Genomic DNA, 164,720 nt, shown 5'->3' with positions numbered 1-164,720 from the left:
CCATTCTTCTCCAACTACCGTCCGCAGTTCTACTTCCGCACGACCGACGTGACGGGTGTTGTGACTTTGCCGGAAGGCACGGAAATGGTCATGCCTGGCGACAACATCGCAGTCGATGTGACGCTGATCGTGCCGATCGCCATGGAAGAGAAGCTGCGCTTCGCTATCCGTGAAGGTGGCCGCACCGTCGGTGCCGGCATCGTCTCGTCGATCATTGAGTAATTTAAGGTTTTATGCGGACGGCGCCTGTTACAAGGCGTCGCCGCTAAACAAGGAAAAGATGAAATGAACGGTCAAAACATCCGCATTCGCCTCAAGGCGTTTGATCATCGGATCCTTGACGATTCGACGCGGGAGATCGTGTCGACTGCCAAGCGTACCGGTGCCAATGTGCGCGGACCGATCCCGCTTCCTACGCGGATCGAGAAGTTCACGGTTAACCGCTCGCCGCATATCGACAAGAAAAGCCGCGAACAGTTCGAGATGCGCACTCATAAGCGTCTTCTCGATATCGTAGACCCAACCCCGCAGACAGTTGACGCGCTGATGAAGCTCGATCTTTCCGCTGGTGTTGATGTCGAGATCAAGCTGTAAGGCTTGAGGACGGAAGGACGAACCGATGCGTTCAGGTGTAATTGCACAGAAGCTGGGCATGACTCGCGTCTACAACGACGCAGGTGAGCATGTGCCGGTGACAGTACTCCGGATGGAGAATTGTCAGGTTGTGGCTCAGCGTACAGTCGAGAAGAATGGCTACACTGCCGTTCAGCTCGGTGTAGGTCTGGCCAAGGTAAAGAATACGACGAAGAGCTTGCGCGGTCATTTCGCGACGGCTTCAGTCGAGCCAAAGGCTAAAGTTGCGGAATTCCGCGTCTCTGCCGACAATCTTCTCGATGTCGGCGTTGAGATCACAGCCGAACATTACGTTGCCGGCCAGAAGGTCGACGTGACTGGTACTTCGATCGGTAAGGGTTTTGCCGGTTCAATGAAGCGCCACAACTTCGGCGGTCACCGCGCAACGCACGGTAACTCGGTCACCCACCGCGCTCACGGTTCTACCGGTCAGCGTCAGGATCCGGGCAAGGTGTTCAAGGGCAAGAAGATGGCCGGTCATATGGGTTCGACCCGTATCACCACACAGAACATCGAAGTCGTTTCGACGGACCTCGATCGTGGCCTCATTCTGGTTCGCGGTGCTGTTCCTGGCTCCAAGGGTGCATGGATACTGGTACGCGATGCCGTCAAGGAAGCGCTGCCGGACAATGCTCCCAAGCCAGCCGGTCTCCGGACACTTGCAGTCGGCGAGGCCGCAAACATTGAAGCAGCCGTGTCTGATGCAGAAGTCGCACAGGTAACCGAGGGAGCCGAATAATGGACCTTTCGATCACAACACTTGAAGGCAAAGAAGCCGGCAAGGTGAAACTCTCCGAGGAGATTTTCGGTCTTGAGCCGCGCGACGATATCCTTCAGCGCATGGTCCGTTACCAGCTTGCTCGCAAGCAGCAGGGCACGCACAAGGCAAAGGGCCGTTCGGAAATCGCACGGACCGGCGCCAAGATGTACAAGCAGAAGGGAACGGGCCGCGCCCGTCACCATTCGGCACGTGCTCCGCAGTTCCGCGGCGGTGGCAAGGCTCACGGTCCGGTTGTTCACAGCCACGATCATGACCTGCCGAAGAAGGTGCGCGCACTTGCACTTCGTCATGCCCTGTCGGCCAAGGTAAAGGCTTCCGACCTGATCATCATCGATGATCTTCTGTCGGCTGAAGCCAAGACCAAGGTACTTGTTTCGCAGTTCGCCAAGCTTGGCCTCGAAAATGCGCTTCTCATCGGCGGTGCCGAGATCGATGCGAATTTCCGCCGTGCCGCTTCGAACATCCCGAACATCGATGTTCTGCCAATTCAGGGCATCAATGTTTACGACATCCTGCGTCGTGGCAAGCTCGTGCTTTCCAAGGCAGCAGTTGAAGCTCTCGAGGAGCGTTTCAAATGACTGATCTTCGCCACTACGACGTGATCGTCAGCCCGGTCATTACCGAGAAGTCGACTCTGGTTTCCGAACATAACCAGGTCGTCTTCAACGTAGCCAAGAAGGCAACGAAGCCGGAAATCAAGGCCGCAGTCGAAGCGCTGTTTCGCGTGAAGGTTACTGCAGTCAATACAGCTGTGCGCAAAGGCAAGGTGAAGCGGTTCCGCGGCATCGTCGGGCGCCAGAGTGATGTCAAGAAAGCAGTCGTGACGCTTGCCGAAGGGCAGTCGATCGATGTTTCGACTGGTCTCTGAGGGGCCGTGGAGTAAAGACAATGGCACTCAAACATTATAATCCAACCACACCAAGCCAGCGTCAGCTGGTCATCGTGGACCGTTCGGAACTTTACAAGGGCAAGCCTGTCAAGGCCTTGACCGAAGGTCTGTCGTCGAAGGGTGGTCGTAACAACACCGGTCGCATTACGGTGCGTTTCCAGGGTGGCGGGCACAAGCGCACATACCGCTTCGTTGACTTCAAGCGTCGCAAGCATGATGTGGCAGCCAAGGTCGAGCGGCTTGAATACGATCCGAACCGGACCGCATTCATCGCGCTCATCCGCTACGAAGACGGTGAGTTGAGCTACATCCTGGCGCCGCAGCGTCTGGCAGTTGGCGACAGCGTCATCGCTGGCGCGCAGACGGACGTGAAGCCGGGCAATGCGATGCCTCTGCAGGCCATGCCTGTCGGCACCATCATCCACAATGTGGAGATGAAGCCGGGCAAGGGCGGTCAGATCGCTCGCTCCGCCGGTACCTATGCGCAGCTCGTCGGCCGCGACCAGGGCATGGCAATCCTTCGCCTGAACTCAGGTGAACAGCGCCTCGTCCATGGTTCGTGCTTCGCTACGGTCGGTGCGGTATCGAACCCTGACCATGGCAACATCAACCTTGGTAAGGCAGGTCGCAGCCGTTGGCTCGGTCAGCGCCCGCACAATCGTGGTGTTACTATGAACCCGGTCGATCACCCGCACGGTGGTGGTGAAGGCCGTACGTCAGGCGGACGTCATCCGGTTACTCCGTGGGGCAAACCCACGAAGGGCAAGAAGACGCGCTCCAATAAGTCGACGGACAAGTTCATCGCTCGTTCGCGTCATCAGCGCAAGAAGTAAGAGAGGTAGTCTGAAATGGCTCGTTCAGTTTGGAAAGGCCCGTTCATCGATGGCTATCTTCTCAAGAAGGCTGAGAAGGTACGTGAGGGCGGTCGCAGTGAAGTTATCAAGATCTGGAGCCGTCGCTCCACGATCCTGCCGCAGTTCGTCGGTCTGACCTTCGGCGTGTACAACGGTAACAAGCATGTTCCGGTTTCGGTCAACGAAGAGATGATCGGACACAAGTTTGGTGAATTCGCTCCGACGCGTACCTATTATGGGCACGGCGCGGACAAGAAAGCGAAGAGGAAATAACGATGGGCAAGGCTAAGGCTCCGCGCCAGCTTAAGGACAACGAGGCGAAAGCCGTTGCCCGCACGCTCCGCATCAGCCCTCAGAAGCTTAATCTGGTGGCTGCTCTTATCCGTGGCAAGAAGGTCAACGCCGCTCTTGCCGACCTGGAATTTTCGCGCAAGCGCATTGCAGGCACGGTGAAAAAGACTCTCGAATCGGCTATCGCCAACGCAGAAAACAACCATGACCTGGATGTTGATACGCTGGTTGTTGCTGAAGCCTATGTAGGCAAGTCGGTCGTGATGAAGCGCTTCCATGTTCGTGGTCGCGGTCGCGCAAGCCGGATCGAGAAGCCATTCTCGCATCTGACGATCGTCGTTCGCGAAGCTGAGGAAAAAGGGGAGGCCGCATAATGGGCCAGAAGATTAATCCGATTGGCTTCCGCCTCGGCATCAACCGCACCTGGGACTCGCGTTGGTACGCCAATACCGGTGAATACGGCAAGCTGCTGCATGAAGACCTGAAGATCCGCAAGTATCTGATGGACGAACTGAAGCAGGCAGCCATCTCCAAGGTGGTGATCGAGCGCCCGCACAAGAAGTGCCGCGTTACGATCCATGCTGCACGTCCGGGTCTGATCATCGGCAAGAAGGGCGCCGATATCGAGAAGTTGCGCCGCAAGCTGTCAGAAATGACCAATGGCGACACAACGCTCAATATCGTTGAAGTCCGCAAGCCGGAAACAGACGCCACGCTGGTTGCGCAGTCGATCGCTCAGCAGCTGGAACGCCGTGTTGCTTTCCGCCGTGCCATGAAGCGTGCCGTACAGTCGGCGATGCGTCTTGGTGCAGAAGGCATTCGTATCAATTGCTCGGGCCGTCTCGGCGGTGCGGAAATTGCGCGTATGGAATGGTACCGTGAAGGCCGCGTGCCTTTGCATACCCTTCGTGCCGATATCGATTACGGAACTGCTGAAGCACACACTGCCTACGGCATTTGCGGCGTCAAGGTCTGGGTCTTCAAGGGCGAAATCCTTGAGCACGATCCAATGGCTTCCGAACGCCGCGCTGTTGAAGGTGATGCCAGCCATCAGGGTTCGGGCCGTCGCCGCGAAAACGCTTAAATAGCGTCTTTCGGAAACGAGAATTTTGGAGTAGAGAACAATGCTGCAGCCTAAGCGCACAAAGTTCCGCAAGCAGTTCAAGGGCCGTATCCACGGCGCATCGAAAGGCGGCACGGACCTTAATTTTGGTGCTTTCGGCCTGAAGGCCCTCGAGCCGAACCGCGTTACCGCGCGTGAGATCGAAGCCGCTCGCCGTGCAATTACCCGTCACATGAAACGTGCCGGTCGTGTGTGGATCCGGATTTTCCCGGATGTGCCAGTCACATCGAAGCCTACTGAAGTCCGCATGGGTAAAGGTAAGGGTTCGGTTGACTATTGGGCATCCCGTGTCGCACCAGGCCGTGTCATGTTCGAGCTCGACGGCGTTTCGGAAGAAACTGCTCGTGAAGCCCTCCGTCTCGGAGCGGCCAAGCTTTCGGTCAAGACGCGCTTTATTCAGCGCATCGCAGAATAAGGGGTGGATGTCATGAAATCCGCAGAAGTTCGGGCGATGAGCCTCGATCAGTTGAATGAAGAGTTGGGTTCCCTGAAGAAAGAGCAGTTCAACCTGCGCTTCCAGAAGGCAACCGGCCAGTTGGAAAAAACCGCTCGCGTCCGGCAGATCCGCCGTGATATTGCGCGCATCAAGACTGTCGCCCGCCAAAAAGCGGTCGAGAGCAAGGCTTAAGGAAGAAAACCATGCCTAAACGCATTCTGCAGGGCGTTGTCGTGAGCGACAAAAACGACAAGACCGTTGTGGTCAAGGTCGAGCGGCGCTATTCGCACCCGCTCCTCCAGAAGACTGTGCGCCAGTCCAAGAAGTACAAGGCGCACGATGAGAGCAACCAGTTCAAGGTCGGCGATATGGTTTCCATCGAGGAATCCAAGCCGATTTCGAAAGACAAATGCTGGGTTGTCGTAACCGACGCCCCCGCAAGTTAATACTAACGATCTGACTTGCTGCGCGGTGCGCAGCAAAACTCTGAATGGCTCATAATCCTTTCCAAAAATCGAAGTGATTTTTGGGGTTATGAGCGAAAGACGCAGCAATCGCGAGGGGCAAGGAAAGCCCAGTCCGGTTGAACAAGAAGAAGGCGGCTAGTCATGATTCAGATGCAAACAAACCTCGACGTCGCGGATAATTCCGGCGCACGTCGTGTCATGTGCATCAAGGTGCTGGGCGGCTCGAAGCGGAAATATGCTTCGGTCGGCGACATTATTGTCGTTTCGATCAAGGAAGCGATTCCGCGCGGCCGCGTGAAAAAGGGTGACGTGATGAAGGCGGTGGTTGTTCGTACCGCCAAGGACATCCGTCGCGCAGATGGTAGCGTAATTCGTTTCGACAAGAACGCTGCTGTCCTGATCGACAACAAGAAAGAGCCTATCGGCACCCGTATCTTCGGACCGGTTCCGCGCGAACTTCGCGCAAAGAGCCACATGAAGATCATCTCGCTGGCTCCAGAAGTATTGTAAGGAGCAGACGATGCAGAAGATCCGTAAAGGCGACCGCGTTGTCGTTCTAGCTGGTAAGGACAAGGGCCGTACCGGCGAAGTAATCAAAGTTTTGCCGAAGGACGAGCAGGCGCTCGTTCGCGGCGTTAATCTTGTAAAGCGTCACCAGAAGCAGACACAGACCCAGGAAGCCGGCATCATTTCGAAAGAAGCGCCGCTCCATCTGTCGAACATTGCTATCGCCGACAAGGATGGAAAGCCGACCCGCGTTGGCTTCAAGATCCTCGAGGACGGCAAGAAGGTACGTGTAGCAAAGCGTTCAGGAGATCTGATCGATGGCTGATGCAAAGATCGAACCCCGTCTGAAGAAGCAGTACCTGGAAGTGGTACGTAAGGCGCTTCTCGAGGAGTTCAAATACGACAACGAGATGCAGATCCCGCGCATCACCAAAGTTGTTCTCAACATGGGTGTGGGCGAAGCAACTGCCGACTCCAAGAAGCCAACTGTCGCAGCTGAAGATCTGGCATTGATTGCCGGCCAGAAGGCGGTTATTACCCGTGCGCGCAATTCGATCGCAACCTTCAAGGTTCGTGAGAATATGCCGATCGGAACGAAGGTAACTCTTCGCAAAGAGCGCATGTATGAATTCATCGATCGCCTGATCAACATCGCGCTCCCGCGCGTTCGAGATTTCCGCGGTCTGAACCCGAAGAGCTTTGACGGTCGTGGCAACTTCGCCATGGGCATCAAGGAGCACATTGTGTTCCCGGAAATCAACTACGACAAGGTTGATCAGATCTGGGGCATGGACATCATCGTTTGTACGACTGCAAAAACGGATGATGAAGCACGCGCTCTTCTGCGCGCCTTCAACTTCCCTTTCCGCCAGTAACGGCAAGCGTAGCGAGGTATTTGAAATGGCAAAGACGAGCGCAGTCGAAAAGAACAAGCGCCGCGGTCTTCTGGTAAAGCGTTTCGCTGCAAAGCGTTCGCGCCTGAAGGCTGTCGTGATGAATCAGTCGCTTCCTCTGGATGAGCGCTTCCGCGCCACCATCCAGCTGGCAGAGCTGCCACGCAATTCCGCCAAGGTTCGTATTCGCAACCGTTGCGAAGTTTCGGGCCGTCCGCGCGGTTACTACCGCAAGATCAAAATGTCGCGTATCGCATTGCGCCAGCTGGGTTCGCTCGGCCAGGTGCCTGGCATCGTGAAGTCGAGCTGGTAAGGGAGAAGACAGATGTCTATGACAGATCCTCTCGGCGATATGCTGACCCGTATCCGTAACGCAACGATGCGCAAGAAGGGCAAGGTTTCGACCCCGGCCTCCAAGCTGCGCGCCCGCGTTCTGGATGTTCTTCAGGCTGAAGGCTATATCCGCGGATACAGCCAGGTTGATTTCGACAACGGCAAGTCCGAGATCGAAATCGAACTGAAGTATTTTGAGAACGTGCCGGTGATCCGCGAGATCACCCGTATTTCCAAGCCTGGCCGTCGCGTTTACGTTTCGGTCAAGTCGATCCCGCAGGTTGCGAACGGACTTGGTATTTCGATCCTGTCGACGCCGAAGGGCGTCATGGCAGACCACGAGGCACGTGAACAGAATGTCGGCGGCGAACTGCTCTGCCGTATATTCTAAGCACCGGCTTGAAAAGGTTTGAAAAATGTCTCGTATCGGTAAAAAACCAGTGGCAGTCCCGCAGGGCGTAACAGCCAGCGTAGACGGCCAGACCATCAAGGCCAAAGGCCCGAAGGGTGAACTCAGCTTCGTCGCCAACGACGATGTTGTGGTCAAGTTCGAAGACGGTGCTGTCAGCGTTAATCCGCGTGACGACACCAAGATTGCTCGTTCGAAGTGGGGCATGAGCCGCACCATGGTCGTCAACATCTTCACAGGTGTTAAGGACGGCTTCGAAAAGCGCCTGGAAATCAGCGGCGTCGGCTATCGTGCGGCAATGCAGGGCAAGAACCTGCAGCTGTCGCTCGGCTTCAGCCATGAAGTAGTCTACAAGGTGCCGGAAGGCATCACTGTTGCCGTTCCGAAGCCGACGGAAATCGTCGTGAGCGGTATCGACAAGCAGCAGGTTGGCCAGGTCGCAGCCGAGATTCGCGAATATCGGAGCCCAGAGCCTTACAAGGGCAAGGGCGTGAAATATGCGGGCGAGAAGATCGTTCGTAAAGAAGGTAAGAAGAAGTAAGGAATTCGTGTCATGGCATCGCCGAAAGAAATCATTCAGCGTCGCGCTTCGCGTGTTCGCCGCCAGCTCAAGGCGGTTGCCGGTGACCGTCCGCGGCTCAGCGTCCACCGTTCTTCGAAGAATATCTATGCGCAGGTCATCGACGATGCGCGTGGTCACACAATTGCATCCGCATCCACTCTCGAAGCTGACCTCAAGAGCCAGCTGAAGACCGGTGCAGATTCGGACGCAGCGGCATTGATCGGCAAGCTCGTTGCAGAGCGCGCTGTCAAAGCCGGCATCAAGGAAGTTGTCTTCGATCGTGGCGCTTACATTTACCACGGCCGTGTCAAGGCACTTGCCGAAGCTGCCCGTGAAGCAGGCCTTAGTTTCTAAGACTGGCTTTTAAGGCAAAGTTTCGAAGTCCGGAACTGCGGGGGCTCGCCTCTTGCAAGCCGGACTTTGATAGCGCATAAGCCCCCCTGAACCGGACGGTTTGCGGGAATTCTGCGCAACCAGGACCGTTACTGCGGCCTATGTGGATCCAAGTGGATGCACGGCACGGTAAAAATCATTCGTGCTACCGGAAAAGAAAAAGGAATTAGGAGCATGGCACAGGAAAAGAGAAGCCGCGAAGATCGCGGCCGCAACGAAGAGCGCGATAGCGAATTCGTTGACAAGCTCGTACACATCAACCGCGTCGCCAAGGTCGTCAAGGGCGGCCGGCGTTTCGGCTTTGCTGCTCTCGTCGTTGTCGGCGATCAGAAGGGCCGCGTTGGTTTCGGTCATGGCAAGGCACGCGAAGTGCCGGAAGCGATCCGCAAGGCAACCGAATCGGCCAAGCGCGAAATGATTTTCGTGCCGCTGCGTTCGGGCCGTACCCTTCATCACGATGTTGAAGGTCGTCACGGCGCCGGCAAGGTCCTGCTTCGTGCAGCCACAGCTGGTACAGGTATCATCGCCGGTGGTCCAATGCGCGCCGTCTTCGAGACGCTGGGCGTACAGGACGTTGTTGCCAAGTCGCTCGGGTCGTCGAACCCATACAACATGGTTCGCGCGACATTCGATGCCTTGAAGCACCAGATGCACCCGAAGGACATCGCTGCCCAGCGCGGTATCAAGTATTCGACACTGCAGGCTCGCCGCCGCGATGTGGTCGGTTCGGAAGAATAGGCCATAATTGGCGCAGCAGGGCAGGGCCGCTGGCTCCTGCTCACTGTAGAGACTAAAGGACAAAGTCATGGTTGAGAAGAAGAAGGGTAAGACGGTTACGGTCGAACAGATCGGCAGCCCTATCCGCCGTCCGGCAGAGCAGCGCGCAACGCTGATCGGCCTGGGCCTCAATAAGATGCATCGCCGCCGTACGCTTGAAGATACGCCTTCAATTCGCGGCATGATTGCAAAGGTTCAACATCTCGTCCGCGTTGTGGACGAGGCTTGATACCGGAGATTAGACAAATGAAACTCAATGATCTGAGTGAAAATCCAGGCGCCACCAAGGCACGCAAGCGTGTTGGCCGTGGTATCGGTTCCGGTTCGGGCAAGACGGCCGGCCGCGGTGTCAAGGGACAGAAGTCGCGTTCGGGCGTTGCCATCAACGGTTTCGAGGGCGGACAGATGCCACTTTACCGTCGCTTGCCAAAGCGCGGCTTTACCAACATCTTCTCGAAGAGCTTCAACGTTGTGTCGGTTGGCCGTGTCCAGGCTGCTATCGATGCCAAGAAGCTCGATGCGAAGGCAACGGTTACGCTCGACACCCTCAAGGCTGCCGGTATCATCCGCCGCGCCAAGGATGGCGTGCGTCTCTTGTCGGATGGCGAGATCAAGACGGCTGTGACCTTCGAGGTTGCCGGTGCATCCAAGGCTGCGATCGAAAAGATCGAGAAGGCCGGCGGTACCGTCAAGCTTCCAGTTGCTCCTGCAGCAGCCGAGTAAAAATGACCATACAGGCGGCGTTCTTCGTGATCGCCGCTTGTACCTTTTCTTAAGGGCACATATCTGGGTAGGACCATCGATTCCCGCTGCGGGTAACAAGATGGAGCCCCGAAAGGGCACAGACCGGAGACTATAATGGCTTCAGCCGCTGAACAGCTAGCGTCAAATCTCAATTTCTCTGCTTTCTCGAAGGCCGATGAGCTCAAAAAGCGCATCTGGTTTACGCTTGGCGCATTGCTGGTCTACCGGCTTGGAACATACATCCCGCTACCAGGTATCAACCTTGCCGCCTATGCCCAGGCCTTCAACCACCAGTCGCAGGGCATTCTCGGCATGTTCAACATGTTCGCCGGCGGTGCCGTTGCGCGCATGGCGATCTTTGCACTCGGCATCATGCCCTATATCTCGGCTTCGATCATCGTCCAGCTGATGACGTCGGTCGTTCCGGCGCTTGAGCAGCTGAAAAAGGATGGCGAGCAAGGCCGCAAGGTCATCAATCAGTATACGCGCTATGGCACCGTGCTTCTGGCAACGGTTCAGGCCTACGCGATTGCCGCTGGCCTGCAGGGCAGCCAGGGCATCGTTACCAATCCGGGTCCATTCTTCCTGTTCTCGACGGTTATCACGCTTGTCGGCGGGACCATGTTCCTGATGTGGCTGGGCGAGCAGATTACCGCACGCGGCATCGGCAACGGTATCTCGCTGATCATCTTCTCCGGTATCGTCGCCAATCTGCCGCAGGCCATTTCCGGTACTCTCGAACTCGGCCGTACCGGTGCGCTGTCGACCGGTGTGATTCTGGCGATCATCGTTCTGACCATCGCCGTCATCGGCATCATCGTCTTTGTCGAGCGCGCACAGCGCCGCTTGCTGATCCAGTATCCGAAGCGCCAGGTCGGTAATCGGATGTTCCAGGGCGACACCTCGCATCTGCCGCTGAAGCTGAATACCGCCGGCGTTATTCCGCCGATCTTCGCCTCGTCGCTGCTGCTGTTGCCAGCCACCATTGCCGGCTTCGCGCAGAGCCATCAGATGCCAGCTTGGGCAACGACCATCCTGTCGTCGCTCGGTCATGGCCAGCCTGCCTATATGGCACTTTATGCAGCGATGATCGTTTTCTTCGCCTTCTTCTATACGGCGCTCGTCTTCAATCCGAAGGACACGGCCGACCAGTTGAAGAAACATTCCGGTTTCATCCCCGGTATTCGCCCCGGCGAGCGTACGGCCGAGTATATCGATTATGTTCTCACGCGTGTCACGGTTCTTGGTGCAATCTATCTCGTCGTCATCTGCATGTTGCCTGAGTTCCTGATTTCGTGGGCCGGCGTTCCTTTCTATCTGGGCGGTACGTCGCTGTTGATTGTCGTGAGCGTTACGCTCGATACGGTTGCACAGATCCAGGGTCATCTGATTGCGCACCAGTATGAAGGGCTGATCAAGAAGTCGAAGCTCCGGGGAGGGAAACGCAACAGATGAGATTAATACTTCTCGGACCACCGGGGGCAGGTAAGGGAACTCAGTCTCAGCGCTTGGTAGAAAAATTTGGTGTACCGCAGCTCTCCACGGGGGACATGCTGCGTGACGCAGTGAAGGCCGGAACCGATGTCGGTTTGCGCGCCAAGGCTGTCATGGATGCCGGCAAGCTGGTGTCCGACGAGATCGTCAATGCAATCGTTTCCGAACGCATCGATCAGCCGGATGCGGTCAACGGGTTCATCCTAGACGGTTATCCGAGAACGTTGATCCAGGCAGACGCGGTGGAACAAATGCTGGCCGACAAGGGCCTCGAGCTTGATTGCGTCATCGAGCTCGAAGTCGATGACAACGTCCTCGTCGAGCGTATATCCGGCCGCTATTCCTGCGCGAAATGCGGTACCGGATATCATGACACCAACAAGAAGCCGCATGTGGCAGGTGTCTGCGACAAATGCGGTTCGACGGAATTCAAGCGCCGTCCAGACGACAATGCCGAAACGGTGCGCACGCGCCTCGAGGCGTACTACAAGCAGACCTCGCCGCTGATTGGCTACTACTATGCCAAGGGCAAGCTGAGGAAGGTCGATGGCATGGCCGACATGGACGATGTCACCGCATCGATCGAAAAAATTCTGTCGGATTTATAAGTCTGACATAATTTCATCGAAGGAGTTGACTTTTCACGGCGATTCCTTCAAGTACGGCGCAAATTCGCTTGGGAATATAAAGCGGTCGGCGCCGATCCGGTAAGAGTGGTTCGGGGCTGATCGTTTGTGTTTGTCGCCGAATATAATTTTCATCCCGTCATCTGGCTGCCGCATCGGTCACCCAGCTCTGCCGGTCAACAAGGAGAACAGACGTGGCTCGTATCGCTGGCGTCAACATCCCGACGAACAAGCGCGTTGTCATCGCGCTTCAGTACATTCACGGGATTGGTCAAAAGTTTGCGCAGGAAATCGTCGAGAAGGTCGGCATTCCTGCAGAGCGTCGCGTCAATCAGTTGACCGATGCGGAAGTGTTGCAGATTCGTGAAACAATCGATCGCGATTACCATGTAGAAGGTGATCTGCGCCGTGAAGTTTCCATGAACATCAAGCGTCTGATGGATCTGGGCTGCTACCGCGGCCTGCGTCATCGCCGCTCGCTGCCGGTTCGCGGTCAGCGTACGCATACCAATGCGCGTACCCGCAAGGGTCCTGCCAAGGCAATCGCCGGCAAGAAGAAGTAAGATTTCCGGCGCGGCTCGCTGCGCCGGATTCGCCTTTTCGGGCGAACCAAGTGCTGGTTTCGCACTCTAACTGAAACCGCGGTGTAGCCTCTGGAAATACGGAGGCGTCGAGATCAACTGAAAGGACTACCATGGCCAAAGAAGCCACGCGCGTTCGCCGTCGCGAGCGCAAGAATATTTCGTCGGGCGTTGCCCACGTCAATTCGACATTCAACAATACGATGATCACCATCACGGATGCACAGGGCAATGCGATTGCCTGGTCTTCCGCCGGTGCACAGGGCTTCAAGGGCTCACGCAAGTCCACGCCCTTCGCTGCCCAGATGGCTGCTGAAGATTGTGCCAAGAAGGCGCAGGAACATGGCATGCGCTCGCTCGAAGTCGAGGTTTGCGGACCGGGTTCCGGCCGTGAATCGGCTCTGCGTGCACTGCAGGCTGCCGGTTTCACGATCACATCGATCCGCGATGTAACGCCGATCCCGCACAATGGCTGCCGCCCGCGCAAGCGTCGCCGCGTATAATTTATTGCGACAAGCATAGGCCGCATGAGCTGGCTTTCAGCTCCTCTGCGGTTTCCACGCCTCAATGCCACGATTGGATGGTGGTAAAGGCAAGGATGAAGGAAAAATAGATGATCCAGAAGAACTGGCAAGAATTGATCAAGCCGAACAAGGTCGAGTTCCAGACCTCCGGCTCGAAGACCAAGGCAACGGTCGTCGCCGAGCCGCTTGAACGCGGTTACGGCTTGACGCTCGGCAACGCCTTGCGCCGTGTGCTCCTGTCCTCGCTGCGCGGCGCTGCTGTGACGGCTGTACAGATCGACGGCGTTCTGCATGAATTCTCGTCGATCCCCGGCGTGCGTGAAGATGTGACGGACATCGTCCTCAACATCAAGGAAATCGCTATCCACATGGAGAGCGATGGGCCCAAGCGCATGGTCGTCCGCAAGGAAGGCCCGGGCGTTGTGACAGCTGGCGATATCCAGACTGTTGGCGATATCGAGATCCTCAACCCGGATCACGTTATCTGCACGCTCGATGAAGGCGCTGAAATCCGCATGGAATTCACTGTCAACACCGGCAAGGGCTACGTTCCGGCTGACCGCAACCGCGCAGAAGACGCTCCGATCGGCTTGATCCCGGTCGATAGCCTTTATTCGCCGGTCCGCAAGGTATCCTACAAGATCGAGAACACCCGCGAGGGCCAGGTTCTCGATTACGACAAGCTGATTCTTTCGATCGAGACCGATGGTTCGATCTCCGGTGAAGATGCCGTTGCCTATGCAGCGCGTATTCTCCAGGACCAGCTCGCGATCTTCGTCAACTTCGACGAGCCGCAGAAGGAAGTTCAGCAGGAACAGGTTACCGAACTCGCGTTCAATCCTGCACTGCTCAAGAAGGTCGATGAACTCGAACTTTCGGTTCGCTCGGCAAACTGCCTGAAGAATGATAACATCGTCTACATTGGCGATCTCATTCAGAAGACGGAAGCAGAGATGCTGCGCACGCCGAACTTCGGCCGCAAGTCGCTGAACGAAATCAAGGAAGTTCTCGCTTCCATGGGTCTCCATCTCGGTATGGAAGTTCCTTCATGGCCGCCAGAGAACATCGAAGATCTCGCGAAGCGTTACGAAGACCAGTATTAACAACCCGGGCTCTGCCCGAATTTAAAGCCCGGGCCATGAGCCCGAAAAAGAGAAACTAAGGAGAAGGCTCATGCGCCACGGTAATTCAGGCCGCAAGCTTAACCGGACTGCCAGCCATCGCAAGGCGATGTTTGCCAATATGGCTGCATCACTGATCGAGCATGAGCAGATCGTGACAACGCTGCCCAAGGCCAAGGAAATTCGTCCCATCGTTGAAAAGCTTGTCACACTCGGCAAGCGCGGTGATCTGCACGCTCGTCGTCAGGCTATTTCGGCCATCCGCGATGCCAAGCTCGTAGCCAAGCTGTTCGATACGCTTGCTCCGCGCTATGGCCAGCGCAATGGCGGCTATATCCGCATCATGAAGGCAGGCTTCCGCGCCGGTGACAATGCACCGCTCGCCGTTGTCGAATTCGTCGATCGCGATGTCAACGCCAAGGGTTCCAAGGATTTGGCCCGCGTTGAAGCCGAACGCGAAAACGAAGCCGAAGCAGCGTAAGCAACGCTTCGACCTGGAATTAAGAATTGAGAAGGGGGCTCACGCCCCTTTTTCTGTTTGTCTTGGTGTCGCAAGCGGCTCTAGTCGGACGCTGCTTTCCTGCCTAGCCCTTCGGCGAGCAGTGCTGTTGCCAGCTTATTGAGTGAAACGCCCTCGCGATCGGCGCGTCGGGCAAGGGCTGCATGCAAGGATTTCGGCACGCGCTGGCGCCATTGGCCGCCGTACACTTCGCCGGCCTCGGGCACTGCTCGGCCCAGTTCCTTCAATGTCTCAATATAAGATTTGAGAGCATCCCGATCTTCTTTGAGCGCCGCTTCTGGCGTTTCGCCGTCTGCAATGCATCCGGGGTAGTCGGGAAATTCTACGAGATAACCGGTTCCTTCCTGATCAGTCAGGGGCCTTATTTCAAAACGCGATAATGTTTGGTGCCTAGTTTCCATGTTCTTCCTCAATACGATCGAGCAAGTCCAAGAAGCGCAAAAATATTGCCATGCCTGAACGCCGCTGCGGTTTGCTTAAGCTAGTCCAGAACGCGAGATGGAAACATTGGTCCTTAGGCTAATAGCCTGTTCAGGCTTTACGAACTGCCCATTACCGATCGGCAAGCGCAAGTTTTAAGCCGAGGGCAACAAACGCTCCGGCGAAACTGCGGCGCATCCACGTCAGGATGCGCGGGCGCGAAATGACCTGATCGCGGACCGAGGCCGCGAAAAGGCCGTACCCGACGAACACGACGAAGGTCATCAGCATGAAAGCTGCGCTTAAGGTTAGCATGCGCTGGAGCGGATGCGGCTCCGTGGCGCTGACGAACTGCGGCAGGAAAGCCAGGAAGAAAATCGATAGTTTCGGGTTGAGGATATTGATCAGGATCGCTGTAATCGTCACCTGCATCAGCGACCTTTCTCCGGCTTCGCTGTCGACATTCAGCGAGCCTTTCTCGCGCAATGCGTTCCAGGCCATATAGAGCAGATAGACAACACCCGCATATTTGAAAGTGTGGAAGGCGAGGGCACTGGTGTTTAGAATTGCCGCCAGCCCTCCGATAGCTGCCGCCATGTGCGGAATGATGCCGATGGTGCAGCCAAAAGCCGCCGCCACACTGGCGCGCGCGCCGCGCGCAAGACCTGTCGCCAAGGTGTAGACGACACCCGTGCCGGGCGAGACGACGATGATCAACGAAGTGATGAGGAATTCGAAGCCCACGACTGTTCTCCTTCTGCATGCTCGGAGAATGCACTGAAGCCAATCGGTGGGTGCTCGTCTTGAACAGGATTGCAGCTGGGCGGAAAATCAGGCGAAAGCGGCAGCGTAAGCGCCGGGAGAAAGTCCATACTTGCGCACAAACAGGCGGGTCATGTGGCTCTGATCAGCGAAACCGCTCGTGGCAGCTGCATCGGCCAAAGGCGATCCATTGGCGATGAGACGGCGGGCAAAGTCGATCCGGCGTTGCATGAGATAGCCATGCGGCGTGAAGCCAGTTGCTTTGACAAAACCGCGCAGAACCTGAAATCGGCTCAAGCCGCTCGTTCGTGCAAGATCGGCAAGCGTCACAGGAATAGTCGGCGCGTCATCTATCAAACTCCTTGCACGGTGGATGGCAGCAAACGCTTGGCTTGAACCATCTTGTTCATTGCGTTCGCGAGTAATCGAGGGGAGCAATTGCACCAACAGTTCTTCACGTTGAAGTTCAGGCGAATTGGCGGTTTTCATGATTGCGAAGAGGCGCTGGAAAACAGTCGCGACATTCGCGTCGCTCATCACTGGCCGGATGAACTCGCGGGTCTTGGTGGCGGCCTCATGCATGTCGTCAATGGCTTCGCTGATGATGGCCGGATCGAAATAGAGCATGCGCCATGAACGTCCGGCATCGCCGATGGGCATGCCGTCATGCACCTCGCCCGGGTTGACGGTGATGATGTCGCCCGGACCCGCCTCCACTTGGCCGCGGCCGCTCAAGGATTTCTGCGCGCCCTGATGGATAACGCCGATTCCATATTGCTCGTGCGAATGGCGCGCAAAGGCATGGTTCGTGGCAGCTTCGACCACCTCGATACCGGCAACTCCGCATGGAAATATCCTGAACTGGCCTTTTGGCATGTCCCGATTTCTTATGACACCTGATCCCTTAAACCATACCCCAAACGCAGCGATCGATGAAGATCGCGCCTCACACGTTCATGATGATACCTTTTGTCTCAAATTTGCTTTGTTTCTTCGCTGGTATCTCCCTTCGAAATCATCACATTGATCGAGACACTTGGATTGATTCATCAGGCACCCGGAGATTGATATGCGTTCCAAAACCGTTGCGTCAGTGCGGGCACTCTTCCTTTGCACCGCCATGCTTTCGGGAATGGTTATCCCGCTTCACGCGCAAACGGCAACCGATACGACTAAGCAGTTGCCTACGACACGCAGTGAGTTGCAGCTTTCCTTTGCGCCACTTGTGAAGCAAACCGCGGGCGCCGTTGTGAATGTCTATGCGGCCCATGAGGTGCAAACGCGCTCGCCCTTTGCCGGCGATCCCTTCTTCGAGCAATTCTTCGGCGGCGGACAATTCAACGCACCGCCGCGCGTGCAATCGTCGCTTGGTTCAGGCGTGATTACCGATCCTTCCGGGATCATCGTCACCAACAATCACGTCATCCGCGATGCCGACACGGTGAAAGTGGCACTATCCGATGGACGTGAGTTCGACTCGAAGGTTCTGCTCAAGGATGAATCCACAGATCTTGCAATTTTGAAGATCGACGCGGGCGAGCCATTGCCGTCTTTGGGTTTGGGGGATTCTGACAAGGTCGAAGTTGGCGATCTGGTGCTCGCTATCGGCAATCCCTTCGGCGTCGGCCAGACGGTGACGAGCGGCATAGTTTCGGCGCAGGCGCGCACCCGGGTCGGCATTTCTGATTTCGACTTCTTTATCCAGACCGATGCGGCGATCAATCCCGGCAATTCCGGTGGCGCGCTGATCGGCATGGATGGCAAGCTCATCGGTATCAACACAGCGATATTCTCGCGCTCAGGCGGATCGGTAGGTATCGGTTTTGCCATTCCCGCCAATATGGTACGCGCCGTTGTCGAGACGGCAAAGGGTGGCGCGGACCGGTTCGAGCGGCCCTATATTGGCGCTACTTTCCAGAATGTGACACCCGATGTAGCGGAAGGTCTGGGCATGAAGCAGCCTTATGGTGCACTGGTGACCAATATCACGAAGGGCAGCCCGGCGGAAAAGGGCGGGCTTCTCGTCGGCGACGTGGTTTTAACTGTCGATGATGTGCGGATCGAGAATCCAGATGGTCTCGGCTACCGCCTGACGACGGCCGGAATTGGCAAGGCCGTGAAACTCGGTGTGCTCAGCCGGGCAACGGAAAAGACGGTGACGGTTTCGCTCGAAAAGCCCCGTGCCGACTCCCCCGACAATCAGCTGTTGATCGGGGGCAAGAACCCGCTGTCGGGTGCGCTCGTCCTCAAGCTGACGCCAAGCAGCGCCGCTCGCCTGCAGTTGCCAGCTGACACTGACGGTGTGGCGGTGGACAAGGTGACCCGCAATTCGCCGGCTGCGCGTATAGGTTTACGTCCTGGAGATATCATTCGCGGTGTGAATGGAGTTGAAATCCAGACCATCGCCGAATTGAGCAAGGCGATGTCCAGCGATCCTTCGCTTTGGCGCTTCGAATTCGAACGCGGCGGTGCCATAATACGGCAAATCATTCGCTAGGCGAGGCAAATAGAGAATATGGCTGACCTGTTTTCGGTCAATGACGATCCGGCATTGGACAGGAGCCGGCCGCTTGCCGACCGGTTGCGGCCAAAATCTCTGGGCGAGGTCACTGGTCAGGAGCATCTGACTGGGCCCGAAGGCGCGTTGACGCGGATGATCGCGTCCGGCTCGCTCGGCTCGATGATTTTCTGGGGGCCGCCTGGAACCGGCAAGACGACCGTGGCGCGGCTTCTCGCCAACGAGACGAACCTTGCATTCGAACAGATCTCCGCGATCTTCTCCGGTGTGGCGGACCTGAAAAAGGTCTTCGACATGGCGCGCTCGCGAAAGATGTCAGGCCGTCAGACATTGCTGTTCGTCGACGAAACACATCGCTTCAACCGGGCGCAGCAGGATTCGTTCTTGCCGGTGATGGAGAATGGCACGATCGTCCTCGTCGGCGCGACCACGGAAAACCCGTCCTTTGAATTGAATGCGGCCTTGTTGTCGCGGGCACGGGTGCTGGTGTTTCATCCACATGACGAGGCGAGCCTGACCGCCCTGCTCGAACGCGCGGAAAGTCATGAAGGCAAGGCCCTACCGCTGAACGATGAGGCGCGCGCAAGCCTCGTGCGGATGGCGGACGGTGATGGGCGGGCTATCCTGACGCTTGCCGAAGAAGTTTGGCGGGCGGCACGTGACGGCGAGATCTTCGACGCAGAGAGAGTGCAGCAGATCGTCCAGCGGCGCGCGCCGGTCTACGACAAGAGCCAGGACGGTCATTACAATTTGATCTCGGCGCTGCATAAATCCGTGCGGGGCTCGGACCCTGATGCAGCGCTCTATTACCTTTGCCGGATGTTCGATGCGGGTGAAGACCCGCTCTACCTCGGGCGGCGGCTCGTGCGCATGGCAAGCGAGGACATCGGCATGGCCGATCCACAGGCGCTCGTGATCTGCAATGCCGCCAAGGATGCCTATGACTATCTGGGCTCGCCCGAGGGCGAACTGGCGCTGGCGCAGGCTTGCGTCTATCTCGCCACCGCACCGAAATCCAATGCTGTCTATCTGGCCTATAAGGCGGCAACACGCGCGGCCAAGGAAAACGGATCGCTTGTACCGCCGAAGCATATCCTCAATGCGCCGACGAAACTGATGAAGGGCGAGGGCTACGGCAAGGGTTACGCTTATGACCACGACGAACCCGAGGCTTTTTCAGGCCAGAATTATTTTCCGGAAGCGCTTGGCCGGCAGACGTTTTACGATCCGCCGGAACGCGGGTTCGAGCGCGAGATACGCAAGCGCATCGACTATTGGAACAAGCTGCGGCGGGAACGCGGCGAGGAATAAAGAAAGGCCGCTGAAAAGCGGCCCTTCTTTTTGTGTGCTGTTTGTCCGTTAAGCGGCTTCCGGCTTGCGCGGGAAGGGCGTTACATTGGCCGTATCGTCGTCGAGCTTCAGGCCACCCGCCTTCAGCAGCGAACTGAAGCGGCCGTTCTGGCGCGCCAGGGCATCGAAGCTACCGGACTCGATGATTTCGCCCTGGTCCATGAAGAGCACGATGTCGGCATCGCGGACAGTCGAGAGACGGTGAGCGATGATGAAGGTCGTGCGGTTCTGGCACAGCTTGTCCACCGCAACCTTGACACGTGCTTCCGTCTCGACGTCGAGCGCACTCGTCGCCTCGTCGAGCACGAGGATCGGCGCATCCTTGAGGATGGCGCGGGCGATGGCGACACGCTGACGTTCACCACCGGAGAGCTGCGACCCGCGCTCGCCGACCACGGTACCATAGCCGGCAGACTTCGCGAGAATGAAGTCGCTTGCATCGGCGGCTTCGGCCGCGGCAAGCACATCCTCGTCGCTGGCTTTCGGACGGCCGACACGGATATTGTCTTCGATCGAACGGTTGAACATGCCCGCATCCTGGAACACCGTCGCAATAGCGTTGCGCAGCGAGCGGCGGCTGACCGTACGCGTATCGATACCATCGACCAGGATACGGCCTTCCTTCGGATCGTAAACGCGCTGCAAGAGATTGATCAGCGTCGTCTTGCCGGCACCGGTCGGGCCGACGATAGCGACAGTCTGCCCAGCCTTTGCCTTGAACGAAACGTTCTTCAGGCCCTGCGTCGAATTGGCGAACTCGAAGGAAACATTCTCGAACTCGACGTCGCCGCTGACATTATCGATGTCGTGTGCCGTCTTCGGCTCGACAGCATAGGCAGCCGATGCTTCCATTTCATAGAAATCTTCAAGCTTGGCGCGGGCCGCGAAAATCTGGTTCACGAACGCACTGAGCTGGTCGAGACGACCGATCAGCAGGGTGGCGAAGCCCGTGAATGCCACAACCTGGCCGACACCCATCTCGCCGTGCATGACGAAGTACGAACCGAGAAGCAGAACGACGATCATCGAGATGGTCGATGCCATGCGGTTGATGCCGCTGGCCAAAGCCCACCAGTTCAAAACGGGATACTGCGAATCCAGGAGCTGCTTCGCGTAAGATTGCAGTGCGCGCGTTTCTTCTTCGATGCGATTGTAGCTCTGCAGCACGGAAATGTTGCTCATCGAGTCACTGACGTGACCAAACGCAGTGATGTGATGGCGTTCCACCTGAGCCTGGCCGTCCTTGGTCTTGGCGGTAACCACACGGCTGACGATGACGTACAGACCGCCGAGAACAACCAGCACGGAGGTGAGGCGCCAATCCTGGCTCAACGCGAGCGGGAACAGGAACAGGATACCGACAGCGGTTGCAAGATGCGTGCGCATGAACTCGAGCCACAGACCGAACAAGGTCTCGACGGCGCGCAAAAGCGTATGCAAGGCATTGGATGTTCCGCGTTGATGATGCCAGGCAAGCGGCATGCTGATAACGCGGTTGTAGGATTCCGTGAGCACTGCAAGTTTGCGGCGATGCGCAAGCCGGTCAGCCTCGCGGGAAACGAGTACGTTTGCACCGATGTGAAACAATCCGACGCTGGCCAAAAGGCTCAGAGCCGGTAAAATGGCCGATTTTGTTGCGATGGCCTCGATCACACGTCCCAAGAGCCAAGGCTCGGCAACCATGGTGAGGGCGAGAGCTACGTTGGCGACGCAGATAAACACAGTCGCGCGCTTTTCAGCGCCGAGATATTGGAGCGATTTCCAATAGATGTTTAACAATGACACTTTGCCACTCCGCTACTGGGGCCGCTACTCACGCTGTAGAAATGACACTGCATCAGACTCTTGTGCACCGCAATATTCAATGCTCTAAAGTTAAGCCAGTTCCTCGTTCCTGTGTGGAACATTTTTCTACGTCGCGTAACGTCCCGTGATAATTCAACCAATTGAGTTGGCAACATAAACCGCGCAGGCTGAATGTAAAATGAACGCGATATTACTTGTGGCTTCAGGCGGCGCAATCGGATCTGTCGCGCGGTATCTTGTCGGGGTTGGGATGGCGCGGGCCTTCGGCGTGGCTTTCCCGTACGGGACATTGGCGGTGAATATCATTGGCGGTTTTCTCATGGGACTTTTCATCGAGCTTCTCGCCCGCCGCTTCCAAGGGTCGCCCGAACTGCGGCTCTTCATAGCCATCGGGATTCTGGGCGGCTTCACGACGTTTTCCTCATTTTCGCTGGATGTGGTGGTGCTTTGGCAGCGCGGTGAATTCGGAATTGCCTTTTTTTATGTGCTCGCAAGCGTGATCTTGAGCATCGGCGCGCTGTTTTTTGGATTATGGCTCGCAAGAATGAGCACTTAGTGCTATTCGCACCTCTGATCTAAGAAGGCAGAGTTGATGGCAGCGGTAGAACAGAAGACAGTCGATACGGGTGAGGCCGAAATGCGCCTCGACCGTTGGTTCAAGGTACATTTTCCTGGTTTGGGTTTCGGGCATCTGCAGAAATTGCTGCGGTCCGGCCAGATAAGGATCGATGGATCGCGCGCCAAATCCGACACAAGGCTGCAGGCCGGGCAAACCGTCCGCATTCCGCCTCTGCCGGTCGATTCCAAAGCCGAGGGCCATCTGACCGGCAAGAGCATTCGCGGCCGTGACGACGGCGATGTCCTGAAGCAGATGCTGCTCTATGAAGATCCGAAGGTTTTCGTTTTCAACAAGCCGGCGGGTCTGGCGGTGCAGGGCGGTTCCGGCGTCAATCGTCATGTCGATGACATGCTGGAAGCCTGGCGCAACAAGAAGGGCGAAAAGCCACGGCTTGTCCACCGGCTCGACCGCGACACGTCGGGAGTTCTCGTGGTTGCCCGTACACGCGGCGCCGCGCAGGCGCTGACCGCAGCTTTTCGCGAGCGTGAGACAAAGAAAACCTATTGGGCCCTGGTGAAAGGCATTCCGCGCAAGCGCGAGGACAAGATCACCACCTGGCTCGTCAAGGAAACGACGCCCGATGGCGACCGCATGCGCGTTGCCCAGCACGGCGAACCGGATTCGGATCACGCCGTCTCCTATTATCGTGTGATCGAATCGGCCGGACAGGTTCTGACATGGCTGGAGATGGAACCCTATACGGGCCGCACGCACCAATTGCGCGTGCACGCTGCCTACATTGGTTGCCCGATCATCGGCGACCCCAAATATTTCGAAGCGGATACGAACTGGTCTTTCCCGGGCGGTATCCAGAACCGCTTGCACCTGCACGCGCGCCGGATCCGTATTCCCAACCCGTCGGGCGGCGTCATCGATGTAACTGCGCCATTGCCACCCCATATGGTACAGACATGGAACCTGCTGGGGCTCGATGAGAGCGACGGCGACGAAGACATTTAGCGGGCTGTCACAATGCGCAACGATCTTTTCAACATGGACAAGAAACAGGATCTTTCCGACCCGGATCCTGTTCGCCGCGCGCAGATTCAGTCGAAAATGCCTTTGCCAAAGCGCTTCTACAAAGAGGCCGCCGTTGCCGAACGTGACGGTCAGTTTGCTGTCGAGCTGGACGGTCGCGCGGTCAAGACACCGGCCCGGCAGATGCTCGCACTACCGACGCGAGCCGCGGCGCAGTTGATTGCCGACGAATTTTCCGCGCAGGAAAAGGAAATCGACCCGGCCCAGATGCCAGCAACCCGGCTTGCCAATACAGCGATCGACGGAATCGTAAGTGATCCGCAGGCGGTGCTGGAAGATGTGTTGCGCTTCGCATCATCCGACATGTTGTGCTATCGCGCCGGTTCGCCCGAGCGGCTGGTCAATCGCCAGACCGAACTTTGGGATCCGCTCATCGATTGGGCGGCATCGGACCTTGGCGCACGCTTTGTGTTGGCGGAAGGTGTTATGCATGTGGAGCAGCCGCGCGAGGCGCTCGGCGCTTTCAGTGTGCACCTCGGCCAGTTCAATGACCCGTTCGCCATTGCTGCCCTGCATACGATCACGACACTGACCGGTTCGGCAATCATCGCGCTCGCCGTCGCCAAAGGCAGGATTTCCGGCGCTGAAGCCTGGAGGCTCGCGCATGTTGATGAGGACTGGACGATCGAGCATTGGGGCGAAGACGCCGAAGCCGCTGCCCGCCGCGCTGCGCGTGAGCGCGAGATGACCGCCGCGGTGAAGATGCTGGAAGCTCTAGACACCCGACTCTGACCTTCTGTGAAGTTCAGATCGGATCATGTACGATAGCTCGACCGGCGCGCTTGCCTATGATCGCGATGGGGCGGGCGGCTTTGCCGCCGTCCGTTTGCCAACATTTCGGGGGGCTGTCCCTGACCAACGCCTATTTTATGGTCGCTTGACCGTAGACCGCAAACCGGGCCCCAACTGACCCCGTGCCAACCGGGGACTTTTTGGACCTATTGAAATAAAAAACCCCGGCTCGCACCGGGGTTTTTTTTAAAATCTCGGCCAGATCAGACCGAATAGTACATGTCGTATTCAACCGGATGCGGTGTCATTTCGAAACGCATCACCTCGGCCATCTTCAGTTCGATGAAGGAGTCGATCTGATCGTCATCGAAAACGCCACCGGCCTTCAGGAAGCCGCGATCCTTGTCGAGGCTCTGGAGTGCTTCACGCAGCGAGCCACAGACGGTCGGGATCTTTTTGAGTTCCTTTGCAGGAAGATCATAGAGGTCCTTGTCCATCGGCTGGCCGGGATGGATCTTGTTCTTGATGCCGTCCAGACCGGCCATCAGCATTGCGGCAAAGCCGAGATACGGATTGGCTGTCGGATCCGGGAAACGAATTTCAACACGCTTGGACTTCGGCGAGGAGCCGAACGGAATGCGGCACGATGCCGAGCGGTTACGTGCGGAATAGGCCAGCAGAACCGGAGCTTCATAGCCTGGTACCAGGCGCTTGTAGGAATTGGTCGAGGGGTTTGTGAAGGCGTTGATCGCCTTGGCATGCTTGATGATACCGCCGATGAAGAACAGGCAGCTTTCCGACAGACCGGCATATTCATTGCCGGCGAAAGTCGGCTTGCCGTCTTTCCAGATCGACATGTGAACGTGCATGCCCGAACCATTGTCGCCAAAGACAGGCTTCGGCATGAAAGTCGCTGTCTTGCCATAGGCATTGGCGACCTGATGCACCACGTATTTATAGATCAGCATCTTGTCGGCGTTGCGGGTGAGGGCGTCGAATTTGATGCCAAGCTCGTGCTGTGCTGCAGCCACTTCGTGGTGGTGCTTTTCAACGCGTACGCCCATCTCCGTGAGGACAGTGAGCATCTCCGAACGCATATCCTGCGCGCTATCGATTGGCGGGACAGGAAAATAACCGCCCTTGATGCGCGGACGATGGCCCAGGTTGCCGGTTTCGTAGTCGGTATCGTCGTTCGAGGGCAGTTCGGTAGAGTCGACCTTGAAGCCGGTATTGTAGGGATCCGCCTTGTACTTGACGTCGTCGAAGACGAAGAACTCAGCTTCCGGGCCAACGAAGATGGTGTCGCCGATACCCTCTGCCTTCATGTAGGCTTCGGCTTTCTTGGCCGTGCCGCGCGGATCGCGATTATAGGATTCGCCGGAGATCGGATCGAGAATATCGCAAAGGATAACCATGGTAGACTGCGCGAAAAACGGATCCATGTGAACCGTGTCGGTGTCTGGCATGAGAACCATGTCGGACTCATTGATGGCCTTCCAGCCGGCAATGGAAGAGCCGTCGAACATGACGCCATCGGCGAACATGTCTTCGTCAACTTCAGCAATGTCCATCGTCACGTGCTGCAGCTTCCCCTTGGGATCAGTGAAGCGGAGATCAAGGAATTTTACGTCGTTGTCTTTGATCTGTTTCAGAATATCTTTAGCGGTCGTCATATCAATTTTCCTTGTTAAGCGACGATGATACTGGTTGCCGGCGCGAACGAGCCAGCGGAGGGTATTGGGGGTCAGATGGCGTCGATGCCGGACTCTCCGGTCCGGATACGCACAACTTCTTCAATGTTGGATACAAAGATTTTTCCATCGCCGATACGGCCGGTCTGCGCAGCTTTGCGGATTGCCTCGATGGCGGCCTCGACGGATTCGTCGCCCAGAACGATCTCGACTTTCACCTTCGGCAGGAAGTCGACGACATATTCAGCGCCGCGATACAATTCGGTATGACCTTTTTGACGGCCAAAGCCCTTCGCTTCGGTCACTGTGATGCCCTGAAGCCCCACTTCCTGCAGTGCCTCTTTCACCTCATCCAGTTTGAATGGTTTGATGATGGCTTCGATTTTCTTCATCAGAGAACAATCTCCCTATGCATAGAAACGGGCCTCTTGCCCGCTTTCACTTCAAAAAGCAGGAAGCATGCCAACTCGGTTGAATGGTTTAAATATTTCCACGAACCCGGGTTTATCGCGTGAAGGCGGCAGAAGTTCCGCCCCCTCTGCCTTACGCGTCACCGTAAAACACTAGCGGAGATACAGCAAGATGATGAAAAAATAAGCAGATTGCATCTTTTATAGACAGGGACAGCGCTTCAGCGACTTGAATTATGCGTTCACACGCTGGGTCAGCGCCTGGGCTGCCTGCGGCGCGTGCACTTTGCCTTCGTGGATGAAGTAAACAAAAACGTCGCGAGGCTGCTTTTCCGGGTGCTGCTTGGGAGAGGCGAGTGGCAGGTCATCGGGTACATCGCCCTTTGCCCAATGTTTGACGCGATCTGCCCATTGATCAAGCGCCTTGGCAGGGTAGGCGGTTTCGATGGTATCATCCCCCTTCTGCAGACGGGCATAAACGAAATCAGCAGTCACGTCGGCAATTTCCGGATATTCGACATGTTCGGCATAAACCACTGCCACACCTTTCTGGCGGACGAGGGCAATGAAGTCGGGATCGATGAAGGAAGGATGGCGGACCTCGACCGCATGGCGCAGGGCAAGGCCGGATTCGTTTTTTGGCAAGAGGTCGAGAAAGGCGCCAAAATCATCCGCATCGAACTTTTTTGTCGGTGCAAATTGCCAGACCAGCGGGCCCAGCCGGTCGCCAAGCTCGGCTATACCGGATCTGACGAAGCGCTGAATCGACTCGCCGGCTTCGGCGAGAACGCGGCGGTTGGTGACAAAGCGATTGCCCTTGACCGAGAAAACGAAGCCATCCGGCACCTGGCTGGCCCATTTGGCAAAGGTCTCAGGCTTCTGCGTTCCGTAGTAAGTGCTGTTGATCTCGATCGTCTGCAGGTGCTGGCCTGCATATTCGAGTTCCTTTGTCTTGGAGAGACCTTTTGGATAAAAGGTGCCGCGCCAGGGCTCGAAAATCCAGCCGCCAATCCCCGCCCTTATGGTTCCGCTGGTCATCTCCTTCTCCTCCCTTGAAGATAGATTATTCTGCCGCGGCTTGCGCCTTGTGCCCTGGACGACGGCGCAAAAGCTCCCTGAGGAACTGCCCGGTATAGGAACGCTCGGCCTCGACGATATCCTCGGGCCGGCCGACAGCCACGATCTCACCGCCGCCATCGCCACCGTGCGGTCCAAGGTCGATGACCCAGTCGGCCGTCTTGATGACTTCAAGATTGTGCTCGATCACGACGACTGTGTTGCCCTGGTCGACAAGTTCGTGCAGGACCTCGAGCAGTTTCGCCACGTCGTGGAAATGCAGGCCGGTGGTGGGTTCATCGAGAATATAGAGCGTACGGCCAGTCGCCTTGCGCGACAATTCCTTGGCGAGCTTGATGCGCTGCGCCTCGCCACCTGACAGGGTATTTGCCTGCTGGCCCACATGGATATAGCCGAGGCCGACCTTGGCCAGCGTTTGCAGCTTGTCGCGCACGGCGGGGACGGCGGCAAAGAATTCCGCACCTTCCTCGACGGTCATGTCGAGAACGTCAGCGATCGACTTGCCCTTGAACAGAACCTCCAGCGTCTCGCGATTGTAGCGCTTGCCGTGACACACATCGCAGGTGACATAGACATCCGGCAGGAAGTGCATCTCGATCTTGATCACGCCGTCACCCTGGCACGCCTCGCAGCGCCCACCCTTGACGTTGAACGAGAAGCGGCCGGGCTGGTAGCCGCGTGCTTTTGCTTCCGGAAGACCGGCAAACCAGTCGCGGATCGGGGTAAATGCACCCGTATAGGTTGCAGGATTGGAGCGGGGCGTGCGGCCAATCGGCGACTGATCGATATCGATGACCTTGTCGAGAAATTCGAGCCCGTCGATGCGGTCATGGTCGGCAGGATGTTCGCGCGAACCCATGATGCGGCGTGAGGCAGCCTTGAACAGCGTCTCGATCAGGAAAGTCGATTTGCCGCCGCCCGACACGCCGGTAACGGCGGTGAAGGTGCCGAGCGGAATCTCAGCCGAGACGTTTTTCAGATTGTTGCCGCGCGCCCCGACGATCTTGATGCGCTTCTTGTTGATCTTGCGCCGCTCGGAAGGCACCGCAACTTCGATCTCGCCGGACAGATACTTGCCGGTCAGGGATTTCGGGCTGGCCATGATATCGGCAGGCGAGCCCTGCGCAATGATCTCGCCGCCATGGATGCCAGCAGCCGGGCCGATATCGACGACATAATCGGCCGTGAGGATTGCATCTTCGTCATGCTCGACGACGATGACGGTGTTACCGAGATCGCGCAGGTGACGCAGGGTCTTCAACAACTGCTCGTTGTCTCGCTGATGCAGGCCGATGGACGGTTCATCGAGCACATAAAGCACGCCGGTCAAGCCCGAACCGATCTGCGAAGCCAATCGGATGCGCTGGCTTTCACCACCCGATAGCGTGCCGGAATTGCGCGACAATGCCAAATAGTCGAGCCCGACATCGTTGAGGAAGCGCAGGCGCTCGCGGATCTCCTTGAGGATGCGCGCGGCGATTTCCGTCTGCTTTTCATTGAATGTCTTGTCGATGTCGCGGAACCACGCATCCGCATGGCGAATGGATTTCTCGGTCACCTGACCGATATGCAGACCACCGATCTTGACTGCGAGAGCCTCGGGCTTGAGCCGGTAGCCATTGCAGGCAGGGCAGGGTGTCCCGGACATGAAACGCTCTATCTCCTCGCGCGACCAGGCGGAGTCCGTCTCCTTCCAGCGGCGCTCGAGATTGGGAATGACACCTTCGAACGGTTTGGTGGTGCGATAAGAACGCAGGCCGTCATCATAGGCGAACTGAACCTCGCGGCTGCCCGTACCGTAGAGAATGGCTTCTTGGGCTTCCTCGCTCAGATCGCGCCACCGATCACCCAGTTTGAATCCGTAGGCTGCACCGAGCGCATCCAGCGTCTGGTTGTAGTAAGGCGAACTCGACTTCGACCACGGAGCGATGGCGCCACCTTTCAGTGTAAGGCTTTCGTCGGGCACGATCATCGTCGGATCGATGGCCTTTTGTGTGCCCAGACCATCGCAGGTCGGGCATGCGCCGAAGGGATTGTTGAACGAAAACAGCCGCGGCTCGATCTCCGAAATGGTAAAACCCGAAACCGGACAGGCAAACTTTTCCGAGAACATCAGCCGTTCATGGGTATCGTTCTTGGATTTGTTGGCGGATTCGCTGGCCGTCTCGTCGGCCGGAAGCGGTTTGTCGGCAAATTCCGCAACGGCGATGCCGTCGGCAAGTTTCAGGCAGGTCTCGAGACTGTCGGCAAGACGAGCCGACATATCCGGCCGCACGACGATGCGATCCACCACGACATCGATGTCGTGCTTGTATTTCTTGTCGAGCGCCGGGACGTCGGCAATCTCGTAGAAAATGCCGTCCACCTTGACGCGCTGGAAGCCGCGCTTCTGCAGGTCGGCGAGTTCCTTGCGGTATTCACCCTTCCGGCCACGGACAATCGGCGCGAGAATGAACAGACGCGTGCCTTCTTCGAGGGCCAGCACACGATCTACCATCTGGCTGACCGTCTGGCTTTCGATTGGCAGACCGGTGGCGGGAGAATAAGGAATGCCGACACGCGCATAGAGTAGGCGCAGATAATCATAAATCTCGGTGACAGTGCCTACCGTCGATCGTGGGTTGCGGCTGGTTGTCTTCTGCTCGATGGAAATCGCCGGCGACAGGCCGTCGATCTGGTCGACGTCAGGCTTCTGCATCATCTCGAGAAACTGCCGCGCATAGGCGGACAGGCTTTCGACATAACGCCTCTGCCCTTCTGCATAGATCGTATCGAACGCGAGCGACGACTTGCCCGATCCTGACAGGCCGGTCATGACAATCAGCTTGTCGCGCGGCAGATCAAGATCGATGTTCTTCAAATTATGTTCGCGAGCACCGCGAATGGAAATGTACTTCTGATCGCTCATATGTGTTTGCCTTTGAGAGGGCGCGCTGTTTGGAAGGAGTTATAGCCCTCGGTGAGCGGCTTTCCTATATTTAGAAAGTCTTCTCCGGTTTACGAGGTCCTGACCCTAACCCTATGGGAATCACCATAGCCATGTTGACATTGTTAGAGCAAGTGATAGAACAAAAATAGAACAAACTGTGGGTGCTCTCCTGACATGGTGCTGACAGGGTGTGAAAGCGGTCTTGTTCAAGCCTTGGCGGAAAAAACGAGGTGCGTGGCGGTTCGTGAATGCGTCGGAAGCGTGACAAGTCTCCTGACAAATCTGGCAGGAGGGTTTTGCGGGCTGTCGATGCGAGCTTGGAGCCGGACTGTATATTGTGGATAGCGGTAATCAGTTGCCCCGTCTTGAATGCCGCTTCTGTATGATGGCGAAAATTTTAAAAGCGGAATTTATGGAGTTCAGATCATGGCAGGCAGTGTCAACAAGGTCATTTTGGTAGGAAATCTTGGCGCTGACCCGGAAGTCCGGCGGCTCGGTTCTGGCGATCCGGTCGTCAACCTTCGCATTGCAACGTCGGAAAGCTGGCGCGACAAGAACAGCGGCGAGCGCAAGGAAAAGACCGAATGGCACAGCGTGGTTATCTTCAATGACAATCTCGCCAAGGTGGCCGAGCAGTACCTTAAGAAGGGCATGAAGGTTTATCTCGAAGGTGCTCTGCAGACTCGCAAATGGCAGGATCAGACTGGTAACGACCGTTATTCGACTGAAGTCGTCCTGCAGAAGTTCCGTGGCGAATTGCAGATGCTCGACTCACGCGGTGAAAATGCCGGCGGCGGACGTTCGTTCGACAATTCGGGCCGCGGGCAGGTTTCGGACAATGATGGTTCGGATTTTGGCCGTTCCAGTGCATCGTCGAGCAGTTCCTCGAGTGCAGGCGGTAATTTCTCGCGCGATCTCGACGACGAAATCCCGTTCTGAGATCCAGATCCAACAAGACCCGAATGCACGACACAGCGCCCAGTCATGATCAGTGATCTGGGCGTTTATACGGGGCTATTCGCCATAGCCTTCGCTGCGGCGACTGTCCTGCCCATGCAGTCGGAGGCGGCACTCGCCGGACTTCTCCTCAGCAACTCATATTCGCCAGCGGCGCTGATAGTGGTGGCCAGTATCGGTAACGTCCTGGGCTCGGTGATCAACTGGCTGCTTGGCCGCGGCATAGACAGGTTTCGCGATCGCAAATGGTTTCCCGCCAGCCACGCGCAACTCGATCGCGCCGCCTCCTGGTATCATCGCTATGGCAGGTGGACGCTGCTCTTGAGCTGGGCGCCGATCATTGGCGATCCGCTGACAGTGGCAGCGGGCGCTTTGCGGGAACCCTTGCCAAGCTTCCTGGTCCTCGTAACAATCGCAAAAACCACGCGTTATATAGTCGTTTTCATGCTGACACAGGGGTGGCAGCTCACATGAGTGACGAGAGCGGTCAAGATTTCGCCATCTCCTGTGTCACGATGAGCTCGTCAATCCCGACGATTCCGGAGTTCTCATGAACGGACCGAGCCCAGACAACAAACACCCGATGCAAGGGTTTCCTCAGGTGTGTTTCATAAAGAACACGATCACCAATCCCAACATTATCGTTGGCGACTATACGTACTACGATGATCCGGAAGATTCCGAGGCTTTTGAAAGAAACGTCCTGTATCATTTCCCCTTCATCGGAGACAAACTGATCATTGGAAAGTTCTGTGCTTTAGCCAAGGGTGTGCGCTTCATCATGAATGGTGCCAACCACAAGCTTTCAGGCATATCCACCTATCCTTTTCAGATATTCGGCAATGGCTGGGAAAAAGTCATGCCGCGACCCGGCGACCTGCCATACAAGGGCGACACCATCGTCGGCAATGACGTATGGATTGGCTATGAGGCGTTGATTATGCCGGGCGTTAGAATTGGCAATGGCGCGATCGTTTCATCGCGTTCAGTCGTCACCACAGATATCCCGCCCTATACGATCGTGGGGGGCAATCCGGCCAAGGCCATAAAGAGCCGTTTCGAGCCGGATGTCGTCAATAAGCTCGAGGCTTTGGCTTGGTGGGAGTGGCCCGCCGAAAAGATCAGCCGTAACCTGCAGCATATCGTCTCCGCCGACGTCGACGCGCTGAGTGCGTGCAGGTGATGTTAACCCTCAAGGATGCATCCTGGCGCCCTTGGTAATCTTGTCGACCAGTTTCTTTTCGGCTCGCATGGCGATTCCTACGACTTTTGCATCGTCGGGGGCGAATTGTGCAAAGACAGCGCGATTGGCCGCGTCGTGGCCAGTCGCGAACATTTCCTCGATATAGAGACAGGTTTTGATGTCGCGTTCGAGCGAACGCCGGTGAATAGTCGAAATCGTTTCCTGATCTGCCGCCAGCACAATCACAGGCTGGATGGAAAGCGGATTGTAAGTGTTTCCCGCCCTGTCACGATAAGGCTCGCCGATCACGTCGGGCGATTGCGCAACAATGCCGCTCGTCAGAAACGCCGTCACATTCAATGCCTGCCATGGGGCCATGTCGTTTCGCAACACGATTGCAATTTTGGTATCGAACATCGATATAATTCTCCGTCATTCATGGAAGAGTCGAACTTATGCAAGACGTTTTAGGCGAAGAGGCCGCGCGTGGTCTTGGACGTTTGTGCGAACTTCCCGCGCAGGACGCTATTACATCGGCGCCGTCCAATCCGGGCCTTGAGCGAATTGAAGCCCGGTTTGCCGGCAATGCCTATGATTTGCACAGGCACGACACCTATGCGATTGGTGTAACGCTGCATGGCGTCCAGACATTCTGGTATCGCGGGGAACGGCGGCACAGCCTGCCCGGCAATATCATCGTGATCCATCCGGACGAGATGCACGATGGCGCCGCCGGTACCGACGATGGCCTGCGCTATCGCATGCTCTATCTGGAACCGGCGCTGGCGCTGCAATCGCTAGGTGACCGCCAAGGTGCACTGCCATTTGTCAACGATCCTGTCATCGCTGATCCGGCGCTCCATCGCGCCTTGACCGCAGCTCTCGGCAATCTCGACGAGGAACTGGATGAACTACTGGTCGACGATGTCGTTTCACAGCTGACCCTCGGCTTGGCACGGCATGCAAGACAGCATCTCGGACGGTTGAGCGCGCCAGCGATCCGGCAAACGGAATTGGCGCGCGATTATCTCCAAGAGCACGCCTTGCGCGTTGTGCGATCGGGCGAGCTTGAAGCGGTAAGCGGCCTTGATCGCTACGCTTTATCCCGGCACTTCCGTACGCTATACGCCACGAGCCCCCATCGCTTTTTGTTGATGCGGCGCCTGCAACGGGCCCGTGAGATGATCAAGACTGGTGAACCGCTTGCCGGGATCGCAGTGGAAACGGGATTTGCCGACCAAAGCCATCTCAATCGGCAATTCAAGAAAGCCTTCGGCATGACTCCAGGACGTTGGGCTGCACTGATTGGCGTCGAACCTCCAAGAGATCTCTCGATAACTCATCCCTGATCGGTATTTCATGCAATTGTCGCATGGCAACCGGTCTGTTAGACAGGTCTCGGTCTGCGCATCGGAGCCTCATCATGACTGAAATCCAGACGCCACCCCACACCAAACACCGTCTTGTCGTCGTCGGCGGAGGTTTCGGCGGCCTGGAGGCTGTCTATAATCTCCGGAATGTCGATATCGACATCACTATCATCGATCAGCGTAACCACCATCTGTTCCAGCCGCTGCTATATCAGGTCGCAACATCGACATTGGCCACCTCCGAAATTGCCTGGCCGATCAGGCACCTTGTGCGGAAGTACAAGAACGTCAAGACTTTGCTCGGCACTGTCGAAAATGTCGATACAGCTGCCCGGACTGTGTCAACCGCGGACGGCGAGACAATTCCCTATGACACGCTGATACTGGCGACCGGCGCACGCCACGCCTATTTCGGTCATGATGACTGGGAGCCCTATGCGCCCGGTCTGAAGACACTCGAAGACGCCACGATGATCCGCCGCCGCATTCTTACAGCGTTTGAAAAGGCCGAGCGCGAGCCGGATCCTGCCAAGCGCATGGAATATCTGACCCTGGTGATCATTGGCGGGGGGCCCACAGGTGTCGAGATCGCCGGAACAATAGCCGATCTCGCGCGTGATACATTGAAGGGTGATTTCAGGGTGATAGATCCCGCCGAGGCGCAGGTGGTGCTGATCGAAGGTGGCCCCCGCGTGCTGCCTGCGTTCAGCGACGATATGTCGGCCTATGCGAAGCGGGCACTAGAGAAGCTGGGCGTGACCGTTCATCTCGGCCACCCGGTCACAGAATGTCATGCGGACGGCGTTGAATTCGGCGGCCAGTCGCTGCGCGCCAGGACCATCATCTGGGCTGCCGGCGTGCAGGCGTCTCCCGCAGCCAAATGGCTGAGCGCGCCATCCGACCGAGCCGGACGCGTTGTCGTCAATTCCGACCTGACCGCGCCGGACCATCCCGAAATATTTGTGATCGGCGATACCGCCACTGTTCCGAATGGCGGCAAAGGCACTGTGCCGGGGATTGCACCGGCAGCGAAACAGCAAGGCAAGCACATCGCTGAAACCATCAAGGCAAGGCTCGGCGGCGATCAGACGCCGCGGCCGTTCGTGTATCGCCATGCGGGAGATCTCGCGACGATCGGCAAGCGTGCGGCGGTTACCGATTTCGGCTGGATCAAACTGAAGGGCTATCTCGCCTGGTGGCTCTGGGGCCTGGCACACATCTATTTTCTCATCGGCGTGCGCAATCGATTGGCCGTGGCATTAAGCTGGCTGTGGATTTCCGTCAGCGGTGTTCGCAGCGCACGATTGATCACGCAAAGGGATCCTGTGGATGGAAGCGAAGCAGAGTCGCGCTGAATTGTTTGTCATGCGGTCGATCTGGTGGTTCTTCACAGCAGCGATGGCTCTCGCATTGGCTGGTCTGACACCCGCATTGGCATCGGAACAAACTTGCGGCAAAAGCGAGCCGATCTATTCTACTAGTGAAATCGGTTCGGCGCTTCTTGCCTGCTGGGTCCGCCCGGCAGGCACCGAGGATATGGGCGTGACATTGCGCTTTGCATTGCGGCGGGACGGTACGGTCATCGCACTGCCGCGCGTTACTTTCAGAACGCCGGGCGGCGACCGCGTCATCCAGGAGGCGTTTGTGTCTTCGGCACTTGAAACCGTCAACAAGGCAGTTCCACTGGCGATTGCGCCCGAACTGGGTGAGATCATCGCAGGCAAGCCCTTGACCGTCGTCTTTAGCGACGGCGTCAATGTCCGCATAAGCCCCGGCTATTAGAGCCCGGGGCTGTATCAGCTGTTGACGAGGGTTCTGATACCGTCCGCCACGAACTGGACGGCCAGGGCGGCGAGAATTACGCCGAGCAGTCTGGTCAATATCGAACGGCCTGTTTCGCCAAGAAAACCGTCGATGCGTTCAGCAAGGAAAAACACAGCATAGCAAGAGGCTATGCAGATCAGGATGATGCCGATCAACGCCAGTCGCGATGTGGCACTTGACAGCGTTCCAGCCAGAAGAATGGTTGCGGAAATCGCACCTGGACCGGCAATCAACGGTATCGCCAATGGAAAGGCGGCAATGTTACGGATGTGATCCTTTGTAATCGCAACCTCCGCACTTCTCTCCTTGCGCTCGTTACGCCGCTCGAAGATCATCTCGAAGGCTATCCAGAAGAGCAGCAGACCACCCGCTATGCGGAAAGCGCCGAGCGTAATGCCGAAGAGGGCAAGTATCTGCGCACCGGCAATTGCAAAAACGGTGAGAACGATAAATGCCGTGAGGCTGGACCGGAGGGCAACCTGACTGCGTTCCGCCCGGTTCATGCCCGTCGTCAGGGCCAGAAACAAGGGTGCGAGACCCGGCGGATCGATCGTTACCATGAGCGTCACAAAGGCATTGAGGATGGTGTCTGAGTACGCCACGATTTTGCTTTTCTTTTCTGTTTAAAGCTGCACCAACCCGGCCATCATGGCTGATTCAACCTACCGGATTCGCTATCCAACGTCGAGAAACATGCGATTCAGACCAGAAGTTTTTCACCGCATGAGAAATGCCATTTTATCCCATTGATTTCAAAGGGTTTTCAGCTGTGTATTAACGTGCCGTTTATTGGCTTTTGGCTTGAAAAGCCTCTATAAGATCAAAGATTGATTCTATCCGAAAGATGAGTGCCTCGTGTCTGATTTAACTCCACCCCCTGGCTCCGAAGACGATAAATCCGGACCGTCCTTCGGGATCGAGCCGATTTCCATTATCGAGGAAATGCAGCGCTCCTATCTCGATTACGCGATGAGCGTGATCGTCAGCCGTGCGCTGCCTGACGTGCGCGACGGGTTGAAGCCCGTGCATCGACGCATACTGCATGCGATGAACGAGATGGGTCTGTCGTGGAACCGGTCCTATCGCAAGTCGGCAGGTGTCGTCGGCGAAGTGATGGGTAAATATCATCCGCACGGCGACGCCTCGATCTATGATGCGCTCGTCCGCATGGCGCAGGACTGGTCGCTGCGTGATCCTTTGGTCGACGGCCAGGGCAATTTCGGTTCGATCGATGGCGATTCCCCCGCGGCGATGCGGTACACAGAGTGCCGTCTTGAGAAGGTCACGGAATCGCTGCTCTCCGATATCGACAAGGAAACGGTCGATTTCCAGGACAATTATGACGGACGCGAGCAAGAGCCGACCGTTCTACCGGCGCGCTTTCCCAACCTTCTCGTCAATGGTTCCGGTGGCATTGCCGTTGGCATGGCGACGAACGTGCCTCCGCACAATCTGGCCGAGGTCATCAACGGCTGTATTGCGCTGATCGACAATCCGGCGATCGAACTGCCGGAAATGATGGAACATATTCCAGGTCCGGATTTTCCGACCGGGGGGCTGATCCTCGGTCGTTCCGGTATTTACTCGGCTTACAGCACGGGCCGCGGTTCGATCCTGATGCGTGGCAAGGTCGCCGTCGAAAGCATGCGCGGTGACCGCGAGGCCATCGTCATCACCGAAGTGCCTTATCAGGTAAACAAGGCGACGATGATCGAGAAGATGGCCGATCTGGTGCGTGAAAAGCGCATCGAAGGCATTTCCGATATCCGCGATGAATCCGATCGCGATGGCTATCGTGTTGTGGTTGAATTGAAGCGCGACGCCGTGACGGACGTGATTATCAACCAGCTTTATCGTTTCACGCCACTACAGTCGTCTTTTGGCGCCAACATGGTGGCGCTCAATGGCGGCAAGCCGGGGCTGCTCAACCTTCTCGACATTTTGCGGGCTTTCGTCAGCTTCCGCGAGGAAGTAGTCAGCCGGCGGACCAAATTCCTGCTGCGCAAGGCACGTGACCGTGCCCATGTATTGGTTGGTCTTGCGATTGCCGTCGCCAATATCGACGAGATCATCGCACTGATCCGCCGGGCGCCAGATCCGCAGACGGCGCGTGACCAGTTGATGGAACGCCGGTGGCCCGCGAGTGACGTCGCGCCGTTGATCCAGTTGATCGCCGATCCGCGCCACAAGCTCAACGACGACAACACCTATAATTTGTCGGAAGAGCAGGCGCGGGCCATTCTCGATCTGCGCCTGCAGCGCCTTACCGCGCTCGGACGTGATGAAATCGCCGACGAGCTGAATAAGATCGGTGTCGAAATTGCCGACTACCTTGAGATTCTGGCATCGCGCCTGCGGATCATGGGGATAGTCAAGGACGAGCTCATCGCCATTCGAGATGAATTCGGTACACCGCGCCGCTCGGTATTGACCGATGGCGGCGCCGACATGGACGATGAGGACCTCATCGCCCGGGAAGACATGGTCGTGACCGTCAGCCATGCCGGCTATATCAAGCGGGTTCCGCTGGCGACCTATCGCGCACAGCGCCGCGGCGGCAAAGGCCGCTCGGGCGTTTCGATGAAGGACGAGGATTTCGTTACACGACTCTTCGTCGCCAACACGCACACGCCGATGCTGTTCTTCTCTTCGCGCGGTATCGTCTACAAGGAAAAGGTCTGGCGCCTGCCCATCGGCACGCCGCAATCGCGCGGCAAAGCCCTGATCAATATGCTGCCGCTCGAACAGGGCGAACGCATCACCACGATCATGCCGCTGCCGGAGGACGAGGCAAGCTGGGCCAATCTCGACGTTATGTTTGCCACAACGCGGGGGACGGTGCGCCGCAACAAGCTGTCCGATTTCGTTCAGGTCAATCGCAATGGCAAGATCGCGATGAAGCTGGAAGAGGAGGGCGACGAAATCCTCAGCGTCGATACGTGTGACGAATTCGATGATGTGTTGCTGACTGCCGCCGGCGGCCAGTGCATTCGCTTCCCCGTAACCGACGTGCGTGTCTTCGTCGGTCGCAACTCAATCGGCGTTCGCGGTATTTCGCTGGCTCCGGGCGATAAGATCATTTCGATGGCTATCCTTGGACACGTCGAGGCAAGTCCTGCCGAACGCTCGGCCTATCTTAAGCAGGCTGCCGCTGATCGACGCGCCCAGGGGGCCGACGATGCGGAAGAGGTCGCACTCGTTGGCGAGGAAGCAACGGACGTTGCGGACCTGTCGCCGGAACGCTATTCCGAACTGCGTGATCGCGAGCAGACTGTGCTTACAGTTAGCGAATACGGATACGGCAAACGCTCGTCGTCCTATGAGTTTCGCGTTTCTGGACGGGGTGGCAAAGGAATTCGCGCGACCGATACTTCGAAAACCGATGAGATCGGCAAGCTCGTATCCTTGTTCCCGGTAGAAGCTTCGGATCAGATCCTGCTTGTCTCAGACGGGGGGCAGCTGATCCGCGTACCGGTCAACGGCATCCGCATTGCCGGGCGCTCAACGAAGGGCGTCACGATATTCAATACAGCCGATGGCGAGAAGGTTGTTTCGGTAGAGCGGATTTCGGAAACCGAAACCGATGAAATCGAGGCTGAAACCGTACTTGAAGGTGAAGTCGTATCAACGGATACAACAGACGGCTCTGAAGAATTCTAGGGTGGTCCAGCTTGCGATCAATGATCGCGACGGGGATGATAGAAACCAAAACGGGAAGTCTTGAGAGGGGCTTCCCGTTTTTTGTTCTCTTCGATAATCATGATCAACGCTGAAACCATCATGGCAACCATCATAGCAATGCTTAGAAGAATAAACATGAACTGTCCCTTCGATCTTGCTGTCTTTCATGGTTAGCAACGTGCTAACTTCGAAATGGTTTCATCTGATTATTTCACACATAGTTGAGAGTGCCTGAATGCTTGCTGATTGCCACGTTCATCTCCCGTTCATCTGATCGATTGCCGACCATTGAAAGCGCCAGACAAAAAGGCTACGAAGCGGCATGACAATCGCGATCTATGCGGGATCATTCGATCCCATCACCAACGGCCATATGGATGTCCTGCAGGGCTCGCTCCGGCTTGCGGACAAGGTTTTCGTGGCGATCGGTGTTCATCCCGGCAAAGCGCCGCTGTTTTCCTTCGAAGAACGCGTCGATCTGATCAAGCGCGTTGCGGCTGATGTTTTCGGCAAGGATGGTGAGCGGATCGATGTTATCGCATTCGATGGTTTGCTGATCGACGCGGCGCGCAAATACGGGGCGTCTCTGATGGTTCGTGGTTTGCGTGATGGTACCGATCTCGACTATGAGATGCAGATGGCCGGAATGAACGGCAAGATGGCGCCCGAGCTACAAACGGTATTCCTGCCGGCCGATCCGGCAGTTCGCACCATTACTGCCACATTGGTTCGCCAGATTGCAGCCATGGGCGGTGACGTCCGGCATTTTGTTCCCGCTCTCGTAGCCGACGCACTCAAGACAAAATTCAAATCCTGACCCCGGAGTTTTCCATGTCCGTATTTCGCACAGCACTTCTCGTTGCTGCCGTCTCGTCCCTGTCATTTGCAACGCTGAACCCGGCCCTTGCCGATGATGCGAACACAATGACGATCAAGCTCAAGGACGGTGACGTCAAGATAGAATTGCTCCCCGATCTGGCGCCGAAACATGTCGAGCAGATCAAGGCGCTCGCCAAGGAAGGCGCTTATAATAATGTCGTGTTCCACCGGGTCATTCCAGGCTTCATGGCACAGACAGGTGACGTCCAGTACGGCAATACGGAGAAAGGCTTCAATCCGCAGGCTGCAGGCACGGGTGGTTCGACACGGCCCGATCTGCCCGCTGAGTTCTCGAAGGAACCTTTCGTGCGCGGAACAGTTGGCATGGCGCGTGCCCAGAGTCCGAATTCTGCAAATTCGCAGTTTTTCATCATGTTCAAAGAGTACCCCTCGCTGGATGGCCAATACACAGTCGTTGGCAAGGTGACGAGCGGCATGGATATCGTCGACAAGATCAAGAAGGGCTCTGAAGCTGACAATGGCGCTGTCGACAACCCGGACAAGATGCTTAAGGTCACCGTTGGTGCGGGCAAGTAATCACGCAATTCAATAAAATCAGGAGATTGCCGGATATGGCTTACAAAGATCCAGAAAACACGATCCTTCTCGAAACAACAAAGGGCGATGTCGTTATCGAACTTTATCCGGACCTCGCGCCCGGACATGTCGAGCGTATCAAGGAACTCGCACGGGAAGGCGCCTATGATGGCGTCGTCTTTCATCGGGTCATCGATGGCTTTATGGCGCAAACTGGTGATGTCAAATTCGGCAAGCAGGGCGGAAGTTCCTTCAACCCCGGCCGTGCCGGCATGGGCGGCTCGGACAAACCGGACCTCAAGGCCGAATTTTCCAATGCCAACCATGGCCGCGGCGCTTGCTCGATGGCACGTTCGCAGAGCCCGAATTCTGCCAATTCGCAGTTCTTCATCTGCTTTGACGACGCAGCATTCCTCAACCGTCAGTATACGGTGTGGGGCCAGGTCATCGAAGGTATGGACAATGTCGACAAGATCAAGCGCGGCGAGCCGGTGCAGGATCCGGATTCTATCGTTTCCATGCGCGTTGCCGCAGACGTCGAATAAGACAACATGATCTATTATGCGTGTTGATCTTTTCGATTTCGATCTGCCCGAGGAGAGCATCGCGTTGAGACCCGCAGAGCCGCGCGATTCAGCGCGGCTTTTGCTTGTGCGAGCGGATGGATCCGGGTTCGCGGACAGTCATGTCCACAAGCTCGGTGATTTTCTTCAGCGCGGGGACGCACTGGTATTCAACGATACCAAAGTGATACCGGCACAGCTTGAAGGTTTTCGTGAGCGTGATGGTGTAAAAGCGCAAATCGGTGCGACGTTGCATATGCGGACCGGACCTGACCGCTGGAAGGCCTTCCTGCGCCCGGCAAAGCGCATCAAGGAGGGTGAGCGGATCGATTTCGGCCACGGCAACAATGCCTGCCTGCTTGGATCGTTGCAGGCGACTGTCACCGAGAAAGGCGATGCGGGCGAAGCACTGCTGGTTTTTGATTTCAGCGGTGCCGATCTCGACCAGGCCATTGCCGCCGTCGGGCATATTCCGCTGCCACCCTATATTGCTTCGAAACGTGCTGACGACAGCCGCGACCGCGAGGACTACCAGACTGTTTACGCCAGGGAAGAAGGTGCCGTTGCCGCTCCCACTGCTGGACTGCATTTCACGCCCGGACTGCTGGATGATCTGAAGAAGCGCGGGATCGAAGAGCATTTCGTTACTCTGCATGTGGGCGCGGGGACGTTTCTCCCCGTCAAGGCCGACGATACTGCCGATCACAAGATGCACGCGGAGATCGGGACGGTCGATCAACGCACGGCAGATGCCCTCAACGCGGTAAAAGAACGAGGTGGAAGGATCGTTTCCGTCGGAACGACATCCCTGCGGCTGCTTGAAAGTGCAACGAGCGAAGACGGCATTATCAAGCCATGGTCGGGCCCGACGGATATCTTCATTACCCCAGGCTACAAGTTTCGCGCAGTCGACTTGCTGATGACGAATTTTCATCTGCCACGTTCCACGCTTTTCATGCTGGTGTCGGCGTTCAGCGGTTTCGAGCGGATGCATGCGGCCTATCAATATGCCGTCAAGAATAACTACCGTTTCTATTCCTATGGCGATGCAAGCCTGTTATGGCGATCCGCATCATGAGTGAAAATTTCGAATTCAAACTGATTGCCACGGATGGCAAGGCACGCCGCGGCGAGATAACAATGCCGCGCGGGACTGTGCGCACACCAGCCTTCATGCCGGTTGGCACCGGCGGGACAGTCAAGGCCATGTATATGGACCAGGTGCGTGACCTTGGCGCGGATATCATCCTCGGCAATACCTACCATCTGATGTTGAGGCCGGGCGCCGAGCGCGTGGCGAAACTTGGTGGATTGCATGAATTTGCCCGTTGGCCTGAGCCGATTCTGACCGATTCCGGCGGATTTCAGGTCATGTCGCTGGCACAGTTGCGCAAGCTGACAGAAAGCGGCGTGACGTTTCGCTCGCACATCGACGGCCGCGCCTATGAGATGACGCCAGAGCGCTCGATAGAGATTCAAGGGCTGCTGGATTCAGACATCCAGATGCAGCTCGACGAATGCGTGGCCTTGCCATCGACACCGAAAGACATCCAGCGCGCCATGGAACTGTCGCTGCGCTGGGCAGAACGCTGCAAGACTGCCTTTGGCAACCAGCCGGGCAAGGCCATGTTCGGAATTGTGCAGGGGGGTGACGTTGCCGACCTGCGTATTCGTTCTGCGCAGGCGCTCAAGGGGATGGAGCTGAAAGGCTATGCCGTCGGCGGATTAGCTGTGGGAGAGCCGCAAGACGTCATGCTGGAAATGCTGGACGTCACCTGTCCGGAACTTCCGGATGACAAGCCGCGCTATCTCATGGGCGTGGGCACGCCCGACGATATCCTGAAATCTGTGGCGCGTGGCATCGACATGTTCGATTGCGTGATGCCGACGCGGGCAGGGCGGCATGGCCTTGCCTTTACAAGGCGCGGCAAGGTCAACCTGCGCAATGCGCGACATGCGGATGATCCGCGTCCCCTGGATGAGGAATCGCCCTGTCCGGCGGCGCGCGACTACAGCCGCGCCTATTTGCATCACCTCGTCAAATCAGGGGAAGCGCTTGGCGCCATGCTGCTGACGTGGAACAATCTTTCCTACTACCAGCAACTGATGCACGGTATTCGTGACGCTATACAAACAAGCAATTTCAATCGCTTCACGGAAGAAACTCAAGTCGCGTGGGCGCGCGGCGACATACCCCTGTTTGCGTGATCAGGCGGTAACCGGCACGTCTGCCGATTGAGCATCAACCGGTTCGAACAGGTTCCTTAACCGGTCGATTGCGGCGATCTGTTCGTCCTTGCTGAGCAGATCCATCTCGAACAGTTTCAGGCTGCGTAACCCCTCGATCGTCAAAAACACCATCATTGCCAGCGTGGGATCCTCTGCATTCTCCCGCATACGCTGCAGCAGCTGCTTGTTGTATCGGCGGATTGGCTCAAGGAATCCTGGATCGTTGGCGATGGCTGCAAGAATACCGGAAGGCTCCGGTTCGTTGCAAAGAAACTCTGCCCGATAGACGGCGATGCACGCTAGAACCACGCTGTTAGGACCGTGATTTCGGGCCGCCTCTTCCTTACGCAGTGATTCGTCAAACTCCGAAACGTGCTGTTCAACGAGGGCTTCCAGCAATTTGGCCTTGGTCGGAAACGTATAGAGCAATCCTCCCTTTGAAAGACCCGCTCGTCTCGCTACGGCATCGAGTGAGAGATGCACAGGCCCGACTTCCTTGGCGATTTCGGCGGCCGCCTGCAGGATCTTATCTTTTGTAGAAAGGGTATCACTCGTCATTCCAACGCTTTCGATGCAGGGCATTTATTGCCCGTATTGACATTACCGTCCGGACGGTACAGTACATTGCGCGTGGTCATCAAGTCCACACGATTCAAATTCATATGACGGGCTGGCAGACTTTTTGCTGGCCATTGTTTTTTGGAGCCGCCTTTCCATGATTAAGCGCTACATTGCACCCCTAATCGTTCTAGTCCTGGTCGCGGTGATCAGTGGATTGGTGTGGACAAAGGCTCCGGAGTTCAAGGGTTACATACTACCCACGGCAATCGGAATTTTGGTCTTTGTCGGATTGATCTGGGCGTTGTTCCCAAAGATCAAGCGCTACATGATGCCCGCGATCATTCTAATTCTGGTTGTAGCAGTCGCTGGTGGCCTGGTCTGGTTCAATTTCTTCAGAGACTCGATGATCAAGCAGTTCTTTGCGACCATGCAGCAGCCAGCTGCACCGGTCTCGACCTATACGGTCAAGCCGGGCGAGTGGATGCCGGAAATCGAAGCGATCGGTACGGTAAGCGCGATCCAGGGTGTGGAGCTTTCGGTCGAGGTTGCCGGTATCGTCAAGGATATCCCCTTCAAAGCCAACCAGACGGTCGAGAAGGACGCGCCGCTCCTGCAACTCGATGACGCAATCGAGAAAGCCGACATTGTTGCCGCCCGGGCGCAAGATGTCCTGATGGATCAGACTTTGGCGCGTGCCCGCACGCTCAATACCCGGGGTGTTGGTGCGGTTTCTGCTGTCGACGAGGCGCAATCGGCATCGCTGGCCAAAAAGGCCGAGATCGCCAAATTGCAAGCCGTTATGGATCAGAAGTTGTTGAAGGCGCCCTTCAAGGGCACGGTCGGTATCCCGCGCATTGAACTCGGGCAATATTTGCCAATCGGCACGGTGGTCGTTTCCTTGCAGGATCTCACGACAATGCGTGTGGACTTTACAGTCAATGAACAGGTCCTGAATCAGATCAAGATCGGCCAGCCGATCAAACTTGGCCTGACGGATAATGACATCAACTACGACGGCAAGATCACGGCGATCGAACCTAGAATCGACCCGGCTACACGACTTGTGTCGGTTCGCGCGCAGGTCGACAATTCCGAGGGAGAATTGCGCCCGGGTCAGTTTTCCCAGGTCCGGGTGACGCTGCCGAAGGAAGACAACGTCTTCACGTTGCCGCAGACGGCGCTCGTTTCGAGCCTCTATGGCGATTATGTCTTCGTCGTTCGTCCCGCTCCGGATGAAAACAAACCGGCAGACCCGGCAAAGCCTGCGGATGCGGCAAAGCCTGCTGACGTGACCTCGTCAACACAGCCAGCTGCGGCCGACAAAAAAGATGAGAAGCTCATCGTGACGCAGGTTTTCGTCAGACCGGGGCGCCGGTCCGGTCTTGTGGTCGAAATAACCAAAGGTCTCAAAGAGGGCGACGTTGTCGTTACGGCGGGCCAAAATCGGTTGAGCCCTGGTGCAGCGGTCAAAATCGCCAATGATGTGAACCCCGCCAGCAAAACAGAGTCAGGACTGCCAACAAAATGAATTTCTCGGAAATATTCATTCGCCGTCCTGTCCTGTCGACGGTTGTCGCTCTGATGATCATTCTGCTTGGCGCGCAGGGACTGGTGAACCTTTCGGTCCGCCAGTACCCTAAGGTCGAGGAGACGGTCATCACCATCAAAACCGCCTATGCCGGTGCCAGCGCCGACCTGATGCAGGGCTTCATTTCTGCCCCGATTGCAAAGGCTGTGACCACCACGGAAAACATCGACTATGTGACGTCGTCTTCAGCTCCGTCATCGAGTACGGTGACGGTCCAGATGAAGCTTGGCGCAAATCCTGATGCGGCGTTGACCGAGGTGATCTCCAAGGTCAACCAGGTGCGCGGGGATCTGCCGGAAGAAGCCGATGATCCTGTCATCACCAAGGGTACCGGTCAGGACTTCGCAACGATGTATTTGGCGGTGCAAAACCCGAATATGACGAGCGAGCAGATCACCGAATATCTGGAACGTGTTATCCAGCCGCGCATGTCGACCATTCAAGGTGTTGCCGACGCCCAGATTCTGGGTGGTCAGGTTTTCTCGATGCGCGTGTGGATCGATCCGATCAAGCTGGCTGCCCGCAAAACAACGGCATCGGAAGTGTTGACTGCGATCAACCAGTCGAACTTCCTGTCTGCGCCGGGCAAGATCGAGAATCTCTACACGGCTTCTCCCATCACGTTGAAGACAACGTTGCAGACGCCCGAAGCTTTTGGCGCGATGCCGATCAAATCCGATGGCGACAATATCATCCGTCTGCGGGATGTGGCGCGGGTTGAGCTCGGCGCCGTCAACAAGGACACGATCGTCAGCTTCAATGGAGCCAGCGGTACGTTCCTCGGGATATTCCCGACGCCTGCCGCCAACCCCATCGATATGACAGCTGCTGTTCGCAAGGAATTGCCATCGATTCAGGCGACTCTGCCCGAAGGCATGCAACTTTACATGGTTTATGACTCGACGGAGCAAATCAGCTCGTCGATCGAGGAAGTGTTCAAGACCATCGGCGAGGCGGTGTTGATCGTTGTTGCCGTGATTCTGCTCTTCCTTGGATCGTTCCGTTCGGTCATCATTCCAGTCGTAACCATCCCGATATCGCTGATTGGCGTGTGCTTCTTCCTGTTTATGCTCGGTTATTCGATCAACCTGCTCTCGCTTCTGGCGATGGTTCTTGCCATCGGCCTCGTGGTCGATGACGCGATTGTGGTTCTGGAGAATATCCATCGTCATATCGAGGAGGGGCTGAGACCGCTTGATGCTGCATTGAAAGGCATGAAGGAAATCACCGGCCCCATCATCGCGATGACCATCACGCTTGCGGCCGTGTTCGCGCCGCTCGGATTTACAGGCGGGCTCACCGGCTCCTTGTTTCGTGAATTTGCGTTCACGCTTGCCGGCGCCGTCATCATCTCCGGTGTGGCCGCATTGACCGTATCACCGATGATGTGCGCGCTCTTGCTGCGGGCGGGCGGGCACAGCCGGTTTCAGCGGATTGTGGACCGTAGTTTCGGTTGGCTTGAGGGCGCCTATGAACGGCGCGTTGCGGGTTCGCTCAACTTTCGGTTCGTCACCTTGTTCATCGTCATTGCGCTTGTCGCGTTGACCGGATTCCTTCTTACCAAGACTAATTCCGAACTTGCTCCTGAAGAGGATTCCGGCGCGCTGTTTGCGATCGTCAATGGCCCGCAGTATGCGACATCGCAATACACCAAGCTCTACGCGGATCAGATCGATGCCTTGACCAAGGATTTGCCGGAGTTGAAAACGCGCTTCAATATTCTGGGCTTCGGCACGACGAACTCCGCCTTCGCCATCTGGGTGTTCAAGGATTGGTCCGAGCGCACCAAATCGCAAGCTCAGCTCAAGGCGGAGTTGCAAGGCATGATCAGTCCGCTTGCCGGCGTCGAAGCCTTTATCTTCGCGCCTCCGGACTTGCCGGGTACTGGCGGCGGCCTGCCGATTTCTATCATCATTCAGTCGACCGGCCCGGCGGACAAGGTGTTCGAAGTCGCCGAAGAGATCAAGAACAAGGCGCAAGCCTCGGGGCAGTTCATCATCGTGCAAAACTCGCTCTCATTCAACGCGCCGCAAGTCACGGTTACGATCGATCGGGATCGTGCCTCGGCGCTGGGCGTGCCTGTAAGCGATATTGGCCAGACACTTGGGCTGTTGGTCGGTGGCGGCAAGATCTCGAAGTTCGATAGGGATTCCAACAGCTACGACATCATTCCTCAGGTGCCGCAGGCCTACAGGTCCAATCCAGAAAATCTGGGCCAGTATTTCGTCAAGAGTGCATCTGGCGAGATGGTGCCGTTGTCGGCGGTCATCAAAGTCACCGAGAACGCTTCGCCGGCGGCCATCGAGCAGTTCAACCAGCTGAACTCTGCGACGATTTCAGCGTTGCCGCTGCCGGGTGTTACCACCGGTCAGGGATTGCAGACGGTTATCAATACGGCCAAACCTTTGATGCCGGATGGGTTCTTCATGGATTATTCCGGCCAATCGCGCCTGGAAATCGAGCAGGGAAGCACAATCCTAATTGCCTTCCTGCTGGCCGTGGTGGTGATCTATCTGGTGCTGGCGGCGCAGTTCGAAAGCTTCCGCGATCCGTTTATCATCATGATGTCGGTACCGCTTTCGATCTTCGGTGCGATCGTGCCGCTCAACCTGGGACTGGGTACACTCAACATCTATACGCAGGTGGGCCTGATCACGCTGGTGGGACTGATTACCAAACATGGTATTCTGATGGTGGAGTTTGCCAATCAGCAGCGTGAACTGCACGGCATATCGCGGCATGACGCAATCATCCTTGCGGCAAAGACCCGGCTTCGTCCAATTCTGATGACGACTGCGGCCATGGCTCTCGGCGTTATACCGCTTATCATAGCTACTGGTGCCGGTGCCGCAGCGCGCTATTCGATCGGTCTGGTGATTTTTTCCGGCATTCTCGTCGGAACGGTCTTCACACTCTTCGTGGTGCCGATGTTCTACACATTCATTTCCAAGAAGGATGTGAAGGCTGAAGCAACTGCTGTTCCCGTTGGGGGAGGCGCAGCGCCGCAGGTGAGCCACACCTAGCGAAGGGCATTTTTAAGCCAAACAAAAGGCCTCCGAACTGACGGTTCGGAGGCCTTTTTGTATCGACTGAAATCAGGCCCGTTTAACAGCGCGAAGGATAAAAAGAAGAATGACCGCGCCGATCGTTGCTGCGATGATTGCGCCTATGATACCGCTGCCGAGCGAGATGCCGAGCCTCGGAAAAAGATATCCTGCAATGAAGGCACCGATAACGCCTACCACCAGGTCACCCACGAGGCCAAAGCCGCCTCCGCGAACGAGCTGGCTGGCGAGCCATCCCGCTATCAACCCCACCAAAAGAAAAATAAGAAGACTTTCTCCGCCCATAGCCAATTCTCCATAAACCGGTTTGCCTGAGCACAATCCCGAGAGGACAGTGTTCCATTCAATGTAGTGCGTCCGATTTGAACGCACGGCGCAGTAAGATGCTCCACCGGCCCCGGATTCTTGATCCATGCATTGGCCAAGAGAATCACCAGGTTGATTTTACGATGGGACGGACGATTTGAATAACGAAAGTTTGCAAAGGAAATTTAGACATTGGCAATGTCAAAGAACTATGCCGGTTGCGGCTTCCCGCGACCGGCACAGTGTCTGCTACAATCTGATCTCTCGCTTGCAGATTATTGTGCAGGAGCAGGAGCAGTTGACTCAGCAGGCTTTACGGCCTTCTTCTTGGCGGACATCTTGTGCACCTTCTTAACGGGCTTATGAGCCTTTTTCACGGTCGTCGTCGTATCCGGGGTAGTTGCCGTTGTTGCAGCAGGAGCGGCGTTGGCGCTGGAAGCGATAACCGGAGCCGAAACAGCAAGGGCAACGGCGAGACCGAGAGCTGTATAGAGGGACTTTTTCATTGGTCAGTTTCCTTTCGATGCGGGCCTGTGTGATACAGCCGGTCAATCGTCAACCGGCTGCACACCAAGCAGCTTCAAAGCCTGGGCATACGATCTGATCCCCTGCGCCTGCTTGTTGCTTGCGCAGAACCTCGTTCCCGTTTTTTGAAGTGCTTTCGCCTTGGCTGCCCGTTTTGCCTCGGCGTGTTCCGTAATTGCGTGTTGAACTTGTTGCTGGAGTTTGCCGCACAACTCTGTGCGGGTGAGTGTTTCTGCTGCCATTGACTGCTCGATTGGTGCGACGGTTAGGATCGCGCCGGTCAGGATGATTGCCGAAATGGTCAATATGTTCCGCACAAGAGCCATTTGAGTTACGAAGAAATCCCGTTTCGATCAGTCAACCGCGAGTTGACGGGCTTTTATCGGACTTGAGTGTTGCCTCAGTTTTTCTGTTCTGTGGTGTTTTGTTTCTGGATTGTAACAAGATACGAAACGACAGAATTTTGCCCGCTTCGCCAGTCATTGGATGTTGCAGGTTATGCTTTCCAGTCCAAAGAATTGCGTGGCTTCCACAGTGGATCGTGCGTAAAAACAACCGGCTGAATCGCGCCTTATCGCTGGGCGCAAAACGATCGCCATCAGGAATTGAGCATGAAATCTGAAGCGCACATTCTGATTGTCGACGACGACGAAGCCATTCGCGATCTGCTGCATGAATTTTTGAGGAAGCGGGGAATGCATGTCTCGGTTGCACGAGACAGCGAGGAAATGCAGGAAGTGCTTTCCCGCACACCTATAGATCTTCTCATTCTGGATGTGATGCTTCCTGGCAAAAGCGGTATGGAAATTTGCAGGGATATCCGGATGCACTCCCGTATCCCGATCATCATGCTGACTGCTGTCACAGAAACCACTGACCGGGTGGTCGGGCTCGAAATGGGTGCGGACGATTACGTCTCAAAGCCGTTCGATCCGAGGGAATTACTGGCGCGGGTGAGAGCAGTGCTGCGCCGTCTCGATACGTCCGGTCCTGACCGGCGCCTTGAACCTACGGTCTACAAATTCGCCGGCTGGACTATGGACTGCTCGCGGCGGCGGCTTGTGTCTCCAGATGCGGTGCGCGTGGAACTGACGACGGCAGAGTTCAATCTTTTGGAAACACTGGTCAAAAGCGCCCAGCGCATGTTGAGCCGCGACCAGCTGCTCGAATTGGTCGGCAACAACGCCGCCTACGGTTATGACCGCAGCGTCGATATTCTGATCAGTCGCCTTCGCCGCAAAATGGAAGATGATTCCCGTTCGCCGAAATTGATCCTGACGATCCGCGGCGGCGGCTATCAATTCGTTCCCGAAGTCGCCGCGGAATGAAACGATTTCTGCCCCAGTCGCTGCCAAGCTGGATCCTGCTCATCCTGATTGCAAGCCTGCTCACAACGCAGGTTGCAACATTGTCGATCGTCTCCCGCGATCGTGCCGAAAACAACAATGTGCTCGAACTGTTCCGGTTGAGTGAACGCGCTTATACGCTCGTCAAGGTGCTCTACGCCGCACCACCATCCGAGCGATCAATTCTCGCGAGCGCTCTAACGAACACTGCCAACCCCCTCTCCATGTCCGACGAGCCGGCTGTGACATCGGCCATCGCTTCGGACGATAGTCTTGCCGAGCTCGAAGATGTGCTGGTAGCACGATTGTCCGCATTCGGAGTGACCGACGCCCGGATTCGCCGCGTGTCGAACCGGCCAGCGAGCAGCCCTGCAGCAAGTCCGAGTGCACCCGATCCCGATGTAGGCATTGTGGAGCGCCAGCTTTCCGACATTGCGGAGGATTTCAGCCAGAGTGACGGGCTCGCGGCCTCGATCAAGTTCAAGGATGGCCAATGGCTGAACTTCGTCACGCCGATTGCGCCGGAGCCGCCAATCTTTACCGCGCAGACGCTGCCTCTGTTTGGTTCGGTCGCCGCCGTGGTCATTGCCATGTCGATCTGGGCGATGCGTCGCTTGACGGCGCCATATCGGGCACTGGAGAGAGCGGTCAAGCGCATCGGCGAGGATGTAAAATCGCCGCCTCTGCCCGAATTTGGCAGCAGCGAGTATAAATCGGCAGCAAGGGCGGTGAACGCCATGCAGGCGCAATTGAGGGAATATGTTGCCGACCGTGAGCAGCTTGCTGCCGCGCTGGCACATGATCTGCGCACGCCATTGACCCGCATTCGCCTGCGCCTCGAATTGTTGCGGAAATCGCCGTTACGCCAATCCCTCACACACGATCTGAACGACATTGAAGCCATATCCCGATCCGTTATCGATTTTGCAACCTATGAAATCGTCGATGAAGAGCAGGAAAAGCTCGACTTCTGGTCGTTGGTTGACTCGGTTGCCGATGGTTTTCCTCAGGCCTCATTCGACAAAACCAGCCATGCGTCGCGCGGTCTGATCTGCATGGGCCGTCCGATCGCGCTGCGGCGCTGCGTAACAAACCTCGTCAACAACGCGGTGACCTATGGGGAAAAAGCCCATATCAGCCTTACACAGAGTGGCGCCGACATTTTGCTGACGATCCGTGACGAAGGGCCGGGCATTCCACAGGCCAAGCTCGACGAGGTGTTCCAGCCTTTCCGGCGGGTCGAAGGATCCCGTAACCGGGAGACTGGTGGATTTGGTCTGGGCCTGACCATCGCGCGCAACATCGCGCGACGCAGCGGCGGTGATATCACGCTGGCGAATGACCCAGACGGTGGCCTAAGAGCGGAATTGCGGATTCCGCGCGCCGTTTGATCCGATGCGCCCAAGCGGCCAGAAATTCAGTCGACAGTGCCTACAACTGCCACGCAGTCACCCGGTGTGACCAAGCCCGGAAAATGCCGTGCAGCCAGGAGCCCGGTGAGCTTCGTTCGGATTTCAGTTGGTGCCACGCCAGTGCGGCCAATTGGATGGATGCGAGCGATGACTTGCCCTTCTTGAACAAAGTCGCCGAGATCGACCATCGTCTCGATCAGCCCTTGATCCTCCGCAAAGGAGAAGCAGTCGCCTGATGGCATGTCGAGCCAGCGCGTGTCGCGGTGATCGATATCACCGTCGACGATGCCCGCATGGCGCAAGAGATTCATCGCCCCCCGTTTGGCGATGGCGACTGTTTCGGCGCGAGCCGTACCGCCGCCGCCAAGTTCGGTGGTAACGAAGACCTTGCCCATTTCCTCCACCGTCGTGTCGTACATGCCGACCGCGTCGATCTCGAGCATGCGCATCGACCATGGCGCCGAGAATGCCTTGACGGCGTCGAAGCCTTTGGCTTCCTGTACTTTGTCAGGCAGGATATGGGCTGCCGCGAAGGGTACGAAATCGAGTGTTCTGCCACCAGAATGGAAATCGAGTACTACATCGGCGCGCGGTAACAATTCCCGGGTGAAATAGTCGGCGATCTTCTGGGTTACCGTGCCATCCGGTTTTCCCGGATAGCTGCGATTCATATTGCCCTTGTCGATCGGTGACGTGCGCGTACCGGCGCGAAACGCTGGATAATTCATCGCCGGAACGATGATAACCGTACCGCTCACCTTGCTGACGTCGAGTGTGCGGGCAAGGTCAAAGAGAGCGATCGGCCCTTCATATTCGTCGCCGTGATTGCCGCCAGTCAGCAGCGCCGTTGGCCCCTTGCCATTGCGGAGAACTGCGATGGGTATCATCACAGATCCCCAGGCGGAATCATCTCGGCTATAGGGCAGCCGCAAAAAGCCGTGCTGCACGCCTTGCTTGTCCAGATCGACGGTGGGTGTAATGGGCGACGGCCGCATGGTTTTTGACTGCATGATGGATCTCAGTTTTTGACGAAGAGCTTGCGCGGCACATTGGCAAGGCATTCGACGCCAGTGTCGGTGATCAGGATGCTTTCCGTGATTTCAAGGCCCATGGTTTCGAGCCACAGGCCGGTCATGAAGTGGAACGTCATGCCTGGCTTGAGTTCGGTTCTATCACCCGGACGCAGACTCATGGTGCGCTCGCCCCAATCCGGCGGATAGGAAATACCGATCGGATAACCGGTGCGGTTATCCTTGACGATGCCGTATTTCTTCAAGACACCAAAGAACGCATTGGCGATGTCTTCGCAGGCATTGCCCGGCTTCGCCGCGGCGAGACCGGCTTCCATGCCTTCGAGCGTGGCTTTTTCTGCGTCCAGAAACTCCTGGGTCGGTTTGCCGAGAAACACCGTGCGCGACAGGGGAACGTGGTAACGGTTGTAGCAGCCGGCAATCTCGAAAAAGGTGCCTTCGCCCACCTTCATCGGCTTGTCGTCCCACGTAAGGTGCGGCGCCGAAGCGTCTGCCCCCGAAGGAAGCAGTGGCACGATGGCGGGATAGTCACCGCCGAAATCATCGGTTCCACGGATGCCAGCATCATAAATCTCGGCGACAAGATCGCACTTGCGCATGCCCGGCTCGATTTTATCGACGATCCGCTGGTGCATAAGCTCAACGATACGGGCGGCCTTGCGCATGTAGTCAATTTCAGTCGGGCTCTTCACCGCGCGCTGCCAGTTTACGAGCGCGGTGCCATCGACGAAGCGGGCGTTCGGCAGATGTTTCTGCAAGGACGCGAACGCAGCGGCCGAGAACCAGTAATTGTCCATCTCGACGGCAATGGTCAGCTTGTCCCAGCCACGCTCCGCAATGATTTTTGACAGATAGTCCATAGGATGGCGTTCGGTGGACTGAACATAGTTATCCGGATAACCAACGATGTTGTCGATCGAGAGATAGGCCGTGCGCTTCGCACCGTTGGCATCCTGGCCCCGGCCATACCAGATCGGCTCGCCTTCCGGTGGTACCAACACGGCCTGATGCACATAAAAAGACCAGCCATCATATCCCGTCAGCCACGCCATGTTTGAGGGATCGCTGCAGATCAGAAGATCAATGCCGCGCTTTTGCATCGCCGCGCGGGTCTTCTGCAATCGTTCGGTGAATTCCTGCCGCGTGAATTTGAGATTTGGCTCTGTCATATCAGTTTCCTCATGCTTGGGCCGAAGCCCATATCAACTTTCAAATTTGGTTCCAGCGCCCATCTGTCCGGCGCGATCACGGGCAAGCGTTGCGATGGCGGTATCCTGCACGCCGGTGCCGGTCAGATCGGCGAGAGTGATTGCCTCTTGTGACGACCTGCCTTTTGCCGAACCGGCGATGATTGAACCGAGCTCGGAGAAGAGCGCATCGGCCTCAACCAGTCCGGATTCAATGGCGTGATGAAGCTCGCCGAGGCGGCGAGTTTGTTTGAGGCTATCAGCGACGTAGAGGTCGGATTTGGTGATTATGGCGGGGTCGAGCTCGTTCTTGTGTTCGGCGTCGGAACCCATGGCGGTGATGTGCTGACCCGGCTGCAGCCAGGTCGATTGCAGGATTGGCTGGGACGAGGGTGTTGTCGTCACAATGACATCCGCATCGCAAATAGCCTTTTCCGGATCGTGTACGGCGCTGACGGGGATACCAAGCTTTTCAGTGAGCTCGTTTGCCACCAGCTGGGCTTTATCGATGTCGCGAGCCCAGATCAGCGCCTGCCTGATTGGACGAACCAAGGTCAGGGCCTCGAGTTGCAGGCGCGCCTGAACACCGGCACCGAATATAGCGGCGACACTGGATTCGGGCCGCGACAGATGCTTTGCTGCAACTGCGCCCGCAGCTGCCGTGCGTATATCGGTGAGATAGCCATTGTCGAGCAACAGGGCTTCCACCAGACCGGTGCGGCTGCTGAGCAGGACCATCATGCCGTTGACGCTGGGCAGGCCGAGTTTGGGATTGTCAAAGAAACCGGGGCTGATCTTGATGGCAAAACCGTCGATACCCGGAACATACGCGGTCTTTACATCGACTTCACCGCGATGTTCGGGAATGTCGAGCCGCAGGATAGGCGGCATGGCGACAGCCCTGGTTGCCAAGGCTTCGAATGCAGATTCCACGCAGGCAATCGCGTCGAGATCGAGGGACACGATCTTGCGCAAGTCCGCTTCGGTAAGAATCGTCATGCGGGGCATGGTTCCGCCCTTTCGCTGATATCCGCACAGACGATCCGCCGATGCTGTTCCATGTCGACATTGCGGCCGGAAAGAATGGCGACGACAGGCCCCTTCGCCTTGATTTTTCCAGCGAGCAGCGCACCTATGCCAACGGCCGCCGCACCTTCGATTATTTCGCGTTCGAGCATGTATGCGTGAGCCATTCCGGCAGCGATTTCGTCCTCCGAGAGCAGGATCACATCATCCAGCAGGTCGCGGACCATCGCGAAGGTGAACCGGTTATCAACCCCGATCCCGCCGCCAAGCGAATCCGCCAGGCTCTCGCTTTCTTCGACAAGCACAGGCTTGCCAGCATCGAGACTAGCGCGCATGGCGGCGCCTCGGTCCATCGAAATACCAATGACCTTCGCAGCGGAACGCTTGGCCCTGACCGCCGCCGCAACACCAGAGGCCAGACCACCGCCCGACACCGGGACAAGGACGGTGTCGACGTCCGGAACGGCGTCAATGATTTCAAGACCAAGAGTGCCTTGACCGGCAATGATCGAAGCGTTGTCAAAAGGCGGCACCATAGTGAGGCCGCCTTCCAGTACGAGCCGATCTGCTTCTTCCTGCGCATCGTCCTGTGAATTGCCGACGATACGGATCTCGGCGCCAAGACGGCGAATCTCATCCACCTTGTTCCGCGGGACAAGCCGGGACATGCAAATGATGGCGCGTATGCCCTCCAGATGTGCGGCATAGGCGAGGGCGCGGCCGTGGTTCCCCGTGGATGCTGCCACCACACCGCGTTGCTTTTCAGCTCCGGAAAGCTGGCTCAAGGCATTGGTAGCACCGCGCAGCTTGAAGCTGCCCGTAGTCTGCCGGTGTTCGAGCTTGAGAAAGACCGGCAGGCCCGTCATTTCCGATAAGGATACCGAGTTGATGGTAGGGGTACGCGCCACTTTGCCCGCAAGCGCTTGGCGCGCCCTCACAATCTCAACGATGGTCACCAATTTATTGGTCATGGCTCACCAACCCGCCATGGATTGAGTCATCAGACTACCCCATTCCGGGCGAGGCGTAAGATCGTCACATATGCGCAGTGTCGCCCAGGCAGTCGCAAGATTGCTGCTGACAACAGGTTTTCCGATTGTTTGTTCGATGGCAAATGCAATGCCCGCCGCCCGAACTGCCGTACACGAAATGAACAGCGCGTCGGCGTCGCTCGCCATCGCTTCTTGAGCGGCGGAAATCAGCGATCGCGGACTGATCCGCGCCATCTCGCGGTCGTCGTCGAGACCGAAACAGGTGAAACTGGCAATGTCGAATCCCTTGGCTGCGAAATAATCCGCCATGGGCGTGCTGGTTTCGATCGTATAGGGCGTGAGAATGCTGATGCGTTTTGCACCGAGCGCCTGCAATCCACGAACGGCTGCAAGCGGCGGCGTCACAACCGGCACGGCGGGCTTGGCAAGGTTGATGGCAGCTTCAATCTCGTCGTCGCCGATCACCACAGAAGCAGCGGTACAGGAATAGCAAATCACATCGAGATCTTCATCTGGCAGGATGAGGCCCGTGCCTTCCGTAAGCGAAGGCTGCATCAGCCGCAGATTGTCTGGCGTGGTCGGGTTCGCATAGGGAATGCGTACCGCATAAAGACCGATGCGATCACTCGCCACCATGCGCTGAAAATCCGGTTCGGTGGTGTGATCGGTAGCGAGGATCACAAGCCCGACACGTTTATTGAGCGGGCGATCGTCAAAATCCAAGGCCATGGCGGTTTGGCGGATCGTAGGGGAGGCGTCCATGGTCATGCTCCTCAGTCGATCCTGCCATAGCGGCGTTCCAGCCAACGCAGCCCGACGACGGAAATCAGGCTGATGATGAGGAAGAACGCTCCGACGAGTGTGATCGGCTCAATGTAGCGGTAGTTGTAGTTGGCGATGCTGCGTGCCTGGTTCATCAGTTCAAGCACCGTAATTGCGGATAGAAGCGGCGTTTCCTTGAACATGGCAATGAAATAGTTGGCGAGAGCGGGGATCATGGGCGGCAAGGCTTGTGGCAGGATGACCTGCGTCCACGTCTGCCAGGCATTGAGATTGCACGCTTTGGCCGCTTCCCACTGTCCACGCGCAACATTGTCGATGCCGGCGCGATAGACTTCGGCGGTGTAGGTTCCGTAGTGCAAACCGAGACCGATTACGCCGGCTACCAGCGGCGAGAGTGTCAGGCCGAGATCCGGCAGCACGTAGAAAATGAAATAAAGCTGCACCAACAGGGGTGTTCCGCGAATGAATTCCGCAACGAAGCCCATTGGCCTCGAAATCAGTTTGTTCCTTGATCGGCGCATGATCGCGATGGCAAGACCAACAATCGCAGCCAGCACGTATCCAAGCACCGTCGCAAGGATTGTGATCTTCGCGCCCTCGATGAGGGTCGGAAGAATTTGAATGACGAAAGCCCAATCCCATTCCATCGCTGCCTCCTACGACCTGATGCCGTCAAGGCCGCGCGTCAGGTGACGCTCTAGGCCGCGAATGGCGAAGGAGATGATACAGGCGATGGCAAAATAGAGAATGAGTATTGTCAGGAACGGAAACAGCGTGCTCCCAGTCTGTGCCCGTACCACTTGTGCCTGAAATGTCATGTCGGACAGAGAGATGAGCGAGACGACAGCCGATGCTTTCAGGAGCTCGATGGCATTGTTGCCGAAGGTCGGCAGCATCAGCACGAAGGCCTGCGGCAAAATCACGTGTCGAAGGCCCTGCCAACGATTGAAATTGAGCGCGGTGCAGGCCTCATATTGTTCTTTGCCGATGGATTTGATAGCGCCGCGCACCACTTCGGCGGCATAAGCTCCGACATTGAGGCCAAGTGCGAGGACGCCGGCTTGCAAGGGCGTCAGCGTGAAGCCGAAAAGCGGGAGCACGAAATAGGCCCAGAACAGCTGAACGAAGATAGAGGTGCCACGAAAGAATTCGATATAGGCGGTCGCTAGCCAGCGCACCGGCGCAAAGCGCGACAAACGGCCGAGACCCGCCAGGAACGCCATCACGAGCGCCAGCGCCGAGCCCATCAGCGTCAGCTTGATGGTTACGACAGCGCCGTCGAGAATGAGTTGCAGATAGCCGGCCCATTGGCCCATCGCTACGCCACCTTTGCTGGAATTGCAGAACATGGGACCGCTTCGTTGTTATACGAAGCGGTCGAAGCCTCGCGCGTAACTACTTGGCTGCGCAGAGCTTTTCGCGGGTGGTGGACATCGCCGCCTTTGCCGAGAAACCATAAGGCTCGATGATCTTGGCGAATTCGCCCGAGGTCTTCATCTCAGCGAGAACCTTGTCGAACTCGTCGCGAAGCGCCGTGTCGCTCTTGCGGAATGCGGCGCCGTCGCAATAGACCGGGGCGCCTTGTACAGGAGCGACGACCTCGATATTCGGATCATTGGCTTTTTTGACCAGATCGTTGATCGACAGAACCGGCAGCGAATAGGTGTCGATACGGCCATCCTGCAGCATCTTCAGGCCGCTCTGGCCATCCGGAACGACAATCACCCGGTCACGCGGCACACCGGCTTCGAGTGCGAGACGTTCTTCAGTGCCGCCGCCCGGCGCGCCGATGGTTGCCTTTTCATCCTTGGCGATATCGGCATAGCTCTTGAAGCCTTTTGGATTACCCTTCTTCACCAGGAATGCTTCTGCGTCGCAAAGGATCGGCTCGGAATAGGCAACGGCATTGCAACGCTCCGGCTTCATGAAAAGACCGGCAGTAACGACATCATGACGTCCAGCCTGTAGGCCGGGGATCATTGCGCCATATTCAGAGATAGATGCCACGACGTCGTTGACGCCGAGCTTCTTGAACACGGCGCGCGCGACATCCGGGGCGGCGCCGGACACGGTGCCGTCCGCCTTGACGGCCGTGAATGGTGGTTCATTGGCAATGGCGATACGGGCAAAACCCTGCGCCTTCAGCTTCTCGAGTGCCTCGTCCGCCTTGGCAGGCAAGGATGACACGAGGGCCGAAAGTGCCACCGCTCCAAGCAATGCGTTGATGGTTGGTAGTTTGGTCATGTTCCCAGCTCCTTTGGTTTTTCTTGTGTTGCTAATCGTCGGGGTTCCCGTCTTCAGACGCGGTGACCGGCAGCGATGATCTTCTTCAGGAAGGCCTGCGTCCTTTCCTGTTTGGGATGGCGGAAGATTTCGTCGGGTTTGCCATCCTCCACAATGCGTCCACGATCAAAGAAAAGAACGCGATCGGCGAAGTCGTGGGCAAAGCCCATTTCATGGGTCACAAGAAGCATCGTCATGTCGGTTTCCCGGCAAAGCTTCCAGAGAACATTCAGCACCTCTTCGACCAGTTCAGGATCGAGTGCGGAGGTGACCTCATCAAACAGCATGATTTTCGGTTTGAGTGCGAGCGCGCGCGCAATGGCGACCCGCTGTTTCTGACCGCCGGACAATTGCGACGGCATGGACCTTGCCTTGTCGGCAAGACCGACCATATCAAGCAATTCCATGGCGTGATGCTCTGCTTCCTTGCGCGACACACCTTTCGTCAACATCGGCGCGAGCGTGACATTGTCGAGAACACATTTATGCGGGAAAAGATTGAACAGCTGAAAGACCATGCCAATCTTTTCGCGCATCTTGTGCAAATGAGCATCGTCGGCTGGTTGCAACTTGCCGTTGCGTTGCATCTGATAGAGACTGTCTCCGTCGACAAGGATCTCACCGCTGTCGATGCCTTCCAGCGTCATCAGAATGCGCAGGATAGTCGTCTTGCCAGACCCGGATGGCCCGATCAAAGCCAGCTTTTCGCGCGGCGCAACGCTAAACGACAGGTCGTTCAAAACTTTGAACGCGCCGAAGCTCTTGTTGATGCCGTTGATCTCGATAATCGGCGCGGTGTTCGTTGGGGGCATGCATGTCTCCTCCTGGTTGAGACAGCCTCGTGCCCTTAACGATGGGAGACTTATGAAATCATGTCAATTGTAAAAATTAAATCATGACAATATAGATGATCGTGCTGAATTTTCAGGCGAGACGATTAAATCGCGAGCAACAGATGTTCGAGATCACCCCGCAGCAAATTAGCCACGACTCCGAGGCCGGAACGCAATTCCGCTTCCGTTGTCGAGCCGAGCGAAATACGCACGGCCGGATGCCAGGGATGGTTTGATATGCGAAACGAGGCACCCGTGGCGATCGCCACGCCTTGCAGTCTTGCATGGGCCACGAAGGCCTCCTCGGTCCGGTCTCCGGTCAGCGGCAACCAGATGTGAAGACTTTGCGGATGCGACAGAAACGGAATGCCGGATAGAACTTCCGACGCTGTGGCGTGCCTTGTGCGAAGCGCTTCGCGTTGCCAATTCACCAATTCGAGCGCCGTACCGTCCGAAACCCAGCGCGTTGCGATCTCTGCGACAATCGGCGTTGCCATCCAGTTCGATACAAGATGACGATTGGCGACAGCAGCCACGTAACGATCCGGCGCGACCAGGTAACCGATGCGTAATCCCGGCACGACGATCTTTGTGAAGCTGGTGAAATAGAGCGTCCGCTCCGGCGCCAACGCCGCGATCGGCGGAGGGCGGTTCTCGACTAGCGGACCGAGCATGTCGCTTTCGATGATCGCAATATCATGTCGGCGTGCTACCTCGACAATGGCGGCGCGCCGCTCGACGCCCATCAGCGTGGCGGTTGGATTGATCACCGATGGTTGCACGAAAACCGCGCGAATACCGCTCTCCCGGCAGCAAGCGTCCAGCGCCTCCGGAATAATCCCTTGATCGTCGATCGTCAGACCCTCGAGCGTCAGACCAAGATAAGAAGCGAGCGGAGTCAGTGTGTGATGGCCGATGCCTTCGGTGGCGACCTTCGAGCCGGGCGGTGCAGCGCTCATCAACGCCACGCTCATGGCCGCAGTCGCACCGTTGGTCAGGCTGATATTTGAAGCCGGGACATCAAGTCCGCAGGCGCGCAGCCATTCCACCGCAACAGCGCGATGGCGTGGAAACACCACATTAGGCCGAAAGGAGAGTGCCGAGCTCGCAGGCAGATTCTCCGCGAGCCAGCCCAACGCCTTTTTCATGCGATCCAGGTGCATGGGCTCGCAGATCGGTTTTAATATCGAGAGATCAATGACTTCGCCGAGCCGTTCGGGCAGATAGGGCGGATCGGGCTCGCGGCGCAGCGAGCGCACGAACGTACCGCGTCCGGTTTCACCGGAAATGAGATTGCGCCGGATCAATTCTTCATAAGCGCGGCTCACGGTTTGCACTGAGAGGTGCAAGTCGTCGGCCATTTGCCGATGGGTTTGCAGGCGCGCCCCGCTCTCGAGTTTGCCATCGGCGATGGCACGTGCAATCTGTTCGGCCAGCGAGAGGTAGGCTGGACGGCGGAGGGTTGTCGGATCGGGGCGCCAAAATGTCATGATTTATAAGTGATCCAAGTCAGTGCAATTGACAATCGAAAAATCACAACGTCATGGTTATTGGATTAATTTTAAACAGGCGGGACATGACATCAATCAAGCTCGATCCGATCGATATTCGCATTCTTGACGAGATTCAGCGCGAGGGCCGGATCACCAAACTTGCCCTGGCCGAACGCGTCGGCATCTCGCCGACGCCCTGCTGGACGCGCTTGCGCCGGCTGGAGAAAGCCGGAATCATCACCGGTTATCATGCTCGTATTGCTCTGCGGCTGGTAACGCCGGTAACGACCGTACTGATGGAAGTGACCCTTGGGGCGCACCGCCAGGCGGATTTCGACCGGTTCGAGCGGGCGATCAAGACCATACCCGAGGTTGTGGCGTGCTGGTCCGTCGGTGGCGGCGTGGACTATGTGCTGAAGGTCATGGCGCGGGATATCGATGCCTATCAGCGTCTGGTAGATGGGCTCTTGCAGCGCGAAATCGGGATAGACCGCTATTTCACCTATATCGTCACCAAGACGGTTAAGGATGACGTTATTCTGCCTGTCGCCGACCTCGTGACGGCAACCGATCCCTAGGTCCTGACCCTAGCCGGTCAATCTCTCTTCAATGCGGTCCTGATGCAGACAATCTCTCCTGGATAGCAACGGTAAACAGCCTCTCTCTCTTCATCTTCATGCGAGTCTTGTACCGAACGTTTTCGGGAGAACCGCATGTCCGCTCATTTCGCACGACCAGACCGCCATCCGGCCCTCGACGGCCTGCGTGACCGCCGCATGCTGCGCGAATTGGCCTATGTCGACGGCCATTGGACAGCGGGAGACGCGGGTCAGACGTTCGAGGTCAGCGATCCAGCGTCTGGTGCCAAAATCGGTTGGGTTTCGAAACTCAATGCCGATCAAACGACAATTGCGATCGACGCCGCGGCAAAGGCATTCCCGGCGTGGCGGGATCTCTTGCCGCAAGAGCGCACGGCCAAGCTGCGCCGCTGGTATGAGCTGATTGTCGAAGCCAAGGATGATCTGGCTTTGATCATGACGCTGGAGCAGGGCAAGCCACTGGCCGAATCTCGCGGCGAAATCAACTATGCTGTATCTTTTATCGAATGGTATGCGGAAGAAGCCAAACGGCTCAATGCGGAGAGCGTTAGCAGTCATCTGCCGCATGCCGAAATGATTGTCCGGCGCGAGGCCTTGGGCGTTGTCGGAGTCGTTACGCCATGGAACTTTCCATCGGCAATGCTGACGCGAAAAGCTGCGGCGGCGTTGGCGGCCGGCTGCACGATCGTTGCGCATCCATCGTCAGAAACGCCGCTATCGGCGCTGGCATTGGCCGAACTTGCCGACCGCGCAGGTATTCCCGGTGGCGTTTTCAACATTGTCACAGGCGACGCAGCCACCATTGTCGGACGTCTGTGCGAAGATTCGCGCGTTCGAGCTTTGAGTTTCACCGGCTCGACGGAAATTGGTCGTTTGATCGCCGCCCAATGCGCTCCGACGATGAAGAACTTGATCATGGAGCTTGGGGGCCATGCGCCGTTGATCATTTTCGCCGACGCCGATATCGACCGCGCGGTTGACATCGCCATCGACGCAAAATTCGCAACGTCGGGTCAGGATTGCCTCGCAGCCAATCGCATCTATGTCGAGCGCTCAATTCAAGACGCTTTTGCCACGGCACTTACCAAGCGAATTGGAGACCTCAGGGTCGCACCGGGACTAACCGAAGGCACCGATATCGGGCCGCTGATGCACGAACGTGCGGTGCAGAAGGTGGAAGAACAAGTCGCAGATGCCCTGGATCGCGGGGCGAATTGCCTCGCCGGCGGTAAACGCCATCGAGCTGGCCCGCTCTTTTACGAGCCGACGCTTCTGACCAATGTCTCCGACGATGCGCTGATCATGCACGAGGAAACGTTTGGCCCTGTCGCCGCGATCACTTCGTTCGAAACCGAAGACGAGGTCATCGCACGGGCCAATGCCACCGAATATGGTCTTGTCGCCTATGCCGTCACGAAGGACGGGGCCCGCATGCTGCGTCTTGGACGCAAACTCGAATACGGCATGGTCGCGATCAATCGGGTGAAAATCACCGGCGCGCCAATTCCATTCGGCGGCGTCAAACAGTCAGGGCTTGGCCGCGAGGGCTCGCGTCATGGGATCGAGGCTTTCACCGAACTCAAATATCTCTGCATCGATACGCACTAAAATTCTAAAGGAAATCATCATGCTTGACCGCTCCAACGAACTGAATGCCTGGGACAGGGACCATTTTTTCCACCCCTCGACGCATATGGGCACACATGCGCGTGGCGAAACGCCGGCCCGGGTGATCAAGGGCGGCGAGGGCGTTCACATCACCGATAGTACGGGACGGACGAGCATCGACGCGTTTGCCGGGCTTTATTGCGTCAATGTGGGCTATGGCCGGACGGAAATCGCCGACGCGATTGCCAAGCAGGCCAAGGAACTCGCTTATTACCACGCCTATGTCGGGCACGGCACCGATGCGTCGATCACATTGGCTAAAATGATCATTGACCGCGCGCCGGAAGGCATGAGTCGCGTCTATTTCGGTCTGTCCGGTTCCGACGCCAATGAGACCAACATCAAGTTGGTCTGGTACTACAACAATGTGCTCGGACGTCCGGAAAAGAAGAAGATCATCTCGCGCTGGCGCGGCTATCATGGCTCCGGAGTCATGACTGGCAGCCTGACCGGCCTTGAACTTTTCCACAATGCTTTCGACCTGCCGCGTGCGCCAATCCTGCACACCGAGGCGCCCTATTATTTCCGCCGCGATGACCGCTCGATGAGCGAGGAGCAATTCTCCCAGCATTGCGCCGACAAGCTTGAGGAGATGATCCTGGCCGAAGGTCCGGAAACGGTGGCGGCGTTCATCGGCGAACCGATCCTCGGCACGGGCGGTATTGTGCCGCCGCCGGCGCACTACTGGCAAAAAATCCAGGCTGTTCTCAACAAATACGACATCCTGCTGATCGCCGATGAGGTTGTGACGGGCTTTGGCCGTCTGGGGACCATGTTCGGTTCCGACCACTACAGTATCAAACCGGACCTGATCACTATCGCGAAAGGGTTGACCTCCGCTTATGCGCCGCTGTCGGGCGTCATCGTTTCCGACAAGGTCTGGCAGGTGCTGGTGCAAGGCTCGGATATGTTGGGCGCGCTCGGTCACGGCTGGACCTATTCGGCACACCCGATTTGCACGGCTGCCGGGGTTGCCAACCTCGAATTGATCGACAAGCTCGATCTCGTGACCAATGCAGGTGAGACAGGTGCTTATTTCCGGAGCCAGTTGACGCAAGCGCTGGCTGATCGTCCGATCGTTGGCGAGGTCCGCGGCGACGGCATGCTGGCGGCCGTGGAATTTGTTGCGGATAAGGACGACCGCAAGTTCTTCGATCCGGCATTGAAAGTCGGACCGCGCATTGCAGCTGCACTGGCTGACCGGGGCGTCATCGGCCGCGCCATGCCGCAAGGCGATATTCTCGGTTTCGCGCCGCCCCTGTGCCTGACACGGGATGAAGCGGATATCGTCGTCAAAGCCGCTGCTGACGCTGTTGAGTCAGTGGCCAAGACACTCTGAGGTAGCAAAGATGATGCATGAGAAGTTTTCGAAAACCATGGCCGCGGTTCAACTCACGGGCCATGGTGGCCTCGACAAGCTGGTCTACAACGCGCAGGCACCAGTTCCAATCCCCGCTGCAGGCGAAGTGCTGATTTCGGTAACGGCATGCGGTATGAACAATACGGATGTGTGGGTACGCGAAGGCGCCTATGGCACCGAGGAAGATGCCGGCGCAGTTTCCACCTGGCGCAGGCAAGAGCCGACGCTGACCTTTCCGCGTATTCAGGGAACCGATATCGTTGGAAATATAGTGGCCGTCGGCGAGGGCGTTCCGCAGGACCGCACTGGTCAGCGCGTCATGGTGGACTTTTCAATTTATAACCGCGACGACGACAGCCTTGCCGATATCGATTATATCGGCCACGGCCGCGATGGCGGCTACGCGGAATACGTCACGGTGCCGGCCGATAACGCCCATGTCGTGAATACGGACATGAGCGATATCGAACTGGCAACCTTCTGCTGTGCTTACCTGACTGGCGAACAGATGCTGGAACGGGCAGGCCTGAAACACGGCGAAAACATACTTGTCACCGGCGCGTCCGGCGGTGTCGGTTCCGGCATTGTCCAGCTTGCCAGGGCGCGCGGCGCGATTCCCTATGCACTCGTCGGACCTGGCAAGGAACAGGCACTGCTCGATCTCGGCGCCGAAGCAGTCATCACGCGCGGTACGCAAGATCTCGTTGCTGCTGTCAATGACGCGACGGGCGGGAAGCCCATCGATGTCGTTGCCGATCTCGTCGGCGGTGCGATGTTCAACGATCTGCTGCGCATCCTGCGCGCAGAAGGCCGCTATACCACTGCGGGAGCGATCGGTGGACCGGTCGTGCAGCTGGACCTGCGTACCATGTACCTCAAGCAGCTCGCTCTGCATGGATCATCGCAGGGTACGCGCGGCGATTTCCGCCGTATCGTGCGCTACATAGAGGAAGGTAAGATCAAGCCGCTCGTTGGCGGCGTCTATCGCTTGTCCGAGTTCCACAAAGCGCAGACCGATTTCATGGCGAAGGGGTTTGTCGGGAAACTGGTCGTGGTACCGGACGCGAAATTTCCGCAGGCGTAGAAGCGGTCTGGCGTGGAGGCGGATCAGCAATCGCAAAATTGCGGGTCCGCTTTCCATTTCACTTGTTTGCTTGTGATGTCGAGCGTCTGTTCCGCGTCGTGCGCGGTGTGTCCTTGTCAGATATTTCAGTTTCCACCGACGCACTCAATCTCTGATAAATGCCCAATCCAACGACCAACAACACGCCGGTGAGCAGCAGGAGGGTGGGGTAGATCATCATGGTGAGGTCTTTTTTCCCGGCCTCGAATACTGCGACCAATCCTTCCAGAAACACTGCGATGGCAATCGTCGAAATGAATTTGGTCAAACTCTTGCGGGCCTCGTCGGCTCGACGCATTTCACGGGCCCGAATTGCCTCTTCTTCCAGCAGGTATTTGCCGACATCGAACACCGCAATGGCGATGACCGTGTATCCCACTGCTTCAAGCAGGGTCGCGCCGATGTCGGCACTGTATGTCAGCAAATCGCTCGCAACTTCATAGGCGGCGTAAGCGATCAAACCGAAAGCCAGCAACATGAGAAACGCGCTGGCGACGGCGAATGCAATGCGGGTAACTCTGTCGAAAATCATTCCTTAAGCCCCCCTGACATTTCCTTTTAGATATCTCTCGTCTTTTGAATCGCTGCAACGCGGCAAGTCATTTGATCGATCGCCAGGTTTGTGTCCTCGGCAAACCTCCATCATTGCACCATATAAGTTGCAGATCAGCTAATCTTTCCGCGTGTCACCGGCCAGTTCGTGCGGGAATCGGGTCGCAAAGGGGCCCAAAAACACCTTCCCTTCTCCCTTTTTGTGTCAGACATAGGCAAAGCGTGATTGGACCTGAACACCCGACCGGGCGACACTCGTTTGTCGCCTTGAACTCACTTCCCCCAAAGCCCTTAAGGCGGCACCCCAAGGTCGGAGCTGACTACGCACCCCCAACGGTGTTTGTGTCGCCCGACCTCTTTTTTTGCCCGCTATGGGTAGAAAATTGCGAAGATTGAGGGTTTTCCATTAAGTAAAATGGCCGACTGGGTTTTTCAGGCTTAGTTTGTAAGGTCTATCCTGCTTACAGGGAAAACGTCAAACCTTCCCGGCAAGCAGGGCTGGAGCCGCCCCACCATGCCACCCTTGCGATAGGCGCTCCAGCCTTTTTCCACTAGCAAACCCTGTCAGCCATTTGCACCGGCCTTCGAATCCTCGGACGCCCCAGCAAGACTGAACCACTTGCGTCGATTGTTCTGGCCATAGGCTGCTAGGGCTGCTGCCACGCATTCGCGCGGAAAGATGGGGGCCTTGGGCCAAGGAATTCGATGAGGAGAGCGTCTAAAAATGGCCCGCCACGAATGCGGCGGACCAAAGGCAGGGAACAGGCGTGCTTATTGCCCTTGGGGCGTTCCTTGCGTTCCAATTATGTCGAGCTTCTGCCTCACGGCACAAGTCAACTACGGTTACAATCCACCGCCTTGCCACGAAGCGGGCCAAGGAACGCGATTGGGCATGCGCGGGTTTTCCGATCGCCGGGCAGACGCCGCAATCGCGCCCGCGCTCAAATATGCGCCCAAATTTGCCATGCGCCAAGACGACCGATGGGCTGGCCTATCGCTAAATTATTGATTTATTTGGGTTTTGGTGAGCGCGCGGGGGTTCGAACCCCGGACCTACTGATTAAAAGACCGCACTTCATCTCAATAAAATCAAATACATGAAGCCATCATGTGCCATTCATGCGCCATCGGCAAAAAGGGTTTCTGAAATAGCGTCCATTGCATTGGCGTGATCGTCGCTTGGGAACATATGGCCGTACCTATCCATCGTTATGGCGTAGGTAGCATGACCGGCCAGCGTTTGGATGGCCTTCGGCTGTAATCCTGCCTCTATCCATTTGCTGACCGCGAAGTGGCGCAAGGCGTGCCAGCCAACAGGGTTAAACTTGCGGCCTTCTGATTTTTCTTTCTCGGCTGCCGCCTCTAGCAAAGGGCTTAACTTGCGTCGCAGGAAATTCGTGTGCCGCGTAAAGCCACCCGCTGAATCAGGAAAGACGAAATCTTCCTCGCCTTTGAATTTCGACTCTTTGCGCCACTTGGCCAAGTCGGCGGCCGTCGTCTTTCCGAGCGGCACAGTGCGCTTTCCTGAATCGCTCTTTGTGGTGTCGAATTCTCCGAACGCATCAACTCGTGTTTCAACGGTTAGCTTGCGGCCGGTAAGGTCGAGGTGGCGCCAGCGCAGAGCCCATTGCTCGGAGGCGCGAAGGCCGGTCGCGGCGGCAAACTGGATTCGCCGTTTCATGTCGTCGTCAGCAGCGGCCAATAGAGCGGTGAGGGCGGCCTTGGTAGGCGGTACAACCTTTTCGCTACCCTCGCCACGCTTGCCAATAATCCGCACGCCTACGGCCGCATTGGTGGCTACCCAGTCTTTAGCAATCGCGTGAGCGAGGGCGCGCGACAGGCTGCCGATCGTGCGACGCACCGTTATCAATCCAACATCCGCAGCGCGCAGGCTGGAACCGAGCTCATTGACCGATCGCGCCGTTAGTTGGGAAAGCTTAACGCTGCCAAGCTCCGGTTGAACGTGTGTGCGCAGTTGCGCAGACGTATTGCGCAGATACATGGTTGTCACGGACTCGCCTTTGGAGTGGCGCGCCTCCAAGTGCTTTATGTACTCGTCTATCGCGTCCTTAACGGTCTTGGTAGCAGCTTCAGCGCGAAACGTGCCGGTGCTTACCTTATGGCTTATTTCTGTTCGCCGCGCCTCTGCATCACGCTTTAGCGGGAACTGCTCCTTGTGGCGCTTGCCTTGCGCATCCGTCCAGGCGAATACCCACGCCTCGCGCTGCTCGCCCTTGCCCGTTGTCCATTTGCGCTTCTTAACCGTTGCCATTGTGACCTCCTGAAATTGTGGAACATGAACTATCATGGCACATGAAAAAAGGGTACATGTAACAGGTGTAATTAACGGCATATTTAGTGTTGACCTGAATTATATTTGCCAGATAGTGTTTATGTTACGGATTCCTCATTTTTGAGTCCAACCGGCCAGAAGCCGAAGAGTCGCGAATGACTGCATGCCGACACACAAAGCCCAACAGGGCGACTACCAGGCAGCGCCCACAAAAAAAGCATACCCTATACAGCTTGGATTCCGTTCATCGTCGCGCTTGGCGCCGTTCTGATTCCAGTTTCTCGAACGGCGCGAGTCTGCCCTCCGATGGCCAACCCACGCCCGTCTACATGCAACCCGCGTGCGCTTTTGCGCGCGCCCAAACCAAGGAGACAAGATGAACAACGACAACGACAACCAAGGCGACCTTTTGATGGGCGCCGATGCAATCGCCAAATATCTTGGAATAAAGCGTCGCCAGACTTACCGTCTCGTCGACAATGGATTGCTACCAACATTCAAGCTCGGTGGCACCGTAGCGGCTCGACGTTCGTCGCTAGCCACATGGCTGGCAGCACAAGAGCGGGTGGCGGCATGAGCGCATGACCGATACGCAGCATACTATTGTACCAGGCTCGACGGTTATGAGCAGTTGGTTAGGCGAGGGACATGTCGACTCCATTGATGGTTCCATTGCTCAGGTATCGTTTGCAGGAGGAACGCGGAGCCACGCCATAGCCGGTTTGACCCTCAAGACAGAACGCAAATCCACGGCGCAACCAAAGGAAAGCTTTAACATTCGCGCGCCGATCGTGGCCCATGATAACGAGCCAAAGGCTAAGATCAAAGTCACGCAATTCAAATTGCGAGGCACGTCGCGAATCCCGCTGCGCAAGTTTGTTTATGGCAATCACCTGATCCGCAAGTACATGTCGGCGATGTTCGCCGCTGGCGGACTTGGCAAGACTTCCCTTATTTCAACTGAGGTTCTCGCCATGGTGACAGGAAGGCCATTGCTCGGGGTTAAAGCAGAGCGTCCGCTTAATGTGTGGTTCGTGAACACTGAAGACCCCCTAGATGAAATAGAGCGCAAAATAGAGGCTACGGCGGCTCACTTCGGCATAACAGAAGAGGATATCGGAGACCGGCTCTTTCTCAGCACGGGCCGCGACAGTGATTTTGTGGTTGCCGTCGATGATAAGAAGGGAGTCCTTATCGTCGAGCCAGTTGTTGAAGAGATTGTCGAGCATGTGACGGCGAACAAAATCGACGTGATTATAGTTGACCCGTTCGTTTCGACTCATGGCGTCAACGAAAACGATAACATGGCGATTCAAAAGGTTGCCAAGGTGTGGGTTGATATTGCCGATAAACTCGATATCGCAATCGAGCTCGCGCACCACGTCACAAAGGGTAACAACGAGGTAACGGAGGACTCCGGCCGTGGCGCAGGCGCATTGAAAGATAAGGCTCGCGCTGTCCGTGCCTTGAACCGCATGACGCCAGAGCAAGCAACTAAGTGGGGAATTCCTCGCGAGGATATGAGCTCATATTTCCGCGCCGACATGGTGAAAGCTAACCTTGGCAAGTCTGGCGGCTTTTCTGAATGGTATCGCTTTGTTTCGGTTCCCATGGAAAATGGCGAGGGCATAGATAAGCCGCAAGACTTTACCGGCGTAGTCGAGCGCTGGACTCCGCCCTCCTCCGAAGACACCGAAGCGTTGAAGACCGAGCGTGAAAAGGCCCAGCGTGACGAGCTAGTCAAGAACGTTCCGGCTGACCTTTTGTGTGGCCTTAAGACGCGTCTTGCAAACAGCGCGTACCGTTATGATTGGCAGTCTACCCTTTGGGCCGGTCATCTGGTCGCGGAGCTCTTCGGCATGGACTCGGGCGACAAGGGCGACAAGCAGAAAATCAAGACCATGCTGCAAGCTTGGCTAGACGACTGCGAGCTCCAAATTGTCATGCTCCAAGACGATCGGCGCAACATGAGGAAGCACATAAAACCGGCGTGAAAAACTGCCATGCCACATCTGCCTCACCATCGAAAAACAGGTGAGGCAAAGTAGGTGGGGCGGTGCAGCAAAAACCTGCCTCACCACCCCCTTTTACTTAAGGAAAGGGGTGGGGTGAGGTGGTGTGTAGTAGAAAAATATAGGTGGAGCAAAACAGGCGGTGAGGCAAAAAATCCGCGCCCAATTTTCCACCCAACCAAAGGAGTAGAAATCATGAACCACAACGAAGAGATTTTAGACATTTACGAGGACCTTGGACTCGACATGTCAGTCGGCAGGGCTCACCAGCGCGCATGTGTATCGCCAGTTGATAAGTTTGGCCGCGCCAAGCGAAAGAAGGATGAGGCCATGGTCGCATACAATGCCGCACGCGACGAGGTATTGGAGAGTGGTGAGTGCGAGGGTAGCGCCTGGACGGTTGATATCCATGATCGCGAAGTGATGAGTCTAGACTATGATAAACTCATTGCAGCGTTCGGCGAGGAAGCGGTCAACGCTTGCCGTACTCTTCGGGTGCCGACGACCCAACGCAGTTCGTAACATACGTCGATAAGATGCCGTCGGGTCTGACCCTTCTGCGCAGGGACGATCTAGGCCGGATGTCGGACCACAGTGAATGGTTTTCACAAAGGCCTGAGGATGACGCTGAAGATCCATGGTGGGAAAATATTGATTGGGACGGTGAAGTCGCGTCGGTCCCCCATAAATAACCGATAATCGATTACAATTCTGTTGTGTAAAGACCCTCACAATTATCTTCGATGTTTGAGTTGGCAAACCACCTGAAAATCGGATGGTTTATAGTTCTATGAAAATTTTAGAGAACAGAAATTGTCTCTGGTTTGACCAGGTAATGTCCGACTACGTTTCAAAACAGAAATCAGAAACAGACACGTTTGAAGGATATGCTAAGGAAAATGGTTTCTTTATAACCTTCAATTTCGATCGCAACGCAGTTGCTTCGCGTGAGCGAAGCCTCCACGATGACAATCAGCCCACCCGATCAGTCGAGTTCTGGAACGTAAATCACTTCTATAATTTGATCTGCCAGCGTCTGGTTGGAAGGAGGTTTTTAAGCGACCGAAATAAAGCCCGACTTCCAAAGATGATAGCCTGTGTCGATGCCAATGGAACTCGATACTGGCATGCGATGGGTGACGTTGAAAACGTTCATCTCCATGTTACCAGCTCATCTAACAGGGAAATTCAAGACCATTATCAACGACATTCAAAACGAGAGACAGTTCTCAACGTTTGATTTTCGTCAGATTGATATTCGACCAGTCATCTCATTTAACGGCAACGGATTGAGGCCATCCAAACTGGCAACTTACACATCAAAATTTCTCGACTTCAACAATGAGAAATTGCTGGTGGAAGAGGATATCCAAATTTATCCAAGGCCTCGGAAGTCTCGTGGCGTGATGGGTGGAAAAAAGTCTGACAATTTCGTGGTCATTAAAAATGGCATTTAAAACGGTGTGGGGCTAGCCAAGCTGTGCGTGGCCGCTGATAATTCAAGAATGATCAAACGCTCCGACTACTCTTCTGTTTCCTCCCCGTCACTGCCGTCTTGTTCGTATCCCGAATTCGCGTCCTGATCCTCTTCGCCGTATGCTGGGCCGCCGTTCTCGTCTAGAGATATTTCCACATCGGCGCCAACTATACCCGCCGCGTATAACTGCTTCGCAGCAAGAAAAGCAACAAAGCCCGCCACCATGCTGAGATAACAATGATGCCTTCCTTGATGCTCGCCTGACAACTCTTTGGTCTAGGCAATACCATTGTTCAATAGCCTCTTGACATTCGCAACGGCATCTTTGGTGGCTTCAGACATCTTGCATTCCACTCGCATGGAGTACATGTCCCAAGCGGCGGGCTCAGTTGCCTCTTTCGCTTCGGCTTCAAAAGAGACCTTGGTCTCAGCAAAGCATCCACAGTAAGGCGCAGAGGTTCGAAATGTTTTTGCTACTAATTGCTGCCGTCGGCCTAAATTTGTATCCAGTCTTGTCGACAGAAATCGTCAATGTCACAGCCGGTGTAACGCTACCAAATACTGGCTTCGTTGAAAGACTATACCGTTTGGACTGCGGTCACTCATTAGCAAACGATGAGTCAGTGTGGACCCCTGGCGAAAACGTCGGTAAGAACATTGAGTTCTCCTCGACTTGCTATCTCCTTCGCCATGGCTCAGATGTGCTCATGTGGGATACTGGTGTTCCGGAAGAAACTATCGATGATCCGAAAGGATGGTCGACCCTTCCGAGCCTTATCGTATATCATCTCGATAGGACCATTTCTTCTCAACTTGCGGAAATTGGCCTCACCCCAAGTGACGTTACATACTTGCTCATTTCGCACTCTCATGGCGACCATATCGGGAATGTCAAACTTTTCCCGGACGCAACGGTGGTGATGCAGCGCGCGGAGTACGAGTGGATCAACGGGGCACCGCCCGCAGATGCCAATTTGAACATACTTGTAACTCTTGCGCGAGAGCTACTGGGCCACCCGAAACGGCTTGAACTGGTCACCGGTGACGTGGATCTTTACCATGATGGAAGCGTCAGGCTGATATCCACGCCCGGCCATACTCCCGGAAGCCAATCGCTTATGGTGCGTTTGAGAAACACGGGATACGTGATCCTATCTGGCGACGTAGTTCATCTTGAGGACAACTTTCGACGAAACATCGTGCCGGGCTTGAACGTCGACAAGGCTCAGTCTTTGGCTTCTATGGAGCGCATCAGAGCTCTGATGGCGCAATATTCTGCTGTGCTTTTCATAAACCACGACAAGCAGCAGACCGATCGTCTCAAGCTCGTGCCGCAATATTACGATTGACCCAGTGGGCGCCCGTATTTGCACAACGGCGCTATGCGGCCTGGAGTAACTATCTCCATAATTTCGAGGGATAGCGCGATAGGCGCCAAACAGCGCAGCCTTAATCAGCTGAATCATTGGAATGGTAAGCAAAGTAGACGTCACGCTGTCGTCTCCTGAGGCGCTCGGGTCCCTCCACAGACAAATTGGCTGATACCTTAGTATGCGCAATACCCTTGTCTAGTAGCCGCTCGCTTCGCACTAATTCAAACTCCATCTGTTGAGATGCTTCGCTTTCATCTTTTAAGGAGAACAGTAATGGACCTACTCAGTTTGGCGAAAAGCATTGCGGGCCTGGTCGAGGCCGAATCCGTCGTTGCTAACGTGCCCGTCTCGGTGACGGTAATCGATATTCATGGAAATATAGTCCTTCAGCATCGAATGAACGGAGCGCTTGCATTTTCAATGCTGCTCTCCGAGCGAAAGGCTTATACCTCGGCACTCGTGCAAATGAGGACGGCCGACCTTTTTCCGCTCGTGCAGCCAGGGAAGGAGCTTTTTCACCTAATGTCTCAGGACGAGTTCTGCGCCATGGGAGGAGGTGCGCCCCTTCATTACGGAGGCAAGGTTATCGCTGGCGTGGGTGTTAGTGGTGGAACCGTTGAGCAAGACGTCGCAATTCTGGATGCGGCTCTTGGAAGGTCTTAAGCGATTTCACACATGGGTGAGGCTATCGCGATCCGGTGGAGAGAATCTTAGCTCGACCTGGCAACCTCTATCACCAAGAGCGTTTTCGCAAGACTTGGCTGGAGTATCCTTGTCCAACTCGATGGCCAGGCCCCACGAAGTAGACCGGTCCTTATCCTTTCCCATTGGCGTATCGCCTTACAGGCAAAACAAGATTTCCACCCCCGAACGGTAGCGCGCCAAGTAGGTCAGGTTATTGCTGTCATGACTTTCACAGCTAACTGCGGATGTGTCCTCCTCGCTATATCCTTCGGCTTCATCTGATTGGGAAGGAATGGTTCCATTCTTCGGTACTCTTTTGGCCAACGCTGCGGATGACCAGCCGAGGAATAAACCTACATTGTGTGCGCCTGCTAGACCGGCATGAGAAATTTGTGGCCGCAGGACGAGAATGTCCCGCGGCCTTAATGAAGAATGTGTAATCTAAAAACTGGCTTATGCAGCGGTAGAGCTAGCTTTGTTGTGGATGCTGGAGAGAAGTTTGACCAGCGCTTCAGCTCCGGCGGTCGAAGACGCAGGATTTTGTCCTGTGATTAACCGACCATCCGTGATGGCAAAGACACCCCAGTTACCTACTTTCTCGTAGAGTCCTCCTAGCCGCTTAAGCTCATCTTCGACTAGGAATGGCACAACGTGCGTGAGCTGGACTTCCTCTTCTTCGGTATTGGTAAACCCCGTGACACGCTTGCCCTTAACAATCGGCTCACCCTTATATTTTACCCTATGCAGCACGCCCGGAGCATGACAGACGGCCGCGACCGGCTTTCCGGAATTATAAAAAGATTCGATTAGAGAAATGGAATTTTGGTCCTCCGCCAGATCCCACATGGGGCCATGGCCTCCGGGATAGAATACTGCGTCGAAATTCTCCGAGCGCATCCCTTCAAGTTTCTGGGTTGTTGCAAAGACCTTTTGCGCTGCGGAATCTTTCTTGAACCTCGCCATGGCAGGAGTTTGGTTTTCGGGCAGGTCACTCTTGGGGTCCACGGGCGGTTGGCCACCCTTCGGTGAGGCGAGCGTTAGCTCGATACCGGCGTCTCGAAAAACATAATAGGGTGCGGCGCCCTCTTCGAGCCAGAAGCCTGTCTTGCGCCCGGTGTTACCGAGTATGTCGTGAGAGGTAAATACCATCAGAATTTTCATTGTCGTCTCCTTCCATTGTTTGAAATTGGAATGCGTCAAGGAGTATGAAGACAATCGACAAACAATGCAGTTGAACGTTGGTATCAGTCATACCTTCGTATCACTGAAATATCTGAATTCGCCAACGCGTCCAAACTTCAAAAACCTTCAACATAAGGCCGGCAACAGGTTTAAACGCATGATAATGTCAGTGGCGCAATCGCTGTTAGATGCAGAATATTGTTGCCAACTGCAGATTCATTGGCACTTCGGCCGACGCCGTCACACCAAGAGCTTTAGACTGACGACAATTCATGTGCCTATTGCGTCTCCACCCCAGACCACTTGATAAAGCTGCGTTGTGAAACTGGTATCGCCACGTTGTCCAGGAAGGCGCGCAGTGACCTCTTGGAAAATCCAGCCATTCCCGTCCGGGTCAAGCACCGTTGCATAAGACGCGTAACTTTTCCGATCGGGATTGATACCATTGGCAATGCATTTGCCATTGGAGTGATGAAATACCCCTCCTTCATCATGGAACGGCTCGCTCGCATCGATCCCGCGACGATGCAGTTCGTTGCAAACAGCCTGAATGTCGGAGACGATGAGATGCATGCCTTGTGCCGTGCCGGGCAAAGCAGCAGTTACGTTCTTGCCGAAAATTACAGAACATCCCGAGCCTGACGGCGTGAATTGGATCACCCGGTAATCGTCTCCAACAGCATGGTCTAGGTCGAGTCTCCAGCCAAGATCTGTATAAAACGCCTTGGCCCGATCGACATCGGAGACAGGGATCACGACGACTTCGAGCCTCATTTCCATAGGATTCGAATTCGCTATATCTGTTGCGTGCTTACATGTCGGCGCAGCATCTTTCATGGCGACTCCTTCGATGGGTGAAAGACCGCTCTGTCGCGATCTTGTTTCCATTCTATAGGCCGCGCGCGCTAATCACTATTATATGGTCGTATCGCCAATACATTAGTATTGCCAACACCATCGTACACTGGCTGCCCCAAGATCGGCGATGCAGTATGCGTTTTTCGCGACCTGTCCAAGTAGCGGATGCAAAAGGTGAGATTGCTAGATGAACTCCCTCTGGCTAGCCGAAATCAATGCTGTTAACCCGACCTATCAATTCACTACACTCGTTGTATTGATCTTGGCAGCACGGGCGTTGACCCTCGGTCGACCGGCCCTTCGGTTCATCGCACATATCACTTTCTTCGGGCTGCTTACCATGGTGTTAGCTGCAGACGGGATCGCACCTTGGGTTCAGGACAGCGACAGTGGAGGATTTGCTCGACAGTTATTTGTTGGACTAGCCAAGGCCACCTGGTGGATAGGTGGCGCAATGGTCTTGATCAGTTCGGTGCGCTTATTTTTAAAGCTCGAGTTGAAGCCGCGTGAGGGACGTCTTCTACAAGATCTTCTCGTTGCAATCATATACCTCGGTGCTGGCCTTTCGGTGATTGCTTATGTTTTCAAGTTGCCAGTAGGAACTCTGATTGCGACGTCGGGCGTCTTAGCGATCGTACTTGGCCTCGCGCTCCAGAATACTTTAAGTGACGTTTTTTCCGGTATCGCACTCAACATCAATCGGCCCTATAGCATCGGCGATTGGATCGGTCTGGAGGAAGACGTTAAAGGACGTGTTGTAGAAACCAATTGGAGATCGACCCATATTTTGAGCAAAACCAACGACCTTATTATCATACCGAACAGTGACCTAGCCAAAGCCCGCCTAATTAATTTTACAGCCCCCGATGAAGCCCACGGCATTACAATTGCTGTCCGCCTACTGCCTAGTCAGACGCCGGCAGTTATCGAGGAAACAATGAAATCTGTGCTGTTGAGCTCAAATCTAATTCTGAAAACCCCGAGGCCTGGTGTGACGATCACGGGTCTGGACGCGTCCGCTGTCGAGGCCGAACTATCGTTCCAAGTATCGAGTATTGTGCACGCAGCGACCGCAAAGAACGAGATCTATGACCTAGTGTACAGGCACACCAAGGCCGCGGGGATCATGCTGGGCGCACCGGTCGGCGCATCTACTACAGATGTCAGCCCTGATCCCATCCTGAAGCATACCGGAGCCGCTAGGGGAATGCTTAGCTGTGTCCCGTTGCTTGCGACTTTAACGGAAGGTGAGAAGGATACTCTGTCTGCCTCGATGCGACAACTGACGTTTAAAAAAGACGAAACTATAACAACACAAGACGCATCGATGACATCGCTTATGATTGTGCGAAGCGGAGTGGTGGTTTCGGAACGCACGGTGGACGATGGACCACCCGTCGAACTTGCTCGACTTGCCCCTGGCGATCTGTTTGGGGAACGTGGCGTGCTTATGGGAACCGCTGAGACGGCCAGTAGACGTGCTTTGACTTTCGTGGTCGTCTATGAAATCTCCAAGGATATCCTTGCAGGTGTAATGCGGGAGAGACCGACGCTGGCCGAGGAACTTGGACTCTTGCTCGCCAAGAGAATGGAGATTGAAAGCCACCTGTCCCATGCCAACCGTCATTTAGCTGACGACCGACCAACCCCAATAGCCGATCGGATTCGTCACATTTTAGAAGTTCCCTATTTTAGACATCGCGATAATTATAAATCGGAACATTGACATACATTCCAGTTCCGGCACCACCACTCCTGCTTGAAGTTGTTTAAATAGTAAGTGGAATATGTTTCGGTGCATCGGGCACGTCAAAAGAGTAGGCGAGTCGCTAGCACCGAAACAATCTGCATTTTGTCGTTTTTAACGCTTGAGCATCTACGTGCGTACAGACCGGAAAGCTTGCCGCAATTCGTCACAAAACACGTTCGGCTGCTCCCAAGCCGCAAAATGTCCGCCTTTGGCTAGCTTGTTGTAATGGATTAATTTTGGATAGGCGCGCTCAGTCCAACTTCGTGGTGCCGCGTATATTTCGTCGGGAAAGACACTGACGGCAACGGGTATTTGGACGTTCTTTACGGCAAAAAAGGCGAGCTTGTTTTCCCAGTAAAGTCGAGCGGACGATACTGCTGTATTCGTCAGCCAATAGAGGGTCACGTTGTCGAGAATATCTTCTCGCGTCAGTCCTTCAGGTTGCCCATCGAATACGCGGGCAATTAACTCGTAGCTGCGAATGTCGTGATCGATCATCCATGAGGCGAGGCCAACCGGCGAATCTGCAATCGCATATAGGGTCTGTGGTCGGTTGGCCATCTCAATCGCGTACCCGAGACCATGCTTGTAAAAGTCGTCGAGTTGATCGTAGGCATGCTCTTCTTCTTGTGACAGACCTTCGGGTTTCTTGCCACCCGGTTGTAGCGCGGCGGCAATGTCGTCAGGTACAGTAGCGGGCATGTTGACGTGGATACCAAACAGTTCCGGGGGAGCGATAAGAGCCATCTGCTCCGACACTGCGTCTCCCCAATCGCCGCCTTGCGCGACATATTTCTGGTAACCAAGACGTTTCATCAATTCAATCCACGCATGGGCAATGCGAATTGGATCCCATCCCGTTTCCGCTGGCTTTCCGGAGAACCCGTAACCTGGCATTGAAGGGATGACCAGGTGGAAGGCATCCGATGCCGTGCCCCCATGCGCAGTTGGGTCAGTGAGTGGCTTAATGATTTTCATTTGTTCAATGACTGAACCCGGCCATCCATGTGTAACGATGAGGGGCAACGCGTCCTCATGCTTGGAGCGGACATGAATAAAGTGTATCTTTAATCCTTCAATACTTGTGGTGAACTGAGGTAAGGCATTGAGCTTGGCCTCAATTTTTCGCCAGTCATAGTCGTTCGCCCAGTAATGAGCGAGTTTTGTAATCGTTTCCGACTGCACTCCTTGAGTGTTGTCGCTCACCGTTTCCCGCTCGGGTAAACGAGTGGCCTTGATACGTCTCCGCAAGTCATCAAGTTCGGCGTTCGAAGCAGAAAACTTAAACGGCGTGATTGCCTCATCGCCGCTCTTTGCCGCAGCAAACGCTTCGGGAAGTATACCGCTTGCGCCTGCCACAACAGCGGTCGCGAGAAGTTTACGACGTGTGATTGATGCTGACATCGGACTCTCCTAAAGTTGGAAGAAATATGGTTGCGCCAAACACTCGCACCAAAGGCACCGAAGCCCCTATTATCCGATGGTGTCGACGACACCTTAGAGTGGTGTTAGGCGACAGCTGTTTTTGTCTGAGAAGGCGAAAATAAGCAAAGTTCAGCTTTGCGTTGCCCAGCCGCGCGAATGCTCAATAAGACGCTGCGACAAGCACAATATTTCCTCAGGTATCCGATGTGACTGAACGTGAGCTTGTAGGTTATGGTAAGACAACAAGTTGAATCACGTTGTCCCTTGTCGCGAACGATGAGCAAGGCGGCATCTTCAAAACAGTATGCCCAATCGTCGCAAAAACTCGCGAAGGATGAGGTTGAGCCGGACCTTTAGACGGTGGCCAGGACGGTCCATTCTTGACCGCTTTTGGCTGATATCAGCTTTTGGTCGAATTTGGGCTTCAAGTTGCGGATCATCGTAGCTTGGATAGTTCTGTAGAATTTTGTCAGCCATCCGTGCCAAATCTGGAAGAGAACTCGCTTTCATTTTGCGCATAACGTGACCTCGATGCGCCTTCACCGTAATTTCGCTGATGCCGAGATCGCCCGCGACTTGTTTGTTGAGGCGTCCCTTCACTACGTGCTCCATCACCTGAACCTCTCGGGGGCTCAACGTATCAAAACGACGCTTCAGAGCGACCAGCGATTGGTACTCCAATCGCCACGCCTGATGCCGTGCGAGACCTGTGTCAATTGAATCCAGCAGATCCTCATCTCGGTATGGCTCGGCAAAGAAATCAATCGCTCCATTCTTCATCGCCGTTACAGACGTGGAAATATCGGTAACTTCGGCCACGAAAATAATCGGAATAAAAATGTTTGCTTTGACAAGCCGTTGTTGAAAGGAAATACAATTGCTGTCGTCACCTATGTCGATGATGAGGCACACGGGAAACTCCGGGTTTCCCAACAACAACGCCTCAGGTATATGATCCAGTATCTTCAATCTTAAGCCAGATCTGTGCAGTCTTGCCCCCAACCGAGCCCAGTTGTTAGATTTTTTGGCCACAATGATGACTTGTGGCCGCGTATCGCCAGACCATCTAGACGAGAGGGCAAGATAATTTGGCTTGTCATGAGTGCTCAATTCTAACAATACGTTATTCATTCCATCTCTCCCAAAATTGCGTGGCACATCGGGTGCGGCGATCGTGGCGTGAAGGCGAAATCATTTGCTTTCGAGGGAAGAGGATGGCCAAACCGCGGCATGTATTCTATTGTACCGTGGTGTTGCATTGAGACGGGCCAGGTTCGTGCCATCGTGGAAGATATTCCGACGACCGACACCATTGTATAATAGACTGTCATTTGTGATCTGCGCCTGATTTCTGTTACAAATGTACGGGAGCAATTCGGCCGACCAACGTTGGACTGAGACCGTAGCGAGCGAGACAGAAAAAAGAGGGCTGTACTTGCGATGAAATCGTTGCCTGCAATCAGTTTCGCTGGCTCTGAGCTGAGCCACCCCAGGCACGTGTGCGCTTTTTTCAACAGCGAAGAAGAGTCAAATCGCGTGTTGCTGCCGTTTATTTGCGACGGCTTTACCTGCGGTCACAAATCAGTAAATCTCATCAATCCAGGGCAGCGGCCTGCTCTCTTGAAACGTCTTCGGTGTGAAGGGATCGACACAGAAGAATCACAAGAAGAAGGGCAGCTTGAAATACAGTATAATGTTGACGTTTATCTTCAGGACGGGCGGTTTGATCCAGACCGAATGCTCAAGAAATTTGAAGCAATAGCTAACAGTAACGCATCCTCAAAGTTTCCTTTAAGTCGCATCGTTTGTCAGATGGATTGGGCCGTTGATGGACGATCCGATCTGACTGAGCTCATCCAGTTTGAGGCCCGTGTGAATCATCTGTGGAGTCAACACGACGATGCTGTGATTTGTGTTTATGACTTGGCGAAGTTTGGCGGTGAGGCAGTGGTCGATATCGTACGAACTCACCCGATGGTCGTGGTGGGCGGCCTGCTCCAGCAAAACCCATTCTATGTTGAACCCGCTATTTTCCTTGAGGAGCTTCGTTTGAGACGCGCGAAGCGGGAGCGGTCGCCAGGAGCAAGTGATTGAGATGTTCTCTCCTGCTCCCGCTGCGGTTTCGGATAGTGATGGTCTACGCAAATGTGTAAATGACCTTATCACTCTGATCACACTTCCATTTATTTGGGCCGATGGTGATCTTAGCCAGATCGGCAACACAGTTTTGAACGTTCTTCGCGCGATGTTGGACGTGGATTTTCTATTCCTGCGATTGATAGCGGCGGGTGGCGAATCTTTAGAGTTGACTCGTCTCTCATTGTTCGAGGGTACGCTTCGAGCAGACCAGATCGCCAAGGCTTTGGACGCGAGTTTAGGCAATTTCACCGAGTGGCCCCGGACTGCTCAAATTCACCTCGGGGCTTTGACCATGTTTATCACCCCAGCGCCCGTGGGACTGCACGGTGTTATGGGAGTATTAGTGGCAGGCTCTCGGGAGGAGAATTTTCCGACCCAGGAAGAGCGCTTGATTTTGAATGTGGCAGCAAACCAAGTGGCAATGGCAGCTCAGGAAGCCGCACGTCTGCTCGAGCAGAAGAACCTAACCGCGGTGCTCGATGAACTTGTCGCCCAGAGAACTGCGGAGCTCCAGTCAACTAACGAGGCACTCCTACGAGAAATCGCCGAACGGAAATTGGCCGAGGAGTCTCGTGACAAATTCCGTTCGGAGTTGTCCCACGTCACTCGAGTCATGAGTTTAGGCACTATGGCCGCGTCGATTGCGCATGAGGTTAATCAACCTCTTTCAGGGATCATTACAAATGCCAATACTTCTCAGCTGATGTTGTCCGCAAGTCCTCCAGACATCGTCGGGGCGTTGGAAACCGCACGCCGGACAATCCGTGACGGGAATCGAGCCGCGGCTATTGTTGATCGACTGAGCGCGCTTTTCAAAAAGAGATCCGTCACCGTCGAGATCTTGGATCTAAACGATGCGGCGCGGGAGGTTGTGGCCCTTTCAGCAAGCGATCTCCAACGAAATGCGATCAACCTTCGTGCAGACTTCCTCACCAATCTCCCCCTAATCTCTGCAGATAAGGTGCAGCTGCAACAAGTAATCATGAATTTTCTCCGCAACGCTGTTGATTCGATTGCTGATCACAACAACGGGCAAAGAAAAATTGTTGTTCGGACCTTCTTGGATGACGACCACAGGGTCTGTCTGACCGTTGAGGACACTGGCGGAGGCATCGAGACTGCTGACGCGGATAGGCTTTTTGAGGCTTTTCATACAACAAAGGCCGATGGCATGGGTATTGGTTTGTCCGTTAGCAAGTATATCGTCGAAAGTCACAACGGACGCATCTGGGGGATACGAAATATAGGACCGGGCGCCACATTTGGGTTTTCTATTCCGATATCCATGACGGAACTTTCTAACCTCCCGATAGTCAATCCCGATGTCGAACAACGCAACATGGAGGAACCATGACGATAGAAGAGAGGCTTATATCAGTCGTTGATGATGACGAGTCGATGCGAGAGTCACTTCCCGACCTGCTGCGGATGCTAGGATTCGATGTGCAAGCGTTCTCGTCCGCTAACGAATTTCTGCAGTCGCCTTGGATCAAGAAAACAGAATGTCTCATCTTAGACGTCGCAATGCCGAGAGTTTCAGGCCCCGAGCTGCATAGAGAACTCAATCGTCGTGGTGAGGTGATACCAGTCGTTTTTATCACCGCGCAAAGGGATGAACGCTCGCGCGGTCCGCTGATCAATCAAGGGGCCGTTGAGTGTCTGTTTAAGCCGTTCAGCGGCGACGAATTGCGAGACGCACTCAGACTTGTCTTCAAGTAATTAAGAACGCTCCCGAGGGGATGTAGGATGTATAATATCTTGGATAATCGTAATCGACCGTCAGTCGTATCTCCTTCCCTGAATAAGAAACCAATAGTCTTCGTTGTCGATGACGACGTCTCGGTCAGAGAGTCACTTGAGCTCCTCATTCACCACGCAGGTTGGCAGCCGATCTTATTCGGATCAGCAAAAGAATTTCTTTCGCACGATCGTGTTGATGCACCAAGTTGCCTGATATTGGACGTCAAAATGCCTGGGTTGAGCGGCTTGGAGCTACAGCGCTTAATATCATCAGATCGTTTGCGAATGCCCATTATCTTCATCACAGGTTATAGGGACGTCCCCATGACGGTGCGGGCGATGAAGGCTGGCGCCTTCGAGTTTCTGACTAAGCCAATCGATCCAGCTGCGCTGCTTCAGGCCATCCGTTCCGCAGCGGAATACAGCGTTACAGTTTCCAACGAAGACCAGGAAATATCTCGTTTGGAGCAATCTTACTTTGGTTTAACATCACGGGAACGCGAGGTAATGGCGCTTGTTATTCAAGGCTTATTGAACAAGCAGATTGCTTTTGAGCTAAACATTAGTGAAATAACCGTGAAACATCATCGTGGCCGTGTTATGAGGAAAATGCACGCCCGGTCCTTCCTCGAATTAGTGAATATGGCGGCTAAGTTACACCTCGATACTGAAACCCCATCGTAGTGATCAGGGGATTGGATCCGGGACGAGAAGTATTTACGGTCTGCTGGCATTTATAGAGAGCTGGAGTGCGTTACATTGTCATTTAGGCATTGGCGCACCAGGTTGTTCTGCAATTATAAACTCCGCGTACCAAGCGGGCCACGATTGATCATCACTGCTTTCCGTACGTTTTTCATGTTAGCACGCGCATCAGCTGCACGCTGAAGAGTTCGGTGATCTTGGCAGTGAACTGACTTCAGCAAGCCCCCAGCTCTGGGGTACGTTTACACCTTATAGTATCCGATATTGTGAAACCGCGCACGCCGCGCTAGTCGCGCCTAAGGCCCTGTATGGTTTATTACGAATGGTAGAAATTTTGGCTCGGGAAAATGTCAGTGTCCATTGTTCAAAGGTGTTGGTCCCATTGTAACCAGTCATCACCGGTTACTGGCAGACATACCCAAAGGTATCACTGATACCTTGGTGCAGTAGAATTCGGACCACGCGACATGCGATCCATGTGATGCCCAAAGTAATATTCTCGATACGGAGGAGCCGGTGTCGACAAAAATCAAAACAATAGCTTTTGTGCCAACTCGACGAGAATTACTTGCCGCAATCGCTGCAAGCGCGGCGCTCACTTTGAGCCCGAGGCCTACTCAACCGGAATCGGCAAAAGCTGTTCGCCCTATGAAACGTAGCAAATCCCCAGGAAAAGAAGGCGTCCGCGTTATGCAGAACCTCAATCAACTCCCTTCCGCGACTATGCCTAACGTAACGCGCGGAGGCGGAGCTCGCTCTGCGCAACGGCGCCAATGACGTACAAAACACGGCGACACTGTCAGGTGCGGGCTGACGAATTGTCCTTCTACTCGGACGAGTGCGTGCAACCCCAGTTTGACAGAAGAAGGTTAGGTCGAGGTCAGTCCGCGCCGTCAGTTAATCGAATGCCAGATAGCCAAAAACCGTTGAGTATAAAGGATTTGATGTGTCTACTTATCCAGAAGAAATTAGTGGCTTGGAAACAAGATTCGGGGATGGTCGCGTGAGCGATTCTCTAATTGAGTTCTATCGAGCTTTCAACGACGGCGACATCGCAGCTCTAGAGCAAAACTGGTGCCAAGGCGACGTGCCGAGCATGAATAATCCAATCGGTGGAATCCGGAGAGGCTGGAATTCAATCAGAGAAGGCTATCTCAAGCTTTTCAGTGGTCGGGCGCGAGTCCAAGTCACTTTTCATGATTTCACCGGTCAAGGAGGGGAAGGCTGGCATCTTTTCGTAGGCCGAGAGCGCGGTGTATGCACGACGCCGCAGGAAGAGCTGAATGTGAACTTTCGAACTACGAGGTGGTTTATACTCAAAGTTGGAGTATGGCGCCAACTACACCACCACGGGTCCGTCGAGGATCCCCAAATGCTCCAAAACTATAAGAAGCTGATATTCGGCGAGGATTTAATCGACGCTCAATGAAGGTTCAAATCAGTGGGCGAACAAATGGCTTGCCGACGCCGATCCCGCCTACGCTGAACTAGTCGCCAAGCAGAGCAACCTCCTCGACCAGCAGGCAAAGCTAACGGTCGAGCGTGTCGGGCTTGTCGCGTCGATCCGGGCGGATACCAGCCGGGAAGTTGATCCCAAGGTTGCCGCACTGTTAGGCGATCCAGTGTCGGGCAAAGCGGCCTCACTGCAGCGAGTGGGTGAAATCGATACCCATCTAAAGACCATCACGAATGCGCTGGAAATCATACGAATAAGGCTTGCCGACGCTCGTTCAAAAGCCAGCCTGGCAGTCTGCGCAAAGGTCAAACCCGAGTATGCTCGCCGCGTCAAAGCGATGGCGGATGCCCTTGAACAGGTACAGGTTGCACGCGCACAGTACGATGAATTGCGTTCCGACCTAGACGCGAACGACGTTAGTTGGGGTTCACTTGTTCCGATGACTCCGGCATTCCTCGGCGACTATCGCGACGGACATATACCTCGCTGGCTAGGTGAAGCGAAAAGGGCGGGCTATTAAAATGGCGATTGAAAAAGCTCAGGCAAAGCGCGGGAATGCGCCGCGTAAGATTTTAGTGCGAGGCAAGCCGCTGGATATCAGATTGAACTCTGATCCCGTCGCCATTGCCCGTTCTATGCGCAGGGAATCTCCGGCCGCAAAGCGTGAGGCACGATTGCAGGCGTTGGAGCGTAAGCATGGCTTGCGCTGACTTCGAAACCCGCGCCAGTGCCCTGGATAACCCTAAGGCCAACATCATTAGCGGCTACGCCGCAACGTTCCACACCGAGGCCGTGATAGCTGGCGAGTTTGTCGAGAAAATTCAGCCAGGCGCCTTTGCTTGATCGTTGCGTGAGAATGACGTGGTTTTCCTCCTTCATCATGACCACGGGCGCGTGCTCGGCCGAATGAGCAACGGCACGCTCAAGCTTGCCGAAGATGCGAAGGGTTTGCGGTATAAGCTAACCGTAGACCCATCGACACCGGATGGTCAGGCCGTCATAGGCCTGGTTGGACGGCGGGATTTGAAGGAGTGCAGCTTTGGATTCGGAGTCCGAGCCGAGACATGGGTTGATGGTAACAGCTTGCCAGTTCGCACTCTGACAGAGATTACCCTGTATGAGTGCTCGATAGTTACTTGGCCTGCCTACAGCAACACCTCGGCCGCGTTGCGGTCGTTGGAAGCGCACCGCGCAAGCGAGATTGTTCGGCGGAAGATCGAGCTCGACCTGCGTATGCGAGGCGTCCAGGCGTGATGGGTGCCTGCGATCTCCGCACGACTTCTACAAGGAACCACAGGGCACTCGAACGCGTTACGCCGCAGGTTTCGGCATTATTTGGGCAACTTCGGTTTCGAGAAATATCGGCCCAAGAAACTAATGGTGTCATAGTCCACCTCGAGTTTACTGGCCATTTTTCTAACGCGAGTGTCGTCAAATTTCATATTTCCACCCCGTATAGTTATAATGGCGTCTTCGCTCTTTTTGATTGCCATCGCAGACTCTAAAAAAATTGTCGCTGACGCAAATGCCACGATAGCTGCCAGTTTTACCTGACTTTCAGAAAGAGGATCGTCTACCAATTTCTGCTTTATCAAATCAATACTTGCTGGAATTAGGTACCCTAACGTTGCGCTAGATCGTGTGGCTTGAGGAATAAATGCTTCGGCGGTTTCCGCGTACTTGAGTCCCTCTGTTTTTTGCCTCTCCAGATTCGCGTAACACCTATGAAAACATGTAGAGATTTGAAGGAGAGCGTCTACAATCAGCGCTCTCTCTCGATTTCGTTCGCGGCGGTCGGCAGCTTGTATCTCGAGTTTTGCTGCACTCAAAACAAAAGCGCCAGCTCCAAGCGCCAGACCACCAAGAAGAGTCTGGTATTGACCGACCCATTCAAATTTCAGCAAACCTAGAAAATCCGCTCCAATGAGCGACAAGCAGCGTTCTGGCGGACACCACTCGATCCAGACAGATAGTGCCCGAAATCCGAGTAGTACTGCCAGAATAACAATTGCTACCGTAGCAAGTCTGACCCAATTTTTCATACACTGTCCGTGCCCTTCCGACGTAACGATATACAAGGAGAAGTAATGTCAGCCCACAATATTCTAGCTTGTGGGAGGGGTGGGTCAAATCCCTCAAAACGCGACTGTTTGCGGACCGTTGTGGGGCCTTTCTGCGCATTTCCACAGTTCAAAATATGACCTCTACGCTTTCTTGGCGTCCCGCCTCTCAATTGCCTTCAGGTTCTTTTCTGGCAGTCCATTAAACATGCCATCCAAATGCTTGGGCTGAGTAATCATGATGTCCGCGACCATGTTGATGAGGCCAAAAAGCTTTTCAGCTGTTGCACGGTCATCTTTTAAATCAATCAATCCTGGATGGACTGCATTATTCCCAACTACACGTACAATATCTAACGCCTTTTGTACTCGAACATCTAAGCCCTTCTTCACTAAGGAAGCGATATCTTCGTCGATGTTGTTACCCTTCTCGTCAAGGTGGGCGCACAGCTTTTGGACGGCAAGCCGTAACAAGGCCGCCGCTCCCCTAGGCGATAAATTTAATATCGTCCCAGCTTCTTCGTAGTCGGCGCGTACATCTGGCGGCAAATCTGGGTTAGGTAAAGGAGCATCATGAGATGTCGGCCACATGAGACAGTCGTGCAGCCAGAGCGCGATATCTCCACAGTTGTGGCATTTCGATGCGTGGACGTTGACAACGTTCAGGTTGACGTATTTGTCCGCACCGTCAAAAAACGGAACTCCCGTCGAGGCTTTCCTTACCCACTTCTTGAGATCCTCTTGCTGCTCCGGGTCATCTATTCCAGAGAAATCTGCTTTTTCAGCTTCGTCAGGCAGCCAAACGTGGGGAGTCTCGTCGTCTCCGACAGGCTTAGAATAACAATTGTACCAAAATTGTTTGGCTAGGACTCCGCAGTGGGGACAGTTAAACCCCGTCAGACTCGATGACGGTGGTACGTACTTGGTTCGAACATCGGTCATCAATAGAATCCCCCGGTTATTCTTGGAATCTTTGTTACGACAGACCGTTAAACAATCTCAATAGAAATCAATCATCCCCAACCCGCCTTCGCGCGGGCATTCCCATCATAAGAGGCCAAAATGGCTGACGAATTCAATACGGCTAACGATGTCGTTCAAGGGTGCGCGCATACAATGATCGCCGCAGGTATGCCGACGCTTCGGAGTCCTAGTGCCGCGTCAAGCGGGCCATCGATTACCTATGCGCCAGTCATTGACGCAACCGGCGCCGACGCCGACGCGGTGGCGAGACTTGAGCAAGTTATGGACCGCCAACAGCGGGAATTTAGCGCGAACGTTCTCAAGTCAATGAAAACGCACAAGCAGACAAGGGCGTGGTCGTGAGGGTTTGCGTGGCGTTGTGGGCGGTAGCGATCAAGGTTAGTGACACGAAGCTTGCACCTCCGGGCGCACACCTGGCCAGCCTATGAGTAAGGATGCTTGCTGCTCGGAATGACGCAGTATACATTTCGAATCATGTCCATGGATTTGAATCCCGAGAAAGCTCTGATCTTCAGGATAGTCCATAAGGACAACCTTGGAGAAACTTTGAGCAATGGTTGTCATTGCAAAGCGACCACGCAAGAAAAGCCCTACGTGGTTATTGGTAATCCGGAGCTCATTAGCAAACGTGTTTCTAGGGAGGTTCCTTGCCCCCCCGGCGGCACGCTGAGCGACTATGTGCCGTTCTATTTTACGCCCTACAGTCCTATGTTGTATAATATCAAAACCGGGTATAACGGTATCACGAAACGGCCAATGAAAGACATTGTGATTCTAGTCTCTTCGTTGCGCCATTTGGTTGCAAAGAATGTCTCGTTTGTGTTTACCGATCGGCACGCCTATTTGCGGGCTGCGCTGTTCTCGAACGATCTGGTTGATCTAAATCGGATCATTTGGCCCACGTTGCAAGCACGCGATTTTAAACGGGATGATGTCGACAAGTTCGAGAAATACCAAGCTGAGGCTCTTGTTTACAAGCATGTGCCTCTAGAGGCGCTGTTAGGCATTGCCTGCTACGATGACAATGTAACGGCTGCTGTTAAGGCCGAAGCCAGAGATCGCAAGGTTGAGGTCAGGGTTTTGGCAAAAAGGGGATGGTTTCTTTGATGATTAGATTTGCCGAGGGAAATCTGCTCGAAGCTAATGCTGAGGCGTTAGTCAATACCGTCAACACTGTTGGTGTGATGGGCAAGGGCGTCGCATTAATGTTCAAAGAGGCCTTTCCAGAAAACTTTAAGCTGTACGAGGATGCTTGTGCGAAAAAAGAGGTCCGAGTGGGTGAAATGTTTGTGAGCCAGAATCGAGACCTTTATGGTCCGAAGTGGATTATCAACTTTCCTACCAAGGCTCATTGGCGTTACCCGTCGAGGATTGATTGGATATCTAAGGGTTTGGATGATCTCAAACGCGTTATAATTTCCAAGAAAATCAAGTCAATTGCATTGCCTCCACTCGGCGCGGGAAATGGTGGACTTGATTGGAGTGAAGTCAGGGACCTAATCGTAGCTAAGTTGTCATCGATGAGTGACGTGGAAGTTATAGTATATGAACCTACAAAAAAGTATCAAAACGTTGCGAAGCGCACAGGCGTGGAGAAGTTGACCCCTGCTCGGGCACTCATTGCAGAACTTGTTCGTCGCTATTCTATACTGGGTATCGAGTGCTCCTTATTGGAAATCCAAAAACTGGGTTATTTCGCCGAGCGCTTCGCCGCTTTGCACCAACTAGAAACTCTGAAGTTCGATTTCGAGGCTCACAAATATGGGCCATACTCAGACAGGTTGAAGCATCTTCTTAATTCGCTTGATGGAAGCTATCTGCACTGTGACAAGAGACTTGGTGACGCAGGTCCATTTGAACCAATCCATTTCGATGATGCTAAAAAGGATGTTGTCTCAGCATACTTTACGACTGAGGAAGCAAAACCATATAGGGCAGTTCTGGACTCAACGAGCCATTTGATCGACGGTTTTGAGTCTCCGCTAGGCATGGAACTGCTCGCGACAGTTGATTGGTTAGTGCACCAAGAGCATGCGCGTCCGAACGTTGATTCCATAAGGACGAGCCTTGCCCATTGGACGGGCGGCAAAGAGTCTGCACAACGAAAGGTGGAGCTTTTCGAGGACCGCATTATCGGGATTGCACTAGAAGCGCTTAGTGAGAATGAGCTGAGTCCCGCCTAATTCTCGAATGTCATTATAGTGCGATTGAGATTACCTCCTCCAGGCCTGCCTGAACTCTTGTTCGAACAATAATTTACATCCATGTGCGCGATCTTCGCTCTTGACGACATCAGAGCGCGTTCTCATTTTGTTCTCATGACACCCTACAGCAGCACAGACACAATCGGTGGTCTCCTCGATGACAATGGTTACACGCTGACCGCGCATTGCGGAAACAAGGCGTGCGGCCATCACGTTCGGCTCGATCTAGCGAAACTTGCGGAGAAACTAGGGCGCGATCATGGTGCAATGGCCAAGGATTTGCTGCACAAGATGCATTGTTCGGTCTGCAAATCGCGGTTTCTGCGATCAGCTTGAGTCCGAAGAATACTGGTGGCGGGTCCTAACACTTGGCGATATTGTTTTGAGCGTTGGGCTAGTAGGGCGGATGGGGGTGGTGAAATGAAACGTATTGTGTTGGCGGCCACCATGGTTTGTGCTGAATTGCGTCGAACGCGCAGGCCGGATTTTACGACGGTAACCAGCTTTATCAAGTGTGTGAGGCTACAAGCGACGTCAAGTCTGGAGTTTGCTACGGATACATTACCGCCGTTGCGGACGCCCTTGGCTATGCCCGCAGTTAGTCAAAAGCCAGACTGCCTTCGCGCTGGTGTAGCAGTCGATCAGGTCAGGCATGTAGTCGTGAAATATTTACGTGAAAATCCTGCAATCCGCGATCGACCTGCCCATGGTCTGGCAGTCATGGCGATAGTGAATGCCTTTTGTCCTAACAAATAAGTCGCCCTGCGCCACGCCTTGGTATTGTGCCACCGCATAGGCGGGCCTTCTAACCTACGCACTCGCTGCCGCCTCCGCTGCTTTCGCAGCCGCTTCCTTCTCTTTCTTTAATTCCCAAAGGCTCCCCGGGTCATCAAGAAATCCTTGAATTGAGCCGAGCCGACCCCCAACTCGAACAATCCGATCCGACCAATCTTTATGAGCGTCGAGCAGTCCTTCCGCTAGCATGGCAGCCATGGCTGGCTTAATCGCCTTCATGGGTTCGGCGGTTTTGTTGGTTGCCATGCCGAAAACGCTTACCACATCACCCGCGATAGAGGGTCCAAGCAACCCCAATCTTTGAATATTCGCTTCAAAGGCTGGTACATGATAACTCGGAAACGAGAACGGCACGTCTACGTCCTTTAGGTCCTTGTCCGCTGCTGCTATTTTCCAAAATCTGGTTTGCATCCGAAGCCAGGCCTGTCCATCGTGCACCCTCGACAAGAGTGCGATCAACTCGCCTTGAAGCGCTGCCGCCAACACCTTTTTTTCATATTCTCGCTCGTCCGTCTTAGCTTGGACCGCCATCTCTTGCTGGTGCGCTCTGGCATCCCTGTCCCTTGCGGATTGGGCCTCTTGGGAAGCGATCAAGTTTTTGAAGCCCGCCCTTGTAGTGAAGATGACGCCGGTAAAACCTATTACCGCCGACAACAGTGTTGCAAAACCCGGTGCCAGACCGCCACCTAGTGCGCGCACTACGAGATCGAATACTGGTTGGATATTGAGAAGTAGCCCTAATACCAATACGCTGACGCAAAGCCAGTTTGGAATAGGTGTGTTGCGGTCTATGGACATACTTGAGACTAGAGCGTCAAAGAGCCCCAGTACAAGCGACGTTGCGACGAACACTGTAGATAGACACAGCTTTCAACGATTCAACTCCTGCGCCACGCCCTTGCAGCCTTCTGCCACTTCGGCCTGCTTCTCACGGGCTCATTCTCGGGCGGAACAATATAAATATGGGATTCTCGTGCGGCTTCTATGAACGCCACACGCGCTATGGCAGGCGAACATTGGCCAGACAGGCACTGAAGCAGGATAACCTTTGCGTCAGAGAGTTTGGGTCCACCTCTTTCGGCTGGCCACTCCTCGACTACGAACTTTGCCGCGTCGTAAGCCGTGCCAATGCCGAGCATCTGGCCTGGGCGGTTCGTAAGGACTGTGACTGGTGCGAATGCCTTGTAGTCTTCTGCCATGGCGGTAGAGAAGCACAGCGGCTTTTGGGATTCCACTCCATCGATTTTCTTATGGTTTCCGCGCAAGGGCGAGCCCTTTGCGAGATCATCAAGGCAAGGCATCGATATCGAGTGGTTTGCACTGGCTCTCGGTGAATGCATTTTCAAAGCCAAACGGCTGCGTCAGCACTAGGGTGGAAGTATCGAATATGATCCTCCGAACCATGGAGCCTGGCGTATCACAATTAACGAGACTACCAGTCTCCTCGCAATCGTTTGCGTAGTTGCCGGAACCGCCTGCATAAATGTAGCCAATGCGCGGTGACAATAGCGTGGAAACAGCTACAATCGATTTATCTCCAACTTTGGCATAGCTATGGCCCCCAAATCGAGTGACGCTACACAGAAATGTGCCAGAAAAATCTCCGGCGCCAGCGTTGGTAGATGCCAGCACCAAAGCAAGAGTCGCGCTTAAGCGTAAAGTATTCATATGTCGCCCCTTTAATTTAGTTTTACCTTACCGAATTCTCCCAATTCAGCCAGTTTGTCCGATTGGCTGAATCGATATGATAAAGGCCAGCCTCGTGATTGAGACTGGCCTTCTATTTGATACACACGGCTGGAGTCGAACTAGCATTCTCAGATCCAATTACGGGTGAGGAGGTAAAAGCTCGCTCCGTCTACGTGTGTAAACTGGTTACGCCGCGATGGCGATAAAATGTGAAGCCGTGAAAAGCGCGTTGAGTCGCGATCGATGGACTTGGCCAGCTTGCATTCGAGGATTTAGGGGTAGAATTCATCGAGCGCGGCGTACGTACGTTATAGCAAGGGGTGAAACATGTTCGGCAGAAAAAATATGCACGACGAATATGCGAAGATCGTGCGTGAGATTGATGAGGGAGAACGTCGAGAACCCCAGCACAATCGACCCACTGAGACTAAGAGTAAGTGGGGAAGCGTCGATCCTATTGACCAATACGTCTTTGACGAGTTCTCATGGTTAGGCGCCACGATAGACAGATGGACCGATGATTCGTGGTCTCTCGAAGAGACGAACGACACCAATCGCCGAGCATCGTATCTCGACTCGCCAGAATATGGCCGTCGTTGGATCATCTATTACAATAAACTTGGGCTGGGATGGCTTGAGGTGAGCGCAACGCCAGAGCATATACTGGGTACTCTAGACGAATTTAAGGTGAAGCCGTCCGCACGAATCGACATGAGTCTTGATTTCATGCGTTTCATTCCCTCCGAAGACGCATTTGGGATGCTGTACAATCCTGCTTTTTTAATGCAATCGACGGAAGCGGGATACGATGCGGCGCGTGAGCGTGCGAAGTTAATCGCGGAATCTACAATGACACATTACATGTGGGATGTGATGCGGGCAGGGGAAGGTTATGTGCCTGACCTGGAATTCTCAGTAAGCGGGCCTTGGTCGGTGTTCAGCGAGACTGTGTCCCATTGGAAGAAGTCTGGCTTCGATCCCCGTACCGAAATGAGCGAGTGATTATACCGCTGAAGGTTTGCTCCATGTGCCATGCATGTTCCATTACGCGTTTTACCGTCGTTACCTATCCTTGTTTTTATTAGCTTTTTCTTACAGCAAGTGGAACATGGAAACCACCATCGTATTACACAAAAATAAATGCAAGTAATTGATTTGCTTGGGGTTTTGGATGGTGAGCGCGCGGGGGTTCGAACCCCGGACCTACTGATTAAAAGTCAGTTGCTCTACCGGCTGAGCTACGCGCTCCCCAACGAAGCCAGCTCGGTGGCCTCGGGAAGTGCGGCGGAACATAGGTGCGACTTGCCCATCGGTCAACAACTAATGTGGAGGGTTTTCGCAACAAAAAGCCTTGTTTTCGGCGGTTCTTGTATTTTTTGGCCGAAAGCGCCCTCTGCCAGGCAGAAAAGAACATGAACTGGAGAGGCATTGCTGCCAAACTGGCGAAAAGGTGATTGGAATTTCAAGGAGATTCGGCTTAATCCACCGCACGAACAAAAATGCCAGTGAAGGAGCGCGGATGGCGCTTGATGTTTCATACCTGACTGCTGCCGGCGCCGGCGCTCTGTCTTTCCTTTCTCCTTGCGTCCTGCCACTCGTGCCGCCCTATCTCTGTTATATGGCCGGTGTGACGGTTGAGGATTTCCGCTCGGATCAAGCTGCGGCGCGAATATCGCCGGTCCGGCAGGCGCTACTTCTGTCATCCTTCTGTTTTGTTCTCGGCTTTTCGACCGTTTTCGTACTCCTCGGCGCCGGCGCATCGACCATCGGCGGCTTCCTGCGCATGTGGCAACAGGAAATCGCCGTCGCCGCAGGCATCGTCATCATTCTCATGGGGCTGAACTTTCTCGGCGTATTCCGCCTTAGCTTCCTCTCACGGGAGGCGAGGTTCCAGACCCAGGGAGCGCCCGCCAACCCGTTCGCTGCCTATGTCATGGGGCTGGCCTTTGCGTTCGGATGGACGCCGTGCATCGGGCCGGTGCTTGGACCCATATTGGCGCTGGCCGGAGCCCGTGACACCGTCGCCGACGGCGCCCTGCTGCTCGCCGTCTATTCGCTGGGCCTCGGGATCCCCTTCATTGTCGCCGCGCTGTTTTCCGGAATGTTCATGCGGTTTCTGACGCGCTTCCGCATGCACCTTGGCAAGGTGGAAAAGCTGATGGGCGGCCTGCTCGTGCTGACCGGCATCCTGTTTTTGACCGGCGGCTTGCAGACATTCTCGTTCTGGCTTCTCGAAACATTTCCCATCCTCGGCCAACTCGGTTAAACAGACGGAAGTTTCCATGTTGGAAACCAATAGCGTGTCATGATTGGCCACGATATTGCCTTTAGCCCAACTGATCCGGAAGTCCGACATGACACCACGTTCCTGCCTCACGGTTATTCTCGCTGCCGGTGAGGGCACGCGCATGAAATCCTCCCTGCCGAAAGTACTCCACAACATTGCGGGTCTCCCCATCGTCGCCCACGTCGCCAAGGCCGTACATGGCGCAGGTGTCCGCGACATCGCGCTGGTGGTGGGCAAGGGTGGCGATCAGGTCGAGGCAGTAGTCCGTGCGATCGTTGCCAACGTGACCGTTCATGAACAGACCGAACGGCTTGGAACTGCCCACGCCGTGCTTGCAGCGCGCGAGAGCATTGCGCGCGGCTATGACGATATTCTCGTCGTATTCGGTGATACGCCGCTGATTGAAACAGCGGCTCTCGACCAGGCGCGCGCCAAGCTCGCAGACGGTGCGGATGTCGTCGTCATGGGATTCCGGCCAACGGTGCCGAACGGTTACGGCCGGCTGATCGAGCAGAACGGCCGTTTGATCGCGATCCGCGAGGAGAAGGATGCCAGTGAGGCCGAGAAGAAAATCGGGTTCTGCAATGGCGGGCTGATGGCGCTGCGCGGACAGACGGCGCTTGCCCTGCTGGACAAGATCACCAACGACAATGCCAACAACGAATTCTATCTCACCGATGTCGTCGAGATAGCCAATGCGGGTGGTAAATCCGTCGTTGCCATCGAGATTTCGCCCGACAATGTGATCGGCATCAATACCCGCGTTGAACTCGCCGAAGCCGAGGCGATCTGGCAGACGCGCAAACGTCGCGACATGATGCTGGCGGGTGTTACCATGCAGGCGCCGGAAACTGTTTTCTTCGCGCATGATACATTGGTGGAAGCAGATGCGGTCCTCGAACCGAATATCATTTTTGGTCCCGGCGTTTCGATCGCAAGTGGAGCGGTCATTCATGCCTTCTCCTACTTTGAAGGCGCGAAGATTGGCGCAAACGCCAATGTCGGACCCTTTGCCCGGCTTCGCCCCGGTGCGGATCTGGCAGCAAAATCCAAGGTGGGGAACTTCGTCGAGGTGAAAAACGCCAAGGTCGGGGTCGGCGCCAAGGTGAACCACCTGACCTATATCGGCGATGCGATCGTGGGTCCGGCGGCAAATATCGGTGCCGGTGCCATCACTTGCAACTATGACGGCTATAACAAGCATTTGACCGAGATCGGTGCCAACGTTTTCATCGGCTCCAATAGTTCGCTGGTGGCGCCGGTTTCTATCGGTGACAACGCCTATGTCGCCTCCGGCAGCGTGATCACGGCCAATGTGCCGGCGGATGCGCTTGCATTCGGCAGGGCGCGCCAAGAGATAAAAGAGGGGCGGGCGGTGCAATTGCGGGCACGCCATGCGGCGCAGAAATTAGCCAAGAAGGCTGACTAGGCACGCCTTTTGTTCGTGTGGGATTCTGTCACAGAAAGTGTTTTTCTGTAGCGATGAATCCGAGCTAGCCAGAGCTGGAAACTATTCGGGGTATTGGAGTCGTATATGTGCGGGATTGTTGGAATTATCGGGCGTGAGCAGGTAGCGCCGCTGCTTGTGGATGCACTGAAGCGGCTGGAATACCGTGGTTATGACTCAGCTGGCGTTGCGACCCTCGATTTTGGTGTGCTCGATCGCCGTCGGGCCGAGGGCAAGCTTGGCAATCTCGACAAGCTCCTGAAGGAAAATCCACTCGGCGGCACCATAGGGCTCGGCCACACGCGTTGGGCGACGCACGGTGCGCCGACGGTCCGCAATGCACACCCGCATACGACGCCTCGGCTGGCGGTGATCCATAATGGCATCATCGAAAACTTTGCCGAACTGCGGGCTATGCTCGAAAAGGATGGATACGTTTTCGAGACGGAGACCGATACGGAGACCGTCGCGCATCTGGTAACCCGCGCGCTCGATCGCGGCCTAGCGCCGGTCGAGGCGGTTCGCCAGACGTTGCCGCAATTGCGCGGCGCTTTTGCCATCGCGATCATGTTCAAGGGCGAAGACAATTTGCTCATCGCTGCCCGTAATGGTCCGCCTCTCGCAGTCGGCTATGGCGAAGGAGAGATGTATCTGGGCTCCGATGCGATCGCTCTAGCACCGTTCACCGATAATTTGTCGTATCTCGAAGATGGGGATTGGGCGGTGCTTACCCGCGACGGCGTCATCATTTATGATGAAAGCGGCGAAATCGTCGATCGACCCGTGCAGAAATCGGCGGGCACCGCGTTTCTGGTGAGCAAGGGCAACCACCGGCATTTCATGGAGAAGGAGATCCATGAACAGCCGGAAGTCATCTCGCACACGCTGGCAAACTACCTCGATTTCTCGAAGGGTACGATACGGTCTGGCGCTGCGCCGGTCGATTTCGCCAAGGTAGATCGCATCGCCGCTTCCGCCTGCGGCACAGCCTATTATGCCGGGCTGGTCGGGAAGTATTGGTTCGAACACATTGCACGCCTGCCGGTCGATATCGATGTGGCGTCGGAATTTCGCTATCGGGAAATGCCGCTTTCCAAAAATAGCCTTGCGCTCTTCGTCTCGCAGTCCGGTGAGACCGCGGATACACTGGCTTCCTTGCGCTATTGCAAGCAGCAAGGCCTGAGCATCGGAACTATCGTCAACGTCAAGGAATCGACGATGGCGCGCGAATCCAACACCGTATTTCCAACCCTCGCAGGTCCGGAAGTTGGTGTTGCCTCGACCAAGGCTTTCACCTGCCAACTATCCGTTCTGGCATCGCTGGCTGTGGCGGCCGGCAAGATGCGCGGTACGATCAGCGACGAAGAAGAGCGTCAGCTTGTGCGCGAACTATCCGAAATTCCGCGCTATGCAACGCAGGCGCTGAAACTCGAAGCTCAGATCGAGGCCATCAGCCGCGAACTCAGTCAGGTCAAGCACGCACTTTATCTGGGGCGTGGCACGAGTTATCCGCTGGCGCTCGAGGGCGCGCTGAAACTCAAGGAAATTTCCTATATTCACGCGGAGGGTTATGCGGCCGGCGAGTTGAAGCACGGACCAATAGCGTTGATCGATGAATCCATGCCGGTCATTGTCATTGCTCCGCATGACCGCTGGTTCGAAAAAACCATATCGAATATGCAGGAAGCGGCCGCGCGTGGCGGCAAGATCATCCTCATCACCGACGAGAAGGGCGCTGCAGCAAGCACATTGAAAACGTGGCATACGATTCTTCTGCCGGAGATGCCGGAGGTTATCACACCGATCGTTTATACGCTGCCGATTCAGATGCTGGCTTATTACACGGCGGTTTTCATGGGCACGGATGTCGATCAGCCGCGAAATCTGGCAAAGTCTGTGACGGTGGAATAACTGGTTCCCGCGAGTTATAAGGGCAACGACAACAGTTACGTCGAGAACTGCTATGCCCAAGATAGACATTGTCGCTGTACCGAAACACAAAGGTTCAGGCTATCCACCGCCATTTGACATACCCTGCGCCGATCGCATCCGCCAGCGCTTGGGCGACGCCGGTGGGCTTACCGATTTCGGTGTCAACCTCATGCACTTGCCGCCGGGCAATTGGTCGAGCCAGCGTCACTGGCATTCGGCCGAAGACGAATTCGTCTATGTGCTTGAAGGGGAGTTGGTGCTGGTCGAGGATGGCGGAGAGAGATTGCTTCAAGCTGGCGACTGTGCGGCCTTCCCCAAGAATTCCGGCAATGGCCACCATATGATCAACAAGTCGGGTGCGATGGCAGTTTATCTCGAAGTTGGGACACGCGCGCCCTCTGACATTACCATCTGCTCCGACATCGACATGATGAGTTCCCATGCCGACGGACGATTCGTACACAAGGATGGCAGGCCTTATCCCGACGCCTAGAGCAAATTTTGTCTGTTCAGAGCCGTTCTGCCGGAGGGAATTTGGTTCAAGATCAAGGGGTTTGGCGGCCGATGTTTATCCATCGGACGACGCCGAAGCCCGACGGAATTGGGCCAAATTCGCCCGGCCTTCCAGGATTTCCGCCTGGCGGACACCCACTTTGTCAGGCGGCGTCGGACGATGGAAAGACATCGGCCTCGCCACCTTCCGCGTGGATCGTCTCGCCATCCGCGAAACAGAACTGGCTTTGAATAAACAAAACTTGCTCTAGCCGGCGCGGAGCAATCGAACAGCTTCGTCACGTTCAAAGAGGTAAAGCAGGATGCGCAACGCTTCGCCACGCGTACTCTGCAATTCGGGATCCCGCGTCAGAATATAACGGGCGTCCTTGCGGGCGATCTCCAGAAACTCTTGATGCGCCTCGATGCTGGCGAGCCGGAAGCCAGGCGCGCCGGATTGTCGAGTGCCAAGCAGCTCGCCTTCCCCTCGCAACTTCAGGTCCTCTTCGGCGATCCTGAAACCATCCTCGGTTTCCCGCATGATCTTGAGCCGCGCCTGCGCGACCTCGCCAAGTGGCCCCTTGTAGACGAGAAGACAGGTCGAGGGTTTGTCCCCACGCCCGACACGGCCGCGCAACTGGTGCAATTGCGCAAGACCAAAGCGTTCGGCGTGTTCGATGACGATGATCGTCGCATCCGGAACGTCGACACCGACTTCAATGACTGTGGTTGCCACCAGCAATCGTGTCTCGCCGTTCTTGAATGCCAGCATGGCGGCATCTTTCTCCGGTCCAGTCATACGGCCATGAACCAGCCCGATCCTGTCACCGAGCAGAGGTTTCAATGATTCGAAACGTTCTTCGGCCGAGACGAGGTCGATGAGTTCGGATTCTTCGACCAGCGGGCAAATCCAATAGATTTTCTGCCCATCGGCTATTGCGGTCCGCATACGATCAACGAGCTCGCTTAACCGTTCCATCGGCAGGATCGCGGTGATGATCGTGCGGCGGCCAGCAGGTTTTTCCGTGAGTTTCGAAACATCCATATCGCCGAACGCGGTCAAGACCAGCGTGCGCGGGATGGGTGTGGCGGTCATGACAAGCATATCCGGCGCCGCCCCTTTGGAGGTCAGGAGCAGACGTTGGTGTACGCCGAACCGATGCTGCTCATCGACAATGACCAGCACCAGGTCGTGATAGGTGACCTTCTCTTGAAAGAGTGCGTGCGTGCCGACAATGATGTGGATAGCGCCATTCCGCAGACCTTCGAGGATATCTTCACGCTCGCGGCCTTTTTCACGTCCAGTGAGCAGTGCCGTACGCAGCCCTGCCTTCTCCGCCAGCGGGGTGATTGTGGCGTAGTGCTGGCGCGCCAGCACCTCTGTCGGCACCATCAGCGCCGATTGACCGCCGGCTTCGGCAGCGTGCGCCATGGCCAGGAGACCGACGACGGTCTTGCCGGAGCCGACATCGCCTTGCAGCAGGCGCAACATCCGATCAGGTTCGCGCAGATCGGCGATGATTTCCTTGATCGCCTGGCCCTGACTATTCGTCAGCGAATAGGGCAGGGCTGCAATGATTTTTGCCATGAGATGGCCGTCGCCTTCGAGCCTGCGCCCGGAAAGGCGCCGTGTTTTCAAGCGGACCAGTGCCAGTGCGAGCTGCCCAGCAAGAAATTCATCATAGGCCAGCCGCTGCCTGGCGGGATGATCGAGAGCAATGTCGCTCGGATCGCGTGGATTGTGCAGTACCTGCAGGGCGTAGCGATGCGACGGCAGGCCAAATTGTTCGAGGACTGGCGGATCGATCCATTCCGGCATGTCAGGTGCTCTCGCCAGTGCTTCCTGAATACCGCGTGCCAGCACTTTTGGAGACAGTCCTGCAGTCAGTGGATAAACAGGCTCAACCAGTGGCAGCGATGAAGCATCTTCCACACTGGCAATATGATCCGGGTGAACCATCGTCGGGCGCCCATTGAACCACTCCATGGTGCCGGACACGATAACCGTTTCGCCAACCGGCATGACTTTTTCCAGCCAGGCCTGCTTTGCATGAAAGAAGGTGAGGCCGATTTCTCCGGTATCGTCATGAGCGAAGACACGATATGGGACATTGCTACGACCACTGGGCGATGGCTGATGGCGGTCGATACGCACTTCCAGCGTGACGATCGCGCCTTCCGGGGCGTAGGCGATGCCTGGCCGGTTGCGCCGATCGATCACGCTATGCGGCGGCAGGTAGACCAGATTGCCGACGCGGGGCTCGGCGCCGGGCGGCTGCGTGCCCAGCAATGTGCCTAACAGGCCAGACACTTTCGGGCCGATACCGGAAAGCGAACGAACGGAGGCAAAGAGGGGATCAAGCAATGACGGACGCATGCGTAACGTTTAACGCGTTCGATTTGCGTTGCAAGGCTGACAGACGCGACAAGGCACGCTATACCCAGCCGCACCAATCACGCCCAATGCTTTTCATTGCCGTCAACGGAGCTAGTTCATGACTGGAAGCAGTCGCACCACCGCCGATCTGCAGCCGAGACAGCGAAAAATCCTGTTTCGCTCCTGGCATCGCGGTATGCGTGAAATGGATTTGATCCTCGGACAGTTTGCCGACGCCCACATCGACACCTTGTCCGATGATGAACTTGACCAATATGAAGCACTGATGGAAGCGCTCGACCGGGACCTGTTGAAATGGGTCACCGGGGAGGCTGCCGTTCCCGCCGCATTCGATACGCCGATCTTTCACAGGGTCGTCGCATCCCGCCAGAGAATGAAATTCTGAAATCGAAATGACTGCCTTTACCAAACTCGGACTGAAATCTGACTTCAACGGACACGTCGTCATCGACGGCGTTGTCGATGGCTATGAAGCTTTTGCTTTGGCGAAAGTGGTGGCTGAAGCCGGGGCAGGTGGTCCCGTGCTGTTTATCGCGCGCGATGGCAATCGCGTTGCCGATATCGAACAGGTGCTGAATTTCGTCCAGCCGGATTTGCCCGTGCTGCAATTGCCTGCGTGGGACTGTCTTCCTTATGATCGTGTCTCGCCCGGAGCCGATACATCCGCGCGTCGTCTGGCTGCACTTGCCGGACTTGCAGCTTTGCGCGAACAGAAGCATCCGGGCGTTATTTTGGCCACGGCCAATGCCGTTCTGCAAAAACTGCCACCGCGAAAAGTTCTTGCAGAGCAGCTTTTCACGGCGAAGCCCGGCAATCGGATCGACATGAATGCCCTGGTACAACGCCTTGAAAATAATGGATTTGAGCGCGTTCCAACCGTGCGTGATGTAGGCGAGTATGCCGTACGAGGCGGTATTCTCGATCTCTTCGCCCCGGGTGCCGAAGAGCCCCTACGCCTGGATTTTTTCGGAGATACTCTGGAAACGATCCGCACATTCGATCCGGCGTCGCAGCGAACATCAAGCCAAAAGAAGGAATTCTCGATGCAGCCGATGAGCGAAATCACGCTCTCGCCCGAGCTCATCAGCCATTTCCGTTCGCAATATGTGCAGAAGTTCGGAGCACCATCACGCGATGACGCGCTCTATCAGTCCATCTCGGAAGGGCGCCGCTTTGCCGGCATGGAACATTGGTTGCCTCTATTCTATGACAAGCTTGAGACGATTTTTGAGCATGTCGGCGATATGCCAGTGGTCTTCGACCACCTCGCGCACGAATCCATGGCTGAACGCCACAAGATGGTGCTCGACCACTATGAGGCACGCAAACGGCAATCCGACGGCAAGGAACCCGGCGACAGTATTCCATACAAGCCGGTCGAGCCGGGCTCGCTGTATCTGACACCTGAGCAGGTCGAGGCCTCGGCAATCAACTCAGGCATGCGCATCGACTTCACGCCGTTCGACGCGCCATTCGTCACGGGGAGAGCGGTTGTCCATGCCGGTGCGCATCGGGGGCGAACCTTCGTGGAGGAAAGGACCGCCAAGGACACCAACGTCTTCGACAGTGTTGTAAAACACATTGCCGATGAGCGCGCTGCAGGCAAGAAAGTGCTGCTTGCTGCATGGAGCGAGGGCACACGCGACCGGCTGGTGCAGGTTCTGAATGAACATGGGCGCGAAAAGATCGAGTTTGTCGATGATCTGAGAACGGTCAAGGCGCTCGCGCGCGACAAAATTACTGCGGGCATTCTTTCGCTGGAAACCGGCTTCGACGCTGGCGAACTCGTCGTTGTTGCAGAGCAGGACATCCTTGGCGACCGGCTGATCCGCCATTCCAAGCGCCGCAAACGCGACCGGGACTTCATCAGCGAGGTTGCCGCGCTGAACGCCGGCGATATCGTCGTGCATGTCGATCATGGTATAGGCCGCTTTATCGGTCTGAGAACAATCACGGCTGCCGGTGCACCACATGACTGTCTGGAACTGCACTATGCGGGTGATGACCGGCTCTTCCTCCCGGTAGAGAATATCGAGCTTTTATCGAGGTTTGGTTCGGAAACTTCGACTGCCGTGTTGGACAAGCTAGGTGGCGGCGCCTGGCAGGCCCGCAAGGCAAAGCTAAAGAAACGCCTGCTCGACATTGCCGGTCATCTCATTCGCATTGCCGCGGAACGGCAGATGCGCGGGGCGCCGATCCTGTTGCCACCGGACGGATTGTATGGCGAGTTTGCTGCGCGGTTCCCCTATGACGAGACGGAAGATCAGGATCGTGCCATTGACGCGGTTATCGACGACCTGTCGCTCGGCAAACCGATGGACCGCCTGATTTGCGGTGATGTCGGCTTCGGCAAGACCGAAGTAGCGCTGCGCGCGGCATTCGTCGCTGCGCTGAATGGCGTCCAGGTTGCCGTTGTGGTGCCGACGACGCTGCTGTCGCGCCAGCATTTCAAGACCTTCACCCAGCGGTTTCAGGGCCTGCCTGTCAATGTGGCGCAAGCATCGCGGCTCGTGGGCCCGAAGGAGCTGGCTGAAAACAAGAAGGGTATTGCAGAGGGGCATGTGGATATCGCTGTCGGCACGCATGCTCTGCTCGGAAACGGCATCAAATTCAAGAATCTTGGCCTGCTGATCATCGACGAAGAGCAGCATTTCGGCGTCAAGCACAAAGAACGGCTGAAAGAACTGAAATCGGACGTGCATGTGCTGACACTGTCTGCAACGCCGATACCGCGCACGCTGCAACTTGCCTTGACGGGTGTTCGCGAGCTTTCCTTGATTACCACGCCACCTGTGGACCGGATGGCTGTTCGAACGTTCGTCTCACCATTCGATGCACTTGTCATCCGCGAAACGCTGCTGCGCGAGCGTTATCGCGGCGGGCAGAGCTTCTATGTCTGCCCCCGCATTTCCGATTTGAGTGACATCAAGGAGTTCCTGGATGCTCAGGTGCCGGAACTGAAAGTCGCCACTGCCCATGGCCAGATGGCGCCTGGTGAGCTCGACGACATCATGAATGCTTTCTATGACGGGCAGTATGACGTGCTGCTGTCGACGACGATCGTTGAATCCGGCCTCGATATCCCGACCGCCAACACGCTGATTATCCACCGTGCCGACATGTTTGGCCTGTCGCAGTTGTATCAGTTGCGCGGACGCGTCGGGCGATCGAAGCAGCGTGCTTACGCGTTGTTCACGCTGCCAGCCAACAAGCTGCTGACGCAGACGGCGGAACGCCGACTCAAGGTCTTGCAATCGCTCGACACGCTGGGGGCTGGTTTCCAGCTGGCAAGCCATGACATGGATATCCGTGGCGCAGGCAATCTGCTCGGGGAAGAACAGTCGGGACATATTCGCGAGGTCGGTTTCGAACTTTATCAACAGATGCTGGAAGAAGCAGTTGCGGAGATCAAGGGTACCGGCGAAGTCGAGGACGGGCACTGGTCGCCGCAGATTGCGATCGGCACCGCCGTGATGATCCCTGAAACCTATGTTCCGGACCTGCAATTGCGTCTAGGCCTCTATCGCCGTCTGGCCGATCTGGAGGAGCTGCAGGACATCGACGGCTTTGGCGCCGAAATGATCGATCGCTTTGGACCACTACCGGAAGAAGTTCAGCACCTGTTGAAGATCGTCTATATCAAGGCCTTGTGCCGCCGTGCCAATGTGGACAAGCTGGATGCGGGTCCAAAAGGCGTTGTCATCCAGTTCCGCAACAAGACATTCAATAATCCCGCTGCACTGGTCCAGATGATCGGCGAGCAGGGTTCGATGGCGAAGATCAGGCCCGATCAGAGCATTGTCTTTGTGCGCGACTGGCCGACAGCAGAAAAGCGTCTCAACGGCGCAGCGGTCGTCATGACTCAGCTGGCGAAACTCGCTGAGGCCGCATAGTCAGACGGGACGCGGCTCAAAGCCATCCGCGGCCTGGCGTATGGCATCCGCCAGCGCCTCTGCAGATTGCGCACCCATGACGGCGTACTTTTGATCGAGGATGAAGCAGGGAACGCCGCGCACCCCGATCTGATTTGCGGTGTCGATTTCCTGGCGCACGCCGAGAGTATCGGCGTCGGTTGGCAACAGGCTTGCAACGATGGCGACATCCATGCCGGCTTGTTGCGCGGCTTCCAGCAAGATCTGGTGATCGCCGATGTTTTTTCCCTGTTCGAAATAGTAGGAAAAAAGGATGCCAACCATCTCATCTTGAACGTTGGGAGTCGCCTGCGATGCCCACCGGATAAGGCGATGTGCATCCAGCGTGTTAGGGCTCACTTCGATGGCTTCGAAGTCGAACTCGATGCCGGCTTCCTTGCCGAGCTCAGTCAATTGCTGATGAATCTCAAAGATCTTGTCGGAACTGCCGAACTTTTCCTGCATGTAGCGGTTGCGATCTTTTCCCTGCGGCGGAATCGTGGGATCGAGTTGAAATGGCCGCCAATTCACAATTACGTCGAGGTCGGGATTGAGCGCGAGGGCGCTTTCCAACCGCTTCCGTCCGAGAAAACACCAGGGGCAAACGACATCCGACACCACGTCGATCGTGAACTTTTTATCGGTCATGGCTATTCCTATCGTTTATCGGCCCACCACGTGGACAGCTGGTTACCGACCATGGACGTCTTGTCCGGATGTTGCAGGTGTGCCCATCGGGCGACCCATTGTTCGGGTTGGTAGTAGATCGGAACCATATAATGGCCGGAGATCAGGACTCTGTCGAGGGCACGCACAATGCTGGTAAATTCTTCGTCGCCGCGGGCGGCCAGCATCTTGTCCAGCAGTGCGTCGATGACGGGATCGGCTACCCCCGCATAATTGAAACTGCCTTCAACTTCTTTCGACTGGCTGCCCCAGCGGCTGAATTGCTCATATCCCGGCGAAAGCGAATTTGAATAGGCACCCAGGATAACGTCGTAATCGAATGTCTGCAGACGCTTTTGATACTGTGCGTCGTCGACTGTACGGATCGTAGCCCCGATGCCAAGGCGCTCAAGTGTGCGTTTATAGGCGAGGCCAAGACGCTCTTCGCCAACGGAGCGTGTCAGAATTTCGAATGAGAGCGGCCTTCCATGCGGGTCGAGCATCTGTTCGTTCTCGATCTTGTAGCCCCGGCTGACCAGAATGTCATAAGCGCGCTTCATTTCCTTGCGATCGCGCCCTGTTCCATCCGTTTTGGCTGGCTCATAGGTGCCGTCCATCACTTCCGGCAGCACCGCATCAGGATATGGCGCCAGCAGCGCGCGTTCCGTCGCGTCTGCGGGTTTGCCGAGTGCAGACAACTCCGAGCCCTGCCAGTAGCTGCCCAGTCTTTGATAGCGGCCGGCGTAGAGGTTGCGGTTCGTCCACTCGAAATCGAACATCAGTGCCAACGCTTCCCGCACTGCCCGGTCCTGAAACAAGGGACGCCGCGTATTGAAGGCGAAGCCGAACATGTTGGCAGGCGATCTTGACCGGAATGTCTCCCTGATGACCCGGCCATCTTTAACGGCGGGAAAATCATAGGATGTCGCCCATTTGTTCGGATCGCCTTCCATGAAGACGTCGAAAACGCCCTTCTTGAACGCTTCGAACTGCGCCTGATCGTTCCGGAAATACTCCACCGTCACCGTATCGAAATTGTTAAATCCGACCCTGCTCGGCAGGTCAGCGCCCCAGTAGTCCGGGTTTCGCTTGAAAACAATACGCTGGCCCGGCTGGACTTTCGAAACGATGTAGGGCCCGCTGGCGATCGGGACGGCCAAGGGCGAAGCGTCAAATTTGTCGATGTCGATCGCATGTTTTGGAAGGACCGGCATGAGCGCCAAGACGAGCGGAAACTCCCTGTTCGCCTGCTCGTTGAACGTAAACCTTACGCCGTGTTCGCCGACCTTTTCGATTTTCGAGATGAGTTTCATGCGGCTGCTATATGGCGGTCGACCCTTTTTGGTCAGAACATCGAACGTGAAGATCACATCATCGGGCGTCACCGGCTGCCCGTCGGACCATTTCGCCTTCGGATTGAGGGTGAACTCGACCCAGGTTCGCTCGTCATTGGTTTCAACCTTTTCGGCGAGCAAACCATACATGGTGAATGGCTCGTCAGCGCTTCGCTGCATCAGTGATTCGTAGACGAGATTGCCAAATTCAGAATCGCCGAACATGCCGCGTGCAGTTGTCCGCATGCTCTTGATCAGGAAGGGATTGAGGCTGTCGAATGTGCCAACCACACCGTAGGTAATGGAGCCATCCTTTGGCGCGGCCGGATTGACGTAGGGGAAATTCTTGTAATCAGCGGGCAGGGCAGGCTCGCCGTGCATGGCGATCCCATGGGTTGGTTCTGCAAAAGAAGCATCCGTTGCCGAACATGCTGCCATCAAGAGCGCCAGAATCTGCAAACTTCTTTTCAACATCGCCTCAACCTTGCGCTCTTACAGGCGCGATTTACCCTGATTCGTGTCAAAGACTATCATTTGACGACGATTCTGCGGCGGAAGACGTGTCATGTGCCATCTGAATTCATAGACCAGACAAAAGTAGTCTGGATTTGCATCGGCATGCAGTGTAACACGGCGTTCGATAATTGCATCTCGCTCTAGGGTCACTCTGTTGCCGCATTTAGTGACCAAAGCCAGACAAGCAAATACAAGTGATCAAGCCACACTTCGGATAAGTGCGCTGAAAGGAACCAGTTGACCATGTCCACCCGAAAGACTTTCGCTGCAACCGCATCCTTCGCCGGTGCCGTTGCCTTACTTGCCGCCGCGGCAGTACCAGCCTCAGCCCAGCAGCAGCAAAGAGCGCCTCAGGGTTGGTTCAAGGTTTGCTCGAAACAGGAAGACAACGACATCTGCAATACGCAGAATATCGTGACTGCCGATAGCGGCCAGCTCCTGACCGCCGTCAATCTCATCGAGATCAAGGGTAAGATCAATCGCAAGATCTTCCAGGTTTCCGTCCCGACCGGTCGTCTGATCGCCCCGGGTGTTGGCCTCCAGATCAATGGCGGCAAGACGCAGAAGGTTGATTATGCCATCTGCTTCCCGGATCGTTGCATCTCCGAAGTCGCCTTGTCCGATGACCTGCTTGCTGCCTTCAAGAAAGGCAACCAGCTGACGATGACTTCGGTCAACTTTCAGAACAAGCCCAATCCGATCAACGTTGCGCTCACCGGTTTCACCCAGGCGTATGAGGGCCCGGGCCTACAGCAGAACGAACTCGAACAGCGCCAGAAGACACTTCAGGACGAAGTCCAGAAGCGTCAGAAGGAGTTCGAGGAGAAGATGAAGGCCGAGCAGGAAAAAGCCAAAACCGGCAATTAACAAACCGGCATCGATAGCTAAAAAAGGACGCTTCGAGCGTCCTTTTTTATTGCTAGTTCATATGCGGTTTTTTCACGCGATAGACGCCGTTTTCCGGCGTTTCAAACATGTTCTTGATCTGCGGATGCCTCAAGGGCACACCGGTCGTATCGGCAACAAGATTCTGTTCCGAAACATAGGCGACATATTCGCTCTCGGAATTTTCTGCAAAAAGGTGATAGAAGGGCTGGTCACGCCGCGGCCTTATATCCTCGGGAATGGATCTGTACCACTCTTCCGTATTGTTGAATTCCGGATCCACGTCGAAGATCACGCCCCGGAACGCGAAGATCCTGTGGCTGACCACCTGGCCGATCTGAAATTTTGCATGGCGTATCTGTGTCATTGTCGTCATTCGTAGTAGGTATCTGTTTCTATCAAAGCTCGCGAGCCTAAATGGTTCCTGCGACCACTCTATCCCGCCATAAATTCAAAAAGTCCGTCATGCTCAGTGTCTTCAATCTGGTACTTCCGTTCTTTGGACTGATTTTCCTTGGCTTTTTCGTGGCGCGCATCAATCATCAGCCTTTGGAAGCGCTGGGATGGATGAATACGTTCATCGTTTATGTGGCGCTGCCGGCCTTGTTTTTCCAGATACTTTCGAAAACGCCCGTGGCTGAACTGACCCAGTGGAACTTTATCCTCGGATGCACTTTGTCAACATTTGCCATTTTCCTGACGATGTTTCTGATCGCGTTCTCGCGGACGCGGAAGATCGATGAAAGCACGATTCAAGGGCTTGCCGCAGCCTACGGCAATATTGGTTACATGGGTCCAGCTCTGGCAATTCTTGCCTTCGGCGCGTCGGCGGCCGTGCCCGTCGCGCTGATATTCTGCTTCGACAACACGCTGCACTTCGTCATGGCGCCGCTGTTGATGGCGCTTTCCGGCAACGACAAGCGTTCTTCGCGCGACGTCGCTATCGGTGTCCTACGCAAGATATTCGGCCATCCTTTCATTATCGCGACGATCATGGGTGTGGGTGCCGCGATACTTGGTGTCGAGCCGCCTGTCGCAATCGACCGCATGATCGATCTCCTTGCCAAGGCTGCAGCGCCTTGCGCGCTCTTTGCCATGGGTGCAACGCTTGCATTACGCCCACTGCGGCGCGTACCCAAGGAGCTTTACCTCATCGTCCCTATCAAGCTGCTGGTTCAGCCGTTACTGATTTATGGGGTGCTGAATCTTGCCGGAAATTTTCCGCCGGTGTGGATTTACACCGCCATGCTCATGGCGGCATTGCCCACCGCAACCAATGTCTTTGTCATCGCCCAACAGTATGGTGTGTGGGTCGAGCGGGCCTCCAGCAGCATTCTTGCGACCACCTTGTTTTCAATCGCGACCCTGACTTTGTGGCTTTATTTCATGACGCATAGCCTCATTCCCTGACTTCAGACGAGGTCGTCGACGTTTTTGTTATCAAGATAATCGCTCCACGTGGCTCTTTCGACGCAGCTGGGCCCTTGCGGCTGTCAATATTGTGTATATATAGTTGCGAATGATTTGCAATTGCGATTAGGGGCATTCCATGGATCAACTAGGGCGGGCGGTCGACACGCCTAAGGGCTGGCGACACGCAAGGGGCGAGGCGTCACTGTCAGATGTCCATCGTTCGATCGCCGTGCGGACGAGCGGACCGGGTTGGCGCCGTGCAGCGGCCTTCCTCGGCCCGGGCTATCTGGTCGCCGTGGGCTATATGGACCCCGGCAACTGGGCGACATCGCTCGCCGGTGGTTCGAAATTCGGTTACACGCTTCTCGTCGTTGCCCTCGTTTCCAATATCATGGCGATCGTCCTGCAGGCTCTTTGTGCGCGACTTGCCATAGGCTCGGGCAGGGATCTCGCGCAGGCGTGCCGCGACGCTTTTCCAAAGCCGGTTGCCTATACGCTATGGTTTCTGGCGGAAATTGCGATTATCGCTACCGATATCGCCGAAGTTATCGGCACGGCCATCGGTCTCAATCTGATTTTCGGTATTCCGCTTGAAATTGGCGTACTCATCACAGCGCTCGATGTATTTCTAATCCTTTATCTGCAGAAACTTGGCTTCCGCTGGGTCGAGGCGCTGATTATTACGCTGCTCGGCGTCATAGCCGTCTGTTTTGCGATCCAGATATTTATGGCGGATCCGGAATGGGGCGCCGTCATCAAGGGGTTTGCGCCTACCACGGAGATAGTGACCAACCCGGAGATGCTGTATCTTGCGCTGGGTATTCTCGGGGCGACGGTGATGCCGCATAATCTGTATCTGCATTCCGGTATTGTGCAGACCCGCGACTACGGACATACGCTGCCGGAAAAACGTTCTGCACTGAAATACGCAACGATCGATTCCACTTTGGCTCTGATGTTCGCGCTCTTGATCAACGCGTCGATCCTCATTCTTGCTGCGGCAACATTCCACAAGACGGGTCAGACGCAGATCGCGGAGCTTGGAGAGGCGCATTCGCTGCTCGCGCCACTGCTGGGCCTGGCGATTGCACCGACGCTGTTCGGTATTGCTTTGCTCTGCTGCGGTATTAACTCGACCGTAACGGCAACGCTGGCCGGGCAGATTGTCATGGAGGGGTTCCTTCATATCAAGCTCGCGCCGTGGCTGCGGCGGTTGATCACACGCGGCATCGCCATCGTTCCGGCATCGATCGTCACGGTCTGGTATGGCGAAAGCGGCACGGCGAAGCTGCTGGTCCTGACGCAGGTGGTGCTGAGCCTTCAGCTGTCGTTCGCCGTATTTCCGCTGGTCATGTTCACGGCCAGCAAGGCAAAGATGGGCGCCCTTGTTTCACCGCGCTGGCTCTCGGCTTTCGCGCTGTTCATTGCCGTGGTAATTGCCCTGCTAAACGTGAAATTGCTAACCGACTTCGTGCTGGCGTGAACTAGCGCCTGCCGGCCTCCTTGCTCGAAAACCGCCAACCGCTTCCTGGCCGCAGGCCTTCGCGCATGACAAAGCCACGCAGGGGTGAAAAGGCTCGCAAGAGCTCAAGGCCACCGCTGCGAACCATCTGTACCGGCAGGAAATCCGACAGGAGCGAACGGTTCAGCGCGTCCACAGCACCTGTTCGGGCAAGAATGTCCGGGCTTCGCTTGCGATTATAGGTTGTCATAACGCTGGCTGCGCCGAGGTCCATGCCATCGGCGGGCAGAGTTTCCAGCAAGGTCTCGACATCGCGAACACCCAGATTGAGGCCCTGTGCGCCAATCGGCGGGAAGACATGGGCCGACTCGCCAGCCAGGAACACGCGGTTGCGTGCGAACGAATTGGGTACCAGGCCGGACAGTGGCCAGCTCTGAGGATCGGCATCGATCGTTACGGCGCCGAGCATGGATTGCATGCGCTCTTCAACCCGCGTTGCCAGTTGGTCGCGCGAAAGTTCGAGCAGTTCCACGGCATGGGCGGGGGTCGTCACCCAGACAAGGCTTGAACGATTACCCGGTAAGGGCACCTGGGTGAACGGACCGTGTTCTGTATGAAATTCCGTTGAAATATCATGGTGATCGCGCGTATGGCTAAAGCTCAGGACGATGGCAGTCTGATTGTAGCTCCAGGTTCGCGCGGATATGCCGGCGGCTTCGCGCGCCAGCGAGGAACGGCCATCGGCAGCGACGACGATATTGGCGGCGTACACGGAACCGTCGCTGCCTTCGACCGCAATCGCATTCTCAGTCGGGTGATAGTGACTGGCCGAGGCAGCAACATGCCTCACTTTCGAATTTTTCAGCGATTCGCTCAGGACAGATGTCAAAGTGACATTGGGAATATTGTAACCGAAGGCTGACTCGTCGATTTCGCTCGCCTCGAAGGTGACAGCTGGGCTCCTGATGAGCCGGCTTGTGCCATCGAGGATGCGCATCGTGGTGATCGGCGCGGCGTGCGGCTCGATGCTGTCCCAGAGGCCGATCTTTTCCAGAAACCTGATTGCAGGCACCATCAGCGCGGTTGTGCGTTTGTCGGAACCCTCTGGCAGCACGCCAAGGCTGACGACATTGTCGAAACTTTGCGCAAGAGCAATAGCCGCGATCAGCCCCACATGACCTGCGCCCGCAACAACAATAGGATCGGTTCTGGTACTGGTCATTGTTTGTCTCCGCTTCACGCTTTCAACAGGTTATATTAGCCTAATTGCTTGCACTTTGGGCATTTTTCAAGAAAAGCTGCTCACAAATCGTTCGCTATTGATAAGGTACAGCAGCGAACGCACTATTATCATGCAGCAGATTGGCGCGGACCGTGAAAAAACCGATATTGCCCAAGGCCATAACGCCCAAAAAGGTAACGGCGCCGCAAGCGAAGGCATTTTCCGTCCACCTTCTCACGGCATCCGGCTCCTTTCTGGCGTTTCTTTCCGTGGTTGCGGCGAGTGAAGAGAGCTGGACAGCGATGTTCTGGTGGCTTGGACTGGCGCTTTTTGTCGACGGCATCGATGGGCCGATTGCCCGTAAGCTGGACGTCAAATATGTCCTGCCGAACTGGTCTGGCGAACTTCTCGACAACATTATCGACTATATGACCTATGTGCTCATTCCGGCCTTTGCGCTGTATCAGCGCGGCTTCATGGGTGAGGGACTGTCCTTCCTGGCGGCGGCGATCATCGTGGTTTCCAGTGCCATCTACTATGCGGACACCGGCATGAAGACCAAGGAGAATTTCTTCAAGGGTTTTCCGGTCGTCTGGAACATGATCGTCTTCACGTTGTTCATCGTACGCCCGGGAGAGTGGGTCGCCTTCGCCATCGTTCTCGTCGCGGCGATCGTCTCATTCCTGCCGATCTATTTCCTCCATCCTGTGCGGGTGCAGCGCTTGCGGCCGCTCAATCTCGCTATATTCTTCCTGTGGTGCGCCTTTGGCGCGTATTCATTGTTTCAGGAACTGGAGTCGCCCCTCTGGGTGCGGATTGGCATTTCGGTGACGGGTATCTATCTATTTTTCATTGGCGCCGTGATGCAGGCGTTCCCCAATCTTGGACGCACGGAGAAAGTTTGATGGTCAAGGCGGTTCGTATTCATCAGGTTGGTGGGCCGGAAGTGCTAACTTATGAAGATATCTCCATAGGCGCGCCTGGACCCGGCGAAGTACGTATTCGCAATGAGGCGATCGGGCTCAATTTCCTCGACGTCTATTACCGGACCGGCCTCTATCCGTCGCCAAGCGGACTGCCGCTGATCCCGGGCCATGAAGGTGCTGGCGTCGTGCTGGCTGTCGGGCCGGAAGTCGAGGATTTCCAGGTCGGCGACCGCGTTGCCTATACCACCTCCATTGGCGCCTATGCCGAAGAGCGGCTGATCCCAGCCAGGCTTCTGGTAAAGGTGCCGGAGACGATATCGCTGAAACAGGCCGCTTCGATGATGCTGAAGGGGCTCACGGCGCAATATCTGTTGCGCCAGACCTTTCCGGTCAAGAAGGGCGATACGATTCTCTTCCACGCGGCCGCTGGCGGTGTTGGCCTGATCGCCGGGCAGTGGGCCAAACACCTCGGCGCGACGGTCATCGGCACGGCCGGTTCGGCCGATAAGGTCGAGCTGGCGCTGGAGAACGGCTACGACCACGTCATCAACTACAGGACCGAGAATTTTGTCGAACGGGTAAAAGAACTTACCGGCGGTAAAGGCGTCGATGTCGTTTACGATTCGGTCGGCAAGGATACATTCGACGGCTCGCTGGATTGTCTGCGCCCTCGCGGGATGCTGGTATGTTTCGGTCAATCTTCCGGACCGGTTCCGCCCTTTGACCTTGGTATTCTCTCACGCAAAGGCTCGCTCTATCTGACACGGCCGACCTTGTTTGTTTACGCTGCAGCGCGCGAGGCACTGGTGGACGGCGCGAACGAGCTTTTCGATCTGGTCTCGAAGGGCGTCATCCGCATTGAAATCGGCCAGACCTACGCGCTTAAGGACGTTGCAGATGCGCACCGCGACCTCGAAGCACGCAGAACCACAGGGACGACAGTGCTTATTCCTTAAGCCACCTTTACTGATGCCCGAATATTGTGCGCAAATGGCCGCAACCGTACGTTTGTACTTTCCAAATTTGGTGGGCCTGACATAGGATCGAAAAACGGTCTTGGCCGCGGGGAATTATGACAGGCACAACAACAAAAGACGGCTCTGAAACACCACTACTGGAAGCCGAAAAGCTCACCAAAATTTTCGGGACACTCAAGGCTTGTGACGGGATCGATCTGAAGATCGGAACCGGTGAGATTCATGCGCTCCTGGGGGAGAATGGCGCGGGAAAATCTACCCTTGTCAAAATGTTGTTCGGTGCATTGCAGCCAACGTCTGGAGACATCGCTTGGAAGGGTGAGCGTCTTACAGTTACCAGTCCAGCGATGGGAAGATCACTGGGTATCGGTATGGTTTTCCAGCATTTTTCCCTGTTCGATGCGCTGACCGCCGCCGAGAATATTGCCCTGTCGCTGGATGAGAAGTCGCCGCTCGACACGATCGCCACACGGGCCCGCGAGATCGGCCAGACCTATGGCTTGCCGGTCGATCCTGACGCGCTTGTCGGTGATCTCTCGGTTGGCGAACGGCAACGCATCGAAATCATTCGCTGCCTGTTGCAAAATCCCGATCTGATTATCCTGGACGAGCCGACATCAGTACTCACTCCGCAGGAAGCCGATCTTCTGTTTGTGACACTTGAGCGTTTGCGCTCGGAAGGAAAATCCATCCTCTACATCAGTCACCGTCTGGAGGAAGTGCGTAGACTTTGCGACCGCGCAACGGTACTCAGGCACGGTAAGGTGGTCGGCCAATGCGATCCACGCACTCAGACCGCAGCCTCATTGGCGCGGATGATGGTGGGGAATGATATCCATGTCATTGAAAGGCTTCCGGCAGAATGGACGGACCGGATACCGCTTGTTGAGGTGAACGGCTTGTCGCAGAGGCCGCGCGGGCCGTTTTCGGTGGCGCTTCATGATATCTCTCTGGCGGTCAATGGCGGAGAAATTCTCGGTATCGCCGGGGTTGCCGGCAATGGCCAAGGTGAACTCTTTGAGGCGATCTCCGGCGAAGTACTGCAGGAGCGCCCTCAAGTCGTGCGCATCCGCGGCACAGATGCCGGCAGAATCGGAATATCGGCCCGGCGCAAGCTTGGCGCAGCTTTTGTGCCCGAGGAGCGGCTTGGGCACGGCGCGGTGCCGGATATGTCTCTAACCAACAATTTGCTCCTGTCGCGCCATTCGACTGATCGTAAAATGTTCCTGACTGGCGGTGTGCTGAAACTTGTATCGGAATCCAGTCTTGTGTCTGCGGCCAAGCGCATCGTCGTGCAAATGGACGTGCGCAAAAGCGCAGAAAACCCCGATGCAGCAGCGCTTTCCGGCGGGAACCTGCAAAAGTTTCTCATCGGGCGAGAGCTCGATCGCAACCCGTCGGTGATCGTCGTCAACCAGCCGACATGGGGCGTCGACGCCGGTGCGGCCGCGCTTATTCGTCAGGCATTGGTCGACCTTGCACGCAGTGGCTCGGCCGTGATCGTGATCAGCCAGGACCTCGATGAACTCTTCGAAATCTCCGACCGCATCGCGGCGATGGTGCATGGCCGTCTTTCCGAATCCGTGCCAATCGAGGCAATGACAATGGAACGCGTCGGGTTGATGATGGGTGGGGCCGACACGACGGCGGGGGCCGCATGATGCGGATCGAGATCGTCAAACGTCCGCAGCATTCAGCCTTGTTTAGCGCCTTGTCGCCATTCATTGCGCTGTTCCTTACTTTGATTGCAGGCGCAATCCTGTTTTCCATGCTCGGCAAGAACCCGATTTCAGCGCTCTATTCGTATTTCGTCGAACCTTTGACCGAGGTCTGGTCGATCCATGAATTGCTGGTCAAAGCGGCACCGCTCATCCTGATTGCGGTAGGGCTTTCCGTTTGTTTTCTTTCAAACAACTGGAATATCGGCGCTGAGGGCCAGTTCATCGCAGGCGGTATCGCTGGATCAATCCTCCCGGTCGTTTTCCCGGACTTCCAGGGCTGGTACGTGTTGCCGATCATGCTCCTGCTCGCAATGGCGGGCGGCATGGCCTACGCGACGGTCCCGGCATTTCTGAAAGTCCGCTTCAATACGAACGAGATTCTCACCAGCCTGATGCTGGTTTACGTCGCGCAGCTCTTTCTTGACTGGCTGGTGCGCGGTCCGTGGCGCAATCCTCAAGGGTACAATTTCCCCGAGACCGTGCAGTTCAGCGATAGCGCGATCCTCCCCGCGATATGGCCGGATTCAGGCCGGGCGCATTGGGGTTTTGCTATCGCTTTAATCGCTGCGGTGCTTGTCTGGTTCATGCTGTCCCGCACGTTGAATGGCTTCGAGATCAAGGTTCTTGGCCGTAGTTCCCGGGCAGGGAAGTTTGCCGGGTTCAGCGCCGGCCGGCTGACTTTCTTTGCTTTTCTCGTATCGGGAGCGTTAGCCGGACTGGCGGGCATCGCCGAGGTCTCGGGCGCCGTGGGTCAGCTGCGGACGAGCATTTCGCCAGGCTATGGGTTCACTGCAATCATCGTCGCGTTCCTTGGGAGGCTCAACCCTTTGGGGATAATTGCCGCGGGATTGGTGCTCGCTCTATCTTATTTGGGAGGCGAGGCGGCACAGATTTCATTGGGTATTTCGGAAAAATCGGCGCGTATCTTTCAAGGCATCATCCTGTTTTTTGTCCTCGCCAGTGACAGTCTGATTTATTATCGCATCCGGATTGTGCCGCGCTTGAGCGATACAGCGTATAGAGCGAGGTAATGACGATGTTCGAGGCCATACTTCTGACAGTGGCAACAGCGGCGACGCCGCTGCTCATTGCCGCGTTGGGCGAACTGGTCGTCGAGCGGTCCGGTGTACTCAATCTGGGCGTTGAAGGCATGATGGTCATGGGTGCCGTCACCGGGTTCGCGGTTGCGCAATACACCGGTTCGGCCTGGCTGGGCATGTTCGCGGCGATCCTTGCAGGAGCTGCCTTTTCATTGCTGTTTGGTTTCCTGACCCTGTCGCTGATCACCAACCAGGTGGCGACAGGGCTTGCACTCACGCTGCTTGGCCTTGGCGCTTCGGCGATGATTGGTGAAAGCTTCGTCGGCCTCCCGGGCGTGAGGATGGATTCGCTGTATATACAGGGGCTTACGGATATCCCTTATGTCGGCAAGGTCCTGTTTGGACAGGACCCCATTTTCTACATTTCCATCCTGCTGACGATTGGCGTGGCATGGTTTTTGTTCAGGACGCGTGCAGGTTTGACATTGCGCGCTGTGGGCGACAATCACACGTCCGCGCACGCTCTGGGCGTACCCGTCGTTCGCATTCGCTACCTTGCCGTGATTTTTGGCGGTGCCTGTGCTGGCTTGGCCGGCGCACAGCTCTCACTCGTCTACGTGCCGCAATGGGTGGAGAATATGACTTCGGGCAGGGGCTGGATTGCGCTGGCGCTGGTGGTTTTCGCGTCCTGGCGGCCCTGGCGCATCCTCGCCGGAGCCTATCTTTTTGGTGCGGTAACCATTGGCCAGCTGCATGCGCAGGCGCTCGGCATCGGCGTTCCCTCTCAATTCATGTCGTCGCTGCCCTATCTTGCAACGATCATCGTGCTCGTGCTGATTTCGCGCAACAAACGCCTGACATTGATGAATACGCCGACATCGCTCGGCAAACCTTTCGTGCCTGATCGCTAGGGCACGGACACAAAGAACAGTTTGAACGCTTTAACAGAAGAGGTGAACCTGATGAAAAAACTGATAATGGCGCTGACGGTAGCCGCCAGCTTTGCCGTGGCGGGTCCCGCCCTGGCCGCCGACAAATTGAAGATTGGCTTCATCTATATCGGACCGCCCGGTGATTTCGGCTGGACTTACCAGCACGACCAGGGCCGCAAGCAGCTTGAGAAAGAGCTGGGCGACAAGGTCGAGACAACCTTCCTTGAAAATGTGCCTGAAGGTGCCGATGCGGAGCGCTCCATTGAGCGGCTTGCTCGTGCTGGCAATAAGCTGATCTTCACCACGTCGTTTGGTTACATGGATGCGACGGTCAAGGTTGCGCAGAAGTTTCCGGACGTCAAATTCGAACATGCAACGGGCTACAAAACCGCTGAGAACGTCTCGGTCTATAATTCGCGCTTCTATGAAGGCCGCTACGTGCAGGGCGTGATTGCAGCAAAAATGTCGAAGGCTGGCGTTGCCGGTTATATCGGCTCTTTCCCTATTCCTGAAGTTGTCGAAGGCATCAACTCGTTCATGCTCGGCGCACAGTCGGTCAATCCGAATTTCAAGGTCAAAGTCATCTGGGCGAATGCCTGGTTCGATCCCGCCAAGGAGGCTGATGCCGCCAAGGCGCTAATCGATCAAGGCGTGGATATCATCACCCAGCACACAGATTCGACCGCCGCCATGCAGGTTGCGGCGGAACGCAAGATCAAGGCCTTCGGGCAAGCTTCAGACATGATCAAGTTTGGCCCCGAAACCCAGCTGACATCGATCGTCGACAATTGGGGTCCATACTATGTCGAACGCGCCAAGGCGGTGCTGGATGGAACCTGGAAATCGCACAATGTGTTCGAAGGCATGAAGGAAGGGCTCGTCGTGATGGCGCCCTACACGAACATGCCGGATGACGTGAAGAAGCTTGCCGAAGAAACGCAGGCCAAGATCACCTCAGGCGAACTCAAGCCTTTCACCGGTCCGATCAAGAAGCAGGATGGTTCGGAATGGCTGAAAGCCGGCGAGACGGCTGACGACAAGACCATTCTGAGCATGAATTTCTATGTCGCCGGCGTGGACGACAAGCTGCCGAAATGAGGGCAAGCGACCTGCGTTGAAAAGGAAAGGGCGCCAATGGCGCCCTTTTTTGTAGTCACGATTTGATCGTTCACTCCGCTTCGTCGGCGGACCCTGCATTCAACAAACCATAGCGCTCTGCACCGATCGAATTGAGCAGATCGATCTGCGTCTCGAGGAAGTCGACATGACCTTCTTCGTCCTTGAGCAGTTCGTCGAACAGTTCCTTGGAGACATAATCACCAAGCTGATCGCAAATCTCGCGGGAAAGCTTGTAGGATTTTACCGCATCGTACTCACCGGCAAGATCCGCCTCGAGCACTTCCTTGACGTTCTGGCCAATGCGCAGCGCGCCGACCGACTGCAGATTCGGATGACCTTCGAGAAAGATGATGCGCTGGATGATCTTGTCGGCGTGATGCATCTCCTCGATGGATTCCGCGCGTTCCTTCTTGGCCAGCTTCGTGAAGCCCCAATCGTCCAGAAGGCGATAATGCAGCCAATACTGATTGACGGCGCCTAATTCGAGAAACAATGCCTCGTTAAGCCGCTCGATGACCTTTGGTTCGCCCTTCATGTCGTGAACTCCCGTATTCGTGACGCAATGACCGGACACGGTCGATGAACGAAACTGCATCAGAATCGTCTGAACCGTGCCGGAGATGATATTCTTCCGTCACCTTTATGATGGTTTCAACGACATTTGGGAAGCAACCGCAGCAGCGGCCGCGTTTCTTCATGGCATGGTAAACTTTGGCGGGAACAACGAGTTGCCACGGGTCAGCATCGAGAAGTTCAATAATGGAATTCTCGATCTCTTTTTGAGTAATTATGTTGCAATGGCAAACTAGCATTTTGTATAGGCGCCGTACTCACAAGAACACACATCCACGACATCCAATGCCGTAGGGGCGCCTAAGCCTGAATCAGTTGCCGATCCGAATGCGTTGTTTACGCTAGACCCACAAAATACTATCCCGAAACCGGGTGATACTTTCGAACCAAACAATGGTTCCTCCAATCGCAAGGGTTCAAGGCCCAAACATTAAAGGTCATGCGTTCATGCAACGCTCCGGACATAAAGCCGGTTTGTTGAGAACCTGTCAAATGCATATGGTGATATTATGTCATGATTTCAATAAGTTAGAATAATTCTAAACTAGGCAAATAACATAACCAATTCAATCATGTTTGGCTTTATGGGCAGATCCGAGCCAAAAAAATATCGGCGGCTCGACATGTGTCAAAACGTCTCACAAGTTGGTGGTGGACCGGGGTTGGGCCCGCTCATCCGCTGGTCCCGCAACCAAGAACAACCAATTTGCAATTCAGGGTGCAGAAAAGCGTGCCAGAATCGACACTTCTTGCATGAGAATCGCTGATTCTTGTGCAAGATTCGCTTATTCGTTGAGAACGTCCCCGGAAAGGGCCGCTCGTTTCAAGGAAGTGCTCCGGCTTCTCACCGGTCAAGAGCAAGTGCAATTGCCGTACTGCGGAAGTACGCCAAACTCGCTTCAGCTGGCTGTCGCGAGGCGCGGGATGAGGATGTCGATCCCGAGCAGAGCACGCACGTCGCGCTTGTCGACGATGTCCTCGATCGTAAACTGGGCGAGCACTTCGAAGAATGCGTTGAGCGCCTTGCGCAGCGCCGCATTCAATCCGCAGCTATCGATCAGCGGGCAATCGGCAGCGTCGTTTTCAAAGCACTCCGCCATGGCGAAGTTTTCCTCCGTCACGCGCACCACGTCGAAGAGGGTAATGTCCTTGGCCGGTTTACCGAGCTTCACGCCGCCGTTGCGGCCGCGGACTGTTTCAATGAAACCGTTTTCAACCAATGGTTGGAGGATCTTGAAAAGGAAGAGTTCGGAAACCGTATAGGCTTGGGCGATTTCACCGATTCTGCTGAGATTGCCTTCGTTGGCGGCACAGTACATAAGAATTCGGATCGCGTAGTTCGTCTGTCTGGTCAGTCGCATGGGAATATCTCTTTCAACCTGAAATCCAGGTCTGCACATTCAATCTGGCCGCAGTTTAGAATTATTCTTGATAAAGTAAACGATAATATGAAAGACAGTTTCATATTATCAAGATATCACGCTTGAATGCAGGCTCGATTTTATCGAACGATAACAACGATAGAGGCTGTGATGAGAGCAATCGCACATAGCAACAGGAGACCGTAGACCCGCGGCTTGTCAAAAAGGACCGCGAAACCGGCAGACCAAACCACTACGGCTGCACCGAGAGCATAGAGAAAGCCTGCCTTGTGCGCCCAGGCAATGTTGACGGCCATGAGACCGCCGATGATAAGGGCGCCGAATACGACCATTAGAGCCAGGGCGTATTTCTCAAAATTGTCCATTCGGGCAGCTCACTCTCAGAACGTATAACGGAATGTCCTTAGCCTGATGAATGATCAGGCAGATAGTGAGCCCTACATAGACCGTTCGCGCGTCCGAAAGCAACCTGAGACACTGCCGCACCGCACTCGGATAGGATCATGTGTGCTATAGGCAACAAAAAAGGCCGGGAATTCCCGACCTTCCGAATTCGCCTCAACGCCAGTGCCAGTACATCCGTGGTCAAAAGCGGAGACGAATTCCTAGACGCTATATATGAAGCGTGCGCCTGAATTTCAAGGCTTGGCCTTTAACGCCGATAAGCGCTTAGGCCCGCCAGGAGACCTATGCCGGCGACGGCAGAAACGATGGCGACCGCGGTCATCGGATTCTCCCTGGCTTTTTCACTGACCATCTGCGCTTCCTCGCCAACGAAGCGTGCTGCTTTTCGGCTGCCCTTCTTTACCGCCTCGTAGGCAGAGCTGCCGCCATTTTCATAAAGTTCATAGCCGTGCTCGGAAAGCGATTTGCTGATCGATGCCAGCTGCTTGCGCAACGCCGCGACCTGATTTTCCAGATCCTTTTCAGCCATAGCCTGAACTTTGGTTGTATTCGTTGCCATTTCAGTAATCCTTTCCTTGTGTGGAGAAAGGAGGAACGTGGTCTATGGCGTTTGGTTCCGATTTGCGAGGTTCAGGGCTACTTCCAACAACCGTTTCTCTGGCCGTTGAGATTGTGCGAATCGATGTCTATGCTTGCGGAAAAATCGTTCTTCACGAGATAGACCGCCGTTTCCGGTTTGATCCTGATTTTGTTCCAGCCCGCACAGCTGGACGCGTTTTGCGGTGCTTCGCTCATCCAGCGCATTGCGCCACAACCAGACATCCCAAGGATGCAAGGCAGCAGGAAAGCCAGAGCCAATCTCTTCATCGTTCTATTCTTTCGGTCCAGGCTTTATCAGGTTGCTGTTGAACGGCTGAGCGCGGTGATCGCACATTTTTTATGATCATGTTATTGAACTTTCGTTCAAGTTTAACCCTCTCTAGTCGTCATTGCTGGCGTTCAGCTGCTGCGGCGTCAAGCCTTCATCGGTCACCTTGCCGGTCAATGATCGTGCCAGAATCAACCTGCTGGACTTGAGCAAGGGCGCATTAGCTGCCCGCACCCTGGACAGGCGCGGATTGTTTTCATGGGCCGTCACTGCCGCTTCATTTGCGTAAAGTTCGTTGACCATGACCTTGTTGGCAATGGGGGTTCCATTGCGCTCGATGGGTTTGATGACTTCGAAACGCAGACAACCGGGTTCTTCTTCCAGCGTCTTGCGGGCATGCTCGCGGATGAGGGCAGTGAATTCCTCTTCGCGGCCTTCGTGCGTTTCGAATTCAACGATAATCGTCAATGCAGTCATAAAAGTTCGGCCTCCCTGCTTTGCAACGAGGTCTATCAGCCGCCAATCGACAAATCCAGACAGACATTTGGGTCAGCACCTATTAATATGCTCGAAATAGCGCCTGTTTCATAAAATGTTTTCATCCCGCCTTGATGGTGCGAGAATGAAACTGCACCCGCAAGCAGCCTGAAAAGAGACGCACCAATGAAAAACATCCTGTCGATCGTTGCCGTGCTTCTTATCATCATGGGAGCAATCTGGGCACTTCAGGGCCTTAATGTTCTCGGCGGTAGTTTCATGGTAGGTCAGACGCGATGGATCACCATAGGGCTGCTGGCGATCGCGGTTGGCGCGGGACTTCTTTACTATGCGAGGAGACTGCGATCCCTATAAAATCGGAACCTCTCTTATGCGTCAGCGTTGTTTTTTTATCGCGGTCGCAGCAATTGCGATCTGATTGTCGCCCAACGACAAACCGAAAATGAAAGGAAGCTCCCATGAAAAAGCCTTTGAAATACGTGTGGCGAGGGGAGCTTGAAATGGCAAACATCGTTCTGAACAGAAAGACCTGGATCGTTGTCGCCGATGGGGAAAAGGCACTGTTTCTCCGCAATGAAAACGATATGAAGCACATCCAGCTCAGCACCCTCCATGAAATGCATCATTCAAATCCGGCGACACGAGAACAGGGAAGCGACAGGCCGGGGCGCTTCAACGACGGACCAAGCCCGCATCGCAGTGCCGTCGAGGACACGGACTGGCATGAGATTTCCAAGAAACGATTTGCCAAGGAAGTCGCCGACGCGCTCTATAGCTATGCCCATAAGGGAGGGTTCGAGCGGTTGGTTGTGATTGCTCCACCGCTGGTGCTCGGCGAAATGCGCCAGGAGTTTCACAAGGAAGTCTCCGACAGGATCGTCAGCGAAATCCCGAAAACCCTGACCAATCACCCAATCACCGATATCCAGTCAATCCTGACGGAGAGTGAGCAAAAGTGAAACGCTTAGTCGGCTAAGCTGATGCTGTGAAGCTTTAGGACACAAGCAAAACCCCTGCCGGGACCGGTAGGGGTTTCGCAAGTTGAGGCTTGATTTGGCTCTAACAAACTGGACTCTGGATAAGAATATCGCGCATCGTTTCAGTGCGGCGCAGGCTCAAGGAACCGCTACACTCAACCTTCCAAAATGCTAGCACATATGGCGAAAATTTCAAGGTTCGATGGTAAAACTCTATCTTAAATTTGCCTTGCTACGTTCGCTTTCTTCTTCAAGCCGTTTGATTCTTTGCTCCAAGGCATTGATTGCCTTAAAGACAGCCACGCCCATACTTTTGAAATCACCGCTATGAATGGCTGCTTCGATCGCATGTTTGGCATCTTCAATCGACATTGTTTTCTCCACTCACGATTGCTTTTCAGCTCATGCAGAAAACCCAATCCTCAAGGGGCATGAGGATTGGGTCATGTTGGCTCTGTGGGGTTAAGCCAAGACTGGTTTGGGACCAGTAACATAGAAATGCTTCAAGTGGGGGTTGGTTCCGGTTGCCAGCAAAATTATTCGGACAAAATGATTGGAAGTCGAAGGCCGGAACTATGACGGCAGCAGATTGAAAAGGACCGCCACATGAAACGCAAAGGCAGTCCCAAATAGGACCACACCAAGGGCGCGACCCCGCGCGGAACGGCGAACGCCATCGGGCGAATTGCGCGTGTTGGTGTAGTCTGTTGAAGCCATCAGGATTTTCCTCGTTGCGAGGGTATCATCTTCCGGCATTCCATACACGATTAACACGATAGAGATTATAATTATCTGCACCTAACAGGTAGAGTTTTGCCCGAACGCCGGAATTGCTGGAATTATTTTCCACAAGCTGCGCGATTAAGAAACAGGACGGCGCTGTCGCTCGTTGCGGATGAGATCCGGAAATCGCACACGTCGAAATCGATTTCTGGAAATCTGCGAAAATTGCAAAACAAAATCGCCAAATGCGGCCAATCGGAGCAAACAGCGGTCTGGTTCAAGGTACGCCTGATGTGTTGCAATGCAAGATAAGAGTCTTCCTCCGCATTCCGGCGGTTCGCGGCTATCCAAAGAACGAGGCAATGAATGTCCATTTTTCCAAGCGTGGCGCGTTTGGCCGACCACGAGCCGACCGTAGACGCCGACCTGTTCAAGGATACGATGCGGCACCTGGCGGCCGCTGTGAGCGTCATTACAGTTGGACGCGGCGCCGACCGCACCGGCTTCACCGCGACGTCGGTCTCGTCGTTGGCTATAGATCCGCCCTCCGTGATCGTCAGTCTCAATCGCGCTTCCTCCTCCTGGCCAGTCCTGCAGCGGCATGGCAGCTTCTGCGTCAATATGCTGGCGCACGATCAGCGTCATGTGGCTGATAGTTTTTCCGGGAGGAACGGTCAGAAGGGCGCGGAACGCTATCAAGGTGCAGATTGGAAGGAGCTCAGCACAGGAACGATGGCGCTGGTCAATGCGCTAGCGGTGCTCGATTGCGAACTCGACGATGCCATTGAGCGGCATTCGCACAGCATCCTGATCGGCAGGGTCAGGGCGGTAACGCTGCGTGATAACGCCGAACCGTTGATCTATTGGCATGGCGCCTATCGCCAGATCAGCACATTGGGGTAATCAGGTCACGATGGCAGTTATCGAGGCCGCGATCAGTGCTACCGACACAAACAAAATCAAACCGTACAGCCGAGGCTGATCGAAGATTACGGCGAAGCCAAGAAAAAATGCAGCGCATGCGGAAGCCAGCGCGAAGAGAAAAGCAGGTTTGTCGGTGGTGGTAATCGCGAAGGCCATCAGCCCGGCAATGATGAGTGCACCGAAGACGATGAAGATCCAAGTCGCGAAGGTTTCGTAGCGGTCCATCGTGTGCTCTCCGGTCAGTCCATGCGCTTCTATTTCGATTACAACGGAATATCAACAGCCAGTCAAATCCGGAAATAATAGCGGCCACTTGGTACTCGGGCTGATCTTATCGGAGCCAGAACTCACAATACAAAAGAATATTTTGTTGACGAACGCCAAGTTTAAAGTCTTTCGGCGTACATAAGTGAGACCAATTTACCACACCGGTAAATTTCAGTGTGTTTAACTTAAACCATGGATTGCGCGCTGTTCGTTGTGAAACTAGCTTGCACTTGCCGATATCGCTGTTTGATCGCGGGGACTGCTTTGGGTGGTTGGCAATCCCTTATCACATGATGGCAATGGGGGGAATTACATGAAGTCGTCTAAGCTTTTTACACGAATCTTCTGGCTTTCTTCTGTCTCCCTCACAACACTCTCCATATCCAATCAAACCGCATCTGCAGCTTGTAACCTTGTCCCCACAGCAGGGAACGACGTCTATATTTGCGACAGCGGGACCGGCGGACCCTTGACGGATACGGGCGGGAACAACTCGCTGACGCTTCCTGCGGGAGGCACGGGCACGATCACGGGGCCGGTTACGTTCAATTCCGGTGTCGATACCGTCATAATCAATTCCGGCACAATCAACGGCGATATTATTGAGGGCGGGGGTAACGATAGTCTTCAGCTGAATGGCGGTACGGTCAACGGCACAATTTTCCAGAATGGCGGTGTTGACAATTTCGTCATGACCGGGGGCGTGGTTCAAAGAGTGGAGCAGGGCAGCGAACTTGACACGGCGACCGTCAGCGGCGGCCGGATTATCGGTCAGTTCTTCGCCGGCGATTTCTTCACGATGACGGGCGGACAGATCGGCGAAGTCAATCTCGAACAGGCCAACAATGAAATGCGCATGTCCGGCGGTGTCATCGACCGCTTTGTGATTGCAACGCAAGGCCGCGACTTGCTGATACTTTCGGGTGGTTCAATCGGCACATTCGTTGATCTCGGCAGCGGGGATAATCGCATCTTCATCTCCGGCGGGGCCATCGCCAGCACGGTCACCACGGCGGGCGGCAATGATCAGTTTACGTGGGATACGGCAGGTACGATCGGCGGGGCGATCAACCTCGGCGCGGGCAATGACACCGGAACACTGCAGAACCTCACCGATGCGACTATCGCGTCGACACCGTCGATCAATGGTGAGGCCGGTACGGATACGCTGACCTTTTCCAACACGACGGCGACGACGTCCGGCCGTTATGTGAATTGGGAAAACGTCGCTCTCACGAACAGTTCCGCCTTCACGCTCGACAGCAATTTCGTGGTCGGTGACAGCGGCACGGCAACCGGCAGCTTTTCGATCGATGGTACAAGCACGCTGCTCGCGGGCAACGGGGTCAATGTTGCTATCGCGCCTTTCGCGGCGGGGCAACTGGTCAGTGTGAACAATGCAGGGACCATTGATCTCACCAATGGTTCGAGTGGCGCAACCGATACGTTCACCGTCCTTGGCAATTATACGGGCAGCGGCGGCGCGATCCGCTTGCAGACGGTGCTCGGCGACGATTCGTCGGCTTCCGACAAATTCGTGATTTCCGGCGGCACTGCGGCTGGAACGACCGGGCTTGCGGTGACCAATCTGGGCGGAGCCGGCGCCAGCACCGTACAGGATGGCATTCTCGTCGTTCAGGCTGTCAACGGTGCAACCACCAGTGCATCGGCCTTCAGCCTAAGCAATTCCGTTGCGGCAGGTGCCTTCGAATACGCGCTCTTCAAAGGCGGTGTGTCTGCGGGATCGAGGGAGAACTGGTATCTTCGGTCATCGCTGTTGCCAGGCAGCATTGCTGCCGCAATCACCGACCCCGAACCCGGCGAGATCGCACCGCCTGGACCGGGTGTGGAACCACCCAATGCCGGCGCAACACCTGTGCATGCGGATCCGGGTGAATCAATTCCGCTATATAGAGAAGAGGTTCCGCTTTATTCCGCTTTACCGCCGGCTGCGCGCCAAACCGCACTGGCAACGCTCGGGACATTCCACGAAAGACGGGGCGAGCAAGGCGTTGTAGACTCGCGCGAGAACTTCTCCGCCGCCTGGGGCCGCGCCTTCGGGCAATCGACCGAGCAGAGCTGGGATGGAACCGTTGATCCCTCCATTGACGGCAACCTCTACGGCATACAAGCGGGTCTCGATATTCTCGGCTGGCAGCACGACAACGGACACCGAGATATAGCCGGTCTGTTCTTCGGTTATTCGAATCTCGACGCGGATGTCAAAGGCCAGGCGGTCGGGTGGAATGGTGTGGATGTCGGCAGCCTCAATCTTGATACGACGAGCTTCGGCGGCTACTGGACGCATATCGGCCCTGGCGGGTGGTACCTGGACGGCGTCTTGATGGGATCGTGGTTCGGCGGCGATGCGACCTCTGAACGCGGTACCGGCATCAATATCGACGGCTCCGGCTTTACCGCATCGCTGGAAGGCGGTTACCCGATCCCGCTGTCGGAAAGCTGGACCATAGAGCCGCAGGCGCAGATCATATGGCAGAACATCTCGCTCGACGATCAATCGGACGCCTTTTCCGATGTCGGATTCGATAGTGATGATGGCTTCACGGGCCGGCTCGGTTTCCGGATACAGGGGAAATATCAAACTTCCGCGGGTCTGTTCCAGCCCTACGTCAAGGCCAATTTGTGGCACGGTTTCAGCACCACGGACTCGGTGCTCTTCGGCCCGGACGCCATTACCACCGAGGGCGAGTCGACTTCGCTGGAATTGGGCGCAGGTATCGTGCACGCCTTTTCCGAAAAGGTCAGCGCATTTGCCGTGGCAGACTACACTTTCGACGTCGAGGGCGCCGAACAGAAGATGTTCGAAGGCAATATAGGACTGACCGTCAAGTGGTGATCACGAGCTAATCCGCACGCACGAATCGTAAAAAGCCAATGGGACCCGTCTTGTTGGCTTTCTTGTTATCAGACGGATGATGAACGCCGTCGCTGACCGGTACTTCGTCAAAATCGAAAGGGCTGATCCCTTCGAGACAGGCGACATTCACGCCGTACTCACCCGGATTGGACCGGCGCTGGTGATGCGTGTAGATACCGCATCTGGAACAGAAATAGTGTTTGGCCGTCATCGTGTTGAATTGATAGACGCTGAGCTTGTCTTCGCCAGCCAGAATATCAAGATCACCGACTTTCGCCGTGACGGCTACAGCGCCACGCATCCGGCAAAGGCTGCAGGTGCAACGGCGTGCCGTGTGCAGACCATTGGACAGGCGGACATGGAAACGCACTGATCCACAATGGCAGGCGCCATTCATTTCGCTGATATCGAGATCCATTGGTCACTCCTGAATGCCGGTCATCGAATCCCTAACGATCAAGACCAAATGTATCAAATCAAAGCGCAAAATGCGCGTCCATTGCCTCAATTCGGAACAAAATGTGGTAGAGTATTCTTCGATGCGAACGGCTTGGTTCGCTTAAAAACGGGCACTGTCAGCCCCCCGCTGGCAATCCCAAAGAGGGAGTGAAAACAATGAAGAGAATTTTGATCGCAATGGGATTTCTCGCCGCCACCAGCCTGTCTGCTTTCGCGGCAGAACCTGCGAAAAAGATGGGCGACATGTGGACCGACGCAAAGGGCATGACGCTTTATACGTTCGACAAGGACAAGGACGGCAAATCGAACTGCGATGCAAAATGCCTGAAAAACTGGCCGGCATTCCATGCCGCCAAAGGGGCCAAGGCCGAAGGCGAATGGACCCTGGTCAAGGACACGGCGGGCAAGGAAATGTGGGCCTATGAAGGCAAGCCGCTTTATACGTTCGCCAAGGACAAGAAGGCCGGCGATATGAATGGCGATGGCGTCGGCGGTGTCTGGCACGTTGCCAAGTAGGACACTTCCTGCATATTTCGAAGGCGGCTTGCGGGCCGCCTTTTTTGTTGCGGCTGCCTTCACTTCCAAATCCGCGCAACTCGCCAAACGCAATTATCTTGGTTAGGATGCATGCATCGCGTGCTCGTTGAAGGGAAAGATGATGTTTCTTAGATCCTTAGCTCCCGCATTTATCCTACTGCTCACGCTGGCTGGTTCAGGCGTGCAGGCCGCCGAGCGCTGGGAAAAGCTTCCCCCGCCCGCACCAATGCCCGCGGCTGAGAAAAGCGGCACGGCTCCAGTCAACGGCATCGAAATGTATTATGCCGTCTATGGCAAGGGGCCACCCGTTCTCCTCATACATGGGGGTCTCGGCTATGCCGACATCTGGGGTGCCCAGGTTGTCGACCTTGCAAAAGACCATATGGTGATTGTTGCCGACAGCCGCGGCCACGGGCGGTCCACCCGCAATGCCGATCCTTACAGCTACGATTTGATGTCGTCGGATTACCTCGCACTTCTCGATTTCCTGAAGGTCGACAAGACTGCACTGGTTGGATGGAGTGACGGTGGGATAATTGGTCTCGACATCGCCATGAACCACCCCGAGAGACTGACGAAGCTATTCGCGCAGGCAGCTAACTCCAAGGTCGATGGCCTCAATCCAGATGTCATGAAAAACAAGACCTTCGCGGCCTATATTGATAAGTCAGGCGAGATCTACAAGAAGATTTCGCCTACGCCGGACCAGTATGACGCTTTTGTCGAACAGATCAGTGGCATGTGGGCAAGCCAGCCCAATTGGAGTGACGACGATCTGAAGAAGATCAAGACGCCAGTGGCAATCGTTCTCGGCGATCACGACGAAGCCATTACCCGTGAGCATACGGAATACATGGCAAAGACGATCCCGGGCGCCAAACTGGTCATCCTCGACAACGCCAGCCATTTCGCCATGCTGCAGGACCCGGAGGGCTACAACAAGGCTGTGCGCGACTTCATCGATAACTGATCCGGAGGTCCCGGCCTGTTGTGACGTGGTGAACGTTGCCGCGTTGGGATTTGATCATAGCGGGCTTCAGGCGGTTTTCTGTTCCTGTAGTCCGAGCTCCTCCGCCATCTGTTGGCGGATAAGGTATTTCTGGATCTTGCCTGTTACCGTCAGAGGAAAAGCTTCAACGAAACGGACGTATCTCGGCACCTTGTAATGGGCAATTTGTCCATGGCAAAACGCCTTGATCTCTTCTTCGTCGGCGTCTTCACCGGTCTTCAAAATGATCCACGCACAGAGTTCTTCGCCGAACTTCGGATCAGGAACGCCGACGATGGCAACGTCCTTGATCTTGAAGTGGCGAAACAGATACTCCTCTACTTCGCGCGGATAGATGTTTTCGCCGCCGCGAACCACCATGTCCTTTTGGCGTCCGACAATATTGCCATAGCCCTCGTCATCGATGGTCGCGAGATCACCGGTGTGCATCCAGCCATCTTCGTCGATTGCTTCAGCTGTCTTTTCCGGATCATCCCAATAGCCGATCATGACGGAATAACCCCTGGTGCAGAGCTCGCCAGGCATACCGCGAGGAACGGTATTGCCATTGACATCGATGACCTTGCATTCCAGGTGCGGTTGGACCCGCCCGATCGTCGAGACCCGCCGGGCAACCGGATCTTCGCCCGAACTTTGGAAACTGACGGGGCTGGTCTCGGTCATTCCGTAAGCGATGGTGACGTCCCGCATGTGCATGCGTTCGATGACCTGCTTCATGATCTCGACGGGGCAGGGTGAGCCTGCCATACATCCTGTCCGCAAGGATGACAGGTCGAAGCGCTCGAACTCAGGATGTCCGAGTTCTGCAATGAACATTGTCGGCACACCATAGAGAGCCGTGCACCGCTCGGCTTCAATGGCGCTCAAAACCGCCAAGGGGTCGAAGGCTTCGGACGGATAGACCATGGTTGCGCCGTGCACGACGCAGCCAAGATTTGCCATGACCATGCCGAAACAATGATAAAGCGGGACGGGGATGCAGAGCCGGTCTCCGGGATTCAGACCAACGCTTCGGCCTACGAAAAAGCCATTATTGAGTATGTTGCGATGGGAAAGCGTGGCGCCCTTGGGCAAACCTGTCGTTCCACTGGTGAATTGTATGTTGACCGGATCCTCGCAATCCGTTGTTGCGTCGCGGTCTGACAGTCGGGCGCGGTGAATGTCTGTAGCGAGCTCGGATACATCTTCGAACGCGATCCATCCGGGGCGAACCTGTGTTCCAATCAAGATGGCATGCTTCAGACAGGGTAGTCTTGAAGCGTTGATCTCCCCTTCAGCCGAGGAAATTTCCGGGGCGAGGGCCTCGATCATTTCGGCATATTCGCTGGTCTTGAACCGCTCAAGCGCGACCAACGCTTTCACTCCTACCTTGTTCAGCGTGTATTCGACCTCGGAGAGGCGATAGGCGGGATTGATATTAACGAGAATAAGCCCAGCTTTTGCCGCAGCGAATTGGGTCAATGCCCATTGCGCATTATTGGGCGACCATATGCCGATGCGGTCGCCGCGCTGCAGCCCCAGCGCGATCAGGCCAGCGGCGAAAGCGTCGGTTCTTGCTCCGAGCTCGCCATAAGTCCAACGAATACCTTGATGGACAGAGACAACGGCTTCGGTTTCACGCCAACGCGAGGCTGCACTATCGAGCGCTTGTGAGATGGTGGTTTCCAGCAATGCCGGCTCAGTGACGCCGCGCACGTGGCTCAATCTGGCCACATCGCTTTCAGCCGCTTCGGTGACTGGGCGCATGACATTCCTCCGAGGTCAAATGCACAGAATACCTACCCTAGTCCAATCCGCATGGAATACCCACTGGCTTTTGTAGAGCTCAGGCAGCCAGCGCTGTTCGCACCCCCTCCGCCAAATCGTTCAATTCATCCGCCGTGTTACGGCCGATAAGCATGTAACCATGGGCCTGATCCGACCAGTAGACGACGTTCATGCCGTGTCGCCGCTCGGTCTGCGGTGAACGCGGTCCACTTGATGATTGAACGATGCACAGAGCCATGGGTCCGTGTTCAGGATCGAGATAGGCGATCTGCCCAAGCGGCTTGCCATCATACTGCAGAACCTGCGCGCGTTTGAGCGGAATGCCCGGCAACGAGACTGCCTGCAGGGGAAGCGAGAGGCCAAGCGCGTCACCTACGTTCTGTAGTTGCGCGGTATGCGATTGCTCGTCGCTATCGAGATTGGCGAGTGTCTCGGGCGTGTAAAGCGACAGGTATTCGGCAACAACTGCGCGCCAGTCGTCATCGTGATCGCTGGAAGATTGCTTGAACGCCAGGAAGCCTCGATCGGCAGCGACGCCGACAAAGACCAGCCCGATGGCTGCGGCCATGAAACCGCGGCGGCTCATGCCCCTTGAAGCGGGATCGTCGGTGATCGAAGCAGGGAGGCCCCCCAGGATAGCTTCCAGCTTCGCCGTCGGGGCGTTTTCGAGCAGCGGCTGGAACGCATCGTAAAAGGCCATTTCACTGCGCGAGAGGAATTCATATCGCGCGGCGACAGCCTCATCGATCTTGATCAGCCTGTCGATCCGCGCGCGCTCCTCACCATCAAGTTCGCCGTCGAGAAACGCGACCAGCATTTCGTCGGAGGGCATTTCGGCATGTTTCAGATCAACCATCATTTCCCTCCTTTCATCTGTTTGGCCTTCACATCGGGATCGGCGTGTTCGGCGAGTTTGGCACGGGCCGTTGCCAAGCGGCTCATGACCGTGCCAATTGGTACATCAAGGACCTCCGCGACCTCGCGATAGGACAGACCTTCCACATAGGCAAGAAACACGGCGGTCCTCTGCGCCTCCGGCAATTCATTTACCTGACGCAAGACCTGGTTAGCCGTGACGTGCGTTTCGGTTTCATGTTCGCCGTCGAAGGAAAGGGTTAGGTCGGCATCGACGAAACCATTGCCCATGCGGATGCGGCGCGAGCGGACCTCATTGAGCCAGATCGAATGCATGATCGAGAACAGCCATCGGTCAAGCCTTGTCCCGCTCGTGAATTGGCTGGCGCGCTCCAGCGCGCGAACACAGGTCGCCTGCACAAGATCATCAGCAACGTCGCGCTGGCGGGACAGTACAATACCGTACCGCCAGAGCCGGCCGAGATACTGGGCAAGGCTCGCCCGGATTTCGTGTTCGCTCGCGATGATTGCCTCCGTCCAGACAGGTCCACTGCGGACATCCGCCGCTGACGACGCGTCTGGTGTCGCCCGACTATAAGCAGAAAGTTGGCGATGGGCGATGGTCACCTTGATCCCTTCTTTGTGAACAAATCACAACCGCCTTCAGCCAGGCGACGGCGGCCCGCTAGATCTTCGAGGGCTTTTCAATCGCCTCATGGAGATCGCGATATTCCTCGCACGTGGTTCCGCAGATCGACTTGATCGTCATTAACTGATCCTTGGCGAGATCAAGCTGACCCTTGATGACATAGGCTTCACCCAGATATTCGCGAACCTTTGCGTATTTCGGATCGAGCGCGAGGGACTTCTTGTACCAGGAGATGCCTTCGTCGGTACGGCCCAGCTTGCGTGTGGCGTAACCGCGATAGTTGAGTGCTTCCTTGGTGTTGGGATCCTTCAATGTATCGAGCATTTCCAGGGCTTCCTGATAGCGTCCGGCCTTGGCCAGCGTGTAGGCGTACTCGGTACGGTCCTTGTCCGGAACGGCGCTGCTGGTCTTCTTGACGCATTTCTTAGCCTTGGAACTCCAGACCTGGCCCTTGGGGCAGGTAGGCGTCGTGGCAGAATCGTCGGTACCGCCGCCGCCCGCAGCAAAGGCCGGCATGGAAAAAGCAGCCAGGGCGAGGCTGGCGCCGAGCAGGGTGGATGTGATCGAGTGTTTCATGAGTTCTATCTCCGAATGACAATCTGACATGTGGAGAACACGCTGCGTCGCGATTTATTCAGACATTGGACCGAATATTTCGAGGCGGATAGTCGGGGAGCGAATCCGCCCACCCAAGCCCTAAACGCCGTTGCCGCAATTGGTTTTCCAGAACCTGCCAGAAACGGGAATTGTTTACTCATATTCGGAGAAAATTTGAGTCCCGGTGCGTTCTGCCCGGAGGAGCAAGGATTTATGCTCGGGTGAAGTGAATTCGTGAACGAAAAGCGTATGGCATGAACGGTAGACCGGTCGAGCGTGTGAATGAGGCCAGCGGACAGTTTTTGCAATCCTTGATTGCAGGAACCGAAGCGGGATCAACCATGCCGACAGGTGGCAAGCGCCAGGCTCTCTCTGTAATCGACGCAGCAAAGCAGCGCGTCGTCGCCGCGAGGCGCACTGCAGACAACAGCCTTGATCGCGCCAAAGCCGCGCCGAAACCTCACGAGATCAGCAATCCTGCCTTCGTTGCGCTGTTTGAGGCGCATCAACGCGACAGGGAAATGCTGTTCGAAGCCATGAGAGCGCTCGAGAAGGCACAAAGCGGTAGCGTTTCGCACGCGCGCTGAGTAGAGTCTGGGCACATGGTGTCGGGAATACGAGATGTCTGAACTCAAGATCAGAACAAGGGCGGTGGGCGCAACGGCCGTACTCCCACCCAAGGAACTGCCGCTCGTCACCTCGGAGACGGGAGGCAAGATCGGGGTTGTTACCTCGGTTTCCGAACCCGGCTTCAGCCCGATCGATTTGCTGTACAGTTCGCTGTCGGCGTGTATTGCATTGAGTGCGCGTATTGCCGCTAGCCGACTCGGCGTTGCCGACAGACTCGGCGAAGTCCGGGTGCACGTGACGGGCGAAAAGGCGCATGAGGGGCCTTCGCGCATCGCCCGGTTCGATATTTCCATCGAGATCGACGGTGAACTCGACAGCGCAACGAAGCAGGAGATCGTCGAGGCTGCCGAAGAGATCTGTACCGTAAGCAATACGTTGCGCGGCGATGCCGATTTCGTCACCAAGCTGGCCGGCTGAAGCGGGGCTCATGTCTTCCTTGCGTGGCCAGAGACTTCGGCTCCGGCGTTCCACGGCAATTCCAGAAAACGAAGTGCAGACACGACGCCGATGAGACCGACGACGAAGAATGCCGTGCGAAAATCCGTCAACGTTGTGGTGGCATTGCCGTGAGCCATTTGCGACACGTTGAGGGCCATGGCGGCGATGGCGACGCCAAGCAGCATCGACATCTGCTGGAGCATGCTGGAAAGCGTCGACGCAGAACTGCGCTGTGAAGCGTTGATGTCTGCGAAGGTCAATGTGTTGAGCGCCGTGAACTGCATCGAACGCGACAGGCCAGCGATGAGCAGAAGCGCAAAAGAGATGATCTCCGGCGTTTCGGCCGATAGAAGCGAACAGGCAGCGAGGGACAGCGCTGCGATCAAACCGTTGAAGCAAAGGATGGAACGGAAGCCAAACCGCCTGAGGAGCGGTGTGGTAACGATCTTCATGCCGAGATTGCCGATGAAATAGACCAGGATGAAAGTGCCCGTCCTGATAGCACTGAAGCCGAATCCTACCTGAAAAAGCAGCGGCAACAGGAATGGCGCCGAGTTTATCGAGACCCGCCCTGCCGTTCCGGAGGCTGCCGTGGCGATGGCAAAGGTGTGGATCTTGAAGACTGACAGATCCAGCAGCGGATTTTTGACCTGCAGAAAATGTCTGGCGGCCACGACCGACAAGAGTGAACCGCAGGCAAGCATGGCGACGGCGATGTAGAACTCGTGGATGCCATGGGTGAAGGATTCGAGGCTGGAAAGGACAAGGGCCAGACCGGCAGCGGAGAGCGCAAAGCCTTTCATGTCAAATTTCGCAACGGATACTTCGCGTTGATCCGGAACGAATTTGAGGACCAGCAGAATGCCCAGGACGCCGAGCGGTATGTTGATGAGAAAGTTCCAGTGCCAGCTCAGATAGGTGGTGATGAAGCTGCCAAGGACAGGGCCGATGACCGGCGCGAACAGTGCGGGCCATGTAATGAGCGCGATAGCCGAGACAAGCTCAGACTTTTCGGCATTGCGCAGCACGATCATGCGCCCCACCGGCGTCATCAAGGCGCTGCCGACGCCCTGAACGGCACGCGCGCCGACGAATTGCCAAAGCGTTTCCGACAGACCGCAGACAAGCGAGGCGATCGTAAAAATAGCGATGGCAGCAATGAAGACGTTGCGAGCGCCGAAACGATCACCCATCCAGCCCGAAATCGGGATGAAAACGGCCATCGACAACATGTAGACGGTGATACCGATGCTCATCGCCACCGGCTCGATGCCGAATGAATGTGCCATCTGGGGCAGGGAGGTTGTGATGATGGTGCCGTCGAGCATCTGCATGAAGAAGGCGACTGCAACAACGAGAGCGACAAGTCGCGGTTGCCGCGCTGTGACGGCTGTTTCCTTGCCGTCCGATAGTGCAGTCGTCATTTCATAACCTCAGTGCATTCATGCGGGGCGCCACGACGCTGCGCGGCCCAATATCGAAGTGCCGGGCCCGCAATTCAGGCCCGGCAACCGGATTTGTCAACGTGGCTCGCCGATTATTGATTGGCGTCGAGTTCCTTGTAGGCAGCGTCGAGATAGCTGGTATCGACCCATTTGCCGTAGTCGATCGTCCCTTTCAAAAGCTTTGCCTCTGCCATGAACTTCTCTTCTTCCTTGAGCGAATTAAGTGCTTCGTCGGTGATCTTCGGGTCCTGGTAGAACACACCGTCCTTATAGGTCTTGCGAACGGACTTTTCCGAGGACTTTGTTTCGTCGACAAATATCTTGATCGTGTCTTGCGGATGCGCGTCGGCCCAGCGCGAAATCTGTATATCGACCTTCAGCAGGCGCTTGACCAGGTCCGGATATTTTTCCGCAAAGGCGCCATTGACCGAAATGACGTTCGGCACGGCCCATTCGGGATGCTCCGATCCATCGAGAAGAATGCGTGCCTGGCCGGTATCGACGAGTTTTGCCGCCGTGCTGTCTGTCTCCACGATTGCGTCGATGTCACCACGCAGCAGTGCAGGGCCCGAAGCCTCGAATGGCAGATTGAGCGATTCGACGTCGTCGATCTTCAAGCCGGCACTTTTCAGCGCCTTGCTGAAATTCGAATGACGCACCGTACCGGCAAGATACGCGACCTTCTTGCCCTTCAAGTCGGCGACAGTTTTCAACGGCGAGTTCGTCGAAACGATGATGGCCGAGCCACCCGTTTTGACGAAACTGGAGATGCCGATCAGCTTGACATCAGCACCCGATGCGGCGACCCGCAGGGCAGGGTTGTTGCCGGTGTAGGTGACTTCAATGGCTCCGGTTGCAAGGGCAGTGGTTGCCTCGGAACCACCACCGGTGAAGGTCACAAGTTCGACTTTGATGCCATCCTTGGCGAATTCCTTCTCCAGCCAGCCATCATGCTGGGCGAGGATGAATTTCAGGTGGCCGGGTGCGGTACTGCCGATGCGAATGACATCAGGCTTTTCCTGCGCGACTGCGGGCAGGGCGAGGCTCGTCAAACCGATCAGCGAGGCGGCGACCGCCTTTATGAGGGAGCGGCGTAAGACGCCGTTGTTCGAAATCGTCATAATATGGTTCCTTCGTTGGCGATTGCAGAAAATGAAGAATCTCAGTGAGGTGACGCGTCCGATTGGCCCTTCCACGAGGTCGCCCAACGCTCGAACCAGACCAGCAGATAATTCACGACCAGCCCGATGAGTGTCATGGTCAGAATGCCGGCATACATATCGCCGGTTTCCATCATCAGCTGCGATTGCTGGATGAGGTAACCGAGGCCGGATTTGGCAGCGAGCATCTCGGCGCCGATAACCGCGAAGATGGATGATTTCACCGCGAGACGCGCACCCGCAACGATGGAGGGAATGCTCGCCGGAAGGATGACTTTGCGGAACAGATCGACATCTGAAGTTCCCATCGAGCGAGCCGCCTTCAATAGCAGCGGATCGACTGCCTTGACGCCGCTGATCGTGTTCACCAGCAGGAAGAACACCGACGAATAGAATGTGATCGCAATCTTGGATGCCTCGCCTATGCCAAGAAGCAGAATGAAGACCGGCAGCAAGGCAAACTGCGATGTGTTGCGCAGGGTTTGAACCAGCAGATCGGAGATCTTTTCGAAAAGCGCGTAACGTCCTATCAAAAACCCGAGCGGAACGGCAACAATCGTCGCCAATCCAAAGCCGATCGCTGCCCGCTGCAGGCTGATGCCGATATGTTTGGCGAGGACGCCGCTTTGTGCCAAGCCGATCCACGAGCGGCAGACATCGCTGAGCGGAGGGAAGAAGATCGGATTGAGCCAGCCAAGTCGCGGTGCGATTTCCCACAGCAGGAAAAACAGGAAGAGCAAGGGCAGGCCATAGCTGAAGGTGCCGTCCCCGCGCGCTGTCTTGTGCTTGCGGGCAGGCCGGGCAGCACTGCCCGCTACAATTGATGGCAACCTGATGCCGATGCCCGGTTTTTCGCTGATATAGGCCATGTTTCCGTTCCCTGGATCTTCAGTTGGCGTAAGCAGGCGACAACGCCCAATCCTTTTGCGCCTTGTTGACTTCATCACGCAGTGCTTCCCAAACCCGGGCGCGATGTGCGTTGAATTCCGTGCTGGATCGAATGTCGCCATCACGCGGGCGCGGCAGATCGATATCGATGATCTCCTTTACCGTGCCGGGACGAGCGGTCATCACGACGATGCGGTCGGCGAGATAAATCGCCTCGTCGATGGAGTGCGTGACAAAGATGACGGTGGTGTTGATCTTCTCCCAGATCTTCAGAAGTTCACTCTGCAGGATTTCGCGCGTCTGCGCATCGAGCGCTGCGAATGGTTCATCCATCAACAGCACCTCGGGGTTGCTCGCCAAGGCGCGGGCGATGGCCACGCGCTGCTGCATTCCACCGGAAAGCTGATTGGGATAGCGATCCTCGAATCCGGACAGTCCGAACAGAGCGAGGAAATAGCGCGCGCGGTCAGTCCGTTCGCGCTTTGGTACACCGCGGACTTCCAGGGCATATTCGATGTTCGACAGGGCAGTGCGCCAAGGGAAGAGCGCATATTGCTGGAACACATAGCCAGTCTTGGGATCTGGCCTGGTGATGGTGGTACCATCCAGTTGCACGATGCCCTTGCTCGCCTGTGTCAACCCGCCGATGATATCGAGCAGCACAGATTTGCCGCTTCCGCTCGGCCCGACAAGCGTGATGAACTCGCCCTTGCGAATGTTCAGATCGACGCCATCGAGGACGGTGACGCGGTCAGTCTCCTCGCCGTCGACAGTCACATATTGACCGGGCTTGAGCTGGAACGTTTTTCTGATACCGGAGACGACAATTCGGTCCATTTGCATTCTCCTTCAAACTGCGGCGACGCGAATGCGATGCGTCGGGTCATGTTCGGTTCCGCCGGCCTTGCCGCGTTTCCAGCCGAGCGCACGGGCATAACTGCCAAACAGATTGCGCTCCTCGACCTCGGCTTCTGTGATCGGAAAGGGACCTTCGGCGCGGTGCGCGACGTAAAGCGCGTCGACGGGACAATAGATTTCGCAGAGGTAGCAAGTCTGGCAATCGTCTTGGCGCGCGATGACGGGTGCCGAATCCGGCACCGCATCGAATACATTCGCGGGGCAAACCTTGACGCAGATATCGCATTCAATACAACGGCTTGCGGAGACAATCTCAATCATGACGCGATGCCCTCGCGACTGATTTGCGCTTCGCCAATGCTGATCGCATCAATCCCGCTCACAAGGATGCGCCGGGCAAATGCGAGATCGTTGCCGGGACGGTCTGTCCGCCGATGCATGCCGCGGCTTTCATTGCGGGCGAGCGCGGACGCCAGCGACCAGCGCGCCGAAGCCGTGATCGACGCGGTCTCACGACTGCGAACACGATCCACTCCCTCGGCGTGGAGGTGTTGACGTACGTCATTCCACAGGCTCTCCAGCCGCTCGCTACTGGTGTGCAAAGTTGTACCGTCGCGAAAATAATTCTTTTCCAGCGGAATGACCTCGGCGCGAACAGCTTCGATGATTTCAGCGGTGCGCAGGTCCGCGCGAGCGTTTCCAGCCGGTCGCAGTCCCGCTTCGCCCAGGGGTTTCGATATGGAACGGAAGGCGTTCCGCGCTGATTTACGCGCGTGAGTTGAAGCGCCTTTGCCGGACCACCAGCCGCTGGCAATAGCCCAGGACGAATTGACAGCGCCGCCGCCCGACACCGCGCCTGTCATGTTCTCGCGGCTGGCCGCGTCGCCGGCGACGTAGAGCCCGGGAACGCCCGTGCCGCAATCGGCCGTCGCGAGCATGATGCCGCCGGTGCCTCGTACCGTGCCTTCGGCCCGCAAGGTGATGCGGAACAGGTCGTTGAAGGGATCGATGCCCGCACGATCGTGAGGCACGAAGCAATTGGGCTGGCCCCGGCGCAGCCAATCCTGCAAGGCGGGCTCGGCATGGTCGAGACGAGCAAAAACCGGACCGTCAATCAGCGCCTTTGCGATATCCTTCTCGCGCTCGCCAATGCCGTTGGATACCTGTTCGCCGTTTGCGTCGAGGAGAGGCGAACCGTCCTCGCGGTAGAACGTGGCCCACCTGTAGGGCAGGCCTTTGTTGAGCGATGTTTCATAGGGGGCAAGGGTGTACTTCCCGGTGAACTCCATACCGGAAAGATGCGCCCCGGCTTCCGCGGCCATAAGGTAGCCATCTCCGGTGAGGCCGGTGGCGCCGAGGATGCGCTCGTGAAAGGCACAGCCGCCTGTCGCGAGGACAACGGCGTTTGCCTCGACGCTCCAGTCGCGGTTGTGCTGCCGGTCCACGCCGGAAGCGCCTGTGATCGCATCGCCATTCGATAGAAGTTCAAGAGCGGGGTGATGGTCAAGCACGGTGACACCGGCCTTCAGCACGCGCCGTCGCATGAACCGCATGTAGTCCGGGCCGCGAAGGTTGGCGATATAGAGCCGGCCGTCATCTTCGTGCGGAAACAGGTAGCCCCATTCGGAGAGCTTCACCAGATTCTCGTAAGCCTGATCGACGCAGCGCAGCATCCACCGCTGATCGGCGAGGCCGCCGGTCCGCTGCCAGCGGCGCTCGACGGCCTGACCACGATTTTCGCCCGGCGGAACGCACCAGGTTCCGGTGTTGGACGGAGCTGTGGCGCCGCTCGTGCCAAGATAGCCCTTGTCAGCGAGGACGACACGAGCCCCATCTTCTGCAGCAGCGAGAGCAGCCCATGCGCCGGCAGGACCGCCGCCTAGCACCAGCACATCGGCCTGCAAATGCAGCGGGTCATTGCCAGTCGATTTTACACGCTCAGATGACATGCGTTCTCCGGTAGGCCGAAACGTCAAACCCTCGTCGGGTCTGGCGGTTGTTTCGGAAATTCTCAGGCAGCGTGGGAAAGGGAGGACGGCTCATTGCCTTCCAGCCATTTGATGTTGCAGCCGATGGATGCGACCTGCTTGTCAGACGGCTTCTGGCCAAGGAGGACAGCATCTACAGCGGCTCTGATATCTGCGCCCGTTACAGGCTTGCCATTGCCAGGACGCGCATCATCGAACTGGCCGTGATAGGCGAGGCGGCGCTCCGAGTCGAAAAGAAACAGGTCGGGCGTGCAGGCGGCGCGATAGGCCTTGGCGACGGTCTGTGACTCGTCCTTCAGATAAGGAAATGCATAGCCGAAGTTGGCGACTTCCTCGCCGATGCGCGCCAATGTTTCTTCCGGATGCGCCTTGGCGTCATTGCTGTTGATGGCGACGATCTGCAATCCCTTCGGTGCATATTCGAGCGCAAACTGTGCAAGCGCTTCACGCAGCAGTACAACGAACGGACAGCGGTTGGAGATGAAAGTGACGAGCAGGGCGGGCTTTTCGGAGAAGCTCGAAAGCTCATAAAGTTTTCCCTCCGCATCCGGCAAAATGAAATCAGCGGCTTTGGTGCCGAGCGTAATGGCGTTTGATTCTGTCTTAGGCATTGTGCTCTCCCATTGATCAAAACGTGTCGGCAAAGCTGATGTGGCCAGCCTCACCATACTCTACTGAATTGGTAGTGTATGGAGAGGCATATTATTTTGGAGATGGCCGATTTTTGAAAATTATCGTCCTGCCGGTACCGGACCCGATTAAAATGACAGACCAGAAAAAAGGCGCGAGCCGAATTTCCCGCAATGAGGACTCGGAGTTGTGACGGGGGGCTCAATTTCAACCTGAGGCTTTTTTGTCGCGCCATGCAGAAAAGCGAAAAGATATATGGCCATAGCCAGCGTCGAGGATTATATCCCGCTCATCCGAGCCACTAAGTGCTTACTATCTGCGGTTGCCTCCATCTTGATCCGACCGTGCCATCGAGAGCTATTCCAGCGATGTCAGACCAGACTTGTCAGGTCGCTACCGGCCAGCCGAGCGCTCCCATCGGGACGACTCTAAAACCGGCTCCGAATTTTCGCCTGATCGCCCTGATCATCGCCAGCGCCATGTTCATGGAGCAACTCGACGCAACAGTCCTTGCGACCGCGCTGCCGACGATGGCGCGCGACTTCGGCGTCAGCCCGCCATCAATGAGTATCGCGCTGACATCGTACCTCCTGAGCCTGGCCATTTTCATTCCTGCCAGCGGCCGGGTGGCAGACCGCTTTGGTTCCCGCACGGTTTTCCGAACCGCGATTGGCGTCTTCACGCTCGGGTCGATTCTCTGTGCTCAGGCGCCGAACCTGACGTTTCTGGTGTTTGCACGGCTGATCCAAGGGCTTGGCGGCGCGATGATGATGCCGGTTGGGCGTCTGGTTCTGATGCGCAGCGTCCAGCGCAAGGACTTCGTTGCGGCGATGTCATGGCTGCTAGTGCCAGCGCTGATCGGCCCGATACTCGGACCGCCGGTTGGCGGCTTGATCGTCACCTATCTGGATTGGCGCTGGATATTCTACATCAACGTTCCGATCGGCGTTCTCGGATTCATCCTGGTTTCGATATACATCGAGGAATTCAAGGGTGAATCGAAGGGCAAATTCGACAGCTTCGGACTGTTTCTTTCCGGCGTCTCGCTCGGTTCTCTGCTGTTCGGATTTGAAATGTCCAGTCGAAGCGGCGAGGCGCGGACGTCTATTCTTCTCATCGCCATCGGACTGGTCTTCGGTGCCACCTATCTGCGCCACGCGCGCAACCACCCGTCGCCGATCCTCGATTTTTCCCTGATGCGGGTCCCGAGTTTCAAGGAGTCGGTCATGGCTGGTTCGCTGACCCGCATTACGCAAGGCGCACAACCATTCCTGTTGCCTCTGATGCTGCAACTGCAGTTCGGCCTATCGGCGGCTTCCGCCGGGGGCATCGTGGTTGCAACAGCGCTTGGGTCGATGCTGATGAAGGCGACGGCCGGCAAAATCCTCAAAAGATATGGCTTTCGCGACAGCCTGACTGTCATCGGCTGGATTTCAACGCTTGGCTATGCGCTGTGTGCGTTCTTCCGTCCGGATTGGCCAATCTGGCTCATCTTCACGATCCTGTTCTTTTGCGGGTTCTTCATGTCGTTCCAGTTCACGGCCTACAATATTGTCGCTTTTGACCAGATCGATCGAGAGCGGATGAGTTCGGCGACAAGCTTTTACACGACCTTCCAGCAATTGATGCTGTCGCTCGGTATCTGTGTCGGCGCATTGGCCCTGAACACCTCGATGCTTGTGCAAGATCACACCGACCCCAAGCTTGGCGACTTTTCCGTGGCGTTTCTCGTGGTTACGGCAATCTCGCTCACCGCGACGATCTGGAACAGGCGCTTCTCGCCGACGGCGGGCTCTGACATAAGCGGACATCAGGCGTAGACGCTGTCCAATTCAGAGTACTTTGCCCGGATTCATGACCCCGTTCGGATCGAGCAGGGCCTTGATCGAGCGCATGAGGGCGAGTTTCACCGGATCGGCAAATGCCCGCAATTCCTCCGATTTATCCAGGCCGATACCGTGTTCTGCCGAAAACGATCCGCCTAATTCGCGTAGACTGGCGTAGACGATTGCCTTGGCGGCATCCTTGTCCGGGGCTCCCGCAACGCCGACATGCAAATTACCATCGCCGAGATGCCCGAACGCAAAACCTCGAACGTCCGCTCCGAGCGTGGCGACGCCTTGGTTGAAGGACGCCAGCCATGTTTCGAGTCCTTGCAATGGCACCGAGATATCGAACCAGTGGCCGTTCGGATGAACGCGATCGACCACGCTGCTGTCCTCTCGGATATTCCAGATTTCGGTGCGCTCCTTCTCGCTCTGGGCGAGGATTGCATCGACGATAAGTCCTTGTTCGATGGCCTCGGCGAGTGCTTCTTCAAGGTCTGATTGCGCCGTCTGCTGATCCGCTGCGTCAATTTCCAGGATGAGATATGCCGGCGCTTCGGTAAATGCAGCGAGGGAAGCGGGGCCGAGATTTGCCGACGCCAACGCAAAATAGTCCCGTGCCATGAACTCCACGCGAAGGACATCAAGACGCCGTTGGAGCTTGCGGAACAGAGTAATCGCATCGGTTGCAGAGGGGCAGGCGACGAGTGCCGTCGCCGTGAATTCGTCGGCGGGCGCTAACCTGAGGACCGCCCGCGTTATGATGCCGAGCGTGCCCTCGGCTCCGATGAACAACTGCTTCAGGTCGTAGCCTTCGTTGGATTTCGTCACCTGTGTCATATCGGTCATGATCGTGCCGTCGGGCAGCACCACCTCGAGGCCAAGAACACGATGACGCATGACACCATGGCGAAACGCCTCCATGCCGCCCGCATTGGTCGAGATCATGCCGCCGATGGTGGCGCTGCCGCGCGCAGCAATATCGATGCCGGTGGCGAGGCCCACCTTTGCGGCCGCTTCCTGGAGCGATTGCAATGTGAGGCCGCTCCCGACAGTGGCGGTTCCGCCGTCGGCTGAAAGAGATTCGATCCTGTTCAGGGCAGCAAGGGAAAGAATGATTTCTCCGATTGCCGATACGCCGCCACCCACGAGCCCGGTGCGTCCGCCATGCGGAACGACAGCAATACGGTGCTCGTTGCAAAGACGCAGCACCGACGCGACTTCTGCGGTATTTCTCGGGACGACCATCACACCGGCATCGAGATTGCGTCCATCGGAACCGGGATGAATGAGGCTGAGTATATCGCCGGTCTTCACGCCGCTGGCGCCGACGATCAAGCGCAGTTCCTTGAGAATCTCGTCTGCAATCATTGCGGATCTGTCGTCCTGCGCCGGTCAACGAATATTCTGAAAGCGAGAATGATTGCCGTGATTACGATCAGCAGAACCGAGATCGCGGCGATAGCAGGATCGATGTTGTCGCGTAGTCCCATCCACATCAGACGCGGCAGCGTGATCGCGTTGACGCTGGTGATGAACAGCGTCACGCCGATCTCCTCCCACGACAGCACGAAAGAGAGCAGCGCCGCCGTGGCGATGCCAAACTTGATGTTGGGAATGATGATCCTGAAGGCGCGTGTTGCCAGATTGGCGCCGAGCCCGCGTGCGGCAAGGTCTATGCGACGATCGACCTGATAGAGCGCGACAAGGATGAGCACCACCGCGAAGGGCGTGATCATCACGGCGTGGGCGAGCGCCACGCCCAGCCACGTGTCATAACCGATCCAGCTGTTGAAACTCGATAGCGTTGTCATCAGGAAATACAATGTCATGGCTGAAACGACGGGTGGCACTACCAGGGGCAATAGCACGAAGCCGATCAGCAGCGCCGAAAAGCGCGGCTGGAACATCCAGATGCCGAGCCCGAACATGGTTGCCAACGCCGTGGCTATCGCGCTCGACAGGATGCCGATGCGCAGGCTGAGCAGGATGCTCTGGCCCCAGGCAGGATTGTCGATCAACGCCTGGTAATGCCGCAGGGAAAGATTGCCGGAGGGCATGGAGAGAAAGCGCGCGGGTGTGAAGGACACCGGTATGACGGCGATCAACGGCATCAGCAGGAAGAGCGCTACCGCTGTTGCAACAATTAGAATGACCGGGCCTGGACGAGATGAACTCATATTATCCAATCAGATGCGCAGGTTTGATGAAGCGTCGCATCAGTGCCAGAAGAATACCGATGAACAAGACGAGGACAACGCTGATCGCCGCGCCCAGCCCCCAATCCGGGCTCTGGAATATCCGGAGATAAACCAGTTCCGCCACCATGACGCTGCGGCCGCCGCCAAGGATTGCCGGTGTGACGAAGAATCCAAGCGCGAAGACGAATACAATCAGTGCGGCACCGATCAACCCGCCATAGGTCAACGGTACGAAGACGGTCCAGAAAATGCGCGTTCGCGACGCACCCATGCCGCGTGCCGCGAGCAAAACACGTTCGTCGATGCTGCGCATGGCCGAAGCGATGGGAAACACCGCAAAGGGTATGAGGAAATGTGTCATGCCGATGATGACGCCAAGCTCATTGCGTGCGAGTGCAAGCGGTTCGCTGATGATGCCGGCCGATTGCAGCCACGTGTTGATGAGCCCCCGGTTTGACAGCATCGCCAGCCAGCCGAAGGCCCGCGTCAGGACCGATATCCAGAAAGGAACCAGGATGCAGAATTCCGCCAGCATGCGCTGAACCGAACTGCCCCGAACCCACACATAGGCGATTGCATAGGCGGTGACGAGCCCCGCGGCAGTCACGATGAGGCAAATCCGCAAGGTGCGGATGAAGACGGATTGGACGAGAGGATCCGTCATCAGAGCCCGGTATTGGCCGAGCCCGACTTCGGGCATGGTGAAACTCCAGCGGACCACACCCAGAAATGGAACGACATAGGCAAGGCCGAGGAACAGCAACAGCGGCGCCAGCAACAGAATCTTTCTGGAGGTGATCGATTTTCCGATCATTCGCTTTCCTGGCATTATGAATCAGAGGCTTGGCGCGAAAACCTCATTTTCGCGCCAAGAGCGATCAAGCGGAGATGACTTTGGTGTATTCGTCAAATGCCTTGCCGTAATTCTCGGCATACCATTCCATGTCCAGCGGGACCTGCTTGGACATGTTGGCAGGATCGACGGGATTGATGCGTTTCTTGTCCGCCGGGATCAGTGCGTCCGTCGCCGGATTTGCCGGGCCCTGACCAAGCATGTTGAACATCTCCAGCTGTCGTTCCGGCGTCTGAGCGCTGGCGATGAATTTCATCGCATTGTCCTTGCCACCAGGATTACCCTTCATAACGCCGAGCGCACCGGGAGAAATCAGCCCCTGATCCCAGATGAACTTGATATTGCCGCCCGAATCCTGCTCCAGCAATGAGGCGCGTGTCGACCAGATGAGTGCCATCGAGGCTTCGCCATCCATCAAAACAGACTGGCTTTCCGCGCCGCCGCCCCAATAGGCCACAACATTTTCCTTGAACGCGGCAATCTTGTCATGCGCGCGCTTGAGGTCCAGCGGATAGAGCTTTTCCGGTGCAACACCATCGGCGAGAAGTGCAGCTTCCCACATGGCCGAGCCCCACTTGTAGAGCGATCGTTTGCCGGGAAACTTCTTCACGTCGAAGAAGTCGGCCATGCCGGTTGGGGCCTGGTCGCCGAATTTCGAAGAATCATAAGCGATGATGTAGGAGAAGAAATAGGTCGAGGCCGCATGATCCCAACCAAAGCCGGGTCGCATCTTGTTCTTGTCGACGATCTTGTAGTCGATCTCTTCCAGCATGCCCTGCTTGCCAAGCGAAATGCCGGAGAAGGGGTCGATGTCCATCAAATCCCAGCTTGGTTTGCCGCTTTTGAACTGGGCAGTGATGGCCCCTTCCGTCGGACCGGAACCATCCATCTTCACCGTAATGCCGCTTTCCTTGGTGAACGGTTGGCCATAGGCTTTGTCATAGGCCGTCATGGCGTCGCCGCCCCAGTTGACCAGAACGAGTTCCTTCGCTTGTGCGTATGAACCAGTTGAGCGCAGGAGCGCAGGAGCGCCTGCGAGCAGCATTGCCGCCATCTGTGTAAAGCGGCGGCGACTGATTTCCCCTTTGTCGACCTTACTGGCCAGTATTTCGAGGCAGTCCTTTTGAAATGCATTGTCCATTTTGTTTCCCTCTGGATGTTATTTGGTACATTCCGAATGCTGCCTAACCTCCATCAGGCAGTAAAAAGCCCTGGTGCACCGGCCATGAAACCCACACATCGGATTGTGGCGCTATCGGCGACGTCGAGGCGGTGGGCATTGAAACCGCAAGCCTGGTTCCGCTGCGCGTTCGCAGATGATACTTGGTCGACGCGCCGAAATAGGTGGCGCCTTCGACCCGGCAGGTGATGGCGTTGCAGTCCGACGTTTGCGGCGATGCCGAGATGAACATATGTTCCGGCCGGACAGCGGCAACGGCTTTCTTTCCCGCCAAGGTAATGGATTTGTTGAGGACGATGGTCCCGTCCTCGAATTTCCCCGCGGCGGTTTCGCCGTTCAATTCTACGGTGTCGAGCGGCAGAAGATTGATCTCCCCGAGGAACTCGGCGACGAAGCGGTTCGACGGCCGCTCATAGACGTCCTGTGGCTTGCCAACCTGCAAGAGTTCGCCATGATTGAAAATGGCGACCCGCGACGATAGGGCGAGCGCTTCGGACTGGTCGTGCGTGACGAAAACGAAGGTCGTGCCGGTCTCCTGGTGCAGGCGTTTGACTTCTTGCTGCATCATTTCGCGCAGGTTCTTGTCGAGAGCCGAAAAAGGCTCGTCCAGCAGGAGAACGGAGGGTTCGAACACCAGAGCGCGGGCGAGGGCCACGCGCTGTTGTTGACCTCCCGAAAGCTTCGCTGGGAGCTTCTTTTCGTGGCCAATAAGGCCGACGCGCTCTACCATCTCGGCGACTTTTCGCTTGATATCGCCGGATGAACGGCCGCGCACCTTCAGCGGGAAGGCAATGTTCTGCTCGACGGTCAGATGCGGGAACAGCGCGTAACCCTGAAACACCATGCCATAGGAGCGGTCTTCAGCGGGTACGTCGGTGATGTCCTTGCCATCCATCATCAAGCGGCCGGTGGTTGGAGCCGTAAACCCGGCAAGGATCATGAGAAAGGTCGTTTTGCCTGAACCGGACGGACCGAGAAGGGTAAGGAACTCGCCCCGACCTATGTCGAGCGAGAGATTTTTCAGCGCATGGAACGCGCCGAACGTCTTGCCAATCGATACAGCCTTGATCTCGGCGGCTTTCGCATCGCCTGGTTGAATGCTTTGAGGCATTGAGACCTCTTTCCCCTGCTTTTGTGAGAAGCCTAGGCACAATCTGCGGTCTCGACAATTGAATTATATTGCCGCGATACGTGAATGAAATTCACGCCACTGCGCGAGAGCGCTCATGGCTATGTGTCACGCATTGCGGGTTTGCGACAAGCGCGATTTCAACCATTGCGTGAATGCAAGCTGAGCAGCATGATCGATTTTCGCATAATCCGTGACAAGAAAATACGACTTCGGTGATTTGATGCTGAGATCGAACGGCCGGATGAGTTGACCAGCTCTCATGGCTTTGCGGCACGTGAGTTCATCGCCCATGGCAATTCCCTGCGCGGTGATGGCCGCGGAGTAGACGAGGTTCATGTCGGAGAAGACGATGCCTCGTTCCGAATCGGGATTGTCGACATTGGCGAGTGCAAGCCAGCGGGTCCAGTCCTCGAAATCGCCGAGGTGTAACAACGGCGCCCGCAAGATATCCTTCGGCTCGGCGATGCCTCCCAGATTGTTGAGAAGAACAGGGCTGCAAAGCGGCGTGAATTCAACCTCGCATAGTAGCTCGACCGAACGATTGGGCCAATTGCCGTCGCCGAACGCAATAAAGAGGTCGACGCTGGCATCGCTGACATCGTCGAGTTTGCGCGGCGTTATGATGCGCAGGGCCACGTCCGGATACTTCTCCTGGAACTCGGCGATATGGGTGCATAGCCACAGCGAAGCGAATCCCGCCGTGCAGCTGATGCATAGCGAACCGCCAGTGCCACCCGGGCTTTGCCGTTCGCCCGCATCATCGATGACGATGAGCGCCTTGCGGACATCATTGGCATATTTGCGGCCGCGAGGCGTCAGCGTGACGCCCTTTCCGTCCCGTTGCAGCAGCTCGAACCCGAGATCGCGCTCGAGCAGCCGCAGCTGGTGACTGACGGCGCTTCGGGTCAGGTGCAATTCCTCCGCGGCCCGCCAAACGCTCCCATGTCGGGCAAAGCTTTCCAGCGCGCGAAGTGCTTGGGTGGATGGTATCCGCATTGAACGGTCCTGAAGGAGAGGTGAATGGAATTTGCACGTTTTGAAAAAACATATCACTTTTTGTCCCGCCTTCCAGATGATTATCTCCCGGCAGCGGGAGACACAATTTGATCACGGCAGCAGCGGCATTGGCATTGAAATTCGTCGACGATCACGAGGGTGATCTGTCGTCCTGGACCCGCACGATCTTCGACTTCGGCGAAACCGCATGGCGCGAATATCAGTCGGCGGACTGGTATGTGGCGCGACTGCGCGAAGAAGGTTTCGATGTGGAGGCAGGGTCCGGCGGCATGCCAACGGCGTTCTGTGCCCATTGGACGAACAAGGCCGGAACAAATGGCACGTCGCCGACGATCGGCATGTATGCTGAGTACGATGCGGTACCAGGCAACTGTCAGGATGCGGCCACCCTCAAACGTCCAAGAGCCGGGCTCGACGAGCACGCGGGCGGCCATACTGATCCGCATTCGGGTCTTGGCATTTCCAGCCTTGGCGGGTTGCTGGCAACCAAGGCGGCGATGGAGCAACATGGTATCGCCGGGACGTTGCGTTTTACAGGTGAGCCCGCCGAGAAAGTTCGCGGTTCCAAGCCGATCCACGCGGCCAAGGGCTACTATGACGGGCTCGACGGCATGATCTCGTTTCATCCGTTCTATATGCTGCCTCTGTGCAATACCGTGCGCTGGGACACCCATTGCGGCGCCGCCTATTCGATGATCTACCGTTTCGTCTGCGATAAACCGGAGCGATGGGGATTGAGTGATGGCGCGCCCATCCCGCAATCGCATTCGGCGGTTCGTGCGCCGGGTGCCAATGACGCGCTGATGATGATGTACATGGCGTCGAAGGCGTTGCGCGATTCCATGCTGCCGCACCAGGGCGGCTGGTCGATCAGCGAAGCAATCCTGACAGCGGGGCAGGCGACAGCCGACAATCTTCCGGCGGGTCTTGCCGAGATCCAGTATATGATGCGGGTACCGACGATTGCCATGGCGGAGCAGGTTACTGCCGCGCTCGACCGCAACGCCGAGCACGCCGCGGCGATGACGGGCTGCCGGTTGGAACGGCACTGGGTTTGCAAGTCGCGTCCCGGCCTCGCCAATCATGCCATGGCTGAAATCACCTGGGAAGCACTCAACATCGTCGGTGCACCACGTTGGGATGAGACGGCGAAGGCCATTGCGCGTGAAATCCAGATTAATGCCGGTATCGAGGCTATGGACGAGCCATTCATCAACGAATGCGAGAAGCTGATTTCACCACAGGAGGCCGAAGCAATCCTGCGCCGGGACCTGCCGCCGTCACAGATCAACTCCACGTCGGACGACTATACCGATATGACCTGGCACGCACCGACAGTGCGTTTCTATGTGGCGCGACCGGCGTTGAAAGCACCCAGGGGATACGCTTATCCAGGCTGGGTGATGAACGCGCTTGGCGGGATTCCGGCGACAATCGATCCGATGGTGGTATGCGCTGCGAAGACTGTTGCGTTGACGGCGTTGGGCCTGCTTGAGGACGAAGGCGCGCGAAAGCTGGCAAGGGACGAATTCATCGAACGGACAGGTGGCGGCGTTGGCGGCACGAAGTGGATCGCGCCGCTGTGTGATTACGAGCCGCCAATCCATTTCCGCTGGCCGGAATATGTAACAACTGCACGCGGGCGCGAATGGTGGATACCCACCGGCGCACAATAGGAGACAGTCCAATGACACGTCACGAACAGGACTTTGCGGCCGATGCTTTCACGCTGAAGCGGCGCAATGCCAATGGCGGCACCAAGCCACTCAAAAGCTGGGGGTTTCGCAATGAAACGGATCCACTGACGGACGTATTGCTCGGCTCACCCGCCTTCCTGCGCCACATGGCGACAAGTTCATTGTCGCGCAAACATTTGCGCGAAGCGCCCTGCAACATCCAGACCGCGCAGGCCCAGCACAAGGAGCTGGTTGCGGCATACGAACATTTTGGCGTGAAAATCCACTGGCATGAGCCGGAGCCTGAGCTTCCGATGCAGGTCTATTCACGCGACTCAAGTGTTATGACGCCCTATGGCGCAGTCATAACCGCGATGGCCAACTGGTGGCGTCGCGGCGAGAACTACGCGGCCATCCGCACCTATGAGCGGCTCGGCATTCCGATCTACGACATGGTCACGGCCGGAACGTTCGAGGGCGGCGATTTCAACGTCATCGAGGAGGGTTGTGTGCTGATCGGCTGTGGCGGTGCACGCACGCAGGAGGAGGGCGCCCGGCAGGTCGAAGACTGGTTCCGCAAGGAGGGCTGGGAGACGCGTCTTGCGTTCATAGACGAATATTACGTCCACATCGACCTGATGGTCGTGCCGATCGCGCCGAAACTGACGGCAGTCTGTCTTGCCTGTACGGAGCCCGGGATTGTCGACTGGCTGAAATCCAAGGGTCACGAGATTATCGATGTACCATTCCAGGATACGATGAATCTTGGCTGCAACTTCATGTCGCTCGGCAAGGACCGCGTCATCGCACCAACGTCGAGCAAGACCCTGATCGAAAAGCTCAAGGCCACGGGATTTGAAGTCGCTGCGGTCGATATGAGTGAAATCTCCAAAACTGGCGGTGGTATTCACTGCATGGCGCAGGCGCTTTTGCGGTCACCGGAATAGGGTGGTGCGCCAGACAGTTCAGATCGCAGGGCCGGGCGCGGATTGAACGATCCGGACACCATTGATCTTGTAGGTACCGTCCGGTTGTTTGACGAGCTGGTAAATGGCCGTCCAGTCCTTGCCGTCTGGCCCAGTGATCAGGACCTCCTGGATCACCTGATCGCCGGCGACCTTGTTTCGTCCGAAGGCGAAATTACCTGGCCGGTAGACGGGTTGGTAGGCCCTTTTGACCATCTCAAAAAAGAGAGACTCATTGAGGAATTTCCCCTGTATTTCCGGCGAAGCGAAAGAGAATGCGGTCCTTGCATCGTTTTTGAGAAAGGCTTCTATTTGCTGTTTTATGATCGATTGAGCCGTTTCGACGGCCTCCTCGGCAAACGCAATTGCCGGCACTGCGAATAACAGCAATGCGCCGACTATCGATCTCAAGCAAAACGCTCTAGCCATAACCTTCCTTGGCGACAGGTCCTCTGCACGCGACCTCTCGGCACGCAGTATACGCTTTTCGGATCACTCGGAATTGAATTTCCACCAGCAAGGCGTCATTCTGCCAATGATGAGGAGAGTCGCAGTAATGCAAATGGTAAGGTGTCTGGCTTTCGCGATGGTGTTTTCGGCGTCATCTGCATTAGGATCCGATGTCGCTGTAGCGGCGGATTGTGGCAGTACGGCTGCGCCAGGCCTGGACTGGAGCGAGTGTAGCAAGAAAAGCATTATCATACCGGGGAGCGACCTGGAGGGAGCCAATCTGACTGGAACCGATTTCAATGCAACGGATCTGGCCAATTCCAACCTGGCGTCTGCAAACTTCGAAAAAGCCAGTTTGATGCGGGCGTCCCTGGCTGGTGCCAAAGCTGCCAATGCCAACTTCTCCCGGGTTGAGGCCTATCGATCAAGTTTCGCCGGCATTTCTGCCGATGGCGCGTCGTTTGCCAGCGCCGAATTTCAGCGCGCGGATTTCAGCGGAGCAAACCTCAACAAAGCGAACTTCGAGAAAGCGGAACTGGGGCGTGCGAATTTCCAGAAGGCGGCGCTGGCGGACGCGCGGTTTTTCCTTGCTAACCTCTCGCGCGCTGACCTCACAGGGGCTTCCCTCGGAGGCAAACCAGTTTTCGAAGGCGCGTTCATGTTCCGTACCAGGATAGAAGGCGTGGACTTGTCTGCAGCGCAGGGCTTGCAGCAGTCACAAATCGATCTTGCGTGTGGCGACAAGTCCACCAAGCTACCGGCTGGACTGACTGCCCCCGGCAATTGGCCTTGCACCGCGGATTGAGAAGCCGCCTAGAGCTGATCATTATAAGGTTCTTTGGTTTCGCCGACGAGTTTCGCCAATTCAGAAAAGGACCACGGTTTTTCTGCTCCCGTATCGTTGGCCACCTGGAGGACCCTGATGGGAAAGCAGACAGCGTTGCGATTTGACGGCAACAGATCTTCGGCAAAACGATTGTCGCCGTGAGCAGTCGCCTCGGCTTTTTGAAATGCGGCGTCCAGCTCGTCTTGCGAAACGAGACCCTTGGCCACGAGCAACCGGTTTATCGATGCAATGGCAAGACAGAGACCTTCAATTTGCAGATTGGCTGCGTTCATAGCTAGTGTCCTCCTAGTTGAATTCCCTCAACGTTCGGAAGCGCAATTCGATCCGATTCGAAGGAGCTATTGGCGACATGGACCGTGACGAACAAGTGAGGCCCAGATAGCCCATTTTTGGTGGACTATACTGAGCCTCGTGTCAGGGTACTTTTTGGAAACTTGTCCAATGCCACCCTGGCAAAGGTAAAACGCGCAATGAGCTCGATGGTTCCAAAATTATTTGGTGATCGTTTCCACAAGTTTGAATCGACCTGCCACGTCTATCAGAGCCTAGTCATGACGCATCCCAAAGTGCCTTTCCGCGAGGTGAATACACGCTACATGATGACTTTGCCGCAGGAGAAGGCTCGAGCGAATTTGGTCCCACGGAACGAGTTCGACATCAATCTGCTCGGTCGCATCCAATGCCGGTGTGCCCGTCCGTTGGACATCGAGAGCGAGAAAGTAGTGAACCATATTCGCTTGATTGGTTGAGTTGGCGTAAAATGAACCAAGGGGCACAATCTGCTCACTTGTATAGCCGGTCTCCTCCAGTAGTTCCCGGCGTGCCGTCGCCTCTGGGCAACGGTCGTCTTTGTCCACGACGCCGCTAGGTAAGCCGGCCACCACCAGTCCAATTCCATGCCGATATTCTTTTGTAATAACAACGTCGCCTCGAGGTGTGATCGGCAGGACGCAGATCCAATCCGGGTACTCCAATACGTAGTAGGGTTCGATAGCTACTCCATCGTTGCGACGACAATTATCGGCGCGTACTCGAATCCACTGATCTTCCAGCACGATCCGGCTCGAAAGTACTTTCCAAGGTTCGATCATCAATCTTAATCTCTGTTTGGTGTGGTGTGAGGGCTGACCGCACCGGTTGACATCAGCATTTTAGAGAAGCCCTTCTGCGAACTTTGCCATATTCCAGTACGACAGATCACGTCCCGTGCCCTTGTTCTGCATGTCGGCAAGAATGTCGCCAAAATGATCGTCGTTCGCACGAACCTCACGGAGATTCTTTTCGATCTCTTCCACGCTGAATTGCAGCCGATAGTACAGGTCTCGTTTCATCATTGGACAACCCATGAAACGCTGGTAGAGAAACGCGCCTGTGTGAATTTGGGACCGAATTGCAACAAGCCTGCACAATTCGGTCACGAGTTGCGACTTCGATAGGTTTCGCAACTCTCCCTCCTCGCGGCGCACCAATCTCGGGAAATACTGGTTGAGCCGCAGTAATTCATCCAAAGGGAGGTCAAGAAGAAAGCGGCGCAGATGGTCGGGTGTATAGAAAACGTCAACGCTCTCTGCTATCGGAACGATGGCATTTGACAGTCCTTTTTCTCCTTTGTCGATCGCCCAAATGCGGGAATTGACCGGAAGATAATTTTGCCAAAAAGTTTGAAATTCTTCACTTGAGAAAATTTGTCCACTTACACTGAAGCAGAACGATTGGATGTGGTAGGAATATTCGTAATTTTCAAATGGAGCTGCAATATCGGCTGTCGAATTTGCCAGTTTTTTGAAAAGGTCAATCAGACCTTCCCTGAAGCAATACACACTGTCATTGAGATAGCAGACGCGACTGGGTTTCAGGGTTTCTCGTATGAATAGCGTGGCATCCCTGTAACCACCCATGTCAAACCCGGCATTATCCCTGATAAGAAGGTGCGCGCACTGTCTCCTGAGTTCAGACAATTGCTCACCATTCAGCGGGTGATTGACGACCGCAATAACATTAATGCCTAAATCATTGAGCGCCGACAGGGTATTCTTCACGTACCAAGGAAAGCCGGTTGGCTGCCACATCAGATATATGGCGTAGACGTCTTCAGCGGTTTTTTTCTCTCCGACGTGGTATGCGGTTATCGAAGATTTCGTCGAAAACCTGCGTTCTGACCAAGCTATGAAAACTTTCAAGTCGTGATGGAGAAAGCGTACAAGCCTTCTTAATGAACGGATCGCTATGCGACTGACGGCTTTGTAGATCACAAAGAACTCCGGCGCCGACATGCATCTGGCGTCATTAATGCTCGCCTAATCGAATACATTGACCTGCTCCAATTTGTGACCCAAGCCTTCATTCGTTTTATAGCGGGCTCGGACGTTAAGCGGCAGTGACACGCTCCTTCCAATAGTCGTAAACGTTGGTCAGGGTTGTCTCAAACGGTATCGCTGGTTTCCAGTGAATTGCGTTGAGAGCAGCATTGGCATCGCCTACCGCGCTTGCGACGGCACTGGGGCGCAAACGTTCTGGGTCAACTTGGACATCAATCTTTTGACCCGAGATATGGATCAACTCATCGAGAATGTCTTGTATTTGTTGTGCCTTTCCTGATGCAAGATTAAACACTTGCCCTCGAGTCGAAGGGAAATCAAAAAGTGCAACATCAGCATAGGCACGGACCACATCACGCACGTCCAGGAAATCCCGTTTGGCTGATAGGTTGCCAACTTTAATGACTGGTGGCCTCAAGCCAACTGAAATTTCCGCCAATTGTTTCGCGAACGCTGCGACAACATATTCCTCGGTTTGGCCCGGCCCAGTATGATTGAACGGACGAAACCGGACTGTATTCAATCCCTCGTGTGCTAGCTGTCCAACAAGCGCCTCGGCTGCTGCCTTGCTCGCACCGTAAGCATTCATTGGCTTCAGGACAATATTCTCGCCGATAGGCTCACCTTCGAAATCGTTGAACGATGTACCATATGTCTCTGAGCTGCTTATGAAAACAAACCTAGCATTTGGTGCAGCCTCCATTGCCGCATAAGCCATATTCATCGTACCGGTGGCATTGATATCCCAAGCCAATCTGGGAGAGTTGCGGGCTTCCGCCGGAGCCGCAACTGCCGCCAAATGGACAATTGCAGTGGGCTGATATCCATCCACCAGATCGACAAGCTGGTCGTAATCTCTGATGTCGATGGACTTGCCGGTCGCTGCTTTATAACCAACAGGAAAAAAATCGATGGAATGATTAGACTGACGTGACTTCAACTCAGTTTGAAGCCACGTTCCGACGAACCCATTGGCGCCGGTTATGAGAATTCGATGTTCAGACGTAGTCATTTTTCAGCACTTCGAGCATACATCGAACTCACTTTTTGAGCCGCTTCAAGTCGGCTTCGACCATTTCAACGATCATTTCTTCGAGCGATATCTTCGGTTCCCAGCCGAATTTGTCCTTGGCCTTTTTGGGATTGCCCAAGAGGACATCGACTTCCGCCGGACGGAACAGGGCAGGGTCGATGATGAGGTAGTCGTCGATGTTGAGGCCCGCATGGCTGAAGGCGATCTCGCACATGTGGCGGACTGTGGTGGTACGGCCCGTTGCAATGACATAATCGTCGGCAACGTTTTCCTGCACCATCATCCACATGGCTCGGACATAGTCCTTGGAATGACCCCAGTCCCGCTTGGCGTCGATATTGCCAAGGCGCAGTTCCTTGGCAAGGCCGAGCTTGATGCGTGCGACGGCATCGGTGACCTTGCGTGTGACAAACTCGATGCCGCGAAGCGGCGATTCATGATTGAACAGAATACCGCTTGAGGCGTGAAGGCCGAAGCTTTCCCGATAGTTGACCGTCAGCCAGTGACCATAGAGCTTGGCAACCGCATAGGGGGAGCGCGGATAAAACGGCGTGGTTTCGGACTGCATCGGTTCCTGGATAAGCCCGTACATCTCCGAGGAAGAAGCCTGATAGAACCGGGCATCGGGTTTTTCCAGCCGCACCGCTTCAAGCATGTTGGTGACGCCGAGCGCCGTGACCTGGCCGGTCAGGAAAGGCTGCTGCCAGGACGATTTGACGAATGATTGCGCGGCAAGATTGTAAACTTCGTCAGGCTTGACCTCCTTCATCGTGCGCAACAGCCCGGAAAGGTCGAGCAAGTCGCCGTCGACAATGCGGACATTGTTCTCGATCCCCAGCCATTCGAGCCGGGTCAGGTTCACTTCCGAGGTACTGGAACGCCGTGCCAGACCATGAACTTCATAGCCCTTGTCCAACAGAAGCTGCGCAAGATATGCACCATCCTGTCCCGTTATGCCTGTTACCAGTGCTTTCTTGGCCAATTAATCTCTCCGTCGTTGCAGTCACCTCAGCAAATTGTTTTGCCCGCCGCTGGTGAATCAAAGGTATTGCTTATTCCAGTATTATTGCCGTCCGTATACATCTTCAAACCGGACGATGTCATCTTCCCCCAAATAATCCCCGCTCTGAACCTCGATCATCACAAGACGCATGATTCCGGGATTTTCAAGGCGATGTTTATGGCCGCAAGGAATATAAGTCGATTCATTCGTGGCAAGAATCAGTTCCTGGTCGCCGTTGACGACTTTCGCTGTTCCGCTGACAACCACCCAATGCTCCGATCGGTGGTGATGCATCTGGAGGCTGAGGCTAGCACCAGGCTTGACCTCAATGCGCTTGATCTTGAATCTCTGCCCCTCTTCAAGGGTCGTATAGGTGCCCCACGGGCGATGAACGGTTCGGTGCAGGCTATGAGCCTCGTGGCCGTTCGCCTTTAACTGGGCAAACAGTTGCTTCACGTTTTGCGTATGATCCTTATGCGCAACCAAAACAGCATCAGCGGAATCGACGATCACCAGATCTTCGACCCCGACGGTGCCAACCAGCCTGTCGCCGCTGCTCTGGATAAAGCAATTTTCGGTCGCAATGAGAACCGTGTCGCCATTGATCCTGTTTCCGGACTCGTCCGGCTCGATCAGTTCGGAAATTGCGTTCCAGGAACCTATGTCGGTCCAGCCGATATCGCAGCCAACCATGGCGACATTTCCGGCTTTCTCGAGAACCGCATAGTCGATGGAATTCTTGGGAACTTGCGCGAACAGATCGCGATCGAGAGCCACCTGTGTTCCACTTGCTGCAGTGGATTGGTGCGCAGCGAGCAGACTCTTGCGGCATTGATCGAGGATGTCGGGGCAATGCTGCTGCATCAAACCGATCATCGTTCCGGCTGAAAAGCAGAACATGCCCGAATTCCAGTAGAATTGTCCCGATGCGACATATTCCTTTGCCCGCGCGAGGTCGGGTTTTTCGACAAAGCGAACGACATTTTGTCCATCTGCTTCAATGTAACCGTAGCCAGTCTCGGGAAACTCGGGATTGATCCCGAACGTCACAAGACGCCCGCTCGATGCAAGCTCAATTGCCCTTACGGCGGCGACACGAAAAGCGTCAAGATCTCTGATCATGTGGTCGGCCGGGAAAAGGATAATGATCGCATCGTCGCCGTAGGCCTGCTGAACATGCAGCGCGGCGATGGCGGTTGCAGCTGCGGTGTCGCGCCCCATCGGTTCCAGCAGATAAGTGCATGCGATGGCTGAATCGTTGATTTCCCGATACTCATCCTCAGTCTTGAAGAAGAGTTCGCGGTTCGTAATGGTGAGTATCTGCTCTACGTCGGGCAGCAGAGCGGCCCGCAAGAAGGCGTGTTGTATCAGGCTCTTGCCATCACCTAGCTTAATAAAAGGCTTCGGATGGGCCTCACGCGACACCGGCCATAACCGTGCGCCCGCACCACCACTCATTATAGTTGGAATGATCTTCATCTATTCTTTCACTCCAGGACATCGTCGCGCGTTAGAATTGCCATCGCACTCGTTTTCCTCAATGACCCGTCTGCTGCACGCCGTCCACATCCCCAAGGAGGATAGGGACAGCTTGGGCCCTTTATTCTGTTTGACAGGCCATGACAACCACTACCGAGAATTCTGGAGTACACGATACCCAGTTTCGCCCGTAAAATTTCGCCCCCGCCGCTTCATTATCCTATTGTATTCGTAATACACTTGAGACTTGGCGAGGGGTCCGAGGAAAAAGGATTAATCACCGAGATCGTCCAAAAGGCGCAGGCTGTCAGCCGATGTGATACCCAGAGTCATTATGGACTCCTCGTTTCCGTTGTGTTCTCCTATGCAGACAATAACAAGGCTCTAGAAATCAGAGGAGTCGTCTATGGCCAACACGATTGAACCGACTGAATCGGCTAAAATTCAACGGGAAAAAGATGCTTGGGTAGCTAAAAATGCACAGCCTGAGAACGCGAAGCAGATCGATCAAATCAATTATGATTTGGCGCCACTGGAGGGGCCAGTGATCTACCTGACCCATAAGGTAAGTAATTGATTTAACAAAAAACAGAAACAGATGTTTGCGGTGGGCGGACCTAACCTGAGCCGCCCCGTCTAGGGAGCGTTATCCTAGTCGATTAACGTTGGTCGAGACGCGATGGACCGCCACAATTTCTCGTAAGTGTCATTTACCAAACAATTTCCCGAATTCCGGCCGCATTCTGCAACGGCGTGCTCCTTGACATATGAGGTGTAGTCGATCACGTACCGAGCTTGGCCAGCCGCATTGACGTCACGACTACACATAGTCATATCGGCAGCAAAGTAGGCCGATCGAACCGCTAATGATTGTCTTCGGCAGGCCCCGGAAAGAAGTAGAATCGCTTATTTGTATGTTCAAACGTCTTGCAAATCTGCTCAACATTTTTACCGAGAAGCGTGAGCACCGTGGAAGCTTGCGTGCGGTTCGATCATTTCTCTGGTCTCGATTCTGCAGGTTTCGACAAACAATCGCCCAAGCATTCAAAAAAAATTTGCTTTTACCACTGAGACCTTTTCCGCATCGAAGCGGTGTCCTGTTTATTGGATACGTGCAAGCGGGGCTTGGTCTGGCTGAATCGCTGCGTGGTATGGTTACGGCAGCTGCCAATCAAGGATTGGAGTTTGGCATCTATCCTTATCGCGTTGGGGTGGAATCGCGGATTATTGGCGATTTCATGCCAGAACGATACGATCGGAAACATCGGTACGACATCAACGTCATTGAGGTCGCGGTAGATCAGGTCCCCACTGTCTTCAAATCAATCGATCCGCGACACCTGGCTGGCAGCTACAATATTCTGAGAACATATTGGGAGCTTCCCAAGGCTCCTCAGGAATGGGCACCGATGCTGCGTGGGATTGATGAAATTTGGGCACCTAATCAATTTGTCGGCGATGCTTTCGGAGACATTTTCTCAGGAAAAATTACTATCATTCCGCCTTGTGTGATTATCGATCGCACCGATTATCCCGATCGTGCGGCACTGCAACTCCAAGATACGCGATTTTACTTTCTCTTCTCATTCGATTACTACTCGTCCCCTTATCGAAAGAACCCGCTAGGCGTCCTGGAAGCGTTTCAGACGGCTTTTCCCGATAAGAATGACAATGTTGGTCTAATAATAAAGTCGACGGGCGCTGAGACGCACCATCCCGAGATCAAAGAGAAAATTCGGGTTGCTGCGGAAGCCGATGCGAGAATTAGCATTATAGACAGAACTATGTCGCGGAACGAGGTTTTAGGTTTGATCCGAGCTTGCGACTGCTACGTCTCTCTCCACCGCGCAGAAGGCTTTGGGCTTGGTATGGTGGAAGCGATGAGCTTTGGCAACATCGTGATAGGAACGGATTATTCGGGTAGCACCGACTTTCTTTCGCAGAAAACTGGCTTTCCAGTTGCCTTTAGGCTGACGACTGTCAAACCAAATGAATACGTCTGGTCAGAGAATCAAGTCTGGGCAGAGCCCGACATGGAATCGGCGGTCGAGGCATTTAGGCGGGCCTTCACCGACGCTGATGCCCGTCAACACAAATCTGCGGCCGGTAAGATGCTGGTAACCGAGCGGTACAGCGTGAGTGCGGCAGGGACCGTCGTCCAGCAGCGCATCGATGAGATTTATTCCTCCTTGGCGCGAAAGCAGAACGAGTGAGCTAGTGAACCGACTGGTGTTTGTGTCCAAAATCCATTCGCATTGACGGCTTTCTCCGCTTCGGTGTATAGCCTGCTGCCATGAGAATGTGGCATCCAAGACCCGTTTCAATGATGTTTGGTTGGAGGCGGTTGTTTTTTAACCGCCGCAGACTGACGGGATATGACCTTTGAAGTATGCGAGTAGAATGCGCTTTCATAAGTGGGATCGAACATCGTGATGGCGCACATTCAGCAAAACAGCTGCAGAAAAGGGAATTGACTTGCTTGGCTTTCATCTATGACATTGATTTCCCGCGCACAGAATTTTGAGGATGTCATTCTTTGGCGTGCCCTAAAGCATATAAATGA

174 protein-coding genes, 1 tRNA gene and 2 pseudogenes (1 of these 177 only partly in view) are annotated in these 164,720 nt (G+C 55.6%); 101 read left to right on the top strand and 76 right to left on the bottom strand.

The annotated features are described in order from the left end of the window. The 28 genes and pseudogenes from tuf to rplQ form a co-directional block, all read left to right on the top strand. Positions 1-222: pseudogene (tuf, locus tag J2X72_RS19445) on the top strand (elongation factor Tu); the annotation flags it as partial. A gap of 63 nt (positions 223-285) precedes the next feature. Then, positions 286-594: a 30S ribosomal protein S10 gene (gene rpsJ, locus J2X72_RS19440; RefSeq protein WP_008124902.1), complete on the top strand. Its 309-nt coding sequence runs from the start codon at positions 286-288 to the stop codon at positions 592-594. A gap of 25 nt (positions 595-619) precedes the next feature. Next, the gene (rplC, locus tag J2X72_RS19435; protein ID WP_310074636.1) at positions 620-1,372 is read left to right on the top strand and encodes a 50S ribosomal protein L3; all 753 of its coding nucleotides are present in this window, start codon (positions 620-622) and stop codon (positions 1,370-1,372) included. Next, a complete protein-coding gene (gene rplD / locus J2X72_RS19430) occupies positions 1,372-1,992 on the top strand; it encodes a 50S ribosomal protein L4 (RefSeq protein ID WP_106716811.1) in 621 nt (206 codons plus the stop codon). Before rplC ends, rplD begins: the two co-directional genes overlap by 1 nt. Continuing rightward, positions 1,989-2,282 (top strand): 50S ribosomal protein L23, encoded by a 294-nt coding sequence (locus tag J2X72_RS19425; protein WP_106716810.1) that lies wholly within the window; start codon positions 1,989-1,991, stop codon positions 2,280-2,282. Before rplD ends, J2X72_RS19425 begins: the two co-directional genes overlap by 4 nt. 20 nt (positions 2,283-2,302) lie before the next feature. Beyond that, positions 2,303-3,136 (top strand): 50S ribosomal protein L2, encoded by an 834-nt coding sequence (gene rplB, locus J2X72_RS19420; protein ID WP_106716809.1) that lies wholly within the window; start codon positions 2,303-2,305, stop codon positions 3,134-3,136. Between the two features lie 15 nt (positions 3,137-3,151). Continuing rightward, positions 3,152-3,430, top strand: coding sequence for a 30S ribosomal protein S19 (gene rpsS, locus J2X72_RS19415; RefSeq protein ID WP_008124912.1), 279 nt, complete (start codon positions 3,152-3,154; stop codon positions 3,428-3,430). 2 nt (positions 3,431-3,432) lie between these two features. After that, on the top strand, positions 3,433-3,822 hold the full coding sequence (rplV, locus tag J2X72_RS19410) for a 50S ribosomal protein L22 (protein ID WP_112526903.1): 390 nt from the start codon (positions 3,433-3,435) through the stop codon (positions 3,820-3,822). Continuing rightward, on the top strand, positions 3,822-4,532 hold the full coding sequence (gene rpsC / locus J2X72_RS19405; RefSeq protein WP_210004317.1) for a 30S ribosomal protein S3: 711 nt from the start codon (positions 3,822-3,824) through the stop codon (positions 4,530-4,532). The genes rplV and rpsC overlap by 1 nt, the downstream gene beginning before the upstream one ends. A 40-nt stretch (positions 4,533-4,572) precedes the next feature. Next, positions 4,573-4,986: a 50S ribosomal protein L16 gene (rplP, locus tag J2X72_RS19400; protein WP_106716806.1), complete on the top strand. Its 414-nt coding sequence runs from the start codon at positions 4,573-4,575 to the stop codon at positions 4,984-4,986. A gap of 12 nt (positions 4,987-4,998) precedes the next feature. Then, positions 4,999-5,199, top strand: coding sequence for a 50S ribosomal protein L29 (rpmC, locus tag J2X72_RS19395; RefSeq protein WP_027233168.1), 201 nt, complete (start codon positions 4,999-5,001; stop codon positions 5,197-5,199). 11 nt (positions 5,200-5,210) lie between these two features. Beyond that, on the top strand, positions 5,211-5,453 hold the full coding sequence (rpsQ, locus tag J2X72_RS19390; RefSeq protein ID WP_106716805.1) for a 30S ribosomal protein S17: 243 nt from the start codon (positions 5,211-5,213) through the stop codon (positions 5,451-5,453). A 162-nt stretch (positions 5,454-5,615) separates the two neighbouring features. Further along, on the top strand, positions 5,616-5,984 hold the full coding sequence (gene rplN, locus J2X72_RS19385; RefSeq protein WP_008124924.1) for a 50S ribosomal protein L14: 369 nt from the start codon (positions 5,616-5,618) through the stop codon (positions 5,982-5,984). Positions 5,985-5,994: 10 nt separating this feature from the next. Then, positions 5,995-6,306 (top strand): 50S ribosomal protein L24, encoded by a 312-nt coding sequence (gene rplX / locus J2X72_RS19380; RefSeq protein ID WP_106716804.1) that lies wholly within the window; start codon positions 5,995-5,997, stop codon positions 6,304-6,306. Beyond that, entirely contained in the window at positions 6,299-6,856 is a 558-nt protein-coding gene (rplE, locus tag J2X72_RS19375; protein ID WP_112526909.1) for a 50S ribosomal protein L5, read from the top strand. The genes rplX and rplE overlap by 8 nt, the downstream gene beginning before the upstream one ends. A gap of 25 nt (positions 6,857-6,881) precedes the next feature. Beyond that, positions 6,882-7,187: a 30S ribosomal protein S14 gene (gene rpsN / locus J2X72_RS19370; protein WP_106716802.1), complete on the top strand. Its 306-nt coding sequence runs from the start codon at positions 6,882-6,884 to the stop codon at positions 7,185-7,187. Between the two features lie 12 nt (positions 7,188-7,199). Beyond that, a complete protein-coding gene (gene rpsH, locus J2X72_RS19365; protein WP_106716801.1) occupies positions 7,200-7,598 on the top strand; it encodes a 30S ribosomal protein S8 in 399 nt (132 codons plus the stop codon). A gap of 25 nt (positions 7,599-7,623) precedes the next feature. After that, positions 7,624-8,157: a 50S ribosomal protein L6 gene (rplF, locus tag J2X72_RS19360; protein ID WP_210004314.1), complete on the top strand. Its 534-nt coding sequence runs from the start codon at positions 7,624-7,626 to the stop codon at positions 8,155-8,157. Positions 8,158-8,169: 12 nt separating this feature from the next. Continuing rightward, positions 8,170-8,532 carry a 50S ribosomal protein L18 gene (gene rplR / locus J2X72_RS19355; protein WP_210004311.1) on the top strand — a complete coding sequence of 121 codons (363 nt, stop codon included), beginning with the start codon at positions 8,170-8,172 and terminating at the stop codon, positions 8,530-8,532. 213 nt (positions 8,533-8,745) lie between these two features. Beyond that, on the top strand, positions 8,746-9,309 hold the full coding sequence (rpsE, locus tag J2X72_RS19350; RefSeq protein ID WP_091922984.1) for a 30S ribosomal protein S5: 564 nt from the start codon (positions 8,746-8,748) through the stop codon (positions 9,307-9,309). Between the two features lie 67 nt (positions 9,310-9,376). After that, positions 9,377-9,577, top strand: a complete 201-nt coding sequence (gene rpmD, locus J2X72_RS19345; RefSeq protein ID WP_106663217.1) for a 50S ribosomal protein L30 — start codon at positions 9,377-9,379, stop codon at positions 9,575-9,577. 17 nt (positions 9,578-9,594) lie between these two features. Beyond that, positions 9,595-10,071 carry a 50S ribosomal protein L15 gene (rplO, locus tag J2X72_RS19340; protein ID WP_310074625.1) on the top strand — a complete coding sequence of 159 codons (477 nt, stop codon included), beginning with the start codon at positions 9,595-9,597 and terminating at the stop codon, positions 10,069-10,071. 135 nt (positions 10,072-10,206) lie between these two features. Further along, the gene (gene secY / locus J2X72_RS19335) at positions 10,207-11,547 is read left to right on the top strand and encodes a preprotein translocase subunit SecY (RefSeq protein WP_210004292.1); all 1,341 of its coding nucleotides are present in this window, start codon (positions 10,207-10,209) and stop codon (positions 11,545-11,547) included. Next, positions 11,544-12,194, top strand: a complete 651-nt coding sequence (locus J2X72_RS19330) for an adenylate kinase (protein WP_210004289.1) — start codon at positions 11,544-11,546, stop codon at positions 12,192-12,194. Before secY ends, J2X72_RS19330 begins: the two co-directional genes overlap by 4 nt. Positions 12,195-12,406: 212 nt before the next feature. Further along, entirely contained in the window at positions 12,407-12,775 is a 369-nt protein-coding gene (gene rpsM / locus J2X72_RS19325; protein ID WP_008124949.1) for a 30S ribosomal protein S13, read from the top strand. A gap of 131 nt (positions 12,776-12,906) precedes the next feature. Continuing rightward, entirely contained in the window at positions 12,907-13,296 is a 390-nt protein-coding gene (gene rpsK, locus J2X72_RS19320; RefSeq protein ID WP_008124952.1) for a 30S ribosomal protein S11, read from the top strand. 110 nt (positions 13,297-13,406) lie between these two features. Further along, on the top strand, positions 13,407-14,420 hold the full coding sequence (locus tag J2X72_RS19315; protein ID WP_106716793.1) for a DNA-directed RNA polymerase subunit alpha: 1,014 nt from the start codon (positions 13,407-13,409) through the stop codon (positions 14,418-14,420). A 70-nt stretch (positions 14,421-14,490) separates the two neighbouring features. Next, positions 14,491-14,919, top strand: a complete 429-nt coding sequence (gene rplQ, locus J2X72_RS19310) for a 50S ribosomal protein L17 (RefSeq protein ID WP_114429386.1) — start codon at positions 14,491-14,493, stop codon at positions 14,917-14,919. Positions 14,920-14,999: 80 nt separating this feature from the next. On the opposite strand, the gene J2X72_RS19305 is transcribed toward rplQ, so the two are convergent. The 3 genes from J2X72_RS19305 to J2X72_RS19295 form a co-directional block, all read right to left on the bottom strand. Next, entirely contained in the window at positions 15,000-15,359 is a 360-nt protein-coding gene (locus J2X72_RS19305) for a type II toxin-antitoxin system HicB family antitoxin (RefSeq protein ID WP_310074618.1), read from the bottom strand. Between the two features lie 151 nt (positions 15,360-15,510). Further along, positions 15,511-16,122 (bottom strand): LysE family translocator, encoded by a 612-nt coding sequence (locus J2X72_RS19300; protein WP_310074615.1) that lies wholly within the window; start codon positions 16,120-16,122, stop codon positions 15,511-15,513. An 87-nt stretch (positions 16,123-16,209) separates the two neighbouring features. Continuing rightward, positions 16,210-17,016: an AraC family transcriptional regulator gene (locus J2X72_RS19295; protein ID WP_310074613.1), complete on the bottom strand. Its 807-nt coding sequence runs from the start codon at positions 17,014-17,016 to the stop codon at positions 16,210-16,212. A gap of 244 nt (positions 17,017-17,260) precedes the next feature. Between J2X72_RS19295 and J2X72_RS19290 the strand changes: the two genes are divergently transcribed. Both J2X72_RS19290 and J2X72_RS19285 read left to right on the top strand, forming a co-directional pair. Then, positions 17,261-18,637 (top strand): DegQ family serine endoprotease, encoded by a 1,377-nt coding sequence (locus J2X72_RS19290; RefSeq protein WP_310074659.1) that lies wholly within the window; start codon positions 17,261-17,263, stop codon positions 18,635-18,637. Positions 18,638-18,655: 18 nt separating this feature from the next. Then, on the top strand, positions 18,656-19,969 hold the full coding sequence (locus J2X72_RS19285) for a replication-associated recombination protein A (protein WP_310074611.1): 1,314 nt from the start codon (positions 18,656-18,658) through the stop codon (positions 19,967-19,969). Positions 19,970-20,017: 48 nt separating this feature from the next. Here J2X72_RS19285 and J2X72_RS19280 read toward each other — a convergent pair whose 3' ends face one another. Next, complete coding sequence (locus J2X72_RS19280; RefSeq protein WP_210004258.1) at positions 20,018-21,793, bottom strand: glucan ABC transporter ATP-binding protein/ permease; 1,776 nt, start codon at positions 21,791-21,793, stop codon at positions 20,018-20,020. Between the two features lie 199 nt (positions 21,794-21,992). On the opposite strand from J2X72_RS19280, the gene crcB reads away from it, so the two are divergent. Genes crcB through J2X72_RS19265 form a run of 3 tightly spaced genes read left to right on the top strand, consistent with a single transcriptional unit; the run spans position 21,993 to position 24,203 of the window. After that, a complete protein-coding gene (crcB, locus tag J2X72_RS19275) occupies positions 21,993-22,370 on the top strand; it encodes a fluoride efflux transporter CrcB (protein ID WP_310074608.1) in 378 nt (125 codons plus the stop codon). Positions 22,371-22,406: 36 nt separating this feature from the next. Next, positions 22,407-23,393: an RluA family pseudouridine synthase gene (locus tag J2X72_RS19270; protein WP_310074606.1), complete on the top strand. Its 987-nt coding sequence runs from the start codon at positions 22,407-22,409 to the stop codon at positions 23,391-23,393. A 12-nt stretch (positions 23,394-23,405) separates the two neighbouring features. Next, complete coding sequence (locus J2X72_RS19265) at positions 23,406-24,203, top strand: ATP12 family chaperone protein (protein ID WP_310074605.1); 798 nt, start codon at positions 23,406-23,408, stop codon at positions 24,201-24,203. Between the two features lie 263 nt (positions 24,204-24,466). Here the strand turns inward: J2X72_RS19265 and glnA are convergent, their stop codons facing one another. The 4 genes from glnA to uvrA form a co-directional block, all read right to left on the bottom strand. Next, positions 24,467-25,876, bottom strand: coding sequence for a type I glutamate--ammonia ligase (gene glnA / locus J2X72_RS19260; RefSeq protein ID WP_210004245.1), 1,410 nt, complete (start codon positions 25,874-25,876; stop codon positions 24,467-24,469). 71 nt (positions 25,877-25,947) lie between these two features. Further along, a complete protein-coding gene (locus tag J2X72_RS19255; protein WP_008123000.1) occupies positions 25,948-26,286 on the bottom strand; it encodes a P-II family nitrogen regulator in 339 nt (112 codons plus the stop codon). Between the two features lie 252 nt (positions 26,287-26,538). Further along, positions 26,539-27,342, bottom strand: a complete 804-nt coding sequence (locus J2X72_RS19250) for a DUF72 domain-containing protein (RefSeq protein WP_310074594.1) — start codon at positions 27,340-27,342, stop codon at positions 26,539-26,541. Positions 27,343-27,367: 25 nt separating this feature from the next. Further along, positions 27,368-30,289 (bottom strand): excinuclease ABC subunit UvrA, encoded by a 2,922-nt coding sequence (uvrA, locus tag J2X72_RS19245; RefSeq protein WP_310074592.1) that lies wholly within the window; start codon positions 30,287-30,289, stop codon positions 27,368-27,370. Positions 30,290-30,736: 447 nt separating this feature from the next. Here uvrA and J2X72_RS19240 point away from each other — a divergent pair, with 447 nt between their 5' ends. From J2X72_RS19240 to J2X72_RS19230, 3 genes are all read left to right on the top strand, one after another. Further along, positions 30,737-31,249, top strand: a complete 513-nt coding sequence (locus tag J2X72_RS19240; RefSeq protein WP_210004232.1) for a single-stranded DNA-binding protein — start codon at positions 30,737-30,739, stop codon at positions 31,247-31,249. Between the two features lie 48 nt (positions 31,250-31,297). Next, on the top strand, positions 31,298-31,741 hold the full coding sequence (locus J2X72_RS19235) for a YqaA family protein (RefSeq protein ID WP_310074656.1): 444 nt from the start codon (positions 31,298-31,300) through the stop codon (positions 31,739-31,741). A 76-nt stretch (positions 31,742-31,817) separates the two neighbouring features. Further along, positions 31,818-32,450 (top strand): Vat family streptogramin A O-acetyltransferase, encoded by a 633-nt coding sequence (locus J2X72_RS19230; RefSeq protein WP_310074590.1) that lies wholly within the window; start codon positions 31,818-31,820, stop codon positions 32,448-32,450. Positions 32,451-32,459: 9 nt separating this feature from the next. Here the strand turns inward: J2X72_RS19230 and J2X72_RS19225 are convergent, their stop codons facing one another. Further along, entirely contained in the window at positions 32,460-32,867 is a 408-nt protein-coding gene (locus tag J2X72_RS19225; protein WP_210004227.1) for a DUF2000 family protein, read from the bottom strand. Positions 32,868-32,905: 38 nt separating this feature from the next. Here J2X72_RS19225 and J2X72_RS19220 point away from each other — a divergent pair, with 38 nt between their 5' ends. The 3 genes from J2X72_RS19220 (at position 32,906) to J2X72_RS19210 (ending at position 35,602) form a co-directional block, all read left to right on the top strand. Next, on the top strand, positions 32,906-33,799 hold the full coding sequence (locus J2X72_RS19220) for an AraC family transcriptional regulator (RefSeq protein ID WP_210004225.1): 894 nt from the start codon (positions 32,906-32,908) through the stop codon (positions 33,797-33,799). 74 nt (positions 33,800-33,873) lie between these two features. After that, positions 33,874-35,175, top strand: coding sequence for an NAD(P)/FAD-dependent oxidoreductase (locus J2X72_RS19215; RefSeq protein WP_310074588.1), 1,302 nt, complete (start codon positions 33,874-33,876; stop codon positions 35,173-35,175). Then, a complete protein-coding gene (locus tag J2X72_RS19210) occupies positions 35,150-35,602 on the top strand; it encodes a hypothetical protein (RefSeq protein ID WP_310074586.1) in 453 nt (150 codons plus the stop codon). Before J2X72_RS19215 ends, J2X72_RS19210 begins: the two co-directional genes overlap by 26 nt. Positions 35,603-35,616: 14 nt before the next feature. On the opposite strand, the gene J2X72_RS19205 is transcribed toward J2X72_RS19210, so the two are convergent. Further along, positions 35,617-36,246: a MarC family protein gene (locus tag J2X72_RS19205; RefSeq protein ID WP_210004217.1), complete on the bottom strand. Its 630-nt coding sequence runs from the start codon at positions 36,244-36,246 to the stop codon at positions 35,617-35,619. Between the two features lie 340 nt (positions 36,247-36,586). On the opposite strand from J2X72_RS19205, the gene gyrA reads away from it, so the two are divergent. Then, positions 36,587-39,304, top strand: coding sequence for a DNA gyrase subunit A (gyrA, locus tag J2X72_RS19200; protein WP_405044745.1), 2,718 nt, complete (start codon positions 36,587-36,589; stop codon positions 39,302-39,304). 17 nt (positions 39,305-39,321) lie between these two features. Here the strand turns inward: gyrA and J2X72_RS19195 are convergent, their stop codons facing one another. Further along, positions 39,322-39,462, bottom strand: a complete 141-nt coding sequence (locus tag J2X72_RS19195; protein WP_210004212.1) for a hypothetical protein — start codon at positions 39,460-39,462, stop codon at positions 39,322-39,324. 185 nt (positions 39,463-39,647) lie between these two features. Between J2X72_RS19195 and coaD the strand changes: the two genes are divergently transcribed. Genes coaD through tgt form a run of 5 tightly spaced genes read left to right on the top strand, consistent with a single transcriptional unit; the run spans position 39,648 to position 43,512 of the window. Continuing rightward, positions 39,648-40,142 (top strand): pantetheine-phosphate adenylyltransferase, encoded by a 495-nt coding sequence (gene coaD / locus J2X72_RS19190; protein WP_210004209.1) that lies wholly within the window; start codon positions 39,648-39,650, stop codon positions 40,140-40,142. A 14-nt stretch (positions 40,143-40,156) separates the two neighbouring features. After that, the gene (locus J2X72_RS19185; protein WP_271898631.1) at positions 40,157-40,741 is read left to right on the top strand and encodes a peptidylprolyl isomerase; all 585 of its coding nucleotides are present in this window, start codon (positions 40,157-40,159) and stop codon (positions 40,739-40,741) included. Positions 40,742-40,776: 35 nt separating this feature from the next. Further along, the gene (locus J2X72_RS19180; protein WP_310074579.1) at positions 40,777-41,286 is read left to right on the top strand and encodes a peptidylprolyl isomerase; all 510 of its coding nucleotides are present in this window, start codon (positions 40,777-40,779) and stop codon (positions 41,284-41,286) included. Positions 41,287-41,302: 16 nt separating this feature from the next. Further along, entirely contained in the window at positions 41,303-42,382 is a 1,080-nt protein-coding gene (gene queA, locus J2X72_RS19175) for a tRNA preQ1(34) S-adenosylmethionine ribosyltransferase-isomerase QueA (protein ID WP_310074577.1), read from the top strand. Further along, positions 42,379-43,512: a tRNA guanosine(34) transglycosylase Tgt gene (gene tgt / locus J2X72_RS19170; RefSeq protein ID WP_310074575.1), complete on the top strand. Its 1,134-nt coding sequence runs from the start codon at positions 42,379-42,381 to the stop codon at positions 43,510-43,512. The genes queA and tgt overlap by 4 nt, the downstream gene beginning before the upstream one ends. On the opposite strand, the gene J2X72_RS19165 is transcribed toward tgt, so the two are convergent. Next, the gene (locus J2X72_RS19165; RefSeq protein ID WP_310074573.1) at positions 43,513-44,091 is read right to left on the bottom strand and encodes a TetR/AcrR family transcriptional regulator; all 579 of its coding nucleotides are present in this window, start codon (positions 44,089-44,091) and stop codon (positions 43,513-43,515) included. 157 nt (positions 44,092-44,248) lie between these two features. Here J2X72_RS19165 and J2X72_RS19160 point away from each other — a divergent pair, with 157 nt between their 5' ends. After that, on the top strand, positions 44,249-45,622 hold the full coding sequence (locus tag J2X72_RS19160; protein ID WP_310074571.1) for an efflux RND transporter periplasmic adaptor subunit: 1,374 nt from the start codon (positions 44,249-44,251) through the stop codon (positions 45,620-45,622). Further along, complete coding sequence (locus J2X72_RS19155) at positions 45,619-48,705, top strand: efflux RND transporter permease subunit (RefSeq protein WP_210004192.1); 3,087 nt, start codon at positions 45,619-45,621, stop codon at positions 48,703-48,705. The genes J2X72_RS19160 and J2X72_RS19155 overlap by 4 nt, the downstream gene beginning before the upstream one ends. A 72-nt stretch (positions 48,706-48,777) precedes the next feature. Here the strand turns inward: J2X72_RS19155 and J2X72_RS19150 are convergent, their stop codons facing one another. The 3 genes from J2X72_RS19150 to J2X72_RS19140 form a co-directional block, all read right to left on the bottom strand. Continuing rightward, positions 48,778-49,032, bottom strand: coding sequence for a GlsB/YeaQ/YmgE family stress response membrane protein (locus tag J2X72_RS19150; RefSeq protein WP_112526965.1), 255 nt, complete (start codon positions 49,030-49,032; stop codon positions 48,778-48,780). Positions 49,033-49,328: 296 nt separating this feature from the next. Continuing rightward, positions 49,329-49,559 (bottom strand): hypothetical protein, encoded by a 231-nt coding sequence (locus J2X72_RS19145; RefSeq protein ID WP_112526967.1) that lies wholly within the window; start codon positions 49,557-49,559, stop codon positions 49,329-49,331. Between the two features lie 42 nt (positions 49,560-49,601). Next, positions 49,602-49,883 (bottom strand): hypothetical protein, encoded by a 282-nt coding sequence (locus J2X72_RS19140; RefSeq protein ID WP_310074568.1) that lies wholly within the window; start codon positions 49,881-49,883, stop codon positions 49,602-49,604. A gap of 306 nt (positions 49,884-50,189) precedes the next feature. Here J2X72_RS19140 and J2X72_RS19135 point away from each other — a divergent pair, with 306 nt between their 5' ends. Both J2X72_RS19135 and J2X72_RS19130 read left to right on the top strand, forming a co-directional pair. Then, positions 50,190-50,906 (top strand): response regulator transcription factor, encoded by a 717-nt coding sequence (locus J2X72_RS19135; protein ID WP_310074566.1) that lies wholly within the window; start codon positions 50,190-50,192, stop codon positions 50,904-50,906. After that, positions 50,903-52,315: an ATP-binding protein gene (locus J2X72_RS19130; protein ID WP_310074564.1), complete on the top strand. Its 1,413-nt coding sequence runs from the start codon at positions 50,903-50,905 to the stop codon at positions 52,313-52,315. Before J2X72_RS19135 ends, J2X72_RS19130 begins: the two co-directional genes overlap by 4 nt. Before the next feature lie 26 nt (positions 52,316-52,341). Here J2X72_RS19130 and doeB read toward each other — a convergent pair whose 3' ends face one another. The 10 genes from doeB to J2X72_RS19080 all read right to left on the bottom strand — a co-directional run bounded on the left by doeB (position 52,342) and on the right by J2X72_RS19080 (position 61,961). Next, positions 52,342-53,346 carry a N(2)-acetyl-L-2,4-diaminobutanoate deacetylase DoeB gene (gene doeB / locus J2X72_RS19125; RefSeq protein WP_310074561.1) on the bottom strand — a complete coding sequence of 335 codons (1,005 nt, stop codon included), beginning with the start codon at positions 53,344-53,346 and terminating at the stop codon, positions 52,342-52,344. An 8-nt stretch (positions 53,347-53,354) separates the two neighbouring features. Further along, positions 53,355-54,536, bottom strand: a complete 1,182-nt coding sequence (doeA, locus tag J2X72_RS19120) for an ectoine hydrolase DoeA (protein WP_210004179.1) — start codon at positions 54,534-54,536, stop codon at positions 53,355-53,357. A 33-nt stretch (positions 54,537-54,569) separates the two neighbouring features. Further along, positions 54,570-55,562, bottom strand: coding sequence for an ectoine utilization protein EutC (gene eutC / locus J2X72_RS19115; RefSeq protein WP_310074558.1), 993 nt, complete (start codon positions 55,560-55,562; stop codon positions 54,570-54,572). After that, positions 55,550-56,551 (bottom strand): hydroxyectoine utilization dehydratase EutB, encoded by a 1,002-nt coding sequence (gene eutB / locus J2X72_RS19110; RefSeq protein ID WP_310074556.1) that lies wholly within the window; start codon positions 56,549-56,551, stop codon positions 55,550-55,552. Before eutB ends, eutC begins: the two co-directional genes overlap by 13 nt. A gap of 3 nt (positions 56,552-56,554) precedes the next feature. After that, entirely contained in the window at positions 56,555-57,334 is a 780-nt protein-coding gene (gene eutA / locus J2X72_RS19105; protein WP_310074554.1) for an ectoine utilization protein EutA, read from the bottom strand. Positions 57,335-57,345: 11 nt separating this feature from the next. Then, the gene (gene ehuD / locus J2X72_RS19100; RefSeq protein ID WP_310074553.1) at positions 57,346-58,002 is read right to left on the bottom strand and encodes an ectoine/hydroxyectoine ABC transporter permease subunit EhuD; all 657 of its coding nucleotides are present in this window, start codon (positions 58,000-58,002) and stop codon (positions 57,346-57,348) included. Between the two features lie 9 nt (positions 58,003-58,011). Further along, positions 58,012-58,671 carry an ectoine/hydroxyectoine ABC transporter permease subunit EhuC gene (gene ehuC / locus J2X72_RS19095; protein WP_310074653.1) on the bottom strand — a complete coding sequence of 220 codons (660 nt, stop codon included), beginning with the start codon at positions 58,669-58,671 and terminating at the stop codon, positions 58,012-58,014. A gap of 79 nt (positions 58,672-58,750) precedes the next feature. Next, a complete protein-coding gene (gene ehuB, locus J2X72_RS19090) occupies positions 58,751-59,599 on the bottom strand; it encodes an ectoine/hydroxyectoine ABC transporter substrate-binding protein EhuB (RefSeq protein ID WP_310074551.1) in 849 nt (282 codons plus the stop codon). 53 nt (positions 59,600-59,652) lie between these two features. Beyond that, positions 59,653-60,450 carry an ectoine/hydroxyectoine ABC transporter ATP-binding protein EhuA gene (gene ehuA, locus J2X72_RS19085; protein WP_310074549.1) on the bottom strand — a complete coding sequence of 266 codons (798 nt, stop codon included), beginning with the start codon at positions 60,448-60,450 and terminating at the stop codon, positions 59,653-59,655. Positions 60,451-60,575: 125 nt separating this feature from the next. After that, a complete protein-coding gene (locus tag J2X72_RS19080) occupies positions 60,576-61,961 on the bottom strand; it encodes a PLP-dependent aminotransferase family protein (RefSeq protein WP_210004167.1) in 1,386 nt (461 codons plus the stop codon). A gap of 86 nt (positions 61,962-62,047) precedes the next feature. Here J2X72_RS19080 and J2X72_RS19075 point away from each other — a divergent pair, with 86 nt between their 5' ends. The 4 genes from J2X72_RS19075 (at position 62,048) to J2X72_RS19060 (ending at position 66,675) form a co-directional block, all read left to right on the top strand. Continuing rightward, complete coding sequence (locus tag J2X72_RS19075; protein ID WP_310074546.1) at positions 62,048-62,542, top strand: Lrp/AsnC family transcriptional regulator; 495 nt, start codon at positions 62,048-62,050, stop codon at positions 62,540-62,542. Positions 62,543-62,677: 135 nt separating this feature from the next. Beyond that, entirely contained in the window at positions 62,678-64,171 is a 1,494-nt protein-coding gene (locus tag J2X72_RS19070; RefSeq protein WP_310074544.1) for an NAD-dependent succinate-semialdehyde dehydrogenase, read from the top strand. A gap of 19 nt (positions 64,172-64,190) precedes the next feature. After that, positions 64,191-65,570: an aspartate aminotransferase family protein gene (locus tag J2X72_RS19065; RefSeq protein WP_310074542.1), complete on the top strand. Its 1,380-nt coding sequence runs from the start codon at positions 64,191-64,193 to the stop codon at positions 65,568-65,570. Positions 65,571-65,580: 10 nt separating this feature from the next. Next, positions 65,581-66,675 carry an alcohol dehydrogenase family protein gene (locus J2X72_RS19060; protein ID WP_310074540.1) on the top strand — a complete coding sequence of 365 codons (1,095 nt, stop codon included), beginning with the start codon at positions 65,581-65,583 and terminating at the stop codon, positions 66,673-66,675. 58 nt (positions 66,676-66,733) lie between these two features. On the opposite strand, the gene J2X72_RS19055 is transcribed toward J2X72_RS19060, so the two are convergent. Both J2X72_RS19055 and J2X72_RS19050 read right to left on the bottom strand, forming a co-directional pair. Then, positions 66,734-67,246: a GNAT family acetyltransferase gene (locus tag J2X72_RS19055; RefSeq protein ID WP_310074538.1), complete on the bottom strand. Its 513-nt coding sequence runs from the start codon at positions 67,244-67,246 to the stop codon at positions 66,734-66,736. Positions 67,247-68,383: 1,137 nt separating this feature from the next. Then, positions 68,384-69,538 (bottom strand): site-specific integrase, encoded by a 1,155-nt coding sequence (locus J2X72_RS19050; RefSeq protein WP_310074536.1) that lies wholly within the window; start codon positions 69,536-69,538, stop codon positions 68,384-68,386. Positions 69,539-69,935: 397 nt separating this feature from the next. Here J2X72_RS19050 and J2X72_RS19045 point away from each other — a divergent pair, with 397 nt between their 5' ends. From J2X72_RS19045 to J2X72_RS19020, 6 genes are all read left to right on the top strand, one after another. Then, positions 69,936-70,136 (top strand): helix-turn-helix domain-containing protein, encoded by a 201-nt coding sequence (locus J2X72_RS19045; RefSeq protein ID WP_310074534.1) that lies wholly within the window; start codon positions 69,936-69,938, stop codon positions 70,134-70,136. A gap of 4 nt (positions 70,137-70,140) precedes the next feature. Next, on the top strand, positions 70,141-71,553 hold the full coding sequence (locus tag J2X72_RS19040; RefSeq protein ID WP_310074530.1) for an AAA family ATPase: 1,413 nt from the start codon (positions 70,141-70,143) through the stop codon (positions 71,551-71,553). A 213-nt stretch (positions 71,554-71,766) separates the two neighbouring features. Then, positions 71,767-72,093, top strand: a complete 327-nt coding sequence (locus J2X72_RS19035; protein ID WP_310074529.1) for a hypothetical protein — start codon at positions 71,767-71,769, stop codon at positions 72,091-72,093. Positions 72,094-72,680: 587 nt separating this feature from the next. Then, entirely contained in the window at positions 72,681-73,028 is a 348-nt protein-coding gene (locus tag J2X72_RS19030) for a hypothetical protein (protein ID WP_310074527.1), read from the top strand. A gap of 484 nt (positions 73,029-73,512) precedes the next feature. After that, the gene (locus J2X72_RS19025; protein ID WP_310074525.1) at positions 73,513-74,397 is read left to right on the top strand and encodes an N-acyl homoserine lactonase family protein; all 885 of its coding nucleotides are present in this window, start codon (positions 73,513-73,515) and stop codon (positions 74,395-74,397) included. Positions 74,398-74,694: 297 nt separating this feature from the next. Next, entirely contained in the window at positions 74,695-75,084 is a 390-nt protein-coding gene (locus tag J2X72_RS19020; protein WP_310074522.1) for a heme-binding protein, read from the top strand. A 474-nt stretch (positions 75,085-75,558) separates the two neighbouring features. On the opposite strand, the gene J2X72_RS19015 is transcribed toward J2X72_RS19020, so the two are convergent. After that, positions 75,559-76,266 (bottom strand): type 1 glutamine amidotransferase domain-containing protein, encoded by a 708-nt coding sequence (locus tag J2X72_RS19015; RefSeq protein ID WP_310074520.1) that lies wholly within the window; start codon positions 76,264-76,266, stop codon positions 75,559-75,561. A gap of 291 nt (positions 76,267-76,557) precedes the next feature. Continuing rightward, the gene (locus J2X72_RS19010; protein ID WP_310074518.1) at positions 76,558-77,124 is read right to left on the bottom strand and encodes a VOC family protein; all 567 of its coding nucleotides are present in this window, start codon (positions 77,122-77,124) and stop codon (positions 76,558-76,560) included. A gap of 208 nt (positions 77,125-77,332) precedes the next feature. Between J2X72_RS19010 and J2X72_RS19005 the strand changes: the two genes are divergently transcribed. Further along, entirely contained in the window at positions 77,333-78,871 is a 1,539-nt protein-coding gene (locus J2X72_RS19005; protein ID WP_310074516.1) for a mechanosensitive ion channel family protein, read from the top strand. A gap of 150 nt (positions 78,872-79,021) precedes the next feature. Here the strand turns inward: J2X72_RS19005 and J2X72_RS19000 are convergent, their stop codons facing one another. Both J2X72_RS19000 and J2X72_RS18995 read right to left on the bottom strand, forming a co-directional pair. Continuing rightward, positions 79,022-80,299: an epoxide hydrolase gene (locus J2X72_RS19000; RefSeq protein ID WP_310074514.1), complete on the bottom strand. Its 1,278-nt coding sequence runs from the start codon at positions 80,297-80,299 to the stop codon at positions 79,022-79,024. Positions 80,300-80,614: 315 nt separating this feature from the next. Further along, on the bottom strand, positions 80,615-81,451 hold the full coding sequence (locus J2X72_RS18995; protein WP_310074512.1) for a LuxR C-terminal-related transcriptional regulator: 837 nt from the start codon (positions 81,449-81,451) through the stop codon (positions 80,615-80,617). 309 nt (positions 81,452-81,760) lie between these two features. Between J2X72_RS18995 and J2X72_RS18990 the strand changes: the two genes are divergently transcribed. The 7 genes and pseudogenes from J2X72_RS18990 (at position 81,761) to J2X72_RS18960 (ending at position 87,614) form a co-directional block, all read left to right on the top strand. Beyond that, positions 81,761-82,414, top strand: a complete 654-nt coding sequence (locus J2X72_RS18990; protein ID WP_310074509.1) for an MEDS domain-containing protein — start codon at positions 81,761-81,763, stop codon at positions 82,412-82,414. A 1-nt stretch (position 82,415) separates the two neighbouring features. Further along, entirely contained in the window at positions 82,416-83,813 is a 1,398-nt protein-coding gene (locus J2X72_RS18985; RefSeq protein WP_310074507.1) for an ATP-binding protein, read from the top strand. Beyond that, a complete protein-coding gene (locus tag J2X72_RS18980; RefSeq protein WP_310074506.1) occupies positions 83,810-84,178 on the top strand; it encodes a response regulator in 369 nt (122 codons plus the stop codon). The genes J2X72_RS18985 and J2X72_RS18980 overlap by 4 nt, the downstream gene beginning before the upstream one ends. A gap of 27 nt (positions 84,179-84,205) precedes the next feature. Then, entirely contained in the window at positions 84,206-84,883 is a 678-nt protein-coding gene (locus J2X72_RS18975; protein WP_310074504.1) for a response regulator, read from the top strand. A 967-nt stretch (positions 84,884-85,850) separates the two neighbouring features. Further along, complete coding sequence (locus J2X72_RS18970; RefSeq protein WP_310074502.1) at positions 85,851-86,333, top strand: nuclear transport factor 2 family protein; 483 nt, start codon at positions 85,851-85,853, stop codon at positions 86,331-86,333. A gap of 193 nt (positions 86,334-86,526) precedes the next feature. Continuing rightward, positions 86,527-86,880, top strand: a complete 354-nt coding sequence (locus J2X72_RS18965) for a hypothetical protein (RefSeq protein WP_310074499.1) — start codon at positions 86,527-86,529, stop codon at positions 86,878-86,880. Positions 86,881-87,056: 176 nt separating this feature from the next. Beyond that, positions 87,057-87,614 (top strand): annotated as a pseudogene (locus tag J2X72_RS18960) (HK97 family phage prohead protease). 77 nt (positions 87,615-87,691) lie between these two features. Here the strand turns inward: J2X72_RS18960 and J2X72_RS18955 are convergent. Both J2X72_RS18955 and J2X72_RS18950 read right to left on the bottom strand, forming a co-directional pair. Further along, a complete protein-coding gene (locus J2X72_RS18955) occupies positions 87,692-88,402 on the bottom strand; it encodes a hypothetical protein (RefSeq protein WP_310074497.1) in 711 nt (236 codons plus the stop codon). A gap of 162 nt (positions 88,403-88,564) precedes the next feature. After that, entirely contained in the window at positions 88,565-89,362 is a 798-nt protein-coding gene (locus tag J2X72_RS18950; protein WP_310074495.1) for a DUF4145 domain-containing protein, read from the bottom strand. Between the two features lie 522 nt (positions 89,363-89,884). On the opposite strand from J2X72_RS18950, the gene J2X72_RS18945 reads away from it, so the two are divergent. The 3 genes from J2X72_RS18945 (at position 89,885) to J2X72_RS18935 (ending at position 92,364) form a co-directional block, all read left to right on the top strand. After that, positions 89,885-90,511 (top strand): DUF4433 domain-containing protein, encoded by a 627-nt coding sequence (locus J2X72_RS18945; RefSeq protein WP_310074493.1) that lies wholly within the window; start codon positions 89,885-89,887, stop codon positions 90,509-90,511. Further along, positions 90,511-91,587, top strand: coding sequence for a macro domain-containing protein (locus J2X72_RS18940; RefSeq protein ID WP_310074491.1), 1,077 nt, complete (start codon positions 90,511-90,513; stop codon positions 91,585-91,587). The genes J2X72_RS18945 and J2X72_RS18940 overlap by 1 nt, the downstream gene beginning before the upstream one ends. Before the next feature lie 441 nt (positions 91,588-92,028). Next, complete coding sequence (locus J2X72_RS18935; protein WP_310074489.1) at positions 92,029-92,364, top strand: Rap1a/Tai family immunity protein; 336 nt, start codon at positions 92,029-92,031, stop codon at positions 92,362-92,364. A 54-nt stretch (positions 92,365-92,418) separates the two neighbouring features. On the opposite strand, the gene J2X72_RS18930 is transcribed toward J2X72_RS18935, so the two are convergent. The 3 genes from J2X72_RS18930 to J2X72_RS18920 form a co-directional block, all read right to left on the bottom strand. Further along, the gene (locus J2X72_RS18930) at positions 92,419-93,201 is read right to left on the bottom strand and encodes a hypothetical protein (RefSeq protein ID WP_310074487.1); all 783 of its coding nucleotides are present in this window, start codon (positions 93,199-93,201) and stop codon (positions 92,419-92,421) included. 80 nt (positions 93,202-93,281) lie between these two features. Then, positions 93,282-93,638, bottom strand: a complete 357-nt coding sequence (locus J2X72_RS18925; RefSeq protein ID WP_310074485.1) for a DUF982 domain-containing protein — start codon at positions 93,636-93,638, stop codon at positions 93,282-93,284. Positions 93,639-93,690: 52 nt separating this feature from the next. After that, positions 93,691-94,071, bottom strand: a complete 381-nt coding sequence (locus J2X72_RS18920) for a hypothetical protein (RefSeq protein ID WP_310074484.1) — start codon at positions 94,069-94,071, stop codon at positions 93,691-93,693. A 348-nt stretch (positions 94,072-94,419) separates the two neighbouring features. Between J2X72_RS18920 and J2X72_RS18915 the strand changes: the two genes are divergently transcribed. Further along, the gene (locus J2X72_RS18915; protein ID WP_310074482.1) at positions 94,420-95,094 is read left to right on the top strand and encodes a hypothetical protein; all 675 of its coding nucleotides are present in this window, start codon (positions 94,420-94,422) and stop codon (positions 95,092-95,094) included. A 170-nt stretch (positions 95,095-95,264) separates the two neighbouring features. Here the strand turns inward: J2X72_RS18915 and J2X72_RS18910 are convergent. After that, positions 95,265-95,340 (bottom strand) — tRNA-Lys (locus tag J2X72_RS18910). 271 nt (positions 95,341-95,611) lie between these two features. Between J2X72_RS18910 and J2X72_RS18905 the strand changes: the two genes are divergently transcribed. The 4 genes from J2X72_RS18905 to J2X72_RS18890 all read left to right on the top strand — a co-directional run bounded on the left by J2X72_RS18905 (position 95,612) and on the right by J2X72_RS18890 (position 100,251). Next, positions 95,612-96,358, top strand: coding sequence for a cytochrome c biogenesis CcdA family protein (locus tag J2X72_RS18905; RefSeq protein ID WP_310074480.1), 747 nt, complete (start codon positions 95,612-95,614; stop codon positions 96,356-96,358). An 88-nt stretch (positions 96,359-96,446) separates the two neighbouring features. After that, positions 96,447-97,808: a bifunctional UDP-N-acetylglucosamine diphosphorylase/glucosamine-1-phosphate N-acetyltransferase GlmU gene (gene glmU / locus J2X72_RS18900; RefSeq protein WP_310074478.1), complete on the top strand. Its 1,362-nt coding sequence runs from the start codon at positions 96,447-96,449 to the stop codon at positions 97,806-97,808. A gap of 105 nt (positions 97,809-97,913) precedes the next feature. After that, positions 97,914-99,737: a glutamine--fructose-6-phosphate transaminase (isomerizing) gene (glmS, locus tag J2X72_RS18895; protein WP_310074476.1), complete on the top strand. Its 1,824-nt coding sequence runs from the start codon at positions 97,914-97,916 to the stop codon at positions 99,735-99,737. Positions 99,738-99,789: 52 nt separating this feature from the next. Then, complete coding sequence (locus tag J2X72_RS18890) at positions 99,790-100,251, top strand: cupin domain-containing protein (protein ID WP_310074474.1); 462 nt, start codon at positions 99,790-99,792, stop codon at positions 100,249-100,251. 267 nt (positions 100,252-100,518) lie between these two features. Here the strand turns inward: J2X72_RS18890 and recG are convergent, their stop codons facing one another. Next, positions 100,519-102,627, bottom strand: coding sequence for an ATP-dependent DNA helicase RecG (recG, locus tag J2X72_RS18885; protein ID WP_310074472.1), 2,109 nt, complete (start codon positions 102,625-102,627; stop codon positions 100,519-100,521). Between the two features lie 118 nt (positions 102,628-102,745). On the opposite strand from recG, the gene J2X72_RS18880 reads away from it, so the two are divergent. Together J2X72_RS18880 and mfd are read left to right on the top strand one after the other, a co-directional pair. Next, positions 102,746-103,033 carry a succinate dehydrogenase assembly factor 2 gene (locus J2X72_RS18880; protein ID WP_310074470.1) on the top strand — a complete coding sequence of 96 codons (288 nt, stop codon included), beginning with the start codon at positions 102,746-102,748 and terminating at the stop codon, positions 103,031-103,033. A 7-nt stretch (positions 103,034-103,040) separates the two neighbouring features. Next, a complete protein-coding gene (gene mfd, locus J2X72_RS18875) occupies positions 103,041-106,541 on the top strand; it encodes a transcription-repair coupling factor (protein WP_310074468.1) in 3,501 nt (1,166 codons plus the stop codon). On the opposite strand, the gene J2X72_RS18870 is transcribed toward mfd, so the two are convergent. Then, positions 106,542-107,207: a DsbA family oxidoreductase gene (locus tag J2X72_RS18870; protein WP_210004145.1), complete on the bottom strand. Its 666-nt coding sequence runs from the start codon at positions 107,205-107,207 to the stop codon at positions 106,542-106,544. Between the two features lie 8 nt (positions 107,208-107,215). Next, positions 107,216-109,033: an extracellular solute-binding protein gene (locus J2X72_RS18865; RefSeq protein ID WP_405044742.1), complete on the bottom strand. Its 1,818-nt coding sequence runs from the start codon at positions 109,031-109,033 to the stop codon at positions 107,216-107,218. 285 nt (positions 109,034-109,318) lie between these two features. On the opposite strand from J2X72_RS18865, the gene J2X72_RS18860 reads away from it, so the two are divergent. Further along, the gene (locus tag J2X72_RS18860) at positions 109,319-109,942 is read left to right on the top strand and encodes an invasion associated locus B family protein (RefSeq protein ID WP_112527087.1); all 624 of its coding nucleotides are present in this window, start codon (positions 109,319-109,321) and stop codon (positions 109,940-109,942) included. 52 nt (positions 109,943-109,994) lie between these two features. Here J2X72_RS18860 and hspQ read toward each other — a convergent pair whose 3' ends face one another. Continuing rightward, positions 109,995-110,327 carry a heat shock protein HspQ gene (gene hspQ / locus J2X72_RS18855; RefSeq protein ID WP_210004141.1) on the bottom strand — a complete coding sequence of 111 codons (333 nt, stop codon included), beginning with the start codon at positions 110,325-110,327 and terminating at the stop codon, positions 109,995-109,997. 98 nt (positions 110,328-110,425) lie between these two features. On the opposite strand from hspQ, the gene J2X72_RS18850 reads away from it, so the two are divergent. After that, positions 110,426-111,370: an AEC family transporter gene (locus J2X72_RS18850; protein WP_310074465.1), complete on the top strand. Its 945-nt coding sequence runs from the start codon at positions 110,426-110,428 to the stop codon at positions 111,368-111,370. Between the two features lie 139 nt (positions 111,371-111,509). Then, positions 111,510-112,856, top strand: coding sequence for an Nramp family divalent metal transporter (locus J2X72_RS18845; protein ID WP_210004137.1), 1,347 nt, complete (start codon positions 111,510-111,512; stop codon positions 112,854-112,856). A gap of 1 nt (position 112,857) precedes the next feature. Here the strand turns inward: J2X72_RS18845 and J2X72_RS18840 are convergent, their stop codons facing one another. Continuing rightward, entirely contained in the window at positions 112,858-114,057 is a 1,200-nt protein-coding gene (locus J2X72_RS18840; protein WP_310074463.1) for a UbiH/UbiF family hydroxylase, read from the bottom strand. Between the two features lie 152 nt (positions 114,058-114,209). Here J2X72_RS18840 and pcsA point away from each other — a divergent pair, with 152 nt between their 5' ends. From pcsA to J2X72_RS18810, 6 genes are all read left to right on the top strand, one after another. Next, positions 114,210-114,962: a phosphatidylcholine synthase gene (pcsA, locus tag J2X72_RS18835; protein ID WP_310074461.1), complete on the top strand. Its 753-nt coding sequence runs from the start codon at positions 114,210-114,212 to the stop codon at positions 114,960-114,962. Continuing rightward, positions 114,962-115,939, top strand: coding sequence for a quinone oxidoreductase (locus J2X72_RS18830; protein WP_310074459.1), 978 nt, complete (start codon positions 114,962-114,964; stop codon positions 115,937-115,939). The genes pcsA and J2X72_RS18830 overlap by 1 nt, the downstream gene beginning before the upstream one ends. 116 nt (positions 115,940-116,055) lie before the next feature. Beyond that, on the top strand, positions 116,056-117,621 hold the full coding sequence (locus tag J2X72_RS18825; protein WP_310074458.1) for an ABC transporter ATP-binding protein: 1,566 nt from the start codon (positions 116,056-116,058) through the stop codon (positions 117,619-117,621). Continuing rightward, positions 117,621-118,712 carry an ABC transporter permease gene (locus tag J2X72_RS18820; RefSeq protein WP_310074649.1) on the top strand — a complete coding sequence of 364 codons (1,092 nt, stop codon included), beginning with the start codon at positions 117,621-117,623 and terminating at the stop codon, positions 118,710-118,712. The genes J2X72_RS18825 and J2X72_RS18820 overlap by 1 nt, the downstream gene beginning before the upstream one ends. Continuing rightward, positions 118,712-119,632: an ABC transporter permease gene (locus J2X72_RS18815; RefSeq protein WP_210004130.1), complete on the top strand. Its 921-nt coding sequence runs from the start codon at positions 118,712-118,714 to the stop codon at positions 119,630-119,632. The genes J2X72_RS18820 and J2X72_RS18815 overlap by 1 nt, the downstream gene beginning before the upstream one ends. A 51-nt stretch (positions 119,633-119,683) precedes the next feature. Continuing rightward, positions 119,684-120,751, top strand: coding sequence for a BMP family ABC transporter substrate-binding protein (locus J2X72_RS18810; protein ID WP_210004128.1), 1,068 nt, complete (start codon positions 119,684-119,686; stop codon positions 120,749-120,751). Between the two features lie 70 nt (positions 120,752-120,821). Here the strand turns inward: J2X72_RS18810 and bfr are convergent, their stop codons facing one another. From bfr to J2X72_RS18780, 6 genes are all read right to left on the bottom strand, one after another. Then, the gene (gene bfr / locus J2X72_RS18805) at positions 120,822-121,307 is read right to left on the bottom strand and encodes a bacterioferritin (RefSeq protein ID WP_112527101.1); all 486 of its coding nucleotides are present in this window, start codon (positions 121,305-121,307) and stop codon (positions 120,822-120,824) included. After that, positions 121,273-121,584, bottom strand: a complete 312-nt coding sequence (locus J2X72_RS18800; protein ID WP_112527103.1) for a (2Fe-2S)-binding protein — start codon at positions 121,582-121,584, stop codon at positions 121,273-121,275. The genes bfr and J2X72_RS18800 overlap by 35 nt, the downstream gene beginning before the upstream one ends. Before the next feature lie 660 nt (positions 121,585-122,244). Further along, positions 122,245-122,706, bottom strand: a complete 462-nt coding sequence (gene rirA / locus J2X72_RS18795) for an iron-responsive transcriptional regulator RirA (protein WP_310074453.1) — start codon at positions 122,704-122,706, stop codon at positions 122,245-122,247. A 140-nt stretch (positions 122,707-122,846) separates the two neighbouring features. Then, positions 122,847-123,092, bottom strand: coding sequence for a hypothetical protein (locus J2X72_RS18790; RefSeq protein WP_112527107.1), 246 nt, complete (start codon positions 123,090-123,092; stop codon positions 122,847-122,849). 287 nt (positions 123,093-123,379) lie between these two features. Further along, a complete protein-coding gene (locus tag J2X72_RS18785) occupies positions 123,380-123,691 on the bottom strand; it encodes a hypothetical protein (protein ID WP_310074451.1) in 312 nt (103 codons plus the stop codon). A 420-nt stretch (positions 123,692-124,111) separates the two neighbouring features. Further along, on the bottom strand, positions 124,112-124,477 hold the full coding sequence (locus J2X72_RS18780) for a putative quinol monooxygenase (protein WP_210004121.1): 366 nt from the start codon (positions 124,475-124,477) through the stop codon (positions 124,112-124,114). 186 nt (positions 124,478-124,663) lie between these two features. Here J2X72_RS18780 and J2X72_RS18775 point away from each other — a divergent pair, with 186 nt between their 5' ends. Both J2X72_RS18775 and J2X72_RS18770 read left to right on the top strand, forming a co-directional pair. After that, on the top strand, positions 124,664-124,852 hold the full coding sequence (locus J2X72_RS18775; protein WP_210004119.1) for a hypothetical protein: 189 nt from the start codon (positions 124,664-124,666) through the stop codon (positions 124,850-124,852). A 146-nt stretch (positions 124,853-124,998) separates the two neighbouring features. After that, entirely contained in the window at positions 124,999-125,457 is a 459-nt protein-coding gene (locus tag J2X72_RS18770) for a host attachment protein (protein ID WP_210004116.1), read from the top strand. Positions 125,458-125,688: 231 nt separating this feature from the next. On the opposite strand, the gene J2X72_RS18765 is transcribed toward J2X72_RS18770, so the two are convergent. Both J2X72_RS18765 and J2X72_RS18760 read right to left on the bottom strand, forming a co-directional pair. Continuing rightward, on the bottom strand, positions 125,689-125,847 hold the full coding sequence (locus tag J2X72_RS18765; RefSeq protein WP_162701846.1) for a hypothetical protein: 159 nt from the start codon (positions 125,845-125,847) through the stop codon (positions 125,689-125,691). A gap of 201 nt (positions 125,848-126,048) precedes the next feature. Then, positions 126,049-126,192 (bottom strand): hypothetical protein, encoded by a 144-nt coding sequence (locus tag J2X72_RS18760; RefSeq protein ID WP_310074446.1) that lies wholly within the window; start codon positions 126,190-126,192, stop codon positions 126,049-126,051. Between the two features lie 372 nt (positions 126,193-126,564). On the opposite strand from J2X72_RS18760, the gene J2X72_RS18755 reads away from it, so the two are divergent. Further along, the gene (locus J2X72_RS18755; RefSeq protein ID WP_210004113.1) at positions 126,565-127,101 is read left to right on the top strand and encodes a flavin reductase family protein; all 537 of its coding nucleotides are present in this window, start codon (positions 126,565-126,567) and stop codon (positions 127,099-127,101) included. Here the strand turns inward: J2X72_RS18755 and J2X72_RS18750 are convergent, their stop codons facing one another. Continuing rightward, on the bottom strand, positions 127,102-127,347 hold the full coding sequence (locus tag J2X72_RS18750; RefSeq protein WP_114430138.1) for a hypothetical protein: 246 nt from the start codon (positions 127,345-127,347) through the stop codon (positions 127,102-127,104). Between the two features lie 511 nt (positions 127,348-127,858). Here J2X72_RS18750 and J2X72_RS18745 point away from each other — a divergent pair. Then, a complete protein-coding gene (locus J2X72_RS18745) occupies positions 127,859-130,246 on the top strand; it encodes an autotransporter domain-containing protein (RefSeq protein WP_310074443.1) in 2,388 nt (795 codons plus the stop codon). 7 nt (positions 130,247-130,253) lie between these two features. Here J2X72_RS18745 and J2X72_RS18740 read toward each other — a convergent pair whose 3' ends face one another. Continuing rightward, a complete protein-coding gene (locus J2X72_RS18740; protein WP_310074441.1) occupies positions 130,254-130,685 on the bottom strand; it encodes a GFA family protein in 432 nt (143 codons plus the stop codon). 197 nt (positions 130,686-130,882) lie between these two features. Between J2X72_RS18740 and J2X72_RS18735 the strand changes: the two genes are divergently transcribed. Then, positions 130,883-131,242: a hypothetical protein gene (locus J2X72_RS18735; protein WP_310074440.1), complete on the top strand. Its 360-nt coding sequence runs from the start codon at positions 130,883-130,885 to the stop codon at positions 131,240-131,242. A 139-nt stretch (positions 131,243-131,381) separates the two neighbouring features. Further along, on the top strand, positions 131,382-132,233 hold the full coding sequence (locus J2X72_RS18730; protein WP_310074438.1) for an alpha/beta hydrolase: 852 nt from the start codon (positions 131,382-131,384) through the stop codon (positions 132,231-132,233). A gap of 66 nt (positions 132,234-132,299) precedes the next feature. On the opposite strand, the gene J2X72_RS18725 is transcribed toward J2X72_RS18730, so the two are convergent. The 4 genes from J2X72_RS18725 to J2X72_RS18710 all read right to left on the bottom strand — a co-directional run bounded on the left by J2X72_RS18725 (position 132,300) and on the right by J2X72_RS18710 (position 136,128). After that, the gene (locus tag J2X72_RS18725; protein WP_310074437.1) at positions 132,300-134,018 is read right to left on the bottom strand and encodes an AMP-binding protein; all 1,719 of its coding nucleotides are present in this window, start codon (positions 134,016-134,018) and stop codon (positions 132,300-132,302) included. Positions 134,019-134,097: 79 nt separating this feature from the next. Continuing rightward, positions 134,098-134,895, bottom strand: coding sequence for an anti-sigma factor (locus J2X72_RS18720; protein WP_310074435.1), 798 nt, complete (start codon positions 134,893-134,895; stop codon positions 134,098-134,100). Further along, positions 134,895-135,521, bottom strand: a complete 627-nt coding sequence (locus J2X72_RS18715; protein WP_405044741.1) for an RNA polymerase sigma factor — start codon at positions 135,519-135,521, stop codon at positions 134,895-134,897. The genes J2X72_RS18720 and J2X72_RS18715 overlap by 1 nt, the downstream gene beginning before the upstream one ends. Positions 135,522-135,579: 58 nt before the next feature. Continuing rightward, positions 135,580-136,128 (bottom strand): tetratricopeptide repeat protein, encoded by a 549-nt coding sequence (locus J2X72_RS18710; protein ID WP_405044744.1) that lies wholly within the window; start codon positions 136,126-136,128, stop codon positions 135,580-135,582. Between the two features lie 266 nt (positions 136,129-136,394). Here J2X72_RS18710 and J2X72_RS18705 point away from each other — a divergent pair, with 266 nt between their 5' ends. Continuing rightward, positions 136,395-136,727, top strand: a complete 333-nt coding sequence (locus J2X72_RS18705; protein WP_310074426.1) for a hypothetical protein — start codon at positions 136,395-136,397, stop codon at positions 136,725-136,727. A 34-nt stretch (positions 136,728-136,761) separates the two neighbouring features. Further along, positions 136,762-137,187, top strand: coding sequence for an OsmC family protein (locus tag J2X72_RS18700; RefSeq protein ID WP_210004098.1), 426 nt, complete (start codon positions 136,762-136,764; stop codon positions 137,185-137,187). Between the two features lie 8 nt (positions 137,188-137,195). Here J2X72_RS18700 and J2X72_RS18695 read toward each other — a convergent pair whose 3' ends face one another. From J2X72_RS18695 to J2X72_RS18665, 7 genes are all read right to left on the bottom strand, one after another. After that, positions 137,196-138,632 (bottom strand): MFS transporter, encoded by a 1,437-nt coding sequence (locus J2X72_RS18695; protein WP_310074423.1) that lies wholly within the window; start codon positions 138,630-138,632, stop codon positions 137,196-137,198. Positions 138,633-138,745: 113 nt separating this feature from the next. Next, positions 138,746-139,774: an aliphatic sulfonate ABC transporter substrate-binding protein gene (locus J2X72_RS18690; protein ID WP_310074419.1), complete on the bottom strand. Its 1,029-nt coding sequence runs from the start codon at positions 139,772-139,774 to the stop codon at positions 138,746-138,748. A gap of 41 nt (positions 139,775-139,815) precedes the next feature. Beyond that, the gene (locus J2X72_RS18685; protein WP_310074417.1) at positions 139,816-140,682 is read right to left on the bottom strand and encodes an ABC transporter permease; all 867 of its coding nucleotides are present in this window, start codon (positions 140,680-140,682) and stop codon (positions 139,816-139,818) included. 19 nt (positions 140,683-140,701) lie between these two features. Beyond that, positions 140,702-141,538, bottom strand: coding sequence for an ABC transporter ATP-binding protein (locus J2X72_RS18680; protein WP_310074414.1), 837 nt, complete (start codon positions 141,536-141,538; stop codon positions 140,702-140,704). 12 nt (positions 141,539-141,550) lie between these two features. Further along, the gene (locus J2X72_RS18675) at positions 141,551-141,880 is read right to left on the bottom strand and encodes a 4Fe-4S binding protein (RefSeq protein ID WP_210004087.1); all 330 of its coding nucleotides are present in this window, start codon (positions 141,878-141,880) and stop codon (positions 141,551-141,553) included. Further along, on the bottom strand, positions 141,877-143,508 hold the full coding sequence (locus J2X72_RS18670; RefSeq protein WP_310074409.1) for an FAD-binding protein: 1,632 nt from the start codon (positions 143,506-143,508) through the stop codon (positions 141,877-141,879). The genes J2X72_RS18675 and J2X72_RS18670 overlap by 4 nt, the downstream gene beginning before the upstream one ends. 62 nt (positions 143,509-143,570) lie before the next feature. Continuing rightward, positions 143,571-144,158, bottom strand: a complete 588-nt coding sequence (locus J2X72_RS18665; protein ID WP_310074407.1) for a thioredoxin family protein — start codon at positions 144,156-144,158, stop codon at positions 143,571-143,573. Between the two features lie 387 nt (positions 144,159-144,545). Between J2X72_RS18665 and J2X72_RS18660 the strand changes: the two genes are divergently transcribed. After that, on the top strand, positions 144,546-145,997 hold the full coding sequence (locus J2X72_RS18660) for a DHA2 family efflux MFS transporter permease subunit (protein ID WP_210004081.1): 1,452 nt from the start codon (positions 144,546-144,548) through the stop codon (positions 145,995-145,997). A gap of 12 nt (positions 145,998-146,009) precedes the next feature. On the opposite strand, the gene J2X72_RS18655 is transcribed toward J2X72_RS18660, so the two are convergent. From J2X72_RS18655 to J2X72_RS18630, 6 genes are all read right to left on the bottom strand, one after another. Next, complete coding sequence (locus J2X72_RS18655; protein WP_310074404.1) at positions 146,010-147,374, bottom strand: FAD-binding oxidoreductase; 1,365 nt, start codon at positions 147,372-147,374, stop codon at positions 146,010-146,012. Then, positions 147,371-148,183, bottom strand: a complete 813-nt coding sequence (locus J2X72_RS18650) for an ABC transporter permease (protein WP_210004077.1) — start codon at positions 148,181-148,183, stop codon at positions 147,371-147,373. Before J2X72_RS18650 ends, J2X72_RS18655 begins: the two co-directional genes overlap by 4 nt. A 1-nt stretch (position 148,184) precedes the next feature. Further along, positions 148,185-149,018, bottom strand: coding sequence for an ABC transporter permease (locus J2X72_RS18645; protein WP_310074398.1), 834 nt, complete (start codon positions 149,016-149,018; stop codon positions 148,185-148,187). A gap of 64 nt (positions 149,019-149,082) precedes the next feature. Then, a complete protein-coding gene (locus J2X72_RS18640) occupies positions 149,083-150,198 on the bottom strand; it encodes an ABC transporter substrate-binding protein (protein WP_310074395.1) in 1,116 nt (371 codons plus the stop codon). A gap of 43 nt (positions 150,199-150,241) precedes the next feature. Beyond that, positions 150,242-151,348: an ABC transporter ATP-binding protein gene (locus J2X72_RS18635; protein WP_310074392.1), complete on the bottom strand. Its 1,107-nt coding sequence runs from the start codon at positions 151,346-151,348 to the stop codon at positions 150,242-150,244. Between the two features lie 126 nt (positions 151,349-151,474). After that, positions 151,475-152,365 carry a LysR substrate-binding domain-containing protein gene (locus J2X72_RS18630; RefSeq protein ID WP_210004069.1) on the bottom strand — a complete coding sequence of 297 codons (891 nt, stop codon included), beginning with the start codon at positions 152,363-152,365 and terminating at the stop codon, positions 151,475-151,477. Between the two features lie 107 nt (positions 152,366-152,472). Here J2X72_RS18630 and J2X72_RS18625 point away from each other — a divergent pair, with 107 nt between their 5' ends. Both J2X72_RS18625 and J2X72_RS18620 read left to right on the top strand, forming a co-directional pair. Beyond that, positions 152,473-154,062, top strand: a complete 1,590-nt coding sequence (locus J2X72_RS18625) for an amidohydrolase (protein ID WP_310074389.1) — start codon at positions 152,473-152,475, stop codon at positions 154,060-154,062. 11 nt (positions 154,063-154,073) lie between these two features. After that, on the top strand, positions 154,074-155,009 hold the full coding sequence (locus tag J2X72_RS18620; RefSeq protein WP_310074386.1) for a dimethylarginine dimethylaminohydrolase family protein: 936 nt from the start codon (positions 154,074-154,076) through the stop codon (positions 155,007-155,009). Between the two features lie 18 nt (positions 155,010-155,027). On the opposite strand, the gene J2X72_RS18615 is transcribed toward J2X72_RS18620, so the two are convergent. Beyond that, a complete protein-coding gene (locus J2X72_RS18615) occupies positions 155,028-155,438 on the bottom strand; it encodes a DUF4864 domain-containing protein (protein ID WP_310074383.1) in 411 nt (136 codons plus the stop codon). A gap of 175 nt (positions 155,439-155,613) precedes the next feature. On the opposite strand from J2X72_RS18615, the gene J2X72_RS18610 reads away from it, so the two are divergent. Then, positions 155,614-156,282: a pentapeptide repeat-containing protein gene (locus tag J2X72_RS18610; protein WP_310074645.1), complete on the top strand. Its 669-nt coding sequence runs from the start codon at positions 155,614-155,616 to the stop codon at positions 156,280-156,282. Between the two features lie 8 nt (positions 156,283-156,290). Here J2X72_RS18610 and J2X72_RS18605 read toward each other — a convergent pair whose 3' ends face one another. The 6 genes from J2X72_RS18605 to J2X72_RS18580 form a co-directional block, all read right to left on the bottom strand. Then, positions 156,291-156,596: a hypothetical protein gene (locus J2X72_RS18605; protein WP_210004063.1), complete on the bottom strand. Its 306-nt coding sequence runs from the start codon at positions 156,594-156,596 to the stop codon at positions 156,291-156,293. Positions 156,597-156,869: 273 nt separating this feature from the next. Beyond that, complete coding sequence (locus J2X72_RS18600; protein WP_310074376.1) at positions 156,870-157,415, bottom strand: NUDIX hydrolase; 546 nt, start codon at positions 157,413-157,415, stop codon at positions 156,870-156,872. 60 nt (positions 157,416-157,475) lie between these two features. Then, the gene (locus J2X72_RS18595) at positions 157,476-158,576 is read right to left on the bottom strand and encodes a rhamnan synthesis F family protein (RefSeq protein WP_310074373.1); all 1,101 of its coding nucleotides are present in this window, start codon (positions 158,574-158,576) and stop codon (positions 157,476-157,478) included. A gap of 115 nt (positions 158,577-158,691) precedes the next feature. Beyond that, positions 158,692-159,654 (bottom strand): GDP-mannose 4,6-dehydratase, encoded by a 963-nt coding sequence (locus J2X72_RS18590; protein WP_310074370.1) that lies wholly within the window; start codon positions 159,652-159,654, stop codon positions 158,692-158,694. 28 nt (positions 159,655-159,682) lie between these two features. Beyond that, on the bottom strand, positions 159,683-160,657 hold the full coding sequence (gene gmd / locus J2X72_RS18585; protein ID WP_210004054.1) for a GDP-mannose 4,6-dehydratase: 975 nt from the start codon (positions 160,655-160,657) through the stop codon (positions 159,683-159,685). A gap of 81 nt (positions 160,658-160,738) precedes the next feature. Further along, positions 160,739-162,157 carry a mannose-1-phosphate guanylyltransferase/mannose-6-phosphate isomerase gene (locus tag J2X72_RS18580; protein WP_310074366.1) on the bottom strand — a complete coding sequence of 473 codons (1,419 nt, stop codon included), beginning with the start codon at positions 162,155-162,157 and terminating at the stop codon, positions 160,739-160,741. Positions 162,158-162,563: 406 nt separating this feature from the next. Between J2X72_RS18580 and J2X72_RS18575 the strand changes: the two genes are divergently transcribed. From J2X72_RS18575 to J2X72_RS18565, 3 genes are all read left to right on the top strand, one after another. Continuing rightward, on the top strand, positions 162,564-162,734 hold the full coding sequence (locus J2X72_RS18575; protein ID WP_210004050.1) for a hypothetical protein: 171 nt from the start codon (positions 162,564-162,566) through the stop codon (positions 162,732-162,734). 337 nt (positions 162,735-163,071) lie between these two features. Next, positions 163,072-164,370: a glycosyltransferase family 4 protein gene (locus J2X72_RS18570; RefSeq protein WP_310074361.1), complete on the top strand. Its 1,299-nt coding sequence runs from the start codon at positions 163,072-163,074 to the stop codon at positions 164,368-164,370. A gap of 279 nt (positions 164,371-164,649) precedes the next feature. After that, positions 164,650-164,720, top strand: partial view of an FkbM family methyltransferase gene (locus J2X72_RS18565; protein WP_310074358.1) — the 5' end (the start) only. 907 nt of this gene lie beyond the right edge of the window; only the first 71 of its 978 coding nucleotides appear in the window; the start codon lies at positions 164,650-164,652; its stop codon lies off the right edge, out of view.

Origin of the sequence: Phyllobacterium sp. 1468, assembly GCF_031455525.1 — a bacterium.
Taxonomy (GTDB): domain Bacteria; phylum Pseudomonadota; class Alphaproteobacteria; order Rhizobiales; family Rhizobiaceae; genus Phyllobacterium.
The sequence above is the reverse complement of the archived record's forward strand: the minus strand, read 5'-3'. Positions and strand labels throughout refer to the sequence as shown.

Coding starts and splice junctions, on each gene's coding strand:
- J2X72_RS19230 (WP_310074590.1), top strand. CDS start 31,818: ATGAACGGACCGAGCCCAGACAACAAACACCCGATGCAAGGGTTTCCT.
- rplQ (WP_114429386.1), top strand. CDS start 14,491: ATGCGCCACGGTAATTCAGGCCGCAAGCTTAACCGGACTGCCAGCCAT.
- coaD (WP_210004209.1), top strand. CDS start 39,648: ATGACAATCGCGATCTATGCGGGATCATTCGATCCCATCACCAACGGC.
- J2X72_RS19020 (WP_310074522.1), top strand. CDS start 74,695: ATGGACCTACTCAGTTTGGCGAAAAGCATTGCGGGCCTGGTCGAGGCC.
- J2X72_RS19025 (WP_310074525.1), top strand. CDS start 73,513: ATGTTTTTGCTACTAATTGCTGCCGTCGGCCTAAATTTGTATCCAGTC.
- J2X72_RS18730 (WP_310074438.1), top strand. CDS start 131,382: ATGATGTTTCTTAGATCCTTAGCTCCCGCATTTATCCTACTGCTCACG.
- rplV (WP_112526903.1), top strand. CDS start 3,433: ATGGGCAAGGCTAAGGCTCCGCGCCAGCTTAAGGACAACGAGGCGAAA.
- J2X72_RS18700 (WP_210004098.1), top strand. CDS start 136,762: ATGTCTGAACTCAAGATCAGAACAAGGGCGGTGGGCGCAACGGCCGTA.
- J2X72_RS18650 (WP_210004077.1), bottom strand. CDS start 148,183: ATGAGTTCATCTCGTCCAGGCCCGGTCATTCTAATTGTTGCAACAGCG.
- J2X72_RS18865 (WP_405044742.1), bottom strand. CDS start 109,033: ATGTTGAAAAGAAGTTTGCAGATTCTGGCGCTCTTGATGGCAGCATGT.
- J2X72_RS18830 (WP_310074459.1), top strand. CDS start 114,962: ATGGTCAAGGCGGTTCGTATTCATCAGGTTGGTGGGCCGGAAGTGCTA.
- rplE (WP_112526909.1), top strand. CDS start 6,299: ATGGCTGATGCAAAGATCGAACCCCGTCTGAAGAAGCAGTACCTGGAA.
- J2X72_RS18870 (WP_210004145.1), bottom strand. CDS start 107,207: ATGACCGATAAAAAGTTCACGATCGACGTGGTGTCGGATGTCGTTTGC.
- J2X72_RS18620 (WP_310074386.1), top strand. CDS start 154,074: ATGACACGTCACGAACAGGACTTTGCGGCCGATGCTTTCACGCTGAAG.
- J2X72_RS18995 (WP_310074512.1), bottom strand. CDS start 81,451: ATGAATAACGTATTGTTAGAATTGAGCACTCATGACAAGCCAAATTAT.
- J2X72_RS18940 (WP_310074491.1), top strand. CDS start 90,511: ATGATTAGATTTGCCGAGGGAAATCTGCTCGAAGCTAATGCTGAGGCG.
- J2X72_RS18740 (WP_310074441.1), bottom strand. CDS start 130,685: ATGGATCTCGATATCAGCGAAATGAATGGCGCCTGCCATTGTGGATCA.
- rpsH (WP_106716801.1), top strand. CDS start 7,200: ATGTCTATGACAGATCCTCTCGGCGATATGCTGACCCGTATCCGTAAC.
- secY (WP_210004292.1), top strand. CDS start 10,207: ATGGCTTCAGCCGCTGAACAGCTAGCGTCAAATCTCAATTTCTCTGCT.
- J2X72_RS18825 (WP_310074458.1), top strand. CDS start 116,056: ATGACAGGCACAACAACAAAAGACGGCTCTGAAACACCACTACTGGAA.
- J2X72_RS19005 (WP_310074516.1), top strand. CDS start 77,333: ATGAACTCCCTCTGGCTAGCCGAAATCAATGCTGTTAACCCGACCTAT.
- rpsQ (WP_106716805.1), top strand. CDS start 5,211: ATGCCTAAACGCATTCTGCAGGGCGTTGTCGTGAGCGACAAAAACGAC.
- rplR (WP_210004311.1), top strand. CDS start 8,170: ATGGCATCGCCGAAAGAAATCATTCAGCGTCGCGCTTCGCGTGTTCGC.
- J2X72_RS19185 (WP_271898631.1), top strand. CDS start 40,157: ATGTCCGTATTTCGCACAGCACTTCTCGTTGCTGCCGTCTCGTCCCTG.
- ehuA (WP_310074549.1), bottom strand. CDS start 60,450: ATGCCCCCAACGAACACCGCGCCGATTATCGAGATCAACGGCATCAAC.
- J2X72_RS19035 (WP_310074529.1), top strand. CDS start 71,767: ATGAACCACAACGAAGAGATTTTAGACATTTACGAGGACCTTGGACTC.
- J2X72_RS18695 (WP_310074423.1), bottom strand. CDS start 138,632: ATGACGACTGCACTATCGGACGGCAAGGAAACAGCCGTCACAGCGCGG.
- J2X72_RS19135 (WP_310074566.1), top strand. CDS start 50,190: ATGAAATCTGAAGCGCACATTCTGATTGTCGACGACGACGAAGCCATT.
- J2X72_RS18735 (WP_310074440.1), top strand. CDS start 130,883: ATGAAGAGAATTTTGATCGCAATGGGATTTCTCGCCGCCACCAGCCTG.
- rpsK (WP_008124952.1), top strand. CDS start 12,907: ATGGCCAAAGAAGCCACGCGCGTTCGCCGTCGCGAGCGCAAGAATATT.
- hspQ (WP_210004141.1), bottom strand. CDS start 110,327: ATGACACAGATACGCCATGCAAAATTTCAGATCGGCCAGGTGGTCAGC.
- J2X72_RS18725 (WP_310074437.1), bottom strand. CDS start 134,018: ATGCGCCCAGTCACCGAAGCGGCTGAAAGCGATGTGGCCAGATTGAGC.
- glmS (WP_310074476.1), top strand. CDS start 97,914: ATGTGCGGGATTGTTGGAATTATCGGGCGTGAGCAGGTAGCGCCGCTG.
- J2X72_RS19160 (WP_310074571.1), top strand. CDS start 44,249: ATGATTAAGCGCTACATTGCACCCCTAATCGTTCTAGTCCTGGTCGCG.
- J2X72_RS18840 (WP_310074463.1), bottom strand. CDS start 114,057: ATGACCAGTACCAGAACCGATCCTATTGTTGTTGCGGGCGCAGGTCAT.
- J2X72_RS19295 (WP_310074613.1), bottom strand. CDS start 17,016: ATGCCAAAAGGCCAGTTCAGGATATTTCCATGCGGAGTTGCCGGTATC.
- J2X72_RS19155 (WP_210004192.1), top strand. CDS start 45,619: ATGAATTTCTCGGAAATATTCATTCGCCGTCCTGTCCTGTCGACGGTT.
- J2X72_RS18785 (WP_310074451.1), bottom strand. CDS start 123,691: ATGGCAACGAATACAACCAAAGTTCAGGCTATGGCTGAAAAGGATCTG.
- rpsS (WP_008124912.1), top strand. CDS start 3,152: ATGGCTCGTTCAGTTTGGAAAGGCCCGTTCATCGATGGCTATCTTCTC.
- J2X72_RS18720 (WP_310074435.1), bottom strand. CDS start 134,895: ATGGTTGATCTGAAACATGCCGAAATGCCCTCCGACGAAATGCTGGTC.
- glnA (WP_210004245.1), bottom strand. CDS start 25,876: ATGACGACCGCTAAAGATATTCTGAAACAGATCAAAGACAACGACGTA.
- J2X72_RS18660 (WP_210004081.1), top strand. CDS start 144,546: ATGTCAGACCAGACTTGTCAGGTCGCTACCGGCCAGCCGAGCGCTCCC.
- J2X72_RS19070 (WP_310074544.1), top strand. CDS start 62,678: ATGTCCGCTCATTTCGCACGACCAGACCGCCATCCGGCCCTCGACGGC.
- rpsE (WP_091922984.1), top strand. CDS start 8,746: ATGGCACAGGAAAAGAGAAGCCGCGAAGATCGCGGCCGCAACGAAGAG.
- J2X72_RS18670 (WP_310074409.1), bottom strand. CDS start 143,508: ATGTCATCTGAGCGTGTAAAATCGACTGGCAATGACCCGCTGCATTTG.
- J2X72_RS19130 (WP_310074564.1), top strand. CDS start 50,903: ATGAAACGATTTCTGCCCCAGTCGCTGCCAAGCTGGATCCTGCTCATC.
- J2X72_RS19290 (WP_310074659.1), top strand. CDS start 17,261: ATGCTTTCGGGAATGGTTATCCCGCTTCACGCGCAAACGGCAACCGAT.
- gyrA (WP_405044745.1), top strand. CDS start 36,587: ATGCAGCGCTCCTATCTCGATTACGCGATGAGCGTGATCGTCAGCCGT.
- J2X72_RS18690 (WP_310074419.1), bottom strand. CDS start 139,774: ATGACGATTTCGAACAACGGCGTCTTACGCCGCTCCCTCATAAAGGCG.
- J2X72_RS19030 (WP_310074527.1), top strand. CDS start 72,681: ATGGAACTCGATACTGGCATGCGATGGGTGACGTTGAAAACGTTCATC.
- J2X72_RS19075 (WP_310074546.1), top strand. CDS start 62,048: ATGACATCAATCAAGCTCGATCCGATCGATATTCGCATTCTTGACGAG.
- J2X72_RS18975 (WP_310074504.1), top strand. CDS start 84,206: ATGTATAATATCTTGGATAATCGTAATCGACCGTCAGTCGTATCTCCT.
- J2X72_RS18780 (WP_210004121.1), bottom strand. CDS start 124,477: ATGACTGCATTGACGATTATCGTTGAATTCGAAACGCACGAAGGCCGC.
- J2X72_RS19270 (WP_310074606.1), top strand. CDS start 22,407: ATGGCAGCGGTAGAACAGAAGACAGTCGATACGGGTGAGGCCGAAATG.
- rpmC (WP_027233168.1), top strand. CDS start 4,999: ATGAAATCCGCAGAAGTTCGGGCGATGAGCCTCGATCAGTTGAATGAA.
- rplB (WP_106716809.1), top strand. CDS start 2,303: ATGGCACTCAAACATTATAATCCAACCACACCAAGCCAGCGTCAGCTG.
- J2X72_RS19010 (WP_310074518.1), bottom strand. CDS start 77,124: ATGAAAGATGCTGCGCCGACATGTAAGCACGCAACAGATATAGCGAAT.
- J2X72_RS18980 (WP_310074506.1), top strand. CDS start 83,810: ATGACGATAGAAGAGAGGCTTATATCAGTCGTTGATGATGACGAGTCG.
- crcB (WP_310074608.1), top strand. CDS start 21,993: ATGAACGCGATATTACTTGTGGCTTCAGGCGGCGCAATCGGATCTGTC.
- J2X72_RS19065 (WP_310074542.1), top strand. CDS start 64,191: ATGCTTGACCGCTCCAACGAACTGAATGCCTGGGACAGGGACCATTTT.
- rplP (WP_106716806.1), top strand. CDS start 4,573: ATGCTGCAGCCTAAGCGCACAAAGTTCCGCAAGCAGTTCAAGGGCCGT.
- J2X72_RS19040 (WP_310074530.1), top strand. CDS start 70,141: ATGACCGATACGCAGCATACTATTGTACCAGGCTCGACGGTTATGAGC.
- J2X72_RS18665 (WP_310074407.1), bottom strand. CDS start 144,158: ATGCCTAAGACAGAATCAAACGCCATTACGCTCGGCACCAAAGCCGCT.
- J2X72_RS19305 (WP_310074618.1), bottom strand. CDS start 15,359: ATGGAAACTAGGCACCAAACATTATCGCGTTTTGAAATAAGGCCCCTG.
- J2X72_RS18890 (WP_310074474.1), top strand. CDS start 99,790: ATGCCCAAGATAGACATTGTCGCTGTACCGAAACACAAAGGTTCAGGC.
- J2X72_RS18685 (WP_310074417.1), bottom strand. CDS start 140,682: ATGGCCTATATCAGCGAAAAACCGGGCATCGGCATCAGGTTGCCATCA.
- J2X72_RS18955 (WP_310074497.1), bottom strand. CDS start 88,402: ATGAAAAATTGGGTCAGACTTGCTACGGTAGCAATTGTTATTCTGGCA.
- J2X72_RS19180 (WP_310074579.1), top strand. CDS start 40,777: ATGGCTTACAAAGATCCAGAAAACACGATCCTTCTCGAAACAACAAAG.
- ehuD (WP_310074553.1), bottom strand. CDS start 58,002: ATGGAATGGGATTGGGCTTTCGTCATTCAAATTCTTCCGACCCTCATC.
- J2X72_RS18755 (WP_210004113.1), top strand. CDS start 126,565: ATGTCCATTTTTCCAAGCGTGGCGCGTTTGGCCGACCACGAGCCGACC.
- J2X72_RS18575 (WP_210004050.1), top strand. CDS start 162,564: ATGGCCAACACGATTGAACCGACTGAATCGGCTAAAATTCAACGGGAA.
- J2X72_RS18645 (WP_310074398.1), bottom strand. CDS start 149,018: ATGATCGGAAAATCGATCACCTCCAGAAAGATTCTGTTGCTGGCGCCG.
- J2X72_RS19145 (WP_112526967.1), bottom strand. CDS start 49,559: ATGAAAAAGTCCCTCTATACAGCTCTCGGTCTCGCCGTTGCCCTTGCT.
- rplN (WP_008124924.1), top strand. CDS start 5,616: ATGATTCAGATGCAAACAAACCTCGACGTCGCGGATAATTCCGGCGCA.
- J2X72_RS19330 (WP_210004289.1), top strand. CDS start 11,544: ATGAGATTAATACTTCTCGGACCACCGGGGGCAGGTAAGGGAACTCAG.
- J2X72_RS18705 (WP_310074426.1), top strand. CDS start 136,395: ATGAACGGTAGACCGGTCGAGCGTGTGAATGAGGCCAGCGGACAGTTT.
- J2X72_RS18605 (WP_210004063.1), bottom strand. CDS start 156,596: ATGAACGCAGCCAATCTGCAAATTGAAGGTCTCTGTCTTGCCATTGCA.
- J2X72_RS19015 (WP_310074520.1), bottom strand. CDS start 76,266: ATGAAAATTCTGATGGTATTTACCTCTCACGACATACTCGGTAACACC.
- J2X72_RS19315 (WP_106716793.1), top strand. CDS start 13,407: ATGATCCAGAAGAACTGGCAAGAATTGATCAAGCCGAACAAGGTCGAG.
- queA (WP_310074577.1), top strand. CDS start 41,303: ATGCGTGTTGATCTTTTCGATTTCGATCTGCCCGAGGAGAGCATCGCG.
- eutB (WP_310074556.1), bottom strand. CDS start 56,551: ATGACCAATAAATTGGTGACCATCGTTGAGATTGTGAGGGCGCGCCAA.
- doeB (WP_310074561.1), bottom strand. CDS start 53,346: ATGCAGTCAAAAACCATGCGGCCGTCGCCCATTACACCCACCGTCGAT.
- J2X72_RS18860 (WP_112527087.1), top strand. CDS start 109,319: ATGTCCACCCGAAAGACTTTCGCTGCAACCGCATCCTTCGCCGGTGCC.
- J2X72_RS18935 (WP_310074489.1), top strand. CDS start 92,029: ATGAAACGTATTGTGTTGGCGGCCACCATGGTTTGTGCTGAATTGCGT.
- J2X72_RS18750 (WP_114430138.1), bottom strand. CDS start 127,347: ATGGACCGCTACGAAACCTTCGCGACTTGGATCTTCATCGTCTTCGGT.
- eutA (WP_310074554.1), bottom strand. CDS start 57,334: ATGGACGCCTCCCCTACGATCCGCCAAACCGCCATGGCCTTGGATTTT.
- J2X72_RS18880 (WP_310074470.1), top strand. CDS start 102,746: ATGACTGGAAGCAGTCGCACCACCGCCGATCTGCAGCCGAGACAGCGA.
- J2X72_RS19225 (WP_210004227.1), bottom strand. CDS start 32,867: ATGTTCGATACCAAAATTGCAATCGTGTTGCGAAACGACATGGCCCCA.
- J2X72_RS18775 (WP_210004119.1), top strand. CDS start 124,664: ATGAAAAACATCCTGTCGATCGTTGCCGTGCTTCTTATCATCATGGGA.
- J2X72_RS18765 (WP_162701846.1), bottom strand. CDS start 125,847: ATGTCGATTGAAGATGCCAAACATGCGATCGAAGCAGCCATTCATAGC.
- rplX (WP_106716804.1), top strand. CDS start 5,995: ATGCAGAAGATCCGTAAAGGCGACCGCGTTGTCGTTCTAGCTGGTAAG.
- J2X72_RS18600 (WP_310074376.1), bottom strand. CDS start 157,415: ATGATCGAACCTTGGAAAGTACTTTCGAGCCGGATCGTGCTGGAAGAT.
- rplD (WP_106716811.1), top strand. CDS start 1,372: ATGGACCTTTCGATCACAACACTTGAAGGCAAAGAAGCCGGCAAGGTG.
- J2X72_RS18950 (WP_310074495.1), bottom strand. CDS start 89,362: ATGACCGATGTTCGAACCAAGTACGTACCACCGTCATCGAGTCTGACG.
- J2X72_RS18930 (WP_310074487.1), bottom strand. CDS start 93,201: ATGTCCATAGACCGCAACACACCTATTCCAAACTGGCTTTGCGTCAGC.
- rpsN (WP_106716802.1), top strand. CDS start 6,882: ATGGCAAAGACGAGCGCAGTCGAAAAGAACAAGCGCCGCGGTCTTCTG.
- J2X72_RS18570 (WP_310074361.1), top strand. CDS start 163,072: ATGTTCAAACGTCTTGCAAATCTGCTCAACATTTTTACCGAGAAGCGT.
- J2X72_RS19195 (WP_210004212.1), bottom strand. CDS start 39,462: ATGTTTATTCTTCTAAGCATTGCTATGATGGTTGCCATGATGGTTTCA.
- J2X72_RS18915 (WP_310074482.1), top strand. CDS start 94,420: ATGTTCGGCAGAAAAAATATGCACGACGAATATGCGAAGATCGTGCGT.
- J2X72_RS18905 (WP_310074480.1), top strand. CDS start 95,612: ATGGCGCTTGATGTTTCATACCTGACTGCTGCCGGCGCCGGCGCTCTG.
- rirA (WP_310074453.1), bottom strand. CDS start 122,706: ATGCGACTGACCAGACAGACGAACTACGCGATCCGAATTCTTATGTAC.
- doeA (WP_210004179.1), bottom strand. CDS start 54,536: ATGACAGAGCCAAATCTCAAATTCACGCGGCAGGAATTCACCGAACGA.
- J2X72_RS18850 (WP_310074465.1), top strand. CDS start 110,426: ATGCTCAGTGTCTTCAATCTGGTACTTCCGTTCTTTGGACTGATTTTC.
- J2X72_RS19045 (WP_310074534.1), top strand. CDS start 69,936: ATGAACAACGACAACGACAACCAAGGCGACCTTTTGATGGGCGCCGAT.
- ehuC (WP_310074653.1), bottom strand. CDS start 58,671: ATGGGCCAATGGGCCGGCTATCTGCAACTCATTCTCGACGGCGCTGTC.
- J2X72_RS18990 (WP_310074509.1), top strand. CDS start 81,761: ATGAAATCGTTGCCTGCAATCAGTTTCGCTGGCTCTGAGCTGAGCCAC.
- J2X72_RS18580 (WP_310074366.1), bottom strand. CDS start 162,157: ATGAAGATCATTCCAACTATAATGAGTGGTGGTGCGGGCGCACGGTTA.
- J2X72_RS18635 (WP_310074392.1), bottom strand. CDS start 151,348: ATGCCTCAAAGCATTCAACCAGGCGATGCGAAAGCCGCCGAGATCAAG.
- J2X72_RS19215 (WP_310074588.1), top strand. CDS start 33,874: ATGACTGAAATCCAGACGCCACCCCACACCAAACACCGTCTTGTCGTC.
- uvrA (WP_310074592.1), bottom strand. CDS start 30,289: ATGAGCGATCAGAAGTACATTTCCATTCGCGGTGCTCGCGAACATAAT.
- J2X72_RS19050 (WP_310074536.1), bottom strand. CDS start 69,538: ATGGCAACGGTTAAGAAGCGCAAATGGACAACGGGCAAGGGCGAGCAG.
- J2X72_RS19150 (WP_112526965.1), bottom strand. CDS start 49,032: ATGGGCGGAGAAAGTCTTCTTATTTTTCTTTTGGTGGGGTTGATAGCG.
- J2X72_RS19240 (WP_210004232.1), top strand. CDS start 30,737: ATGGCAGGCAGTGTCAACAAGGTCATTTTGGTAGGAAATCTTGGCGCT.
- tgt (WP_310074575.1), top strand. CDS start 42,379: ATGAGTGAAAATTTCGAATTCAAACTGATTGCCACGGATGGCAAGGCA.
- glmU (WP_310074478.1), top strand. CDS start 96,447: ATGACACCACGTTCCTGCCTCACGGTTATTCTCGCTGCCGGTGAGGGC.
- J2X72_RS19060 (WP_310074540.1), top strand. CDS start 65,581: ATGATGCATGAGAAGTTTTCGAAAACCATGGCCGCGGTTCAACTCACG.
- bfr (WP_112527101.1), bottom strand. CDS start 121,307: ATGAAGGGCGAACCAAAGGTCATCGAGCGGCTTAACGAGGCATTGTTT.
- J2X72_RS18920 (WP_310074484.1), bottom strand. CDS start 94,071: ATGAATACTTTACGCTTAAGCGCGACTCTTGCTTTGGTGCTGGCATCT.
- J2X72_RS18985 (WP_310074507.1), top strand. CDS start 82,416: ATGTTCTCTCCTGCTCCCGCTGCGGTTTCGGATAGTGATGGTCTACGC.
- J2X72_RS19055 (WP_310074538.1), bottom strand. CDS start 67,246: ATGATTTTCGACAGAGTTACCCGCATTGCATTCGCCGTCGCCAGCGCG.
- J2X72_RS18675 (WP_210004087.1), bottom strand. CDS start 141,880: ATGATTGAGATTGTCTCCGCAAGCCGTTGTATTGAATGCGATATCTGC.
- J2X72_RS18790 (WP_112527107.1), bottom strand. CDS start 123,092: ATGGACAATTTTGAGAAATACGCCCTGGCTCTAATGGTCGTATTCGGC.
- J2X72_RS19425 (WP_106716810.1), top strand. CDS start 1,989: ATGACTGATCTTCGCCACTACGACGTGATCGTCAGCCCGGTCATTACC.
- J2X72_RS19080 (WP_210004167.1), bottom strand. CDS start 61,961: ATGACATTTTGGCGCCCCGATCCGACAACCCTCCGCCGTCCAGCCTAC.
- rpsJ (WP_008124902.1), top strand. CDS start 286: ATGAACGGTCAAAACATCCGCATTCGCCTCAAGGCGTTTGATCATCGG.
- J2X72_RS18820 (WP_310074649.1), top strand. CDS start 117,621: ATGCGGATCGAGATCGTCAAACGTCCGCAGCATTCAGCCTTGTTTAGC.
- rplO (WP_310074625.1), top strand. CDS start 9,595: ATGAAACTCAATGATCTGAGTGAAAATCCAGGCGCCACCAAGGCACGC.
- J2X72_RS18630 (WP_210004069.1), bottom strand. CDS start 152,365: ATGCGGATACCATCCACCCAAGCACTTCGCGCGCTGGAAAGCTTTGCC.
- J2X72_RS18800 (WP_112527103.1), bottom strand. CDS start 121,584: ATGCTAGTTTGCCATTGCAACATAATTACTCAAAAAGAGATCGAGAAT.
- J2X72_RS18810 (WP_210004128.1), top strand. CDS start 119,684: ATGAAAAAACTGATAATGGCGCTGACGGTAGCCGCCAGCTTTGCCGTG.
- J2X72_RS18945 (WP_310074493.1), top strand. CDS start 89,885: ATGGATTTGAATCCCGAGAAAGCTCTGATCTTCAGGATAGTCCATAAG.
- eutC (WP_310074558.1), bottom strand. CDS start 55,562: ATGCCCCGCATGACGATTCTTACCGAAGCGGACTTGCGCAAGATCGTG.
- J2X72_RS18680 (WP_310074414.1), bottom strand. CDS start 141,538: ATGGACCGAATTGTCGTCTCCGGTATCAGAAAAACGTTCCAGCTCAAG.
- J2X72_RS18760 (WP_310074446.1), bottom strand. CDS start 126,192: ATGGCTTCAACAGACTACACCAACACGCGCAATTCGCCCGATGGCGTT.
- rpsC (WP_210004317.1), top strand. CDS start 3,822: ATGGGCCAGAAGATTAATCCGATTGGCTTCCGCCTCGGCATCAACCGC.
- J2X72_RS19000 (WP_310074514.1), bottom strand. CDS start 80,299: ATGTCAGCATCAATCACACGTCGTAAACTTCTCGCGACCGCTGTTGTG.
- mfd (WP_310074468.1), top strand. CDS start 103,041: ATGACTGCCTTTACCAAACTCGGACTGAAATCTGACTTCAACGGACAC.
- J2X72_RS18815 (WP_210004130.1), top strand. CDS start 118,712: ATGACGATGTTCGAGGCCATACTTCTGACAGTGGCAACAGCGGCGACG.
- J2X72_RS19255 (WP_008123000.1), bottom strand. CDS start 26,286: ATGAAGAAAATCGAAGCCATCATCAAACCATTCAAACTGGATGAGGTG.
- J2X72_RS18610 (WP_310074645.1), top strand. CDS start 155,614: ATGGTGTTTTCGGCGTCATCTGCATTAGGATCCGATGTCGCTGTAGCG.
- recG (WP_310074472.1), bottom strand. CDS start 102,627: ATGCGTCCGTCATTGCTTGATCCCCTCTTTGCCTCCGTTCGTTCGCTT.
- ehuB (WP_310074551.1), bottom strand. CDS start 59,599: ATGACCAAACTACCAACCATCAACGCATTGCTTGGAGCGGTGGCACTT.
- J2X72_RS18590 (WP_310074370.1), bottom strand. CDS start 159,654: ATGACTACGTCTGAACATCGAATTCTCATAACCGGCGCCAATGGGTTC.
- rplC (WP_310074636.1), top strand. CDS start 620: ATGCGTTCAGGTGTAATTGCACAGAAGCTGGGCATGACTCGCGTCTAC.
- rpmD (WP_106663217.1), top strand. CDS start 9,377: ATGGTTGAGAAGAAGAAGGGTAAGACGGTTACGGTCGAACAGATCGGC.
- J2X72_RS19165 (WP_310074573.1), bottom strand. CDS start 44,091: ATGACGAGTGATACCCTTTCTACAAAAGATAAGATCCTGCAGGCGGCC.
- rplF (WP_210004314.1), top strand. CDS start 7,624: ATGTCTCGTATCGGTAAAAAACCAGTGGCAGTCCCGCAGGGCGTAACA.
- J2X72_RS18655 (WP_310074404.1), bottom strand. CDS start 147,374: ATGATTGCAGACGAGATTCTCAAGGAACTGCGCTTGATCGTCGGCGCC.
- J2X72_RS19220 (WP_210004225.1), top strand. CDS start 32,906: ATGCAAGACGTTTTAGGCGAAGAGGCCGCGCGTGGTCTTGGACGTTTG.
- J2X72_RS18845 (WP_210004137.1), top strand. CDS start 111,510: ATGGATCAACTAGGGCGGGCGGTCGACACGCCTAAGGGCTGGCGACAC.
- J2X72_RS18770 (WP_210004116.1), top strand. CDS start 124,999: ATGGCAAACATCGTTCTGAACAGAAAGACCTGGATCGTTGTCGCCGAT.
- J2X72_RS19250 (WP_310074594.1), bottom strand. CDS start 27,342: ATGACCAGCGGAACCATAAGGGCGGGGATTGGCGGCTGGATTTTCGAG.
- J2X72_RS19285 (WP_310074611.1), top strand. CDS start 18,656: ATGGCTGACCTGTTTTCGGTCAATGACGATCCGGCATTGGACAGGAGC.
- J2X72_RS19265 (WP_310074605.1), top strand. CDS start 23,406: ATGCGCAACGATCTTTTCAACATGGACAAGAAACAGGATCTTTCCGAC.
- J2X72_RS19210 (WP_310074586.1), top strand. CDS start 35,150: ATGGAAGCGAAGCAGAGTCGCGCTGAATTGTTTGTCATGCGGTCGATC.
- J2X72_RS18640 (WP_310074395.1), bottom strand. CDS start 150,198: ATGGACAATGCATTTCAAAAGGACTGCCTCGAAATACTGGCCAGTAAG.